This is a genomic window from Pseudarthrobacter sp. LMD1-1-1.1, assembly GCF_040676255.1.
Lineage (GTDB): Bacteria > Actinomycetota > Actinomycetes > Actinomycetales > Micrococcaceae > Arthrobacter.
The window spans coordinates 785,003-1,007,643 of record NZ_JBEGHP010000012.1; the positions used below are offsets into that span (position 1 = coordinate 785,003).

At 67.2% G+C, this 222,641-nt stretch carries 203 protein-coding genes, 7 tRNA genes, 1 other RNA gene, 3 pseudogenes and 2 riboswitches (2 of these 216 running past the window's edge); of the genes and pseudogenes, 107 read left to right on the forward strand and 107 right to left on the reverse strand.

Features of this window, described 5'->3' with window-relative positions; all coding sequences use genetic code 11:
- Positions 1–294: the 5' portion of a DMT family transporter gene (locus MRBLMD1_RS09245; RefSeq protein WP_364398990.1), read on the reverse strand. Its footprint begins 678 nt before the window's first position; 294 of the gene's 972 nt are visible here — the first part of the coding sequence; it begins with the start codon at positions 292–294; its stop codon lies off the left edge, out of view.
- A gap of 79 nt (positions 295–373) precedes the next feature.
- Between MRBLMD1_RS09245 and MRBLMD1_RS09250 the strand changes: the two genes are divergently transcribed.
- A complete protein-coding gene (locus MRBLMD1_RS09250) occupies positions 374–1,057 on the forward strand; it encodes a DsbA family protein (protein ID WP_364398992.1) in 684 nt (227 codons plus the stop codon).
- Between the two features lie 42 nt (positions 1,058–1,099).
- On the opposite strand, the gene MRBLMD1_RS09255 is transcribed toward MRBLMD1_RS09250, so the two are convergent.
- A complete protein-coding gene (locus MRBLMD1_RS09255; RefSeq protein ID WP_224024664.1) occupies positions 1,100–2,116 on the reverse strand; it encodes a PHP domain-containing protein in 1,017 nt (338 codons plus the stop codon).
- Between the two features lie 164 nt (positions 2,117–2,280).
- Between MRBLMD1_RS09255 and MRBLMD1_RS09260 the strand changes: the two genes are divergently transcribed.
- The 9 genes and pseudogenes from MRBLMD1_RS09260 to MRBLMD1_RS09300 all read left to right on the forward strand — a co-directional run bounded on the left by MRBLMD1_RS09260 (position 2,281) and on the right by MRBLMD1_RS09300 (position 7,187).
- Positions 2,281–2,353, forward strand: a tRNA-Glu gene (locus tag MRBLMD1_RS09260).
- A gap of 91 nt (positions 2,354–2,444) precedes the next feature.
- Positions 2,445–2,518: transfer RNA gene (locus MRBLMD1_RS09265), tRNA-Asp, on the forward strand.
- 48 nt (positions 2,519–2,566) lie between these two features.
- Positions 2,567–2,642, forward strand: a tRNA-Phe gene (locus MRBLMD1_RS09270).
- Between the two features lie 495 nt (positions 2,643–3,137).
- Positions 3,138–4,730 (forward strand): annotated as a pseudogene (locus MRBLMD1_RS09275) (glycoside hydrolase family 68 protein).
- A gap of 199 nt (positions 4,731–4,929) precedes the next feature.
- Complete coding sequence (locus MRBLMD1_RS09280; protein ID WP_224024667.1) at positions 4,930–5,379, forward strand: Asp23/Gls24 family envelope stress response protein; 450 nt, start codon at positions 4,930–4,932, stop codon at positions 5,377–5,379.
- Complete coding sequence (locus tag MRBLMD1_RS09285; protein WP_364398995.1) at positions 5,376–5,567, forward strand: hypothetical protein; 192 nt, start codon at positions 5,376–5,378, stop codon at positions 5,565–5,567. Before MRBLMD1_RS09280 ends, MRBLMD1_RS09285 begins: the two co-directional genes overlap by 4 nt.
- Entirely contained in the window at positions 5,564–5,944 is a 381-nt protein-coding gene (locus tag MRBLMD1_RS09290) for a hypothetical protein (protein WP_364398997.1), read from the forward strand. Before MRBLMD1_RS09285 ends, MRBLMD1_RS09290 begins: the two co-directional genes overlap by 4 nt.
- Positions 5,941–6,579 (forward strand): hypothetical protein, encoded by a 639-nt coding sequence (locus MRBLMD1_RS09295; protein WP_159633649.1) that lies wholly within the window; start codon positions 5,941–5,943, stop codon positions 6,577–6,579. Before MRBLMD1_RS09290 ends, MRBLMD1_RS09295 begins: the two co-directional genes overlap by 4 nt.
- Positions 6,576–7,187, forward strand: a complete 612-nt coding sequence (locus MRBLMD1_RS09300; protein WP_364398999.1) for a hypothetical protein — start codon at positions 6,576–6,578, stop codon at positions 7,185–7,187. The genes MRBLMD1_RS09295 and MRBLMD1_RS09300 overlap by 4 nt, the downstream gene beginning before the upstream one ends.
- A gap of 32 nt (positions 7,188–7,219) precedes the next feature.
- Here the strand turns inward: MRBLMD1_RS09300 and MRBLMD1_RS09305 are convergent, their stop codons facing one another.
- Positions 7,220–9,028, reverse strand: coding sequence for a glycoside hydrolase family 13 protein (locus MRBLMD1_RS09305; RefSeq protein WP_364399001.1), 1,809 nt, complete (start codon positions 9,026–9,028; stop codon positions 7,220–7,222).
- Positions 9,029–9,168: 140 nt separating this feature from the next.
- Between MRBLMD1_RS09305 and MRBLMD1_RS09310 the strand changes: the two genes are divergently transcribed.
- The 5 genes from MRBLMD1_RS09310 (at position 9,169) to MRBLMD1_RS09330 (ending at position 13,855) form a co-directional block, all read left to right on the forward strand.
- Entirely contained in the window at positions 9,169–10,458 is a 1,290-nt protein-coding gene (locus tag MRBLMD1_RS09310) for an ABC transporter substrate-binding protein (RefSeq protein ID WP_364399003.1), read from the forward strand.
- A gap of 7 nt (positions 10,459–10,465) precedes the next feature.
- A complete protein-coding gene (locus tag MRBLMD1_RS09315) occupies positions 10,466–11,503 on the forward strand; it encodes a carbohydrate ABC transporter permease (RefSeq protein ID WP_159633636.1) in 1,038 nt (345 codons plus the stop codon).
- The gene (locus MRBLMD1_RS09320; protein ID WP_159633633.1) at positions 11,500–12,399 is read left to right on the forward strand and encodes a carbohydrate ABC transporter permease; all 900 of its coding nucleotides are present in this window, start codon (positions 11,500–11,502) and stop codon (positions 12,397–12,399) included. Before MRBLMD1_RS09315 ends, MRBLMD1_RS09320 begins: the two co-directional genes overlap by 4 nt.
- Positions 12,396–12,644: a hypothetical protein gene (locus tag MRBLMD1_RS09325; RefSeq protein ID WP_159633630.1), complete on the forward strand. Its 249-nt coding sequence runs from the start codon at positions 12,396–12,398 to the stop codon at positions 12,642–12,644. Before MRBLMD1_RS09320 ends, MRBLMD1_RS09325 begins: the two co-directional genes overlap by 4 nt.
- 155 nt (positions 12,645–12,799) lie before the next feature.
- Entirely contained in the window at positions 12,800–13,855 is a 1,056-nt protein-coding gene (locus tag MRBLMD1_RS09330) for a LacI family DNA-binding transcriptional regulator (RefSeq protein ID WP_224024677.1), read from the forward strand.
- Positions 13,856–13,875: 20 nt separating this feature from the next.
- Here MRBLMD1_RS09330 and MRBLMD1_RS09335 read toward each other — a convergent pair whose 3' ends face one another.
- Positions 13,876–14,766, reverse strand: a complete 891-nt coding sequence (locus tag MRBLMD1_RS09335) for a hypothetical protein (protein ID WP_224024678.1) — start codon at positions 14,764–14,766, stop codon at positions 13,876–13,878.
- 34 nt (positions 14,767–14,800) lie between these two features.
- A complete protein-coding gene (locus MRBLMD1_RS09340) occupies positions 14,801–15,607 on the reverse strand; it encodes an exodeoxyribonuclease III (RefSeq protein ID WP_364399007.1) in 807 nt (268 codons plus the stop codon).
- 160 nt (positions 15,608–15,767) lie between these two features.
- On the opposite strand from MRBLMD1_RS09340, the gene MRBLMD1_RS09345 reads away from it, so the two are divergent.
- The 4 genes from MRBLMD1_RS09345 to MRBLMD1_RS09360 all read left to right on the forward strand — a co-directional run bounded on the left by MRBLMD1_RS09345 (position 15,768) and on the right by MRBLMD1_RS09360 (position 19,468).
- On the forward strand, positions 15,768–16,892 hold the full coding sequence (locus MRBLMD1_RS09345; RefSeq protein ID WP_364399009.1) for an enoyl-CoA hydratase/isomerase family protein: 1,125 nt from the start codon (positions 15,768–15,770) through the stop codon (positions 16,890–16,892).
- Positions 16,885–17,907, forward strand: a complete 1,023-nt coding sequence (mmsB, locus tag MRBLMD1_RS09350; protein WP_224024683.1) for a 3-hydroxyisobutyrate dehydrogenase — start codon at positions 16,885–16,887, stop codon at positions 17,905–17,907. The genes MRBLMD1_RS09345 and mmsB overlap by 8 nt, the downstream gene beginning before the upstream one ends.
- Entirely contained in the window at positions 17,904–18,680 is a 777-nt protein-coding gene (locus tag MRBLMD1_RS09355) for an enoyl-CoA hydratase (RefSeq protein WP_159633612.1), read from the forward strand. Before mmsB ends, MRBLMD1_RS09355 begins: the two co-directional genes overlap by 4 nt.
- A gap of 119 nt (positions 18,681–18,799) precedes the next feature.
- Positions 18,800–19,468: a DedA family protein gene (locus MRBLMD1_RS09360; protein ID WP_159633609.1), complete on the forward strand. Its 669-nt coding sequence runs from the start codon at positions 18,800–18,802 to the stop codon at positions 19,466–19,468.
- A 33-nt stretch (positions 19,469–19,501) separates the two neighbouring features.
- On the opposite strand, the gene MRBLMD1_RS09365 is transcribed toward MRBLMD1_RS09360, so the two are convergent.
- The 5 genes from MRBLMD1_RS09365 to MRBLMD1_RS09385 all read right to left on the reverse strand — a co-directional run bounded on the left by MRBLMD1_RS09365 (position 19,502) and on the right by MRBLMD1_RS09385 (position 22,983).
- Positions 19,502–20,287 carry a MerR family transcriptional regulator gene (locus tag MRBLMD1_RS09365; RefSeq protein ID WP_364399011.1) on the reverse strand — a complete coding sequence of 262 codons (786 nt, stop codon included), beginning with the start codon at positions 20,285–20,287 and terminating at the stop codon, positions 19,502–19,504.
- Positions 20,288–20,337: 50 nt separating this feature from the next.
- Complete coding sequence (locus MRBLMD1_RS09370) at positions 20,338–20,673, reverse strand: hypothetical protein (protein WP_364399013.1); 336 nt, start codon at positions 20,671–20,673, stop codon at positions 20,338–20,340.
- A 121-nt stretch (positions 20,674–20,794) separates the two neighbouring features.
- Complete coding sequence (locus MRBLMD1_RS09375) at positions 20,795–20,998, reverse strand: cold-shock protein (RefSeq protein WP_009357211.1); 204 nt, start codon at positions 20,996–20,998, stop codon at positions 20,795–20,797.
- 132 nt (positions 20,999–21,130) lie between these two features.
- Entirely contained in the window at positions 21,131–21,757 is a 627-nt protein-coding gene (locus tag MRBLMD1_RS09380) for a response regulator (RefSeq protein ID WP_224024691.1), read from the reverse strand.
- Complete coding sequence (locus tag MRBLMD1_RS09385; RefSeq protein ID WP_307487760.1) at positions 21,754–22,983, reverse strand: sensor histidine kinase; 1,230 nt, start codon at positions 22,981–22,983, stop codon at positions 21,754–21,756. Before MRBLMD1_RS09385 ends, MRBLMD1_RS09380 begins: the two co-directional genes overlap by 4 nt.
- A 197-nt stretch (positions 22,984–23,180) precedes the next feature.
- On the opposite strand from MRBLMD1_RS09385, the gene MRBLMD1_RS09390 reads away from it, so the two are divergent.
- Both MRBLMD1_RS09390 and MRBLMD1_RS09395 read left to right on the forward strand, forming a co-directional pair.
- On the forward strand, positions 23,181–23,753 hold the full coding sequence (locus MRBLMD1_RS09390; protein WP_201302468.1) for a GlcG/HbpS family heme-binding protein: 573 nt from the start codon (positions 23,181–23,183) through the stop codon (positions 23,751–23,753).
- Between the two features lie 10 nt (positions 23,754–23,763).
- The gene (locus MRBLMD1_RS09395) at positions 23,764–24,447 is read left to right on the forward strand and encodes an ankyrin repeat domain-containing protein (RefSeq protein ID WP_307487762.1); all 684 of its coding nucleotides are present in this window, start codon (positions 23,764–23,766) and stop codon (positions 24,445–24,447) included.
- A gap of 126 nt (positions 24,448–24,573) precedes the next feature.
- Here the strand turns inward: MRBLMD1_RS09395 and MRBLMD1_RS09400 are convergent, their stop codons facing one another.
- From MRBLMD1_RS09400 to MRBLMD1_RS09415, 4 genes are read right to left on the reverse strand one after another with little or no spacing between them, the layout of a single operon-like run.
- Positions 24,574–25,758 (reverse strand): acetyl-CoA acetyltransferase, encoded by a 1,185-nt coding sequence (locus MRBLMD1_RS09400; RefSeq protein ID WP_159633593.1) that lies wholly within the window; start codon positions 25,756–25,758, stop codon positions 24,574–24,576.
- Positions 25,755–26,426: a CoA transferase subunit B gene (locus tag MRBLMD1_RS09405; protein ID WP_159633590.1), complete on the reverse strand. Its 672-nt coding sequence runs from the start codon at positions 26,424–26,426 to the stop codon at positions 25,755–25,757. The genes MRBLMD1_RS09400 and MRBLMD1_RS09405 overlap by 4 nt, the downstream gene beginning before the upstream one ends.
- Positions 26,427–26,463: 37 nt before the next feature.
- Positions 26,464–27,903: a short-chain fatty acid transporter gene (locus MRBLMD1_RS09410; RefSeq protein WP_224024697.1), complete on the reverse strand. Its 1,440-nt coding sequence runs from the start codon at positions 27,901–27,903 to the stop codon at positions 26,464–26,466.
- A gap of 53 nt (positions 27,904–27,956) precedes the next feature.
- Positions 27,957–28,673, reverse strand: a complete 717-nt coding sequence (locus MRBLMD1_RS09415; RefSeq protein ID WP_224024699.1) for a CoA transferase subunit A — start codon at positions 28,671–28,673, stop codon at positions 27,957–27,959.
- A 161-nt stretch (positions 28,674–28,834) separates the two neighbouring features.
- Here MRBLMD1_RS09415 and MRBLMD1_RS09420 point away from each other — a divergent pair, with 161 nt between their 5' ends.
- Entirely contained in the window at positions 28,835–29,632 is a 798-nt protein-coding gene (locus MRBLMD1_RS09420) for an IclR family transcriptional regulator (RefSeq protein ID WP_159635852.1), read from the forward strand.
- An 89-nt stretch (positions 29,633–29,721) separates the two neighbouring features.
- On the opposite strand, the gene nadE is transcribed toward MRBLMD1_RS09420, so the two are convergent.
- Positions 29,722–30,576, reverse strand: a complete 855-nt coding sequence (gene nadE / locus MRBLMD1_RS09425) for an ammonia-dependent NAD(+) synthetase (RefSeq protein ID WP_364399018.1) — start codon at positions 30,574–30,576, stop codon at positions 29,722–29,724.
- 75 nt (positions 30,577–30,651) lie between these two features.
- Between nadE and MRBLMD1_RS09430 the strand changes: the two are divergent.
- The 5 genes and pseudogenes from MRBLMD1_RS09430 to MRBLMD1_RS09450 all read left to right on the forward strand — a co-directional run.
- Positions 30,652–31,911 (forward strand): annotated as a pseudogene (locus MRBLMD1_RS09430) (FAD-dependent oxidoreductase); the annotation flags it as partial.
- A 48-nt stretch (positions 31,912–31,959) separates the two neighbouring features.
- Positions 31,960–32,544, forward strand: coding sequence for an orotate phosphoribosyltransferase (gene pyrE / locus MRBLMD1_RS09435; protein WP_200830744.1), 585 nt, complete (start codon positions 31,960–31,962; stop codon positions 32,542–32,544).
- Between the two features lie 145 nt (positions 32,545–32,689).
- On the forward strand, positions 32,690–33,439 hold the full coding sequence (locus MRBLMD1_RS09440) for a GAF and ANTAR domain-containing protein (RefSeq protein ID WP_224024702.1): 750 nt from the start codon (positions 32,690–32,692) through the stop codon (positions 33,437–33,439).
- Between the two features lie 81 nt (positions 33,440–33,520).
- Complete coding sequence (locus MRBLMD1_RS09445; RefSeq protein WP_159633572.1) at positions 33,521–34,141, forward strand: hypothetical protein; 621 nt, start codon at positions 33,521–33,523, stop codon at positions 34,139–34,141.
- Positions 34,142–34,210: 69 nt separating this feature from the next.
- Positions 34,211–35,251 (forward strand): thioesterase domain-containing protein, encoded by a 1,041-nt coding sequence (locus tag MRBLMD1_RS09450; RefSeq protein ID WP_159633569.1) that lies wholly within the window; start codon positions 34,211–34,213, stop codon positions 35,249–35,251.
- On the opposite strand, the gene MRBLMD1_RS09455 is transcribed toward MRBLMD1_RS09450, so the two are convergent.
- Complete coding sequence (locus MRBLMD1_RS09455; RefSeq protein ID WP_364399021.1) at positions 35,248–36,084, reverse strand: HAD-IIA family hydrolase; 837 nt, start codon at positions 36,082–36,084, stop codon at positions 35,248–35,250. The two genes, MRBLMD1_RS09450 and MRBLMD1_RS09455, sit on opposite strands and share 4 nt — an antisense overlap.
- 71 nt (positions 36,085–36,155) lie before the next feature.
- Between MRBLMD1_RS09455 and MRBLMD1_RS09460 the strand changes: the two genes are divergently transcribed.
- The 3 genes from MRBLMD1_RS09460 (at position 36,156) to MRBLMD1_RS09470 (ending at position 38,380) form a co-directional block, all read left to right on the forward strand.
- Positions 36,156–36,812, forward strand: coding sequence for a TrmH family RNA methyltransferase (locus MRBLMD1_RS09460; RefSeq protein WP_224024707.1), 657 nt, complete (start codon positions 36,156–36,158; stop codon positions 36,810–36,812).
- A 122-nt stretch (positions 36,813–36,934) separates the two neighbouring features.
- The gene (gene fbaA / locus MRBLMD1_RS09465) at positions 36,935–37,954 is read left to right on the forward strand and encodes a class II fructose-bisphosphate aldolase (protein ID WP_141158310.1); all 1,020 of its coding nucleotides are present in this window, start codon (positions 36,935–36,937) and stop codon (positions 37,952–37,954) included.
- Positions 37,955–38,380: a DUF3151 domain-containing protein gene (locus MRBLMD1_RS09470; protein WP_364399024.1), complete on the forward strand. Its 426-nt coding sequence runs from the start codon at positions 37,955–37,957 to the stop codon at positions 38,378–38,380.
- 70 nt (positions 38,381–38,450) lie between these two features.
- Here MRBLMD1_RS09470 and MRBLMD1_RS09475 read toward each other — a convergent pair whose 3' ends face one another.
- Positions 38,451–39,080 carry a uracil-DNA glycosylase gene (locus MRBLMD1_RS09475; RefSeq protein WP_159633557.1) on the reverse strand — a complete coding sequence of 210 codons (630 nt, stop codon included), beginning with the start codon at positions 39,078–39,080 and terminating at the stop codon, positions 38,451–38,453.
- A 211-nt stretch (positions 39,081–39,291) separates the two neighbouring features.
- On the reverse strand, positions 39,292–40,500 hold the full coding sequence (locus MRBLMD1_RS09480) for a cobalamin-independent methionine synthase II family protein (protein ID WP_364399026.1): 1,209 nt from the start codon (positions 40,498–40,500) through the stop codon (positions 39,292–39,294).
- A gap of 13 nt (positions 40,501–40,513) precedes the next feature.
- Positions 40,514–40,618, reverse strand: a riboswitch (SAM riboswitch).
- An 18-nt stretch (positions 40,619–40,636) separates the two neighbouring features.
- Here MRBLMD1_RS09480 and MRBLMD1_RS09485 point away from each other — a divergent pair.
- The 5 genes from MRBLMD1_RS09485 to MRBLMD1_RS09505 all read left to right on the forward strand — a co-directional run bounded on the left by MRBLMD1_RS09485 (position 40,637) and on the right by MRBLMD1_RS09505 (position 45,599).
- Entirely contained in the window at positions 40,637–41,731 is a 1,095-nt protein-coding gene (locus MRBLMD1_RS09485) for a M14 family zinc carboxypeptidase (RefSeq protein WP_364399028.1), read from the forward strand.
- Positions 41,732–41,965: 234 nt separating this feature from the next.
- Positions 41,966–43,255, forward strand: a complete 1,290-nt coding sequence (locus MRBLMD1_RS09490) for an adenylosuccinate synthase (RefSeq protein ID WP_175319083.1) — start codon at positions 41,966–41,968, stop codon at positions 43,253–43,255.
- Positions 43,256–43,446: 191 nt separating this feature from the next.
- Positions 43,447–43,818, forward strand: a complete 372-nt coding sequence (locus MRBLMD1_RS09495; RefSeq protein ID WP_255174311.1) for a YegP family protein — start codon at positions 43,447–43,449, stop codon at positions 43,816–43,818.
- 294 nt (positions 43,819–44,112) lie between these two features.
- Positions 44,113–44,664 (forward strand): RNA polymerase sigma factor, encoded by a 552-nt coding sequence (locus MRBLMD1_RS09500; RefSeq protein ID WP_364399031.1) that lies wholly within the window; start codon positions 44,113–44,115, stop codon positions 44,662–44,664.
- On the forward strand, positions 44,661–45,599 hold the full coding sequence (locus tag MRBLMD1_RS09505; RefSeq protein ID WP_364399033.1) for a hypothetical protein: 939 nt from the start codon (positions 44,661–44,663) through the stop codon (positions 45,597–45,599). Before MRBLMD1_RS09500 ends, MRBLMD1_RS09505 begins: the two co-directional genes overlap by 4 nt.
- 61 nt (positions 45,600–45,660) lie before the next feature.
- Here the strand turns inward: MRBLMD1_RS09505 and MRBLMD1_RS09510 are convergent, their stop codons facing one another.
- From MRBLMD1_RS09510 to MRBLMD1_RS09540, 7 genes are all read right to left on the reverse strand, one after another.
- Positions 45,661–46,155 (reverse strand): CoA-binding protein, encoded by a 495-nt coding sequence (locus MRBLMD1_RS09510; protein ID WP_364399035.1) that lies wholly within the window; start codon positions 46,153–46,155, stop codon positions 45,661–45,663.
- Entirely contained in the window at positions 46,152–47,504 is a 1,353-nt protein-coding gene (locus MRBLMD1_RS09515; RefSeq protein ID WP_364399037.1) for an O-acetylhomoserine aminocarboxypropyltransferase/cysteine synthase family protein, read from the reverse strand. The genes MRBLMD1_RS09510 and MRBLMD1_RS09515 overlap by 4 nt, the downstream gene beginning before the upstream one ends.
- A complete protein-coding gene (gene sfnG / locus MRBLMD1_RS09520; protein WP_364399039.1) occupies positions 47,504–48,751 on the reverse strand; it encodes a dimethylsulfone monooxygenase SfnG in 1,248 nt (415 codons plus the stop codon). The genes MRBLMD1_RS09515 and sfnG overlap by 1 nt, the downstream gene beginning before the upstream one ends.
- Positions 48,748–50,700: an acetate--CoA ligase gene (gene acs / locus MRBLMD1_RS09525; RefSeq protein ID WP_414703685.1), complete on the reverse strand. Its 1,953-nt coding sequence runs from the start codon at positions 50,698–50,700 to the stop codon at positions 48,748–48,750. Before acs ends, sfnG begins: the two co-directional genes overlap by 4 nt.
- Entirely contained in the window at positions 50,691–51,593 is a 903-nt protein-coding gene (locus MRBLMD1_RS09530; RefSeq protein WP_255174317.1) for an ABC transporter permease, read from the reverse strand. Before MRBLMD1_RS09530 ends, acs begins: the two co-directional genes overlap by 10 nt.
- Positions 51,593–52,642, reverse strand: a complete 1,050-nt coding sequence (locus MRBLMD1_RS09535) for an aliphatic sulfonate ABC transporter substrate-binding protein (protein ID WP_364399042.1) — start codon at positions 52,640–52,642, stop codon at positions 51,593–51,595. The genes MRBLMD1_RS09530 and MRBLMD1_RS09535 overlap by 1 nt, the downstream gene beginning before the upstream one ends.
- A 136-nt stretch (positions 52,643–52,778) precedes the next feature.
- On the reverse strand, positions 52,779–53,594 hold the full coding sequence (locus MRBLMD1_RS09540; RefSeq protein ID WP_364399044.1) for an ABC transporter ATP-binding protein: 816 nt from the start codon (positions 53,592–53,594) through the stop codon (positions 52,779–52,781).
- Between the two features lie 317 nt (positions 53,595–53,911).
- Between MRBLMD1_RS09540 and MRBLMD1_RS09545 the strand changes: the two genes are divergently transcribed.
- On the forward strand, positions 53,912–54,337 hold the full coding sequence (locus MRBLMD1_RS09545; RefSeq protein ID WP_159633530.1) for a CoA-binding protein: 426 nt from the start codon (positions 53,912–53,914) through the stop codon (positions 54,335–54,337).
- A gap of 24 nt (positions 54,338–54,361) precedes the next feature.
- Here the strand turns inward: MRBLMD1_RS09545 and MRBLMD1_RS09550 are convergent, their stop codons facing one another.
- The gene (locus tag MRBLMD1_RS09550) at positions 54,362–55,396 is read right to left on the reverse strand and encodes an isopenicillin N synthase family dioxygenase (RefSeq protein WP_364399046.1); all 1,035 of its coding nucleotides are present in this window, start codon (positions 55,394–55,396) and stop codon (positions 54,362–54,364) included.
- A 45-nt stretch (positions 55,397–55,441) separates the two neighbouring features.
- Here MRBLMD1_RS09550 and MRBLMD1_RS09555 point away from each other — a divergent pair, with 45 nt between their 5' ends.
- From MRBLMD1_RS09555 to MRBLMD1_RS09575, 5 genes are all read left to right on the forward strand, one after another.
- The gene (locus MRBLMD1_RS09555; RefSeq protein WP_364399048.1) at positions 55,442–55,855 is read left to right on the forward strand and encodes an MmcQ/YjbR family DNA-binding protein; all 414 of its coding nucleotides are present in this window, start codon (positions 55,442–55,444) and stop codon (positions 55,853–55,855) included.
- On the forward strand, positions 55,848–56,396 hold the full coding sequence (locus MRBLMD1_RS09560; protein ID WP_364399050.1) for a DUF1990 family protein: 549 nt from the start codon (positions 55,848–55,850) through the stop codon (positions 56,394–56,396). The genes MRBLMD1_RS09555 and MRBLMD1_RS09560 overlap by 8 nt, the downstream gene beginning before the upstream one ends.
- Entirely contained in the window at positions 56,393–56,713 is a 321-nt protein-coding gene (locus MRBLMD1_RS09565; protein ID WP_364399052.1) for a putative quinol monooxygenase, read from the forward strand. Before MRBLMD1_RS09560 ends, MRBLMD1_RS09565 begins: the two co-directional genes overlap by 4 nt.
- 15 nt (positions 56,714–56,728) lie before the next feature.
- Complete coding sequence (locus tag MRBLMD1_RS09570) at positions 56,729–57,022, forward strand: DUF503 domain-containing protein (RefSeq protein WP_364399054.1); 294 nt, start codon at positions 56,729–56,731, stop codon at positions 57,020–57,022.
- 175 nt (positions 57,023–57,197) lie between these two features.
- Positions 57,198–58,139: a hypothetical protein gene (locus tag MRBLMD1_RS09575; RefSeq protein ID WP_364399056.1), complete on the forward strand. Its 942-nt coding sequence runs from the start codon at positions 57,198–57,200 to the stop codon at positions 58,137–58,139.
- An 80-nt stretch (positions 58,140–58,219) separates the two neighbouring features.
- Here MRBLMD1_RS09575 and purL read toward each other — a convergent pair whose 3' ends face one another.
- Genes purL through purS form a run of 3 tightly spaced genes read right to left on the reverse strand, consistent with a single transcriptional unit; the run spans position 58,220 to position 61,552 of the window.
- The gene (gene purL, locus MRBLMD1_RS09580) at positions 58,220–60,529 is read right to left on the reverse strand and encodes a phosphoribosylformylglycinamidine synthase subunit PurL (protein ID WP_364399058.1); all 2,310 of its coding nucleotides are present in this window, start codon (positions 60,527–60,529) and stop codon (positions 58,220–58,222) included.
- Positions 60,526–61,299, reverse strand: a complete 774-nt coding sequence (purQ, locus tag MRBLMD1_RS09585; RefSeq protein WP_043448902.1) for a phosphoribosylformylglycinamidine synthase subunit PurQ — start codon at positions 61,297–61,299, stop codon at positions 60,526–60,528. Before purQ ends, purL begins: the two co-directional genes overlap by 4 nt.
- A 1-nt stretch (position 61,300) precedes the next feature.
- Positions 61,301–61,552 carry a phosphoribosylformylglycinamidine synthase subunit PurS gene (gene purS, locus MRBLMD1_RS09590; protein ID WP_015935902.1) on the reverse strand — a complete coding sequence of 84 codons (252 nt, stop codon included), beginning with the start codon at positions 61,550–61,552 and terminating at the stop codon, positions 61,301–61,303.
- Positions 61,553–61,824: 272 nt separating this feature from the next.
- On the opposite strand from purS, the gene MRBLMD1_RS09595 reads away from it, so the two are divergent.
- Positions 61,825–62,010 (forward strand): hypothetical protein, encoded by a 186-nt coding sequence (locus tag MRBLMD1_RS09595; RefSeq protein ID WP_159633506.1) that lies wholly within the window; start codon positions 61,825–61,827, stop codon positions 62,008–62,010.
- A gap of 249 nt (positions 62,011–62,259) precedes the next feature.
- Positions 62,260–65,391 carry a S8 family serine peptidase gene (locus tag MRBLMD1_RS09600; RefSeq protein ID WP_364399061.1) on the forward strand — a complete coding sequence of 1,044 codons (3,132 nt, stop codon included), beginning with the start codon at positions 62,260–62,262 and terminating at the stop codon, positions 65,389–65,391.
- Between the two features lie 100 nt (positions 65,392–65,491).
- On the opposite strand, the gene MRBLMD1_RS09605 is transcribed toward MRBLMD1_RS09600, so the two are convergent.
- The 4 genes from MRBLMD1_RS09605 to MRBLMD1_RS09620 all read right to left on the reverse strand — a co-directional run bounded on the left by MRBLMD1_RS09605 (position 65,492) and on the right by MRBLMD1_RS09620 (position 67,855).
- Positions 65,492–65,824 carry a serine protease inhibitor gene (locus MRBLMD1_RS09605; RefSeq protein WP_364399063.1) on the reverse strand — a complete coding sequence of 111 codons (333 nt, stop codon included), beginning with the start codon at positions 65,822–65,824 and terminating at the stop codon, positions 65,492–65,494.
- The gene (locus MRBLMD1_RS09610) at positions 65,821–66,744 is read right to left on the reverse strand and encodes a 3-methyladenine DNA glycosylase (RefSeq protein WP_414703679.1); all 924 of its coding nucleotides are present in this window, start codon (positions 66,742–66,744) and stop codon (positions 65,821–65,823) included. Before MRBLMD1_RS09610 ends, MRBLMD1_RS09605 begins: the two co-directional genes overlap by 4 nt.
- Positions 66,731–67,306, reverse strand: a complete 576-nt coding sequence (locus MRBLMD1_RS09615; protein ID WP_364399065.1) for an SSI family serine proteinase inhibitor — start codon at positions 67,304–67,306, stop codon at positions 66,731–66,733. The genes MRBLMD1_RS09610 and MRBLMD1_RS09615 overlap by 14 nt, the downstream gene beginning before the upstream one ends.
- Positions 67,307–67,381: 75 nt before the next feature.
- The gene (locus tag MRBLMD1_RS09620) at positions 67,382–67,855 is read right to left on the reverse strand and encodes a MarR family winged helix-turn-helix transcriptional regulator (protein WP_364399067.1); all 474 of its coding nucleotides are present in this window, start codon (positions 67,853–67,855) and stop codon (positions 67,382–67,384) included.
- Positions 67,856–67,933: 78 nt separating this feature from the next.
- Here MRBLMD1_RS09620 and MRBLMD1_RS09625 point away from each other — a divergent pair, with 78 nt between their 5' ends.
- Both MRBLMD1_RS09625 and MRBLMD1_RS09630 read left to right on the forward strand, forming a co-directional pair.
- Positions 67,934–68,176, forward strand: a complete 243-nt coding sequence (locus tag MRBLMD1_RS09625) for a hypothetical protein (protein ID WP_159633491.1) — start codon at positions 67,934–67,936, stop codon at positions 68,174–68,176.
- Between the two features lie 117 nt (positions 68,177–68,293).
- Positions 68,294–68,509, forward strand: coding sequence for a hypothetical protein (locus MRBLMD1_RS09630; protein WP_159633488.1), 216 nt, complete (start codon positions 68,294–68,296; stop codon positions 68,507–68,509).
- A gap of 83 nt (positions 68,510–68,592) precedes the next feature.
- Here MRBLMD1_RS09630 and MRBLMD1_RS09635 read toward each other — a convergent pair whose 3' ends face one another.
- The 4 genes from MRBLMD1_RS09635 to ffs all read right to left on the reverse strand — a co-directional run bounded on the left by MRBLMD1_RS09635 (position 68,593) and on the right by ffs (position 74,700).
- The gene (locus tag MRBLMD1_RS09635) at positions 68,593–69,951 is read right to left on the reverse strand and encodes an aspartate kinase (RefSeq protein WP_175318961.1); all 1,359 of its coding nucleotides are present in this window, start codon (positions 69,949–69,951) and stop codon (positions 68,593–68,595) included.
- 208 nt (positions 69,952–70,159) lie between these two features.
- On the reverse strand, positions 70,160–70,759 hold the full coding sequence (gene recR / locus MRBLMD1_RS09640; protein WP_141158226.1) for a recombination mediator RecR: 600 nt from the start codon (positions 70,757–70,759) through the stop codon (positions 70,160–70,162).
- A gap of 73 nt (positions 70,760–70,832) precedes the next feature.
- Entirely contained in the window at positions 70,833–74,582 is a 3,750-nt protein-coding gene (locus tag MRBLMD1_RS09645; protein WP_414703680.1) for a DNA polymerase III subunit gamma and tau, read from the reverse strand.
- Positions 74,583–74,603: 21 nt separating this feature from the next.
- Positions 74,604–74,700: signal recognition particle sRNA small type (gene ffs / locus MRBLMD1_RS09650), an RNA gene on the reverse strand.
- Positions 74,701–75,105: 405 nt separating this feature from the next.
- On the opposite strand from ffs, the gene MRBLMD1_RS09655 reads away from it, so the two are divergent.
- A tRNA-Ser gene (locus tag MRBLMD1_RS09655) sits at positions 75,106–75,190 on the forward strand.
- Positions 75,191–75,268: 78 nt separating this feature from the next.
- On the opposite strand, the gene MRBLMD1_RS09660 is transcribed toward MRBLMD1_RS09655, so the two are convergent.
- Entirely contained in the window at positions 75,269–76,204 is a 936-nt protein-coding gene (locus MRBLMD1_RS09660; RefSeq protein ID WP_364399072.1) for an oxygenase MpaB family protein, read from the reverse strand.
- A 185-nt stretch (positions 76,205–76,389) separates the two neighbouring features.
- Here MRBLMD1_RS09660 and MRBLMD1_RS09665 point away from each other — a divergent pair, with 185 nt between their 5' ends.
- From MRBLMD1_RS09665 to MRBLMD1_RS09675, 3 genes are all read left to right on the forward strand, one after another.
- Positions 76,390–78,093 carry a M23 family metallopeptidase gene (locus MRBLMD1_RS09665; protein ID WP_364399074.1) on the forward strand — a complete coding sequence of 568 codons (1,704 nt, stop codon included), beginning with the start codon at positions 76,390–76,392 and terminating at the stop codon, positions 78,091–78,093.
- A gap of 52 nt (positions 78,094–78,145) precedes the next feature.
- A complete protein-coding gene (locus MRBLMD1_RS09670; RefSeq protein ID WP_224024752.1) occupies positions 78,146–78,658 on the forward strand; it encodes a glutathione peroxidase in 513 nt (170 codons plus the stop codon).
- Between the two features lie 159 nt (positions 78,659–78,817).
- Positions 78,818–79,747 (forward strand): phosphodiesterase, encoded by a 930-nt coding sequence (locus MRBLMD1_RS09675; protein WP_364399077.1) that lies wholly within the window; start codon positions 78,818–78,820, stop codon positions 79,745–79,747.
- Between the two features lie 85 nt (positions 79,748–79,832).
- On the opposite strand, the gene MRBLMD1_RS09680 is transcribed toward MRBLMD1_RS09675, so the two are convergent.
- Positions 79,833–81,470: a stealth family protein gene (locus MRBLMD1_RS09680; protein ID WP_364399079.1), complete on the reverse strand. Its 1,638-nt coding sequence runs from the start codon at positions 81,468–81,470 to the stop codon at positions 79,833–79,835.
- A 76-nt stretch (positions 81,471–81,546) separates the two neighbouring features.
- A complete protein-coding gene (locus tag MRBLMD1_RS09685; protein ID WP_224024757.1) occupies positions 81,547–82,476 on the reverse strand; it encodes a hypothetical protein in 930 nt (309 codons plus the stop codon).
- Between the two features lie 148 nt (positions 82,477–82,624).
- Here MRBLMD1_RS09685 and MRBLMD1_RS09690 point away from each other — a divergent pair, with 148 nt between their 5' ends.
- Positions 82,625–82,924 carry a type II toxin-antitoxin system VapB family antitoxin gene (locus MRBLMD1_RS09690; RefSeq protein ID WP_026264985.1) on the forward strand — a complete coding sequence of 100 codons (300 nt, stop codon included), beginning with the start codon at positions 82,625–82,627 and terminating at the stop codon, positions 82,922–82,924.
- On the forward strand, positions 82,917–83,591 hold the full coding sequence (locus tag MRBLMD1_RS09695; RefSeq protein WP_159633461.1) for a LytR C-terminal domain-containing protein: 675 nt from the start codon (positions 82,917–82,919) through the stop codon (positions 83,589–83,591). The genes MRBLMD1_RS09690 and MRBLMD1_RS09695 overlap by 8 nt, the downstream gene beginning before the upstream one ends.
- A gap of 9 nt (positions 83,592–83,600) precedes the next feature.
- Here MRBLMD1_RS09695 and MRBLMD1_RS09700 read toward each other — a convergent pair whose 3' ends face one another.
- The gene (locus MRBLMD1_RS09700) at positions 83,601–84,251 is read right to left on the reverse strand and encodes a TetR/AcrR family transcriptional regulator (RefSeq protein WP_364399082.1); all 651 of its coding nucleotides are present in this window, start codon (positions 84,249–84,251) and stop codon (positions 83,601–83,603) included.
- Positions 84,252–84,286: 35 nt separating this feature from the next.
- A complete protein-coding gene (locus MRBLMD1_RS09705) occupies positions 84,287–84,985 on the reverse strand; it encodes a DsbA family oxidoreductase (RefSeq protein WP_159633455.1) in 699 nt (232 codons plus the stop codon).
- A 214-nt stretch (positions 84,986–85,199) separates the two neighbouring features.
- On the opposite strand from MRBLMD1_RS09705, the gene MRBLMD1_RS09710 reads away from it, so the two are divergent.
- Entirely contained in the window at positions 85,200–86,261 is a 1,062-nt protein-coding gene (locus MRBLMD1_RS09710; RefSeq protein ID WP_159633452.1) for a glycosyltransferase family 4 protein, read from the forward strand.
- A 60-nt stretch (positions 86,262–86,321) separates the two neighbouring features.
- The gene (locus MRBLMD1_RS09715; RefSeq protein ID WP_159633449.1) at positions 86,322–88,502 is read left to right on the forward strand and encodes a glycogen debranching N-terminal domain-containing protein; all 2,181 of its coding nucleotides are present in this window, start codon (positions 86,322–86,324) and stop codon (positions 88,500–88,502) included.
- 5 nt (positions 88,503–88,507) lie between these two features.
- Here MRBLMD1_RS09715 and MRBLMD1_RS09720 read toward each other — a convergent pair whose 3' ends face one another.
- Positions 88,508–89,041, reverse strand: coding sequence for a GNAT family N-acetyltransferase (locus MRBLMD1_RS09720; RefSeq protein ID WP_364399085.1), 534 nt, complete (start codon positions 89,039–89,041; stop codon positions 88,508–88,510).
- A gap of 22 nt (positions 89,042–89,063) precedes the next feature.
- Entirely contained in the window at positions 89,064–90,023 is a 960-nt protein-coding gene (locus tag MRBLMD1_RS09725) for a D-2-hydroxyacid dehydrogenase family protein (RefSeq protein WP_364399087.1), read from the reverse strand.
- 142 nt (positions 90,024–90,165) lie between these two features.
- On the opposite strand from MRBLMD1_RS09725, the gene MRBLMD1_RS09730 reads away from it, so the two are divergent.
- Complete coding sequence (locus MRBLMD1_RS09730) at positions 90,166–91,359, forward strand: CynX/NimT family MFS transporter (RefSeq protein ID WP_364399089.1); 1,194 nt, start codon at positions 90,166–90,168, stop codon at positions 91,357–91,359.
- A gap of 225 nt (positions 91,360–91,584) precedes the next feature.
- Here MRBLMD1_RS09730 and aceB read toward each other — a convergent pair whose 3' ends face one another.
- Positions 91,585–93,237: a malate synthase A gene (gene aceB / locus MRBLMD1_RS09735; RefSeq protein WP_364399090.1), complete on the reverse strand. Its 1,653-nt coding sequence runs from the start codon at positions 93,235–93,237 to the stop codon at positions 91,585–91,587.
- A gap of 255 nt (positions 93,238–93,492) precedes the next feature.
- Positions 93,493–94,809: an isocitrate lyase gene (gene aceA, locus MRBLMD1_RS09740; RefSeq protein WP_141158209.1), complete on the reverse strand. Its 1,317-nt coding sequence runs from the start codon at positions 94,807–94,809 to the stop codon at positions 93,493–93,495.
- A gap of 149 nt (positions 94,810–94,958) precedes the next feature.
- Between aceA and MRBLMD1_RS09745 the strand changes: the two genes are divergently transcribed.
- The gene (locus MRBLMD1_RS09745; RefSeq protein WP_159635840.1) at positions 94,959–96,470 is read left to right on the forward strand and encodes a helix-turn-helix transcriptional regulator; all 1,512 of its coding nucleotides are present in this window, start codon (positions 94,959–94,961) and stop codon (positions 96,468–96,470) included.
- Positions 96,471–96,737: 267 nt separating this feature from the next.
- On the opposite strand, the gene MRBLMD1_RS09750 is transcribed toward MRBLMD1_RS09745, so the two are convergent.
- Genes MRBLMD1_RS09750 through MRBLMD1_RS09760 form a run of 3 tightly spaced genes read right to left on the reverse strand, consistent with a single transcriptional unit; the run spans position 96,738 to position 99,860 of the window.
- Positions 96,738–97,754, reverse strand: a complete 1,017-nt coding sequence (locus MRBLMD1_RS09750; protein ID WP_364399093.1) for a TAXI family TRAP transporter solute-binding subunit — start codon at positions 97,752–97,754, stop codon at positions 96,738–96,740.
- Positions 97,741–99,192, reverse strand: a complete 1,452-nt coding sequence (locus tag MRBLMD1_RS09755) for a sensor histidine kinase (protein WP_159633431.1) — start codon at positions 99,190–99,192, stop codon at positions 97,741–97,743. Before MRBLMD1_RS09755 ends, MRBLMD1_RS09750 begins: the two co-directional genes overlap by 14 nt.
- A complete protein-coding gene (locus MRBLMD1_RS09760; protein WP_364399095.1) occupies positions 99,189–99,860 on the reverse strand; it encodes a response regulator transcription factor in 672 nt (223 codons plus the stop codon). Before MRBLMD1_RS09760 ends, MRBLMD1_RS09755 begins: the two co-directional genes overlap by 4 nt.
- Positions 99,861–100,099: 239 nt before the next feature.
- Between MRBLMD1_RS09760 and MRBLMD1_RS09765 the strand changes: the two genes are divergently transcribed.
- Entirely contained in the window at positions 100,100–101,494 is a 1,395-nt protein-coding gene (locus tag MRBLMD1_RS09765) for an MFS transporter (RefSeq protein ID WP_224024772.1), read from the forward strand.
- A 116-nt stretch (positions 101,495–101,610) separates the two neighbouring features.
- Here MRBLMD1_RS09765 and MRBLMD1_RS09770 read toward each other — a convergent pair whose 3' ends face one another.
- Complete coding sequence (locus tag MRBLMD1_RS09770; protein ID WP_364399098.1) at positions 101,611–101,931, reverse strand: hypothetical protein; 321 nt, start codon at positions 101,929–101,931, stop codon at positions 101,611–101,613.
- 100 nt (positions 101,932–102,031) lie between these two features.
- Here MRBLMD1_RS09770 and MRBLMD1_RS09775 point away from each other — a divergent pair, with 100 nt between their 5' ends.
- A complete protein-coding gene (locus MRBLMD1_RS09775; RefSeq protein WP_159633419.1) occupies positions 102,032–102,655 on the forward strand; it encodes a TetR/AcrR family transcriptional regulator in 624 nt (207 codons plus the stop codon).
- A gap of 83 nt (positions 102,656–102,738) precedes the next feature.
- Positions 102,739–104,487 (forward strand): pyruvate dehydrogenase, encoded by a 1,749-nt coding sequence (locus MRBLMD1_RS09780; protein WP_364399100.1) that lies wholly within the window; start codon positions 102,739–102,741, stop codon positions 104,485–104,487.
- A 137-nt stretch (positions 104,488–104,624) separates the two neighbouring features.
- On the opposite strand, the gene MRBLMD1_RS09785 is transcribed toward MRBLMD1_RS09780, so the two are convergent.
- The 8 genes from MRBLMD1_RS09785 to MRBLMD1_RS09820 form a co-directional block, all read right to left on the reverse strand.
- The gene (locus MRBLMD1_RS09785; protein WP_364399102.1) at positions 104,625–105,482 is read right to left on the reverse strand and encodes a hydroxymethylpyrimidine/phosphomethylpyrimidine kinase; all 858 of its coding nucleotides are present in this window, start codon (positions 105,480–105,482) and stop codon (positions 104,625–104,627) included.
- Between the two features lie 139 nt (positions 105,483–105,621).
- Entirely contained in the window at positions 105,622–106,560 is a 939-nt protein-coding gene (locus MRBLMD1_RS09790; protein WP_364399104.1) for a hypothetical protein, read from the reverse strand.
- A 156-nt stretch (positions 106,561–106,716) separates the two neighbouring features.
- Positions 106,717–107,466 (reverse strand): dienelactone hydrolase family protein, encoded by a 750-nt coding sequence (locus MRBLMD1_RS09795; protein ID WP_364399106.1) that lies wholly within the window; start codon positions 107,464–107,466, stop codon positions 106,717–106,719.
- Between the two features lie 35 nt (positions 107,467–107,501).
- Positions 107,502–108,788 (reverse strand): tRNA guanosine(34) transglycosylase Tgt, encoded by a 1,287-nt coding sequence (gene tgt / locus MRBLMD1_RS09800; protein WP_224024782.1) that lies wholly within the window; start codon positions 108,786–108,788, stop codon positions 107,502–107,504.
- A 39-nt stretch (positions 108,789–108,827) separates the two neighbouring features.
- A complete protein-coding gene (locus MRBLMD1_RS09805) occupies positions 108,828–109,556 on the reverse strand; it encodes an SRPBCC family protein (RefSeq protein WP_364399108.1) in 729 nt (242 codons plus the stop codon).
- 116 nt (positions 109,557–109,672) lie between these two features.
- Complete coding sequence (locus MRBLMD1_RS09810; RefSeq protein WP_159633396.1) at positions 109,673–110,704, reverse strand: DUF6707 family protein; 1,032 nt, start codon at positions 110,702–110,704, stop codon at positions 109,673–109,675.
- A gap of 88 nt (positions 110,705–110,792) precedes the next feature.
- Positions 110,793–111,332, reverse strand: a complete 540-nt coding sequence (locus tag MRBLMD1_RS09815; protein ID WP_141158190.1) for an NUDIX hydrolase family protein — start codon at positions 111,330–111,332, stop codon at positions 110,793–110,795.
- 9 nt (positions 111,333–111,341) lie between these two features.
- On the reverse strand, positions 111,342–112,094 hold the full coding sequence (locus MRBLMD1_RS09820) for a VOC family protein (RefSeq protein ID WP_364399334.1): 753 nt from the start codon (positions 112,092–112,094) through the stop codon (positions 111,342–111,344).
- A 105-nt stretch (positions 112,095–112,199) separates the two neighbouring features.
- Here MRBLMD1_RS09820 and MRBLMD1_RS09825 point away from each other — a divergent pair, with 105 nt between their 5' ends.
- Together MRBLMD1_RS09825 and MRBLMD1_RS09830 are read left to right on the forward strand one after the other, a co-directional pair.
- Complete coding sequence (locus tag MRBLMD1_RS09825) at positions 112,200–112,802, forward strand: YdeI/OmpD-associated family protein (RefSeq protein WP_364399111.1); 603 nt, start codon at positions 112,200–112,202, stop codon at positions 112,800–112,802.
- Between the two features lie 132 nt (positions 112,803–112,934).
- On the forward strand, positions 112,935–114,602 hold the full coding sequence (locus tag MRBLMD1_RS09830) for a glycoside hydrolase family 32 protein (protein WP_364399113.1): 1,668 nt from the start codon (positions 112,935–112,937) through the stop codon (positions 114,600–114,602).
- Here MRBLMD1_RS09830 and MRBLMD1_RS09835 read toward each other — a convergent pair.
- Positions 114,599–115,864 carry a glycoside hydrolase family 76 protein gene (locus MRBLMD1_RS09835; RefSeq protein ID WP_364399115.1) on the reverse strand — a complete coding sequence of 422 codons (1,266 nt, stop codon included), beginning with the start codon at positions 115,862–115,864 and terminating at the stop codon, positions 114,599–114,601. The genes MRBLMD1_RS09830 and MRBLMD1_RS09835 overlap by 4 nt on opposite strands.
- 141 nt (positions 115,865–116,005) lie before the next feature.
- On the opposite strand from MRBLMD1_RS09835, the gene MRBLMD1_RS09840 reads away from it, so the two are divergent.
- Both MRBLMD1_RS09840 and MRBLMD1_RS09845 read left to right on the forward strand, forming a co-directional pair.
- Complete coding sequence (locus tag MRBLMD1_RS09840) at positions 116,006–116,800, forward strand: 3-hydroxyacyl-CoA dehydrogenase (protein WP_364399117.1); 795 nt, start codon at positions 116,006–116,008, stop codon at positions 116,798–116,800.
- Positions 116,797–118,002, forward strand: coding sequence for an acyl-CoA dehydrogenase family protein (locus MRBLMD1_RS09845; protein WP_364399119.1), 1,206 nt, complete (start codon positions 116,797–116,799; stop codon positions 118,000–118,002). Before MRBLMD1_RS09840 ends, MRBLMD1_RS09845 begins: the two co-directional genes overlap by 4 nt.
- Positions 118,003–118,014: 12 nt before the next feature.
- Here the strand turns inward: MRBLMD1_RS09845 and MRBLMD1_RS09850 are convergent, their stop codons facing one another.
- Positions 118,015–118,857 (reverse strand): DUF1684 domain-containing protein, encoded by an 843-nt coding sequence (locus tag MRBLMD1_RS09850; protein WP_364399121.1) that lies wholly within the window; start codon positions 118,855–118,857, stop codon positions 118,015–118,017.
- A 92-nt stretch (positions 118,858–118,949) separates the two neighbouring features.
- On the opposite strand from MRBLMD1_RS09850, the gene MRBLMD1_RS09855 reads away from it, so the two are divergent.
- The 3 genes from MRBLMD1_RS09855 to MRBLMD1_RS09865 all read left to right on the forward strand — a co-directional run bounded on the left by MRBLMD1_RS09855 (position 118,950) and on the right by MRBLMD1_RS09865 (position 122,808).
- Positions 118,950–119,489 (forward strand): hypothetical protein, encoded by a 540-nt coding sequence (locus tag MRBLMD1_RS09855; RefSeq protein ID WP_364399123.1) that lies wholly within the window; start codon positions 118,950–118,952, stop codon positions 119,487–119,489.
- A gap of 113 nt (positions 119,490–119,602) precedes the next feature.
- Positions 119,603–122,410, forward strand: coding sequence for a phosphoenolpyruvate carboxylase (ppc, locus tag MRBLMD1_RS09860; protein ID WP_224024799.1), 2,808 nt, complete (start codon positions 119,603–119,605; stop codon positions 122,408–122,410).
- A 92-nt stretch (positions 122,411–122,502) separates the two neighbouring features.
- Complete coding sequence (locus MRBLMD1_RS09865; protein WP_043449019.1) at positions 122,503–122,808, forward strand: hypothetical protein; 306 nt, start codon at positions 122,503–122,505, stop codon at positions 122,806–122,808.
- Here MRBLMD1_RS09865 and MRBLMD1_RS09870 read toward each other — a convergent pair.
- Complete coding sequence (locus MRBLMD1_RS09870) at positions 122,805–123,428, reverse strand: DedA family protein (protein ID WP_224024801.1); 624 nt, start codon at positions 123,426–123,428, stop codon at positions 122,805–122,807. The two genes, MRBLMD1_RS09865 and MRBLMD1_RS09870, sit on opposite strands and share 4 nt — an antisense overlap.
- A 34-nt stretch (positions 123,429–123,462) precedes the next feature.
- Here MRBLMD1_RS09870 and MRBLMD1_RS09875 point away from each other — a divergent pair, with 34 nt between their 5' ends.
- Positions 123,463–123,993: an O-acetyl-ADP-ribose deacetylase gene (locus MRBLMD1_RS09875; RefSeq protein ID WP_364399126.1), complete on the forward strand. Its 531-nt coding sequence runs from the start codon at positions 123,463–123,465 to the stop codon at positions 123,991–123,993.
- Here the strand turns inward: MRBLMD1_RS09875 and MRBLMD1_RS09880 are convergent.
- Positions 123,965–124,957 (reverse strand): RluA family pseudouridine synthase, encoded by a 993-nt coding sequence (locus tag MRBLMD1_RS09880; protein WP_364399336.1) that lies wholly within the window; start codon positions 124,955–124,957, stop codon positions 123,965–123,967. The two genes, MRBLMD1_RS09875 and MRBLMD1_RS09880, sit on opposite strands and share 29 nt — an antisense overlap.
- A gap of 117 nt (positions 124,958–125,074) precedes the next feature.
- Between MRBLMD1_RS09880 and MRBLMD1_RS09885 the strand changes: the two genes are divergently transcribed.
- Together MRBLMD1_RS09885 and MRBLMD1_RS09890 are read left to right on the forward strand one after the other, a co-directional pair.
- Complete coding sequence (locus tag MRBLMD1_RS09885; protein ID WP_275180958.1) at positions 125,075–125,710, forward strand: winged helix-turn-helix domain-containing protein; 636 nt, start codon at positions 125,075–125,077, stop codon at positions 125,708–125,710.
- Complete coding sequence (locus MRBLMD1_RS09890) at positions 125,707–126,399, forward strand: SRPBCC family protein (RefSeq protein WP_364399128.1); 693 nt, start codon at positions 125,707–125,709, stop codon at positions 126,397–126,399. The genes MRBLMD1_RS09885 and MRBLMD1_RS09890 overlap by 4 nt, the downstream gene beginning before the upstream one ends.
- Positions 126,400–126,441: 42 nt before the next feature.
- Here MRBLMD1_RS09890 and MRBLMD1_RS09895 read toward each other — a convergent pair whose 3' ends face one another.
- Positions 126,442–127,938, reverse strand: coding sequence for a PLP-dependent aminotransferase family protein (locus tag MRBLMD1_RS09895; RefSeq protein WP_364399130.1), 1,497 nt, complete (start codon positions 127,936–127,938; stop codon positions 126,442–126,444).
- A 60-nt stretch (positions 127,939–127,998) separates the two neighbouring features.
- Here MRBLMD1_RS09895 and MRBLMD1_RS09900 point away from each other — a divergent pair, with 60 nt between their 5' ends.
- Positions 127,999–128,619, forward strand: coding sequence for a YczE/YyaS/YitT family protein (locus tag MRBLMD1_RS09900; protein ID WP_364399132.1), 621 nt, complete (start codon positions 127,999–128,001; stop codon positions 128,617–128,619).
- A gap of 18 nt (positions 128,620–128,637) precedes the next feature.
- Here MRBLMD1_RS09900 and MRBLMD1_RS09905 read toward each other — a convergent pair whose 3' ends face one another.
- The 5 genes from MRBLMD1_RS09905 to MRBLMD1_RS09925 all read right to left on the reverse strand — a co-directional run bounded on the left by MRBLMD1_RS09905 (position 128,638) and on the right by MRBLMD1_RS09925 (position 137,431).
- Complete coding sequence (locus MRBLMD1_RS09905; protein ID WP_224024813.1) at positions 128,638–129,468, reverse strand: Fpg/Nei family DNA glycosylase; 831 nt, start codon at positions 129,466–129,468, stop codon at positions 128,638–128,640.
- The gene (locus MRBLMD1_RS09910) at positions 129,461–134,590 is read right to left on the reverse strand and encodes a DNA glycosylase AlkZ-like family protein (RefSeq protein WP_364399134.1); all 5,130 of its coding nucleotides are present in this window, start codon (positions 134,588–134,590) and stop codon (positions 129,461–129,463) included. The genes MRBLMD1_RS09905 and MRBLMD1_RS09910 overlap by 8 nt, the downstream gene beginning before the upstream one ends.
- 126 nt (positions 134,591–134,716) lie before the next feature.
- On the reverse strand, positions 134,717–136,267 hold the full coding sequence (locus MRBLMD1_RS09915; protein ID WP_364399136.1) for an FAD-dependent oxidoreductase: 1,551 nt from the start codon (positions 136,265–136,267) through the stop codon (positions 134,717–134,719).
- A 235-nt stretch (positions 136,268–136,502) separates the two neighbouring features.
- The gene (locus tag MRBLMD1_RS09920) at positions 136,503–137,159 is read right to left on the reverse strand and encodes a DUF4232 domain-containing protein (protein ID WP_364399138.1); all 657 of its coding nucleotides are present in this window, start codon (positions 137,157–137,159) and stop codon (positions 136,503–136,505) included.
- An 89-nt stretch (positions 137,160–137,248) separates the two neighbouring features.
- Positions 137,249–137,431, reverse strand: coding sequence for a hypothetical protein (locus tag MRBLMD1_RS09925; RefSeq protein WP_364399140.1), 183 nt, complete (start codon positions 137,429–137,431; stop codon positions 137,249–137,251).
- 85 nt (positions 137,432–137,516) lie between these two features.
- Between MRBLMD1_RS09925 and MRBLMD1_RS09930 the strand changes: the two genes are divergently transcribed.
- Positions 137,517–137,864, forward strand: a complete 348-nt coding sequence (locus MRBLMD1_RS09930; RefSeq protein ID WP_159633338.1) for a hypothetical protein — start codon at positions 137,517–137,519, stop codon at positions 137,862–137,864.
- A 78-nt stretch (positions 137,865–137,942) separates the two neighbouring features.
- Here MRBLMD1_RS09930 and MRBLMD1_RS09935 read toward each other — a convergent pair whose 3' ends face one another.
- The 9 genes from MRBLMD1_RS09935 to MRBLMD1_RS09975 form a co-directional block, all read right to left on the reverse strand.
- Positions 137,943–138,587 (reverse strand): NADPH-dependent F420 reductase, encoded by a 645-nt coding sequence (locus tag MRBLMD1_RS09935; RefSeq protein ID WP_275180950.1) that lies wholly within the window; start codon positions 138,585–138,587, stop codon positions 137,943–137,945.
- Positions 138,588–138,784: 197 nt separating this feature from the next.
- Entirely contained in the window at positions 138,785–140,500 is a 1,716-nt protein-coding gene (locus tag MRBLMD1_RS09940; protein WP_364399143.1) for a thiamine pyrophosphate-dependent enzyme, read from the reverse strand.
- A 37-nt stretch (positions 140,501–140,537) separates the two neighbouring features.
- The gene (locus tag MRBLMD1_RS09945; RefSeq protein WP_364399145.1) at positions 140,538–142,055 is read right to left on the reverse strand and encodes an amino acid permease; all 1,518 of its coding nucleotides are present in this window, start codon (positions 142,053–142,055) and stop codon (positions 140,538–140,540) included.
- A gap of 46 nt (positions 142,056–142,101) precedes the next feature.
- A complete protein-coding gene (locus MRBLMD1_RS09950) occupies positions 142,102–143,055 on the reverse strand; it encodes a glutaminase (RefSeq protein WP_159633078.1) in 954 nt (317 codons plus the stop codon).
- The gene (locus tag MRBLMD1_RS09955; RefSeq protein WP_364399147.1) at positions 143,052–144,647 is read right to left on the reverse strand and encodes a PucR family transcriptional regulator; all 1,596 of its coding nucleotides are present in this window, start codon (positions 144,645–144,647) and stop codon (positions 143,052–143,054) included. The genes MRBLMD1_RS09950 and MRBLMD1_RS09955 overlap by 4 nt, the downstream gene beginning before the upstream one ends.
- A 242-nt stretch (positions 144,648–144,889) precedes the next feature.
- Entirely contained in the window at positions 144,890–145,648 is a 759-nt protein-coding gene (locus MRBLMD1_RS09960) for a maleylpyruvate isomerase family mycothiol-dependent enzyme (protein WP_364399149.1), read from the reverse strand.
- Positions 145,648–146,472: a fumarylacetoacetate hydrolase family protein gene (locus MRBLMD1_RS09965; protein ID WP_364399151.1), complete on the reverse strand. Its 825-nt coding sequence runs from the start codon at positions 146,470–146,472 to the stop codon at positions 145,648–145,650. The genes MRBLMD1_RS09960 and MRBLMD1_RS09965 overlap by 1 nt, the downstream gene beginning before the upstream one ends.
- Positions 146,472–147,602: a cupin domain-containing protein gene (locus MRBLMD1_RS09970; RefSeq protein ID WP_364399153.1), complete on the reverse strand. Its 1,131-nt coding sequence runs from the start codon at positions 147,600–147,602 to the stop codon at positions 146,472–146,474. The genes MRBLMD1_RS09965 and MRBLMD1_RS09970 overlap by 1 nt, the downstream gene beginning before the upstream one ends.
- A gap of 108 nt (positions 147,603–147,710) precedes the next feature.
- Complete coding sequence (locus MRBLMD1_RS09975; protein ID WP_224024831.1) at positions 147,711–148,517, reverse strand: IclR family transcriptional regulator; 807 nt, start codon at positions 148,515–148,517, stop codon at positions 147,711–147,713.
- Between the two features lie 48 nt (positions 148,518–148,565).
- Here MRBLMD1_RS09975 and MRBLMD1_RS09980 point away from each other — a divergent pair, with 48 nt between their 5' ends.
- The 4 genes from MRBLMD1_RS09980 (at position 148,566) to MRBLMD1_RS09995 (ending at position 152,923) form a co-directional block, all read left to right on the forward strand.
- On the forward strand, positions 148,566–149,861 hold the full coding sequence (locus tag MRBLMD1_RS09980; protein WP_364399156.1) for an MFS transporter: 1,296 nt from the start codon (positions 148,566–148,568) through the stop codon (positions 149,859–149,861).
- Entirely contained in the window at positions 149,854–151,101 is a 1,248-nt protein-coding gene (locus tag MRBLMD1_RS09985) for an FAD-dependent oxidoreductase (RefSeq protein ID WP_364399158.1), read from the forward strand. Before MRBLMD1_RS09980 ends, MRBLMD1_RS09985 begins: the two co-directional genes overlap by 8 nt.
- A gap of 117 nt (positions 151,102–151,218) precedes the next feature.
- Positions 151,219–152,259, forward strand: coding sequence for an LLM class flavin-dependent oxidoreductase (locus MRBLMD1_RS09990; RefSeq protein ID WP_364399160.1), 1,041 nt, complete (start codon positions 151,219–151,221; stop codon positions 152,257–152,259).
- A gap of 37 nt (positions 152,260–152,296) precedes the next feature.
- On the forward strand, positions 152,297–152,923 hold the full coding sequence (locus tag MRBLMD1_RS09995) for an alpha/beta hydrolase (protein WP_159633051.1): 627 nt from the start codon (positions 152,297–152,299) through the stop codon (positions 152,921–152,923).
- A gap of 15 nt (positions 152,924–152,938) precedes the next feature.
- Here MRBLMD1_RS09995 and MRBLMD1_RS10000 read toward each other — a convergent pair whose 3' ends face one another.
- The 5 genes from MRBLMD1_RS10000 to MRBLMD1_RS10020 are packed head-to-tail and all read right to left on the reverse strand — an operon-like array spanning position 152,939 to position 157,929.
- Positions 152,939–153,553 carry a TetR/AcrR family transcriptional regulator gene (locus MRBLMD1_RS10000; RefSeq protein WP_159633046.1) on the reverse strand — a complete coding sequence of 205 codons (615 nt, stop codon included), beginning with the start codon at positions 153,551–153,553 and terminating at the stop codon, positions 152,939–152,941.
- Between the two features lie 50 nt (positions 153,554–153,603).
- On the reverse strand, positions 153,604–154,800 hold the full coding sequence (locus MRBLMD1_RS10005; protein ID WP_364399163.1) for an NAD(P)/FAD-dependent oxidoreductase: 1,197 nt from the start codon (positions 154,798–154,800) through the stop codon (positions 153,604–153,606).
- Positions 154,797–154,994: a ferredoxin gene (locus MRBLMD1_RS10010; RefSeq protein ID WP_364399165.1), complete on the reverse strand. Its 198-nt coding sequence runs from the start codon at positions 154,992–154,994 to the stop codon at positions 154,797–154,799. Before MRBLMD1_RS10010 ends, MRBLMD1_RS10005 begins: the two co-directional genes overlap by 4 nt.
- A complete protein-coding gene (locus MRBLMD1_RS10015; protein ID WP_364399167.1) occupies positions 154,991–156,160 on the reverse strand; it encodes a cytochrome P450 in 1,170 nt (389 codons plus the stop codon). Before MRBLMD1_RS10015 ends, MRBLMD1_RS10010 begins: the two co-directional genes overlap by 4 nt.
- A gap of 44 nt (positions 156,161–156,204) precedes the next feature.
- The gene (locus MRBLMD1_RS10020; RefSeq protein WP_364399169.1) at positions 156,205–157,929 is read right to left on the reverse strand and encodes an MFS transporter; all 1,725 of its coding nucleotides are present in this window, start codon (positions 157,927–157,929) and stop codon (positions 156,205–156,207) included.
- Between the two features lie 201 nt (positions 157,930–158,130).
- Between MRBLMD1_RS10020 and MRBLMD1_RS10025 the strand changes: the two genes are divergently transcribed.
- The 6 genes from MRBLMD1_RS10025 (at position 158,131) to MRBLMD1_RS10050 (ending at position 164,955) form a co-directional block, all read left to right on the forward strand.
- Positions 158,131–159,144 carry a phosphotriesterase gene (locus MRBLMD1_RS10025; RefSeq protein WP_364399171.1) on the forward strand — a complete coding sequence of 338 codons (1,014 nt, stop codon included), beginning with the start codon at positions 158,131–158,133 and terminating at the stop codon, positions 159,142–159,144.
- Positions 159,145–159,181: 37 nt separating this feature from the next.
- The gene (locus MRBLMD1_RS10030; protein WP_275180936.1) at positions 159,182–160,135 is read left to right on the forward strand and encodes a phosphotriesterase family protein; all 954 of its coding nucleotides are present in this window, start codon (positions 159,182–159,184) and stop codon (positions 160,133–160,135) included.
- A gap of 67 nt (positions 160,136–160,202) precedes the next feature.
- Positions 160,203–161,330 carry an FAD-dependent oxidoreductase gene (locus tag MRBLMD1_RS10035; protein ID WP_364399173.1) on the forward strand — a complete coding sequence of 376 codons (1,128 nt, stop codon included), beginning with the start codon at positions 160,203–160,205 and terminating at the stop codon, positions 161,328–161,330.
- 4 nt (positions 161,331–161,334) lie between these two features.
- Positions 161,335–162,282 (forward strand): alpha/beta hydrolase, encoded by a 948-nt coding sequence (locus tag MRBLMD1_RS10040; RefSeq protein ID WP_364399175.1) that lies wholly within the window; start codon positions 161,335–161,337, stop codon positions 162,280–162,282.
- On the forward strand, positions 162,279–163,247 hold the full coding sequence (locus MRBLMD1_RS10045) for an MBL fold metallo-hydrolase (protein WP_364399177.1): 969 nt from the start codon (positions 162,279–162,281) through the stop codon (positions 163,245–163,247). Before MRBLMD1_RS10040 ends, MRBLMD1_RS10045 begins: the two co-directional genes overlap by 4 nt.
- A complete protein-coding gene (locus MRBLMD1_RS10050; RefSeq protein WP_364399179.1) occupies positions 163,240–164,955 on the forward strand; it encodes a CocE/NonD family hydrolase in 1,716 nt (571 codons plus the stop codon). Before MRBLMD1_RS10045 ends, MRBLMD1_RS10050 begins: the two co-directional genes overlap by 8 nt.
- Here MRBLMD1_RS10050 and MRBLMD1_RS10055 read toward each other — a convergent pair whose 3' ends face one another.
- Positions 164,956–166,011 (reverse strand): LacI family DNA-binding transcriptional regulator, encoded by a 1,056-nt coding sequence (locus MRBLMD1_RS10055; protein WP_224024857.1) that lies wholly within the window; start codon positions 166,009–166,011, stop codon positions 164,956–164,958.
- Positions 166,012–166,233: 222 nt separating this feature from the next.
- On the opposite strand from MRBLMD1_RS10055, the gene MRBLMD1_RS10060 reads away from it, so the two are divergent.
- From MRBLMD1_RS10060 to MRBLMD1_RS10105, 10 genes are read left to right on the forward strand one after another with little or no spacing between them, the layout of a single operon-like run.
- Positions 166,234–167,595, forward strand: a complete 1,362-nt coding sequence (locus tag MRBLMD1_RS10060; RefSeq protein WP_201302462.1) for an ABC transporter substrate-binding protein — start codon at positions 166,234–166,236, stop codon at positions 167,593–167,595.
- 6 nt (positions 167,596–167,601) lie between these two features.
- Complete coding sequence (locus MRBLMD1_RS10065) at positions 167,602–168,612, forward strand: carbohydrate ABC transporter permease (protein WP_159633016.1); 1,011 nt, start codon at positions 167,602–167,604, stop codon at positions 168,610–168,612.
- Complete coding sequence (locus tag MRBLMD1_RS10070; protein ID WP_159633014.1) at positions 168,609–169,532, forward strand: carbohydrate ABC transporter permease; 924 nt, start codon at positions 168,609–168,611, stop codon at positions 169,530–169,532. Before MRBLMD1_RS10065 ends, MRBLMD1_RS10070 begins: the two co-directional genes overlap by 4 nt.
- 2 nt (positions 169,533–169,534) lie before the next feature.
- On the forward strand, positions 169,535–170,383 hold the full coding sequence (locus MRBLMD1_RS10075; protein ID WP_364399183.1) for a sugar phosphate isomerase/epimerase family protein: 849 nt from the start codon (positions 169,535–169,537) through the stop codon (positions 170,381–170,383).
- The gene (locus MRBLMD1_RS10080) at positions 170,380–171,540 is read left to right on the forward strand and encodes a Gfo/Idh/MocA family protein (protein WP_364399185.1); all 1,161 of its coding nucleotides are present in this window, start codon (positions 170,380–170,382) and stop codon (positions 171,538–171,540) included. Before MRBLMD1_RS10075 ends, MRBLMD1_RS10080 begins: the two co-directional genes overlap by 4 nt.
- 3 nt (positions 171,541–171,543) lie before the next feature.
- A complete protein-coding gene (locus tag MRBLMD1_RS10085) occupies positions 171,544–172,449 on the forward strand; it encodes a sugar phosphate isomerase/epimerase family protein (protein WP_364399187.1) in 906 nt (301 codons plus the stop codon).
- Between the two features lie 2 nt (positions 172,450–172,451).
- On the forward strand, positions 172,452–173,855 hold the full coding sequence (uxaC, locus tag MRBLMD1_RS10090; RefSeq protein WP_307487941.1) for a glucuronate isomerase: 1,404 nt from the start codon (positions 172,452–172,454) through the stop codon (positions 173,853–173,855).
- Positions 173,852–175,264: a mannitol dehydrogenase family protein gene (locus MRBLMD1_RS10095; protein WP_364399189.1), complete on the forward strand. Its 1,413-nt coding sequence runs from the start codon at positions 173,852–173,854 to the stop codon at positions 175,262–175,264. Before uxaC ends, MRBLMD1_RS10095 begins: the two co-directional genes overlap by 4 nt.
- Positions 175,265–175,300: 36 nt before the next feature.
- Positions 175,301–176,530 carry a D-mannonate dehydratase ManD gene (gene manD, locus MRBLMD1_RS10100; protein WP_364399191.1) on the forward strand — a complete coding sequence of 410 codons (1,230 nt, stop codon included), beginning with the start codon at positions 175,301–175,303 and terminating at the stop codon, positions 176,528–176,530.
- A gap of 29 nt (positions 176,531–176,559) precedes the next feature.
- Positions 176,560–178,839, forward strand: coding sequence for a gluconokinase, GntK/IdnK-type (locus MRBLMD1_RS10105; RefSeq protein ID WP_364399193.1), 2,280 nt, complete (start codon positions 176,560–176,562; stop codon positions 178,837–178,839).
- Positions 178,840–178,907: 68 nt separating this feature from the next.
- Here the strand turns inward: MRBLMD1_RS10105 and MRBLMD1_RS10110 are convergent, their stop codons facing one another.
- Complete coding sequence (locus tag MRBLMD1_RS10110) at positions 178,908–179,528, reverse strand: Rho termination factor N-terminal domain-containing protein (protein ID WP_364399195.1); 621 nt, start codon at positions 179,526–179,528, stop codon at positions 178,908–178,910.
- A gap of 424 nt (positions 179,529–179,952) precedes the next feature.
- Here MRBLMD1_RS10110 and MRBLMD1_RS10115 point away from each other — a divergent pair, with 424 nt between their 5' ends.
- The gene (locus tag MRBLMD1_RS10115; protein WP_364399197.1) at positions 179,953–180,516 is read left to right on the forward strand and encodes a hypothetical protein; all 564 of its coding nucleotides are present in this window, start codon (positions 179,953–179,955) and stop codon (positions 180,514–180,516) included.
- Between the two features lie 11 nt (positions 180,517–180,527).
- Here MRBLMD1_RS10115 and MRBLMD1_RS10120 read toward each other — a convergent pair whose 3' ends face one another.
- On the reverse strand, positions 180,528–180,914 hold the full coding sequence (locus tag MRBLMD1_RS10120) for a hypothetical protein (RefSeq protein ID WP_364399199.1): 387 nt from the start codon (positions 180,912–180,914) through the stop codon (positions 180,528–180,530).
- 233 nt (positions 180,915–181,147) lie between these two features.
- Here MRBLMD1_RS10120 and MRBLMD1_RS10125 point away from each other — a divergent pair.
- The 3 genes and pseudogenes from MRBLMD1_RS10125 to MRBLMD1_RS10135 all read left to right on the forward strand — a co-directional run.
- Positions 181,148–181,502: pseudogene (locus MRBLMD1_RS10125) on the forward strand (GNAT family N-acetyltransferase); the annotation flags it as partial.
- A gap of 21 nt (positions 181,503–181,523) precedes the next feature.
- Positions 181,524–181,640, forward strand: a complete 117-nt coding sequence (locus tag MRBLMD1_RS10130) for a GNAT family N-acetyltransferase (RefSeq protein WP_364399344.1) — start codon at positions 181,524–181,526, stop codon at positions 181,638–181,640.
- Positions 181,641–181,816: 176 nt separating this feature from the next.
- On the forward strand, positions 181,817–182,851 hold the full coding sequence (locus tag MRBLMD1_RS10135) for a zinc-dependent alcohol dehydrogenase family protein (protein WP_159632987.1): 1,035 nt from the start codon (positions 181,817–181,819) through the stop codon (positions 182,849–182,851).
- Positions 182,852–182,966: 115 nt separating this feature from the next.
- On the opposite strand, the gene MRBLMD1_RS10140 is transcribed toward MRBLMD1_RS10135, so the two are convergent.
- Positions 182,967–183,056, reverse strand: a tRNA-Ser gene (locus tag MRBLMD1_RS10140).
- A gap of 110 nt (positions 183,057–183,166) precedes the next feature.
- Between MRBLMD1_RS10140 and MRBLMD1_RS10145 the strand changes: the two genes are divergently transcribed.
- The 4 genes from MRBLMD1_RS10145 to MRBLMD1_RS10160 all read left to right on the forward strand — a co-directional run bounded on the left by MRBLMD1_RS10145 (position 183,167) and on the right by MRBLMD1_RS10160 (position 187,246).
- Positions 183,167–184,651, forward strand: a complete 1,485-nt coding sequence (locus MRBLMD1_RS10145; RefSeq protein ID WP_364399201.1) for an HNH endonuclease signature motif containing protein — start codon at positions 183,167–183,169, stop codon at positions 184,649–184,651.
- A 70-nt stretch (positions 184,652–184,721) separates the two neighbouring features.
- The gene (locus MRBLMD1_RS10150; protein WP_159632981.1) at positions 184,722–185,762 is read left to right on the forward strand and encodes a zinc-dependent alcohol dehydrogenase; all 1,041 of its coding nucleotides are present in this window, start codon (positions 184,722–184,724) and stop codon (positions 185,760–185,762) included.
- A gap of 3 nt (positions 185,763–185,765) precedes the next feature.
- The gene (locus tag MRBLMD1_RS10155; protein ID WP_159632978.1) at positions 185,766–186,161 is read left to right on the forward strand and encodes a 6-pyruvoyl trahydropterin synthase family protein; all 396 of its coding nucleotides are present in this window, start codon (positions 185,766–185,768) and stop codon (positions 186,159–186,161) included.
- Positions 186,128–187,246, forward strand: coding sequence for a glycosyltransferase family 4 protein (locus MRBLMD1_RS10160; RefSeq protein ID WP_364399204.1), 1,119 nt, complete (start codon positions 186,128–186,130; stop codon positions 187,244–187,246). The genes MRBLMD1_RS10155 and MRBLMD1_RS10160 overlap by 34 nt, the downstream gene beginning before the upstream one ends.
- Here the strand turns inward: MRBLMD1_RS10160 and MRBLMD1_RS10165 are convergent.
- Positions 187,203–187,751 carry a nucleoside deaminase gene (locus MRBLMD1_RS10165; RefSeq protein ID WP_307487965.1) on the reverse strand — a complete coding sequence of 183 codons (549 nt, stop codon included), beginning with the start codon at positions 187,749–187,751 and terminating at the stop codon, positions 187,203–187,205. The genes MRBLMD1_RS10160 and MRBLMD1_RS10165 overlap by 44 nt on opposite strands.
- A 55-nt stretch (positions 187,752–187,806) precedes the next feature.
- Between MRBLMD1_RS10165 and MRBLMD1_RS10170 the strand changes: the two genes are divergently transcribed.
- Genes MRBLMD1_RS10170 through MRBLMD1_RS10180 form a run of 3 tightly spaced genes read left to right on the forward strand, consistent with a single transcriptional unit; the run spans position 187,807 to position 189,773 of the window.
- A complete protein-coding gene (locus MRBLMD1_RS10170) occupies positions 187,807–188,631 on the forward strand; it encodes a phosphatase PAP2 family protein (RefSeq protein WP_364399206.1) in 825 nt (274 codons plus the stop codon).
- A gap of 12 nt (positions 188,632–188,643) precedes the next feature.
- Positions 188,644–189,279 carry a uracil phosphoribosyltransferase gene (upp, locus tag MRBLMD1_RS10175; protein WP_141158139.1) on the forward strand — a complete coding sequence of 212 codons (636 nt, stop codon included), beginning with the start codon at positions 188,644–188,646 and terminating at the stop codon, positions 189,277–189,279.
- Positions 189,280–189,323: 44 nt separating this feature from the next.
- On the forward strand, positions 189,324–189,773 hold the full coding sequence (locus MRBLMD1_RS10180; RefSeq protein ID WP_364399208.1) for a glyoxalase superfamily protein: 450 nt from the start codon (positions 189,324–189,326) through the stop codon (positions 189,771–189,773).
- A gap of 218 nt (positions 189,774–189,991) precedes the next feature.
- On the opposite strand, the gene MRBLMD1_RS10185 is transcribed toward MRBLMD1_RS10180, so the two are convergent.
- The 6 genes from MRBLMD1_RS10185 to MRBLMD1_RS10210 all read right to left on the reverse strand — a co-directional run bounded on the left by MRBLMD1_RS10185 (position 189,992) and on the right by MRBLMD1_RS10210 (position 198,998).
- The gene (locus MRBLMD1_RS10185; protein ID WP_364399210.1) at positions 189,992–190,711 is read right to left on the reverse strand and encodes a hypothetical protein; all 720 of its coding nucleotides are present in this window, start codon (positions 190,709–190,711) and stop codon (positions 189,992–189,994) included.
- Positions 190,712–190,716: 5 nt separating this feature from the next.
- Positions 190,717–190,878: riboswitch (cyclic di-AMP (ydaO/yuaA leader) on the reverse strand.
- Between the two features lie 234 nt (positions 190,879–191,112).
- Complete coding sequence (locus MRBLMD1_RS10190) at positions 191,113–193,215, reverse strand: ArnT family glycosyltransferase (RefSeq protein ID WP_364399212.1); 2,103 nt, start codon at positions 193,213–193,215, stop codon at positions 191,113–191,115.
- A 30-nt stretch (positions 193,216–193,245) separates the two neighbouring features.
- Positions 193,246–195,354: a glycosyltransferase family 39 protein gene (locus tag MRBLMD1_RS10195; RefSeq protein ID WP_364399214.1), complete on the reverse strand. Its 2,109-nt coding sequence runs from the start codon at positions 195,352–195,354 to the stop codon at positions 193,246–193,248.
- Entirely contained in the window at positions 195,351–196,694 is a 1,344-nt protein-coding gene (locus MRBLMD1_RS10200) for a glycosyltransferase (protein WP_364399215.1), read from the reverse strand. Before MRBLMD1_RS10200 ends, MRBLMD1_RS10195 begins: the two co-directional genes overlap by 4 nt.
- Positions 196,695–196,768: 74 nt before the next feature.
- Positions 196,769–198,244, reverse strand: coding sequence for a sensor histidine kinase (locus MRBLMD1_RS10205; RefSeq protein ID WP_364399217.1), 1,476 nt, complete (start codon positions 198,242–198,244; stop codon positions 196,769–196,771).
- A 13-nt stretch (positions 198,245–198,257) separates the two neighbouring features.
- Complete coding sequence (locus tag MRBLMD1_RS10210; RefSeq protein ID WP_159632959.1) at positions 198,258–198,998, reverse strand: response regulator transcription factor; 741 nt, start codon at positions 198,996–198,998, stop codon at positions 198,258–198,260.
- 225 nt (positions 198,999–199,223) lie between these two features.
- Here MRBLMD1_RS10210 and MRBLMD1_RS10215 point away from each other — a divergent pair, with 225 nt between their 5' ends.
- The 3 genes from MRBLMD1_RS10215 to MRBLMD1_RS10225 all read left to right on the forward strand — a co-directional run bounded on the left by MRBLMD1_RS10215 (position 199,224) and on the right by MRBLMD1_RS10225 (position 202,263).
- The gene (locus MRBLMD1_RS10215) at positions 199,224–200,144 is read left to right on the forward strand and encodes a hypothetical protein (protein WP_364399219.1); all 921 of its coding nucleotides are present in this window, start codon (positions 199,224–199,226) and stop codon (positions 200,142–200,144) included.
- A gap of 567 nt (positions 200,145–200,711) precedes the next feature.
- Complete coding sequence (locus tag MRBLMD1_RS10220; RefSeq protein ID WP_159632957.1) at positions 200,712–201,578, forward strand: winged helix-turn-helix domain-containing protein; 867 nt, start codon at positions 200,712–200,714, stop codon at positions 201,576–201,578.
- Positions 201,579–201,735: 157 nt separating this feature from the next.
- The gene (locus tag MRBLMD1_RS10225) at positions 201,736–202,263 is read left to right on the forward strand and encodes a SixA phosphatase family protein (RefSeq protein ID WP_159632955.1); all 528 of its coding nucleotides are present in this window, start codon (positions 201,736–201,738) and stop codon (positions 202,261–202,263) included.
- Here the strand turns inward: MRBLMD1_RS10225 and MRBLMD1_RS10230 are convergent.
- Positions 202,232–203,170 carry a LysR family transcriptional regulator gene (locus tag MRBLMD1_RS10230; RefSeq protein ID WP_159632953.1) on the reverse strand — a complete coding sequence of 313 codons (939 nt, stop codon included), beginning with the start codon at positions 203,168–203,170 and terminating at the stop codon, positions 202,232–202,234. The two genes, MRBLMD1_RS10225 and MRBLMD1_RS10230, sit on opposite strands and share 32 nt — an antisense overlap.
- Before the next feature lie 72 nt (positions 203,171–203,242).
- On the opposite strand from MRBLMD1_RS10230, the gene MRBLMD1_RS10235 reads away from it, so the two are divergent.
- Positions 203,243–204,247 carry an EamA family transporter gene (locus tag MRBLMD1_RS10235; protein WP_364399222.1) on the forward strand — a complete coding sequence of 335 codons (1,005 nt, stop codon included), beginning with the start codon at positions 203,243–203,245 and terminating at the stop codon, positions 204,245–204,247.
- Positions 204,248–204,851: 604 nt separating this feature from the next.
- Here the strand turns inward: MRBLMD1_RS10235 and MRBLMD1_RS10240 are convergent.
- The 5 genes from MRBLMD1_RS10240 to MRBLMD1_RS10260 form a co-directional block, all read right to left on the reverse strand.
- Positions 204,852–205,499 carry a TetR/AcrR family transcriptional regulator gene (locus tag MRBLMD1_RS10240; RefSeq protein ID WP_224024916.1) on the reverse strand — a complete coding sequence of 216 codons (648 nt, stop codon included), beginning with the start codon at positions 205,497–205,499 and terminating at the stop codon, positions 204,852–204,854.
- Entirely contained in the window at positions 205,496–207,532 is a 2,037-nt protein-coding gene (locus tag MRBLMD1_RS10245; RefSeq protein ID WP_364399224.1) for a YhgE/Pip domain-containing protein, read from the reverse strand. The genes MRBLMD1_RS10240 and MRBLMD1_RS10245 overlap by 4 nt, the downstream gene beginning before the upstream one ends.
- Entirely contained in the window at positions 207,529–208,266 is a 738-nt protein-coding gene (locus MRBLMD1_RS10250) for an ABC transporter ATP-binding protein (protein WP_364399226.1), read from the reverse strand. Before MRBLMD1_RS10250 ends, MRBLMD1_RS10245 begins: the two co-directional genes overlap by 4 nt.
- A gap of 67 nt (positions 208,267–208,333) precedes the next feature.
- Entirely contained in the window at positions 208,334–209,788 is a 1,455-nt protein-coding gene (locus MRBLMD1_RS10255) for a dihydrolipoyl dehydrogenase family protein (RefSeq protein WP_364399228.1), read from the reverse strand.
- Positions 209,789–209,864: 76 nt separating this feature from the next.
- Positions 209,865–209,941, reverse strand: a tRNA-Arg gene (locus MRBLMD1_RS10260).
- Positions 209,942–210,217: 276 nt separating this feature from the next.
- On the opposite strand from MRBLMD1_RS10260, the gene MRBLMD1_RS10265 reads away from it, so the two are divergent.
- Entirely contained in the window at positions 210,218–212,050 is a 1,833-nt protein-coding gene (locus MRBLMD1_RS10265) for a phosphoenolpyruvate carboxykinase (GTP) (RefSeq protein WP_364399230.1), read from the forward strand.
- Positions 212,051–212,136: 86 nt separating this feature from the next.
- Here the strand turns inward: MRBLMD1_RS10265 and MRBLMD1_RS10270 are convergent, their stop codons facing one another.
- From MRBLMD1_RS10270 to MRBLMD1_RS10285, 4 genes are all read right to left on the reverse strand, one after another.
- Positions 212,137–213,297, reverse strand: coding sequence for a globin domain-containing protein (locus tag MRBLMD1_RS10270; RefSeq protein ID WP_224024926.1), 1,161 nt, complete (start codon positions 213,295–213,297; stop codon positions 212,137–212,139).
- 140 nt (positions 213,298–213,437) lie between these two features.
- Positions 213,438–213,887 carry an RrF2 family transcriptional regulator gene (locus tag MRBLMD1_RS10275; RefSeq protein WP_364399232.1) on the reverse strand — a complete coding sequence of 150 codons (450 nt, stop codon included), beginning with the start codon at positions 213,885–213,887 and terminating at the stop codon, positions 213,438–213,440.
- A gap of 15 nt (positions 213,888–213,902) precedes the next feature.
- A complete protein-coding gene (locus tag MRBLMD1_RS10280; protein ID WP_364399234.1) occupies positions 213,903–214,400 on the reverse strand; it encodes a hypothetical protein in 498 nt (165 codons plus the stop codon).
- A 6-nt stretch (positions 214,401–214,406) separates the two neighbouring features.
- On the reverse strand, positions 214,407–215,825 hold the full coding sequence (locus MRBLMD1_RS10285) for a phosphomannomutase/phosphoglucomutase (protein WP_159632943.1): 1,419 nt from the start codon (positions 215,823–215,825) through the stop codon (positions 214,407–214,409).
- 151 nt (positions 215,826–215,976) lie between these two features.
- Between MRBLMD1_RS10285 and MRBLMD1_RS10290 the strand changes: the two genes are divergently transcribed.
- Positions 215,977–218,181 (forward strand): RecQ family ATP-dependent DNA helicase, encoded by a 2,205-nt coding sequence (locus MRBLMD1_RS10290; RefSeq protein ID WP_364399236.1) that lies wholly within the window; start codon positions 215,977–215,979, stop codon positions 218,179–218,181.
- Here MRBLMD1_RS10290 and MRBLMD1_RS10295 read toward each other — a convergent pair.
- The 4 genes from MRBLMD1_RS10295 to MRBLMD1_RS10310 form a co-directional block, all read right to left on the reverse strand.
- Positions 218,105–219,586 (reverse strand): MFS transporter, encoded by a 1,482-nt coding sequence (locus MRBLMD1_RS10295; protein WP_364399238.1) that lies wholly within the window; start codon positions 219,584–219,586, stop codon positions 218,105–218,107. The genes MRBLMD1_RS10290 and MRBLMD1_RS10295 overlap by 77 nt on opposite strands.
- A 237-nt stretch (positions 219,587–219,823) precedes the next feature.
- Positions 219,824–219,912, reverse strand: a tRNA-Ser gene (locus MRBLMD1_RS10300).
- Positions 219,913–220,019: 107 nt separating this feature from the next.
- Positions 220,020–220,544, reverse strand: a complete 525-nt coding sequence (locus MRBLMD1_RS10305) for a GNAT family N-acetyltransferase (protein WP_364399240.1) — start codon at positions 220,542–220,544, stop codon at positions 220,020–220,022.
- Positions 220,545–220,549: 5 nt separating this feature from the next.
- Positions 220,550–222,641, reverse strand: the 3' portion of a protein-coding gene (locus MRBLMD1_RS10310) for a prolyl oligopeptidase family serine peptidase (protein WP_364399242.1). It continues 152 nt past the right edge of the window; only the last 2,092 of its 2,244 coding nucleotides appear in the window; its start codon lies beyond the right edge, outside the window; it ends in the stop codon at positions 220,550–220,552.

Genomic DNA, 222,641 nt, shown 5'->3' on the forward strand with positions numbered 1-222,641 from the left:
GAACCACATCACGCCATAGGCCAGGATGGGCAGCCATTCGCGCCCCCTGGGCAGCACCCGGCTCCTGAGCAGCTGCGGCACCACCAGGAACGCGAGGACGACGGCGGCGACCGCCAGCCTGCCGAGCGTCAGGGATCCGGGGGAGAAGTGCGGCCCGATGGCGCGGATGCCGACGAACGCGGAGGCCCACAGCACCACGGTAACCACCATGGCCGCCACGCCAAGGGCGTTCACGGGCGTGGGTGCTGCAGCGGGGGAAGCCAGGGACTGGCGGGCGGGGCTGGTGGAAGGCATGAATCAAATGTACGGCTGCTGCAGGCACCGAACTGGCGGAAATCGGCCATGTGGGTGCCCGCGGGCTAGGATGCGGACCATGTCCTCTCCTTCGGCTCCCGGCCGTGACACCCCGCGCCTTGTCAGGAAGATCATCTGGATCGCCTTGGCTCTCATCGTCCTGGGCGGCGTTGCCTGGTACGCCATCTTTGCCGCAACGAAGCCCCAGCAGGCGGCGCCACCGTCCGCGGGTGCTGAGCAACTTGTCCGTGCCGACAGCCACCGCCTCACTGCGCCTGCCGAGGAGAAGGCCCGGCTGGTGGAGTTCCTGGACTTCGAGTGCCCGTCCTGCGGTGCAGTCCATCCTTTCGTGGAGGAGCTCAAGGCGGAGTTCGGGGACAGGATTACGTTTGTCAACAGGTACTTCCCGCTCTCTGCGCACCCCAATTCCGGCCAGGCTGCCCTGGCGGCGGAAGCGGCCGCGCAGCAGGGCCAGTACCAGCAGATGGCCGCCAAGCTTTTCGAAAACCAGTCCCAGTGGGCCGGTAGCCAGCAGTCCCAGGCGCCGCTGTTCCGCACCTACGCCGGGCAGCTGGGGCTGGACCTGGCGCAGTTCGATGCCGTCGTGGCCGACCAGAAGACCGAGGACCGCATCCTGGCCGACATCGCGGACGGCAATGCCCTCGGCGTCACCGGCACACCCACGTTCTTCCTCAACGGCGAGAAGCTCACGCTGTCCACCAAGGCGGACTTCCGCCAGAAGCTGGCAGACGCCGTCAAGTAGCGGCGGTCAGCCCCGCCGACGCTGCCCCGAAGCGAGGCCGCCCTACTTCGTGGCGGCCCAGGCAAGCAGCTTGTCCACCGGCCAGGTGGTGATGATCCGGTCTGCCGGAACGTTGTTGCGGGCTGCCCGTTCGGCACCGTACTGCAGGAAATCCAGCTGTCCCGGTGCGTGGGCATCGCTGTCAATCGAGAACAGGCACCCGGCGTCCAGTGCCAGCTGGATCAGGGCATCGGGCGGGTCCTGCCGCTCCGGGCGGGAATTGATCTCCACGGCAACGTTGTGTTCCGCGCACGCTGCGAAGACTTCCTTGGCGTCGAATTCCGACGGCGGCCGCGTCCCGCGCGAGCCCTCAACGAGCCGTCCCGTGCAATGGCCAAGGACGTTGGTCTGCGGAGACCGGATGCCCCCGAGCATGCGGGTGGTCATGGTTTTCCGGTCCGCACGGAGCTTCGAGTGGACGCTGGCCACCACGATGTCCAGGCGGTCCAGCAGCTCCGGGTCCTGGTCCAGGCTGCCGGATTCCAGGATGTCCACCTCGATGCCCGTCAGCAGCCGGGTGGCCCCGCCGTTGCTGTTGATGCCTGCCACCACGTCCAGCTGCTCCCGCAGGCGCCCGGCGGAGAGCCCATTGGCGATGGTGAGGTTGGGGGAGTGGTCAGTCAGGGCCAGGTATTCGCGGCCCAGCACCTCAGCGGCCGCCACCATCAGCTCAATGGGGGAGCCGCCGTCGGACCATTCGCTGTGGCTGTGCAGGTCGCCACGCAGCGCCGCCCGGAGCTCCGTTCCGCCCGATGCCAGCGGCTGGGCACCCTTCTCCCTGAGGTCCGCCAGGTAGTCAGGGACCTGTCCGTCCACGGCCTGCCGGATCACCGCGTAGGTCCGGTCGCCGATTCCCTTCATGGATTTGAGCCGGCCGCTCCGGGCGCGTTCGGCTACTTCCGCGGGGCCGAGGGGGCTGATGGCGGCGGCCGCCTTCCGGAAAGCCTGGACCTTGAACGTGGCCGCGCGTCCGCGCTCCAGCCAGAAAGCGATCTCATTGAGCGCGTCGACGGCATCCATCCGTCCATCTTGACCCGTCCCGGGGCCAAACGGCGGGGTTTTTCACCGATTTTGGAATATTCCCGGTTAGCCCCTATAGTTTTAGAGTCCAGTTCGGAGAAACGCAGAGGACAAAGACGGAAAGCCCCGCTTGACGCCTTTTATTTTGTTCCGAACGGGTTCTGGCCCCCATCGTCTAGCGGCCTAGGACACCGCCCTTTCACGGCGGCGGCACGGGTTCGAATCCCGTTGGGGGTACGCAAGGAACTGGTCAAAGAGGCTAAAAAAGTCTGGTAGGCTGGAAGCCTTGAAAAAAGCGGTAGAGATACTGCAAAAGCAAGAAACGCAAGGCCCTGTAGCGCAGTTGGTTAGCGCGCCGCCCTGTCACGGCGGAGGTCGCGGGTTCAAGTCCCGTCAGGGTCGCTCTGATTGTTGGAAGAAATTCCGGCTGTCATGGTGACTAGTCACCTAGGCTCTGTAGCTCAGTTGGTAGAGCGTTCGACTGAAAATCGAAAGGTCACCGGATCGACGCCGGTCGGAGCCACCACTGGGAAGCATCAGTTCTTCGGAACTGGTGCTTTTCTGCTTTAACACCGGTTCGGGCAACCTTGACCAGGCTTTGCGACTGCTCCTGACGCGGCCTTCTGCCACGTATGAGTGTCCGCCCTGTGGCTAACGCAACATCGCAGCCAGCGCCGAAGGTAATCTTTGGGCTCCCAACGAAACATTTGACCCCTGCCGACGGGGTGTGGCACGCGCGCGCAATGGCTTGCGTAAGCGCTTGCACTCTACTGGGCGGTAACCGGTTCCGGCTCCCGAAACAGGGTTTGAAGTGCTCCCTCCACCCCGTCTACGGTTGAGCGCGGCCGGAGGACAGCATGCTTTCCATCGGCCGGACAGGCCCTACCCAGGCCTGAACCCCCACAACACAACGGCGTCCCGGATGACGCCAGAGGTGTTGCCGGGTCCGCGGTTGGTTTCGGGGTTATGGGCACACGCCCGCCTTCCACGAAAAGTTACAACTCCGCGAGAAGAGCAAGACATGCACAAGCACCCCCAACACCGGCTGCTGCGGTGGCGCACCGGCGCCGCAGCGCTGGCGGCAACCCTGGCCGTCTCGGCCTTCCTGGCCGTCCCCGCGGCACAGGCCAACGAGCCTTCCGACCCGCCTGCCGTCCAGCAGATGCCGGCCCCCGCCCCAGGCTTCCCCCTGCCCACGCAGCACACGCAGCAGGCATTCGACCCGGCGTCGGACTTCACCTCCAAGTGGACCCGCGCAGACGCCCGGCAGATCATGGCACAGAGCGACTCCACCGTCGCCCCGGGCGCGAACTCCATGAGCCCGGACGTCACCATGCCGGAAATCCCGCAGGACTTCCCCGCCATGAACGACGACGTCTGGGTCTGGGACACCTGGTCCCTGACGGACGAAAACGCCAACCAGATCAGCTACAAGGGCTGGGACGTCATCTTCTCCCTGGTCGCTGACCGGCACGCCGGTTACGGCTTCGACCAGCGCCACTGAAACGCCCGGATCGGCTACTTCTTCCGGAAGACCAACGCGGACCCGGCCAAGGACAAGTGGAACTACGGCGGACACCTGTTCCTGGACAACACTTCCATCGGCAACACCGAATGGTCCGGTTCCACGCGCCTGATGCAGGGCAACCACGTGAACGTCTTCTACACGGCCACCACGTTCTACGATGTGGCCGAGCGGAACGCCGGCGGCGGCGGAATCGCCCCGGACGCTGTGATCGCCAAGGCGCTGGGAAACATCCACGCCGACCAGAACGGCGTCACGTTCGACGGATTCCAGCACACCAAGCTGCTGGAACCGGACGGAAAGATGTACCAGACCAAGGCGCAGAACGCCGGGTTCGCATTCCGGGACCCCTACACGTTCGTGGACCCGGCCCACCCCGGGAAGACGTACATGGTGTTCGAAGGCAACACCGCAGCAAAGCGCGGCGACTACCAGTGCAAGGCCGAGGACCTGGGGTACCGCCCCGGTGACCCCCATGCAGAGAGCGTCACCGACGTCCAGAACAGCGGCGCCTACTTCCAGACAGCGAACGTGGGGCTGGCAGTGGCGGACAACAAGGACCTGACCAAGTGGTCCTTCCTTCCGCCCATCCTTTCCGGCAACTGCGTGAACGACCAGACGGAGCGTCCGCAGATCTTCATCCAGAATGAAAACGGCAAGAACAAGTACTACCTGTTCACCATCAGCCACCAGTTCACCTACGCGGCAGGCATGCGCGGTCCCGACGGCGTGTACGGCTTCGTGGGTGACGGCATCCGCTCGGACTACCAGCCGATGAACAACAGCGGCCTGGCCCTGGGTTCGCCCACGGACCTGAACCTTCCGTCCGAGTCCCCGGAGGCACCCACCCCGAACCAGAACGGGCGGCAGTTCCAGGCATATTCGCACTACGTGCAGCCCGGCGGCCTGGTGCAGTCCTTCATCGACAACGTCAACGGCGTCCGCGGCGGCTCCCTGTCACCGACCGTGAAGATCAACTTCCGCAACGGTGTGTCCCAGGTGGACAGGAACTTTGGCCGGAACGGCCTGGGCCCGTTCGGCTACCTGCCCACCAATGTAAGGGTTGGCGGCGAAGGCCTCTACAAGTAGGTCCTCACGCACCAGCGGCTGGTCGCCGCACGTGATCCAGGCGGGGAGCCCCCAGGGGCTTCCCGCCTGGTTCCTTTTAACCGGCGCGGAATTACCCCGGCACGGAACGCCATATGCGATGCGGCCCGCCTGCGGGGTTTTCCAGCCCATGTGCCGCAGCCTGGTTATAGGGTGGAACCAACAGAAGGGGGAGTGCCTGATGGAATACCAGAACCCGCAACCCGTGGTGCCAAGCCGTCCTGCCGCCAGCCCGGCTCCCGGTCCGGGACGGACCGTAATTTCCGAGACCGCCGTGGCAAAAGTGGCGGGGATCGCCGCGCGCTCGGTCCCCGGCGTCTACTCCCTCGGTTCGGGTCCGTCCCGTGCCCTGGGCGCCATCCGTGATGCGGTCGGAAGTTCCGATCATGCCGCCGGCGTCCACGCGGAAGTGGGCGAAACGCAGGTAGCCGTGGATATCACCCTGGTGGCCAGCTACGGAACGCCCCTGCACGCCCTGGCCAATGATGTCCGGGCCGCCGTTTACCGGGCAGTTGAAGAACTCGTGGGGCTGCAGGTTATCGAGGTGAACGTCGAAATCACGGACGTCTACGTGCCGCCGCCCGTCAAGACCACCGCGCCGGTTGCTCCCGAACGGGAGGCGCTGCTGTGAACCTCACCGTGGCAGGCACGGCCGTGGGCGCGTTCGTGGCATTCATGTCCCTGCAGTTCGGCCTGTGGGGCTTTCTCGTTTCCCTTCTTTTCATGGCCATCGGGGCGCTCCTGGGCCGTGCGGCCGAAGGCAAGCTGGACCTGCGCGGCATATTCGATGCCATCACCGGCCGGCGCTCCTCCTCATGAGCTCGCCCGCGCCCGTTGTGCGTGGGCAGGCGCTCAGCGGCCATAACCGGATCAGCACCCAGGCGTTGACCAGCCTTGCCAAGGCGGCTGCGGCGCAGGCGCTGGGAGTCGACGCCCAGGACGTGCGCGCGGACTGGACGGACGACGACGGCCTGCTGGCCTTGTCCCTCGTCACTCCCATCAGCATCCCGCCCTTGCAGTCCGTGGTGCTGGACGCTGCCAGGGTCGAGACCGCCGGCGGATCCATCTGGGACCGCACGGTGAAGGCCAAGGAAAGCATCCTGGCGAGGGTCTCGGAACTTAGCGGCTCGCAGTTGAGCCGGGTGGATATCCGCGTCAGCGGGGCAAAGATCAGTACAGGAGGGCGGGTACGGTGAGCAGCAGCGTGGAAAGCCGCCGGGCCAACAGCGGATCCCGGAGAAGCAACGGCCCGGACATGCGCAGGGTGGTCTACCGCGAAACCCATTCCTCCAGGGCCGTGGTGTCGGTCGTGGCCGCCGTCCTGGTCCTGGTGCTGGCTGGCTACGGCGTCCTCGAGTCCGGCGTTCACGCCGTGGGGCAGCCCGCCTGGTTGATCGAGCCGCAGGTGGCTGCCCAGCGCATCGTCGACCTGCCCGCCGGAATCCCCCCGCTGCTGCTGGCGGCCATCGGCGGTGTGCTGGCCATGCTGGGCCTGGTCTTCCTGCTCAACGGAATCCTTCCCGGGAAACGTGCCCGCCATCTCCTGGCCGGCGCCCCGGGCGAGGGACTCCCGGCCGTGGTGGTGGATGACGAGGTCGTCGCTTCCTCGATCGCCCGGCGCGCGCGGCTGGCCGCCAACGTCACCCCCGACCAGGTCATGGTGGTCGTCTCCCAGCGCCAGGTGCTGGTGAACGTCCGGCCAACCTCCGGTGTGCCCGTGGACGCGGACCGCGTCCTTGGCGCGGTGCGGGATGAGCTGGACCAGATGCTGCTGGAGCCGGCCCCTGTTCCGCGCGTCAACGTGACCCCGACCGGGGTGATCGGAGCATGAACAGCACCCCGGCACTGCTCAACCGCATCCTCCTCACCGTGCTGGGCCTGATCCTGCTGGGCACCGGACTCCTCCTGGTGCTGCTGGCAACCGTGCCCCCGGTGGGCTCCTGGTGGCATTCCTGGTCCGGCGGAGCCTGGGAGAGTGTCAGCCGGCTGTTCGACTCCACCCGTTTCCCGGGCCGGCCGGAGAGCTGGCTGTGGATCGTCGTGGCGCTGGCGCTCCTGGCACTGATGGGGCTCATGGTCGCCTGGATCGCCCAGCAAGGCAAGGGCCGGTCAAACCTGCTGGCCGCCGAATACGATCCCGGAGAGATCCCCGGGGACGTCCGGATAGGCGGCGGGGTGGCCGAGCAGGCCCTCCGGCAGGCCCTTGAAGGACGGCCGGACCTGGCAGGCGCCACCGTCACCACCTACGACGTGAAAGGTTCCCCGGCGTTGAAGGTCCGGCTCCTGCCACGCCAAGGGGTGGCCCCGCACCTGCTCGCAGCCGAGGTCTCCGGGCTCCTGGACGCCCTGGAGGCCGTTGTGGGCAAGGAGATTCCTGTCCTCATCCACATCGGGGCCGGGGCGCGAACACGCTTCAGCCGGGCAGAGCGCGTCCGCTGAACTGCTGCACGGGCAGCCCAGGCACCCTGCTGCTACCGGCCGCCCAGAAGGTACACCGTGCTGTCCACGGGAATCTCCCGCATCCCGGCCCATTCATCGGCCGGTTCGGGACCGCTGGAGAGCGCCACGGTGTAGCCCTCCGGCACAGGGGCGGAGGCGAAGCCCATGTTGGACAGGACCACTACATCCCCGTTCCGGAACGCCAGCAGTCCACTGTCCGGCGCGTGTTCATCAGTCCATTCCACGCTGCCGCTGCCCAGTTGCTGTGCTGACCTGAAGGCCAGCGCTGCCCGGTAGAGCTCAAGGGTTGAGCCCTCCTCGCCATCCTGCTGGTCCGCGGCCAAGGGGCCAAAGCTTTCCGGCTGGGGAAGCCATGGCCCGGACGCGTTGGCGGAGAGTGCCCCGGAGAATCCGAACCCGGGCTGGTCCTGGACCCACGGCAGCGGGACACGGCAGCCGTCACGCCCGATTTCAGCCCCACCCGTCCGGAAGAATGTGGGGTCCTGCCTGGCGGAGTCAGGAAGCGCAGTGTGCTCGGGAAGTCCCAGTTCCTCACCCTGGTAGAGGTAGGCGGACCCAGGCAGCGCCAGCTCAACCAGCGTGGCGGCACGGGCGCGCGCAAGGCCCAGCGCCGCGTCCGGCTGTTCGTCGGCGGGGCCGATGCCCTTCGGGAACGTCGTGGGATCCTTGAGGCCAAACCGGGTGGTGTGCCGTACGGTGTCGTGGTTGCTGAGCACCCACGTACACGGGGCCCCCACTGATGCTGCCGCTGCCAGGGATGCGTCGATGGCGTCCGCCATGCGCTCGGCATCCCACCCTGCCAGCAGGAAATCGAAGTTGAAGGCCTGCTGCATTTCGTCTGGCCGGACATAGCGGGCCAGGCGCTCGGCCGGTTCCACCCAGGCCTCGGCCACCATCATGCGGTCCCCGCCATATTCGGCAAGGACGCGGTTCCAGTCCCGGTAGATGGCGTGGACCCCGTCCTGGTCGAAAAAGGGCGACGGCGGATACATGGGAGATACTGCCCTGTGGGGTTCCTCGGCATCGGTGTGGGCGTGCGGCGCATCACCGGGCAGGTGGCTTTCCCGGTGGGGTCCGGAGGTTCCCTCCACCATGGCTGCAACGCCCTCCCAGTCCGGAAGCCCTGCCTCCTTCACCAATCCGTGGGCGACGTCCACCCGGAAGCCGTCGGCGCCGCGGTCCAGCCAGAAGCGCAGCACTGAACGCATCTCCTCCTGGACTTCCGGGTTGTCCCAGTTCAGGTCCGGTTGCCGGGTGTCAAAGAGGTGCAGGTACCACTGGCCCGGTGACCCGTCGGCTTCATTCACGCGGCTCCAGGCCGGCCCGCCGAAGATGGATTTCCAGTTGTTGGGAGCCCGGTTGCCGTCGCCGGATCCCGGCACCTCGTCCTTGCCGTCCCTGAAGATATACCGGTCCCGTGCCGGGCTCCCGGGGGCGGACGCCAGCGCCTCCTGGAACCATGCATGTTCATCCGAGGTGTGGTTGGGAACGAGGTCCACAATGACCTTCAGGCCGAGGCGGTGAGCTTCCTGCAACATGGTGTCGAAGTCGGCCAGCGAGCCGAAGAGGGGGTCCACCTGGCGGTAGTCTGCCACGTCGTAACCGCCGTCTGCCTGCGGCGACTTGTAGAAGGGTGAGAGCCAGACGGCGTCCACCCCGAGGGCGCGAAGGTAGGGAAGCCTGCCGGTGACGCCGCCCAGGTCGCCCATGCCATCGCCGTTGCCATCGGCGAACGAGCGGGGGTAGATCTGGTAGACCACGGCGTCGGCCCACCAGGCAGAGGAGGCTGGACGCGGCGCGGGAACGGACGGATCGGGCATTTGGTTCCCCTCTGATAACTTTTTGATGTAAACGCTTGCATTGCAGACAGCAACCTTACTAGTGTGATGGTCACCACATCAACCTCACCTAGCAAGCGCACTGTCGACTTACTTGTCACTCAGCGAGGAGCTTCAAGCTAATGAAAACCCCGAGATTCCTGCTTCCGGCTGCCACTGCCGGCATTCTGGCCCTTACGTTGTCCGCCTGCGGTGGCGGGGGTGGAGGGGGCACCACGGGTGGTGGGGGCAGCGACGCTGACGCCAACCTCGACGGCCGCGGCCCCATCACGTATGTCCAGGGCAAGGACAACAGCAACGTTGTCCGCCCCCTGGTCGATAAGTGGAATGCGGCCCACCCGAACGAAAAGGTCACCTTCAAGGAACAGACCGACCAGGCGGACCAGCAGCACGACGACCTGGTCCAGCACTTCCAGGCCAAGCAGTCCGATTACGACGTCGTGGATGTGGACGTTGTCTGGACCGCGGAGTTCGCAGCGAAGGGCTGGCTGCAGCCGCTGAAGGACAAGATGGCGATCGACACCAGCGCCATGCTCAAGCCCACCGTGGACAGCGCCACGTACAAGGGCACCCTGTACGCGGCTCCCCAGACCTCCGACGGCGGCATCCTGTACTACCGCAAGGACCTGGTCCCCACCCCGCCCAAGACCTGGGACGAGATGATGAGCATGTGCTCCATCGCCAAGCAGAACAACATCGGCTGCTACGCAGGCCAGTTCAGCAAATATGAGGGCCTCACGGTAAATGCTTCCGAGGCCATCAACTCCGCGGGCGGATCCGTCCTTAACAAGGATGGAAAGCCGGACCTGAACACCGCCGAGGCCAAGGCCGGCCTGGGCAACCTGGCGAAGGCCTACGCTGACGGCAACATCCCCAAGGAAGCCATCACGTACAAGGAAGAGGACAGCCGGCAGGCCTTCCAGAGCGGCAAGCTCCTGTTCCTCCGCAACTGGCCGTACGCGTTCAACCTGATCACCACTGAAGGCTCATCCACTGTGAAGGACAGGACCGGCCTGGCAGCCCTGCCGGGCAAGAGCGGCCCGGGTGCCTCCTCGCTGGGTGGCCACAACCTCGCCACCAGCGTCTACTCCAAGAACAAGGCCACCGCGCTCGACTTCATGAAGTTCATGACCTCGGCCGAAACCGAGAAGTTCTACGCCACTCAGGGCTCGCTGGCCCCCGTGCTTGGTTCGCTGTATGAGGACCAGGAACTCGTTGCCAAGCTGCCCTACCTGCCGGTCCTGAAGACGTCCATCGAAAACGCCGTACCGCGTCCCGTTACGCCGTTCTACCCGGCTGTCACCAAGGCAATCCAAGAGAACGCCTACTCCGCAATCAAGGGAGAAAAGTCCGTGGAAACCGCACTCTCTGACATGCAGAAGTCCATCGAATCCGCCGGTGCGGGATCGTAGTTCTGCCATGGCAACCGAACTAGGCCCGACGCCGGTCAAGTCACCGGCGTCGGGCGGTACCCCCGTCCATCACGCGCCCAAGGGCGTGGGGGAGGACAACAGGATTGCAAGCCAGGGGCGCTGGGCCTCCTGGCTCCTCGCCCCCACCATCATCGCCCTGGCCGTGGTGATCGTTTACCCGATCATCAGCGCCATCGTCATGTCCTTCCAGAAGGATGCCGGCCTGGATCCGGCCACGGGCCTCTTCACCGCGGGCGGCCCAGCGGGAATTCAGAACTACGTCAACTGGCTGGCGCAGCAGTGTTCGGCGCCGGGCGGCGGAACCGTCGCCTGCCCGCCGGGCACCCTGGGCGGCCAGTTCTGGTCCGCCACGGCCACCACGTTCTTCTTCACGGTGGTAACGGTGGCACTGGAAACCGTCCTCGGTTTCTGGATGGCCATGATCATGGCCCGCACGTTCCGCGGACGCAGCCTGGTCCGCGCCGCCGTGCTGGTGCCCTGGGCCATCCCTACCGCTGTGACGGCCAAGCTCTGGTTCTTTATCTTCGCCTTCGAAGGCATCGCCAACAAGCTGTTCAACACCACTATCCTGTGGACGGGCAGCGAGTGGCCGGCCAAGTGGGCCGTGATCATCGCCGACGTATGGAAGACCACGCCGTTCATGGCGCTGCTGATCCTGGCAGGCTTGCAGATGATCCCGGCAGAAGTCTACGAGGCAGCCAAGGTGGACGGAACCACTGCCTGGCAGCGGTTCCGGCTGATCACGCTTCCGCTGGTCAAGCCAGCCCTCATGGTGGCGATCCTGTTCCGTACGCTGGATGCGCTGCGCATGTTCGACCTGCCGTACATCCTCACCGGCGGTGCCAATAACACCACCACCTTGTCCATCCTGGTGATCAACCAAATCAGGCAAGGCTTCAATGCGGCGGCTGCGCTGTCCACCATCACCTTCATCATCATCTTCCTCGTCGCCTTCATCTTTGTCCGCTTCCTCGGGGCAAACGTGGTTGAGCAGAGTGGCGCCACAGGAAAGGGGAAGAAATGACCACGGCAACAGCAGACGCCTCGGCACTCCGGGCCCGCCAGGACAAGGGCCGCAAGGCTGCGCAGAACCGGGAAAAGTGGGCGCAGGGGCGGACCTACCTGAGCGCCGCCATCATCCTGCTCTGGTGCCTGGCACCGGCCTACTGGATGGTGGTCACCGCGTTCCGCGAGGTGGGCTTCACGTACGACACCTCGATCCTTCCCACGCACGTCACGCTGGACAACTTCACGACAGCCTTTGACACGTCCTTCGGCAACAGGTTCGGCCAGGCTCTGCTGAACAGTGTGTTCATCGGCGGGGTGGTCACGGCCGTCTCGCTGCTGATCGGTGTGTTCGCGGCCTACGCCTTGGCCCGTTTGAACTTCAAGGGCAAGTTCCTGGTGCTCGGCTTCATCCTGGGAGCCTCCATGTTCCCCGGCGTTGCCCTGATCACCCCGCTCTTCCAGCTGTTCACCAACATCGGCTGGATGGGGACGTACCAGGCGCTGATCATCCCGAACATCTCCTTCGTGCTCCCGCTGACGGTCTACACCATGACCTCGTTCTTCCGGGAAATGCCGTGGGAGCTTGAGGAGTCGGCCCGCGTGGACGGCTGCACCCAGGGACAGGCCTTCCGCAAGGTCATCATGCCCCTGGCTGCACCGGCAATCTTCACCACGGCAATCCTGGCGTTCATTTCCTCGTGGAATGAGTTCCTGATTGCCAGCCAGCTGTCCAGCGACGCAACCCAGCCGGTGACGGTGGCCATCGCCAACTTCGCCGGTGCACAGCCCAACCAGATCCCGTACACGGCAATCATGGCCGCAGGCACCATTGTCACCATTCCGCTGGTGATCCTGGTGCTGGTCTTCCAGCGCAAGATTGTCGCCGGCCTCACGGCAGGTGCAGTCAAGTGACGGACAACGGTTCCCGCCCCCGCATCCCGGGGGCGGGAAACCGCAGCCGGTTGGTCCGCTCGGGTGAGGACTTCGACATCATCATTGGCTTCCTCGCATTCTGGGCGCTGGTCCTCCTGGTGGTCACCGTGTGGATGGAAGTTACTGCCCAGCCTGCCCTTGGATGGGCGCTGGGACTGCTGGCAACTTTGCTGGCCCTGTATGGCATGGTGCGGCTGCGCCGGAAACTCCCCGCCCGCAGGTAGGAATGGTCGGCGCCGGGCCGCCGCCGTGATGGTGGGTGCCTACGCAGCCAGCGGACCGGTTACCACTGCCTGCCCGCGGAGTGGAAAAATACAGGGCCGGGGTAAACGCAGGGCCGGCCGGCCCTACGCCGCAAAGGAGTTGAAGAGGGGACACGGTGGCACGGACAACGGAAAGGTCCCAGCGGGGCGGCCATAACGGCGTCAGCATCGAGGACGTGGCGGCTGCCGCCGGAGTCTCAACAGCCACAGTCTCCCGGGCCGTCCGCGGATTGCCGCGGGTTTCGCCGGCCACCCGGAAGAAGATCCTGGAAGTCGCAGGGGACCTGGGCTACGTCGCGTCTTCGTCGGCCTCCGGCCTGGCCACCGGACGGACCAAGACCATTGGCGTCCTGGCCCCATTCGTCAGCCGCTGGTTCTTCTCCAAAGCCATCGAGGGCGCCGACCGGGAACTGCACGCCCGCCACTATAATCTCTCGCTGTTCAACCTTGGCGGCCATGGCAGCAACCGCGAACGGCTTTTCAGCAAGACCATGGTGTACAAGCAGATCGATGCCCTGCTGGTCCTGTGCATGGCGCTCAGCCACGAAGAGATCGAGCACCTGCAGAAGATCGATATACCCCTGATTGTGGTGGGAGGGCACGTTGAGGAATGCCCGTATATCGGCATCGACGACTACGCCGCCGCCTCAACCGCGGTCCGGCACCTGATCGACCTCGGCCACCGGGACATCGCCCTGCTGCATGGCGACGACGAGACCGACCTGAACTTCGACGTTCCCCGGGTGCGCATCCTGGCCTTCAAGGACGTCATGGCGGCGGCCGGGCTGCCGACGCGGCCGGAATGGGATGAGTGGGGGGACTTCACCGTCCGCAGCGGCCAGGAAGCCTTGCGCCGGCTGTGGTCCCGGCCGGGGCAGAAGCCCACCGCCATCTTTTGCGCCTCGGACGAAATGGCCATGGGGGTTATTTTTGAGGCCAACCGCTTGGGCGTCAGCGTTCCCGGCGAACTGTCCGTGGTGGGCATCGACAACCACGACTTTGCCGACGCCATAGGCCTGACCACCGTGGGGCAACGCCCGGACGAGCAGGCCGAACTGGCCACCAAGATGCTGCTGGACGAACTGGATGGCGAGGCAGGGGCGGTGCGTTCCGCCGTCGCCCCCCACGAACTGATCATCCGGCGCACCACTGCGCCGCCCCAAAACCTGTAACAGCCAGGAACCGGGGACCGTTACGACGCGCGGGCCAGCTGCCGGATGGGGATCCAGCGTGAGGCCAGCCGCCGGTAGGCCGCGGCGGCGCCGGTCATGTCACCCTCGGCCAGGCATTCGATGCCCAGCCTGATGTCCATGGGGGACTCGTCCGGGTACACCTTGTCCGCCACGGCGCCGTAGTCCAGCTCCACCATGGAGTTCACGTGGAACAGTTCAAGCCATTCCGTCAGCTGCGCCAGGTCATCGAGCATGTCCAGGTCCGGGGCGGCGAGGGCCAGGTTGGCCACCGCGTAGCGGGCCCGCTCCAGGGCGTCGGTGATGGGCGTCCAGACGCGGACGGTGAGGATGCGCCCGGCGGCTTCCACCACATCCTTGCGGTCGGACTCCATGAACAACGAGAACCAGCTGAACGGGATGCCCCAGGTTGAGGCCCGGGTATGGACGCGGACGGAACCGTCACGGGCCTTCACCAGGTCGATCCGCTCCTGGTGCCGGTCCCGCTGCTCCTCCGGAATCAGCAGCTCGGCCAGTGGACCGTGGATTCCCTCCATCAGGGCGTTCGCGGCCAGCCCGGCGCGCAGGACAAGCTGGCTGGGGCAATACAGGAGGACCGGCTCAGTGCCGGCGTCAGCACCGTCGTCGGTCGTTCCGCCTTCCGGCTCCGGCGCCGTGGTGACTCGCACCAGGTCGGTGCGGCCCGTGGGGAACGGATCGCCGCCCGTGCGGGTGATACGTCCCAGCGACGCCAGCAGTTCCGCGTTTTCGACGGCGGCGCGGGACACGGCCTGAGCGCCCGCGGCCTTGATGGCCGGGCGTTGTTCCTCCGGGAAGGCTTCCAGGGGCTCGTAGACGCGCAGGGTGGAGGAAAATGGCAGGCCGGCCTGGCCCCGGTAGAGGTTTCCCGTCATCACGGTCTCCTTGGAAGGGTCCAGGGTGCAGTCATCAGTCCGCCAGTTCCACCAGCACGGGTGCGTGGTCAGAAGCGCCCTTGCCCTTGCGTTCCTCGCGGTCGATCGAGGCGCCGGTGACGCGGGCCGCCAGCGCGGGGGAGGCCAGGACGAAGTCGATCCGCATGCCCTCCTTCTTGGGGAACCGCAGCTGGGTGTAGTCCCAGTAGGTGTAGACGCCCGGGCCCGGGGTGTAGGGGCGCACCACATCGGTGAATCCCGCCGATTCGAACGCGTGGAACGCCGCACGCTCGGGCGGGCTGACGTGCGTGGACCGGTTGGCGATGAACAGGTCGATGTCCCAGACGTCGTCGTCGAATGGAGCGATGTTCCAGTCGCCCATCAGCGCCACCTGCGCCTGGGGGTCATCGGTCACCAGTCCCTGGGCATGGGTCTTCAGGCTTTCCAGCCACTTGAGCTTGTACGGCATGTGTTCGTCGTCCAGCGAGCGGCCGTTGGGGACGTAGAGGCTCCAGACGCGGATGCCGCCGCAGGTGGCAGCCATGGCCCGGGCTTCCTGGACGGGATCCTTGCCGGCCTTGCCGAACGAGGGCTGGTCCAGGAACGTCCGTTCCACGTCCTCAAGCCCCACCCGGGAAGCGATGGCCACGCCGTTCCACTGGTTCACCCCGAAGTGGGCTACCTCGTAGCCCATCCGTTCAAAGAGTTCCCACGGAAAGTTGTCGTCCTTGCACTTGGTCTCCTGGATGGCCAGGACATCGCAGTCGCTGCGCTGGAGCCAGGCTTCGACGCGGTCGGCGCGGGCACGGAGCGAGTTCACATTCCAGGTAGCTATCTTCACGGTTCCTAACTTACCTTGGCAGCCGCGCGGCAGGTAAAGCCCCCGAAAGGCCCCGCCCGCGGCGCGGGCACGGTTGGTCCCGGGCAGCAGGCGGCGGGTATATTCGCACCAGAATGACCTGGATCACACGTCCGGACACCATGCGAAGGAGCACCAGCCGATGACGGCAGCTACGGGCAACACCACGGACAGCACGGCAGGAAAGGGAACCGCGGAAGTGCTGTTTGACCGCCGCGGCCGGCTCGGCGTGATCACCCTCAACAGGCCACGGGCGGTCAACGCGCTCACCGCCGGAATGGTGGACCTGCTCCTGCGGCAGCTCACCGCATGGGCAGGGGACGACGGCGTGGCGGCCGTCCTGGTGCAGGGCGCCGGGGAGCGGGGCCTGTGCGCGGGCGGAGACATCGTGGCCATCTACCGGGACATGCTGCACGGCGGAAACCGGACCGCCGGCTTCTGGCAGACCGAGTACCGCGTGAACTCGCTCATCGCCCGCTATCCCAAGCCGTACGTTGCCCTCATGGACGGCCTGGTCCTTGGCGGCGGGGTGGGTGTCTCGGCGCACGGGAATGTCCGCGTGGTCACGGAGCGGACCAGGATGGGGATGCCGGAAACCACCATCGGGTTCGCCCCCGACGTCGGCGGCACCTTCCTGCTGTCCCGCGCGCCGGGCCAAACGGGAACCCATGCCGCCCTGACCGGTGCACACCTGGACGCAGGGGATGCCCTGTTCCTGGGCCTTGCCGACCATTACGTCCCCTCGCACGCGCTGCCCGGGCTGGTGGCGGCGCTTGAGGACGAAAGCCCGGAAGCCGCCGTCGCCCGCTGCGCCGAACAGCCTCCGGCCTCGGCACTGTCCGGGCATCGGGACTGGATCGATGCCTGCTACGCCAGCGACGATGCCGGGGAAATTGTGGCCCGGCTCCGCGCCTGGACCGGGCCCGGCCAGGAAGATGCCACGGACGCGGCGGACACCATCGAAGCCAAGTCACCCACCTCGGTCAAGGTCACCCTGGCGTCCCTGCGCCGGGCCGCAAACCTGACCCTTGATGAGGCCCTGGCCCAGGAATACCGGGTAGGAATCCGCCTCCTGGCCGGCCCTGATTTCCGCGAGGGTATCCGCGCCCAGGTGGTGGACAAGGACAGGAACCCGCAGTGGAAGCCGGCCACGCTGGCCGAGGTGCTGCCCGCGCAGATGGACAGGTTCTTCCAGCCGCTGGACGGCGGGGAACTGGACCTGCAGCCTGGGCCGGACCTGGAAGTGAAGGAGGCGGACCATGCCTGAAAAGGGCAGTGTGGCCTTTTTGGGCCTTGGACACATGGGCGGTCCCATGGCCGTGAACCTGGTCCGTGCCGGTTACCGCGTGACCGGGTTCGACGTGGTGCCGGCAGCCGTGGAGGCTGCCCGGGCACAGGGTGTTCCGGTGGCGACCAGCGCGGTCGATGCGACGGCGGGCGCCGACGTGGTGCTGACCATGTTCCCCAGCGGCCGGCACGTCCTGGACGCCTACCGGGGCGGCGCTGGAAATCCTGGACAACCGGAGGAACCCGGGCTGCTGGCTGCCGCGCGGCCCGGGACCATGTTCCTGGACTGCTCAACCATCAATGTGGAAGAGGCGCGGGAAGCAGCCCGCCTGGCCATCGAAGCGGGCCACCGTTCCGTCGATGCCCCCGTTTCCGGCGGCGTGGTGGGCGCGGAGGCAGGCACCTTGACCTTCATGGCCGGCGGTGAGGCGGAGGACTTCGAGGCAGTGCGGCCGCTCCTGGAGGTGATGGGCAAGCGGGCGGTGCACTGTGGTGCCCATGGAGCGGGCCAGGCCGCCAAAATCTGCAACAACATGATCCTGGGCGTCTCGATGATCGCAGTCAGCGAGGCTTTCGTGCTGGGGGAAAAGCTGGGCCTGACGCACCAGGCCCTGTTCGACGTCGCGTCCGCCGCGTCAGGGCAGTGCTGGGCGCTGACCACCAACTGTCCCGTGCCAGGGCCGGTCCCCACCAGCCCCGCCAACAGGGACTACCAGCCGGGATTCGCTTCGGCCCTCATGGCCAAGGACCTCAACCTGGCCGTCAACGCGCTCGACAGTACCGGGGTGGCAGGTCAGATGGGAGCGCTCGCGGCCCGGATCTACGATAGGTTTGCCGCGGAGGGCGGCGCGGGCCGCGACTTTTCCGCCATCATCACCGAAATCCGCGGCGCATCGGAGCGGCAGGCCGGCGACGGTCCCGCAGCGGAGCACGGCACGGAGTTGCCGGACCGGCGCAGGGCCACAACAGCACACGACGACGGGAGTCCCGAATGACGGAGTACGCCAACATCCTGGTGGAGCAGCAGGGCAGGGTAGGGCTGGTGACCCTCAACAGGCCCTCGGCACTGAACGCGCTGAACAAGGCCACCATGGAAGAGCTGGTGGCCGCCGTGACCGCCATGGATTCCGATCCCGGGGTCGGCGCCGTCGTGATTACCGGTTCGGGCAAGGCCTTCGCCGCGGGCGCCGACATCAAGGAGATGGCGGACCAGGGCTACATGGACATGTACGTGGCGGACTGGTTCCGGGGCTGGGAAGACTTCACCCGCCTGCGGATCCCCACCATCGCCGCGGTATCCGGCTTTGCCCTGGGCGGCGGCTGCGAACTGGCCATGATGTGCGACCTGATCATCGCGGGGGACAACGCCAAGTTCGGGCAGCCGGAAATCAACCTGGGCGTGCTCCCCGGCATGGGCGGCTCGCAGCGCCTCACGCGGGCCGTGGGCAAGGCCAAGGCCATGGACATGATCCTCACCGGCCGGTTCATCGACGCGGAGGAAGCAGAGCGGTGCGGGCTGGTCTCCCGGGTGGTTCCGGCGGCAGACGTGGTGTCCGAGGCACTCACGGCAGCCGGGGTGATCGCCGGGAAGTCAAAGCCTGCGGCGATGGCAGCGAAGGAAGCCGTGAATGCTGCCTTCGAAACGGGGCTGGCCCAGGGGGTGGTGTTTGAACGGCGGCTCTTCCACTCCCTGTTCGCCACGGAGGACCAGAAGGAAGGCATGGCGGCGTTCAGCGGGAAGCGGCAGCCGGAATTCAAGCACCGCTAGTCCGGGCCCATGCATGCCCTGCCGGGCGGGGCCGGCACGGCATGCGTCCGCCGGTCCCCGTAAGGTAGACAGTACGGGCCAGCACGCGGCCACGTCATGCAGCGGAACGGGGTAGGCGTATGTGGACGATGATCACCGGTGCAGCCAGCCCCACCGAGGGACTTACGGGCATCGTGGGCTTTGCGGCGAGGTCCATCGACACGCTGGGGGAGTGGGGTGTCGGGGCGTTTACCCTGGCGGAGACCGTGGTGCCGCCCATCCCCAGCGAGGTGATCCTGCCGCTTGCGGGCTATCTGGCCAAGCAGGGCTCCCTGAATCTCTTCCTCGTCTTTGCCACCAGTACCCTTGGTGCGTATCTGGGGGCGCTGCTGCTCTACCTGCTGGGGGCAAAGCTGGGGCTTGACCGGTCCATCCGAGGGTTGTCCAAGCTGCCGCTGGTGGACCGGGAAGACTTCGAGCACGCGGCGGGCTGGTTCCGGCGGCACGGCAGATCGTCCATTTTCTTCGGCCGCCTGCTGCCCGGGGTCCGCAGCCTGATCTCCCTGCCGGCGGGCGCGGCGGCCATGCCGCTGGGAACATTCACTCTTTTCACCCTTGCCGGCAGCGGGCTGTGGAACGGCGCCCTCATCGGGCTGGGCTACCTCCTGGGCACGCAGTACCAGCTCATAGAGGAGTACTCCAGGTTCCTGAACTACGCGGTCTATGGCGCATTGGCCGTTGCGGTGGTGCTGCTCGTCGTCCGGCGGACCAAGCGGGCCAGGGCCCAACGGGAGGATGCGCGCCGCTGAGGCCGCCTCCCGGTGCCCTGGAGGCCGGGTGTCCTAGAGGTACGTCTCCGCGAAGCTGTGCAGGGCCTCCCGGACGAAGCGTGCCCCCTCGACACCGCCGTAATTCGCGGCGAAACGGGGGTCCTCCACGTACATGTCCGCCAGTCCGGTGACGTATCCCCGGATATCCCCGCCGCTCTGGGCCGCAGGCGTTCCGGGGATGGACTTCAGCCACGCCACGTGCCGCCCTGCCAGCTCCCGGGCTTCCGGCCCGTCCGCAGGAACCCCGGCTCCCGCAGCCGCCGTCCAGTCCCGGGCAAGGCCCTCTGCCCGGGACTTCCATTCCCGCTTTTCCGCTGCCCCCATGCCGCGCCACCATGAGTCGGATGCGGCGTAGGCATCCTTGCCCCACCGTTCTTCAACTTCATCCTTGTATTCGGTGTGGTCGAAGCCCTGGAACATGTTCTCTGCCATCAGCTGGCCTCCTGCCTTTACTGTTTCGATTGTTCGCCGGACGGATTCGGCCTGCAGGGCCAGCCGCTGCTGCTCCCGCGCGAGCCAGTCGAGATGGCGGCTGAGCGCCGCTACGGGATCCGCCCGGCGCTCAAGGAGCTCCGCGATCGCCGGCAGGCCCAGGCCCAGTTCCCGCAGCAAAAGGATGCGCTGGAGCTGAAGGAGGGCGGCGCCGTCGTAATACCGGTAACCGTTGTGGCCCACCCGGCTGGGCGTCAGCAGGCCGATGCGGTCATAGTGCCGGAGCGTGCGGCTGGTGGTGCCGGCGAGCCTGGCTACGTCCTGGATGGACCAGTCCTTGCCACCGGCGTCGTAGAAATCCTGCATGCACCGAGCCTAGGCATTGACGCTGCGTCAAGGTCAAGGGCGGCGGACCGTCACCCGACCCGCCGGCCGTGGGGCCTCCGGCGCCTGGCCTGGGCCACTAAACGCGTGAAGGCGAAAACAAAGATGGCCTCGATGAGCAGCATGAGGCCCAGCAGCAGCCACTGCTGCCGGCTGATGAAGACGACGCACCCGGTCAGGGCCAGGATGGTCCCCAGGGCCAGCGCGTAGACGGCGAATCCGACAGCCACCCGGGCGCTGCGGACCCCCGTCCGGAACCCGAAGCCGTGCGGCTCCCCGCCGGGCTGTGCGGGGACGCGGTCCGGCGCTGCGGGGCCAAGGGAGTCAAACTCCTCCCAGGGATCCCTGTCCTGGTCCTGTCCGGTCATGAATCAATTATCCCAAATGCGGAAACCCAGAGACGCCGGGTACAAAAACAGCGGCCCCTCCAACCTGGGTTGGAGGAACCGCTGGATGGGGTCCCGGCGTATGCCGGAGGCCGCCGAAGACTTAGAGCGGGCGGATGTTCTCTGCCTGCGGGCCCTTGGGGCCCTGGGTCACATCGAATTCGACCTTCTGGTTCTCGTCCAGTGAGCGGTAGCCGCTGGTGGCGATTGCCGAGTAGTGGGCGAATACGTCAGCGGACCCGTCATCGGGGGCAATGAAGCCAAAACCCTTTTCGGCGTTGAACCATTTAACTGTGCCTGTTGCCATGGCTGCATTCCTTCATGTGACTCTGATTCTCTCCCCGGGGATCGTCCCGGAGTGTGCGGGAGTTAGTCCCCCACAGACCCCAACGTACGGGGCGCAGGCTCTGGGTGCAAGGGTATGCGCCATAAAGTGCCGTCAACGCATGCCCTCGCGCCGTATCGCGGTGGCGATGGCGGCCGCCCTGGTGTCCACCCCGAGTTTGGCGTAGATGTGCGCCAGATGGGTTTTGACCGTGGCCTCGGAGATAAAAAGCCGCCGGCCGAGTTCGCGGTTGCTGAGGCCCTCGGTGAGGAGGCCCAGCAGCTCGGCCTCCCGCGGCGTCAGGACTTCGTCGGGATTGCGGAGCTGCTGGAACAGCCGGGATGCCACCGGCGGGCTCATCACGCTTCTGCCCACGGCCGCCCCCCTGATGGCGGCAAAAATCTCCTCCGGAGCAGCATCCTTCAACAGGTAGCCCATGGCGCCGGCATCCACGGCACGGACGATGTCGGCGTCGGAATCGTACGTGGTGAACACGAGGATGGCCTGCCGGCCGTTGAGGTCCCTGATCCGCCTGATCGCTTCGAGCCCATCCATGCCCGGCCCCATGGCAAGGTCCATCACCACCACCGCGGGGGAGAACGCCTGGGCCAGGTGCACGGCATCCTCGCCGGACGCGGCTTCGGCCACCACCTCGATGTCCGGCTCCGTGCTGAGCAGTGCGCGCAGTCCGCTCCTGACTACCAGGTGGTCGTCCACCAGCAGGACGGTGATGTTGTTCATGCGCCCGCCTCCACCGGCAGCTGCGCCGCCACGATTGTTCCGTCGCCGGGGGCGCTCTGCACGGAGAATGTTCCGCCCAGCTGCTCCACCCGCTGCCGCATGGCCCGCAGCCCGTAGCCTCCCGTGTGCGACGGCGGAGCCGCCGCCCCCGGATCGAAGCCGGCGCCGTCGTCGTAAATATCCAAGGTCACGGCGTCCGGCAGGAAGCCCAGCGTTACTGTGGCCGCCGACGCCGCAGCGTGGAGCAGGATGTTCGACGCCGCGCTTTGCACGACGCGCAGCAGGGCGTGGCGAACATCAGGGGAGACCGGCCGCAGCTCACCGGTCACCAGCAGCGTGGTCCCGGGAACGTACTGGCGGGCGGTGGCCAGCAGTGCCTCCGGCAAGGGAACCGATTCCAAACCGGGCGAGGCCAGCTCATGGACCAGGCTCCGGGTCTCCGCCAGGTTCGCGCGGAGCAGGCTGGTGGCCTGGAGAAGGCCGTCACGGGCTGCTGCACTGGGCCATCCACGGCCGGCGGCCTCGAGCAGGAGCAAGCTGCTGGCGAGGCCCTGGGTGACAGTGTCATGGATTTCCCGCGACACCCGCTCCCGTTCGGCAATGGTGCCCGCCCGTCGCTCGCTGGCGGCCAGTTGGCCCTGGGCCAGGGAAATGTCCGCATGCAGGCGGCGCTGCTCCTCGGCGTCGTGCTGTATCCGGTCGTAAATCAATGTCAGCATGACGCCCACGGCCAAGGGCCCCAAAAGCATGGCCAGGTCGGTACCGTTGCCCAGCCGGAACAGGCCGGCTGCGGTGGCGAGTGTGATGGCGCCGGCCAGGACATAGGACGCGGCACCGCGCAGGGCGCTCCTGCAGAGGAAGAAAAGAGCGAAGGAACACCACGCGAAACTCGGTGCAGCCACAACCAGGACCGCCCAGACGGCCACCAGGGCCACCATCCAGGGGGTTCCGCGGCGGTCCTGTACCGAGAGCAGGGCCACGACGGCGTAGAGCAGGCAAGCGGCAACGGCGAGCCCCAGGACCAGGAGATTGTCGGCCGGGGTATGCCGCATGACGTAGCGGACCACCGAGGCCACCAGGAGGACGGCGAAGCCCAGGTGGACGGCTGCTTCGATGCTGCCCGGCCGGCCTGTGGCATTGGGAAGCAGCGGACGGCGGGATCCGGCGCCCTGACCGGCGGCGGCTTGGGCTGGCCCGGTGTGTTGGGTGGTGTTTCTGGCGGGCATGCTGGATCCGGATCTGGTGGCGGGAAGTGCTGCCTTCCATGCTAGGGCTCACGGGTTCTCCCGTGCCTCAGCCTTTTGGCTGATACGGCTGGCCTTTCGTCGGAGCCGGGACCAGACGAAGGCCCGATGCCAGGTCCGGTGTTTCCCGAAAGCATGGATAGCGGCAACACGATCCCTCCCTGACCTAAGGAAACACCTTGAAGAAGTCCACCAAAGCCCTCGCCGCCGCCGCAGCCGGAGCCCTCATGATCACTGCCGGAGCAACGGCTGCCGCCAACGCCGGTACCGCGGGCACTACGGAAGCACCCGTCGTCGTACCTGCCGTTGATGTCCAGCCGGCTCCGGAAACGGTGGTGCAGCAAAACCGCATTGCCGCCGGCGCCTCGGCCCAGGCCGTCACGGCGGCGCTCGCGAAGTGCCAGGCCGACAAGATGCCGTTCGTCACGGTGGCCCTCGTTGACCGCTTTGGTACTGTCCAGGCCTTGCTCCGGGGTGACAATGCCGCCGCCCACACCATCGAGGCGGCAAAGCAGAAGGCCTATACGGCAGCCGCGTTCGGTGCCCCCACCAGCGAGTTGGCCAGGCGCGTCAACGGCAACGGTCCCTCCATCGCGGATCTGCCGGGCACCCTGTTTCTCGCAGGCGGTGTTCCACTGAAGGTCAACGGTGTCTCCGTGGCCGGCATCGGCGTCGGCGGGGCCCCTGACGGCGCCCTGGATGAAGCCTGCGCGGCGGCAGGCGCGGAGGCCATCGCCGGCGCCGCGAAATAGGCTGGACGCGTTGAGGCCCGGCAGCACCGCAGCACTCATGACCGTGGCCGCGCTGGGGTTGCTCCTGGCCGCGTGCCAGGCCAGTCCCGGCCAGCCGCAGGGAGTGGATACCCCGCCGCCCGTTGCCTCGGTCAGCCCCGGTGCCGGGACGCCCGCGCCGCCCTCCTCTGCGTCCCCACCGGCGCTGACGCCCGCGGACCAGGCAAGGCTGGACCAGGACCTTATCGTGGCCGCCAAAGCCAACAACGCCGCGTTGGTGGCCGAACTCATCGGCCGGGGTGGCAACGTCAACGCCAAGGACCCTATCCAGGACTCTGCGTTCCTGTTCGCCGGAGCTGAAGGGCTCAACGACGTCCTGCAGCTGACGCTGGCCTCCGGGGCAGACGTCACCAGCACCAACCGCTACGGGGGGACGGCGTTGATCCCGGCCAGCGAGCACGGACACGTGGAAACAGTGACGATCCTCATCAACGCCGGAGTGCCTGTCAACCATGTCAACAACCTTGGCTGGACCGCCATGCAGGAGGCCATCCTGCTCAACGACGGCGGCCCGCGCCAGCAGGAGGTGGTGCGGCTGCTGCTGGCGGCCGGCGCAGACCCCGGAATCCGCGACCCGGAAGGCCGGACGGCGCTGCAGAACGCTGAGCGGCTCGGCTTTTCAGGGATAGCCGCCGTGATACGCGGCCAGGGTTAGCCGGTCGGGGTGCCGGACCGCCGGGCTTGCCCACCTTTGCCGGTTAACGACGGCGGCGCGCCGCACTCTTGGTGCGACGCGCCGCCGTCGGGCTTTGAATCCGGGGAGATTCAGCGGGCTGTCAGCTCAGACCGCTTCCAGCACGCTCACATAGTTCGCGATGCCCACGCCGCCCATGTTCTGCACAGCCGCCCGCCGTGGCGCCGGGAGCTGCATGTCGCCCGCAGTACCGGTGAGCTGCATGGCGGCGATGACGTGCTGGGAAACGCCGGTGGCACCCACCGGGTGGCCCTTGGCCTTCAGGCCGCCGGAGACGTTGATGGGAAGCTTGCCGTCCTTGAAGACCCAGCCTTCGTTTACTGCCCTGGCCCCCTGGCCGGGTTCGGCCAGGCCGATGGCCTCGTACATGAGCAGCTCGGCGATGGTGAAGCAGTCATGCACCTCGGCGAAGTCCAGGTCCGCCAGGCCGACGCCCGCCATCCCCAGCGCCAGCTGCCAGGACGCGCGGGTGGCGGCGAAGGCGGTGGGGTCCCTGCGGTCGGCGGGGAAAAAGTCGTTGGCCTGACCGAAGCCCGCGAGCCGGACCGGGGCGGTAGCGCCGCCGGTGGGGGAGACGGACAGCACGACGGCGGCCGCACCGTCGGAGACGGGCGAACAGTCGGTGCGGCGCAGCGGGTCCGCCACCATGGGGTTCCTGTCCGAGACGGTGCGGCAGAATTCCTCGCCAAGATCCTTCCGGAGCTGGGCATACGGGTTGTCGACGCCGTTGCGGTGGTTCTTGGCCGCGATGCTGCCCAGTACGTCGGAAACAGGTCCGTGCCGCTTTTCGTAGTGCTTCGCGACCTCGGCGAAAAGTCCGGTGAAGCCGGTGGTGGAGGGCTTGCCGGCCATGTCGTAGTCAGCGCCGAGCAGGGCGGCGCCCACCACGTCTGCACCGGCGTGGGTCATCTTCTCGGCGCCGATCACCAGGACGGTTTTCGCGGTGCCGGCCAGCAGCGACTTGGTGCCCTGCTGGAAGGCGGCCGACCCCGAGGCGCAGGCGTTTTCCACCCGGGTGGAGGGCACGTTGGCCAGGGCCGGGGAGACCTGCAGGGCCAGCGAGGACGGGAACGCCAGCGGCATCATGCCGGAGTTGAACTGGCCCACGTAGATCTCGTCGATCTGCCCGGGGTCGATTCCGGCATTGCCGATCGCTTCGGTGGCCACCTGGACGATCAGGGACTCGAGGGTCTCCTCCGTCAGCTTGCCGAATCGGCTGTGTCCCCAGCCGGTGAGCAGGACATCCTTGCCGAACTGTTCCTTCAGGCTCATGCCGCCACTTCCTCATTCTCGAGCCGGACCTCAAAGCCGGCTTCGGTCTTTTCCCGGATCTCGTCCACGGTGACCCCCGGAGCCAGCCGGGTCAGGGTGAGCTGCCGGCCGCCGTCGTCCGCCTTGTGCAGATCGAAGACGGCGAGGTCGCTGATGATCCGGTCCACGCAGCTGAGCCCGGTCAGCGGCAGCGTGCACTCGCGCACAATCTTTGCGCTGCCGTCCTTGGCGTTGTGCTCGGTGAGGACCACGACGCGCGGGGTCCCGGCCACCAGGTCCATGGCGCCGCCCATGCCTTTAACCATCTTTCCCGGGATGGTCCAGTTGGCCAGGTCGCCGTTGCCGGAGACCTGCATGGCGCCCAGGATGGCCACCTTGACGTGTCCGCCGCGGATCATGCCGAACGAGGTGGCGGAATCGAAGATGCTGCCGCCGGGCAGGACCGTGACGGTCTGCTTGCCGGCGTTGATCAGGTCCGCGTCCTCCTCGCCCTCGTAGGGGAAGGGGCCCATGCCCAGCAGGCCGTTCTCGCTCTGCAGGACCACCCGCACGCCGTCGGGCAGGTTGTTGGCCACCAGCGTGGGGATGCCGATCCCCAGGTTCACGTAGTCGCCGTCGTTCAGTTCCTCGGCCGCGATGGCAGCCATTTCATCCCTGGTCCATCCCATGGGGTTTCTCCTTGGTCTTGTAGCTGTTCCCGTTGACTTAGTTGGGTATTACCGGCGGCACGAACTCGAACGTCATGCCCAGCAGCCACGCGAGCAGCAGCACCACCGGCAGGTGGAACAGGAACTGCTGGAACGTGAAGCCCACCAGGTCCCGGGCCCGCAGGCCCAGCACCGCGAGCAGCGGGAGCATGAAGAACGGGTTGACGAGGTTGGGCAGGGCCTCGGCCATGTTGTAGATCTGCACGGTCCAGCCAAGGTTCATGTTCACGTCCGTGGCGGACTGCATGACGTAGGGCGCCTCCACCAGCCACTTTCCGCCGCCGGACGGGACGAACATGCCCAGGATGGCCGTATAGATGGCGATGATGACGGCGAATGCCCCGTTGCCGCCGATGCTGGTGAAGAAGTGTGCCAGGTGTTCGGACACCGACAGGCCACCGGCCCCCTGGGCCTTGGTGAGGATGGCGGCCATCGCTGCATACAGCGGAAACTGCACCAGGATTCCTGCCGTGGCGGGTACGGCCTTGGTGACCGACTGCAGGAATTTGCGTGGGGTGCCGTGCAGCACCAGCCCCAGCATCAGGAAGACCAGCAGGTATCCGTTGAGTGAACTGACCACGCTGAGGATGGGCAGGGTCAGCAGCTGGGACACCAGCCAGCCCAGGGTCAGCACGCCGGCCAGGATGGGCAGGACCCTGCTGTATTCCAGCCATTCGCCGGGCCGGGACTTTTCGGCCGGCGGTTCGGGCTGGTCATCAAGGTCGACGCCGAGATCGGCCGCCGTCTTCACGCCGGCTCCCGTCGGGGCCGAGAAGTGCGCGATGACTGTGGTCAGCAGCATCAGGATGGCCAGGGTCAGCAGGGACTGCCAGGTGAAGATGGTGGTCCCGAAATCCAGGACGCCGGTGATCTTCAGCAGCGCCGGCGGAATGGAGGCCTTGGTTGCCTGTAGCTGGGCGGCGGAGGAGGACATGCCCAGGGCCCAGACGGCACCCAGCCCCATGAAGGCCGCGGCGCCCAGTGCCCGGTAGTCCACGTGCAGGTCCTTGCGCCGGGCCACGGCCCGCGCCAGGAGGCCGCCGAAGATCAGGCTCAGGCCCCAGTTCACGAACGAGACGGACATGGACAGGACCGCCACGAAGCTGACGGCGGAGCGGGCGGAGCCGGGAACCTGGGCCAGCCGCTCAATCAGCCTGGCCACGGGCGGCGAGGTTGCCACGACGTAGCCGGTCAGTACCACCATGGCCATCTGCAGAGTGAAGGCCGTGAGGTCCCAGAACCCGTTGCCGAACGAATCGACCACAGCCTTGGGTGAGGCGCCGATGGCCAGGGCCGCGATGGCCACCAGCAGCACGCCCGCCAGGGCAAAGATATAGGCGTCCGGGAACCACTTCTGCGTCCACCCGGCCAGCGTTTCAGCCATCCGGGCCAAACCCTTCTGGCGGACGTCCTGGTGGGTGGTCTGCGTGCTGGTCATGAGGGTGTTTCTCTCCATTGAGTACTGTGTTTCAGGGGCTGGCGTGGGTCCGGTCAGGCCGGGACAAGGCCGGTGCGCGGCCGGACGGTTCGCTGCTCGATGTCCTTGACCCGGTCCGTGGCCTGCACCAGCCGCTGGACAAAGACGCCGGGGGTGGCGATGTGGTTCGGGTCCAGGTCGCCGGGCTCCACGATCACTTCCGCCTCGGCAACGGTCAGGATCCCGGCCGTGGCCACCACCGGGTTGAAGTTGCGGGCCGTGTAGCGGTAGACGAGGTTGCCATCGGTGTCCGCGGTGTGGGCGTGGACCAGTGCGACGTCGGCGCGGATGGCCCGCTCCTGGACGTATGTTTCGCCGTCGAAGACCTCGTGCGGCTTGCCTTCGGCCACCAGGGTGCCCACCCCGGTCTTGGTGTAGAAAGCCGGGATTCCGGCGCCGCCGGCGCGGAGGCGCTCAGCCAGGGTGCCCTGCGGGGTGAACTCCACTTCCAGCTTGCCGGCGAGGTACTGCTCGGCGAACAGCTTGTTTTCGCCCACGTAGGAGGCGATTACCTTGCGGACCTGGCCCGCCTCGATAAGGATGCCCAGCCCCTTGCCGTCCACACCCATGTTGTTGGAGACCACAGTGAGGTCCCGCACGCCGGAATCCCGGACGGCTTCGATGAGGTCGGCCGGGATGCCGCTCAAGCCGAACCCGCCGACGGCGAGGGTGATGCCGTCCTGCAGGGACCCTTCCAGGGCCGTGGCGGCAGAAGCCTGGAGTTTCTTCATGACGTCTCCTCGTTGAGCGCGGTAGTCCACTTAGTGGACGCTTGGGATCTGAGTTTGGAGACTACGGGCGCCCGGCAGAACGTGTCAAGAATCACTAGTTTGTGCCTTACAGTATGGACAGTAGGGTGAAAAGCATCCATATTGTGGACAAAGGGGAAGTGATGGCATCGACGCCGGTGCAGGGTGCCCAGGTGGTGGCGCGGATCGCGGAACTGCTGCGGCTGGTGGGCCGTGGCTCGGAGGGGATGCCCCTCGCGGCCCTGGTCCGGGAATCAGGCCTCACGCGCCCAACGGCCCACAGGCTCCTGACATCGCTCGCCGCGGAGGGCTTGCTGGACCATGATCCCGTAACGGGCAATTGGGTCCTGGGTCCGGAAATCCTCCTGATGGGATCGGTGGCCTCGGCACGGTTTCCCATGGAGGACATCGCCCGGCCCAGCCTGCGCCGGCTGGCCCAGGCCACGGGGGAGAGCGCCTTCTTCTCCATCCGCCGGGGCAATGAGACGGTGTGCCTCCTGCGTGAGGAGGGCAGCTTCCCTGTCCGGTCTTTTGTCCTGCATGAGGGCGTCCGCTTCCCGCTGGGCGTCGCGTCAGCCGGGACAGCCATCCTGGCCTTCCTGCCAACGAATGAGCAGGAAGAGTTGCTGGGCCGGTGGCCGGAGCATGCGGGGACCTTCGCGGTGAACCACACGGTTGACCTGGTCCGGAAGAACCTGGCCCGCACCAGGCTGGCCGGCTACTCAGTAAACCCGGGGCTGGTCCTGGAGGGAAGCTGGGGGATGGGCGCGGCGGTGTTCGACCGTTCAGGGCGGCCCGCCTGGGCGTTGTCACTGACCGGCATTGAACCGCGGTTCAAGGCCGAACGGCAGGAGGAGCTGGGTGGCCTGCTGATGGCGGAGGCCCACAGGATTACACAGCAGCTGGGCGGACGCGCCGACGGCGGGCGCCGGGCCCGCTGAGCCGCCACGGCTGTGCCGGGATACGACGACGGCGGGTCCACCTGTCCGGTGACCCCGCCGTCGTACCCCAAAAGGTGGGGAATTCCTGCCTACAGCCCGGCGCGGGGCTCCACGGGCCCTTCGCCCTTCCACCACGTGTCAAAGATGGTCACCGGCACGGTGCGCTTGTGGCGGGTCCGGAGATACTTCTGCTCGATGGATTCGGCCACCGCGTCCGGGACCTCGCGGCCTTCGAGGTAGTCGTCGATCTGGTCGTAGCTGATGCCCAGTTCGTCCTCGTCGGTGCGGCCCGGCCGGTCGTCGAGCAGGTCCGCCGTGGGCACCTTTTCCCACACGCGCGCCGGTGCACCCAGTTCCGCCAGGAGGGCCCGGTTCTGCCGCTTGTTGAGGCCGAACAGGGGAAGGATGTCAGCCCCGCCGTCGCCGTACTTGGTGAAGAAGCCCGTGACGGACTCCGCGCCGTGGTCGGTGCCGAGCACCAGGTAGTTGAACTCGCCGGCCAGCGCATACTGGGCGATCATCCGGGTGCGGGCCTTGGTGTTTCCCTTGTGGAAGTCGGAGATCTCCGAGCCCACGGTCTTCTCGAACTCGTCCTCGAAGCCATCCACCGCCGCCGAGATGTTGAACGTCCATTCGGTCTTGGCCTTGATGAAGTCCAGCGCCGCCTGGGCGTCTTCCTCATCGTGCTGCACGCCGTAGGGCAGGCGGATTGCAACGAAGTTGGCCTCTACGCCCTCGGCCTCAAGCTCATCAACCGCCAGCTGGGCCAGTCTTCCGGCGAGCGAGGAATCAAGTCCGCCGGAGATGCCCAGGACAAAGCCTTTGGTGTGGGTGGCCTTCAAGTATTCCTTGAGGAATGTGACGCGTTTGCGCACCTCCCCTGCGGGATCGATCCGGGGCTGAACGCCCATTTCTTCAATGATCTTGGCCTGGAGTTCGCGCATGGTGTCCAGCCTAGCCAGCGCTGTCAACAACCCTCAACTGTTCCGGGCAGGCCCTGGGCGGCGTAGCTTAGGTGCATGGAGCGGACGGGATGCGCCGTGGTGGGCGGGGGCCCGGCAGGAATGATGCTGGGGCTGCTGCTGGCACGGGCCGGAGTGCATGTGGCAGTCCTGGAAAAGCACCGTGATTTCCTGCGGGATTTCCGTGGCGACACCGTGCATGCGTCCACCATCCGGCTGATCGACGAACTGGGCCTGGGCGCCGGATTCCGGGCCCTCCCGCAGAGCAGGCTGAGCAACGTCGCTGTCCCGGTCCCCGGCAGCGGGCTGGTCACGCTGGCGGCTTTTGACTCCCTGAAGCCCCCGTACAACTACGTGGCCATGATGCCCCAGTGGGACTTCCTGGATTTCCTCGCCTCGGCCGCCGCCGCGGAACCGACGTTCACCCTGCTCATGGAAACGGAAGCCACCGGCCTGGAGTTCGACGGCGGACGCGTCACCGGAGTGCGCTTCCGGTCCACCGCCGGCGGCGCGGAGGGCGCGGAGCAGGTGCTGCACGCCGACGTCGTAGTGGCCGCGGACGGCAGGCATTCAGTGCTGCGACAGGCGGCCGGGATGCGGGCGAAGGAGTACCCGGTGCCCTTTGACACCTGGTGGTTCAAAATCCCGCGCCGCGCCGCCGAGCGCGGCGAAGTCGCCGGGGTGGTCCCCGCCCTGGGGGACCGCGATGCCCTGATCGCCCTCAACCGCACCGACTACTACCAGATGGGATACCTGGCCCCCAAGGGCTCGGATGCCAAAATCCGGGAAGACGGCGTGGAACACTTCCGCCAGCGGGTGGCAGCGCTGCGCCCCGACCTCGCCGACCGCGTTGATTCCATCCGCAGCCTGGCGGACCTGCACTGGCTGGACGTCAGGCTGAACCGGCTGCGGCGCTGGTACGTCGACGGTTTTCTCTGCATTGGGGACGCCGCGCACGCGATGTCCCCCGCGGGCGGGGTGGGCATCAACCTGGCCATCCAGGACGCGGTGGCAGCCGCGGAACGCCTGGCCCCTGATTTGCGCCAAGGGCGCGTGCGGACCAGGACCCTTGCTTCGATCCAGCGCCGCCGCCGCATGCCCACGGTGCTGGTCCAGACCGTGCAGCGGGTGATGCACCGGGTGGTGTTCGTTCCGCTCTTCGCGGGCACACTGTCCGGCGACATGCTGGCCCGGGTGGGTGACCGGAGGCCGTTCTCCATCCAGCGCCTGCTTTTCTTCATCCTCCGCCACAACCCCGTGGTCAAGCGTGTCCTGCCCCGGGTCATTGCGATCGGGCCGCGCCCCGAGCACGCGCCCGGCTTCGCCCGCCCGCTCACCGTCCCGCCACCCACTAAACTTGGGGCCATGACTTCGCCCACTGACACTGCGGTAGACACTGCAGCTGCCCGCGCCCGACTGCTCGAACTGATCAAGGAACTTGCCGTGGTCCGCGGCAAGGTGATCCTCTCCAGCGGAGCCGAGGCCGATTACTACATCGACCTGCGCCGCATCACCCTGCACCATGAGGCGTCCAAGCTGGTGGGCCAGGTAATGCTGGCACTGGCGGACGACGCCGGCATCGACTTCGAGTGCGCCGGCGGGCTCACCATGGGTGCCGACCCCGTCGGCACTGCAGTGATGCACGCTGCCGCTGACGCCGGCCGGACAGTTGACGCGTTCGTGGTCCGGAAGGCCCAGAAGTCCTACGGCATGGGCCGCCAGGTGGAAGGGCCGTCCGTTGAGGGCCGCAAGGTGCTGGTCCTGGAAGACACGTCCACCACAGGCGGCTCCGCGCTGACCGCAGTGGAAGGCGTCCGGAAAGCCGGCGGCAACGTCGTGGCAGTGGCCGTGATCGTGGACCGCGATACCGGCGCCAAGGAAAAGATCGAAGCCGAAACCGGCGTTCCCTACCTGTTCGCATTCGGCAAGGACGAGCTGGGCCTGGACTAGTCCCGTGACGGGGCCGGCCCCGGCGGCCCGCTCCGGGACACATGGGGGACCGGTGTTGGCCTGCCGCTGGTGGCTGATTTATTATTTGCGTTAACACCTTTCAGTTGCTTGGAGATCCTGTATTTTGCTCCCCCCACAACAGCCTTTGAGCGCGACGGACCAAGTCCAGAACCTCATCCTGGAAAGCGCCGATTTCGAGGACTTCCTCAACGAGTTGGCACGCTTCTCCGCGCACCAGATGGCAGGCGACGGCGACGACGCCCTGTGCGGCATCACGCTGCTCCGCGACCGCAAGGCAGCCACCATCGGCTGGAGCAGCGAAGCGGCGCGGGAAGTGGATGAAATCCAGTATTCCCTCGCCCAGGGACCATGCTTGTCCGCGGCACAGGAAGAGCGCGAAGTCTACGTCCCGGACCTTTTGCAGGAGGACCGGTGGGGGCCGGACTATGCGGCTGCCGTTGCCTCCCACGGGTTGCGTTCGGTGCTGTCTCTGCCGTTCAACCTGCAGGGGGAGGCCAAGGCCGCGCTGAACCTCTACTCCGACGCCCCGCGCAAGTTTGACGGCCGGGCGGCGGACAGGGCGCGGGACTTCACCCGGGAAATTTCCGAAGCACTCCGGCTGGCTGTCCGGTTCTCGCTGCACGCAGACAGTGCGACGAACCTGCGGGCCACGCTGGAGTCGCGGACCATCATCGATATCGCCATTGGCATCGTCATGGCGCAGAACCGGTGCAGCCAGGAAGCGGCCGTCGAAATCCTCACCGAGGCGTCCAGCAACAGCAACACCAAACTCCGGGACATCGCCAAGTCGCTGGTGGATTCGGTAGGCGGCACCGCCGGTGCGCGTACCCATTACCAGGAACCGGGCAAAGTCGGCCAGGGTCGGCGGGCCTGAAGGCAGGTTGTGCGGAGGCCCGGTGAGGGTTACGCTAGCGGAGGTTGAGCCGTCGGCCATAGAACCTCTTTTGGAGTACCTATGGACCGCGCGCTAGACGCACTCGTTAACCTTGATGTCCCCGCGGACATCGTCCGGATTGAAGTCCGGGGAGCCCTTCACCACGATTCCCGTGCTGAACTGGTCCACATCATCCGCCGCGTCCGGAGGATGGGCATCCGCTGCCGTATCTGCGTCGATCTCTCGCAGGCTGAACTTGTCGAATCATCCGCGCTGGCAGGTCTCCGCGGCGACCTCAACGCCATGGACACCACGTCCCTGCCGGGCGTCCCCTCCGCCGGGGTGTCCCTTCAGCTCACCCCCGCGGCGCACGACTGGGCACAATGGGACGCCTCCAGCCTCCGCCCGCTCCTGGTGGATGATGACATCAGGGAGCTTTTCCCCGGCGGTGAGTTCGCAGGTGAGTACCCCCAGTTGCCGGTGATGTGGATCGAAGGGCTGTATGGCCGTCCGCTGACGGAATACACGGAGCAGGAACTGCTGCACGCCAGCGACTCCGCTTTTGCCCTGCTGGATAACCCGGACGCCCCCGACGGCGCTGACCTGCTGGGCCGCTACAACGACATTGGCCTGGAGATCCTTCGCCGCCAGCAGGAACCGCAGGCGCCCTTCCCGGCCACGGAGGGGCAGGCCGCCAGCTGACGCTCAGCGTCACCGAACGTTAACATCCGCGGTTGCCGTGGTGACTTTCCCGGGGCTTACGGTAGGAGTGTGCCGTATGAGGGGGAAGTTAATCCACAGAGCCGGCGAGGGGTCTCCGATGCCCGGCTGCTGGCGGAAGCGGCTGCCCTCAAACGCTTTTCGCGGCGTACGTTCCTGGCCGGGGCCGGCGCCTCCGGGCTGCTGGCGGCGGACATGCTGATGACCCGGGAAGTGCAGTCGCAGCGCCGGACTACCAGGATCCTGACCATTGCGGACGACTTCGCCGATGCCTACTACCCGGACGCAAGCTGGTTCCTGTTCCCCGGGTACAAGACCAGCTGGGAAGAAGCGCAGTGGATCCTGAACACGCTCAGGGGCGCACTGAACAAGCGCGCCCGGCTCGCCGCCGTCGGATATTCCAACCTGGGGCTCAATATCACTGAGGTGGTCAACGCGATCACCGACTACATCACTGCCGAGAAGATCACCAAGCTCTTCTTTTACGGGCACAGCTTCGGCGGCATGCTCGCCACCCAGGTGGCGGCCCGGCTCCTGGCCCTGCAGGGCGTCCAGGTGCAGTTCATCCTCCTGGACTCCAGCCCCTACAGCGCCCACGACGTCCTGGACCAAAGCTGGTTCGACGGCGTGGTGTTCCTCTACGAGAGCGGCGTCAGGTTCCCCTCCACCCTGCGCGGCGGGTATGAACTGGGGGAGCGGATCATCCACAAGGACGAACGGAGCTGGCGCCAGATCCTGAACCAGACGCTGGAGCAGCTCTCACCCATTGCCCCGTCCAACGTCCTGGTCCAAACGGAGTCCGCCTACATCTACCACTTCGAGGGAAGCCAGTTCGCCGGCCACCTCGGAACAGCCAAGATGGCCTATATCGGCAACCCCAAAGACGGCACTGTTGACTATGAGACCGCGGCCGAAACCTGGGCGGTGGTGTTCAAGGACAACATGGTCTCCAGCAACCTGCAGACCACGGGTGCGGCGCCCGCCCACGCCAGCCCCGGCTGGAACCCGCAGATCTACCGGCCCCTGGTCACGGAACTGCTGGACGAGTACTTCCCGCTGCCCCGGGGCGGCTCCCGGGTCAGCATCTTCTAGATCTGGTTCTTCAGGTCCGCCACGGAATTCAGCACCTGGTTGGGCCGGAAGGGGTACGCGGCGATGTCGTCCTTGTGCGTGATGCCGCTGAGGACCAGGACGGTGTGCAGGCCTGCCTCCATGCCGGCGATGATGTCCGTGTCCATCCGGTCACCGATCATGGCGGTGGTCTCGGAGTGTGCATCGATCTGGTTCATGGCCGACCGGAACATCATGGGGTTCGGCTTGCCCACAATGTACGGTTCGCGGCCGGTGGCCTTGGTGATGAGGGCCGCGATGGCGCCGGTGGCCGGCATGGGGCCGTCCTTCGACGGGCCTGTGGCGTCCGGGTTCGTGGCAATGAATCGGGCGCCGGCCAGGATCAGGCGGATCGCCATGGTGATTGCCTCAAAAGAGTACGTGCGCGTCTCGCCGAGCACCACGAAGTCCGGGCTCTGGTCGGTGAGGATGAAGCCCGCCTCGTGGAGCGCCGTCGTCAGCCCTGCTTCGCCGATGGTGTAGGCGCGGTTGCCCGATTCCGAGCCACCGGCAGACACCTGGTCCTTCAGGAACTGGGCGGTGGCCAGGGCGGAGGTCCAAATGTTCTCCTCGGGGATCTCCAGCCCGGAAGCGCGCAGGCGTGCGGCGAGGTCGCGGGGCGTGAAGATGGAGTTGTTGGTCAGCACGAGGAAGCGCTTGGAGGTGTCCACCCAGCGCTGGATCAGCTCAGCCGCCCCGGGAATGGGCTGGTTTTCATGGACCAGGACGCCGTCCATGTCCGTCAGCCAGCACTCAATCTCCTGGCCGCTCCGGTATACCGCCGGGTTGCCTGCTACCTGGTCCTCGTCTGCCATGCCCTGCCTCCGCCTGTGATGATTGCCCGAAGAGTCCAGTCTAGTGTTGAAGGGTGAACCAAACGCCCGGCATGACAGACGAACCCGACCACCAGCCCGGGGAGGCCGGACCCGCAAAGGCGGAGGTCGGCGTCGGGCCCTGGGAAGGGGACCTGCCGGAAGGCGACCACTGGGACCCTGACCTGCTGGCGGACGGCGACCGGCGCAACGTCCTGGACAAATACCGCTACTGGAAGCACGAGGCGATCGTCGCGGAGCTGGACTCCCGGCGGCACAACTTCCACGTGGCCATTGAAAACTGGCAGCACGATCTCAACATCGGCACCGTGGTGCGCACCGCCAACGCCTTCCTCGCCAAGGAGGTGCACATCATCGGCCGACGGCGGTGGAACCGGCGCGGCGCCATGGTCACCGACCGCTACCAGCACGTCCGCCACCACCCCACCGTGGAGGACTTCGTCCAGTGGGCGCAGGGGGAGGGGCTGGCGATCATCGGGATCGACATCTTCCCGGACTCGGTGCCCCTGGAGACGTACGAACTGCCGCGCGACTGCGTGCTGGTGTTCGGGCAGGAGGGCCCGGGCCTGACCCCGGAAGTCCACCAGGCGGCCGCCGCCACCCTGTCCATCGAGCAGTTCGGCTCCACCCGGTCCATCAACGCCGCCTCCGCCGCGGCTATTGCCATGCACGCCTGGATCCGGCGGCACGTCTTCAACCAGCACGTGTGAGTATTACCGACCGGTGACCCGAAACACCCTGCCAGCCCGGGAATGGCTAGGATGGTGCCAAGCCGTAAGCGGTCTATTTGAGGGTCATCCACCCACAGACGAAACTCAGCAGAGGAGCCAGCATGCCCATTGCAACCCCAGAGATCTACGCCGAGATGATCGACCGCGCGAAGGCGGGCGGATTCGCCTTCCCCGCCGTCAACGTCACGTCCTCGCAGACGCTGAACGCGGCACTGCGTGGCTTCGCCGAGGCAGAGTCCGACGGCATCGTGCAGGTTTCCACCGGCGGTGCCGCCTACTGGTCAGGTGCCTCCACCAAGGACATGGTGGCCGGTTCCCTGGGCTTTGCTGCCTTCGCCCGCGAGGTGGCCAAGAACTACGGTGTCAACATCGCCCTGCACACGGACCACTGCCCCAAGGACAAGCTGGACGGCTTTGTCCTGCCGCTGCTGGAAGCGTCCGAGGCTGAAGTCAAGGCCGGCCGCAACCCGCTGTTCAACTCCCACATGTGGGACGGCTCCGCAGAGACCCTGCAGGAGAACCTGAAGATCGCCCGCGACCTGCTGGCCCGCACCGCGGCAGCCAAGATGATCCTCGAGGTGGAGATCGGCACCGTCGGCGGCGAGGAAGACGGCGTGGAGAACGCCATCAACGACAAGCTCTACACCACGGTCGAGGACGCCCTGGCCACCATCGACGCCCTCGGCGCTGGTGAAAACGGCCGCTACATCACCGCCCTGACCTTCGGCAACGTGCACGGCGTCTACAAGCCCGGCGGCGTCAAGCTGCGCCCGGAGATCCTCAAGGACATCCAGGCCCAGGTGGGTGCCAAGATCGGCAAGGACAACCCGTTCGACCTCGTGTTCCACGGCGGCTCCGGCTCCTCCGACCAGGAGATCGCCGACGCCGTTTCCTACGGCGTGATCAAGATGAACATCGACACCGACACCCAGTACGCCTACACGCGTCCGGTGGCTGACCACATGTTCAAGAACTACGACGGCGTCCTGAAGGTTGACGGCGAAGTGGGCAACAAGAAGACCTACGACCCCCGCGTCTGGGGCGCCTCCGCCGAAGCCGGCCTGGCAGCCCGCGTGGTGGAAGCCACCAAGCAGCTCGGTTCGGCCGGAAAGACCTTCTAGATGTCGGACGAGTTCCGCCGGAACCTGATGGGGCCGGAGCCCACGCTCCTGCCTGCCGAAACCGAGGTGTACGGGCAGCTGGATGCTGGCCACGAGGCACTGGACCTGGTGGCCAAGCACCCCACGTCCTCGCTGCTCTGGGCTGTGCTCGCCGAAGAAGCATGGGCGGAGGGCCGGATCATCGATTCCTACGCCTACTCCCGCGTCGGCTACCACCGCGGCCTGGACTCGCTGCGCCGCAACGGCTGGCGCGGCGTCGGGCCCATCCCGTGGGAGCACGAGCCCAACCGCGGATTCCTGCGGGCCCTCTACTCCCTGGGCAGGGCTTCCTCTGCCATCGGCGAGGCTGACGAGCCGGAGCGGATCGAAAAGTTCCTCAACGACTCGGACCCCACGGCGAAGGCAGCGATCGAGGGCAAGTTTTAGTCCTTTGCGCTTAAACAACGACGGCGGGTGTTTACCTTTCCAGGAAAGGTAACCACCCGCCGTCGGCCGCTTAAGGCTTGGCGATGCCGGTGCGTGCCATGGCGTCGGCGTAGGCCGCGCGCATGTCCTCGAGGTACTCCTCCTGGCGCGCGGGGGAACCGGCGAAGGCGCGGCCGCTCAGGGAGCGCACCTTGTAGGTCTTCAGGCCACGGCGCCACAGCAGCGGAACTTCGGTCTTCAGGAGTGCGTTGGCCAACCGGTTGGCTTCGGTTCCGTGCGCCACGATGACGGAGGCACGGGGCACCAGGGCCAGGAACTTCAGCAGCGGCTTCAGGCCTGCCTGGATCTGGTCGGGAGTGAACTTGCCGTTGGGCTCACCGGGAACGTGCCAGGGGTGGACGTTCCACGGCATCACGAACTCGGGGCGCAGGCCCAGCTTCCACTGCAGTCCCAGCATGCGGGTCGCGGCGTCCTGGTCCCCGGCCGTGATGAACCCGGACGGGTCCGCCTCGCCAATGTTGGAGAACAGGCTGATGATGCGGCATTCCTCCACGTCGTGCATGGGATCCACATAGGGGACCACGGTTCCGGGCTTGGTCTCCTGCAGGGAATCGCAGAGCTCGTTAACGGCAGCAACGCTGGGGTCGTAGCGGCGGCTCATGAGCTGTTCGTGGAATGTTTCGGGTGCCAGGGCTGTCATGAAGTGCTGGTTCTCCTGCGGGGATTGGCGTTGCTGCCGCCACGGAAACGGGCACGCGGGGGCGCGACACATCAGCGGCGGTTGATTGGGGTGGGCCGATTCCTGGTCGGCCTTACCCAGTTTAGCAAGCCCCGGGAAACGAAACGCCGGTCCCGTGCACCTGACTCTGCCAGGGCACGGAACCGGCGGGCTCCCGCTTCGCCTCTTGAAGCTACCAGAGGCGGCTGGTGGCCCGGCGGGCGCCCTCGCCGAGGGCCTCCAGCTTGGCGAAGGCGATCTGCGGGTGGACCCGGCCGCCCAGGCCGCAGTCGGTGGAGGCGATGACATTCTCACGGCCCACGACGTCGGCAAAGCGGACAATGCGGTCTGCCACCAGGTCCGGGTGTTCCACCACGTTGGTGGCGTGCGAGACGATGCCCGGGATGATCACCTTGCCCTCGGGGAGCTTGGTGTCCTCCCATACCCGCCATTCGTGTTCGTGGCGGACATTGGCTGCCTCGAAGGAGTAGGCGCCGGCGTTAACCTGCAGCACCGATCCGATGATGTCCGCGAAAGGGATGTCGGTGGTGTGCGGACCGTGCCAGGAACCCCAGCAGACGTGCAGCCGGATCTGTTCCTGGGGAAGGTCGCGGAGGGCCCAGTTGGTGGCCTCGACGCGCAGCTGGATGAACTTCAGGTAGTCCTCCAGGCTGGGCTCGGGATTGATCTGGTCCCAGCTCTCGGCCAGGGACGGATCATCGAGCTGCACGGTGAGGCCCGCATCGATGATCGCCTTGTATTCCTCCCGCATGGCATCGGCGCAGGCGTAGACAAGTTCCTCCTCCGACTTGTAGTACTCGTTGGCCACGCGGGCGCAGGAGCCGGGGGAGAGGGACGCTACGAAGCCGTCCGACAACCCGGCCGCTGCGAGGCCGGTCTTCAGGTTCCTGATGTCCGATGCCACCAGGTCCTGGCCCGTGTAGGTCAGGGGTCCGGCGATCTTGGGCTGGGTCACGCTCTTGCGGTGGGACAGGATGCCCGAGGAGGGGTCGTTGTAGGCCTCGTTGAACGCCTGCCGGTCGCGCCGGTCAGGGAATGAGGTCAGGACAATGTTGCCGGGCGAGGAGCGGTGCACCTGGGCATCGGCCCAGCGGTCCACGTTGGTTGGCTCCAGGCCGCCCAGCCGTGCAAAGGAGTAGTTCCACCAGGCACCGTAGTCCACGGAGCTGGACATCGTGTGCCCGTATTCGCCGTCGTTGGGGATATCGATGCCGAGGTCCTTCTGCCGCTGGACCACCTCCACCACGGAGGCCTCCAGAAGTTCCAGGAATTCAGGGGTGACGCCGTCGGTTTCCTTGGCGGCGTTGGCCGCGATGAGTTCCGGGGTGCGGGGCAAGGATCCCGCGTGGGTGACGCGGATGTAGTCGGTGTTCAGGGACATGCTGGAATCTTCCTTTCCATCGGTCCTGGCAGTAGCACCTTCGGCCGGCAGGAATCCTGCTGGACCGTGGTTGCTGCGGCGTCATCGAGCCAGGTCTCTCGGCCGCTCCGGATGGTTCACTCTCACATAAATCCAGATGCCTGCCCCGGGGCAAGTCTGCGCCGCTTTATGTCGCGGCGGGCTGCCCAGCGGCTTTCCTGCCGTTTCCGGAGCCCTGGCGCTGGCCGTCGTAGCAGGACCTGCCCCGCTGGCACACGCTGTGGGCGAAGGCCCCACCTACGACGGCAACGGCCAGATCACCACGTCCAAGCTCGCCACGTACGAACAGATGGTCTCGTTCCTGAAGGACCAGGATGCCCGCCAGTCGGCAATGGAGCTGGAGGTCATCGGGCAGACGGTCAAGGGGCGCGACATCCACTTGGTCAAGTACATTTCGGACCCCGCCAAGCCCACCATCCTGTACCTGACCCAGCAGCACGGCAACGAGCAGCTCACCACCGAGGGCGCCATGGAGTTCATCAAGCACCTGGGGACCGGCAAATCCGCGGACATCCTCAAAGGCGTGAACATCCTGGTGGTGCCCATGCTCAATGCGGACGGCGCCATGGGCGACGTGAACTTCTCCCTGGACAATTACCTCGCAAAGGGGGACCGGCACCTCACCCGCTACAACGCCGAGGGTGTGGACCTGAACCGCGACCATGTGGCCAAGGTCCAGCCGGAGACCCAGGCGCTGCACAACAACGTCATGCGCAAATACCGGATCGACTACATGATCGACCTGCACCACCAGGGCACCCGGGCCGAGCGTGACGGCAAGCTGGTGTCGGGCTCCATCCTGTACCCCACCACCCCCAACGCCGACCCCGCCGTCGTCGAAAAATCCAAGCAGCTCGGCGCGGTGGTCTTCAACAACGTCGACTCCACCGGCTGGGGACACCTGGGCAAGTACCAGGGCGGCAGTGCCGAAACCATCAGCCGCAACGGCATCTCCGTGGAGTACGGCATCGCCACCCTGCTCTTCGAGATGCGCGGCATGTCGGACCACTATTTGGACGGCTATGCACTCGGACAGCGCAGCAACGGCTACCTGATCAAGCAGACCGTCACCACGCTGACCTCCACGGCCGCGGCCATCGCGGACGGGTCCATTGCCGACGCCGACACCTCCTTCTGGAACACGCTAGCCGAACAGACGTCCCGGCCCGCCGGGGAGGCGGAGGACGAATAGGCGGCACCGGCCGCCGCGGCCTTTTGGCAGAAAGGACCGCGGCGGGCCACAACAGTGGACAAAGTGCCCCATCGGCTAAACTTGGGTGGTAAGAGCCCCGGAACTCTTGCTTCGCTGCGCCGTGCTGCGGCTGTGCGAAGGCCGGTATGTTCGGGGCATTCTCATGAACGGCGCTGCATGGGCCCGCCACCTGGTGGCCGGCCCGGGCAGTCCGAACGAATGGGGGAGGATCCCATGCCAGCAATTGTGATCGTAGGAGCCCAGTGGGGCGACGAAGGAAAAGGCAAGGCCACCGACCTGCTGGGCGGCCGTGTTGACTACGTCGTCAAGCCCAACGGCGGCAACAACGCCGGGCACACCGTCGTCGTAGGCGGTGAAAAGTACGAACTCAAGCTGCTGCCGGCAGGCATTCTCAGCCCCAACGCCGTTCCCATCATCGGCAACGGCTGCGTGGTGAACCTGGAGGCCCTCTTCCAGGAAATCGACGGACTCCAGGCGCGCGGCGCCGACACCTCAAAACTGCGGGTCTCCGCCAACGCCCACCTGGTGGCCCCGTACCACCAGGTGCTGGACAAGGTGACCGAGCGCTTCCTGGGCAGCCGTGCCATTGGCACCACCGGCCGCGGCATCGGCCCTGCCTACATGGACAAGGTGGCCCGGCTGGGCATCCGCGTCCAGGACGTCTTCGACGAATCGATCCTCCGCCAGAAGGTGGAAGGCTCGCTGCGCCAGAAGAACGAACTCCTGGTCAAGGTCTACAACCGCCGCAGCGTTGTGGTGGACGAGATCGTGGAGTACTTCCTGTCCTTCGCCGAGCGGCTCCGCCCGCTGGTCATCGACAGCACCCTGGTCCTGAACTCGGCGCTGGACGAGGGCAAGGTAGTCCTGATGGAGGGCGGCCAGGCAACGTTCCTGGACGTGGACCACGGCACCTACCCGTTCGTGACCTCCTCCAACCCCACCGCCGGTGGCGCCTCGGTGGGTTCCGGCATTGGCCCCACCCGGATTTCGCGTTCCATCGGCATCATCAAGGCCTACACCACCCGCGTTGGTGCCGGGCCGTTCCCCACTGAGCTTTTCGATGAGATGGGCATGTACCTGCAGAAGACCGGCGGTGAATTCGGCGTCAACACCGGCCGCCCGCGCCGCTGCGGCTGGTACGACGCCGTCCTGGCACGGCACGCTTCGCGCGTGAACGGTTTCACGGACTACTTCGTCACCAAGCTGGACGTCCTGACCGGCATCGAGCAGATCCCGGTGTGCGTGGCCTACGACGTCGACGGTGTCCGGCATGACGAGATGCCCATGACGCAGACCGAGTTCCACCACGCCAAGCCGATCTTCGAGTACTTCGACGGCTGGACCGAGGACATCACGGGAGCCCGGACGCTGGCCGACCTCCCCGAGAATGCCCGCAACTACGTGCTGGCGCTGGAGAAGCTCTCCGGAACCCGGTTCTCCGCGATCGGCGTTGGCCCGGACCGCGACCAGACCATCGTGGTGAACGACCTCATCAACGACTGACTTGTGGGCCCCGCCTGCAAGGGAGCGGGTGGGGATTACGACGGCGGCAGGCCACCTTTTGCAGGTGGCCTGCCGCTTGTTTTTGCTGGCGGAAAGCGAATTTACACAGGCTTAACGCGCGCGGTCTTGTGAGGCTTCCGGTGCCGCGGCCAGACTCGTCTGTACAACCTGGTGCCCAAGGAAGGATCGTCATGGCCGGAAAATTTGAAGCATTCATCGACGCTGATTCGTTTTTCCGGTTCCGTCTCCTGGCTCCGGACGGGGCCGTTATCGCCGTCTCCGGCCCCTTCGAGGACAAAGCCGCTGTGGCGGCAGGGATCGCCGCGGTGCGTGAATGTGCCGGGACCGGCCTGGTTACCGACCTGTGCCCCGCCGGAACCGTAGCCCGTCCCGCGCCTGCACCCGCTGCGGCTGCTGCCGCTGTTCCGGCCGGGCTGCCCGCCGCCGTTGTGCCCGTGTGCGGAGAGGAACGCGCGCCCTCCACGCGGCACGCCTTTGCACTGGCCAATACGCCGCGCCGGCATGCCACGGCCCCCCGGTGGACCAGGACAGCAACCCGCTGACGGACGGGGAAGAAAGTTTTCAAAAGTTTTTTTGAAAGCGCGTAACCCTTTGGGGGTCCCCGGCGATTACCCCTATGAAGTGCCGGTCTGGAACCTGTCCCCCATCACGTTCCAGGCCGGCTCTTTTGTCTTTCCGCAAGGGTGGCCGCACCGCCTGGCCCGGCACCGGCCCTGTTTCCGGCGCCGTGGCGGTTCCGGCGGGGTGGTTACCTGAGGGTAAAGTAAGGGCAGCGTTCCGGATGTACTGAACGCCCGCCTTGCCAACACCCTTCTTTGACGGAAAGCACTACGTCAGTGACCGATGCACAGACAGACGAGGCTCCGGACCAGCCGCTTTCCGGGACTGCCGCCTTCAGCCTTGTCTACAAGACCTACGCATCACAGGTGCTGGGCTACCTCACAGCCCGGGGAGTCGAGGATCCGGAGGCCGCCATGCAGGAAGTGTTCCTTTCCGTGCTGCCCCGCCTCCACACCGTGCACGGCGGCGAATCCGGCCTGCGGACTTTTATCTTCTCCGTTGCCCACGCCCGCATGGTGGATGACCACCGGCGGCAAAGCCGGACCCCGGTCAAGCTGCCCTTCGAGCCCGAGCTCGACCAGCGGGTAGACACCTCAGCGGAAAAGGAAGCCCTGCAGCGCATTTCGCCCCAGGAGGTCCTGACGCTGCTGGACGGTCTGCCGCAGGACCAGCGGGACGTCCTGTCGCTGCGCCTGGTGGGAGGCCTCACGGTGGAACAGACGGCCGAGACCATGGAAAAGAGCGCCGGTTCGGTGAAGCAGCTTCAGCGGCGCGCATTGTTGAAACTCCGGGAACTCGCCGCAGTGAAGGAGTACCTCGCGCCATGACACCCGCCTCGGAAAACCGCGCCGCCCTTGTTGATGACATGCTGCTGGACGCCGGCTGCCAGCTGGATGCGGACCTTCGCAACGCCCTGCTGTCGCTGGGCACCCTGGCTTCGCTGCCCGCACCGGCACCCAGCGGTGAGCTTGCCGCACTGCTCACGGCAGGGGAGCCGGGCGGGGAAGCAGCTGAACAGGCAGCTGAAGAGGCACCCGAACAGCCCGGTGGACAGGCCGATGGACAGGCCGATGCGCAGCCGGGGGACGAACTGGCGCGCCGCCGCCGGCGCCACCGTCCCACCGCGCTGGGCCTGGTGCTGGTGGCCGGGATGGGGCTGGGCGTGGGCGGGGTAGCCGCCAGCTCCAGCACTTCCGGAACAAGTCCCGTGGAGCACCTGCTGGAGGATTGGGCGCCCTGGAACGGTACAGCCGGGGAACCGTCCGCCGCCGGTTTCAGCTACCGGGGTCCCCAGATGGCTTCCGACGGGGACCTTGCCGCTGCCGGCTCACCTGCACCCGGTGGGTCCGCCGATGCCGCAAACCTTGCCTCCAGCCTCCTTCGGGATCCTGCCGGCTCCTCCCGCCACACAGGACGGGCGCACACCGGGTTGCCGCCGTGCGTCGGCCCGGTCAAACACGAGGCCGGCGCCGAAGCGTGCACGCCCGCGGCTCCCGGGACTTCTTTCCAGAGCAATGGACTTGGCAGGGGCAAGGAGAATCCCGGCGCCGCGACGGACGGGATGCCGGCAGGGCAAGGGGCTTCCGGGCCGGCGAAGGCCGGACTCCCGGCGGCCAGCACCGGGCCGTCAGCCGGGGATGCAGCCGCCGAGGCACTAAAGGCGCCGGGCTCCGCGGCCAACGCAATACTGGGACAGGGCCAAACAGGCTCCCAGGCGGCAGGACAGGGAGCCGGGCCCAAGCCCACGTCTCCGGCGAAATAGCCGAAACACAGCAACAGCGGGCCCGTCGGACGGACCCGCTGTCGCCTCATGCAGTCGCCGGTCAGGCCATTACCTGGCGCTTGGAGGAAATCACGCCGGTATCGAAGCCGGCCAGGTGGAGTCCGCCGTGGAAGCGCGCGTGCTCGATCTTCACGCAGCGGTCCATCACCACGTTGAGCCCCGCGGCTTCCGCGCCTGCCGCGACGCCTTCGTGCCAGGAACCCAGTTGCAGCCAGAGTGTTTTGGCGCCGGCGGCCACAGCCTCGTCCAGGACGCCCGGAAGGTCGTCGTGCTTGCGGAACACGTCAACGATGTCCGGGCTCTCCGGCAGGTCCGCCAGGGACGCATACGTGGGCTGGCCCAGGATCTCCTTGACCACCGGGTTCACGAAGTACACCTTGTAGCGGGTGGAGGACAGCAGGTACGTGGCCACGAAGTAGCTGGCCCGCGACGGCTTGTCAGAGGCTCCAACAATGGCAATGGATGTCGCCTGCCGGAGCAGGGCCAGCCGCTCAGGTGCCGACGGGCCGGACCAGGTGCGTTCGGCGGTGCTCATGCGTTTGCTCCGATCGTGCAGGCGCCTGCGGGTTCTTGGGCGACGGCGGCGTCCCGGGCCGCGGCGTTGGAGGCTTCGGTGAGTGCCTGGTCCAGATCCCACAGGATGTCCTCGATATCCTCGAGGCCCACCGAGATGCGGACCAGGTCCTCCGGCACGCCCGCGGATTCCAGCTGGGCTGCGCTGAGCTGCTGGTGGGTGGTGGAGCCGGGGTGGATCACGAGGGTCCGGGAGTCACCCACGTTGGCCAGGTGGGAGGCCAGCTGCAGGGACTCGATGAACTTCTGCCCTGCGGCGCGCCCACCTTTGACCCCGAAGGAGAACACCGAGCCCGGGCCAAGCGGCAGGTACTTCCGGGCCCGTTCGAAGTGCGGGTGGGAAGGCAGGCCGGAGTAGTTGACGTAGGCCACCCGCTCATCGTTTTCCAGCCATTCGGCCACGGCCTGCGCGTTCTTCAGGTGCTCGTCGAGCCGCTGTGCCAGGGTCTCAACGCCCTGGAGCAGCTGGAACGCCGATTGCGGCGAAAGGGCCGGACCGATGTCCCGCAGCTGCTCGCTGCGCAGCTTGGTGAGGAACCCGTACTCGCCGAAGTTGCCCCACCAGGAGACGTTGCCGTAGGACGCCACGGGCTCGGTCATGGTGGGGAACTTGCCGTTGCCCCAGTTGAACCGGCCACTCTCCACCACGACGCCGCCCAGGGTGGTGCCGTGCCCGCCCAGGAACTTGGTGGCGGAGTGGATCACGATGTCGGCACCGTGTTCGATGGGCCGCACCAGGTACGGCGTGCTCAAGGTGGCGTCGACCACCAGGGGGATGCCGGCGTCGTGTGCCACCTTGGCCAGCCCCGCCAGGTCCTGGACCTCCGACGACGGGTTGGCCACCACCTCCACGAAGATCGCCTTGGTGTTCTCCCGCACTGCCGCGGCATAGTCGGCGGGGTCGGTTCCGGCAACAAAGGTGGTGTCCACGCCGAACCGGCGCAGGGTGACATCGAGCTGGGTCACGGTGCCGCCGTAAAGCTGGGAGGCTGCCACGATGTGATCGCCCGCCTGGGTCAGGGCGGCGAAGGTGATGAACTCCGCTGCCATGCCCGACGCCGTAGCAACCGCTCCGATGCCGCCTTCGAGGGACGCGATGCGCTCCTCGAACGCCGCGACGGTGGGGTTGCCGATGCGGGAGTAGATGTTGCCGTACTTCTGGAGGGCGAACAGGTTGGCGGCGTCGTTGGTGTCCTTGAAGACGAAGGACGTGGTCTGGTAGATGGGTACGGCGCGGGCGCCGTGTTCGGCGTCGGGGGTGCCGCCGGCGTGCAGGGCGCGGGTGCGGAACCCGAAGGTGCGCTCAGCCATCAGACAGCCACGGCTTCGGCGGCAACCGGGGTGCCGGATGGGCCCACGCCCGCAGGGTTCCCTGGCCGAGCTTGCGAGGCTAGGGGGCGGGTGGGGACCAATTCGGTGCCGTTCCTGCGGGCCAGGTCCGCCTCAAGCTCCCGGACGATCGGCAGGATGTCGCGGCCGAACGCCGCCACCTCCTCCTGGAAGTGCAGGTAGCCGGTGAGGAACAGGTTCACACCGATCTTCTTGTACTCCACGATGCGCTCGGCGATCTGCTCCGGGGTGCCGATGAGCTGGGTCTTGAAGCCGTCGTTGTACTGGACCAGGTCCTCGAAGGTGGAGTCGGCCCACATGCCCTTGCCGTCCTTGGTGGAGGCACCGGCTTCCTGCACCGCATCGCGGAAGCCCTGGACGGCGGGTTTGTGCGCCTTTTCCACGATCTCGCGCAGGGTGTCCCGGGCTTCCTTTTCGGAGTCGCGGGCGATGACGAACCCGTTGAGGCCGAACCGGGGTGCGGCCAGCTGCCCTTCGGCGCCGCGGCCGGTTTCGCCGGCAGCGGCCACCACGCCGGCGATGTTGTCCTTGAAACCCTCAAGGTCCTTGCCGTTGGAGAAGTACCAGTCCGCCACGCGGCCGGCGGTGGCCTGGGCCGCCGTCGAGTTTCCGCCGAAGAAGATCTCGGGGTGGGCGCGGCCGGGGACGTCCACGGGGGCCGGGTTCAGGGTGAAGTCGGTGATGTTGTAGTACTTGCCGGACTGGCTGTAGTCCTTTTCGGTCCACAATCCGCGCAGGACGTTGATGAATTCCTCGGTGCGGACGTAGCGCTCGTCGTGCTCCAGCCACTCCAGGCCGAAGTTGGTGAACTCGCTCTTCAGCCAGCCGGAGACGATGTTGACGGCGGCACGGCCGTTGGAGATGTGGTCGGCGGTGATGATGTACTTCGCCAGCACGCCCGGGTGCCACATGCCCGGGTGGACCGCGGCGATGACCTTCAGGCGCTCCGTGGCGGCCAACAGGGCCAGGCTGAACGACGTCGCCTCGTGCTGCTTGTCCGCGCCGTAGGAGGCGGCGTAGCGCGTCTGCGTCAGGGCATATTCGAAGCCGGACTCCTCGGCGATGCGCGCCAGTTTTTTGTTGTAGTCGAAGTCCCAGCCGGTGCGCTGTTCGATGGTGGATACCACCAGGCCGCCGGAGACGTTGGGCACCCAGTAGGCGAACTTGAGCGGTTCGGAGAGTCGTGCGACGTTGCTGATCTCGGTCATGAATTTTCCTTCGGTAGGGCCCGCTGGCGCAGGACGTCCTGGATACCGGCGATGGCCGGTTCGTTCTGGAGGGAGGTTGTGTCGCCCAGCGCAGTTCCCTCGAACAGCTGGGTGAGCAGCCGGCGCATGATCTTGCCGCTGCGGGTCTTGGGGACATCGGGAACCACGACGACGTCGCGTGGCTTGGCGATGGGGCCGATCTCCTTGGCCACGTGGTTCCGGAGCTCGTCGATACAGTCTGCCGGGGCCCCGGCCTTCAGCACGACGAAGGCCACCACCGCGTGGCCGGTCTTCGGATCCGCCACCGGGCAGACGCCGGCCTCCACCACGTCCGGGTGCGACACCAGGGCGGACTCGATCTCGATGGTGGAGAGCAGGTGGCCGGAGACGTTCAGGGTGTCATCCACGCGGCCCAGAATCCAGATGTCGCCGTCGGCGTCGTACTTGGCGCCGTCGCCGGCGAGGAACCAGCCCTGGTCCGCGTACTTGCTCCAGTAGGAGTCGAAGTAGCGGCGCGGGTTGCCCCAGACGGTGCGCGCGATGGCGGGCCCGGGGGAGTCAACCACGATGTATCCCTGCACGCCCGGCGCAACGGTGTTGCCGCCGTCGTCCACGATCCTGGTGCTGACTCCCGGCAGGGGACGGGCGGCGCAGCCGGGCTTGAAGCTGCTGTCCGTCGGCGCGGGGGAGAGGATGGTGGCCCCGGTTTCGGACTGCCACCATGTGTCCACCACCGGTGCGGTGCAGGCGCCCACGTTGTTCCGTAGCCAGCGCCAGGCCTCGGGGTTGACCGCTTCCCCCACGGTCCCCAGCAGGCGGATGGAGGACAGGTCGTAGGTGTCCGGTACACCGTCCGGGAACCAGCCCATGAGGGACCGGACCAGGGTGGGTGCCGTGTAGTACTGGGTTACGCCGTAGCGTTCGATGACCTCAAAATGCCGGCCCGGGTGCGGGGTGTTGGGAGTGCCTTCGAAGATCACCTGCGTCACGCCGTTGGACAGCGGGCCGTAGATCTCGTAGGTGTGGGCCGTGACCCAGGCGAGGTCGGCCGTGCACCAGTGCACGTCGCGGTCGCGGAGGGCCGGATCCGGGTTGCTGAACAGGTGCTCGAAGCTCCACGAGGCCTGCGTCAGGTAGCCGCCGGAGGTGTGCACCAGCCCCTTGGGCTTCCCGGTGGTCCCGGACGTGTACATGATGAACAGCGGCGTTTCGGCGTCGAAAGCCTCCGGCTCGTGGACGTCCGGGGCGTTTCCGACGACGTCATGCCACCACACGTCGCGGCCTGCGGTCATGGGGACGGCGGCCAGGCCGTTGGCAGGGGTGGTGCGGTTGACCACCAGGACGTGCTCGATGGCATTGTCCCCGGCGACGGCGGCGTCCGCGTTGTCCTTCACGGGAACGGCCACGCCGCGGCGGAACTGGCCGTCGGTGGTGACCAGGAGCTTGGCGCCGGTGTCCTCCACCCGGAACTTCAGCGCTTCGGCCGAGAAACCGCCGAACACCAGGGAGTGGATGGCGCCGATCCGGGCCACGGCGAGCGTGATGATGACTGTCTCGGGGATGACCGGGAGGTAGATGACCACGCGGTCACCCTTGGTGATGCCCAGGGCCAGGAGCGCATTGGCGGCTTTGGCCACCTCGCGCTGGAGTTCGGCGTACGTGATGGACCTGCGGTCGCCCGGCTCACCTTCGAAGTGGAGGGCCACCTTGGCGCCGCGGCCGGCCGCCACGTGGCGGTCCACGCAGTTGGCGGCGACGTTGAGCGTGCCGCCCTCGAACCAGGTGATCTCCGGGCCGCGGGCAGCCTCCGGGTCTGCCGGAAGCCAGCGGTGCGCCGTGTGCCAAGGTGTGTCCCAGTCCAGACGCAGCGCCTGCTGCTCCCAAAAGGCAACATTGTCAGGGTGGACCCCCGCGTTCAGGTCCATCGTTTCAGCGGCGCTCAAGCCCATCGTTTCACCGCCCATTTTTCAGCCAGGCCCAGCAGGGCATCGGTAATTTTTCCAATGACGGCGAGCATCACGATGGCCAGGAGCAGCCGGTCAGTTCGGCCGTTGTTTTGCGAGTCGATCAATAGGAAGCCCAGGCCCATGGAGGAAGCGATCAGCTCAGCGGCCACCAGGAAAAGCCAGGCCTGGGCCAGGGCCAGGCGCAGCCCCGAGAACACTGCGGGGACCACCGCGGGAAGCTGCACGGTGGTCAGCAGCCGCACCCCCTTCAGGCCGAAAGCGCGGGCGGCTTCCACCAGGTTCCGGTCCACGTGGCGCAGTGCCAGGGACACGGTGGTGAACACCGGGAAGAACGCGCCGATGATGATGAGGGTGACCTTGGAGTCCTCGCCGATCTTCATCCACAGGATCAGCAGCGGCACCCAGGCGAGCGATGGCACCGCCCGCAGTGCGCCGATGGTGGGTGCCAGCAGGGCGTCGGCCAGTTTGGACAGGCCCACGGTGGCGCCCAGGACCAGGCCCAGGACGGCTCCCACCAGGAACCCGATGAGGACCCGCTGGGTGGAGATGGCGATGTGGGTGCCCAGCTCGCCGCGTTCCACGAGCTCGCCGGCAGCAGCCAGCACCATGGCGGGCGGAGGCAGCTGGACCACGGTGAACATACCGTTCGTGGAGGCCACCTGCCATGCTGCCAGCAGCGCAACGGGAATGATGAGGCCAAGGGGCAGACGCGCCCAGTTCCTGGAACGGACTCCGGCGGGAGACCATCCCGGTGCCGGAGCGGATGCCGTAGCGGCGCCCGTCTGGGCGGCGTCTGCCGCGGTTGCGGCGGCGGCTGCAGCACGCCCGTCCGCAACACTGCCGCTGGTGGTCTTCGGCTCTCCTGGGTAGCTCATCAGGAGGCCTTGATGGCTGACGGATCAGCCTTCTTCACCAGCGAGTCGTCGAGAAGGGAGCCCACGGCGTCGTCAATCTGCTTCTGCGTTTTGACGTCACCTGTTTCCACGAAGGTGGGGCCGATCTTCTCCAATACTTTGCGCTGCGCGTCACCGGGCGCGGGGTCCACGCCCAGGTTGCTTCGCTCCAAAACCACGGTCTTAGCCACGGCGAGGTCCAGTCCGGCTACGTCGGCCAGGATCTGGGCGGTCTGGTCCGGGTTCTGCGCCGCCCATGCGCGCGCCTTTTCATAGGCGTTCACCACGGCCTGGGCCAGCTCAGGTTTGTTCTTGAGGAACGATTCGGTGGCGTTCAGGAAGCCGTAGGTGTTGAAGTCCAGGTTGCGGTAGAACAGCTTGGCGCCCTTCTGCTCCGCCCCGGCCATGATGGGGTCCAGCCCGGACCAGGCCTGGACCGAGCCGTTTTCCAGGGCGGTGCGGCCGTCCGCGTGCTGCAGGTTCTGGACGGTCACGTCACCGGGCTTGAGGCCGGCCTGCTCGAGTGCCTGGAGCAGGAAGAAATAGGGGTCGGTGCCCTTGGTGGCGGCCACGGACTTGCCCTTGAGGTCGGCCACGGAGGAGATGTCCGAGCCGGCGGGTGCCACCAGGGCCGCCCACTCGGGCTGGGAGTAGATGTCGATGGTCTTGATTTCCGAGCCGTTGGCCCGGGCCAGCAGCGCTGCGGATCCGGCGGTGGAACCTACGTCGATGGCGCCGGAGCGGAGGGCTTCGTTGGCTTTGTTGGAGCCGGCGGACTGAACCCAGTTCACGGTGACGCCCTGGTCTTTGAGGCTGGCCTCGAGCCAGCCCTGCTTCTTGATGACCAGGCTCAGCGGGTTGTAGGTGGCGAAGTCGATGTTGAGCGTTCCGCCTTTGCTACTACCGGCCGCTGCCGCGCTGCCGGAGGAGCCTTCCCCGGCGACGCAGCCGGTGAGTGCCAGGACCGCGGAGGCAGCAAGGGCTGCTGCGCCAAGGATTGAACGGCGGGTGATGGGCAATGCGTGCGGCATGGGTTTCCTTTGGAAGCGGGTGATGGAACGGTGCGGAGAAGAAGCGGCCGGCCGGGTGCCGGGGAGTGGAGCGTGAAGTACGACGGCGGCAGGCACCAACCGGGGGCGGTGGCGGTCCCGGAGGTGTCAGGGGCGCTTAGTGCCCGTCGACGCCCAGCGTCTCAAGCAGCGAACTGCGCAGGAGCGCGAGTTCCGCGGAGGCACGCTCTCGCGGCCGGCTGCCGGGCACCTTGATGGTCCTGACGATGGTGGCGCCTGCGCCGGCGGCGTCGGGACCCAGGACGATGATGCGGTCGGCGAGCTGAAGGGCTTCGTCAACGTCATGGGTCACCAGCAGGACGGTGGTGGGCTCTTCCCGGTGGATGTCCAGGAGCAGGTCCTGCATCTTGATGCGGGTGAGGGCGTCCAGCGCGCCGAAGGGTTCGTCGAGCAGCAGGACCCCGGGGTTCCGGGCCAGGGCCCGGGCAAGCGACGTGCGCTGCGCCATGCCGCCGGACACCTCGCGGGGACGATGTTTGGCGAAGTCCTGGAGCCCCACGAGTTCCAGGAGCCGCGCCACCTTGGCTTTGCCTTCTTTCGCGCTGGTTCCGGCAGGCAGTCCGATGGCGACGTTGGCCTGCAGGGTATGCCAGGGAAGCAGCCGGGGCTCCTGGAAGGCGAAGGCGCACCGGGGATCGATGCCATGCACGGGGGTGTCCTCGATGACTACCGACCCCGCGCTTGGATAATCCAGGCCGGCGGTGGCGCGCAGGAGGGTGGACTTTCCGCAACCGGAGGGTCCCAGGATGGCCAGCACCTCTCCCGCTGCCACATCGAAGGTCACGTCCCGCAGGACGGTGTGGGCAGCGGAACCGGTACCGAATGTGCGGCGCAGGCCCCGGAAGGACACCGGAAGGGCTGCCGCGTGGGCGGTGCCCGCCCCGGCAGGCAGGGGCGACAAAACTGCGGTCATAGGATCACTCCATCGGTCCTGGCAGTAGCACCCTACGGAGCCAGCCGTCCGGAGTGGTCAGTTCCGGATACCCGCGGCTGCGGTCCTTGCTATCGCCGGGGCGTTGGGGCGCGTCCGGCGACCAGGGTTGCTGCGGCGTCATCGATCCAGGTCTCTCGGCCGCTCGGGATGGTCAAAGACCACTACACAGCAATGAATCGGCGAGAGCAAACTCTCGCGTCTGCCGCGTAATATTCGTTCACGCGTCCGTCAGCGAATGGAGATCGTTCTTTTATTCGACACTCCACGAGCCCGGGCATGGCGCGTAGGCTGATCCCATGGGCCACACGAACGATCCTGCAGTCATTGAACGCCTCATGCGAACCAAGGGCCGCTGGGCCATCGTCGGCCTCACCACCAATGAGTGGCGCGCAGCCTACGATGTTTCGCTCTTTATCCGCGACAAGCTTGGCATGGACATCATTCCCGTCAACCTGCCCGGCGATACTGTCCACGGCGAAACCGGGTACCGCACCCTGGCCGGCATCCCGGCCGAAAAGCAGCCCATCGACGTCGTGGATTGCTTTGTGAATTCGCAGAAGGTGGGCAGCGTGGTCGACCAGGCCATTGCCGTGGGGGCCAAAGCCGTCTGGCTGCAGCTGGGCGTCATCGATGAGGCGGCGGCGGAGCGCGCCAAGGCGGCCGGCCTCGACGTGGTGATGAACGCCTGCCCGGCGCAGCTCGCCTGGAAGTACAACCTGTAGAGCTTCAGCGGCTCCGGCAATTCATCAGCTGCGGCCCTGCAACAAGTGAGGATAGTGCCGCTCCGTGACGTCAGGGTGTGCGCGCATGCGGCCCTTGAGCATGTTCATGCCGAAGGAAGCCAGCAGCGGGTTCGCGGGATCGTCCGTGATGCCCCGGGCCGCCGCCTTCAGCCCGGGAGCCAGCGGAACCGGTTCGATGACCGCATCGAGCCGGGGCGACCAGAAGAACGGTACCGAGTAGCGGTCCACACCCGGCGGCGGGGCCTGGACGCGGTGGATAGTGGCTGCGAGGTATCCCTCCGTGGCTACTTCCAGCATCTCGCCGAGGTTCACCACCAGGGCTCCCGGAAGGGGCTCCACGGGCAACCACTGGCTGGTGCCGGGCGGCAGTACTTCCAGGCCGCCCACGCCGTCCTGGAGCAGGAGGGTCACGAACCCGTAGTCGGCGTGCGAACCGACACCCTGGTCACCGGCGGCTTCCACCACGCCGCCCACGTAATGCACCAGCTTGCCCATCCACGCCGGGGTGTCCCGGAACGGTTCATCGAAGTAGTCCTCCGGCAGCTGCAGCGACACCGCGATGGCCCGCAGCAGCTCCATCCCTACCTCCGACATGAGCTCGGCCCACTCCATGGCGGCAGGCCTGAGCCCGGGGAACGCCTCGTCCGGCCAGAGGTTGGGCCCCTGCAGCAGCCAATAGGGCTGGTCCTCCGGATAGTCCTTCACCGGCTCACGTTCCGGGGAGTAGTCGATCTGCTCCCTCGCGTCCGCCCGGCCCTGGGTCACTTCGGTGCCCATCCGGGTGTAGCCGCGGAAGTGCGGGGACAGCCGGTTGTCCAGCTTCATACGCTCCTCAAGCGGCAGGTTGAAGAAGCGCCCGAGGAGGTCCAGCAGCTCTTCTGCCTGGCCAGGGCGGCCCCCGTAGCCGGTGATTTGGAAGAAGCCCACATCGTGGGTGGCATGCCGCAGCTGCTCGATGAACTCCGGGCTGAAGGGCCCGTAGGGCTGCCGTGCGGTACTCAGATCCAGAACAGGTATGGCTCCCTGGTCGCGTGACATCCTCGCAGACTAGCACCGTGCAGGCCTGCTTTATAGGCTTCCTTCATGGACCCAAACGCGCTGCGGACGATCTGCCTTTCGTTTCCGGGAGCCTACGAGGATTTTCCGTTCGGACCGGAAACATCGGTCTTCAAGGTCCGGGCCCACATTGCCGGCGGCACCCGCCACGAGGCCAAGCTGTTTGCCCTGTCATCCATGGATGAGGACGACTTTTACGTGAACCTGAAGTGCGAACCGGCCCTTGCCGTGCAGCTGCGGGCGGTGCACCCGGCGATTACCGGCGCATGGCACATGAACAAGACCCATTGGAACGGTGTCCGCCTTGACGGTTCGTTGCCGGACGGGATGGTCAAGGACATGGTGGAGGACTCCTACGACCTGGTGGTGTCAGGATTGAGCCGGAAGCAGCAGGAACAACTGGGGTGGGCGCGCCTCGGGAAGGAAGGCAGCATTGACTGACAGGGCCGCGGCCAGGCTGGACTACCCGGGAGTGGGAGGCACGGAACAGGGCAGCGCTCCCGAAGGATACGGCCGTGTCCTTGAGGAGGCACGCCTGGGGACCGGACTGGACGTTTACCGTCGCGTGGCGGACGGCATCCTGGCCTGGGAGCTGCAGCGGCGGGCAGGTCTGCGCGTCCGCGCGGATTCGCCAAAGGCGGTCCCCGGCGCACGCGTGGTGAGCGGATTCGGCGTCGGGCCCTTCCGCCTGCCGGCCCCCTGCCAGGTGGTGTGGGTCCATGAGCCGACGCCGGACGGCGTGCCGCAATCGGCGGGTTTTGGCTACGGGACGCTGCCCGGACACCCTGCCCGAGGGGAGGAATCCTTTGAAGTGGAGATCAACAGCCAGGGTGAAGTATGGCTGCGGATCCGGGCGTTCAGCAGGCCTGCCAACTGGTTCTACGCGGCTGGCGGCGTGGTGACCCGTGCGGCGCAGCGCTACGTTACTTCCCGGTACATTGAAGGGGCACGCAGTCTCGCCGCGGAAGGAAAATCCCAGTGATCTTTATCGTCGTCAAGTTCAAGGTCAAGCCCGAGTGGTCCGAGCGCTGGCCGGCCCTCGTGGCGGACTTCACCGAAGCCACCCGGAAGGAACCCGGCAACCTCTGGTTCGACTGGTCCCGCAGCCTGGACGATCCCAACGAATACGTCCTCGTGGAAGCCTTCAAGGACGACGACGCCGGCGACCACGTGAACAGCGGCCACTTCAAGAAGGCCATGGCGGACATGCCGCAGGCCCTCGCCGAAACCCCCAGGATCGTCAGCCGGCAGCTCGACGGCGACGGCTGGGACCGGATGGGCGAGCTCACCATCGAGTAGGGAAGGTCCGGAGCCATGTGGATTGGCTGGATCGAGTTCGACATCCTCCTTGGCGACGTTCACAGCCTGAAGGAGAAACGGTCCGTCTTCAGGCCGCTCCTGGCCGAGCTCAAACGCCGCTTTGAGGTGTCGGTCGCCGAGGTAGGGGACCACAGCCAGTACCGGCGCACGCAGCTCGGCGTCGGCCTGGTGGCAGCGGACCGGCCACACCTTATGGAGGTGCTGGCCGCCGTCGAACGCTTTGTGGCCGGCCGGCCCGAGATCGAGCTGCTCAGCGCCCGACAGCGCGAGCTCCACAGCGAGGACTGACCCCGCCGCCACCCTCGCCTCGCAAGCTCGGCCAGGGAACCCTGGCGGCGTTGGCCCACCCATCGATTGCTGAGATCTTGTCGTTTTCACGCGCCAAAACGACATCTGCTCAGCAATGGATGGAGGGTGTGGATAACTTCTGCGGGTGTTGTCGGGATTCTGCTCTCATGGATCGATGAAGACCCCACACCCGCTGCCGGAGGAACTCCGGGGACGCCCCTTCACTCTTGTTGACGCTTCGGTTGCCGGAGTCTCCCCGCGCCGCTGGCGGCACGGGTCGCTGACATACCGTGGCCGGGGCATCAGGGTGGAAGGCACGACGACGGCGTTCCCCTTAAGCGTTCGGGTTCGGCCCTTCATCGAGGTCAACGAGCTGTGTGCAGCCTCGCACGTGACGGCTGCGGAGCTGCATTCGCTGCCGCAGCGGCGCCAGGACGAGGCCCGTGACGATTACCACCTCATCCGCCCCGAAGGTGCCGCCCACCTGGACAGGCCCCATGTCATCGTGCACCGCATGAAGCTGTTTGAGGATGAGGTCGCCACACTTGACGGAATTCCGGTGACAACGCCTGCCCGGACCTGGCTCGACATGGCCGAGTTGTTGTCCGTGGATGAAATCGTGGCCATGGGGGACGCCTGTGTCCGTGCTCCGCGCTTCGAATTCGAGGGCCGAAGCATGCCGCTGTGCAGCATATGGGACCTGCAGCGGACCATCGACAGGCACCGGGGAAAGCGGGGCCTCCGGAAGGCCAAGGAGGCCCTGGAACTCATCCGGGTCGGATCGGATTCGGCCCAGGAAACGATGCTCCGGCTCGCTATCGTCCGCGCAGGCCTGCCCGAACCCGAGCTGAACGTTCCGATCATCACCGAGGACGGCGTCAGGCACCATGAACCGGACCTGTCTTACCGCAAATACAGGATCGGAATCGAGTACGAGGGCGAGCACCACGGAGATGAAAGCCAGATCGCCAGGGACATAACGCGCTCTGAACGGTACGCCGCCCTGGGGTGGACGGAGGTTAGAATTTCCAAACGCCACATGGTCAACGATGCGAAACCGGCCGCAGCCAAAGTTCTTGTTGCCCTGGCGCAGGCCGGCTGGCGAAGGGGTTCTTAAAATCGAGTGCTCCGTACTTGTCGTTCTGACGGGTCAAAACGACAAGTACGGAGCAGTCGATGGGTGGTGCCGGTGAGGGGCTAGCCGAAGTACTTCGGCAGCGTCCCTTCATGGGCTTCACGGAGGGCGTCCAGGGACAGGCTCTCCACACCGTTGATGTCCAGCGTGCCGCTGGCCGCGTCCACCACGCCGATGCGGGTGTGCGCGAAGCCGCGGGCGGTGCACATGTCGGTGAAGCGGACTTCCTCGGACCGGGGGACGCCCACGATGGCGCGGCCCTGGGACTCGGAGAAGAGTGCCGTGAACAGGTCCACGCCGTCCCGGTCCATGATGTCCTGCAAGGCGATCCGGGCGCCCACGCCGTAGCGCAGCGAGGATTCAACCAGCGCAGCTGCGAGGCCGCCCTCGGAGAGGTCGTGCGCGGAGTCGATCATGCCGTCGCGCGAAGCATTGATCAGGATCTCGCCCAGGGCGCGTTCTGCCTCAAGGTCAACCTTCGGCGGCTGCCCGCCCAGATGGCCACGCATGTTGGCCCACTCTGAACCGTCCAGCTCGGCGCCTGTGGTGCCCAGCATGTAGATGGCCTGGCCATCTTCACGCCAGCCGGACGGCGTGCGGCGCGCAACGTCGTCGAGCTTGCCCAGGACCGCCACCACGGGGGAGGGGTGGATGGGCGTGGTGCCCGTCTGGTTGTAGAGCGAGACGTTGCCGCCGGTGACCGGGATGCCCAGCACCATGCAGGCGTCGGAGAGGCCGCGGATGGCCTCGGCGAGCTGCCACATGACGTCCGGGTCCTCGGGGGAGCCGAAGTTCAGGCAGTCGCTGACGGCCATGGGGATGGCGCCCGCGGTGGCGACGTTGCGGTAAGCCTCGGCCAGCGCCAGCTGGGCGCCGTGGTACGGATCGAGGTAGGTGTAGCGGCCGTTGGCGTCGGTGGCCAGGGCCACGCCCAGGCCGGTTTCCTCGTCAACGCGGACCACGCCGGCGTCGTCGGGGAATGCCATGGAGGTGTTGCCGCCCACGTACCGGTCGTACTGGTTGGTGATCCAGGACTTGGAGCACATGTTCGGCGAGGCCACGAGTTCAGTCACGGCCGCAGCCAGCTCGGCCGGAGCGGCCGGGCGGCCGGCATCCTGCACCGAGCCGGTGAAGGTGTCTGCCTGGACGGAATCCTGCCACTCGGGGCGGGCGAACGGGCGGTCGTAGACCGGGCCGTCGTGCGCCACGGTGCGGGGATCGACGTCGACAATCACGTCGCCTTCCCACGTGATGATCAGGCGGCCGGTGTCGGTCACCTCGCCCAGCCAGGAGTACTCCACGGCCCACTTGTCCATGACGGCTTCGAACGCTTCCACGTTCTCCGGGGTCACCACGGCCATCATGCGTTCCTGCGACTCGGACATCAGGATCTCGCCCGGGGTCAGCGTGGGATCGCGCAGCAACACGGAGGTCAGCTCAACCTGCATGCCGCCGTCACCGTTGGAGGCGAGCTCGGACGTGGCGCAGGAAATGCCCGCGGCGCCGAGATCCTGGATGCCTTCCACCAGGGAGCCCTTGAAGAGCTCCAGGCAGCACTCGATGAGGACCTTTTCCGCGAAGGGATCGCCCACCTGGACGGCGGGGCGCTTGGAGGGCTTGGTGTCGTCAAAGGACTCGGAGGCCAGCACGGAGGCGCCGCCGATGCCGTCGCCGCCGGTGCGGGCACCGAACAGCACCACCTTGTTGCCCTTGCCGGAGGCGTTGGCGAGGCGGATGTCCTCGTGGCGCATGACGCCCACGGCGAGCGCGTTGACCAGCGGGTTGCCCTGGTACACGGAGTCGAAGACCATTTCTCCGCCGATGTTGGGCAGACCCAGGGAGTTGCCGTAGCCGCCGATGCCGGCAACCGCGCCGTGCATGACGCGGGCGGTGTCCGGGTGGTCGATGGCGCCGAAGCGCAGCGGGTCCATAACGGCCACGGGGCGGGCGCCCATGGAAATGATGTCGCGGACAATGCCGCCGATGCCGGTCGCGGCACCCTGGTAGGGCTCAACGAACGACGGCGAGTTGTGCGATTCGATCTTGAAGGTCACGGCCCAGCCGTCCCCCAGGTTGGTCACGCCGGCGTTTTCGCCGATGCCCACCAGCATGTCCTTCTTCATTTCCTCGGTGACCTTCTGGCCGAACTGGCGCAGGTGGTTCTTGGAGGACTTGTAGGAGCAGTGCTCGCTCCACATGACGGAGTACATGGCCAGCTCGGCGCCGGTGGGGCGGCGGCCCAGGACCTTGACGATCTCGTCGAATTCGTTCTGCTTAAGGCCCAGCTCGGCCCAGGGCAGCTCGGTGTCCGGGGTCTTGGCAGCGTTCTCGACGGTGTCGATGTTGAACTTCTTGGTGGTTTCGGTGGTCACTTGTCGCCTCCCACAATCTTGTTCAGTACGGAGGTGAAGAAACCGAGTCCGTCGGTGTCGGACCCGCCGATGCCGTCCAGCGACTCGGGGCCGAAGCCCGGTTCCACGGCGTGCTCCGGGTGCGGCATGAGGCCCACCACGTTGCCTGCGGCGTTCGAGATGCCGGCGATGTCCCGGCGGGAACCGTTCGGGTTGAAGCCCACGTACCGGAAGACGACGCGGCCCTCGGCCTCAAGGGCGTCCAGGGTTTTTTCGTCGGCGATGTACTGGCCGTCCTGGTTCTTCAGCGGGATGGTGATCTCCTGGCCGGCCTCATAGTCCAGCGTCCACGCCGTGTTGCTGTTCTCGACGCGCAGCACCTGGTCGCGGCAGAGGAACTTCAGGTGGTCGTTCTTGATCATCGAACCGGGCAGCAGGTGCGACTCGGTGAGGATCTGGAAGCCGTTGCAGATGCCCAGGACGGGCAGCTTGGCATCGGAGTTCGCGGCGTCGATGATTTTGGACATCAGCGGGGCGAAGCGGGCGATGGCGCCGGCGCGCAGGTAGTCACCGTAGGAGAATCCACCGGGGATGATGACGGCGTCGACGTCACCGAGTTCGGCGTCGCCATGCCAGAGTTCGACGGCGGTGGCACCGGCCAGGCGGACGGCGCGGGCAGCGTCCCGGTCGTCAAGGGTGCCGGGGAAGGTAACGACGCCAATCCGGGCGCCGGCGAGGCGCGGCTCCGCCGCGACGGCGACAGCCTCGCCAATCAGGGGAAGTTCAGTCATCTCAGGCCTCGACGACCTCGACGTTGACGACGTCCTCGATCACGGGGTTGGACAGGAGGGTTTCGGCGGCGTCGCGGGCCTGGGCCAGGATTTCCTCCGTCACCTCGCCGTCGACCGTCAGTTCGAAACGCTTGCCCTGGCGGACAGAGCTGAAGCTGGTGAAGCCCAGCCGGGGGAGAGCGCCAACGATTGCCTTCCCCTGCGGGTCCAGAATCTCGGGCTTGGGCATGACGTCAACAACGATCCGGGGCATCCGGCAACTCCTGTGCGTGAGCTTGGGTAAGGGCGCAGCGGAGTGGTGCCGTCTCACGCCGTACCGGGGGTGCCGGGGACAAAGGGGGTCACCTGCGTTGGTTCACCATGAGGTCGGGCGCTCCGCGAGCTTGCTCTACCATTCTACCGGCCCGGGCGCATCCCTTTGAATCGCGCGGTTCCCTGCAGCGGAGCCGCGCGAAACGCCGGGGCCGCACGGCCATTCTTTGGCTGGTTCTGGAGTTGCCGGGAGGCCTTCACTAGGATTGCTGGATGGCTGAGAATTCGAAGTCCGTGCTGTTGCCGGTGGTTGCCGCTGCCGTGTTCGCCGGTCTGGGCCGGATGGTGTTCCAGAAGGTGAAAGCGGACCGGCTGGCCCGCGAGACCCGGGTGGCCGGGCCTGTGGATGAAAAGACCAGGCAATGGATCAGTGATGTGGTGCGCACTCCCCGGCAGTAGCACGGGCAGGCTTCCTCCGCTCCTTGCAGGGCGTCCTTCGGGGCGCCCTTTTTTAGTTCCGCACTCCTTCGGTGTTCCCCGTATGACAAGCGGAATTTTCTTAAATGTGCTCTATGTCATATCGCGCTATCAGTCTGTACTCTGTGAACAGTCTGGTCGCGGCAAATTACAAAACCTGTAATTCCCTCTGCAGTGCCAGTCATTGGGGCGCCCACCAAGTATGGGCCGCACATCGTGAAAGGGTTGCACGTGAAATCAACTGGAAAGAGCCCTTCGCGGGCTGGGGGACTCCGGAAGGCGGCCGCGCTGGCCGTCGGGCTGCCCCTGATCCTGAGCTCGCTGGCCGTGGCTCCCGCCTCGGCGGCGCCTGGCGTCCAAGGCCCGGGAAATGTTTCCTCCAGCGCAAAGGACAGTCAGTTCAAGGACGGCCGGTACATTGTGGTACTCGCCGGTCCGGCCGCCGCGGCCTACGAAGGGGGAGCTGCAGGACTTGGTGCGACCAAGCCCCAGCTGGGCAGGAAGCTCGACGCCGGCAGTCCCAACTACAAGGCGTACGACGCCCACCTGCGCACCCAGCAGCGGGACGTTGCAGCGGCCCAGGGCGTCACCCCCGCCAAACAGTACACCGCAGCCCTTAACGGGTTCACGGCGGAACTGACGGCAGCGCAGGCCGCAGCACTGTCAAAGGACAGCCGGGTCCTGGCCGTGGCACCGGACGTCGAGAACAAGCCCGACTACACCACCACCGACTTCCTCAAGCTCACCGGCCCCGACGGCGCCTGGGCCCAGCAGTTCGGCGGCGAAGCCAACGCCGGCAAGGGCGTTGTGGTGGGCGTCATCGACTCCGGCTACGCGCCGGACAACCCCTTCCTGCAGGGCGAACCGCTGAAGCCGCTGCAGGGCGACCCGCAGGTCGGCGTTCCCTACCGCACCGGTGACGGCAGGATTGCCATGCTCAAAGCGGACGGCACAACCTTCGAGGGCGAATGCCAAAAAGGCCAGGGGACCGGGGCGTCCTTTGACGGATCCCTCTGCAATTCCAAGGTCATCGGCGCCCGCTACTTCGCGGATTCCTTCCTTCAGTATGTGCCCCCGGCGGAGCGTGCCCCGGAAGAGCAGATCTCCCCGGTGGACGTGGGCAGCCACGGCACGCACACCGCCACCACGGCCGCCGGCAACGCCAACATCGAACAGGTGATCGACGGAGCCAGCTTCGGGAAGAGCTCCGGCATTGCCCCCGCCGCCAAGGTTTCGGTCTACAAAGTCTGCTGGGAGGACACCAACCCGGACACGGGCGGCTGCTACTCCTCGGCGTCGGTTGAGGCCGTGGACGCGGCCATCAAGGACGGCGTCGACGTCCTGAACTATTCCATTTCGGGCAACAACAACAGCACCACCGACCCTGTGGCGCTGGCATTCCTGAACGCTGCGGCCGCCGGGATCTTCGTCTCGGCCTCCGCCGGAAACTCCGGCCCGACCGCTTCCACGGTGAACCACGCGTCCCCGTGGCTGACCACGGTTGCTGCGTCCACCTTCCCCAGTGACCTGCTGGGAACGGTCAAGGTGTCCGACGGGTCGCTGTACCGCGGCGCGTCGATCATGAAGTCGGAAGTGGCGGACAAGCCCGTTGTCGTGGCTGCTGCTGCCGCGGCCCCCGGCGCGGCCAACCCCAACCTCTGCGGTCCGGGAACCCTTGACGCCGGCAAAGTGGCGGGCAAGGTAGTCGTCTGTGACCGCGGCGTGGTGGACCGGACCGCCAAGAGCCAGGAAGTCCTGGCCAAGGGCGGCGTGGGCATGATCCTGGTCAACCTCACCAGCAGCTCCGAGGACGCCGACAACCACGTCATTCCCACCGTCCACGTCAATGCCCCCAAGAGCCTGGAACTGAAATCCAAGCTGGAAGCCAACCCGGCGCTGACCGTCAGCCTGGTCAAGGGCGACCTGACCGGCCTGCCCCCGGCAGCCGCACCCCAGATCGCCGGCTTCTCATCCCGCGGACCCACCCTGGCCTCCGGCGGTGACCTGCTCAAGCCGGACATCTCTGCCCCCGGTGTCAACGTCCTGGCCGGCGTCTCCACCATCGGCAACCACGGCGCCCAGTTCGGATTCATGTCCGGTACCTCCATGGCAGCCCCGCACATCGCCGGTTTCGGCGCGCTGGTGCTGGGTAAGCAGCCCAAATGGACCCCCGCCAGGGTGAAGTCCGCCATGATGACCACGGCCTATCCGCTGGTCAACGCCGATGGCACCCCCAATACGGATCCGTTCCAGGGCGGCGCCGGCCACATCGACTCCACCCGGGTGCTTGATCCCGGGCTGGTCTACGACTCCGGCATCCAGGACTGGCTTGGTTTCCTGAATGGACAAGGTGTGCAGACCGGAGCGCCACAGGCAGGCACCATCGCCGCCCGCGACCTCAACCTGCCCTCGATCGCCCTGGGCAGCCTGGTTGGAGAGGTCCAGGTGAAGCGCAAGGTGACCGCCTTGGTGCCGGGCATGTACCGTCCCGAGGTGAACATGCCGGGTTTCAACGTCAACGTCGAACCCAAGGCCCTGAACTTCGCCAAGGCAGGCCAGACCCGTGACGTAACCCTGACCATCCGGAACGTCAGCGCACCAATGGGCAAATTCAGCACGGGAAGCCTCACCTGGAAGGGGCCCCGGACGGTGGCGTCACCAATCGCCATCCGCCCCGTTGACGCCCAGATCGCCCCGTCCTTCACCTTCAGCTCGGCCACGGGCACCGGCAGCGGCACCATGGAGCTTGTCTCCGGTTCGGACAATCCCATCGCCGTCGCCGTCGAAGGACTGGCGCCGCTGAGCCAGACCGCCATCACCAAGACCCCGGGCGCGTATGCCCCGACGAACGATGCGCACAATGCCCTGGTCCAGGTAAACGTGCCGGCCGGCACGTCGTTTGCCCGGCTCGGCATCCAGGCGCAGTCGAACGACGTCGACTGGGACATGGTGGTCTACGCCCCGAACGGAGCGGGCGGCCTCACGGCCACCCAGGTGGCAACAGCATCCGCCAGTGAGTTCCTGGACCTGGAATCACCCCGTCCCGGAACCTACTATGTGGTGGCCAACCTGTACGCCACACCTGACAACGGCCCCGCCACGGCCTCCGTCCAGGCGGTGACCTTCGCCGGGGACGCTGGCAATCTCACGGTGAACCCGAACCCCATCGTGGCGCCGAACGGAACCGCCACCTCGGCGACGCTGAACTGGACCGGCCTTGCTGACGGTTCCTACCTCTCACGGCTGAGCCTTGGCAGCAACGGCATCAAAACGTGGGTGAACGTGCAGGTGGGACCGGGCTCCGCGCCCGCCCCGGCCGGCGCTCCCCAGCTTGGCCTGGCACAGGCGGTACCCGCCACCTGACCGGGAAGACATGGGGGGAGGTCCCGGGTGGTCGTCTGGCCACCCGGGACCTTTTTCGTTCCGGCCGCTTTCGTTCCGGCCTCGTTGCTGCTGCAGGAAGCTACGTGGCCGTCCCGCCGAGCAGGGGGCCCATGGCTTTCCAGCGGGCGATTTCGCAGCCGTCGGTACGGGAGAAGGTCGCGTGGACGGCGCGCCCACGGTACATACCCGTGACCACGGCAACCTGCGGGCCCCCGTACTGCTGCGTGCACAGTTTGGGTGGCCCCGGCTTGGGGAAAAAGATGTCTTCGCCGAACCGCTCCACGGCGGCAAGGGCGGCCACGGGCTCTGGCAGGGTGGTCCCGGCAGCCGGGTGCCCGTCCTTTGATACCAGCCGGAACACGTGTTCGGGAGCGTCGGGGTGGTCCCGGATGCTGATGGTCAGGTCTATCACCGTGGCGCTCCTTCCGCGATGACCCCGAGTTCCGCTGCCAGCCGTTCGCGCAGTGCACCCGCTTCCGCTGCGAAAGAGCGCTGGTGCTCAACATAGGCGGCCTTGCCATGGGGCGTCTCAATGGGGATGGCGGGGTACCCCCAGTCGGCCAGGTCGTAGGGGGATGCCTGCATATCCATGGCCCTGATCCGCCATGACAGTTCGAAGCAGTCCATCACCAGCTCGCTGGGCAGCGCCGGCAGCAGTTTATAGGCCCATTTGTAGAGGTCCATGTTGGCATGGAGGCATCCCGGCTGCTCCATGTGCCGCTGCGATTCCCGGCTGGGCGAATGCTCGTTGAGCGGGATGGCATCCGGGGTGTAGAACCGGAACGCATCGAAGTGGGTGCAGCGGATCCTGTTGTCCTCCACCACCTTGTCCGTACCGGCCGCACCCAGCCGCAGCTGCAGGTACTCATGCCGGAGGTCGAACTTGTCCTGCCGGTAGACCATGGCCCACTCGTGGAGTCCGAAGCAGCCAAACTGCGCCGGCCTGGCGGCCGTGCCGCGGAGGATGATGCCGGCGAAGGCCACTGCATCCCTGCGGTCGGCCAAAAAGGCGTGCCGGTCGAAGGTGACCGCGGTGCTTCCCGCAGCCAGTCCCAGGGCGGCAAGCTCGCCGTCGTCGAGCGTCCGGTAATGCTTCCAGCCGAGCCGTCCGGCTGCCTGAGCGCCGGTGAGGACTGCGCCGGCACCGGGGTGCCAGCGCTTCAGCTGGCCGGGCTTCTGGGTGTAGTAGGTGAAGAGGAAGTCTTCCACCGGGTGTTTCTGTCCCGCGGAGCGCCGGGCCAGGTATGGATCGGCATAGCGGCTGACGCGCTGCAGGTGGGCCTCTTCCCTTGCCTGCGCAGTGTCCGCCGCCAGGAGCTTAAGAGGCTCCACCGGATGCGCCCAATACGTCCTTGGCAGCGTCCCACGCGCTGATCTCGCATCCGTTGGTCCGCGAAAACATTGACTCCACGGCGACGCCGTCCACCATGCCCGTGACGGCGGCTGTCTGGGGGCCGCCATACTGCTGGGTGCAGGGCTGTGCGGTTCCGGGCGCGGCCGGAGCGGCGATGGCCGCATTGGCTTTCAGTGCCGCGCAGGCGGCAGCGGCGTTGGGATGGCTGCTTTCCGCGGCCGGCTCACCTGAGGAGCAGACCAGGGTGTAGTTGACCTCGGGCGCGCCCGGGGATGGCACCAGGGTGATGGCGAGTTCAGCGTTCCCCTGCCCCGGGCCATTGCTTGGCCGTGACGTGGCGGGGGCAGGAGCCGGCACTGAAGTTTCGGTGTCGGGGGAGGGAGCTGCAGAGCCCGCGGGGGAGCTTACCGGAGCCGTGGAGGTTGAGGCGGAGGAAGGCGCTGTGCCCTTGGACGTGCCGCTGTCAGGGGTGCCGCTGCAACCGGAGATCAGCCCGGCGCCGACAGCCAGGAATGCCGCGAGCATCCGAAATTTCCGCATCAGGCCACCTCTCCTTCGTCCAGTAATTCTAGTCGCTTGGCGTACGGCGGCAGGTTTCCGTTTGGCCGCAATCACTCACTGGGAGGTGGCGGCGATCAGCCCCATCATGGACGCGTGCAGTTCGGTGACCTGTCCGCGGGTCAACCCCAGCCGCTCCATCATGGTCCCCGGCACCCGGAGCGCATGCTCCCGCAGTGCGGCGCCTTTGGGTGTCAGTTCGACGGCGAGCGCGCGCTCATTGCCGTCCGCACGGCGACGGGTGATGAGTTCCGCCGCTTCCAGCCGGCGCAGGAGCGGGGAGATGGTGGCCGGTTCCTGGGCCAGGGCTTCGCTGATGTTCCGGACAGTGCGGGGGCTGTCTTCCCACAGGCAGAGCATGACCAGGTACTGCGGATGGGTGAGGTTGAGCTTTTCGAGCACGGGCTTGTAGGCGCCCACCACGCTGCGGGCAGCCACGGTCAGCGCAAAGCAGAGCTGATGTTCGAGGAGCAGGTCTTCCTCGTGTGCTGCGTCAGTTTCTTTTGAGTCCGTTGCCGCTGTGGCAGTCATTGGTCCTCCGATTGTTAGTGCACTAATGATTAGTGTACATTGGTGGCAGGTTGGACAGTGAGTGGAAGGAACCTCTTCATGGGCAGGGACAGGTCCGCGGACAAGGGCAATGCCTCCCAGCGCTTCATGCGTGCCACCGGGAAGTTGCGGGCCGTTTTCGGTCCCGCCAGCCGCACCGCGCTGGCGCATGATATGACTGACGAGAACCGCCGCCTGCTGGCCCAGCGCCAGGCGGAGACCCAACAGTGGGAGACCATCACCAGGCCGGACGGCAGCACGTATGTTGTCCCGCGGAATCCTGAAGACCGCTCCCTGCGGTAGCGATTCCTTCGCTTTACGCCGGAGCCTTTTCCGCGTCCCGGGCATAAAATGGGGGCACTGGCTCCTGCCGGGGCCTGCTGCACTTTCGCCCGATGGTCGGGAAGGGGGTGGAAAACAGTGGCACATGTCCTCACCAGCTTCATGGGCCTGACCGACAGGCTGCGCTTCGTCTTTGGTCCTGCCACCCGACTGGACGCCGACGCGCCCGTGGTGCACAAACACGACGAATTCGAGCAGGCCTCGGAAGAGGACCTTTCGCATTTCGTGGTGGAGACCGACTCAACCGGCCACCACTACGCCGTACGCCGTGAAGATTTGGAACGCGAAACCTGATTCTTCCTGGATGCTTCCAGAAACAAAAAAGCCGGACTGCCTTCTCCTGTCGAGGAAAGGGCAGCCCGGCTTTTCGTTGGCGATCAGCGGCCGGTGCCGCCGTATACCGTCGCTTCGCTTTCGGTGTCGAGCCCGAACGCGTTGTGGATGACGCGCACGGCCTCGTCCAGCAGATCGGCGTGCGTGACCACCGAGATGCGGATTTCCGAGGTGGAGATCATGTTGATGTTGATGCCGGCGTCGGAGAGTGCCTTGAAGAACGTGGCGGAGACACCGGGGTGGGACCGCATGCCGGCGCCGATCAGGGACAGCTTGCCGATCTGCTCGTTGTATTCGATGGCCTCGAAGCCGATCTGGTCCTGCGCGGCGTGCAGGGCGGCCAAGGCATCAGCGCCTTCAACGATGGGCAGGGTGAAGGAGATGTCGGTCTTGCCCGTGCCGTGCGTGGACACGTTCTGGACGATCATGTCGATGTTCGAGTGCGCGTCGGCGATGACCTGGAAGATTGCGGCGGCCTTGCCGGGGATGTCGGGGACGCCGACCACGGTGACCTTCGCTTCGGAACGGTCATGCGCAACGCCGGAGATGATTGGCTGCTCCAAGGCAACTCCCTCTTGAGTGGTGATCTTGTCGTCGGCGCTGGGGATGACCCAGGTGCCTTCATGCTGGCTGAATGAGGAGCGGACGTGGAGCGGGACGCCGAACCGGCGGGCATATTCCACGCACCGCAGGTGGAGGATCTTGGCGCCGGAGGCCGCGAGTTCCAGCATCTCCTCGCTGGAGATCGTGTCGATCTTCTGGGCTGACGGGACAACGCGCGGATCGGCGGTGAAGATGCCATCCACGTCGGTGTAGATCTCGCAGACATCCGCTTCGAGGGCTGCCGCGAGTGCCACGGCCGTGGTGTCGGAACCCCCGCGGCCCAGGGTGGTGATTTCATTGGTGGCCCGGCTCATGCCCTGGAAGCCTGCCACGATGGCGATGTTGCCCTTGTCCAGGGCGGTGCGGATGCGGTGGGGGTCGACGTCGATGATCCGCGCCTTGCCGTGGATGCCGTCGGTGATCATGCCGGCCTGGGACCCGGTGAAGGACTGGGCGGAAGCGCCGAGCTTGTTGATGGCCATGGCCAGCAGCGCCATGGAAATGCGCTCGCCGGCAGACAGGAGCATGTCCATTTCGCGGGCGGGGGCGGAGTCGGTCACCTGGGCGGCGAGGTCCAGGAGCTCGTCCGTAGTGTCGCCCATTGCCGAGACGACCACCACGACCTCGTTGCCGGCCTGCTGGGCATCCACGACGCGCTTTGCAACGCGCTTGATGCCGTCAGCGTCCGCGACGGAGGAGCCGCCGAACTTCTGCACAATGAGCTGTTTGGTCACCGCGCCGGAGGCGGGTGCCGCCAGCGGCTGTGTTGCGTTGTGCACTTCGGTGGTGGGCGTACTCATGCGCGTACCTTCATCGGATCAATTGGAGTTCTGGAGGCCAGGCAGCCTGACGCTGGACGGCGCGGCTTTCCTCCACAGTTTATCGCCGCGCCCGGAGGGACGTTGAATTGTGACCACATTCCGGCCATAGGGCGCCGTGGTACCGCGGGCAGGGCTGCGGCACGTCCGGCCCGGCGGGGACTACGACGGCGGGAGGCCGCCGGGTGCCTCAGCCCAGGGCGTTCCGGCGTCCTTCGAAGGCGCGGCCCAACGTGACCTCATCGGCATACTCCAGGTCGCCGCCCACGGGAAGTCCGGAGGCAAGGCGGGTCACTGCGATGCCGATCGTCTTAAGCATCCGGGCCAGGTAGGTGGCCGTTGCCTCACCCTCCAGGTTGGGGTCGGTGGCGATGATGACTTCCTGGATCTCGCCGTCGTTAAGCCGGGTGAGCAGTTCGCGGATCCGCAGCTGCTCCGGTCCCACGCCCGCAATGGGATTGATGGCCCCGCCGAGCACGTGGTACCGGCCACGGAACGAACGGGTGCGCTCCACCGCCAGGACGTCCTTTGACTCCTCCACGACGCAGATCACGGCGGGGTCGCGGCGGGGATCGCGGCAGATATTGCACAGTTCCTGCTCCGTGACGTTGCCGCAGACGGTGCAGAACTTCACCCGTTCCTTGACGGTGGTGATGGCCTCAACCAGCCGTTTCATGTCCTGGGGGTCGGCTTCAAGGATGTGGAATGCCAGCCGCTGTGCGGACTTGGGCCCCACGCCCGGAAGGCGTCCAAGCTCATCGATCAGCTCCTGGACAGCACCTTCGTACACGTTTCCCTCTTTAGCTTGGTGTGAATAGCGGATGAATCAATCAATCGTCAAGGCCCGGCCGCAGGCCGGGCCTTCAGTAGCGTGGCGTGACCGGGCTTCCGTCCAGGGACCGCTCCTCGATCAGTTTCCCGCCCAGGATGCGTTCGACGGCGGCCCGGCCGAAAACGCCTGATTCCTCGATTGTTTCATCGTCGGCGCTTGGTATGTCCTGGACGTAGGCACTCGGCGCCGCGGCGGCCCTGGCCGGGGCCTTGGCCCGTCCTGCCTCAGCTTCGGGGCTGTTGGACAGCCGCTGGTACAGGCTTTGCCGCGTTTCCGTTCGTCCGGCCGCGGGTGCAGAAGTTCCTGCAGAAGCCGGCACGGCATTTCCCGGCTGCGGCCGGGAGGGTGCGGCCGGTGCCTGCGCAACGGACGCACGCGCGGCCGCCTGTGCAACCGCTGCCTGGGAAGCAGTTGGCTGTGGAACCGGTGCCTGGGCAACAGTGGCCTGGGCAGCCGAAGCATGGGTGACCGGGGCAGGTGCGGCGGCCGCCATGGCGAACTCGGGTACCGGGGAAGGATCCGGGGATTGGGCCTGGTACGGCCCCGCATCCGGCTCCGTCCGGCTGGAGCCGAAAACTGCCCCCGCGGCCCAGTCTGGCCCCGCTGCGGCAGCAGCCATGGCTGCCGGGGCCACGGGAATGGAGGGGGGCACTTGGGCGGTTGCGGGCTCGTAATGGGGGACGGTGGCGGACGCCCCAATGTTGTCCTTCGCGGATGCAGGTTCCGGCTTGGCGCCGACGTTGCTCTTGTCTCCCACTACCCATACGCCGGGTGCCTGTTCCACGGCCCGGGTCCAGGGATCGTGGGCGGTACCAGCAGGCTGGGAAGCCGGTTGGCCGGCAGGTTGGGAAGCGGTGCTCGAGCCCGGGCCACCAGTCCCCTGGGGGCGCGTGGCAGCTGCAGGGTGGGCGCCGCCTGCCGCCTGGTCGGCGCCAGTGGCAGGGGAGGGTGGTGCCGTCCGGTTGCCCGGACGTGCGGAGGGCTCCCAGTCCATGGGGGGTTCCTCATCCAGCGGGGGAGCGTCCTCATCCCGCGGCGGTCCCCAATCGTCATCGGAGTAGGAATAGTCGCCTCCGGCAGGCGGGTACGCGGGGTGGGCGGAATTCGTGCCGGAGGTGTCGGCAGCGGTCCCTGCTGCCCGGGCGCTGGCACCGGCAGTGGCAATGGGGCCAGACCCCGCAGGATCCATGCCGTGGTTGCCCCTCGCGTTGGCGTCGGCCGCCGGGCGTGCCCCCGGAGAGGGGGCACCCGGAGGGGTGGCAGTAGAAGGGGCGGCAGTTGAAGGGGCGGCTGCAGGTGCGGCCGACGGGCTTGCGGCGACAGCAGAACTTCCCGAACTGCCGTAAGGGGCGGTGCTTCCCGCGGCGGGGGAGCTGCCGGCAGCGGCTGGGCTTCCGGAACTACCGCCCAGCGGCGTTCCGGTGGCCGCCGCTGCTGCGGGTACCTGCACCGCTGGGGTTGCCTGCGCAGAGGCAGAGGCAGAGGCAGAGGCAGAGGCAGAGGCAGGGGCCAGGCCCCAGGCAACGTCAGCTGAGGTGGCCGGAACCACCGGGCTGGCGGGAACTTTTGGGTTTGGCTCAGAGCTCGCCTGGCTGGCGCCGCCGGCAACCGCCTGGATCTGGCAGTCAATGCCGACGGTCTTGTGGATGGCTTGGCGCAGGTTGTCCGAATGGTCCGCCCTGCCGAAGGCGCCGGCAAGGCCGGACGTGGTGAAGGACAGGGTCAGGACACTGCCGTCGAACGCCTGGACCTGCGCATTGGGTTCAACGAGGGCCCAGGTGCTGCGCTTAATTTTGGACAGCGCCTGCAGGACATCCGGCCAGGCCCTGCGAAGAACCTCGACGTCGCCCATGGCCGTGGGGTTGGCCGGGGACGACCCGCCGGGTGCTTGGTGGTGCGCTGCGGGAGCCTGATGAACAGGGGCCTGCTGGCCTTGCACCTGCTGGCCTGGCGTTTGGGCGCCGGGGGAGTTGCTGCCGGGCCCGTGGCTGGCTGGCACCTGGTCGCTTTGGGCCAGGGGCCGGTCCGGGACGCGAGTGGCCGCGGCCTGGCCGGGCGCCGGCCGGTCTTCCTGTCCCTGCGGTGCTGCTTGGGCTTGAGCTTGGGCCTGGCCTGCTGCGGTGTCTTGGGCCTGCGGCGCTGCATGGTCTTGCGGCCCTGAAGAGGCCCGCTGGGTGGGGTTGGTGGTCCCGCCGGGGGCAGAACCTTGGGGGCCCTGTGGCGTCCGGGGCCGGGACGGTTCTGCCTCGACGGGCCAGTCGCTGGTGCTGACCCGCGGGGGTGTCAGGGGACTGCGGGCGCCGTCAGCGGCGGGAGCAACCTGTCCGTCCCCGGAACCGGGCATGGCGGGAGCAGCCGGTCCGGCATGGGCCGACGCGGATTGGGCCTCCGCAGCCTTGGCTGCAGCAGTATTGGCAGAAGGCTCCGGGGCAACCGGCTGGTGCGCGCGCTGGGAATCCATCGGGGAACCGGCGGGAGTGGCAGCTGGGGCCATTGGCTGGACTGGCGTTGGCTGGACTGCCGCCGCCGGCACCTCCGCCGATGCCGGCGCTGCCGTGGCGGGAGCACCGACGTCGTTCCCGGCGTAGTTCAGCCGCCGCTCCACCCGGTCGATCCGGGCTGCCATGCCGCGCTCATTCTGTTCAGCGCTGGGCAGCAGGATCCGGGCGCACAACAGCTCCAGGTGCAGCCGGGGGGACGTGGCCCCGGTCATTTCGGTCAGGGCCGTGTTGGTAACATCAGCGGCCCGGGAAAGCTCCGCCGCGCCAAGGTTGTGGGCCTGGTTCTGCAGCCGGGCTATCTGGTCCGCCGGCATCCCGCGCAGGATGGCGTGGGCGCTCTCGGGCATGGCCTGCACGATGATCAGGTCGCGGAAGCGCTCCAGCAGGTCCTCTACGAACCGGCGGGGATCGTGGCCCGTCTGGATGACCCGGTCCACGGCGCGGAAAACGGTGGCGGCGTCGGAAGCAGCCACGGCTTCCACGACGTCGTCCAGCAGGGACGCGTGGGTGTAGCCGAGCAGGGCCACGGCGAGCTCATAGTCCAGTCCGTTGGGTCCGGCGCCTGCCATGAGCTGGTCCAAGACGGAGAGCGAATCGCGGACGGAGCCGCCGCCGGCGCGGATGACCAGTGACAGGACGCCAGGGGCGACGGGAACGTTTTCCTGGCGGCACAGAAGCTCCAGGTATGCCATCAGGGGCTCAGGCGGCACCAGCCGGAACGGGTAGTGGTGGGTCCTGGAACGGATGGTTCCAATGACCTTGTCCGGCTCTGTGGTGGCGAAGATGAACTTGATGTGTTCCGGCGGCTCTTCCACGATCTTCAGCAGGGCGTTGAACCCGGCGGAGGTGACCATGTGGGCTTCGTCGATGATGAAGATCTTGTAGCGGTCCCGCACGGGGGCGTAGGTGGCGCGCTCGCGGAGGTCCCTGGCGTCGTCAACACCGCCATGGCTCGCGGCGTCAATCTCGATGACATCGAGGGAACCCGAGCCGCCGCGGGCCAGCTCAACGCAACTGGGGCAGGTTCCGCAGGGAGTGTCCGTGGGGCCTTGGGCGCAGTTGAGGCAGCGGGCCAGGATACGGGCGGACGTGGTCTTGCCGCAGCCCCTGGGGCCCGAGAAAAGGTAGGCGTGGTTGACGCGGTTTTTCCGCAAAGCCGTCATCAACGGCTCGGTGACATGCTCCTGGCCAATAACGTCAGCGAACGAGTCGGGACGGTATCTGCGGTACAGGGCGGTAGTAACTGTCACAGAGAAAACCCTACCAATCCGGGCTGACATCATGCCGCCCTGTGGAGGAATAGTAAAGACCCCCCATGCACCCGCCAGAGCCCGTCTACCCTTGCTACCTTCCGGTCCTGGGGGAGTTCAACAGGATGACGCCACATGAGGGGCCGTCAGATACTTTACCCGAACATCCGGCCCGACTCGAATCGGACCCGGCGCCGCCGCCCGAGGCCCTGGCACGCCGCCCGGCGGGTCGGCGGCACCTGGCCGGTGGATGCCCGGGGACGGATGTCCATTGCTTATCCCCGCCCCAGCCGGGATCATGGCTATGTACACCGATTGGGGCAATCTCAAGGTTGTGAGCTGCGTGGCCTGGCTTAACGGGGTTGGACCCGGCAGCTCAACGGTGCAACGGGGAATGGGCGCATTGGGGGCGTCCATTTTCAGGTTAAGGCAACCGTCGCCGCGCCCCTTTGAGGCGGGCTGCAGCCGGCAGAAAATCGCCGCCGGATGGGCCAATTGGGCGATGCGGAAAACTTCAGGTAATCTAGTACCTGCTTTTGATTCAGAAGCAGTTGGAGAATTCGCCTAGCGGCCTATGGCGCACGCCTGGAACGCGTGTTGGGTTAACGCCCTCGGGGGTTCAAATCCCCCATTCTCCGCCGGTCAAGAACCCGGCCCCGGTAACCCGGGGCCGGGTTCTTGCTTTTTTGCCTCCGTTGCAGCCTTCCGATTCATGGTCAGGCCAGATCTGCCAAGGGTTCACCAAGCCGCCTCAGGCGCTGCCTCGCTGCTGTTTCGCTGGGACCCATCCGCCTCCGGGGACCGCCCAGGGCCAGGTGGACGACGCCGAGCACCACCTTTGTGGTTAGCCGCACGGGCAGGGGAAACGGGCCCAGCCGTGGAAGAGAGAGCCCCAGCATCTGGCGGTACCGGGGTTCCAGGCTGTAGACCGCAGCGGCAAACAGGATCCGGTAGCCAGGCTTCAGCAGCGGATGCAGCGGCGCATTGCGGATGAACTCCACCGTCTCTTTGACGCGGCCGTCCGCCCGCAGCCTCCCCTGCGCGTACCAGCGTTCCAGTTGGCTGCGCATCTGCGCCTCCGTCAGCGGCGGGTCTTCCACCCCCATCAGCCGCCCGGCCTGGGCCCACTCCCGCACGTAGGCGTCCGGGCCGCCGGGGATGGGCCCGCCCCAAATCCTGTGGGCTGCGAGGAAGCCGTCCGTGAAGGCCAGGTGGATCCAGTTGGCCAGCCCCGGATCGTTGGCACTGTAGGTGCGCACTTCGCCGTCGTTGTCCTCGTAGTTGCCCTGGACTGGCTCATGCAGGCGGCGTACCCGCCGTGTTGCTTCCTCCGCGGCGTCCGTGGATCCATAGGTGACCGTAAAGATCCAGCGGATTGTGTTGGCCAGCCGGCGCAGGGGGTCGTCACGGAAGTTGGAGTGCTCATGCACGCCCGCGAGCGCACCAGGATGGAGCGACTGCATGAGCAGCGTGCGGATTCCACCCACGATGGGCGTCATGGAGCCGTGCACCGCCCACACCGCCGAACCGGGCAGGTGGTAGCCAGCGTTGTCGCCCTCGGCCAGCTTGAGCGTCCAGTCCGGCGGGGCGTCGGCCCTGCCTGAGAAGGTCTTTTTGATTTCGTCCTGCCAGGTACGAAGGACATTGCGCATGAGACATTGTCGCCCATTTGCGCCACGCGCGGCCGGATCCGGCAGGGAAGCGCAGCTCCACCCCCTAACGACCCACAAAAAACCCGCATTGTCCGGCTATGGGGTTTCCACGCCTGCGGTCCTGTGGTCCCATGGGACATACCGTCGAGACACCGTGCGGCAGGCCACGTCGTGGAGTCAGTCAATTGGGCAAGAAATCCGTGCCCGGCAACCGCAAGCCGGACCAGCGTACCTTTCCCCCCGTTGCCCGGGCCGTCGCTGCTGCCGGCGTGCTGGCGGCGTCCGTCTGCGCCGTCAACCTTTCCGCAGGCTCCGCTGAGCCGCCACAGTTGGCGCGATCGGTGGCCGGCACCGGGACCACTCCGGGCAGTGCCGCCCCGTACCGAACGTCCGGAACGGCGAACCTCCGGGAAGGGCACGGCGAACCAGCCCCGACGGCAACGGACCAGCTTGGCGCCACTGCCCTTCCGCCGGCCATCTTCTCCAATCCGCAGGTGGCCCTGGCCTTCCCGCACACGTCCATCGGCGGCGTCGACCAGGGCGCCACGGCGGCCCTCACGCTGGGTCCGGCCGGTGCCGGCAGGCCATTGCCCGGCTTCCTCATGGCGCCCCTGCAACTTCTGGACCCGAGCTCGCCGTTCGGGTTCCGGGTCAGCCCGATCAGCGGGGCGGCGGGAGACTTCCACCTGGGCCAGGATTACGCAGCCCCCTGCGGAACCCCGGTCTACGCCGCTGATTCCGGTGTTGTGCGGGCAGCCGGCTGGCACCCCTGGGGCGGTGGCAACCGGATTGAGATTGACCACGGCGACGGGCTCATCACCACCTACAACCACCTGGAATCCATTGGTGTGCACACCGGCGACCAGGTGCGGGTGGGCCAGGTCATCGCGCGCGTTGGCACCACCGGATGGTCCACGGGCTGCCACCTGCATTTCGAGGCAATCCTGAATGGCCGCTACACCAACCCCCTGAGATGGAGCTTCCTCCAGCTCCGGGCGCTTGACCAGGCCCTTCCGGGTGAGATGGTTTCGTACGCGCCCGGCATGGGGTTGTCCGGCGGCAGGATCAGCTGGACCATCCCCCTCCAGGTTGATCCGGGTGACGGGCTCCCTGCAGCGGGGCTCCAGGTTTCACCCTTCCCGCCGCTTTTCGTACCCGGCCCGGCACCGTCGCCATCCCAGGCAACGGGCATCGTGCTGCCCGCTCCCAACGTGCAGTTGACGACGACGGCACCGCCGACTGCTGAACCGTCGGTAAGTGCCGCGCCGCCTTCGCCCGCGGCGGCACCCAGCGATCCGTCGACCGTCCCGGCAAGCCCGACGCCGTCTCCGTCACCGACGGAGCCATCGCCGTCGCCCACTTCACCCACCCTGACTTCACCAAGTCCCACGCCGTCGCCGACACCCACTTCGCCGACCCCGACTTCGCCAACTCCGACGTCACCAAGTCCCACGCCGTCGCCCACACCGTCGCCGTCGCCCACGGACCCTGCAAGCCCAACGCCGACGACTTCGCCGGTTCCCGCCCAGCCCACGCCCACTGAACCGGCTCCGGCGCCAACGCCGGTTGATACCGCGCCCGCCCCCGCCCCCGCCCCGGCTCCGGCGCCAACGCCGGTTGATACCGCGCCCGCCCCCGCCCCCGCCCCGGCTCCGGCGCCAACGCCGGTGGAACCTGCCCCCGCTCCCGCCCCAGAACCGGCGCCAACGCCGGTGGAGACCGCGCCCGCTCCCGCCCCGGCCCCAGCACCGGTTGAGCCGGCCCCGGCACCAACCACCACCGCCCCGGCACCTGCGCCGACCCTGCCGCCTGCGGAGCCTGCCCCCACGCCGACGCCAACCCCCACCCCTACCTCGACAGAACCAGTACCGACTGCACCCCCGGCCTAGGGAATTTCCACCCCGGACCCGTACGGCGCCCCGCCGGCACCGAATCCCTTCCATGAACATCTCTCCTCTGACACGCAGCCACCGACCCCTCTATCCGATCCCGCTGATCCTGAACGATGGCACCAGGACATATTTCGGCCAGTTCAAGGGAAAAGTGGTGTTGGTGGTCAACGTGGCCTCCAACTGCGGCTTCACGCGGCAGTACGCAGGCCTGGAGGCCCTCTACGGCAAGTTCCGCGACAGGGGGTTCGAGGTCCTGGGCGTTCCGTGCAACCAGTTCGCAGGGCAGGAGCCGGGGACGGACAGCGACATTGCTGACTTCTGCGAACGGAATTTCGGTGTCACGTTCACGTTGACGGCCAAGGCAGAGGTCCGCGGCAGGAACCAGCACCTGCTCTATTCGGAGCTCACCAAGTTCAAGACCGGGCTATTGCCGGGGCTGGTGAAGTGGAATTTCGAGAAGTTCCTGGTCAACCGGGAGGGGGACGTGGTGGCGAGGTTCGCCCCCACGGTCGAGCCCGACTCTGCAGAGATCATCGAGGCCATCGAGCATGCGCTCGAATAAAGGGCGGCCCGCCGAATTTGCCCTGCAAAAGCGCAGTTCTTGTAACTTTTTCCACATCAGCGGCGGAGATTTACCCCATGTTTGCCAAATGTCTGATTGGATAAATATTACTGAAGGGTACAAGGGAAGAACGGCTTCCCACCGACCATAGAGGTAGCAATGGAGCACATCGAGGCCGAACACCCCCGGCCACGCCACTTCCTACTCCACCTGAGCGATCCCCACCTGTTGGGAGGTCCAGACCCCCTCTACGGAACCGTCGACAGCGAAGCCAGGCTTATCCAGCTCTTCGATGAAGTCAAAGCGTCCGGGGCCAGGCCGGAGGCCGTGATCTTCACGGGCGACCTTGCCGACAAGGGCGATGCCGAGGCGTACGTGAAGCTTCGGGCCATCGTCGAGCCGGCCTGCAAGGAGATGGGCGCCCAGGTCATCTGGGCCATGGGAAACCATGACGACCGGGCCAACTTCCGCAGGGGACTCCTTGACCAGCCCGGCAGTGACGCGCCGGTTGACCACAGCTACTTCATCAACGGGCTGCGGGTCATCACTCTGGACACCACCGTCCCGGGATTCCACCACGGCGAACTGAGTCCGTCGCAGCTGGAGTGGCTGGCCCGCCACCTGGAAACCCCTGCCCCGGACGGCACCATCCTGGCCCTCCACCACCCGCCGGTCCCGTCAGTGCTGGACCTCTCGGTGCTGGTGGAACTGCGCGATCAGGCGTCCCTGGCCGCAGTAGTGCGTAATTCGGATGTCCGCACCATCCTGGCCGGACACCTGCACTACTCCACCACCGCGAGCTTCGCCGGCGTTCCCGTCTCGGTGGCGTCGGCTTCCTGCTACACCCAGGACCTTAATGTACCTGTGGGCGGAACCCGCGGGCAGGACGGCGGCCAGGCGTTCAACCTGGTGCACGTGTATGAACACACCATCGTGCACTCCGTGGTGCCGATGGGCAGTGCCCCCACCGTTGGCGAGTATGTGTCTCCCGAGGAGACGGCCCGGCGGCTGGAGGCCGCCGGGATTAGGATCCCGGAAACCACCAAGCAGCGCGGCAGCACCAAACTCGGGGTGCCTACCAGCCGGTAATACCGGCTCCACAGAGCACTGGGGCAGGCTCCCTGACGGAGCCTGCCCCAGTGCTTTGGAAGTGAAGGGTCAATGGGCGGCCAGCCTACTTCTCCCAGGGTGCCTTGATGGGGAAGTACCTTTCCAGGAAGTCCGTCACCACTTCGGCGCGCTCGTCCGCGCTGACCTCAGGGAAGCTGCCGTCGTTCAGGCAGAAGAAATCCATGTTCCGCTTGGCCAGCAGCTTGGGCAGGTACTTCAGGCCCGAGCGCATGGTGGTGTCCACGTAGCGCACCTTCGCCGCAGTCTGCGTCACGGCACGGCCGGTCAGCAGGGCGTAGTAGTGGTAGAAGGAATTGGTCACGGAGATGTTGTCCGCTGCACGGAACCGGCTGGCCGCCGTCTTGCGGAACTCCTCCGGGAACTCCTCCTCCATCTGGCCCACCACGCTCCGCCGCAGGGGCGCGGCAGTGTGCTCCAGGTGGCGGGTGGTGATCCGGCCGAACCGGTTCCACAGGAGCTTGCGGTTCACCCGGGCGGCGTTTTCGAACCCGCTGCGCTCGGCATCGTTCTCGCCCAGCCCAATCCTGGTTTCCGCCTCGATGAACTTGGTGATGCCGCCGGGCGTGAAGAACATGTCCGGGCCCACCGGCCGGCCAAAGAACATGTCGTCGTTGGAGTAGAGGAAGTGCTCGGACAGCCCCTCGATGTGCTGCAGCTGGCACTCCACCGCCTGTGAATTGTGGGTGGGCAGCACCGAGGGATCGGAGAAGAACTCCTCGCTCCGTACGATGGTGACGGAAGGGTGCTCCGCCAGCCAGGAAGGAGCGGGGGAGTCCGTGGCGATGAAGATCCGGCGGATCCAGGGCGCAAACATGTACACGGACCGCAGTGCGTACTTGAGTTCGTTGATTTGCCGGAACCGGGCCTCATGGTCGTCGCCTTCGCCCAGGACATGTCCCTTTTGCTGGGCGCGGCGGGCCGCGATGTATTCGGGGGAGCTGCCGTCCACCCAGGAGAACACGATGTCGATGTCGAAGCTGATGTCGCTGGCGTGGTCCGCAAACATGTTCTCGATGGTGGGCCACGTGTGACCGTAGCGCTCCACGGTGCCCCGGACCGCATCCTGGCGCAGCAGCGTCCTGCGGGTCAGGGAGTTCTCGATCGGAAGTATGAGCTGTTCTCCCTCGAAGGACCACAGCTCAATCTGGACGCCGGCAGAGGCGCCGAACTCGAAACCGCCCACCGGCTCCACCCGCGGCCGGTACAGCCGGAAGATGCGTCCCTGCCGGTTGGGGGACAGCTCGCCGTCCGCCACCAGGACGGACGTCTTCTTCTTCGCGTCCACGGTCATGGAGTAGAAGGGCTCGTCCCGGCACGCCTCCACCAGGGCAGCCCGGAGTTTCTTCCGATCCTTCCAGTCCAGGGCCAGCACGGGGCGGTCATTGTTGCCGCGGACCAGGAGGTACGACAGGCCGGCGTTCGCCAGGACGTTCCGCAGGAACAGCAGGTCTTCCACCATGGCCTGGTAGGGGGTCCTGGTGTCATTGATCAGGGCATAGCGGCCCTTGTGCCGGACGACGTCGGCCCGGTGGCCCAGCCGCCGTTCTGCCGCCGCCGATGTGATCTCGGCGTGAAATTGTTCTTCCACTGACGCCTGGGCGCCGTAGTAGACCTCGTCCTGGACCGGTGCTTCTGTAATGGTTGTCTCCGTGCTGGTGGAAGTGGGCATTCTTACCTGCATGATAGTCCTGCCTTGGTAACGGAAGGTTTCGCGGCGCTTTTGCGGCCGCGCGGGGCATCCCCCGCCCGGCAGGGACTCAGGCGTCCAGCGCCTCCCGCCAGGCCCGCAGGAAGGCGCCGCCGGCGTCGTCGTGGATCACCGTGGACTCCAGCCCCAGGTCCGCTGCCGTCAGCACGGGGTAGGGCTTGCTGGGCACACCGTCCGCCGGCCGCACGTCCACGTGCTTCACGGGATGGTCGTTGTGGTGCAGCCAGTCCGCCATGGCGTAATCGGTGCGGGAATCGCCCACGGTCCGCCACGCCTGCGGGGTGATGCCCTGCGCCGCGAGGAGCTCCACCGCACGGCTGGCGCCCAGGTCCTTCCCCAGCCGCACGGACTCAATGTCCGTGGAAATAATGGTGGGATCCACGCGGTAGTCCACCTCGTCGTCGGAATTCGGCACGTGGTGGTCAAGCCGGACAACGCCCAGCCCGTGGCGTGCCATGAGTTCCATCGCCTCGGCGTCGAACAGCTTCTGCTCCGCCAGGTAGTCAGCGCTGGGCACGTCGATGTGCTGCTCCACTGACACCATGGCGCGCTTGGTTTCGTCAAAAAACATGTGGGCGGCATAGTCCTCCGCCACCAGCCGGCGGATGTCATCCCCGTACGCTGCGGGGACGGCGAGTTCCCGGTCCACGTGGATGGGGCCGGGGCCGGCCGACGTATAGCTGAACCAGACCGCCCCCTTTTCGCAGATGGCGTGGATGACGGTTCCCGCCGGAATGCCGGCCGCGATCATCGGTTCCATGACCTGCTCGCGGATAAAGGCGTCGGAACGGCCGGTGTTGAAGATGACAGGAATCCCGGCTGCTGCGAGGGCCACCAGGTCCAGGATGATGGCGGGCTTGACGTCCCGTGTCACCGGGCTGGCCACCGGCCCGTCCACGTCCAGCAGGAGCGCCAGCGGCGGTGCGGACGGCAGGCGGATTCCGGGTGCGGACACGGCAGGGGACTCGGATACTGTCATACGTCCATTCTGTCAGCAGGACCGCCGCCGTCCCGTGCGGGCGCCCGCGGAGCAGGCCGTGTGGCGGTATGGTCACTGTTTGGCTACAACCTGGCGCGGGCCAGCCCTGCTACTTTCGCTGGGGCACCGCGGTGCCTACTGTGGCATGGTGATATTCAAAGCTGTGGGCGAGGGCCGCCCTTACCCCGACCATGGTTACAGCACTCCCAAGCAGTGGGCATCGCTGCCGCCGCGGCCGGTGCGGCTCGACGAACTGGTGACCACCAAGCGCACCCTGGACCTGGAAGCGTTGCTGGCGGAAGACTCCACATTTTTCGGTGACCTGTTCCCGCACGTGGTGCAGTACCAAGGGACCCTCTACCTGGAGGACGGACTCCACCGCGCAGTGCGGACCGCCCTGCACCAGCGCACCGCGATCCACGCCCGGGTCCTGGTGCTCGATGGCTAGCAAGCGGCCAAAGGATCCCGGCATCCTGCATGGCCACCACGTCGTTTCCGGACCTGAGCTGCGCGCCGCCATGGAAGCGGCAAGGGACGCCGACGAAACCGTCCGGGTCCGCCGCCGCGTGCTGCACGGCGTGGTGCTGGTTCTGCTCATCGGAGTGATCGCCGCAGGCATCATCGTTGCCCTGGCCATCATCAACGGCCGGCTGAAGCTGCCGTCGGCCGAGCCGGCCCCGACCCCCGTGTCATCCTGCCCGGCCCCAACGTTCGACTACACGCCCACCGACAAGATCAACCTCAACGTCTACAACTCCACCAGCCGGCCCGGCCTTGCCCGCTCCGTGGCGGATGAACTGCTGGCACGCAAGTTCGTGGTGGGCAACGTGTCGAACATCAACGCCGGCTACCGGGGCGTGGCTGCCGTGGTGTCAGGCGCCGCCGGCCAGGCGGCGGCGTTCACGGTGCAGCGCCATGTGCCCGGATCGGATTACTTCCAGGACGGCAGGACAGACGCCAGCGTGGACGTCATCCTGGCCCAGGATTACAAAGCGCTGGTCCCGCCGGAACTGGTGGACCAGACACCGGGAAAGCTCAGCTGCCCGAGGGAGAACCGGCGCACTGCGGACACGGACAAGCTGCCCGTCATGCCCGCCGCCGCTCCGACGCCCTGACCGCCGGACTCAGCCGGCCACTGCCGGAAGCTGGCCGACGCGCACGGGCCGGCCGCCGTCGTCGAACCTTGCACCGGCGCCCAACTGGATGAAGCGCACGGTCCGCGCCACGCGCGCCTCCAGTTCGGCCGGCTCGTCGCTGCCCCTCGCGGCACTTGAGGACAAGGTGCCCAGGATCAGCTGGGACTGCTGGCCCACGTCCGCCACCGGCAGGTAGCCCTGCTCCATGCCGTCACGCAGGATGCCCTGCAGCAGGACGCTGAGCTCGCCCACATGGTCGGAGAGCTTGGCAAAGGACGACGGCGACAGCACCGCCCCCATGGCAGGCCCCGGCGGGAGGTGGCGGCGGCTGAGGTCAACCACCTGGGCACGGACGTACAGTGCCAGCCGCTCCACCGGGTTCTCCAAACAGTTCAGCGATTCGCGCAGGTCGGAGAGGAACTTCTCGGTCTCGTCCAGAGCGTAGGAGATCAGCAGTTCTTCGATGTCCGCGTAGTAGTTGTACACGGCGGTGCGGCCCACACCTGCGTGCCGGGCCACATCCGTCATGGTCAGCCCCGGGAGGCCATGGGTGAAAAGGAGCTCGCCGAAAGCGGTGAGGATGCGGCGCTGGGTGTCCGCGCGTTGTTCGGCGTTGCTGGCCGCTGAAATCCTGGGCATGCAGACACTTTACCGCGATGTGTCAGTAAAAGATGCTAAACCGCGCAGCCGTCCGGGCCGCAGGCCTCAGCTTCGGAGGAATTGACCAGGACCAGCGGGTTGGCGTCCTGCCACGCCTGGTTAAGGGCAGCGGTGAACGTCTCCGTGGGCTGGGCGCCGGACAATCCGAACTTCCGGTCGATCACGAAGAACGGGACGCCGCTGATCCCGAGGCCCTGGGCCTCCTGGAAGTCGAACCGGACCTCGTCCGAGTACTTGTCGGTGGTGAAGAGTTCCTCCACCTCGCTGGCCGGCAGGCCCAGGTCCGCGCCCAAGGACGTGAGGTATTCCCGGCTGCCAATGTCCTTGCCGTGCTCAAAGTGGTCGCTGAGCAGGCGCTCCTTGGCCGCATCCTGCCTGGCGTGGGCCGCCGCGAGGTGGATCAGGCGGTGGGCGGTGAAACTGTTGGCCACCACAACCTTGTCGAACCGGTAGTCCAGGCCTTCACCCTTGGCCTGCTGCGCCACGTGCTCGAACATCTGCGAGACCTGCGGCGCCGGCATGCCCTTGCGGCTGCTCAGGTACTCCAGTTCGGTGCCGTCGTAGTGCTCCGGCAGTGTTGGGTCCAGCTGGTAGCTGCGCCACACCACGTCGACGGCTTCACGGTGGGGAAACGCTGCCAGGGCAGCCTCGAACCGGCGCTTGCCGATGAAACACCACGGGCATGCAACATCCGACCAGATCTCAATCTTCATGCCCTGCATAACCGGGCCGCCCTGGCGGCCATTCCGGCGCGTGCCGTGAGATGGGGCACATTCAGCCCTTGTGGCCGGGGCGATCCTGGGCAATAGTTCTGAGGTAGGTGAAGCAGACGCCATGGAAATGTCGAACACCGCGGGACAAGCATGTCCTGCGGATTTATGTGCCTGGCGGCTGGGGAGCTCGGGCCTCGTTTTCTGGAGGCCGGATATGCGTATCGGACTTATTGCAGGACCGTGGATTCCGATTCCACCGGTCACCTACGGCGGCATTGAAAGAGTCGTGGACACCCTGGCGCGCGGGTTCGCCGCGGCCGGACATGAAGTGCTGCTGGCAGCCCCTTCGGAAAGTACCTGCCCCGTGCCGCAGGTACCCGGGATGCGGCCGGCATCCCGCGATGAACTGGGCCTCACGATGTCTGAGCTCAGCCATGTCATCCGCGCCTACAAGGGCCTCCAGGACGTGGATATCATCCATGACCACACCCTGGCAGGCCCCCTCTACGCGCATAGGCCTCCAAAGGTGCCGGTGGTGACCACCATCCACGGGCCGCTCCACCAGGACGCAGAGGACCTGTACCGGGCCATGGGCCAGGACGTCGCCATCGTGGCGATATCGCGCGACCAGGCGTCCCATGCCCCGGAAGTCCCCGTCACGCAGGTGATCCATCACGGGATGGATGTTTCCGCTGTCCCTGTCGGAAGCGGACGCGGTGGTTACTTGTGCTTCGTGGGCCGGGCGTGCGAGGACAAGGGCCTGCTGGAGGCAATCACTATTGCGCGGCAGGCGGGCGTGCACCTGAAGATCGCCGTGAAAATGCGGGAGCCCGAGGAGATCCGCTATTTCCGCGAGGTCATCGAGCCGATACTTGGCCCCAACGAGGATTTTGTGGGGGAGGTGGATGACGCCACCAAGTACCGGCTGATGGGTGAGGCGCTGGCATTCCTGAACCCCATCCAGTGGTCCGAACCTTTCGGCCTGGTCATGATAGAGGCACTGGCCACCGGCACCCCCGTCATCGGCACGCGCATCGGCTCCGCCCCTGAGATCGTGGAACATGGCCGGACGGGTTTCCTCGGGAAGACCGAGGAACTGCGGGGCTTCGTTGAGGCGGCCGCCGGGCTCAGCAGGGAACGCTGCCGGGCATCAGTAGAGGAGCGGTTCAGCGCCCAGCGGATGGTGGCGCAGCACCTCAGGCTCTTTGATGACCTGCTGGCCGGGAGATTGCCGGGAGGGGTTCCGGTTGCCCCGCCGGTGCACCAGAATCGTTAAGGGGGGACCGGCGGGCGTTGGGCTCCCCGGCAGCATCCAGCCTGAGAAGGGAGTCCTTCCATGACCGCCTGGAACGAAGACAATGAGGCCTCCGGCTCCGATGTTGGTGCCGTCACCGTACTGGAAGGCTCTTCGTTTTGCATCTCGGCCGGAACCGGCGACATCAGCGCCGACGGCAGCACGAATGGTGCGTTCTACCAGGACACCCGGATCGTCTCGGGCTGGGTTCTGCGGATCAACGGTTCGCGGCGCGAACCGCTGTCCGCCCAGAAGGCCCAGCCTTTCGAAGCAACCTTCGTTGGCCGCGCAACATGGCCGGGAGGCCGGTTCGACAGTCCGCTGGTGGTCCGGCAGGTCCGGCACATCGGACCGGGCCTGCAGGACGACATCATCCTGGAGAATTACGCAGCGGAACCCGTTGAATGCGCCATAGAGCTGCTTGTGGACGCGGACCAGGCCGACCTCTTCGAAGTGAAGGGCGGCCGGACTACTGGCCCCGATGACACCACCCGCACAGTGGTGGATGGAAAGCTCATCATCGAAGCATCACGGCACGGCCAGCAGCGGGGCTCCGCCATCGGGGCCAAGGATGCGGAGGTGGGCACGGATGGGCTCCGGTTCCGCGTCACCGTCCCCGCCCGCGGCAAGTGGAGCACCAGCGTGATTGTGGTGCCCCTGGTCAACGGGGAGGCCCCGGAAAAGCCCTTCATGGAGGGCCAGCTGCCGCACCACCGTGAGGGCGTGCGGCGCCACCTGGCCTGGGAAGAGAACGTGCCGCGGATCAGCATCGAGGACAGCAGCTTCCAGAACGTGCTCAACCGCAGCCAGAGCGACCTCGGTGCCTTGCGAATCTTCGATGCCCACCATCCCAACCGCGCGGCGGTCGCGGCCGGGGCGCCCTGGTTCATGGCGCTGTTTGGGCGGGACTCGCTGCTGACGTCCTACATGAGCATGATGGTCAACCCCAATCTCGCCTTGGGCACGCTGCAGACCCTGGCCGGGATCCAGGGGAAGAAAGTGGATGTGGATTCCGAAGAGGAACCCGGACGCATCCCGCACGAGGTCCGGCTGGGCGTGACCGCTGGCCTGTCGCTTGGCGGCACCGCGTATTACGGCACGGCGGATGCCACTCCGCTTTTCGTGGCAACCTTGGGCGAGCTGAGCCGCTGGGGACTGTCCCGGGATGCGATCCAGCCGCTGCTGTCCCACGCCGACCGGGCCCTGGAATGGATCGAAAAATACGGCGACCGCGACGGCGACGGCTTCGTGGAGTACCTCCGGCCCAACGAGCATGGACTGGTGAACCAGGGCTGGAAGGACTCCTGGGATGGCATCAACTTCGCGGACGGGACCATCGCGGAAGCCCCCATCGCACTCTGCGAGGTCCAGGCCTACGTATATGCGGCCTACCTGGGCAGGTCGCTGCTGGCCCACTGGACGGGGGATCCTGACCTCGAAAAGCACTGGGCCGACAAGGCGGCAGCCTTCAAGGAGGAGTTCAACAGGAAGTTCTGGCTGCCGGACAAGGGGTACTTTGCGGTGGCGCTGGACAAGGACAAACGGCATGTCGATGCGCTGACGTCTAATATCGGCCACTGCCTGTGGACGGGCATCGTGGACGAGGACAAAGCCGTGTCCGTCATGGAAAACCTGATGTCCCCGCAGATGTTCACCGGCTGGGGCATCCGTACGCTGGCCTCCGACATGGGCGCCTACAACCCCGTCAGCTACCACAACGGCTCGGTCTGGCCCCACGATACCGCGCTGGTGGCCACCGGGCTGATGCGCTACGGGTTCGTGGACGAGGCCAGACGGGTGGCACTGGGCATCCTCGACGCAGCCCGGCACTTTGATGGCCGGCTGCCGGAACTGTTCTGCGGGTTCGACCGCGGCGAGTTCCCGGGCCCTGTTCCGTATCCCACTGCATGCTCCCCGCAGGCGTGGGCGGCGGCGGCGCCCGTGCAGCTCGCCCGGATCCTGCTCCGGTTCGATCCCGTCTTCACCCGGGGGGTGGTGCACCTGGCCCCGATCCTGCCTGAAGTCGTGGGGACATTCCGCGCAGAGAACGTTTTGTTGGATACCAGCCGGGTCACCATCACCGCCACGGGAACCCAGGGCGGCATCGACGGACTCCCGCCGGGGCTGAAGCTCCTGACGGAGCCCCGCCCACCGCTGGCCTATCCGCCGAACGGAGCCCCGGCCAACTCGCGCGTCCCGGGCCTACAGCAGTCCAGCAGCTGAACAGTTCAGGGTAGGGCGCGCTCCAGGACGAAGTCGTGCTCCACGGTGCTGCCCAGCCGGAATGATTTGGTGCCCACCTTGTGGAAACCGGACTTTTCGTAGAAACGGATGGCCCGGGCGTTCTGGCTGTTCACACCCAGCCAGGCCCCGGCGCTGCCGGATGCTGCTGCCGCCTGGAGGCTCGCGTGCATGAGTTCTGCTGCCGCGCCCAGCCCGTGATAGTCCGGGTGGACATAGCATTTGCTGATTTCCACGGACGGCAGCAGCGTCAGCACGGAATCCACGTCCGGGTCCGCTGCGGGCCTGTCCACCAGGAGGCTGTAGCCGCAGAGCTGCCCGTCGGCGTCGATGACCAGGATGGTGATGTCCGGGTCGGCGAGGTAGCCCTTGAAGTGCTCCTCGCTGAGCGTGTTGGCCAGGTGGGCGGCAATGTCGGCAGGTGACGACGACGGCGGGCAGGCCAGCGGGAAGGTGACGGCCGCCAGCCCGGCGAGGGGGCCGGCGTCGTCCGATGCTGCGGTGCGGATGGTGTGCGTCATTCGGTTGCTCCGGTAGGGAAGGTCAGGCCGTGAGGGTTCGGATGGGGGAGCCGGCAAGCCAGGCGGTGATGTTCTCCAGGGCACCGCCGTAGAACTGCCGGTAGCTTTCCTGCGTGACGTAGCCCAGGTGGGGGGAGAGCAGGGTGTTCGGCGCTGCCAGGAGCGGGTGGCCGGCCTGCAGGGGCTCCTGGTCGAAGACGTCCAGGGCGGCGCCGCGGATCCACCCTTCGTTCAATGACCTGACCAGGGCCTCCTGGTCAACGAGCGGCCCCCGGGCGGTGTTGACCAGGATGCCCTCGGGCCCCAGCAGCCGCAGCTCGGCCTCGCCCACAGTGTTCTCGGACCGCGGGGAGAGCCTCAGATGGAGGGTGGCGACGTCGGCGACCGTGAAGAGCTCCTCCTTGGACACCAGCCGCGCGCCGGCCTCCTTGGCTGCCTCCGCGGTTAGGTTCTGGCTCCACGCCACGACGTCCATCCCGAAAGCCTGCCCGTAGGCGGCCACCCGCCGGCCGATCTTGCCCAGCCCCACGATGCCCAGCGTCTTGCCGGCCAGCTCAAAGCCCACCGTTGACTGCCAGGTACCGGCCCGGAGCGAGCTTTCCTCGGCGGGAAGGTGCCGGGCGATGGCCAGCAGGAGGGCCCAGGTCAGTTCGGGCGCGGCCGTGGGTGAGCCGGGCGTACCGCACACCGTCACCCCGTGCTCGGCCGCCGCCGCCACATCGATGGCGGCGTTCGCCATTCCGGTGGTGACCAGCAGCTCAAGCGACGGCAGCTTCTCGAACACCTCACGGGGGAACGCCGTCCGTTCCCGCATGGCGATCACCATGGTGGTGTCCGCCAAGGCCGAAACCAGCGCGTCGCGGGATGTGAAAGGTTCACGGTAGGACGTCACCGTGACCCCTTCGGCCTCCAAAGCCGTGAAGTCAGCGAAGCCGTGGGCCACGTCCTGGTAGTCATCGAGGATGGCAAGGCGGTGGGTCATCGGTGTCCTTCGCAGTGTCCTACGTCCTGGGTCACGTTCATCGTATGGCAGGGCCGTCCGGGAGGGTGCCTGAAACTCCAGCAACGCGGAGCATGATAGCAATGGGAGTGATGAATCCACGCCCATTCCCGATTTTGACCCTGTGAGCAGCCGCGTCCTGTCCCGCGTCCCGAAAAGCTGGGTCCTGCTGGCCTGCATCGGCCTGCTGGCGCTGAACCTCCGTGGCCCCTTTGTTGCCGTCGCGCCCCTGGTGGACCTCATGCAGGCGGAACTGCACTTTTCGCCGGTCATGCTGGGGCTGCTGACCAGCATCCCCGTGCTCTGCTTCTCGCTCGCGGCTCCGCTGGCGTCCCTGGCTGCGCGGAGGTTTGGTGCCGAGTTCGCCGTGACGCTGACCATTCTGGGGGTCCTGGCCGGCGTGCTGCTCCGGTCTGCGGGAGGACCGGTCCTGGTGGTGGCCGGCACGGTGGTCATCGGGGTGGCCATCACCATAGGCAACATCGCGGTGCCACTGATCATCCGCCGCGATTTCGCTCCCCGACGGCAGGGGACTGCGATGGGGATCTACACCGCAGCCCTGAACATCGGGTCCTTCCTGACCTCGGTCATCATGGCCCCGCTCGCCGCAGTGACGGGGTGGCGGCTGGCCCTGGCCGCTGTCGCCGTCCTGGCCGTCGCCGCGGTGGTGGTGTGGGTGCTGGCAGTGGGGCCCCGGACGGCTTTCCTGGCCGAGGCCGAAGACGGCGGGGATACGCCCCGTGCCCCGGCAACCCGTTCCGGCTGGATTACTGCCGGACTCACGGCCGGCTTCGGCGGCCAGGCGTTCTCCTATTACGGCGTCACGGCGTGGCTGCCGAGCTACCTGCACGACGAACTGGGAATGAACGCAGCCCAGGCCGGCGCCGCGTCCTCGATCTTCCAGATCCTGGCCATCGTGGGCGGACTCGGTGTGCCTTTCGCGGCCAAATATCTGAGTACGACGGCGGTGGCGGTCACCCTGGGTACGTTGTGGCTTGCCGTTCCGGTGGGGCTGCTTTTCCTGCCGCAGCTGTGGTGGCTGTGGTCCACCTCCGGCGGGATTGCCCAGGGCGGCGGCATCACCCTGATCTTCATCGCCGTCATCAAGCTGGCCCGCGACCAGGCCTCCGCGGGGCGGATGTCCGCCACGGTCCAAGGCCTGGGCTACTGCCTCGCCGCCGTCGCCCCGCCGCTGGTGGGATTCGTCCACGACAGCTCCGCATCATGGACGCCGGCCCTGCTGGTCATCCTGGTGTCGGTGCTGACCTTCTTCGTCAGCACCACCCTGTCCGTGCGGCAGGTGCCGAAGGGCCGCTGAGGCGCGGCCCGCCGTCGTACGTTCCCCTGTACGCCCGCTCACTTAGCGCAGTAAACACAACGACGCCCGATCACTTATAGCAACGAATACGACAACGCCCGATCACTTTCCTGGGGAAAGTGATCGGGCGTTGTGGGTGGTGCTCCGTTGCCGGACCGGCGCCCCGGATTTCGGGGGGCCTGTTGCGAAGGGCGAGCCGGCCCGGCAGACGGAAGTACTGGTGGGTCAGGCCGCGGTGAGCTCCTCGACGGTGGCCTTTTCACGGGCCTCGGTCAGGTAGCGGGCGTAGGCCGGCAGGGTGAGGAAGGACGGGAACTCACGGCTGAGGGTGACTTCCTCGAAGATGTCGCGGGCGTCCTCGAACCGGTCGCCGTCGAAGCGTTCCAGCTGGGCGAATTCCTCGTCCAGCAGTTCTTCCACCCACTCGTGGCTGATGATCTCGCCGTGGTCCGTGATGGCCCGGGCGTAGATCCACTGCCAGAGCTGGGACCGGGAGATCTCGGCTGTGGCGGCGTCCTCCATGAGGTTGTGGATGGCCACTGCGCCGTTGCCGCGGAGCCAGGATTCGATGTAGCGGATGCCTACCTCGATGTTGTTCCGGATGCCCTGTTCGGTGATGGTGCCGGTGGTGGCGGCAACGTCGATCAGGGCGCGGTCGTCCGGGGTGACGTCCTCGCGGAGCCGGTCCAGCTGATTGGGCTTGCTGCCGAGGACGCCGTCGAACACTTCGCGGCACACGGGCACCAGGTCGGGGTGGGCCACCCAGGAGCCGTCGAAGCCGTCGTTGGCCTCGCGGGTCTTGTCCGCGCGGACCTTCTCCAAAGCGTTGGCGTTGGCTTCGGGGTCCTTGCGGTTGGGGACGGCTGCTGCCATGCCGCCGATGGCCATGGCGCCGCGCTTGTGGCAGGCGCGGACCAGCTGTTCGGTGTAGGCGCGCATGAAGGGCTGGGTCATGGTGACCTGGCCGCGGTCCGGCAGGACGAAGCGGGGGCCGCGGGTGCGGAAGTTCTTGATCAGGGAGAAGATGTAGTCCCAGCGGCCGGCGTTCAGGCCCGCGGCGTGGTCGCGCAGTTCGTAGAGGATCTCCTCCATTTCGAACGCTGCGGTGATGGTCTCGATCAGCACTGTGGCGCGGATGGTGCCCTGCGGGATCCCGAGCAGGTCCTGGGCCAGGATGAAGATGTCGTTCCACAGCCGGGCTTCGAGGTGGTTCTCGATCTTGGGCAGGTAGAAGTACGGTCCCTTGCCCTGGGCCAGCAGGCGGCGGGCGTTGTGGAAGAAGAACAGTCCGAAGTCCACGATGCCGCCGGCGATGGGCTGGCCGTCGATGAGCATGTGCTTTTCCGGCAGGTGCCAGCCGCGGGGCCGGACCACGATGGTGGGCAGCTCGCCGGCCGGGCGGAGTTTGTATTCCTTGCCTTCTTCGGACGTGAAGTCGATCCGGCGCTCCAGGGCGTCGGTGAGGTTCAGCTGGCCCTTGATGACGTTCCGCCACGTGGGGGTGGAGGAGTCCTCCATGTCAGCCAGCCACACCTTGGCACCCGAATTCAGGGCGTTGATGGTCATCTTCTTGTCCACCGGGCCCGTGATTTCGACCCGGCGGTCCTCCAGCCCGGGTGCCGGGGGAGCGACCCGCCAGGACGCATCATTGCGGATGTGCTCGGTTTCCCGCAGGAACCGCGGGTCCGCCCCGGCGGCGATGTCAGCCCGCCGTGTGCGCCGGGCCTGGAGCAGCTCCTGCCGCCGCTCGGCAGTTGCCCGGTGCAGCTTCGCGATGAACGTCAGTGCGTCCGGGGTGAGTACTTCGTCCTGCCGGCAAATAGGCTGTGCGGTCAGGGTGATGCCATTGATCGTGAAGCTGTCGGTGAAGCTGTTCATTTCAGTCTCCTTAAAGACGAAAGGGAAGGTCGACGGCGGGACTTGCCTGGGTGGGGCCGGGAGGGGAAATCCTCCGCGTGCTATCCCCATCCCGGGCGTAAGACCTCGCAAAGCTCGGTCGACGCCGGGGACAGGGCCCCTTTACGCACGCTTCCGGATTCCCCCTCCCGGCCCGCGACGGTCACGCTTGGGCGAGTGCCGCCGTCGTGCCTCTTCGGTGAGCGAAGCGAACGGCTCACCTTGGGCGGCTGGGGATTAGTGGAACTGGCCCTCTTCGGTCGATCCGACCAATGCGAGGGTCGACGCGTTCGGGTTGAGCGCCGTGGAGATGGTGTCGAAGTAGCCGGTGCCGACTTCGCGCTGGTGCTTGGTTGCGGTGTAGCCGCGGGACTCGGAGGCGAATTCCTTTTCCTGCAGTTCGACGTAGGCGCTCATGCCTTCACGGGCGTAGCCGTGGGCGAGGTCGAACATCGAGTAGTTCAGGGCGTGGAAGCCGGCCAGGGTGATGAACTGGAAGGTGAAGCCCATGGCGCCGAGTTCACGCTGGAACTTGGCGATGGTGGCGTCGTCCAGGTGCTTGCGCCAGTTGAACGACGGCGAGCAGTTGTAGGAGAGCATCTGGTCCGGGAACTCGGCCTTGACGGACTCGGCGAACTTGCGGGCAAGCTCCAGGTCCGGGGTGCCGGTTTCCATCCAGATGAGGTCGGAGTAGGGGGCGTAGGCCTTGGCTCGGGCGATGCAGGGTTCGATGCCGTTGCGGACCTTGTAGAAGCCCTCGGCGGTGCGCTCGCCGGTGATGAATTCCTGGTCGCGCTCGTCGACGTCGGAGGTGATCAGGGTGGCGGCCTCGGCGTCGGTGCGGGCGATGACGACTGTGGGGGTGCCGGCGACGTCGGCTGCCAGGCGGGCGGCGTTCAGCGTGCGGACGTGCTGCTGGGTGGGGATCAGCACCTTGCCGCCGAGGTGGCCGCACTTCTTCTCCGAGGCGAGCTGGTCCTCCCAGTGAACACCTGCTGCACCGGCCTGGATCATGGATTTCATGAGTTCGTAGGCGTTCAGCGGGCCGCCGAAGCCGGCCTCGGCGTCGGCGACGATCGGGACCAGCCAGTCCTCAACGGTCTGGATGCCTTCGGAAAATTCGATCTGGTCTGCCCGGAGCAGGGCGTTGTTGATGCGGCGGACCACGGTGGGGACGGAGTTGGCCGGGTAGAGGGACTGGTCCGGGTAGGTGTGGCCGGAGTTGTTGGCGTCGGCAGCTACCTGCCAGCCGGAGAGGTAGATGGCGCGCAGGCCCGCCTTGACCTGCTGGACGGCCTGGTTGCCGGTGAGGGCGCCCAGGGCGTTGGTGTAGCCGCCGGTCTTGTGCTCCTCGGTGAGCTGCTTCCACAGCTTTTCGGAGCCGCGGCGGGCCAGGGTCTGCTCTTCGGTGACGCGGCCGCGGAGGCGGACGACGTCGGAGGCTGAGTAGTCACGGGTCACACCTTCCCAGCGGGGGTTGGCGGCCCACTCGAGCTCCAGGGCGGCGGCCTGCTCTTCGGGCGTCTGCTGGGTGGGCTCAAATGCTGCAGTCATCGTTGATCTCCTTGATTGAGCTCCGGATGGAGTAGGTGGGAACCGCGTCGTTGAGGTTCCCACCGGCTTATCCGGTGCGGTGTTTCTTTCCGTGACAACTACTTTTCAGCACTTTCAACCCCCTTTCTAGACAAAAAGTCTGGAAAGAAATGCACTTCTTCACGTATTCTTCAGAAATGTCACCTTCAAGCTGGAACAGGGACGTTTCCCAGCCGCCGTCAGCCGCCGCAGCGGAACTGGACGTCATCGCGCTGGGCCGCCGCGTCCGCCATCTCCGCAAACAAGCCGGGCTCACGCTCGATGACCTGAGCGCCGCCGTCGGCACCGCCCCCAGCCAGCTCAGCCTGATTGAAAACGGCAAACGCGAGCCCAAACTGACGCTGCTGCAGCACCTCGCCGGCGCCCTGAACGTCAGCATCGACCAGCTGCTCGGGGCCGAGCCGCCCAGCCGCCGCGCCGCCCTCGAAATCGAGCTGGAACGCTACCAGCGCGGGCCGCTGTACGAATCGCTGAACCTGCCCAAAATCCGCATCAGCTCGCGGCTTCCACTGGATGTGCTGGAAGCCCAGGTGGGGCTGCTGCACGAGCTGGAACGGAAGATGAACGAGCAGGTGGCCACCCCGGAGGAAGCCCGGCGCGCCAACGGCGAACTGCGGGCCATGATGCGGGAACGCGGGAACTACTTCCCGGAGTACGAGGCCGAGGCGCAGAAGGTCCTCAAGGAGGTGGGTTACACCACCGGCCCGCTGAGCCAGCACGTCATCGCGGACATCGCCGAGCACCTCGGATTCACCCTGCACCACGTGGGGGATCTGCCGCATTCCACCCGTTCCGTGACGGATTTGAAGAACCGCAAAATTTACCTGACGCAGAGCCAGCGGCAGGACCACGACCCCCGCTCGGTGCTGCTGCAGGCCCTGGGCCACTACGTCCTGGGCCATGAAACGCCCAAGAACTACGGTGACTTCCTGGCGCAGCGGGTGGCCACCAACTATTTCGCCGCCGCCCTGCTCCTGCCCGAGCAGGCAACCGTCGAATTTCTGCAAAAAGCCAAAGCGGCCAAGGAAATCGCTGTGGAGGACATCCGCGACGCGTTCGCCGTCTCCTACGAGACCGCGGCGCACCGCTTTACCAACCTGGCCACCAAGCACCTGGGCATCACCACGCATTTCCAGAAGACGCACCAGAGCGGCATCATCTACAAGGCGTACGAGAACGACGGCGTGAACTTCCCGCAGGACCACACCGGAGCCATTGAGGGCCAGCCGTCGTGCAAGGCCTGGACCTCCCGTGCCGTGTTCGATGTGCCGGACAAGTTCAGTGCCTACAGCCAGTACACCGATACGCCGTCGGGCACGTACTGGTGCACCGCCCGCACCGAGCGGTCCGCCAGCGGCGAATTCTCGCTCAGCATTGGCGTGCCGTACCAGCACGTGAAGTGGTTCCGCGGGCGGGAAACCAGCGCACGGGCCAGGTCCAACTGCCCGGATCCCAACTGCTGCAAGCGGCCGCCTGCCGAACTGACCAACCAGTGGGCCGGGAACGCCTGGCCGTCCGCGCGTGCGCACTCGCACCTGCTGGCCGCGATGCCGCCCGGAGCTTTCCCCGGCGTGGATGAGACCGAGGTGTACAGCTTCCTGCAGGCCCACTCCGGCTCATAGGAACGCCCCATCACATCCCGCCGGTTTCCTCCCGACGCCCCATCACCTCCCGCCGGTTTCCTCCCGACGCCCCATCACCTCCCGCCGGTTTCCTCCCGACGCCCCATCACCTCCCGCCGGTTTCCTCCCGACGCCCCATCACTTTCCTGACGAAAGTGATCGGGCGTTTGGGAATAAGCCGCCAAAGGTGATGGGGCGTTTGGGTGTACGCCGCCAAAAGTGATGGCGCGTTGCTGGATTAAGTGCCGAAAGTGATGGGGCGTTGGGTCAGCCGTGCAGGGTCCGGTAGGCCTCAGCGGCGGCGGGGTGCAGCGGAATCCCGGCGGTGTTGATGAGGCTCTCCGCGCTGAGGAACTGCACGCCCAAGGTGGACTGGGGGATGAGTTCGCCGGCGTTGTGCACCAGCAGCTGGACGGTGCGCTCCACGGTGGCGGCGTCCAGGTCCCTGCGGCAGAGCAGCAGATTGGGAGCACCCACCGTCCACACCGCCGGTATGCCGGGATAGCTGCCTTCCGGTATCAGGACCCGGTCGTACATTCCGCCGTACCTCCGCCGCAGTTCCGGCAGCAGCGCGGACAAATCCAGCAGTCCGAGCGCCACGTCCTGCTGCGCGCTGGCGATGGCCGCAGTGGGCACGCCGCCGGACCAGAACAGGGCATCCACGGTCCCCGCCTTCAGCGCCGCGATGCCGTCATTCAGGCCAAGATGTTCGACGGCGGCAGTTCCGGCGGAGGGCGGCGCGGCATCCGCGGAGGTGCCCAGGCCCGCTGCTTCCAGCAGCCGGGGAGTGGTAAGAGAGGTGCCCGACCCCGGCTGGCCCACGGCGACCCGCCGCCCCGCCAGCCCGGAAATGTCCCGGATCCCGCTGTCCTTCCGCACCACGCAGTGGACGTAGTTTTCGTAAACCTTCCCGATGGCGGCGATCTCCGCTCCGTCTCCGCCCGCCTGGCTGGCGGCATCGGCCAGGGCCACAGCAAAGTCCGCCCGGCCTGCCCGCAGTTCCGCGATGTTGTCCAGGCTTCCGCCGGTGGCCACGGCCCGGGCATGGCCCGCTACGCCGTGGCGTTCAAGCGCCGCGGCCAGCAGCGTCGAGAACTCGAGGTAGAAGCCGCCGGGTTCGCCGCCGGCCACCACCAGGTTCTCCGGCCGGTCGCCTCCGGTGCACGCACTGAGGGCATGCGGCAGGCAGGCTGCGAGTCCGACGGCGAAGGCCCACCTGAGCGCGGACCGTCGCGTCGGCAGGGAGACATGGCGGCCCGGGGCAAGCGCTTCACGCATTGGCATCACCACTCCTGCTGCCCGGAAGCAGCTGATCAGACGCCGGAGCGGGAAACTCGATCCGGGCCGCGAGCCCATGCGGGGCCGCTTCGGCCAGCACCAGGCGGCCACCGTTGGCCGCGGCAAGCTGGCCCACGATCGTCATGCCCAGCCCGGTCCCGGGAACCGACGAATGCTGCGGGGACCGCCAGAATCTGGTGGCAGCCGCGGCGCGCTCCGGGGCAGGAAGCCCTGGACCGTCGTCGGAAATCTCCACCACCACCGCGCCGCCCTCCATCCGGACCGTGGCCGTCACGGTGGCACCGGGGGCGTACTTGAGGGCGTTGTTGAGGAGCTCGGCCGCCATCTGGGCCAGCTCCGCCGGGTGGCAGGAAACCAGTGCCGGGGGCTGCGGCGCCGGAGCAAGGACCAGCCTGCAGCCTGCCTGTTCTGCCAGCGGTGCCGCCCGCTCAATCTCCCCCTGGAGGACCGGGAAAGGGTCCACGGGATCCGGTGCAGGGAAGCCTTCCAGGCGGCCGGCAGCCCGGAGGTACCCCTCGGAGGCCCGGTGCTCCGCGGCGGCGAGTTTGAGGACGCCGTCCAGGATCTCCTCCACCCGGTCCAGCTCCGCCATGGCGCGCTCGGCGGCGTCGTGTTCACGGGCCGTCTTCAGTTCCAGCTGCAGCAGGTCCAGCCGAAGCCGGAGGGCCCCCACGGGGTTGCGCAGCTGGTGTGACGTGTCCGCGATCAGCTGCCGCTGCGCTGCCATGCTGGCGCTCACGGTCCGGGCCATCACGGTGAAGGACCGGCTCAGTTCCCGCAGCTCCGGCGGCCCGTCCTCCGGAAGGCGTCCCGCCCGGCCGGTATTTTCCAGTTCGTGCACCGCCGAGTTGAGCCGCTGGACGGGCCGGAGGACCCATACGGTGACCCGGGCCGCACCCAGCAGGAGCACGGCGGCAAGGGCAAGCGCCGCCACCCCCACCGCGAGCCACCGTTCCCGGAGCTTCTGCTGCGCGGTGCCGGCGTCCACGTCCAGCACCACGGCGCCCAGGACCTGGCTGGCGCTGCCGAAGGGCCGGAAGATCACCCGGGAGCCGGAACCGAAAGGTTCCAGTGGTTCCAGGGCGGTGTTGCTGACGTTCAGCCGGGCCAGGGACAGCGCGTCCTGCACGTCGGACCGGCCGGTATCAAGGTCCCCGGAATGAAGGGTGGCCTGCTGCACACGCACCACGATCCCTTCCCCGTACAGCCCGGAGTACGTGTCCATCTCCCGCTGCAGCCGCGCCGTGTCCCCGTCGGCGGAGGCATCGAACGCCACCTGCGCCAGACGGTTCAGGGACGCCGCCCGGTTGATCTGCAGCTCCTGGGTCAGCTCGCGGGACGCGGACGTGAGGATGGTGCCCGAGATCAGGAAGACCACCACCAGGCAGAGCACGCTGAGGACGCCCAGCACCCGCAGCCTCATCCGGAAGCCGCCTCCACCCGGTACCCCACCCCACGGACGTTGATGATGAAGCCGGGTTTTTGCAGTTTTGCCCGCAGCCCGGTGAGGTGGACGTCCAGGGACCGGGAGGAAGCCAGGAAGGCGTCGCCCCACAGCGCGTCAAGGATTTGTTCCCGGGTCACCACCGAGCCGGCGTGGCGTGCCAGCAGCGCGAGGAGCTCGAACTCCGTGGCGGTCAGGGCGAGCGGCGAACCTGCTTTGGAAGCGGTGCGGCGGTTCAGGTCGATCGCCACGTCATCCAGCACGATGACGTGCTCCTGCGGGGTGCCGCCGCCACGGCCCGCCCGCCGCGTCACCGCTTCGATCCTGGCGAGCAGTTCCACCAGCTTGACCGGCTTGACCAGGTAGTCGTCCGCGCCGGAACGCAGCCCGAGCACCACGCTGCGTTCGTCGTCCCGTGCGGTCAGGATCAGGATGGGGACATCGGTGACCTGGCGCAGTTTGCGCAGCACCTCCAGCCCGTCCATGTCCGGCAGGCCGAGGTCCAGGAGGATCACCTGGAAGTTCCGGTGGGACAGCAGCGCATCAGCGCCCCGCGCCAGCCGCTGCGGGTGGTGTCCGGCGCTTTCGACGGCGGCGGTGAGGGCGCCGGCCATGCTGTCGTCGTCCTCGACGATCAGCACGTCCATGGCCATCTTCCTTGCTGCGTTTCCTGTAGTGTCCGGTTCATCCCCGCCACGTGAGATTACCGCGTGGCGCCAGGATATGCCCGACGGAGGCCGGCCCGGCCGAGACGGGACACGCAGGCAAAACCTAAGGAAGTGTTAGGAAATGCCCCGCCACGTTGGCTGTGCGGTGGATCACCCATACCGTGGATGAGGCCCTCCGGCGTTGGAGGACGCACGTCACCACAAGGAGGAACTCACCGATGAGCACCCAACAAACCGCGCCCCTGACGGAGGCCGCCCAGACCCGGCGGGCCGTGGGCAACATCCTGAAGGGTTCCGCCGGCAACCTTGTGGAATGGTACGACCTCTACGTCTATACCGTCTTTGCCGCCTACTTCCAGGCCCACTTCTTCAACTCCAAGGATGAGCTGCAGGCGGGCCTCGAAGCGATGGCCGTCTTCTCGACGTCGTTCCTCATGCGGCCCATCGGTGCCTGGTTCTTTGGCCGGTACGCGGACCGCAAGGGCCGCAAGGCTGCCCTGACCCTCAGCGTCACGCTGATGTCGGCGGGTTCCTTCGCCATCGCCGTGCTGCCCACCCAGGACGTCATCGGACTGTGGGCCATGATCCTGCTGGTGCTCGTCCGCGTGATTCAGGGCTTCTCCGTGGGCGGCGAGTACGGAACCAGCGCCACCTACATGTCCGAGGCAGCCACCAGCAAGCGCCGCGGCTTCTTCTCCAGCTTCCAGTACGTCACCCTGATCGGCGGCCAGATGCTGGCCCTGCTGGTCCTGGTGATCCTGCAGAACGTCATGCCCAAGGGCGACCTGGGGGAGTGGGGCTGGCGCATCCCGTTCGCCATCGGCGGCGTGGCCGCCCTGGTGGTGCTGTGGCTCCGCCGCTCCATGGAGGAGACGGTTTCCGCCGAGCAGCTCGAGGCCGCCAAGACTCCCGCGGTTGCCGGACAGGCCCAGCCGGGCACCATGAAGCTGCTGTTCACGAGCTACTGGAAGCCGCTGCTGGTCTGCATCGGCATCACCCTTGGCGGGACCGTGGCGTTCTACACCTACACCAACTTCATCCTGAAGTTCATGAACGATACCTCGGGCATCGCCAAGACCGACACCTCCGTGATCAACTTCTGGGCGCTGTTCATCTTCATGCTGCTCCAGCCCGTCTACGGCATCATCTCGGACAAGGTGGGCCGCAAGCCGCTGCTGCTCTGGTTCGGCATCACCGGCGTGCTCTTCACCTGGCCGCTGCTCTCCACCCTGGCCGGCACCAAGGACCCGTTCACCGCGTTCCTGCTCATGATGGGTGGCCTGGTGATTGTCGGCGGCTACACCTCGATCAACGCCCTGGTAAAGGCTGAACTGTTCCCCGCCTCCATCCGCGCGCTCGGCGTTGGCCTGGGCTACGCAATCGCCAACTCGCTCTTCGGCGGGACCGTGCCGCTGATCGGCGCGGCCTTCCAGAAGGCGGAGCGGGAGGACCTGTTCTTTACCTACGTGACCATCGCCATCGCCATCTCGCTGGTGGTCTACATCTTCGCCCTGAAGAACAAGAAGGCCACGCACCTGGACGACGAACAGGGCCACGCCTGGGAGCAGGCGCCGCAGGGTGGCGGCAAGGACAAGGACGCGCTCGGCGTCTAGCATTCAGGCGTCCCAACGGACGCATCGCCCAAGGAGGCGTACGACGGCGGCTGCCAGGCCGCCGTCGTACGCCTCCTTTTGCATGTGCAAAGGGAGGTATGGGACGCGGAGCCCCTTTAGCGGCGCGTCATCCGTCGGCGCATCAGGAACCCATGCGCGGCGAACAGGCGGGGCAGCACCACATACACCGCGGTAGGAACCACCACCATGGCCCGGAAGACGGGGTGCCAGGTTTCCATGAGAGGTGCGGCCGCCATCATGCCGATGGCAACCAGCGGAAAAATTGCCAGCCAGGTGATGGCCGCGCGGACATGGATGGACGGCGGAGCCGCCGGAACCCCCGGCACCGGTGGGACTGCGGGCAGCACGGGCTGGGGAGCGGAAAGGGTTGCCGGCTGGGCAACGGAGGGGGCTGCGGGCTGTGGAACCGTGTCCATGGAAAAACTCCAACTGATTAGTTGCTTAATGCTTGCAAAGACACTAAACGCGGACGGGTGCAATTGCAACTACCTGGTTGGAATTGCGTAGACTTATGTCATGGCATGGAACACAGCGCGGACCAGGGAACTGCTGCTGGCCGCTGCCACGGAGGAGTTCAGCGCCAAGGGGCTCGCGGGGGCGCGGGTGGATCGCATTGCAGCCGCCGCGGGCGTGAACAAGGAGCGCATCTACCAGTACTTCGGCAAGAAGGATGAGCTGTTCGACGCCGTCCTGGCCGCCGAAATGGTCCGGGTAATGACCGAGGTGCCCATCACCGGCAGCGGACCGGAGGCGTTCGGCGAATACGCCGGCCGCCTCTTCGACCGGCACACCACCGACGGCGTCCTGCCCAGGCTCCTGTTCTGGGAAGGCCTGGAGCGGGGCGGGGAAACTGTCAGCCGCGCCACCCGGTCCGACCACTGCGCCATCAAGGTGGGACAGGTCCTGGACGTCCTGCCCGGAATCGACAGGACCGACGCCGCGGACCTGCTGATCACCGTCATCACCCTGTGCGACGGCTGGCCGGTCCTGCCCCAGATCGACACGCTCCTGGCGGGCAGCAGTGCTGACCGGACCACCCGTCGTCGGGCGTTCATCGTGCGGACCGCAACCCTGCTCGCTGAAGCCCTCGCCGCCGAGGTGCGGGCCGCCCCCGGAGCTGCCCTGGACCAGGCCGGCTAGAAGGCCTGCCGGGGAACCGGCCGGGTGGGCGGACTATATTGGGCCATGTCAGCACACCACCACCATCGCGGGAGTCTGCACCCATGGCCAAGGAACTTGCCACCCAGCTCATCGAACAACTCCAGGCTGCCGGCGTGCAGCGGATCTACGGGATTGTGGGCGACAGCCTCAACCCGATCGTGGATGCCGTCCGCCAGACCGGCGGCTCCGCGAAGGGCGGCATTGACTGGATCCACGTCCGCCATGAGGAAGCCGCCGCCTTTGCGGCCGCAGCCGAAGCGCAGCTCACCGGAAAGCTTGCCGTGTGCGCCGGATCCTGCGGCCCCGGAAACCTGCATCTGATCAACGGCCTGTACGACGCCAACCGCTCCGGCGCTCCGGTGCTGGCCATCGCCTCCCACATTCCCAGCAAGCAGATCGGCAGCAGCTTCTTCCAGGAGACCCACCCGGACCGCCTATTCAACGAATGCTCGGTGTACTCGGAGCTGGTCAGCACCGCAGAGCAGGCTCCCCGGGTAATGCACAGTGCCATCCAGCACGCGCTGGGGCTTGGGGGAGTGGCCGTCGTGACCCTGCCGGGTGACATCGCCGGGCTGGAGGCCGCCGGCCCCACCCCGCTGCCTGCCACCTTCCGGCCTGCCAGCCTGGTCCCGGACCCGGCCAGCGTCCAGGCACTCGCGGACGCCATCAACGACGCCGGCAAGGTGGCCATCTTCGCCGGCGCCGGCGTGGAAGGGGCACACAGCGAGCTGATGGCGCTCGCCGACCTGGCCAAGGCGCCGGTGGGGCACTCGCTGCGCGGCAAGGACTTCGTCCAGTTCGACAACCCGTTCGATATCGGCATGACCGGGCTGCTGGGATACGGGGCCGCGGCCGAAGGCATCGAGGACGCCGACCTGCTGATCCTCCTGGGCACCGACTTCCCATACGACCAGTTCCTGCCGGACACCCGCACCGCGCAGGTGGACCGGGTGGCCCACCGGCTGGGCCGTCGGACCGACGTCGACATTGCCGTCCACGGCGACGTGCTGCCCACCCTGCGCGCACTGCTCCCGCTGGTGAAGGCGAAGAAGAGCCGCAGGTTCCTGGACCAGATGCTGAAGAAGCACGACCGGCTGATGAACAAGGCCGTGGGCGCCTACACCCGGAAGGTGGAGAAGAAGCAGCCCATCCACCCGGAGTACGCGGCGTCCCTGCTGGACCAGGTGGCCGCCGAGGACGCCATCTTCACCGCGGACACGGGCATGTGCAACGTCTGGACCGCGCGGTACATCAACCCGCTGGGCACCCGCCGGCTCATCGGGTCCTTCCTGCACGGCTCCATGGCCAACGCCCTGCCGCACGCCATCGGCGCCCAGTTGGCGTACCCCGGCCGGCAGGTCATCTCCGTCTCCGGCGACGGCGGGCTGTCCATGCTGCTGGGTGAGCTCATCACCGCCGCCGCCTACAAGCTGCCGGTGAACGTAGTGGTGTTCAACAACTCAACCCTCGGCATGGTCAAGCTCGAGATGCTGGTGGACGGACTGCCCGATTTCGGTGTGGACGTCCCCGATGCCAACTACGCGGCCGTGGCACAGGCGCTGGGCTTCCATGCGGTGAGGGTCACGGATCCGGCGCAGATCGAATCGGCGTACCGGGAAGCGTTCGCCCACCCCGGCCCGTCGCTGGTGGAACTCATCACCGACCCCAAGGCGCTGTCCATCCCGCCGAAGATCTCCGGTTCCCAGGTGATCGGGTTCGCCACGGCCATGTCCAAGGTGGTGCTGAACCGCGGGGCGGGTGAGGCCGTGAGTATGGCGCGCAGCAACCTGCGCAACATCCCGCGGCGCTGACCGGGGTCCAAACCCGCCATCACATCCTGCCCATAAATCGGGAACGCGTCTGCACTTTATGCAAACGCGTTCCGGAATTAAGGGCGAAAAGTGATGGGGCGTTTGGGTTTTAGGGCCAAAAGTGATGGGGCGTTTGGTCAGCGGGCGCCGCCCTGCCACAGGGCATCGAACGGGGCGCCGGAGGCAACGCGGTTGCGGATGCCGGCGGTCACGAAGTCCTTGGCGGTACGGGCGGCCTCCAGCGGGCTGGCGCCCTTGGCCAGTTCCGCCGTTACGGCGGCGGCGAGCGAGCAGCCGGCGCCGGAGACGGCCACCTCGCCCACCTTCGGGGCGCTGAGGACTTCGAGGGTCTGGCCGTCGTAGAAAACGTCGACGGCGTCCGGGCCTTCCAGCCGGACCCCGCCCTTGGCCAGGACTGCTGCGCCGCTGAGTTCGTGGATGCGCACGGCAGCGGCCTTCAGGGATTCGACGTCCGTGATCTCCAGGCCGGACAGTGATTCCGCCTCGAAATGGTTGGGCGTGACGAAGGTGGCCAGCGGCAGGATCTGGGCTTTCAGGGCCTGGTCCGTGTCCAGCGCGTGCCCCGGTTCCTGGCCCTTGCAGATCAGCACCGGGTCCAGGACAACGTTGGCAAAGCTGTTCTCCTGCAGGGCACCGGCCACCGTGTTGATGGTCGCCGGGCTGCCCAGCATGCCGATCTTCACCGTGTCCAAAGCCGAAGGGGCGCCCGACGCCGGACCGTAGGCCGCCGTCGTCGCCTCCAGTTGATCGGCAATCACCTGCTGGTCCACCGGCACGAAGCGGTGGTTCCAGCTGTCCTTGGGGTCGAAGGACACGATGCAGGTCAGGTTGGCGATGCCGAAGACGCCCAGTTCCTGGAAGGTCTTCAGGTCGGCCTGCGCGCCGGCGCCACCGGTGGCTTCGGACCCGGCGATGGTGAGGACGACGGCGGGACGTGCGGCGGGCAGCGTTGCGTCAGGGGTAGCGGAAGTCATGCACCCATCCTGCCACCCGCCGTCGGACGCCCGCCAAACCGGTGCCCCGAGTCCCGGGATCGCCGGAAAGGTGCCGGATCGACGGAAAGAACCGGCGATCCGGCACCTTTCCGGCGATTTGGGCGCTCCACCGGCGTGGCTAGGGTCGGAGCGCGGCAAGCACGCGGGCTTTGAACTCGTGTTCGCGGAAGAGGTCGGCCCACTTCACGCGCACAAACGTCCAGCCGTTCTCGGTGAGGGCATTCTCCCGCTGTCGTTCCTGGAACAGCACCTCATCCGTCGGTTTGTAGTCGAAGTACTTCGTCTTCCCGTCGAATTCGAGGGCAACCTTCTTTTCCTTCCAGGCGAAATCCAGCCGGTACCGGCCGGCACGCGTATCCACCGAGACTTGGGGCTCCGGCAGGGGAAGTTTCAGCCGCATAAGGAGTTCGCGCGTGAGTGTCTCTCCGGCGGACTCCGAGCGCGGATCTGCGTGGGCGAGCGCCAGCCGGAGGGTCCGGATCCCGCGCCGTCCCTGCAGGCCGTCAGCCATGCTTTCCATCAGGGCCCTGTCCGCGCCGAGCCGGAGGGCGTGGTCCATCAGCACCAGCGACTGCCGATAGCCCAGCATCATGGCACAATCCACTGCCGTCCGCTCCAGCGAGGTCACCTTGAGGCCTCCGAGGGTCACCACCTCCAACGCAGTCCAGGGCCGGGTATGGCCGCGGACATCCTTGCCGAGCCGCTCACTGGAAGGGTTTCCCGGCATCAAAAGGTGGACCAGGTCATCCACGTCCCAGAGATACAACCCGTGCAGCCGGGCCGCGGAGGTGTGGCTGTACACGTAGCCACCGGCCGAAGTGGTCAGCGTGCCGAGTGCATGGGCGTGAATCAGCTGCATGCTGCGGACGGGACGTGACTGTTTTTCCCACGGCTCGGCGCGGATGTAGCAACCGTGGCGGAGGCGGACCAGCTTCCCGTGGAGGACCAAGGCCTTGATGGCCCGGGAATTGAGGCCGTTCCCTTGCAGTTGCCCGGTCCGCCACAGGTTGCCGGTGTTTGGCAGAGCCGGGAGAGGGGTTGGTTGCTGCGGTGTCATCCCGACAGGATCCCGCCGCTGCGGCACTCACTGAAAGCGCCGTCGTCGTCATGTGGACAACGTCCTGCGTCCCCAACTCGCCGGAACCCGTCCGGTTCGCCGCGACGTTCCGGCGGGCCGGCAGCTTTCCGGCGGGTTCGACGGCGGCCGGCCGGGTCAGCCCTTCAGCGCCCCGTCCAGCAGGGCGCGCAGCTCACGGAAGTGCCGCTCCGTGGCTTCCGGGTGGAACGCCGAGGTGTCCGCCATGCTGTAGCCGTGAGGTGCCCCTTCGTAGATCTCGTTGGATGCCTCGAGCCCGGCGTCCTTGAGCGCTTCGCCCAGGCGCGCGACGGCGTCGGGGGCCATGCTCCGGTCGTGGTCCGCGTGGCCAAAGACGAAGCGCGCCCGGGCCGTGCCAAGCCCCAGGTGCGGGCTGTCCGGATCCTCCGTTGCCAGGCCGCCACCGTGGAAGCCGCCACACGCTGCCACCAGGTCCGGGTGCGAGGTGGCGGTGCGGACAGCGAGCCGGGCACCCATGCAGTAGCCGGTGGTGCCAATAGGACCCGGCGCCACGCCGTCGAGCGCCGCCAGCGCGGAAACCCAGGCATCGATGTCCGGCAAGGCCTTGTCCGGGGTCAGCCGGCCCACCCGGGGGAAGGCAGCCTTGCCGGCAGCTTCCCGGCCCTCCTGGGTGGACATGTCACCGGCCGGGGCCAACTCGGCGACTGTTCCTTCCCGGTAGAACACGTTTGGCGCCAGCACCACGTAGCCCCATTCGGCAATGCGCTGCGCCATCTCCTGGATGCGCGGGCGCAGGCCGAACGCGTCCATGTAGAAGATGACCCCCGGGAACGGGCCGGTGCCGGTGGACGGGCGGGCGACAATGGCTTCGGCAGGGCCTGCTGCGGCCTGGATCTCGATGAGCATTTGGTCAGGATAGCGGAGCCACCCGGGAGCCACGCTCAGGAGTAGTACCGGCCCAGGGTTTCGGCCTTGAAATCGAAGAAGGTGCCGGACTCGATGGCCAGCCGGGCGTCGTCCACCATCTTCACCACGAACCGCTCGTTGTGGATGGAGATGAGGGTGGCGGACACCATTTCCTTGGCCTTGAACAGGTGGTGGATGTAGGCCCGCGAGTAGTTGGCGCAGGCGTAGCAGTCGCAGCCTTCCTGCAGCGGCCCAAAATCACGCTTGTACTTGGCGCCGGAAAGATTGAACCGGCCGTACGGGGTATAGAACGCGGAGTTGCGGGCCACCCGGGTGGGGGAGACGCAGTCGAAGGTGTCCGCCCCGTTCTCGATGGCCGTGAAGATGTCATCCGGTTCGGAAATACCCAGCAGGTGCCGCGGCTTGTCCTCCGGCAGTTCCTCGTTGCACCAGCGCACGATGGTGCCAAGGTTTTCCTTCTCCAGCGCACCGCCGATGCCGAACCCGTCGAACGGCATCGCGCCGAGGTCGCGGCAGGCTTTCCGTCGCAGGTCTTCATACTGGGCGCCCTGGATTACGCCGAACAGCGCCTGGTAGGGCTTGGCCGCCCGTTCCTCCGTCAGGCGGAAGTGTTCCTCGATGCACCGCTCCGCCCACAGCCGGGTGCGTTCCAGTGATTCCTCCTGGTACCGCCGGGAGTTCTGCAGGGTGGTCAGCTCGTCGAACGCGAACATGATGTCCGCGCCGATCTGGTGCTGGACCTGCATGGAGATCTCGGGCGAGAAGCGGTGGCGATCGCCGTTCAGGTGGGACTTGAACCAGACGCCGTCGTCGTCAATATGGGCCAGGCGTTCCTTGCCGGGGGCCACGGCATCATCCGGTCCGGAGGCGTCCACGGACTTCATGTCGATGACTTTCTTGAACCCGGAGCCGAGGCTCATCACCTGGAATCCGCCGGAGTCGGTGAAGGTGGGGCCGGGCCAGTTCATGAAGGCACCCAGGCCGCCGGCCGCATCCAGGATGTCCGGGCCCGGCTGCAGGTACAGGTGGTAGGCGTTGGCCAGCAGCGCCTGGGCGCCCAGGTCCGCCATGGATTCCGGCAGCACGGCCTTGACGGTGGCCTTGGTGCCGACGGCGATGAAGGCCGGCGTCTGGATCTCACCGTGCGGGGTGGTGATGGTGCCGGTGCGGCCCAGGAATTCCCCGTCGTTTTCCGCTACCTGAGCCGCCGTCGGCGGGCAGGACTCCGCCAGGCGGGTGCCGACCGTGAAGGAGAACTGGGATCGGGTTTCAGGCAGGGCGAAGGCGGGGTTGGCTGGCACCGTACCAGTGTGCCAGCAAACCGCCCGGCCCCCGTAAACTCAGCTGGCCGGTTCCGAGGCGGGGTAGTTCTCGGACCGCCAGGAATCCCAGGATTGCCGGATGGCGTCGAAGGCGCCGGCGCCGAGGTCGTACGTGGAAGCGATGACCAGCGAGCCGTCACCCTCCGCGCGGACATCCTTGATGGCCGGATGGTCCGCCACCACCAGCAGCCCCTCGCCGTGTTCGGCGTAGCTGTGCACCGTGAGGCCCACCTGGTGGCTGGTCCGGTACCAGACCTTGCCGCTGATGTCCTCGCCGGTGCCGAGTGTCAATTGGTAGGGCTCGCCCGGCGCTGGGAGGTCGGAGAGCCCCAGCTTCTCAATGGCGGAGGCTTTGCCCTCGGTCAGGTGCAGGAACAGGGTGTGCCGCTTGCCGTGCGGGTGGCGTTCCAGGGCGAAGCGGAGTTGCTGCAGGAAGGTCAGCCAGCCCTGCGTGATGTCCTCGTCCCAGGCAGCCCACTCGGAGTCATGGTCCATGGCGGCGCGGGTGACACTGACCCGGGTTCCACCGGCCTCCGGGTGGAGCTCAAACGTGTCCCCGCCGTGCACGGTGAGGCTGGTGTGGTCCGGTGCTTCCTGCACGTCACTGGAGAAGTAGATCTCCTTGATCTCGGACTCCAGGTCCTCGGCCTGCCAGCCATGCCACTGGGCCACCTTGGACGGTTCACGCAGCATGGTCCAGACCTGCGGCGCATCGGCGTTGATCACTACGCTGAGATTGTTGGTCATAGCCCCGAATGTACGCCCCGGACATAGCCTCGGGTAGGGGCTATTTCCCATTGCGGGAAGGCGCCGGGAAGATGCCCGGAAGGCGCGCGGGAGGCGCCTGCCGGACGCCCCGCGGGTCAGGAGCGGACGGCCTCCAGCTCGTTGCTGATGCGCCGTTCCAGTTCGGACGTCCCGATGGTTTCCGAGCCGCCGTGCGCCCGCAGGAACAGCAGGGATTCCAGCCGCAGCAGCCGCCATTCGCGCTCGGCGTCATGGTTGGAGTTGTCGATGGAGCGGAAGATTTCCTTGTCGTACAGGTTGGGCTCGTTGAGCGAGCGCTGCCGCACCTTGGCTGCCATGCGTGCCTTGAACGGGTCCGTTTCCTGGTTTTCGGGGGTGCGGATCAGTTTCTCGTACACTTCGGCGCGTTCGTCCTGGCCGTCCTGCCGGCAAATGTAGCTGGCCAGCGCCAGCGAGGCCTCCACCGAGGTCCACCGGCCCGGGTTTCCGTCGTAGGGCAGCACGGTGATCAGGTCCGCTACGGACAGTGCGCCGTCCGCGTCCTTGAGCGTAATGAACAGTTCGTGCGCCAGGTCGCTGAGGTCCTTCAGGCAGCTTCCGGATTTGAAGTTGACGCCCTTGGAGAGCCTGTCGGCCAGGAGCAGGACGCCCTCCGCATCCGGATGCGCCTCCGCGGCGGCCTCCACTACTGATTCGGGGGTGCCGGCCGGCGCCGGGATGAGTGCCAGTTCCTCCTCGCTGGGCCCGGTCGCTGCGGGCGGCGCCGGCGGGAGGGGAGGGACGACGACGGCGGGCGCCACATTGAGGGGACCGGTCCCGGCGCCGGGCTGCTCCTGCGCGCCGTTCCGGGGCGTCAGGGTTTCCGCCGGCGGTGCGGCCTCCGGAAGGTCCGCCGGCAGCGGAAGCTGGGTGACGTCGTCGTGCGCTCCGTCCACCACCGTGACCATGGTGCCGATGGCAACCCGCAGGGTTCCGCCGCCGGAGAGGCTGGCCAGTACCAGTGCGGGGGAGCCAAAGTCGTCGTGCTCGAGCTCCACCTGGTCGATTTCGGCAGTGCGCCGGCCGTCGGGGAGGAGGATGTGGCTGCCGGTGGTCAGAGATCCAGCCTGCTGTTCACGGTGGTGCCTGGCGGCTGGTGATTCGGTCATGGGAGTCCTTAAGTTCTCTTGCGGTCCGCCCTACAGTCTACAAAGGCGGGCACTCAAAACCGGGGACCCCCACGTCCCGGCGGGGTGGTCAGAAGCCCACGCCTGCAAACGCCAGGGCCTGCCGGATCAGGCCGCCGCGGCCGCCGGAAAACTCCATCTGGACGCCCGGGCTGAGGACTTCCTCCGGGGTCATCCAGGTCAGTTCCAGGGCATCCTGGCGCGGCTCGCACTCACCCGTCACCGGGATCACGTAAGCCAGGGACACGGCGTGTTGCCGCTCGTCCGTGAAGCCGGTCTGGGACGGTGCCGGGAAGTATTCGGCCACCGTGAACGGGACGGGGCTCAACGGCAGCTGCGGGAACGCCAGGGGGCCGAGGTCCTTTTCCATGTGCCGCAGGAGGGCGGCGCGGATGGTTTCGCGGTAGATGACGCGCCCGGACACCAGGGAACGCACCATGGTCCCGTCTGCGTCCGCCTGTAGCAGCGTGCCCACTTCGTTGACGTAGCCCAGCGGGTCCAGCCGGACCGGTACTGCCTCGACGTACACCATGGGCAGCCGCCCCCGTGCCTCAAAGAGGTCTTCTTCAGAGAGCCAGCCGGGATTCGGGTCAGGTGTGCGCACGTTCATGCTTAAGTTCTACCCCATGGGGCGCCGCTGGGAGATCCACACCGTGGCGGGCGCGTTGGGGCTGCCGGCATCCGGGTTGGCTACGTGGAGGGTGCTTCCGAACGCCTCCTCTGTCAGGCTGGCGGTGAGGCCCGCGGCGGTGAGGCGCTCCTGCAACGGTTCCAGCCCGCCGTCGTACTCGAAACCCAAGCCTGACCTGGACTGTCCGGTGGCCGGCCGTACCAGCAGGATGCCGCCGTTTTTGGCAGTGAAGTCTGCCGTCTCGTCATTGTCCGGCACGGGCCGGGGGCGGGCGCCGATGTGCAGCAGCGTGCGGACGGCACCCTCGGGGTCCGCGGTGTACCAGACCGCGGCGACGGCCAGTGCGGGATCGGCGTCGGCGCACTGGGCAAAGTGGGCGGCCTTGTCCGCGAGGAAGCTGAACCCGTCCGGCGCGCTGATCCGGCAGGCGTCACCGTGGTCAGCGGTGACGAGTTCGGCCGGTCCGGCGCCTTCCGCCGCCCCTTCCTGTGGGGACTCCTCCTGGGCTGAGAGGTTGGTGCGGCGGGCGAATTCGGCCACGTCTCCCACTTCCACCGCCAGCACCGTCCGGCCGTCCTGACCGGAACCCGCCTCCGCGGAGTGGAGCGCCACGCGTCCTGACGCCGAATCAAAGACCTGCCACCCGCCGTCGTCCTCTGTCTGCACCATCCCCAGGGCAGTGAGGAGGTGCTTCCAGGACTCGGTGCGCGAGGTGAAATGGACGGGGCGGACTCGGAGCATGGCGTTGTCCTCAGGTGGCGGATGGATCTGTAGGGCCATGATGCCACGCGAAACCGCTCTGCACACGGGGCTTGTGGCACGCGATTCCACGGGCAGAATTAGCCCATGGCCAATGAGCTTGAGGAACTGCTGCTGCCCGATGCCGCTGCCTGGCGTGCCTGGCTGGAAGAGAACCACGGCACCAGCCCGGGGGTGTGGCTGGTGCTGCACAAGAAGGGCGGGACGGTGACGGGCCTTGACTACGCGGCGGCCCTGGACGAGGCCCTGTGTTTTGGCTGGATCGACGGGCAGGGCCGGCGCCGGGACAGCGAAAGCGTGTTCCAGCGGATGACGCCGCGGCGCCCCCGCAGCGTCTGGTCCGCGCGGAACGTGGGGCACGTCGCGCGGCTGGAGGAGACGGGCAGGATGACCGACGCCGGCAGGGCGGCGGTGGAGGCCGCCAAGGCCGACGGCCGCTGGGACGCGGCCTACGGCGGTCAGGCCGACGTCGAAGTTCCCGCAGACCTGGCAGCAGCCATCGCCGCCAACCCCGCCGCGCAGGCAATGTTCGATGTCCTGACGAAAACAAACCTGTTCTCCCTGGTGTACCGGACGAATTCGGCCAAACAGGCAGCCACCCGCGAGCGCAGGATCGCGGGCTTTGTGGACATGCTGGCGCGCGGCGAGACCCCGTATCCGCAGAAGAAGCGCCCCGCCGGGCAGGGCTAGTGCCGGCTGTGTGACGCCAGGGATTCTGCTCCCGCGGGGCTGGCCGGTAAAATTGACGGTTCACTTGCGCTGGTGCCGTTCCCCGAACCCGGGGGACGGCACTTGTGTGTTCAGCGAGGGATTGACACCGCCATGCCCCCCAAAATTCCGGAAACCGTTCCCGCCGCCGTTCGGCGCCGCCCCGTCCTGTGGGCCCTGGCGGCCGTGACGGTGCTGGTGCTGGCAGCATTGCTGGTGCTGGGCGGCAATATCCAGAGGGACGGCGGGCAAGCCGGAACCCCGCAGGCCGGTACCGGGCAGAGCGAAACGGGGCAGCCCGCTGCTCCGCCGGAAGCTGCCCCCGCGGACGATGCCGGCTACCGGCCCGCGTACCACCTCACCCCTGACCAGCACTGGATGAACGATCCGCAGCGGCCTTTTTTCCTTGATGGCCTGTGGCATTACTACTACCTCTACAACGCCGACTACCCGGAAGGGAACGGCACCGAGTGGTTCCACGCCACCAGCACGGACCTGGTGCACTGGAAGAACGAAGGGGTGGCCATTCCCAAGTTCCGCAACGGCCTGGGCGACATCGAAACCGGGTCCGCGGTGGTGGACACCGAGGGGACAGCCGGATTCGGCAAGGGGGCGGTGATCGCCGTCCTTACCCAGCAGCACGACGGTGTCCAGCGCCAGTCCCTGTTCTACTCCACGGACATGGGCTACAGCTTCCAGGCCTACGGGCAGAACCCGGTGATGGAGAATCCCGGCGCGGAGCATTGGCGGGACCCCAGGATCATCCGGGACGAGGCCACCAACCAGTGGCTGATGCTCCTCGCGGAGGGCCACAAGATCGGCTTTTACACCTCCCGGGACCTCAAGCAGTGGACCTACGTGTCAGGCTTCGAACAGGAGGGGCTGGGCATCCTCGAGTGCCCGGACTTCTTCCAGATGGACGTCGACGGCGACCCCGCCAAGCGGACGTGGGTCCTGGCTGCGAGCGCCAACGGTTCCGGGGAGGGCCGCACCACCGGCCTGGCCTACTGGACCGGCGGGTTCGACGGCAAGGCCTTCAAAGCTGACGGCGGCCACCAGTGGCTCGACGGCGGCCCGGACTTCTACGCGGCCGTCACCTGGGATGACCCGCGGCTGGACGATGCGCAGCGGAAGGCGTCCCGCCACGCCATCGGCTGGATGAACAACTGGACCTACGCCCGGCAGCTCCCCACCGGTGACTGGTACGGGTCCGCCTCCGTGGTGCGGGACATCCGGCTGGCGTCCGACGGCGGCCGGCCGGCCTTGGTGTCGTCGCCCACCGCCGCGCTCCAGTCGCTGGAAGGGGATCCGGTCAAGGTGCCCGGCGGCAGCATCGGTGGCGGGACGGCACTGCCGGTTCCTGACAGTGGCGCCTTCAAGGCCGACGTCGAGCTGGCCAAGCCCGCGGACGGGACCGGTGAGGCGCGGCTGCTGCTGCAAAGCGGAGGCACCACCTACGCCGCGGTGGGCTACGATTTCGCGGCCGGCCGGGCCTTCGTGGACCGCGGCGGCGATGCGGCGGCCGGCGGGAGCGGCCTGGCGGACCGGGCGGACGCCCGCGGCGAATACCGGCAGGCGCGGTCGGTGGATGCGCAGCCCGCCGGCGACTCCGTCCGCCTCACGGTCTACGTGGACCGGTCCTCCGTGGAGGTCTTCGTGGACGGACACGCCCTGACCTCGCTGGTGTTTCCGCCGGCGGGACCCAGGGAAGTGCGGCTTGCGGCCGACGGTGCCGTGTCCCTCCGGCACGGCACCGTCACGCCGCTGGCCGGCATCCGCTAGGCGGTGACCGCCGCCGCTGCCTCCAACGTCATCCACGCCTGGAGCTGGGTGGAAAGTTCGACGGCGGCGCCTGGCGGATACGCAGCGGCCGCCGGTTGGGCGGCGTGCAGCGAAAAGATGCTCTTGCCTTCCCGCCCGGCCCCGGCTTCACCCGGCCCCACGGGGCGCCGGCCGGACCAGAACGCGTCAGCGGTGTCCGTCACCAGCCGCGCAGCCGTGGCGCGGGTGGCGTCCGGAAGCCGGCGGTCTGCTGCGGCGAGCGCCAGGTAACGGCAGAGGATCCCGGTGAAGAGGCCGCCGTCGCCCGTTCCCTCACAGCGCAGCACGGAGCCGGGGCCGGAACTGTCCGCCGGGACGGTCAGCAGCCGCTGCACCGCGTCCACCAGGACCGCGGCCCGCGCCAGGTTCGCCTCGCCCCCGAGCTCGAGGAGCGCACCCAGTACCGGGCCCTGGTTGTAGGTGTACACCGCACGTTCCAGCACCACCTCTCCGGCGGGATTCAGGCGTGCACCGTCAAGGTAGAGGGCCTGGTCCGCGTCAAAGAGCGTGGCGTCCAGCCAGTCCAGCAGCGCCTGGGCCTTGGCGTGCTGGCCGGTGCGGGCATAGAACAGGGCCACCGGCGCCGTGGCGGGGGTGTTCTTGAAGTCCCGTTTCTTGCTCCAGAACGTCCCGCCGCCCAGGTCGTCGGTGCACGCGGCGTCGAACTGCAGCGCCAGCGACGCGCGGACCACGGCGTTACGGCGGCGGCCCGGACGCCGGGTCTCCTCAGCCAGGCTGTCCAGCCGAAGGGTGGCCAGGGCAAGCCACGCCATGTCGTCGTAATAGCTGTTCACGAAGGTCAGGGCGTTGCGGAGCCTGATCCCGGTGACCAGGCGTGAGGCCAGGTGCCCTGCGCTGGGCCGGCCGGGGCCGTTGAACCGGGCCGCGGGGGTCGCTCCGCCGCCAAGTTCCCGCCGCCCGGTGTCCACCAGGCAGTCAACGTAATGCGCCTGCCACCAGTAATGCCAGGGGAGGGCCAAGGACGCGGCCGGCCGCATCCGGCGGAGCGCGGCACGCCACCGCGGCCCCGGCTGGGTGCCGGGCTCCTGCTCCGGCGTTGAGGGGGTGGGCTGACCGGCCGCATGCCGGCCCTGCCACAGCACGGCCCCCAGGTGGGTTCCGGGCAGGAACAGCAGTTTCCGGCCGAACAGGGCGGTCACGGAACGGGCCGCGTGGTTCGCCCGGTCCTGCCAGGTGGTGGGGGAGGTGCTGCTGGACGTCATGCCGTCCACCCTAACCGGGCCGCCCGAGCCGGGAGGGCAGGGAACCGGGGGTGCGTGCGGCGGCGCCGGATTTCAGTTAACATGCATTAACTGTTGCCCAAGGCCGTGCCGCGGCGTGGGGACACGCATCAAGGAGGATGTATGGACATCAAAGGCAGCGTCGCACTGGTGACAGGCGGGGCGTCAGGGCTGGGAGCCGCCACCGCGCAGAGATTGTTCGACGCCGGCGCATCCGTCGTGCTCGTTGACCTGCCGTCCTCAGGCGGCCAGGCAGTGGCCGACGAACTCAACGGCCGCGCCGCGGCCGGCCAGTCCGCCGTCTTTGCCCCCGGAGACGTGACCAGCGAAACGGACGTCCGGGCCGCCGTCGGGACCGCCGCAGGGCTGGGACCGCTGCGGATCGTGGTGAACTGCGCGGGGATCGCCACCCCGGGCAAGGTCCTGGGACGGGACGGCGTGCTGCCGCTGGAAACGTTCAGCAAGGTCATCCAGGTCAACCTGATCGGGACTTTCAACGTCCTGCGCCTGGCGGCCGAGGCCATGGTGGCCACCGAGCCCGCCGCCACCCCGCTGGGCGGCCCGGAACGCGGCGTCATCATCAACACCGCCTCAGTGGCTGCCTTCGACGGGCAGATTGGCCAGCCTGCATATTCCGCTTCCAAGGGCGCCGTGGCCGCCATGACGCTGCCGATTGCCCGCGAACTGGCGCGCTCGCTGGTCCGCGTGGTCACTATCGCCCCGGGCATTTTCGAGACTCCCATGATGGCCGGCCTGCCCCAGGAAGCGCAGGACTCGCTGGGGGCGCAGGTTCCGCACCCGTCCCGGCTGGGCAAGCCCGCGGAATACGCCAACCTGGTGGCGCACATCGTGGACAACGCCATGTTGAACGGTGAAACCATCCGCCTGGACGGCGCCATCCGGATGGGACCGAAATGAGCGCGCCGGACGTATCGCAGCTGCCGGCGGCGGACTTCTTCGCCGTCGAAGCAACACTGGACCCGGCCGAACGGACCAAGCTCGCCGAACTGCGGGACTTCCTGGCCGCCGAGGTGGCACCCTACGCCGGGGACTGGTGGAACAAGGCCGAGTTTCCCGCGCACATCCTGCCCAAGCTGGCGGCCCTGGAACTGAGCACGCCCGTCCACCGCGGCTACAGCCATCTCTTCGCCGGGCTTGTCATTGCGGAGATAACCCGGGTGGACACCTCCCTGGCCACGTTTTTCCTGGTCCACCACGACCTCTTCGTCGAGTCCCTGCACACCTTCGGCACCGACGACCAGAAACAGCGGCTGCTGGCCGACGCCTCGGAACTGCGCACCACCGGCGCGTTCGCCCTCACCGAACCGCTGCACGGCTCGGACGTGGCGGGCGGCCTGGAGACCCGCGCCCGGCGGATCTCCTCCACCACGGGAGAAGCGGACGACGCCGGCGACACCTGGGTGCTGAACGGGGCCAAGCGCTGGATCGGCAACGGGACGTTCTGCGACTACATGCTGGTGTGGGCGCGGGACGAGGCGGACGGCTCGGTGCGGGGCTTCATCGTGGACGCCACCCTGCCGGGGGTCAGCCGGAGCAGGATCGAGAACAAGATCGCCCTGCGCACCGTCCAGAACGCCGACATCGAGTTCCGCGACGTCAGGATTGCCGAGGCGGACCGGTTCGGCGGGATCAGCAGCTTCGAGGACACCAAGGAACTGCTCCGCAGCTCACGGATCATGGTGGCCTGGCAGGCGGTGGGCCAGCAGCTGGCGGCCTTCGACGTCGCCCGGCAGTACGCCGTGGAACGGCAGCAGTTCGGCCGCCCGCTGGCCCATTTCCAGCTGATCCAGCAGCAGTTGGTGACCATGCTGGGCAACACCGTGGCCAGCATGTCCATCATGGCCGGGATCGCCAGGCTGCAGGAGGAGGGCGCCGCCGGCATGCCGCAGGTGGCGCTCGCCAAGTCCTACCTCAGCGCCCGCATGCGTGAGACGGTGGCGCTGGGCCGGTCCATCCTGGGCGGCAACGGGATTGTCACCGATTACCGGATGGCCAAGATCTTCGCCGACGCCGAGGCCATTTACACCTATGAGGGCTCGTTCGAGGTGAACACCCTGATCGTGGGCCGGGCCATCACCGGGATTTCGGCCATTTCCTGAGCTTCCCGGGCGCTACGCGGGGTAGGGCTCCTTCTCGCCGGCCTCCACCCGGATGTCGAGGCTGTTGTTCTTCACCGGCATGGGGCAGGTGCCGTAGGGGGTGAAGGCGCTGGGGTAGTTGATGGCCCGGTTGAAGTCCAGCACCACGGAGCCGTCCGGCCGGGGCCTGGGGAGGGAGAGTTTCCGCCACTCGTCCGTGGTGTCGCCGTTGGTTTCGTCGTGGAACGTGACGGTCAGGGCGCCGAGTTTCTCCTCCTCCGCCTGCAGCCGGAACTCGTGGCTGCTGCCCGGGAGGCGGAACACCACCTCGCCAACGCTGCGGTGCACGCCGTCAACCAGCGGGTTCGCGGTCCCGATCGGCACATCCACCGGTGCCGGGTACGGTTCAAACCGGCCCGTCACCTCCCAATCAGGGTTGTACGGAAAGGTGGGCACGCCGTCGAACTCCTTAAAGACCGGCGATGCCGCGTCCCGGGTCCGGATCGCATACCGGCCGCCGCGGATGGCCAGCTCCACCACCACCTGGTCACCGTCCGGGCCGCCGAACTGCACCCACATCAGCGACTCCTCGTCCGCCAGGACGGCGGACACCGTGCCGTCCACCTTTTCCCCTGTCTCCACCAGCGTGAGCCCGTCCGACGGAACCGCGGTGAGGAACGCCGTCGAGCCCGTGGCGTCACTCGACCACAGGCCGGGGGCCAGTTCGACGGCGGCCGGTGCCTCTTCCAGCCACTGGAAGGACGTGAGGGTCAGCCAGCCGTGCGGCGTTGCCAGGGCCTTGTTGCGGTTGGCGCGGAAGCGCTGCCAGCGCTCCTCCCTGGCGGCTGGAGCGGTGGCTGCTGGCGTGGTGGTCATGGTTCCTTCCGGTTTCGTCTGCCCACGCTACAACCGCCGGCCAGGCATGTTCATTCCACCGCTGATTCCTTTATCCGGGGTTGAATGGAGACGTGGACATCCTTGCGGGAGTGAATCGGGAGTGGCTTACCGCGCTCACCTGGCTGGCGGCCGCCCTTGCCGCCGCGGGCGTCCTGGCGTGGCGCCGGCGGCGGCCGGACCTCGCAGCGGCCGCCGCGGTCGCCGTCTTCATGGCAGCCAACGTGGGCGCCGGCATCTACGTCCTGAACCACCTCGCGGACGGGCGCTGGGGCGGGGACGCGCAGGCGAAACTCGCCCCGCCCGAACTCTCCGGGACCCCCGTGGTGGGCCAGTTCCTGCAGCCGCTCGACGGAGCCATGGCAGGCATGGCCGGCGGCGTCAACGATTTCATCGACTTCCGGGCCGCGTTGCCGGTGGCACTGGACTTCTTCGCGGCCGCCGGCTGGGCGTTGGCCCTCCTGGTGCCGCTGCTGCTCACGGCTGCCGTGGTCCAGGCCGGGAGGGCCCGGCGCCGCACGGCGGAGGCGGCCGCCTGGCAGGACGAGGTGCAGAACCTACGGGCTGAGCTCGACGCCGTCAAACGGCATGTGGGGTACCGCGACATCTTGTGAGACGGATTCCACTGACCCACGGGTCCGGGGGTAGCATCTTTAGCTAGTAACGTGGCTCACAGTATCCAGCGCAGTGTACGAGCCAAGTCCAAATCCCTCGAAAGATTGTTTCAATGGCTCACACTGCAACACCTCCCGAAACCGATCTTGCCTCCGAACTGCGCGCGGACGTCCGGCGTGTCTCCACCCTGCTGGGTGAATCGCTGGTCCGCCAGCACGGACCGGAACTCCTGGACCTCGTGGAGCAGGTCCGGCTCCTGACCAAGGAATCCAAAGAAGCAGCGCGCGGCGGTGCCCACGCCACCGGGCCCTGGAGCGCGCACGACGTCGTTGCCCAGGTCCGCGAACTGCTCGGCTCCCTGCCCATTGAGCAGGCAACCGACCTGGTGCGCGCCTTCGCCTTCTACTTCCACCTGGCCAACGCCGCGGAACAGGTGCACCGGGTCCGGGGCCTGCGGACCCGGGCCGAAAAGGACGGCTGGCTGGCCAAGACCGTGGCGGACATCGCCGCGCAGGCCGGCCCGGACGTGCTGCAGGAAGTGGTCAACGGCCTGGACGTGCGTCCCATCTTCACCGCCCACCCCACCGAGGCGTCCCGCCGCTCCGTCCTGGACAAGATCCGCAAGCTCTCCGACGTCCTGTCCCAGTCGACGGCCGAAGGGTCCACGGCACGCCGCCGGCAGGACCGGCAGCTGGCAGAGATCATCGACCAGATGTGGCAGACCGACGAGCTGCGCCAGGTCCGGCCCACTCCCGTGGATGAGGCCCGGAACGCCATCTACTACCTGGGCGGCATCCTCACGGACGCGATGCCGGAAATGCTGTCCGAGCTCTCCGAACTGCTGGGCGAGCACGGCGTCACCCTTGCGTCCAAGGACGCCCCTATCCGGTTTGGCTCCTGGATCGGCGGTGACCGTGACGGCAACCCGAACGTCACCGCGGCCGTGACCCGCGAAATCCTGCAGATCCAGAACCAAAGCGCCATCCGGATCAGCATCGGTATGATCGACGAGCTGATTTCCATCCTGTCCAACTCCACGGCCCTGGCAGGCGCGGACCAGCCGCTCCTGGAGTCCATCGACGAGGACCTGAAGAAGCTGCCCGGCCTGGACAAGCGGGTCCTGGAGCTGAACGCCCAGGAGCCGTACCGGCTGAAGCTCACCTGCATTAAGGCCAAGCTCATCAACACGGGCAAGCGGGTGGCCGCCAACTCCAACCATGAGCATGGCCGCGACTACAGCGGAACCGAGGAGCTCCTGGCGGACCTGAACCTGCTGGAGCTCTCGCTCCGCAACCACTCCGCGGCCCTGGCGGCGGACGGCTCCCTGGCCCGCGTCCGCCGTGCCATCGCCTCCTTCGGCCTGCACCTGGCCACCCTGGACATCCGCGAACACGCAGACCACCACCACGACGCCGTCGGCCAGCTGATGGACCGTATCGGCGGCCCCGGCCTGCGCTACGCCGAGCTGAGCCGTGAGGAACGCTTCGAGGTGCTCGGCTCCGAGCTGGCGTCCCGCCGTCCGCTGTCCGGCCACCCGATTAAGCTCGACGGCGCCGCCGACGGCACCTACGACGTCTTCCGCGAGATCCGCCGCGCCCTGCGCATGTACGGCCCGGACGTCATCGAGACCTACATCATCTCCATGACCCGCGGCGCGGATGACGTCCTGGCCGCGGCCGTCCTGGCCCGCGAAGCCGGCCTGGTGAACCTCTTTGGCGACAAGCCCTACGCCAAGCTCGGCTTTGCGCCGCTGCTGGAGACCGTGGAGGAACTGCGGGCCTCCGCCGAGATCGTCGACCAGCTGCTCTCCGACCCGTCCTACCGTGAGCTGGTGCGCCTGCGCGGCGACATCCAGGAAGTGATGCTGGGCTACTCGGACTCCAACAAGGAATCCGGCGTGATGACCAGCCAGTGGGAAATCCACAAGACGCAGCGCAAGCTGCGCGACGTCGCCGCCAAGCACGGCGTCCGCGTCCGCCTGTTCCACGGCCGTGGCGGTTCCGTGGGCCGTGGCGGCGGACCCACCTACGACGCCATCCTGGCCCAGCCCAATGGTGTCCTGGAAGGCGAAATCAAGTTCACCGAGCAGGGTGAAGTCATCTCGGACAAGTACTCCCTGCCGGAGCTGGCCCGCGAAAACCTGGAGCTGTCGCTGGCCGCCGTGCTGCAGGGGTCTGCCCTGCACCGGAACCCGCGGACCTCCGAGGACCAGCGAGAGCGGTACGGCCACGTCATGGAAGCCATCTCCGACGCCGCCTTTGACCGGTACCGGAAGCTGATCGACCACCCGGACCTGCCCGCCTACTTCATGGCCTCCACCCCGGTGGAGCAGCTGGGCTCCCTCAATATCGGTTCCCGCCCGTCCAAGCGTCCGGACTCCGGCGCCGGCCTGGGCGGCCTGCGCGCCATCCCCTGGGTATTCGGCTGGACCCAGTCCCGGCAGATCGTGCCCGGCTGGTTCGGTGTGGGCTCCGGGCTCAAGGCCGCCCGGGAGGCCGGGCACTCGGCCCAGCTGGTGGAGATGATCGACCACTGGAACTTCTTCAAGTCCGTGCTGTCCAACGTCGAGATGACGCTCGCCAAAACGGACATGGATATCGCCGGCTACTACGTGTCCACCCTGGTCCCGGAGGAACTTCACCATCTGTTCCGCACCATCCGGGAAGAGTACGAACTCACGGTCGCCGAGGTGCGCAAGCTCACCGGCGAGAACATCCTCCTGGATGCCCAACCCACCCTGAAACGCTCCCTGGAAATCCGCGACCAGTACCTGGACCCCATCAGCTACCTCCAGGTGGAACTCCTGCGCCGCATCCGCACTGAGGGCGGGATCAGCGGGGCCGAGATCGATGAACGCCTCCAGCGGGCCATGCTGATCACCGTCAATGGCGTGGCGGCCGGCCTCCGCAACACCGGCTGATTCTCCAGTTGCTCCATCACGTGTGGTCCCTCACAGGCGCTGTTGGGGGCCACACGTGATGGCGCATCCGTGGGTTGGATAGGGTTGGAGGCATGCCTTCCTTCCAGACCCGCCTTAAGATCACCGGGCTCCGGCCGGGGAATCCGCCCGAGTCCGTTATGGACGCGGCCGTGGAGGCGCTGGGCACCCGCCACCACGTGGAGGCGCACCAGCTGCAGATCGCCGGCGGCGTGCCGCAGCTGAACCTGCGCTTCCTCGTGGAGGCGAGCGAGTACAGCGGTGAGAACCGCCAGGCGGTGGAATCGGCAGCCATGATGCGCGACGCCGTCGAACGCGTTGCGCTGACGGGCCCGCTCAGCGTGTTGCGGCGCAGCCGCGGCAAGTGGCTGCCCGTCTAGCCTGCGTCCGGGAGGGGCTCCTCCTCCACCGGGGACCGGTCGCCGCGGCGGCGGGTGACGAGGATGCCCACGACGGCGCCGATCACCAGGCCGACGGCCACGCCAATCAGGGAGCTCGCCCAGAACGGCAGCCTGGTGGTTGACCCGGTGAAGTAGCCCAGGCCCACCAGCCAGCATGCCCACAGCACGGCACCCAGGGCCGCGCACAGGCTGAAGCCGCGGACGGACACGTTGGCCACGCCGGATGCCGCCGAGGTGGCGAGCCGTCCGCCGGGAATGAACCTTGCGCCGATGATGGTGCCGTAGGTGGAGGAACGGCCGGCCTTGGCCAGCGCCGCGTGGATGCCGCTGTGGACCCGCCGGCCCCACTTCCACCGGTCCAGCACATGGCTCAGCCGCCGCCGGAAGAGATGGAAGACCACCATGTCGCCCAGCCAGGACGCCACGGCGGCGAGCACCAGCACCAGGAATACGTTGGCCCGGCCGTCCGCGGACAGGGCGCCCCCGGTGATCACCAGCATCTCGGAGGGGATGGGCGGAAAAATGGCATCGCCGATCACGACGGGGATGACCCAGAAGTAGAGGGCCGTCCCCCAGCTGTCAACGCTGCCGAAGTCCATTGCCACAAGGTACCGCACTTGGGAAACTGGCGGCATGCGGATCTCGGTTCTGCGGGGCGACATTACGCAACGGCGCGTGGATGTGGTGGTGAATGCTGCGAACTCCTCGTTGCTGGGCGGCGGGGGAGTGGACGGGGCGCTGCACCGGGCGGCCGGGCCGGAACTGCTCGCTGCATGCAGGGAGCTGCGTGCCACCGGACTTCCGCACGGCCTCCAGACCGGAGCCGCCGTGGCAACACCTGCCTTCCGGCTGCCGGCCCGATGGGTGATCCACACAGTGGGGCCCAACCGGCACGCAGGACAGACCAACCGCGTCCTCCTGGTGTCCTGCTTCAGCGAAAGCCTGCGGCTGGCCGAGACCCTGGGGGCGCAGGACGTGGCCTTTCCCGCGGTGAGCGGCGGAGCCTACGGGTGGAGTGCCGCGCACGTGGCGCAGGCAGCGCTTGAGGCGCTGACGGGGTTCCGGACCGCCCATCCGGCCAGCGGGCTGGAGCTGGTGGAGTTCGTGCTGCACACCGCGGAGATGGAGGCGGTGTTCAGGGACGTGCTCGGACCGCTTCGCTGAGCTCCAGGCTGCTGCGGTATTCCACGGGCTTTCCCGAGATCGGGTCAACGAACCGGATGCCCCGTGCCAGCAGCTGGAGCGGCCTGGCGTAGTCGTCCGGGGCCTTGTCCAGCAGCTCCGGGTAGAAGGCGTCGTTCACGATCCCCAGCCCCAGCGAGGCCATGTGGACCCGCAGCTGGTGGGTCTTGCCGGTGTGGGGCTCCAGCCGGTACCTGGCCAGGCGCTGAGCTGTACCGATGGCGCCTGTACCGGTGACGCCGGTGCCGTCGGCACTTGCCGGTGCGCCGACGTCGAACGTTTCCAGCCGCTCAATCCTGGTCTCCGCGTTCGGTTCGCCGTCCACGACCTCCGCCAGCAGGTAGCTGCGGGACTTGGTCATCCGGTTGCGGACCACCACGGGAAAGTCGACGGCGGGGCGCCCCGGCGTGGGCTCGGCGGCGGACACACACTCGTACTCCTTCTGCACCTGACGCTTCTCGAAGAGCACCTGGTACTTGCCCCGGGTCTGCGGGTTGGTGGAGAAGAGCAGCACGCCGGCCGTCATGCGGTCCAGCCGGTGCATGGGGATCAGGTCCGGCAGGTCCAGCTGGTTCCGCAGGCGCACCAGGGCGGATTCCTGGATGTATGTGCCGCCCGGCGTGGTGGGCAGGAAGTGCGGCTTGTCCACCACCAGCAGGTGGTGGTCCTGGTGCAGGATGCTCAGTTCCACCGGCAGCCGCGTTTCCGGCGGCAGGGTGCGGTAGTACCAGATGAAGGTGTGCTCCTGCAGCGGCGTGGCCCGGTCCAGGGGGATGCCGCCCTCGCCAACGATCTCGCCGGCGTCGAACCTGTCCTCGATGCCCTGCGGGTCGATGTGGCCCCAGCGGTGCATCATGTAGTCCATCGCGGTCTCCCACGGGCCCTCTTCCGGAAGGCGCAGGCGCGTGGCATTGACGCCGTCGCGGACGGGGAGGGGGGATTGCATCACCGGTCCATTCTACCGGCGCTGGTTTAGCCGGTCTGGCCCGCTGCCGGCCGCCCACGCCCTCCGACCATAAAAAAGTTCTTGACAAGAAAAGTTGTCGGTGGGCACACTGGAGGCATGCAGGACATTGCAGTCATCGAGGACCCGGCAGCCGCCGAAGCATCCCTGGATCCCATCCGTACCCGGATCCTGCGGGAGCTGGTCCAGCCGGCCTCGGCCACGCAGCTGGCAGTGCGGATCGGCCTGCCACGGCAGAAAGTGAACTACCACCTCAAGGCGCTGGAGCGGCACGGACTGGTGGAACTCGTGGAGGAGCGCCGCAAGGGCAACGTCACCGAACGGGTCCTGCAGGCCACCGCCGCTTCCTACCTCATCTCGCCGTCAGCGCTCGCCGCCGTGTCCCCGGACCCAGTCCGGTTCGCGGACCGCTTTTCGGCGTTCTGGCTGCTGGCGCTCGCCGGCCGGATGGTGCAGGAGGTGGGAAAGCTCATCGCCGGCGCCGCCGCGGCCCGGCAGAAGCTGGCCACGTTTGCGATCGACGGCGAGATCACCTTCCGCACGGCGGCTGACAGGGCCGCGTTCGCGGAGGAACTCGGCGTCGAGGTCACGCGGCTGGTGGACAAGTACCACGACGCCGGCGCATCATCCCGCGGGCGGCGGCACCGGCTCGTGGTGGCGCTGCACCCGGCCCTGAAAGAGACCAATGCCGTCACGGCAACCAACGAAACAGCAGGCAAGGAGCAGGACAAATGAGCAACAAACGGGACTTCGAGATCGTCCAGGACACCGAACTGCCCGGCACCCCCGAGCGGGTGTGGGAAGCCGTCACCCACGGAACGCCGGCCTGGATGTTCCCCACGGACCAATGGCCGGCAGTCAAAACCGTTGAGGAATACCCCCACCACCTGGTGTCGCGGATGGAGGGGCCGGACGGCTGGTTCAACCAGCTGGAGCACGTGCTGGAGCCCCTGGACGGCGGCCGCGCCCGGCTCCACTACGTCCACAGCGGCATCTTCGCGGACAACTGGGACCAGCAGTACGACGGCGCCAGCCGCCATACCGAGTTCTACCTGCACACGCTGGGCCAGTACCTGCAGTACTTCGACGGCCGCCCCGTGGTGTTCACCGACATCCAGGCCCCGGCGGCATCCCAAACACCGGACGGCTTCACCCGCCTCCGTGACGCGCTGGGCGCCGGTTCCGCGGAGCGGGGCGCCACGGTCGATGTGGAGCTCGACGGCGTGGGGCGGCTTACGGGCGAGGTGGACTTCGCGAACGAGCACTTCCTGGGCATCCGCACCCAGGATGCGCTGTACCGGTTCTTCGGCCGCAACGCATGGGGTGCCCCCGTGGGCATGACGGTGCACGATTTCAGCGGCGCCGGCGGCACGGAGGCCACCGCCAAGGCCTGGGGCGGCTTCCTGGAGCGCGTGTACGGGTAGCTCCCGCTTCCCGGCTGTTCCGGCGGTTCCGTCAGCGGCTGGTCAGGCGATGGCGACGGCGGGAGCCTGGGTCAGTGAGCGCCGCAGCTGGGGTGCGGCGTCCAGCCGGTCCTGGGCCGCCCGCAGCGCCAGGACTGCCGTTTCGAGCTTGTCCGGCGGGAGGGTGAACGGCAGCCGCAGGTTGCGTTCAAATGCGCCGCCGATTCCGAACCGGGGCCCGGCCGCCAGCCTGATGCCGTATTCCGGGGCCAGGACGGTCAGGGCCGTGCTGATGGGGCCGGGCAGCCGGCACCACACGGAGAGGCCGCCGGCGGGCGGCGCCACCTGCCACGTGGGAAGGTGCTCCGCGAGGAGGCCGAGCAGTGTGGACCTGTTGCGGAGCAGCATCTGTAACAGGGCGGGCAGGGGCTCCTCCAGAGCCCGCACCAGGTGTGCTGCCGCGAGCTGTTCCATGACGGGCCCGCCCAGGTCCAGGGTGGTCCGGGCCGCGGCAAATCGCTGGATCATGGACTCCGAGGCGCGGATCCAGCCGGTGCGCAGCCCGCCCCAGTGGGACTTGCTCAGTGATCCGATGGACACCACGGTGCTGCCGAAACCCGCCAGGGGAGTGGTGGCAACGCCGTCGAGGTTGAGGTCACGGAGGGTTTCGTCGGCCACCAGTACGGTTCCGGCCGCGGCGGCCGCGCGGGCCAGCCGGCGGCGCTGGGCATCGGGCATGATCATGCCGGTGGGGTTGTGGAAGTCCGGGACCAGGTAGGCGAGTTTTGGCTGCTGCTGGACCATGGCGGCTTCCATCGCGGGCAGGTCCCAGCCGGAATCGGCGAAGGCCACCGGCACGGGGCGGCACCGGGCGGAACGGATGGCATCCAGCGCGTGCGGGTAGCTGGGGTGCTCCACCAGGATCCGGTCCTGCCGGTCCGCCAGGGTGCGGATGATGATGGTCAGGGCGTGCTGGGCGCCGGAGGTCACCATGATCTGGCCCGGTTGTGTCGGCACGCCGGCCGCTGAGTAACGGTCCGCCACCGCCTGCCGCAGCGGCAGCAGTCCCAGGGCGTCATAGCCGAACCCGGGAAGCAATGCCGGTAGCTCCGTCAGCGCCGCGGCGAAGGCCCGGTGCACCACCTCCCCGCTGGCGGGCAGCGCCGAATAGGCCAGGTCCACCAAACCTCCGGGCGCGGTGAGCCCGGGTGCGGTGAGTCCGGGTGCTGCCAGCGGGCCGGTGGAAGGCGGCTGCGGACCGAAAAGTGCCGGGCCGAACGGGGTCAGTTCGGGGATGCGGGTCTTGCCGCGGCTGCCCTGGCCGCTGCTCAGGAAGCCTTGCTCCCGGAGGCTGGCGTAAGCCGCAGTGACGGTGGTCCGGCTGACCGCCAGGGTGGAGCACAGTGAACGCTCGCTGGGCAGGGCGGTATCCAGCGGGATGCGGCCATCCAGGATCAGCAGCCGCACGACATCAGCCAGTTCGCGGTACGCGGGCCCGGTGCCCGTGTTCCACGGGCCAAGGAGACGGGACAGGGCGAGGGCGGTAAGGGCGGCAGCCATGTAGCCAGTATTTCAGACTGGATATGTAATTCAATGCCAGTTGGCTGCGAGCATGGTTCCATGATGACCCGCAGACTTGTCCAGCTCTTCACCGGCCTCGCCATGTACGGCATCTCCCTGGCCATGTTCATCCGCGCCGGCCTGGGCCTGGACCCGTGGGACGTGTTCCACCAGGGCCTGGCCAACCGGAGCGGACTGAGCATCGGCGTGGTGGTGATCGCCGCGAGCTTCCTGGTGCTGCTGCTGTGGATCCCCCTGCGCCAGATGCCCGGCTTCGGAACCCTGTGCAACGCCATTCTGGTGGGCGTCTTCGCGGACATCGGGCTGGCCGTGATCCCGCCGGTAACCCCCCTGGCCGCCCAGATTGGCCTCCTCGCAGGGGCCGTACTGGTTAACGCCGTGGCCTCGGCCCTCTACATCGGCGCCGGCTTTGGGCCAGGCGCCCGCGACGGCCTGATGACCGGGCTGGCCCGGCGCACCGGATGGACCGTCAGGTTCTCCCGCACGTTGATCGAGGTCACCGTGCTGGCCGCCGGCTGGCTGCTGGGCGGCTCGGTGGGTGTGGGTACCGTGGTCTACGCCCTGGCGATCGGTCCGCTGGTCCATATCCTGCTGCCGCGCTTCATGGTGGCGGCCAGTCAGTCCAGCACCGTCAAGGAACCCAGCGCGTCGACCTGTTGACCTCACCCCTGCAGCACGTCAGGCGGGCGGGGGCTGGCACTTCGGGCAGAAATAGATGTCCCGCTCCTCTTCGCCGTTCGGCTTCCCCAGGAGTCCACGCTGGATGGGCGTGCCGCATTTCAGGCACGGCCGCCGTTCTCCGCCGTACACCCAGTAGCCGGGCCTGCCGGCCATCCTGCCCACCGGCAGCCCGCGGGTGTTGAGGATGGTGACGCGGCGCCCCGGACCCAGGTTGACCTCCAGGAGTTGCTTGGCGTCTGTGATCATGGTCCGCACGTCCGCGACGTCCGATACGGGAGTGGCCGGATGCACACCCGACAGGAAGCACGCTTCGCAGCGGTAGATGTTTCCGATCCCTGCGAGGTTCCGCTGGTCCAGCAGCGCGACGCCGATGGGAACCTCGGGGCGTGACCTGATGCGGCGTTCGGCTTCGTCCGGGTCCCAGTCCGGGCCCAGCAGGTCCGGGCCAAGGAAGCCAACGATCGAATCCTCGTTGGCGGTGGCCACCACTTCTACGATTCCGAGGGAGAAGCCGACGGCGTCAGCGACGGCCGTGCGCAGAACGCACCGGGCGGTGTAACCCGGCTTGCGCCACCTCCCGCCGGGCGGGTAGACCTGCCAGGCGCCTTCCATCTTCAGGTGCGAGTGGATGGTCAGCCTCTTGTCCTCCGGGCTGACCACCCGCATCAGCAGGTGCTTGCCCCTGGGGATCACCTCATCGACGGTCCAGCCGGACAGGTTCAGGGTGGCGAACCGGGGCACGCGGAAGTCCGAGGCAGTCAGGGTCTGGCCCGCCAGGGCTTCATGCAGTTGGCGGGCGGCCCGCCAGACGGAATCCCCCTCAGGCACGGATCCGCAGTCCCTTCGGCGTGGAGTAGGCGCCGGCGGAGCTGAGGGCGACGGCGACCGGGGTGTCCAGGATTCCGTGCCCGTTCACCTTCTCCATGATCAGCTTGTCCACTGCTCCCCGCGTCACCACACCCACCAGCGCCGCACCTGCCGCCGCCAGGACGGCGTCGTCTTCGCTGAAGGCCAGCAGGGTCTTGCCGCCGCGCTCCACGTAGAGGACCAGCGCACCGTCCACCAGGACAACCAGGGCCCCTGCCTTCCGGCCGGGCCGGTGGCCGGTACCGGCGTCCGTCTGCAGGGCCGGCCAGGGGAGGGCCGCACCGTACGGGTTGGCGGGATCGGTGGCGGCGAGGGCCAGGGCCACGGGTTCGGCCTTGGCCAGCTGGGTGTCCTCCGAGTAGGAACGGAGCCGGTCAACGGTGGCCGGCACCGCGAACTGGGCGGCGCCGAGGTGCTCGATGAAGTAGCCGCGGCGGCAGCGGCCGGCTTCCTCCAGCCGTGCCAGCACCTTGTACATGAGTCCGAAGCCGCCGAGGATCTGCTCAGCCATGACGGAGCCCCTGGTGACCACGCCGTAGCGGTCCAGCAGCAGTTCCGCGGTGGCACGGGCGTGGATGGTGGCATCGAGTTCAGGCTCGGGCAGGGCAGACCAGCGGCCCGCCGCGGTGGGCGGAGTGGAGGCCCCCTGCGATCCGTACCGGCCCCCGGCCAGCCCGGGGGACCCCATCAGGCCGGTGCCATGGGAACGGCCCAGGCGGCTGAGCCGCGGTGCCCTGGCCCGGGGTGCGCGGGCCACCTGGCGGTGGGCTGTGTGGCCGCCGGCAATGAGTGCCCGGACAGGGGCGAACGTGTCCCCGGTGATCCTGCCGGCCCAGGCAAGGTCCCAGAGCGCAGCCACCACTTCCTGGTCGCTGAGGACGGCGTCCATGCCTCCGGCCACCTCGGTCAGCTGGCGGAAGAAGTACCCGCCGCCGTTGTTCCGCAGGTGGTCCAGGAGCCGTTGGCCGGCGTCCCCCGGTTCAAACTCGGGTGATGGGTTGAGCGTCAGCTCCACCGAGTCCGCCAGGTGAAGGCTGATCCAGCCGTCATTCCCCGGAAGTGCGCCGGCCCCGGACCACAGGACCTCGCCGGCAGCCATCAGTTCATCCAGCATGGCCGGCTGGTAGTTGGACACCCGCGTGGCCAGCACCAGGGGTTCCCAGGCCGAGGCAGGAACGGGCACGCCCGAGAGCTGGTCGATGGCGGTGATGATGCCGTCCAGTCCCCGCAGCGAGGGCTGGCCGCGGCCACCGCCCGGGGTCCTGACATGCTGCCATGCCGGCAGGAAGCGTCCGTAGGCGGCGGCATCCACCGGCTCCACTTCCGCGCGCAGGGCGGCCAGCGAACGACGGCGGAGCTTGCGCAGCACCTCGGCGTCGCACCATTCGCTGGCAATGGTGTGCGTGGTGCCGGCAGGGGAGCCGGCCGCAGGGGTGGGCAGTTCCTCCGTTGCCTGGGTACCGGCCTCAAGGCCGGATTCCTGCGCGGACTCCCGGGCCGATTCCTGCGCGGCGCCGTTCTTTGGCCCGTCCTGTGGTGGGGAGTCCGGGTGTGCGGCGCCTGGTGTGGTGACGTGCGGCCGGAATTCGCCCTCCACCACGCGGCCGTCGGCCGCAAGGCGTTTCAGCGCGGTGCCCACTACTGCCACGCCCAGGCCCAGGCGGGCCGCTGCCTCCGCCGCGGTGAAGGGGCCGTGGGTGCGGGCGTACCGGGAGACGAGGTCGCCCAGGGGATCGGCAACCGGCTCAATGAAGGCCAGCGGGACGCCCATGGGCAGCGGCACGCCGATGGCGTCGCGGAGGCGGGCTGCGTCTTCCACCGCCGCGAAACGTTCAACGCCACCGATGTTGACCTTGATGGCGCGGTTGGCACGCTGGAGGGCGGCCAGGTGGGCTGCCGCTTCCGCCACGGTGGCGGAGGGGGTTTCGGCGCGTGGAGCCTCCACGGGCTCAACCACCGGTTCGGCGGACTCATTGACCGCGGGTTCGGCGGCCTCAACCACCGGGCTTTCGGCAGGTTCCAGCCGCAAAGCGGCCTCCTCCGGATCCAGCGGGCCCAGCAGCCGCAGCAGGTCCGCCATGCCTTCCATGCCGCGGGCACGGCGGTCCGGGGCAAGGCGCTGCAGCTCGCGTTCGGTGGCGTCGATGACCTTGGCGTCCAGGAGTTCGCGCAGCTCCACCCGGCCCAGCAGCTCGTTGAGGAGCGTGGAGTCCAGCGCCAGGGCGGCGGCACGCCGCTCCGCGAGCGGGGAATCGCCCTCGTACAGGAACTGTGCCACGTAGCCAAAGAGGAGGGACTTGGCGAATGGCGAGGGCTGCTGCGTGGTGGTCTGCACGATCCGCAGTTCGCGCCGCTCCACGGACGCGGCGATGTCCTTCAATGCCGGCAGGTCGTAGACGTCCTGGAGGCATTCGCGCACGGTCTCCAGCACGATGGGGAAGGTGGGGTATTTCCTGGCCACGTCCAGCAGTTGCGCGGACCGCTGGCGCTGCTGCCACAGGGGCTGGCGTTTGCCGGGGGTCTGGCGGGGCAGCAGGAGCGCACGTGCGGCGCACTCGCGGAAGCGGGAGGCGAACAGGGCGCTGCCGCCTACCTCGGCCGTGACAATCTGTTCCAGTTCCTCGGGATCGAAGAGGAACAGCTCCGCGCCCGGCGGCTCGTCCTCCATCATGGGAACCCGCAGCACGATGCCGTCGTCGGCCGCCATGGCCGAGCCGTCCAGGCCGTAGCGCTGGTGGAGCCGCTGCCCCACGGCCAGGGCCCACGGCGCGTGCACCGGCATGCCGAACGGACTGTGCAGGATGACGCGCCAGTCGCCCAGTTCGTCGTGGAAGCGTTCCACCACCAGCGTGGTGTCGCTGGGAACCACCTCGGTGGCCTGTTTCTGCTCGGTGAGGTACTGGATGAGGTTGTTGGCGGCGAAGTCGTCCAGGCCGCTGGCCTTGCAGCGTTCGGTGGCAGGGCCGGCGTCGGACGCGGACAGTTCGCGGACAAACGCGCCCAGCGCGCGGCCCAGGTCCACCGGCCGGCCCAGGGAATCACCCTTCCAGAACGGCAGCTTGCCGGGCTGCCCGAACGCGGGGGAGACCAGGACGCGGTCGTGCGTGATGTCCTCGATCTTCCAGCTGGTGGCACCCAGGGCAAAGACGTCGCCCACCCGTGACTCGTAGACCATTTCCTCGTCCAGCTCGCCCACGCGGCGGCCGCCCTTGGGTGCGCGCGCCGGTTTGCCGTCCTCGGAGGGGGAAGCCGAGCCCTCCTGTTCAGTGCCGATGATGTAGACGCCGAACAGGCCGCGGTCCGGGATGGTGCCGCCGGACGTCACGGCCAGGCGCTGGGCTCCCGGCCGGCCCTCGATGGTACCGGCGTTGCGGTCCCAGATGATCCTTGGCCGGAGCTCGGCGAATTCGTCGGACGGGTACCGCCCCGCGAGCAGGTCAAGGGTGGCCTCGAAGGCCGACCGGGGGAGGGACGCGAAGGGCGCCGAGCGCCGGACGGTGCTGAACCACTCCTCCACGTCGATGCTGCCCAGCGCCGTGGCAGCCACGGTCTGCTGCGCCAGGATGTCCAGTGGGTTGGCAGGGATGCTGAGCCGCTCGATCTTGCCGTCCAGCATGCGCTCCACCGTGATGGCCGTGTGGACCAGGTCAGCGCGGTGCTTGGGGAAGAGGACGCCCTGGGAGATTTCGCCCACCTGGTGACCGGCGCGGCCCACCCGCTGCAGGCCGCTGGCCACCGAGGGTGGCGACTCCACCTGGACCACCAGGTCCACGGCGCCCATGTCGATGCCCAACTCCAGGGACGACGTTGCCACCACGCACCGCAGCCGTCCGGACTTGAGGTCGTCCTCGATGAGCGCGCGCTGGTCCTTCGACACGGAACCGTGGTGGGCGCGGGCCAGTACGGGGTCCGCGCCGGCGGAGCTTCCGGCCTGGGCCATCATGTGGGCCGGTGTGGCGGTTGACGCGGGAATGCCCGACGCCGGTCCATCCGCAGTGCCGGGCGCGGCCGCCTGCCCTTCCGGGCCGGGTCCGTCCCAGCCGCCGCCCACGGCAACCAGCTGGCGCTCTGCGTAGATCTCGTTGAGCCGGGCGGTGAGGCGTTCGGCGAGGCGCCGGGAGTTGGCGAAGACGATGGTGGACTGGTTGGCCAGGACCAGGTCCACGATCTTTTCCTCCACATGCGGCCAGATGGACGCCTGCGGCTGGAGCCCGGACGCGGGACCGGAATCGAAGGCACCGGCGGCGCCCTGCAGGTCCGACATGTCCTCCACCGGGACGGAGACCGTCAGGTCCCAGTTCTTCCGGGCCGGCGGCGCGACGATCTCCACGGGAGCCGAACCCGCAAGGAACTGCGCCACGAGTTCCCGGGGCTCCACCGTGGCGGAAAGCCCGATGCGCTGTGCAGGCTTGGGCAGGAGCGCGTCCAGCCGTTCCAGTGATACGGCAAGGTGTGCTCCACGCTTGGTGCCGGCCACGGCGTGGACCTCGTCGATGATGATGGTGTCCACCTCGGCCAGGGTCTCCCGGGCCTTTGACGTGAGCATGAGGAACAGCGATTCGGGGGTGGTGATGAGGATGTCCGGCGGGTTGCTCAGCAGCCCGCGGCGCTCCGCTGCGGGAGTATCCCCGGACCGGACCCCCACGGTGATCAGCGGGGCGGGAAGCCCAAGCCGCTTTGCGGTCTGCGTGATACCGATCAGCGGGGACCGGAGGTTCCGTTCCACGTCCACACCCAACGCCTTCAGCGGCGAAATATAGAGGACTCGGGTCTTACGCTTGGGCGCCCGGGCGCGCTTGCCTTTCGCGGGCACCTCCGCAGCGGCAGGCTCAGGGGCGTGGGACGCTGAGACCAGCAGCCGGTCCAGCGCCCAGAGGAAGGCCGCGAGGGTTTTTCCAGAGCCGGTGGGAGCCACCACCAGCGCATGCGAGCCGGAGGAGATGGCGTTCCAGGCCCCGGCCTGCGCCGGCGTGGGCTCCGAAAACGCGCCGAGGAACCAGTCCCGGGTGGGCCGGCTGAACTGGCCCATGGGCGCAGCCGTACCGGAGGCGCTACCGCCGGCAGGACGCTGTTCCTGGTTCATGCCTCCATCATGCCCCAAGGCACCGACACCCAACTCCGCGTTTGGCCCCGGCTCCGCCCCCAGCAGAAACCGGCCTGATCCAACCCAGGATGCCGCTTACTGATGTCCCGCGTAACGCAGCCCTGCTCACGCCGTCCCAGCCTGCGGCAGGTCCTTGGTGGCAGGGCCCTCAAGAAGCGTGCCCTCGTTCGTGAAGCGCGAGCCGTGGAGGGGGCAGTCCCACGTCTGTTCATTGTCGTTCCAGTGCAGGATGCCGCCCAAGTGGGTGCAGACCCCGGACAACCTGCAGGTGCTTCCACCAACGGTGGACACTGCCACCGGCCGATTGCCGTCGCGGTAGACCTTGCCCTGGCCTTCGGCCGGGGCAGTGGCCGGCTCCCCGGGAGCGGGCCAGGAAGCCCGGTCCTTGCCCCGCTTCAAGCCATCGAGCCTGCGGCCCTCGGCGGCCACCTTCCCCCAGTCAGAGGCCAGCCTGGCTGCCACACCGGCGTTCAGCGCGACGGCGGAGAACGCGCCGGCCGGTGACGTGACGCGGTGGTGGATGGTGTCAGCCCACGGCACCTGGCCGCCAAGGATGTCAGCCGATATGCCCAGCGCTGCGGCGACGGCGTTGGTCATTCCCCACTTGTTGTAGCCGGTGCCGAAGTAGATCTGGCCCTTGCCCCGGGGGAGCTTGCCGAAAAACGGCATGAGGTTGGTGGGCATGTAGTCCTGCGCGGACCACGTGTGGGTGGTGGCAGCGCCGGGGTAATGCTTTCCCGCCCAGTCCAGCAGCCCGGCGAGGTGCGCCTTCTCGGAGTCCGTCCTGCCCACGTGATGGCCGTGCCCGCCCACGAGCAGCAGGTTCTTCCCGCCCACCTCGTAGTCGCGGAGCGAATGGGTGGGCTGTTCGACGGAAATGTACATGCCCGGCGGCGGCGCCTGGTCCTCCTGCAGTTCCAGCGCTGCCGCGTACGAACGGTCTGGCTTCAGCTTGGCGAAATAGAGGCCGCGGTCCAGGACCGGGATACCGGTGGCGAGCACTACCTTGTCCGCCCTGACACTGCCCCGGTCGGTCCGGACGGCGGAGGGCGCGTCCCCGGTGACGTCGCGAAGCCGCACGCCGCTGACGATGCGCCCGCCCCGGCTCCGGATGTCCGCCACCAGCGCGTCGAGGACACCCATCGGGTTGATCTGGGCCTGGTCACGCAGGCGGACGGCGCCGTGGACGGGAAACGGCAGGCCGGCGTCGCGCACGTAGTCCACGTCCAGTCCCGCGGTGCCGGCGGCGCTGATCTCTTCCCGCAGCTTCTCGGTGCCCTGGGCGGACGCGGCGTAGGTGTAGGCGGTGCGGCGCTGGAAGGGCACGTTTTGTTCCGTCAGGTAGCGCAGCAGCCACGCCTGCCCCTCCCGGTTTCCGTCCACGTACGCCTGCACCTGTTTCTGCGAATACTGGCGGGCGAGCTGGGACAGGAACGTGCCCTGCAGCAGGCTTACCTTGGCGGTGGTGTTGCCGGTGGTCACGGCGCCTGGGGAGCGGGCCTCCAGTACCAGCACGCTTTGCCCGGACCTGGCCAGCAGCAGGGCGGTGACCAGCCCGGTGAGCCCTGCACCCGCCACCACGGTGTCGTACCTGGAATCCGGTTCGAACGGATCAGAGGCAAAGGGAGCCCTGCGCTCCAGCCAAATCGACGTCATGCCAGTCCAACCTGCCTTCGGTCCACAACCCTCACAAGCTTCGTGATGGGTCCGTTATGCACCCCTGCTATCCGCGGCGTATTTGCTAAGTGTACTTATGATATTGGGGCTTAAGCACGACTTCGTCCCCCTGCTCCTGGGCACTGCTGACGCCGGCCCAACCGGACGCAAAGGCGGCCCGGCTTGATAGCCGGGCCGCCTTTGTGTCACGGGGCCTTCCTGCGGGGCAAAGCGGTCAGGCGGGCTGGAATGCCCCGATGCTGAGCAGGGTGATTTCGGCGTTGCTGCAGGCCGTGGTGGGCTTCGGGATGAACAGTGAGTCGGTGTCCTCCGGCGGGTAGATCCGGTAACCGGCGGCGTCCACGACCATGCAGCCCTGGTAGTTGCGGGCCTGCGTGTAGCGGAGGACGGCGGTGCCGGTCTGGCCGGGAGCCAGGAGGACGTCCACGACGCCGGCCGAATCGTCCCGCGTGGCCGGTGCGCCGATGGGGGCTCCGGCGGCGTCCGCCACCAGGGAGACGCCGGCGTATCCCCGGAGGATGCAGGGGTCGGCACCCTTGTTGGTGAGGTTGAGCTTCATGTAGACACTGCCTGCCGCGCCGCCGCCGGATGCATCGGTGGCGGCGGTGAGCCCTGCCGCCTTGCACAGGCCGGGTTCCCCTGCCGCCGTGGTGCCGGGGGCGGGGGAGGCCGGGGTGGAGCTGGCGGGCGCCGACGATGCCGGAGGCGGCGTGGACGCCGTTCCCGTGGGGGACTGGCTGGCCTGCCCGGTGGCGGGCGACGTGGTCGTCTGGGACTGCGGCTGGCTTGGACCACATGCGGTGAGCAGCAGTGCTGACGCTGCTATCGCCGTCGTCATGGCAAACCCCTGGGAAATTTTCTGAGACCTCATGGCACCACCTTCGCGGTAGCCGTTGCCCACGTCAACGATGCGGCATGCACTGGCAGCAATTTGATGCCCGGATCGTGATGATCCGGGCATCAAATGCGTCGTAACTGGTTGCCGGTTGCCGCGTCACCGGCCGCCGCGGCAGTGGGGGTGATCGAGGGTGCGGGAGCCTTCAGGTCGTGCGGGTCCTGGCCGTCGGCGGCGACCTGGGATATCAGTCCGCTTGGCCGCTTTCGCAGGTCGGCGGCGTCGGGAAGTGCAGGGTTGCGCGGCACTGTCCGGAAGCTCTCCGGGCCTGTGACGGCGTTGAGGGCGGCGTTAGACTGCCAGCGTACGTGTTGGCGATCGAAGGAGAAGTTCATGGACTACACCGGAAGCCAGTCGGAGAAGGTCGTTCACGCCGGTGAACTGGGCCGCAGCCATATTGGGCAGACAATCAGCTTCCAGCCGAACGAGTTCACCGTCGTCTTCGGGAAGCTCGCAGGCATCGCACGGACGGAAGCCATGGTCTACCTGTCCCTGGCGGGAGTGGGAAACGGCACCCACCTGAAGGACGAATACGATCTGCCCGTAACCCATGAGGTTTACGTGCCGGTGGACGTCATTTCCAACGCGGAATCCACCATCAAGGACCTGTTCGGAAAGGTCCAGGAGAACCTCCGCGGGGCCGGCCACAAGGGCGGCGAGGACCGGACGGACCGGCTGTAGCCTGGGGAAAGCGACAAAGGGAAGGCCGGCACATTCGTGCCGGCCTTCCCTTTGTCTTCCAGCTGCATACCTTCCCGGCTACGCCGCGGGAACGAACCTCAGGGCAGAGTTCCACTGGAACTGCGGCAGCTGCTCATTGGCTGAGAGCAGGATGTTCAGGAAACCGGTCTGTTCCAGCTGCCGTGCGCGGCGGAGCGGTCCCACCATGATGGGGGTCAGGCCGGCGGCAGAAGCGAAGGCGGCCACGGCGGCGACAGCGTCGTCATCGTCGCCGGCAACCAGGACGTCCAGCGGCTGGCCGGCCACCTTGCCCGCACCCAATGCGGCGGCGAAGGTGGTGTTGAACGCCTTGACCACTTTGGCTCCGGTGGTCTTCTGCAGTTCTTCCGCGGCGGAGCTGCCGGCGGGAACGGAGAGGCCTTCAAAGGTGGAGAAGTCCACCGGGTTGGTGATGTCCACATACACCTTGCCGTCGAGGCTGTCGCCGTAGCGGGCCACGATGTCCTTGGCGGCGTCGAAGTATACCGCCGGAATGACGATGGAACCGGTGATGGCGTCGCCCAGCACGCCCGTGCTCACCTGGCCTGTGAATTCCGCGGCCAGGGCGTCGGCCTTGGCCTTGTCCCCGTGGGCCAGGATCTGGACACTGTTGCCTCCGGCGACGGCGCGGGCTGCAAGTCCGCGGGCCATGTTGCCGGTGCCAATGATGGTGATGTCAGTCATGATGTTCTTCTTTCCAAAGAGGCGGGATAGGAAATTCACTGCAGTCCTTCGTTGAAATGCCCTTACTTGAAGCTTCAACTACAGCAGTTGCCGTTCTATTCCGCCGACCGGCAATTAAACCCAAACGGACGACGGCGGGAGGTCCCGCCGTCGTCCGCGTCACCGGATGGAGCCTGCCGCATCAGCGGCACGTTGCCTCAGTACGCCTTGACGCGCTGCTCCACGATGAGGTGGATAAGGGCAAACATCCCGTCATCGTCGATGGCCGCCAACGCTGCATCCAGGGCGGCCGGCACGTCCCGGTCCTCCGTGACGGTGATGCCGAAGCCGCCGAAAGCCCTGGCCATCAGCGCAAAATCCGGGTTCTTCAACTGCGTTCCGGACACGCGCTGCGGGTAGTGCCGTTCCTGGTGCGTGCGGATGGTGCCGTACTCCTGGTTGTCCATGACCACCACCAGGGGCGTTGCACCGTACTGGGCGGCGGTGGCGAGTTCCTGCCCGTTCATGAGGAACTCGCCGTCCCCCGCGATGGTCACCACCCGCCGCGCGGGCTCAGCCAGGGAAGCGGCGATCGCGGACGGTACTGAGTACCCCATGGAGCCGTTGCGGGCGCTGATCATGGACGCGTACCGGCGGGTGGGGAAATACCGGTGGGCCCAGTTGGTGTGTTCCCCGGCCCCGAACGTCACCATCGCGTCCCCGGGAAGACGGGGCACCAGGTTGGCCATCAGGGTGTCCATCCTCGCCTGGCCCGGAGCCGGCACCGCGGAAGGGAGCGCCGCGAAGCTTTCCTGCTCTCCCCGCATCCTCGCCGTCCAGTCCTTCCACTCCTCCTTGACCGGCAGGTCAATGCCCGCCAGGTCGCGGACGAACGCGTCCGGTTTGGCCAGGATCTGCCGTGACACGGGTCCGGACCGCCCCCGCAGCGACGGGTCCGCCGTCACCAGGAAGTTCTTCTTGCTCCAGTCCTGGCGGCACACGAATCCGTCAGTGATCACATCTCCCGGCACCGTGCCCACGAACACCAGGAGGTCGGTCTCCTCCAGGAGGTCATACGTGGGGCGCGGCCGGCCGTACCCGATGGGCCCCACGTAGGACGGCGAATCAAAGGACACCGTCCCCTGCGTGCGCCATTCCGCGGCGGCCGGGATGTGGTGCCGCTCCAGCCAGGCGGTGAGCTGCCCGGCTGCCTCCTGCGTCCAGTCGTTGCCGCCGGTGACGAAGAGCGGCTTGCTGGACTCGGCCAGGGCCGCCTTCAGCGCCGCGGAGTCCGTACCGCTCAGGCCCCCAGCGGCTACGGGTATGGCGGGGTGGAGAACCGGGCTGACCTGCTGCCGGATCACGTCCTCCGGCAAGCCGACAACCACGGGCCCGGGCCGTCCGCTCATCGCCGCAAACATGGCCTCGGCCACGATTTCGGAGGCCCGCTCCGGATGGTCCAGGACCATGACGCGCTTGGCGCCGGTATCGAACCAGGACTTGATGTCGAATTCCTGGAACGCTTCACGGTCCCGGTGGGCAAACGGGATCAGGCCCACGAAGAGCAGCATGGGGGTGGAGTCCTGCCAGGCGGTGTGCAGGCCCACATGCGCGTTCGCGGCCCCCGGCCCCCGGGTGACCATCGCGACGCCCGGGCGCTGCTGCATCTTGCCGTCCGCCTCCGCCATGTACGCAGCGCCGCCCTCATGCCGGCAGACGATGGTTTCGATGCTGGACTGGTGCAGGCCGTCCAGCACGTCGAGGAAGCTCTCGCCGGGAACCACGTAGGTGCGTTCCACGCCGTGGGCCACCAGCGAATCGACGATGACGTGCCCGGCGGATTTGAGGGCGGGCGCCACACGGTCCTGGTGGTGGACGACGGCGGCGGGCTGGGGACGGGAGGTGGTCAGGGTGGGCTGCGGCTCTGGTGTCATGGTCTTTCTTCAGCTCGGAGGGTTGCAGGCGTTGTGGTCAGGAAATGGGCGTCCGGTTGGCGATCACGGGTGCTTTGCCGGTGAAGCCTTCGCGGGTTTCGGCGATTTGGCGGATGCGGTGGCGGCAGGCGTACCAGCCGAGGACCATGAGGATGGAGGCGATGGCGGTGACGAGCATGGTCAGGGGTGAGTCGATGAAGACCATGATGAGGACGCCGACGAGGAAGAGCAGGGAGAGGTAGCCGGTGTAGGGGGCGCCGAACATGCGGAAGGAGGGGCGTTCGACCCAGCCTTTGTCGGCCCAGCGTTTGAGCTGGATTTGGCAGAGGACGATGGTGGCCCAGGTCATGATGATGCCGACGGAGGCGATGTTCAGGACGATTTCGAAGGCTTCGGCCGGGACGAGGTAGTTCAGCGGGACCCCGAGGAGGGAGACGACGGCGGTGATGGCGATGCCGCCGTAGGGGACCCCTGCTTTGTTCATGCGGGAGGCGAATTTGGGGGCGGAGCCGTTGACGGACATGGAGCGCAGGATCCGGCCGGTGGAGTAGAGCCCGGCGTTCAGGGAGGACAGGGCGGCGGTGAGGACCACGAGGTTCATGATGACGTCCACGCCCTGGACGCCGATGGAGCCGAAGAACGTCACGAAGGGGCTGACGCCTTTTTGGTAGGAGGTGAAGGGCAGCAGCAGGGCCAGGAGGATCACGGAGCCGACGTAGAACACGGCGATGCGGAAGACCACGGAGTTGATGGCCTTGGGCATGATTTTTTCGGGGTTTTCGGTTTCGCCTGCGGCGGTGCCGACGAGTTCGATGGAGGCGTAGGCGAACAGGACGCCCTGCATGAGGATGATCATGGGCAGCAGGCCGTTGGGGAAGATCCCGCCGTTATCGGACAGGAGGCTGATGCCGACCTGCTGGCCGTCCACGGGGGTACCGAAGATGACGAAGTAGGTGCCGATGATGAGGAACGCGACGAGGGCGGCGACCTTGATCAGGGCGAACCAGAATTCCATTTCGCCGAAGACTTTCACGGAGACCAGGTTCAGGGCCAGGACCACGACGAGGGCGGTCAGCGCCCACGCCCACTGCGGGACATCGGCCATCCAGGGGACGTAGTTGCCGAAGAAGTGCATGTAGAGGGCGGCGGCGGTGATGTCCACGATGGTGGTGGTGGCCCAGTTGATCCAGTAAAACCAGCCGGAGACGAACGCGGCTTTCTCGCCGAAGAATTCACGGGCGTAGGAAACGAACGAGCCCGAGGAAGGCCGGTGCAGGACCAGTTCGCCCAGGGCGCGCAGGATCAGGAACGCGAAGAACCCGCACACCGCGTACGCGATGACCAGGGACGGGCCCGCGGCGTTGAGCCGGCCGCCGGCGCCCAGGAACAGGCCGGTACCGATCGCACCGCCAATCGCGATCATCTGGATCTGCCGCGGCTTCAGGTTCTTGTGGTAACCCTTGTCCTCCGCGTGCAGGGAAGTCTCGGACGCATGCGCGTGACCACCGTCAATAACGTGGTCGAACTCAACCTCTTCATTGGGGTTGTTGGGCATGGGTATTCCTTTCGATCCGGAAAAGATCTTGCTGGATGGGGGAAACTTAGAAGACTGACCAGCCGGTGCGGTCGGAGAGGTCGGCCAGGGCGGCGGTGCCGGCAAGGGAATTGCCCTTGGCGTCCAGCCGGGGACTCCAGACGCAGATGGCGCACTGCCCCGGGACGATCACCAGGATCCCGCCGCCTACTCCGCTCTTGCCGGGCAGGCCCACCCGGTATGCGAATTCGCCGGCGGCGTCATACATGCCGCAGGTCAGCATGATGGAGCCGATCCGCTTGGCCTCGCTGGGGGACAGCACCCTGCCGGTTGATCCCTGGCCGTCGTTGGCAAGGAACAGGCCGGCACGGGCCAGCTGGACGCAGGTCATCATGATGGAGCACTGGCGGACGTAGTTCTCCACCACGACGGCGGCGGGCTGGGTGAGGTTGGCAAAATCCTTGAGGAAGTGCGCCAGGGCCAGGTTGCGGCTGCTGCCGGCCAGCTCACCGTCAGCAGCGGCTTCATCGATGAACGGTGCGTGGGAGCCTGGCTCCGCCTCATGGCTCCCCGCTTGTTCGGTGAGGAACCGCAGGAGCTGCGTGGCGGCGTCGGGCGTCTCTTCCAGCAGGTGGTCGGTGACCACCAGGGCGCCGGCGTTGATGAACGGATTGCGCGGGATGCCCTTTTCGGCTTCCAACTGGACCAGTGAGTTGAAGGACGTTCCGGAGGGTTCGCGCAGCACCCGGGACCACAGGGCAGCGGACCTGCCGCCCTGCAGGGCCATGGCCAGGGTGAACACCTTGGAGATGCTTTGGATGGAAAAGGGAACGCCGGCGTCCCCGGAGCTGAAGACCTCGCCGGAGGTGGTGGCGACGGCGATGCCGAAGCGGTCGAACGGGACCGTGGCCAGGAAAGGGATGTTTCCGGGAACGCTGCCCGCGTTCTGCCTGGGCCGGTGGCGCCGGACGATGTCCTCAAGGAGGAGGCCCAGGGGCGGTGCGCTGAGTGTGGTGCTCATTTCCTGCCTGGATTGTCGGTGGAGGCGGCCCACTCCTGGAGATGGAGCAGGGCCACCAGTGAGTCGCGGGGGTTGCCGAAGTCCAGGCCGGTGACCCTGGCTGCTTTGGCAACGCGGTAATAGACGGTGTTTTTGTGCAGGTTCATGTGTTTGGCGCATTCGGAGACGTCGAAGCAGGCGTCGAAGTAGGCCTGCAGGGTTGCTGCGAGTTCGGCATCCTCCTGGAGCAGCGCCGCCATGCTGCGGTGCCGGAAGGGTGAGCCGTGGAAGTTCCGTACGGCCTCGCGGTAGAGGATTTCCGCCTCGAAATCGTCAACGGTGGCCACCGTGCCCGGCGTGGCGTTCCGCACGCAGGCCAGCAGTGCTTCAGTGATGCCGGTGACCCCGTGGATGGACAGCAGGTCCGGCGCCAACGGTCCGACGGCGGCGAAGGGAATGATGCCCAGGTGCTTGCGGGCATCCTTGACCACCGCTTCGGCAAGTGCCCTCAGCCCCGCCTCCGCCGTGCTGGACTGCAGGTCCGGCAGGATAATGGCCGTGTCACCGTTGAACTGGCCCACGACGGCGGATGCCTTGTACGCGGCGGCGTGAATGGAGGCCAGGTTGGCCAGTTCGCCGTGCTTGAGCGCGGCGTCGTCGGCCCGGGAGTCGGCGTCGGACATGCCGATCAGGAGCAGTGCCGCGGGACGCTCCGAGGGGATCTTTCCGCTGTGGGCGCTGGCGGCGGCCTCGGCGGGACCTGACAGGATCCGTGCCACCCGGTCCTCCCGCATGTGGACGGACTGCTGGTTGCGGTAGCGGATCAGTTCGGCGGAAACCCTGGCTGCGGATCCGGTGAGGACGTACTCCACGTCGGGCCCGAAGCCTTCTCCGGTCTCCTGGAGCCAGATGTAGCCCATGATCCGCTCCCCGGCGAAGAGCGCGATGGCCACCCGTTCACGCAGCCCGTCCTGGGGCCTCGCGGGGACGCGGACCGGCTGCCGGGTGCGGTGGAGTTCGCGGTAGGCACCCAGGTCCTTGAGCAGCAACTCGTACTTCCGCGGGCCACGGCGGGACAGGATGGACGCTTTGCGGAGCTCGTCGATGTCGTTGGTGACCGTGGAGTACGCCAGGACCTTGTTGGCCGCGTCCTCGATCAGCACGTGGCTGGAGGTGAGCCTGGCCGTGGTCTGGGCGATGGCGAACAGGTCTTCCTCAAGCAGGGTGAGGACTTCGCTCTCGTAGCTGCGCGGCTGGATCCGGTCCTTTGCGATGGACAGCAGGCGGTCCCAGTCGGCGGCGGGATCAACCAGGAGGAGGCCCGAGCCCGCTGCCTGCAGGAGTTCTTCCGCTTCGGCGAGGTCTTCGCGGTTGCCCTTGACGGCTACCACCGGGGGCGGGTCCTTCAGGAGCCGCCGGAGCGTCGGCAGGGCCGAACGGCCGCGGACACCGATGAGCAGGACAAACGCGCCGGCAGCCTGGACGGACTCGTCGTCGGCGTCGACAATAAGGAACCGTTCAATGGCCGGCGCCGAGGGGGCTGGACGGAGGATGAGGCTGGCGAAGCCGAGGGGGAGATCCGAGAGGATGTCATCCACCGTAACCGCGGCCATGGGTTTTCCTTTTGCGTCGATCCCGCCGGACGGCCTGTCCGGTCACCTCATGCTATCCAGCGGCGGCCGTCCTGATTATGGGCTCAGTCCCAAACGCGGGGACGGTTTTTTGGTTTGCAGCCCGAGGCGAAGGCCGGCTGCGCGGGACGAGCCCGGGCAGCAACGGCAAAGGCGGGCCAGCGTATGCTGGCCCGCCTTGGGTGCGGTGTGGCAGATGGCTTGCCCGTGCGCTCGATCTGCAGCTAGATCCAGGCCGGGGCCGGGGGCGCGGGGGTGACCGATCCGCCGTCGTGCTGTGCCGTGGTGCCGTCCGTACCGCGGCCGGTGGCCCACTGTGCAATGGCGGCCAGGGAGCCTGACACCACGGTGGGGGAGGCGGCTGCCGTGTCACCGAAGACCAGCGCAGAGGGTTGGCCGGTGACCTTGACCACGAGGTCCTTGTCCGTGCCGCGGGTGTGCCAGGCGCCGGTGATGTCCGTGAGGAGCCGTTCCATGACGGGCGCGGGGATGTCCTGGAAGGTGGCCCCGTTGTCCAGGTCAACGGCGTGCACCCACACTTCCCTGGTGCGCATCCAGACGGTTTCTTCGGCGGGGACGGTTCTGCCCTGGACGGTCTTGACCTTGTGGTGCCAGTTGTCGGCGGGCAGGTCGCGCCACTCGACGTTCAGGTGCACGGCGGAGTGGTCGAACAGGTTCCGCAGCGCGATGGGACTGAGCGTGGCGCCGAAGTCGATCTCGTGGTTGCGGACCTCCACCGAGGGGTACATGGGGGTCTCCACGCCGGTGGCTGCCCATTCGACCAGCCGTGCCACGGCCCGCGCGTTGTAGCCCACGTGGGCCACAACGTGCCGGCGGGTCCAGCCCGGCAGCAGCGAGTCCCCGTCCAGTTCCGCGTCCGTGAGCTCGTTGAGCTTGCGGGCGAAGAACGCGGTGCCGCGCCGGGCCTGCAGGAGCCCGTCGAGCAGGACGGGATCGGTGGTCTGGTCGTGCCGGGCAACCATCAGGCTTCCTTGACCACGCGGTTGGTCAGCTGGCCCAGGCCCTCGATGGTGGTGACCAGGACCTGGCCCTCCTGCAGGTAGCGCTTGGGGTCCTGGGCGTGGCCCACTCCGCCGGGGGTGCCGGTGGCGATCACGTCGCCCGGGTTCAGGGTGATGATGGTGGAGATGTAGGAGACCAGGAACTCAGGGGTGAACACCAGGTCCGAGGTGGGGGTGGACTGCTGGACTTCGCCGTCCACGGCGGAGGTCATCAGCGGGCCGGCGGTGAACTCGTCCTTGGTGACCAGGGCAGGCCCGAACGGGGTGGACTTCTCCCAGGTCTTGCCCTGCAGCCACTGGATGGTCCGGAACTGGTAGTCGCGCATGGAGACGTCGTTGAGCACGGAGTACCCGGCGATGTGCTCAGCGGCTTCGGATTCGGGGATGCGGCGGCCGGCCTTGCCGATGACGACTGCGAGTTCGGCTTCCCAGTCCACGGTGTCCGATTCCTGCGGCAGGGCCAGGTCGTCGTTGGGGCCGATCAGGGATTCGGCGTATTTGGCGAACAGGGTGGGGTGCTCGGGAACCTCCCGGCCCATTTCCTTGATGTGGTTGCGGTAGTTGTGGCCCACGCAGATGATCTTGCCGGGGGAGGGCACGACGGCGGCGAGGTCGGCGCCGTCCACTGGGTGCGTTGCGCCGTTGGCCGCCTTGGCGGTGGTTTCCCAGCTGGGGTCCTTCAGCAGGGCCCCGACGTCGGAGAAGCCCGGGATCTCGGTGAGGGTGTCGCCGTCCTGGCGGACCGCCTTGGTGCCGTCAGCGGTGCGGAGGGTGAGGAGTTTCATTACTTGGTGCGTCCTTCGATGTAGGTGCGGTTGAAGTTCAGGCGCTCAAAGATGGGTGCGTCGCTAAACCGGAACAAATCAAACTCGGATTCGGCCTGCAGGGACCAGGCGGCCCAGGACGGGACCACGAACAGGTCGCCCTTGGCCAGGACCCTGGTTTCGCCGTTGAGCGTCACGGTGCCGGTGCCGTCGAAGACCTGCCAGACGCTGGAGCCCACCTCGCGGACGGTCTCGGTCCAGGCGCCGGCCCGCAGACGGTGGAACTCCGCGCGGATGGTGGGCATGACATCCCCGCCGGTGGTGGGGTTGCTGTACCGGATGGCTGCGTGGCCCTGGGACACGGTGGCGGGGTGGCCCTCGTCCTCCAGGAGCAGCTGCTCGCGCAGGGCGGCGTCGGTGTACTTCCACCGGTAGGCGGCGATGGGGGAGTTGGTGGTGTTCTCCAGTCCGGAGAGCGGGCGCAGGCCGGGGTGGGCCCAGAGCCGCTCGGAGCGGGAGATGTCCGGCGTGGCCTCGTCCGTGACGCGTTCGGTGCCGAATTCGAAGAACCCGGCGTCGGCGTAGTGGACGAACGGGATGTCCAGGCCGTCGATCCAGGCCATGGGCTCATCGGTGTCGTTGTGGTGGCCATGGAAGTTCCAGCCCGGGGTGAGCAGGAAGTCGCCGCGGGACATGCGTACGGGATCGCCGTTCACCACGGTCCACACGCCTTCGCCTTCGACGACGAAGCGGAAGGCGTTCTGGGAGTGGCGGTGCTCGGGGGCGGTTTCGCGGCCGCCCAGGTACTGGATGGCGGCCCAGAGGGTCGGGGTGGCGTACGGGGTCCCGGCCAGGCCGGGGTTGGCCAGGGCGATGGCCCGCCGTTCCCCGCCGCGGCCCACGGGTACCAGGTCGCCGGCGCGGGCGGCGAGCGGGTACAGGTCATCCCACCGCCATACGTGCGGTACCGCCTTGGGGGACGGGACCATGGGCATCAGGTCCGCGATCTCCGTCCACAGGGGAATCAGGTTTTCCTTGTTGAAGTCCTTGTACAGCTGCTCGAGCTGGGCAGCCTCCTCGGGGGTGGGCTCGGGAACATGGTGTTCCTGTGCCACGGATTCGTGCGTTTGGTTTTCAGCGCTGATCGACACTGGCCTTCTCCTTGCGTGCGGACTGACTGCGACGTGGATTCGACCCTAAGGAATGAGCGCTGTGATCCCCAGCATATTCTGTAGAGCAGAAAGAGCTGCCAGTCGTGGTCAGCCGCCCGCGCCGCCGTCGGCCGGATTGGCCGCGATGTCCATCTCCAGTTGGCGCCGGGTTTCCATCATCACGCCCACCAGCCCTGCGTCGAACAGTGGCCGGAACCTGGCCACCGGAGTGGCGACGCTCAAGGCGCCCACCACCATGCCCTTGCCGTTGTGCAGCGCCATCCCGAAGGCGCTGATGCCCTCCTCGGTGCCCTCGAAGTTGGCAGCGAATCCGTTGGCCCGCACCGACTCAAGTTCGCGCAGGAATGCCGGGTACTCGGCGTCGGGAATGTAGTCGCCGGCCAGCTCCGCGTTGGGGCTGCGGAACAGCTGTTCCAGCGCGGCCGGTTCCAGCTCCGCCAGGATGGCCTTACCGCCCGACGCCTTGTGCGCCGGCAGCAACGTGCCCTGCCGGTCACCCACACGCAGGATATTCGAGCTTTCCACCGTGTCCAGGAAGCGGACCTTGGTGCCCACCCGGATCATCAGGTTGACGGTCTCGTTGGTGCGGGCGCACAGGACTTCCATGTGGGGCCGGGAGATGTCGCGCAGCTGCCGGGTCCAGCTGAACCCGGCAGGGCCGGCGCCCATCGCCGGGCCCGGCACGTACCGGCGCGTTTCGTCCTGCACCGCGAAGCCGCGGTAGACCAGCATGGCAAGCAACCGGTGGGCGGTGGACGGGGCAACGCCCAGCTCCGCCGCGGCGTCCTTGAGCCGCAGGCTGCCCACGTCCCGCAGGAGCTGCAGCAGCTGCAGGGCGTTGTCCACCGCCTCAATGGAGTAGGTGGGCTTCCGCCGGGCCGGAAGATTCTGCATAACAGAATCTTATGTGCGGAGCGGTATGGCTGCCAGCACAGTGGTGGGATGAATCACACAACTTCCGCTGCAGCGCCGCAGCGCACGGCCGCCCCCGCCCCGGGCGCCGGCCGTACCGGGTTTCCCCGGCGTTCCGTGCTTGCCGTCCTGGTGTGCTGGCTGCTGGTCGTTTTCGACGGCTATGACCTGATCGTCTATGGGACGGTCCAGGGCTCGCTCATCAGCGATACCGGCTGGGGCCTGACCAAGGCCACCGCCGGCACCATCGGGTCGATGGCCTTCATCGGCATGATGATCGGAGCGGTCTTCGCAGGCCGCATGTCCGATACCTGGGGCCGCCGGCGCACCATCATCGGCTGCGCCGTCGTGTTCTCCCTCTTCACCATCCTCTGCGCCTTTGCCCCCAACGCGCCCGTCTTCGGCGGCCTGCGTCTCCTGGCAGGCATTGGCCTGGGCGGCCTGGTGCCGTCGGCCAATGCCCTGGTGGCAGAACTCGTTCCCGAAAAGTGGCGGTCCACCATCGCCACCCTGATGATGTCCGGCGTCCCCATCGGCGGTTCCATCGCCGCCCTCGTCGGCATTCCGCTGATCCCGGCCTTCGGCTGGCCGGTCATGTTCCTGGTCGCCGTCGTCGCCCTGGTGGTGGTCATCCCGCTGGGCATCCGCTACCTGCCGGAGACGCTGGCACCCGGCTCCAAGGGCGCAGCCCAGGGCAGCACCGCCAAGGACGCCGTCGGGTTCGGATCCCTGCTCCGTGCGCCCTACCTCGGCACCAGCCTGTTGTTCGCCATCGGCACCCTGGTGACCCTCTTCGCCTGGTACGGGTTGGGCACCTGGCTGCCCAACCTCATGCAGCTGGCAGGCTACAACCTCGGGTCCGCCCTGACGTTCGCCCTGGCCCTCAACCTGGGCGCGGTGGCGGGCTCGGTGCTCACCGCCTGGGCCGGCACCCGGTTCGGCCCCATTCCCACCGCCATCGCGGCAGCGGCCGTGGCCGCCATCGGATTGCTGGTCCTGGTGACCGGGCCGCCGGTCGCCGTCGTCTACCTCATGCTGGTGCTCGCCGGCGTGGGCACGCACGGCACCCAGTGCCTGATCATCGCAGCCGTGGCAAGCCACTACCCGGCACACCTGCGCGGCACCGCCCTTGGCTGGGCGCTCGGGGTGGGCCGGATCGGGGCTGTAGCCGCCCCGCAGGCCGGCGGGCTCCTGCTCGCGGCGGGGCTGGGCGTCAACTCGAACTTCCTGGCATTTGCCGGAGCAGCCGCAGCAGCAGCAGTCCTGCTCGCAGCCGTCGGTACCAAAATCAAGAAATCAACAGCAGTAGGAGTTTCCAATGTCTAACGTCAAAGCGTCCACCGACGTCCTGGTAGTAGGCGGCGGCATGGCCGGACTTGCCGGAGCGCTGGCGCTTCGCGAAAACGGCGCCGACGTCACCCTGGTAGAAGTGGCACCCGCCTTCGGCGAAGTCGGCGCCGGCCTGCAGATGGCCCCCAACGCTTCCCGCGTCCTCAAGCGCTGGGGCCTGCTGGAGAAGGCGCTGGAAATCGGCGTCCAGCCCAAGCACCTGGTGTTCCGCGACGCCATCACCGGCGAGGAACTCACCCGCCAGAGCCTGGGCGGCGAGTTCGAGGAACGTTACGGCGCCCCCTACGTGGTGATCCACCGCAGCGACCTGCACCGGATCCTGCTCGAAGCGTGCCAGGAAGCCGGCGTCACTTTGGTGAACGACGTCCTGGTGCAGAAGGTGGAGACCGACGGCGACCGCGCCCGCGCCTACACCGCCAAGGGTGAGGTGTTCGAGGCTGACGCCATCCTGGCAGCGGACGGGCTGAAGTCCACCCTCCGCGCCACCGTTGCCAACGACGGCCCCGTCAACTCCGCCTACGTGGCGTACCGCGGCACCGTGCCCATCACCGAGGAAACCCCCGCCGCGGACCTGGAGGACGTCATCGTCTACCTCGGCCCGAACTGCCACCTGGTCCAGTACCCGCTCCGCAAGGGCCAGCTGCTCAACACCGTGGCAGTGTTCAAGTCCCCGTCGTTCGAGCGCGGCGAAGAGCAGTACGGCGGCGTGGACGAACTCCAGGCGGCCTACAAGGACTGCGTCCCCGCCGTGCAGGAAGCCCTGAAGAACCTGGCCACCGGCATCCGCTGGCCCATGTACGACCGCAACCCGATCGAGAACTGGGTCTCCGGCCGCATGGCACTGATCGGCGATGCCGCCCACCCGATGCTGCAGTACCTGGCCCAGGGCGCCTGCCAGGCACTCGAGGATGCTGCTGTGCTGCAGGACGCCGCGCAGCACAAGGTCTTCACGCCCGAAGGCATCGACGCCGGTGCATGGGAGGATGCCTTCCGCGAGTTCAACGAAACACGGGCGGCGCGCACCGCCCGTGTCCAGCGCACCGCCCGGATCTGGGGCGAGTCCTGGCATGTGGACGGCGTGGCACGCGTCCTGCGGAACATACTGTTCAAGAGCCGTGGCGACAACAACTTCCAGTACAACGACTGGTTGTACGGCCGCAACGTGCCCGGTGCCCCGGCCGAGGTTCCTGCCGGCACCAAGCTGGTGGAAGCCTAAGCACCGCGAGCCAAGGCGGGCGTACGACGGCGGGTGGCTCCCGGCGTCGTGCGCCCGCCTTTTTGGTTGCAAGGGAAGGCGCTGGAATAGATCAACAAAGTTGAATGTTCAACCAATATGGACTTTGGCATTTTTACTTTTGGCGAACTGTCCCGCAACGGACAAACCGGGCTGGCCCAGTCGCCGCAGCAGCGGCTGGAAGAGATCATTGGGCTGGCCAAGCTGGCCGACCAGGCGGGCATCAGCTTCCTGGGCCTGGGCGAGCACCACCGCAGCGACTTCGCCTTGTCCGCCCCCGAAATGGTGCTGGCCGCGGTTGCCCGCGAGACCACCAACCTGAGGCTGGGCACCGCCGTTACCGTCCTCTCCACCCAGGACCCGGTGCGGCTCTTCGAACAGTTCGCCACCCTGGACCTCATATCCGGCGGCCGCGCCGAGATCATCGCCGGGCGCGGCGCGTTCATCGAGTCCTACCCACTGTTCGGCTACGACACCGCCGATTACGACGCCCTCTTCGACGAAAAGCTGCGCATGCTGCTGGAGCTTCGGGACAACGCCACCCTGACGTGGCAGGGCACATTGACCCAGACAATCCCCGGCATGGACATTGCCCCGCGGCCGCTGCAGGAACAGCTTCCCGTCTGGGTGGGAGTGGGTGGCACGCCGGCCAGCTTTGCCCGCGCCGGTCGCCTGGGCCTGCCCTTGTTTGTCGCGCTGCTGTCCGGACCCGAAAGGTTCCGCCGCCTGGTGGAGCTGTACCGGCACACCGCTGCCGAGGCCGGGCATGACGCCGCCGCCCTGCCGGTGGGTGCCGGCGGCCACTTCTACGTGGCGCCCACCTCCCAGCAGGCACGCGATACCTTCTATCCCTATTACCGGGCATATTTCGAACAGAACATGCCCCGGCCCGTGGACCATTTCCCGCGTTCAACCTTCGATGACTGGTCCGAACCCGGCGGCGGCCTGCTGGTGGGGAGCCCGCAGCAGGTGGTGGAGAAGATCCTGGCTATCCACGAGGCCTTGGGCACCAGCCGGTACATGGCCCAGATCGGACTGGGCGGGCTGCCGTTCGCCGAAACGGCGCGTTCCATCGAGCTGCTCGCCACCGAGATCATGCCCGCAGTCAACCGGGAAATCGGGGCCCCGGCCCCCGCCTGACCCAAGCCATTTCCACCACCAACACCGAGGACACGATATGCACGCACCGTTCGCCGAACCCACCGTCGCCTGGCAGAGCCCCGACGATCCCAACCGCCCGCTCGTGGTGCTGCTGCACGGGCGCGGATCGGATGAATCGGGAATCATCGGACTGGCCAACCACCTTCCCGCCGGCCCCTCCTACGCAGCTGTCCGGGCGCCGATCCCGGCAGGGGGCGGGTTCGCCTGGTTCGCGAACCGGGGGACAGGCCGGCCCGTCGCCGAGTCGCTGGCCCAAACTATGGAATGGTTCCGGACCTGGCTGGAGCCGATCGCGCCGGAAGGACGGCCGGTGATCCTGGTTGGCTTCAGTGGCGGTGCGGCGTTCGCCGGCGGGCTGCTGCTGGCTGATCCGCAGCGTTTCGCGGGCACCGCCGTCCTTTACGGGACGCTGCCGTTCGAGGCTGGCGTCCCGACGTCGCCCGACCGGCTTGCCGGCGCCCCGGTGTTCCTGGCCCACGGTGAAGCTGACACCGTCATCCCGGCTGACCTGCTGGGCCGCACGTGGGACTACCTCCTGGGCGCTTCCGGGGCGGACACGCACGCCCGCAAGGACCCGGGCGGACACGCCCTCACCGCGGAAACCGCCGCCGAACTTGGTGCGTGGATCACCGAACGGGCCTAGCTTCCCCTGCCCTGGTCAGCCTTCGTCGCAGAGCAGGTGGTACCAGCTGTCAGCCAGTACTTCCAGTGCGTGCTCGCGGTTTGGTTCCATCTTGCGGCGGGTCCACAGCGTGGCCACGTAGTCGAGTTGAGTGAAGGCCAGGGTGCCGCGGATGTGGCGGGTTTCCGCGGCAAAGCGCCCGGCGAGCTGCATGCCGCGGACCATGTCCGTGATGACTTCCTCATGCCAGCGTTCCACCATGGTGCGCACCTCGGGGTCCACTGCCGCGGCCTCGTCCAGGACATCCAGGTAGGGGCGGAAGACCGGCCACAGCGCTGCCCGGGATTCCAGCCAGGACAGGATGCCGGCCAGCTTGCCGTCCCGCACCACCTGCACCAGGTCCGGAGCGGTTGATCCGCTGTCGGGTCCGTCGGCGCGCTCCAGGACCGCGTTAACCCGGGCCATGAAATCCCGCATCAAGTCTGCGCGGGTGGGGTAGTACGCGTAAAAGGTCACACGGGTGGTTCCGGCTGACGCGGCGATTTCATCAATGGTGGTCGCGGCGTAGCCCTTTTTGGTGAAAAGCTCCAGCGCCCGTTCCACGATGGTGTCCCGGGTGAGCTGCTTCTGGGCTTCGCGCAGCGATGGCATAGCGTCAATCCTAACGTGGAGTCCGGGCGCTGGAACCGGAGGTGGTGGCCTCAGGCCGTCACGGGTTCGGCGGCCCAGGCCACCTGTGATCCCGTGTTGGCCAGCCGCCGCAGCTTGGGAATGGGGATGCGGTAGTTGATGGCCGCGGCGGTTCCGGAACCATCCGCATGCTCCCAGCGCAGCAGCGCCGAAGCGGCCCCGGCGCCCTGTTCCCGGAAGTCCGGCGCTCCTTCCACGGGCGTGAAGCCCACCGACTTGAGCGACAGTCCAAAGGCTTCCGTCCAGAAATAGGGCTGGAATTCCAGCGGCGGTGCTTCATCCCCCAGGAGGAGGCCGACGGCGGCGGCCTTGGCCTGGTCGATCGCACTGGTCCACAGCGGTACCCGGCTCAGTCCCCGCTGGGTGGGAAAGAATGCCACGTCGCCGGCTGCGACAATGTCCGGGCGCACACGGCCGCGGGAATCGACCCGCAGGACGCCGTCCGTGAGCAGGCCGGAGCCTTCCAGCCATTCGACGTTCGGCTCGTCGCCGACCGCGCTGACCAGCAGGTCCGCTTCCAGGACCGTTCCGTCGGCCAACGCCACCTGCGGGGTGGTCCCTGACCGGATGAGCCGGGCCTTGGAGCCATTGACGATCCGCAGCCCGCTCGTGCGCGCCGCCGCGGTGAAAATGCCGGACAGGTGACTGCCCAGCTGCCGCACCAGCGGTTCGCCATCGGTGACCAGGGTGACGTCGCAGCCGCTGTGCAGGCAGCCGGACGCTACCTCCATGCCGAGCGGACCACCGCCCACCACCATCACCGACGGCCTGCCGGCCACCAGTTCCTTCAGCCGGACGGCGTCCTCCAGGGTGCGCAGGGTCAGCTCGCCGTCGTCGCCTGCCTCGGTGCTGTGCTGATCCGCAGTCCCTGCCAGCCGCCTGGCCCGGGAACCCGAAGCGATCACCAGCCCGTCGTATGGCAGGCTCCCGCCGCCGTCGAGCGTCACCCGGCGCGCCCCGGCGTCGAGCCCTGTGGCGCTTACCCCCAGCAACTCGTCCGCGCCGTGCGTCGGTGCGGGGAGCTCGTGCGCCGCCAACCCGTCACCGCCGTGGAGCAGCGCCTTGGACAGGGCGGGCCGGCTGTAGGGGGAGTGGCGCTCGGCGCCCACCACGGTCAGCTCGCCGTCGAAGCCCGCTGCCCGCAGCGAGTCGCACGCGGTGAGGCCTGCGATGCCGTTGCCGACGACGACGATCCGCCGTGCCGTCACACCGTCACCAGTCTCAGGGCTGCTACGGGGCAAACACGGACTGCAGCCTTGGCCGCCGCGACGTCCTGCTCCCCGTCCACTTCCGGCACGTCGATAACCAGTTCGCCGTCGTCGTCCAGGTGCATCAGCGCCGGGGCTGCTTCCTCGCAAAGTCCGTGGCCCTCACAGCGTGGCCGGTCCAGTTCGATCCTCATGCTGCTTCCACCTCCAGTACCTGGAGCTGTTCGAAGCTCCTGGTGATATTGCTCGGAACCCGGTACCCGTCGCCCAGGGACAGTGATTTCACCCGCCGGGCCAGGGCTTCAACGATGGCGTGCCCTTCCAGGCGTGCCAGTCCCTGGCCGGCGCAGCCGTGTGGACCGTAGCCGAAGGACAGGTGGTCCACTGGGTTCCGCGTGACGTCGAAGGTGTCCGGGTTGTCGTAGTGCCGGTGGTCCCTGTTGCCGGCACCCAGGAGGATGCCGAGCTGGGCACCTGCCGGAACGGTCACGCCGTCGAGCTCCACCTCGCGGGTGGTGGTACGGCCCCAGATGTGCAGGGGAGTCCAGTAGCGAAGCACCTCGGCGAAGGCCGCGGGAACCAGTTCGGGGTTGTTGCGGACCAGCTCGAGCTGCTCCGGGTGGCGGCCAAACAGGGCCACGATGTTGCCGATGGAGGCGATGGTGGTGTCGACGCCGGCACCCAGGTATTGGTGGATGATATGGCCTGCGGAGCCCTCGGGGATGTCCCCGCGGGCTTCGGCGTCGAAGATGCCCCGGCCGATGGAGCCGGGCGCCAGGTCCTCCGCAGTGACCGACGAGCACCAGCCATAGAGTTCGCCGGCGATGGGGAAGCTCTCCTGGGTGCGGTGGTTCAGCGGGCCGATCACCTGCATGGCCGCCTGGCCCCAGCGCAGCATGTTGTCCTTGACGTGGCCGCCGAACCCGATCAGGTCCGCCACGATGTCCAGCGGGAAAGCGCGGGCCAGGGAATCGATGGCCTCGAAGGAGCCGGTGGACACCAGTTCGGCCACCAGCTTGTCCGCCTTCTCGTCGATAGTCACTTTCAGGCCGCGGAGGGCGCGGGGAGTGAGGTTCGCCGACAGGGTGGCCCTCAGTTGGGTGTGCATGGGTGGGTCTGAGGCGAGCGAGGTGCCCTGCAGAGCCTCGTTCACCATCGGGTTGAAACCGAGCGTGGTGGAGGAGAAGGACTCCGGGTCCGCCAGGACGTCGCGGATGACGTCGTAGCGGGTGACGGCGTAGAGGTTGTTCTTCGGCAGGTGGACCACGCCGCCCAGTTCACGCAGCGCGGCGTAGGTGGGGTAGGGGTCCACCGTGATGTCGTCATCCCAGATGTCGATATCGGATTCGATGGGGTTCACAGCTGTCTCCTTGCGGATAGTGGGGGTTTCCGGGCCTGGACCGTTCATGCCTGGACGGCCTCGGCGTTGGCTTCTGTGGTTTCGGCGATGGCATCGGCCGTCGGGGCCGATGAGCGGGAGCTGATGAAAAGGGTCAGGACGGCGGACAGGACGGCGGCGATGCCCGCCGCGAGGTAGACCGCCTGGAAGCCCTGGCCCAGGGACGTTCCTGCTACCCCCTGGATCTGGGGCTGGACCGAGGCCAGGGCCTTCGCCATGCCGTCCACAGCCTGGGCGGGGGCACCGCCCGCAGCGGCCTGGCCGGAGAACTGGGCAACGACGCCGTCCCAGCCGGACAGGTAACCCAGCGGCGGTACGTGCGAGAGTCCGGCCACGGCCTCGGCGGGAAGGCCCGCTCCGCCCAGGATTCCGGCCAGGGGGCCTGCGAAGGCGGTGGCACCGACGCCGAACGCGATGGCAGATCCGATCACCGGGCCCAGGGCAAAGCCCAGATCGCGCAGCAGGTTGGTGGTGGCGGACGCCATGCCGATGTGCTGCGGCGGTACGGTGTTGATGGCCACTGCGGTGATGGAGCCTACCGTGAGCGCGAAACCGATGCCCAGCAGGAGCAGGGGCGGGATGAACGCGGTCCACGGTGTCCCGCCGAACGCCTCCGGGACACCCAGCGGGATGGTCGACAGCCAGAAGGCGGAGACTGCCATGAAACCGAAGCCGGCCGTCAGCACCCACCGTGGTGCCACATGGTGGATCAGCCAGCCCACCACCGAAATGAAGGCGAACGCCGGGCCCTGGATGAAGACGAACAGCACGCCCACCTTCCAGGCCTCAGCCAGGGCAAGGCCGCCCACGGCGACGCTGGTGCTGTAGCAGACGGCCAGGAAGGCGAACATGCCGGTGACGGCCACGATTCCGGTGATGGAGTAGGCGCTGTTCCGGAACAGGGACAGGTGGACCAGGGGCTGGTGCGTCCGTGTCTCGATCACCACGAAGGCAACCAGGAGGGCAGCACCCACAACGTAGCTGGCGATGACCTCGGCGCTGCCAAATCCGGCGTCGACCGCCTGCACGGTGGCAAAGAGCACCGCAATCAGGCCCAGCGCCAGGGTGGCCTGGCCGGGCACGTCGAGCTTCCGCCCTTCAGCAGCAGCGGAGTCCTTCGCCCGGGTGGCCATGACCAGCACCACGACGGCGATCACGGCCGCGATGTAGTAGGCCACCCGCCAGCCGCTGAAGGCATTGGGTGAGCCTGCCGCGGGCCCCGGGACGGTGAACGCCTGTGACGTCAGGCCCGCCAGCATGGGCGAGATGACCGCGCCCAGCGACAGGAAACCGGCCCAGGTGGCGATGACCTTGGCCCTCGCCCGGTGGTCCGGGGTGATGGCCGCAATCATGGAGAGCGAGATGGGAAAGAGGATGCCGGCACCGATGCCGCCCACGGCCTGGGCCGCGATCATCATTTCCGTGTTGACTGCCAGTGCCGCCAGGACGGATCCCGCGATGCTCACGGCCGCGCCGGCGTACAGCAGCTTCCGGCGGCCGAACAGGTCACCCAACAGGCCCCAACTGAGCTCGAACACAACGATGCCCATCATGAACATGCCGGCGATCCAGGTCAGCCCGGCGCCGGAGGTCCGGAATTCGACGGCGAAGGTTCCGTTGAGTGCGCCGGGGAGGGCATTGGTGATTTGCGCGAGGGTCACGGCGCTGTAGGCCGCGATAAAGGTGGCACGTACCGAGCCGCGGCTCGAAATGGTGGGGGTCAGGCTCATCGATGAAACTCCCTTGTTCCATTGCGAAGTTGAGTGTTGTTCCCAACAGTCTGTAGTGATCTATTACACAGTGTCAAGGAAAATTCGCAAAAAAAGTTTCCTTGACACTATGTAAAGAAATGTGTGATGCTGGCTACACCGCAACGGAGCGAGGGCTCGGCGGGACCCCTACTCAAGCACCCGGATTCAAGGGAGAACTTCGTGAGCATCCATCCGGCCGCCAATTCTTATGGCGCCCCCGTCCCCACCCAGGAACAGGGCACCGTCAACACGGTCCTGGGACCGGTTCCCGCTTCTGAACTGGGCGTGGTCGCCATTCATGAAGCGCTGCTGTCAGTCCTTCCGGGAGCCCAGTATGCCCCCGATATTTCAATGGACCGGGCGGACATCTTTGCGGCGCTCGCCGAAAAGCTCAGCGACTTCCGCCAGCACGGGGGCCAGGCGATCGTCGACAGCACCGGCATGTTCCACGGCAGGGACCTCAAGCTGTACGAGGCACTGTCCCGCTCCACCGGCGTGCACATCATCGCCTCCACCGGCCTTGGGCCCGAGGAGGAGCTCGGTGGCTACTTCCTGACGCCGCAGACCAACCCGCCCACCCCATGGCCGGCCGAAAAGTTCAGCGATCTCTTTGGCAAGGAAGTCACCGACGGGATGGTGGTCCCGAGGGTTGAACGCCGCGCGGCTGCCGGAATGATCGCCACAACTGCTGACCGGGCCGGCATGACCCCCACCGAGGAAAGCCTCTTCCGCGGATCCGCGCGGGCTGCCCGGGAAACCGGCGTGCCCGTGTCCATCCGCTTCGGCGCCGATGCCCTCCATGACCTGGACATCGTCCTGGACGAGCAGCTTCCCGCGGACCGCGTGCTGGTTGGCGGCCTGGACCGCCTCGACGCCGCCGGCGCCGCAGGCAAGGTGGCCGAGCGCGGCGCCTTCGTGGGCATCGATCACGTCGGCCTCAACGACCACCCCGGCTACCTCACGGACCACGGCCGGGCCGAACTGGTCCTGGAACTCGTCGGTGCCGGCCACGCGGACAAGATCATCCTTTCCGGCAATTCCATCGGAGTGGCCAAGGGCCTGCCCGAATACAACCTTCCCTACAGCCATGTCCTGGCTACGTTCGTTCCATTCCTTAAAGCCCGCGGCCTGGCCGACGACGATGCCCGACGCATCCTCGTGGACAACCCCCGCACCCTGCTGGCAGTCCGCTGACCACGCTTCCATCACCCTCCAAACCCGAGGTAGAACAATGACCAAGGTCAATACAGTGCTGGGAACCATTCCGGCCGAAGAACTTGAAATCGTGGCCGTCCACGAACACATCGGCTACGGCATGCCCGGATCCGAGCTGGACACCAAATGGTGGAAGACGCCGGAACAGGCCTACGAGGAAACCGTGCCCAAACTCCGAAAGTTCCGTGAATACGGCGGCGGCACCATGGTGGACGCCACCGGCATCTGCAACGGCCGCGACATCGACTACTACAAGTCCCTGTCCCGGAAGACCGGCGTCAACATCGTGGCCTGCACGGGCTTCGTGGGCGGCGACACCGCGCTGCCCCACTTTTCCCGCGCCACGGTTGACTACCTGGCCAAGGTCTTCATCCACGAAATCACCGTCGGTATCGGCGATACCGGCGCCAAGGCCGGCGTCATTAAGGTGGGTGTCAGCCGCGGCGGACGCATGACGGACCTGGATAAGCGGATTTACCGGGCTGCGGCCCGTGCCGCCGTCGTCACCGGAGCCCCGATCCTGACCCACCTGGCCATCGACCCGGAACCGGCCGTGGCCATCTTCAAGGAAGAAGGCCTGCCGCTGGACCGGGTGCTGTTCGGCCACGCCGACGACGGCCTGAACGCGCCCATCACGCCGCACGACTGGATCTACGAACAGGGCGGCCGGATCGGTTTCGACACCTTCGGGTACGACCTCGAACTTCCCGACCCGCCCTTCTGGGGCCGCAAACGTGCCGAGCGCATGGAGCACTTCGTCAAGCTGGTCAACAAGGGCTATGCGGACAAGCTCCTCGTCTCGGCCGACGCAAACTGCAGCCCCCTGGGCTGGCCCGGTGTGAAGGGTCACACCATCAACTACATCTTCGAAGACATGATCCCGGACATGCGCGCCGCCGGCATCGACGACGCCACCCTCAAGCTCCTGCTCCAGGACAACCCGGCCGACTTCCTGTCCCTCCACGCCTGACCCGCACAGGCCACCACTTCCTCCCACTTCCCCAGGCCCTGCCTGGCCCACGAAAGAGACTTATCCAATGAAGGCTGAAGACCTCAAGAACCTCAAGATCGCCATCATCGGCGCAGGCTTCGGCGGCGCTGCCGCGGCCAAGGCACTGAGCCTGCTTGGCGCAGATGTCAAGGTTTATGAGCAGGCTCCCCAGATGGGCGAGGTCGGCGCAGGCATCGGCCTGCGCCCGGCCACCATGGCCCGGTTCCGCCAGTGGGGCATCTTCGACGCGATCGCCAAGGTAAGTACGGCAAGCGACTACTTCGAAATCCTGTCAGCCACGGGTGATCCGATCATGAAGGATACCTGGCCGGAATTCGGCGAAGAGAAGCACACGTACCTCATCCACCGCCGCGACTTCATCGATGCCCTTCTCGGTGTCCTCCCCGAGGGCATGGTGCAGTTGGGCCACAGGCTGGAGAGCATAGAGGACAAGGGCGGCAGCTCCGTCCTGACCTTTGCCAACGGCGAGACCGCCGAGGCTGACCTGGTGGTCGGCGCCGACGGCATCAAGTCTTCGGTGCGCGAGCAGCTTTTCGGCGACAGGGGCCCGGTGTTCTCCGGCGAGCATGCCTACCGCGTGGTGATCTCGGCCGACGACGCCCACGGCATGGTGACTGACGACAACCTGCGCATGTACATCGGCAAGGGCACCAAGGTCTACCTGCTGCCGCTGCGCCACCGCAACCAGATGTCGTTCGACATCACCGCCCTCAACCCGGACGGCACCTGGGCGCCCAGCATCACCAAGGAAGACCTTCTGAAGACGGTGGAAGGCTTCGATGAGCGCATCGTCGGCATTGCCCGCGGCCTGGACATGGACAGTGTGAATATCCGCGCCGTCTACGACATCGACCCCGTGGACACCTGGCACACCGACTCGGTGGTGCTGATGGGCGACGCCGCCCATTCGATGCTCCACCACCAGGGCCAGGGCGCTAACTCAGCCATTGAAGACGCCGGAGCGCTGGCCGACGCACTGGCCCAGGCCGGCTCGGTCAAGGAGGCATTGGCCATGTTCCAGGCAACCCGCAAGCCCGTCACCGACGAGCTGCAGCGCATCTCCCGCCAGGGCTGGAGCGAAGAAGAGGTCAACGACGTCTTCCCGGGCCAGAAGCCAAAGTCCCAGCAGCCCGCCGCCGTGGCGCAGGCCTGAGCCGATGTCGCTGCATCCCGAAATTGCCAGGATCCTCGGCACCCTCCCGCCGCTGCCGCCGGGTCCGTTGAACCCTGAGGCCATGCGTGCCGGCGAAGCAGCGCAGGTTCCGCCGCTGGAGGACCGGCTCCCGCTGCACGCCGTCGAAGACGCCACTGCCGTGACTACGGCCGGCGACGTGCCCATTCGGATCTACACACCAGTCGACGCCGACGCCTACGGCCTGCTGGTCTACTTCCACGGAGGTGCCTTCTTCCTGGGCAGCCTGGACACCCACGACCACGTGGCGCGGGCCCTGGCCAAGGAAACCGGCCACAAGGTCATCTCTGTTGGCTACCGGCTTGCCCCCGAGTCCGCCTTTCCGACGGGCCTCGAGGACTGCTACAGCGTTGTCCGCTGGGCCGCCGGACACGGCGACACCCTGGACTGGGACGGAAAGAACCTCGCCATTGCTGGCGACAGCTCGGGCGGAACCTTCGTGGCCGCCGTCGCTGCCAAGGCCCACGACGCCGGGTTCGACCGGATCACCCACCAGGTCATGTTCTACCCGTCCCTTGACCTGGACTTTGACGAAGACCGGTACCCCTCGATGCGGGAGAACGCCGTGGGGTACGGACTCGAAACTGCGGGTTTGAAGCCTTTCAACTCCTTCTACCTCGAGAACGGCGCGGATCCGGCCGATCCCCTGGTCTCGCCCATCAAACGCGGGGACCTCACCGGGCTTCCGGCGGCGCTCATCATCACCGCCGAGCACGACCCCCTGCGGGACGAAGGCGAACTGTACGGCCGACGGCTTGAAGAGGCCGGCGTGCCCGTCACCGTCAGCCGGTATGCCGGGGCCGGACATGGCTTCGTCCAGCACTTCTCCTGGCTCCCGGAATACCACCGGGCCTTCGAAGAGACGGCGGGGTTCCTGAACGGCTCACCAGTAAAAACGGAGGCCGGGCAATGACCACACCTGTCGCTGTCCATCCGCTGGTCTCACCGTGGGGCCGCTTCGGCCTGTACAGCTTCTTCATTGATGCTCCGGAGCCGGCCATCGTGGATACCGGAATCGCGTCGTCCCCCGCGGAAGGAATGGCGCCGGCGCTGGAGGCTATCGGCCGCCGGATCGAGGACGTCCGCTGGATCCTGCTTACCCACGGGCACATCGACCACATCGGCGGCGCGCACGCGCTGTGGGAGCTCACCGGCCAGCGCGCCAAGGTGGTCATCCACGAAGCCGATGCTCCGATGCTCCGCGCACGCCGGGCGCACGTGGACGAGTATCTATCCGGCCGGGGACAGTATCTGCAGGACCCCGACGGCGAAGCGAAGCAGATTGGCGCCGCCAACGCCGTCATCTCGGGGGAGATGGAACCGTCCATGCTGGTGCGCGGCGGTGAAACCCTCTCCCTGGGCGGTGACGTCACGGTCTCGGTGCATTCAACTCCCGGCCACACCCCAGGGTCGGTGGCCTACGTCATCGACGGGCAGAATGACGTCTTCGTCGGCGACGCCGTGCAGGTCCAGGGTGCGGCCAACGGATTCCCCGGCTACGTGGATCCGTCCGGCTACCGTGCCAGCCTGGAGTACCTTCGGGACGAGGTCCGCCCGCGGCACCTGTACCTGGGGCACCCGTACCGCCGTTCGGACGGTACGCCCTACGGTGTGGAACTGGACGAGAGCCAAGCACGCGAGGCCCTCACGGAGAGCCTTGCCATCGAGGCGCACGTCGGCCAGGCCGCCTGCGGCTGCCTGGCCGACGGCCTCCAGAAGTCCCAGTCCCCGTACTCGCCCTTCGCCCCGGTTGCCCGGGAGCTTGGTTACGACGGCGATCCCACTCTTGAGCCGTCCCCGTTCTTCACCACGATGAACGGCTACCGCACCCAGTCCACCACCACGTCTTTCCAGAGGAGAGTCCGCAACCATGGCTGAATACCAGACGATCGACGCCGGCGGGCAGAAAATTGCCGTCCGCAAGGACCTGCGCGTCCCCATGCGGGACGGGGTTGAACTTGCCGCCGACGCTTACCAGGGCACCGACGACAAGCCACGGCCCGCGCTGGTGGCCTTGAGCCCGTACGGCAAGGAGCTCCAGGCCTTGGCCCTGACCACCCCGCCGCAGCGCCGGCCCAGCCCGATGTGGGACGGCTGCATCGAGGCCGGTGACATCGCCCGGATCGTCAAGGAGGACTACGTCCACGTGATCGGCGACCTGCGCGGTTCCGGACATTCCGGCGGCGAGCACATCGGCAACTACAACGCCGGGGGAGTGTCCCTGGGCCAGGACGCGTACGACTTCATCGAGTGGGTGGCGGAGCAGCCCTGGTGTGACGGCAACGTGGGCATGGTGGGCATATCCTACTTCGGGTCCATGCAGGTCCTCGCCGCCGCCGAACGGCCGCCGCATTTGAAGGCCATCTTCGTCTCCGGCGGACACTATGACTTCTACGAGACCACCTACCATGGCGGCGTCATGTGGTTCATGCCCCGCGCTGCGCGTGAGGGCAGGGGAGGGGACTCCGGCTGGGCCTTCACGGACCGGGTGAAATCCCGGATGGTGGAGAAGTACTCCGCGGAGGAACTCAAGGAGCTCGTGGCCAAGCGGCTGCAGGACCCGGACGTGGCCGCCTGGCCCAACCTGGTCCATGTCCTGAACTACCCCACGAACCACGAGGCGTGGTTCGACATCGTCATGAACGGGCTCGACGGCGAGTGGTACGAAGAGCGCAATCCCATCACCCTGGCCCCGAACATCGACATTCCGGTGTGGCTGCAGCTGGACCAGGGCCGCGGCTGGACGCTGGATGGCACCATCGAGCTGTTCAACGCGCTCCAGGGTCCGAAGAAGCTGGACATTGGCCCGTACCCGCCCATGCAGTCCCGGCCCTTCATCGAAGAGCACGACAAGATGTTCCGCTGGTACGACTACTGGATCAAGGGCATCGACAACGGGGTGATGGACGAACCCGCCGTGTCCGTCTTCGTGGAAGGTTCCCGGGACGTGGTTACCGCCGGAGCGTGGCCGCCCAGGGACATTGACTACCGGGCCCTCTACCTGCGCCCGCGGCACAAGCTCTCCACCGAACCCGAGTTGATGGGCACCGAACATGCGGCTCCCGACGGTTTCTACCAGGCGCCGCTGACGGTCACCGACCAGGTGCAGATCATCAGCTGGAGCACCGAAACGTTTGAAGAACCCGCCGAGATGATTGGTACCGGGGCGGCGCACATCTTCGCCGAGATCGACCAGCCGGACACCAACTTCATCCTGCGCCTGTGGGATGCAGCGCCGAACGGGAAGCGGCAGCTCATCACCACCGGCTACCTGAAGGCGTCGCACCGCGAACTCGATGACCGCACCACGGAGGGCAACCCCTACCATCCACATACCCGCGCGGTTCCGGTGGAGCCGGGGAGGATCGAGGAATACGTGGTCCGCCTCTACCCGTTCGCCAACACCTTCAACCCCGGGCACCGGCTGGTAGTGGAGCTGTCCAACGGTGAGCCGCTCGCGGACGAACACAACTCGCTGCTGCCGCCGGACGCCTTCCACCTCCCGGTGGGCAGGCCGGTCACGCACAAGATCTACCGCGACGCGCACCACCAGTCCCGCCTGGTCCTGCCGTTCACGGTGGGCTGATCAGGCCGGGGCTGGGCCTGTTGATTCCCTGACGGTCAGGTGCGTTGGCATGACGGCGAGCTGCCTGCTGGCACTTCCGGACAGCGGGTTGAGCTGCGCCAGCAGCATGGACACGGCCACCCTGCCGGCCTGCTCGATAGGGCTGGAGATCGTGGTCAATGGAGGGTTGCAGAAGTCCGCGCCGAAGATGTCGTCCGAGCCAATGATGCTCATGTCGGCAGGAACCCGGATGCCGCGGGCCTGGAGGCGCTGGAGCATGCCGATGGCCAGCAGGTCGTTGAAGACGATGCATGCCGTTGCCCCCGTCCTGACGGCCGCATCCGCCGCCGCCGCGCCGGACGTGGTCTTCGGGGCGTAGGGGCCGATCCGGTGGACCTCCATACCCCGTTTGGTCGCGTCCTCCTCGAAGACTTTCCACCGCATCTGGTTGGACCAGGAGGTGGGCGGTCCGGCCACATAGCAGACTTTGTGATGGCCCAGCGAGGCCAGGTGCTCAAGGGCCTGGATGATGGCAGAGGGAGTATCGATCATCACCGTAGGGGCACTGGTGGAGGCGCGGTTGAAGGTTACCAGGGGCTGCGACTGCGATACCTCCGCAAGCTGGGCGTCCGTCAGGCGTGACGCGGCCAGGATAAAGCCGTCCGCGGACCTGCGCATCTTGTGCAGGGCATCGAGTTCCATCTCACTGGACTCCTCTGTGTCCACCAGGAGCTGGGTGACGCCGGCCGCCTTGAGCTGGTGCTGTGTGCCGCGGATGATGTCGAAATAGAACGGGTTGGTGATGTCGGGGACCAGGACAGCCACCGCGTTGGTCCGTCCGGAACTGAGGCCGCGGGCCTGGGAGCTGGGCACGTAATTGAGCTCCGCGGCAGCTTCCTCTATCCGGATCCGGGTCCGCGGGTTGACCCGGTCGGGCCGCGCGAGGGCCCGCGACACGGTGGAGGTGGCCACTCCGGCGAGCTCTGCCACGTCCCGGATGGTGGGTGGGCGGTCCCGCCGGGTGCCCGCGTCAAGGCCTGCCGGGACTGACGACGCCGTGGTTGCTGGGTCTGCCATCGCTGGGCCTTCCTCGCGGACCGGGATAAAACCGGCCATGTGGGGTTTCCAAGGCTACTCGTTCCCGGAATCCTGTTGAACTCAATCTGAGCATTTATGGCAACTTTTGGCAACCGCTTGCCATGCGCGTTGCCATCTTCCTAGACTGACTCTCGAGTCGCCTGCAGTGATCTCCGCCACAGGACGGATGTGGCCATGCGGGTGTCCTAGAGGAGAAAAACAATGAGGTTTAAATCGACTACTGGGCTCGCGGCAATTGTCACGGCTGCAGCACTCGCCCTGACCGGTTGTGGATCCGGAGGCTCCGGCAGCAGCGGAGGATCAACCAACGCAAACGGGAAAGTGGATGGTACGGGCAAGACCCTGAACGTCCTGGTCGGCGTCCTGAGCCAGTACCCCGAACAGCAGAAGCAGTGGCAGAGCGATATCGCCGCCAAGTTCAAGGCCGAGACCGGGGCGGACGTGAAATTCGAAACCTTCGCCTCGGCCAACGACGAGCTCACCCGCATCCAGACCTCGGTGGTATCAGGCCAGGGACCTGACATTTATGGCCTTGGCACAACGTTCACCCCCACGGCCTACGCCACCAAGGCGTTCGTGACCCTTTCCGATGACGACTGGAAAGCAGTGGGTGGCAAGGACCGCTTCAACCAGGCCGCACTCGGGATTTCCGGGCCGGACAAGGACCATCAGGCCGGCATCCCCTTTGTGAGCCGTCCGTTCGTGATGGCCTACAACAAAGACCTGCTGGCCGCAGCCGGCATCGACAAGCCCGCCACCACGTGGGACGAGCTCGCAGCCCAGGCCAAGAAGATGACCAAGGGGGACACCTACGGCATCGCCACTGGCTACAAGGACAACTACGATCCCTGGAAGTTCATCTGGGCCATGTCCGTCCAGGCCGGCAACCCGCTGGTTGACGGCAACAAGCTGAAGATGGACGACCCCACCGTCAAGAAGGCCTACGAGACCTACTTCGGTTGGCTCACCCAGGACAAGGTTGTCGACCCTGCATCGGTCGGCTGGAGCAACAGCAACGCCGTGGCTGCCTTTGCCAGCGGCAAGGCCGGCTACCTGATGATGACAACCTCCAGCTCCATCCCCACGCTCGACAAGTCGGCGGTTGCCGGGAAGTACGAGTACACGCTGATGCCCACCGTTGCGCCCGGTGAAACGCAGTCCAAGTCCGACGGCGACGCGGCCAGCATCCTCTCGGGCGACAACCTGGTGGTGGCTGACTACTCGAAGCAGAAGGATTTGGCCTTCGCCTACATCAAGCTGATCACCTCCAAGGACGAGCAGCTGAACTACCAGAAGACCTTCGGCGACCTGCCTGCCAACGCCGAGGCCCTGGCCAGCCTGACAGACCCCAAGCTCAAGCCGCTGGCCGACGCCGCCGCCAAGTCCAAGGCCACGCCGTTCACCGGTGCCTGGGGCGACATCCAGCTGGGACTCCTCAACGTCACTGTCCAGTCCGTCCCCGATCTTGCCGCAGGCAAGGTGGACGAATCAGCCCTGGACCAAAGGATCAAGGACGCCCAGAACAAGGGCCAGGCTTCCCTGGACCGGGCCTCCAAAGGATAGGTTCTGATGTCAACCGACGCCTCCCATGAAGTCCGGCTTGCGGCGGATACCGCCGCAGGCCGGGCGCCCCGGAACACCGACGACGCCGGGCAGCAGCCCGGGCACAAGGGCGGTCCGCGCCGCAAGGGCCTGAGTGAACGGAACCGCCCGCTCTGGATGCTGATCCCGGGCGGAGCCCTGATGATCATCATCATCGTGGTCCCGCTGCTGCTGGGCATCTACATGTCCGTGCTCAACCTGGACCAGTACACCCTGCGGAAATGGATCAGCGCACCGCTCATCGGAGCCGAGAACTTCGTTGAAGCGGTCACGGATTCGCCGCTGATCCACGCCGTCTGGCTCAGCGTCAGCTACTCGCTGCTGGCCATGGTGGTGACACTGCCCCTGGGTATCGCCGCCGCAGTGGCAACGCAGAACGCGTTCAAGGGGCGGGCGGTGATCCGTTCCATCTTCCTTATCCCGTATGTCCTCCCGTCCTTCGTGGTGGCAACGGTATGGCGGACCATGCTCCAGCCCGGCGGAATCGTTGATGAAGCCCTTGCCACCGTGGGGATCCACGTGGGGCTGTGGCTCAACGGGCCGCAGACCTTCTGGACGCTGGTCCTGGTCCAGATCTGGGCGTCCTGGCCGTTCATCTACCTGCTGGCGCTGTCCGGCCTGCAGTCCGTTGACCATGAGGTGCATGAGGCCTCGGCCCTGGACGGTGCACTGTGGTGGAACAAGTTGCGGTACGTGGTTTTCCCCTACCTCAAGGGCCCGCTGTCGCTGGCCTTCCTGATCGGGATGCTGCACCACATCAACAACTTCACCCTCCCGTTCGTGCTCTTCGGCGTCCCGGCCCCCGCCGACGTCGAAGTCCTCCCCATCCTGACGTACGTCACGAGCTTCCAGAGCTTCCGGTTTGGCCTGAGCGCCGCGATGGCCTTCATCTCCCTGGTGCTCATCGCCATCCCGCTGTTCGTCTACCTGCGTGCCGTCAAGCTTGACGACGCCGAAACACCAGGAGGCAAGAAATGAGCGCCACCACAGCCACACGGCAGAGGCCGGCCACCGACCACGTCGACCGTCCCGGCTCACACCGGCAGCACGAGGTCCTGCGCCTTCTTCCCACCCCTTTGCTGATCTTCGTCCTGGTCTTCCTGGGTGCCCTGGTCCTGATTCCGGTGCTGTACATCTTCCTGGCCTCCGTGAACTCTGACATCGGGGTGGCCAACGGCGAGTTCTGGCCGTCCTCGGTCACGTTTGAGAACTACTCCAAAATCTGGACCAGCGTGGGCCTGGCCACCGGCCTCGCCAACAGCGTCCTGGTGGCCGGCGCAACCGCCGTGGTGTCCGCTGCCTTGTCCGTATCCACCGCCTTCGTCCTGGTCCGCTACACCTTCCGGGGCCGGCTGACCATCCTGCGGGGCCTGCTGGCCCTCCAGTCGGTGCCCGGAACCCTCATGGTGCTGCCGGTCTTCGTCCTGTTTTCCTCGGCTTCCACCTACCTCGGGATCCAGGTGATTGGTACCCAGTGGGGACTGTTCGTCACCTACCTGACGTTCGCCATGCCGTTCTCCACCTGGGTGATGGTCACCTACCTCCGCGGGCTTCCCAAGGAACTGGAAGAGGCAGCCCGGATCGATGGCGCCTCCAACCTGGGGGTCCTCTTCCGGATCATCCTCCCGCTGAGCTGGCCCGGCATCGTCGTCTCCGGCATCTTCGCCTTCCTGCTCGGCTGGAATGACGTCCTTTTCGCCTCGGTGATGACGCGCCCCGAAAGCCAGACCGCCGCCGTCGCACTCCAGATCTTTGGTGCCTCCCAGGAAGGCGGCGCCATTCCCTACTACGGCCAGATGATGGCGGCGGCCCTGGTGTGCGCCGCACCGGTGGTCATTCTCTACCTGATTTTCCAGCGTTACCTAGTAGGCGGGCTGACCGCCGGAGGAGTTAAATAACCATGGTTTCGACCAACCAGGTCACCTGGCAGCTGTCAGGCTTTGGCGACGAGATCGACGACGACCCCGCGGTCCAGATCGCAGTGCTGCAGGCGCTGGGCGCCAACCACATCGAAGTCCGCAGCGCGTGGGGCACCAACATCGTGGACCTCAGCGATGAGCAGCTGCAGGCACTAGCCGCACTGCTCGCCGAAAAGGACATGAAGGTTTCAGCCATCGCTTCCCCCATCGGAAAGGTGGATGTCAGCCTGCCCGTGGAGCACGAGGTGGAGCGGCTCCGCCGGGCTGTCAACGCTGCCAAGGTCCTGGACGCCAGGTACATCCGCATCTTTTCCTTCTACTACGGCGGGTCCGTGCCGGTGGACAGCATCCGCGACGCCGTCATGGAACGCATGCGGGCACTCGCCGACGTTGCCGAGGAAGGCGGTGTGATCCTCCTGCACGAGAACGAAAAAGACATTTTCGGGGATGTTCCGGACCGGGTCCTGGACATCATCGAGACCGTGGACTCGCCGGCCCTGAAGGTCGCCTGGGACGCCGCGAACTTTGTCCAGGTGGGCGTCAAACCCTTCGATGAGGGCTACGCCAAGCTGCGCCCGCACCTTGAGTACCTGCAGGTCAAGGACGCCCTCTTCGCCAACGGCCATGTTGTTCCGGCCGGGGAAGGGGACGGCGACGTGCTCCGCACCGTCGAAGCACTCAAGGCCGACGGCTACGAAGGCTTCGCCTCCCTGGAACCCCACCTGGCAGGTGCGCACGGCCTGGGCGGCTTCTCCGGGCCCACCGCCTTCGGCATCGCAGCACGCGCCTTCGCAAAAGTCACCGCAGAAGCAGGAGTCCAGACCGCATGAGCACCTTGAACGTAGCCATCACCGGATGCGGCGTCATTGGACGCACCCACGCCGTAGCCCTCCAGTCCTTCCCGGAAGCCCGGATTGTTGCCCTCGTCGACGCCATTCCGGCGGCATCCGAAGCGCTCGCCGACTTTATCGAGCAGCAGGGCGGGCAGCGGCCGCAGCAGTTCACCACCCTGGCGGACGCCTTCGCGGCGGAGGACATCGACCTGGTTGCCCTGGCAACGCCCAGCGGCCTGCACATCCAGCAGGGCCTGGAAGTCCTGGCCGCCGGCAAGCACGTGGTCATTGAAAAACCACTGGACGTGGACCTCACACGGGCCCAGGAAATCGAAGCCGCGGCGAAGGAAGCCGCGGGCAACGGGGTCGTGGCCTCCGTTATCAGCCAGCACCGGTTCGACCAGTCCAGTGTTGCCGTTGCGGATGCCGTGGCAAAGGGCCGCTTCGGCCGGCTGACCTCTGCCATCGCATCCGTCGCGTGGTGGCGCAGCCAAGGCTATTACGACTCCGGTGACTGGCGGGGCACCTGGTCCATGGACGGCGGCGGTGCCCTCATGAACCAGGGCGTCCACACCGTGGACCTGCTGCTGTGGTTCATGGGACGCCCCGTGGAGATCCACGCCCACACCGCCAGGCTGGCCCACGAACGGATCGAGGTGGAGGACACTGCGGTAGCGACCATCACCTTCGAAAACGGGGGCCTGGCCGTGCTGCACGCCACCACTGCCGCCTACCCCGGCCTGACCGTCCGCGTGCAGCTGATGGGATCCGAAGGATCAGCCGTAGTGGATAACGACCGCCTGCAGTACTTCCACAGCAAGGACGCCGGCGGCGAATCCGCGGACATGGGCCTCCAGGGCGGGGGCAACCAGGCCGAGGAGGAACTGGCCAAGTACCCGGAGGAGGACTACAAGGCCGCGGATCCCACCACCTACCCCGCCGGACACGTCCGGCAGTACCGGGACATCCTGGCCGCCATTGCCGGCGGAAGGCAGCCCGGCGTCACGGTCAGCGACGCCGTCAACGCGCTCGCAGCGGTGCGGGCCGTGTACGTATCGGCCACCCTGGGCCAGCCCGTCCTCTTCGACGATGTGCTGGCGGGCAAGTACAACGACCTCGAAGTCCGCACCGGCACCGCGGCAGAAAGCGCCTGAGCCATGAAGTTTTCAGTATTTACCGCATCAACCCCGGAATGGGAGCCCGAAGAGGCTGTCCAGCACCTCGCGGACCAGGGCTGGGACGGCGTCGAATGGCGCATCACCGACCAGGCCGATGCGGCGGAACCAGGCTTCTGGGCCGGCAACAGGGCCACGGTCCCGCTCACGGGAATGGAGGACCACCTGGACCGGATCGCGGCCATCACCGGCAGCGCGGGACTGCAGTTCTCCGGAATCGGCGGGTACGCACGGTGCGACAACCACGCCGACGTGGACCGGATGCTGGCCGCCACAGCCAGGCTGGGCGCCGGCCAGGTCCGGGTAACAACGCTTCCATTGGGAACTGCGGCCTGGGGAAACGAACCGGCCAGTGGTACGCCCTACCCGGAGCTCTTCGCCGGAGCCCGCCGTGATTTTGAATGGATCGCCGAACGGGCTGAACACCATGGCGTGAAGGCACTCGTTGAGCTGCACCACCGGACCATCACCGCTTCCGCGTCGTCAGCGCTGCGGCTGCTGGACGGACTGGATCCGCGGCACGTGGGTGTCATCCACGACCTCGGCAACCTGCTCATCGAAGGGCAGGAGGACTACCTGCCGGCGTTCGAGCTCCTGGGCGACTACCTGGCCCATGTCCACGTGAAGAGCGCGGTCTGGGTCAACAGCGGCGAAACCGATGAGTCCGGCGCGGCCGTCTTCCGGAACGAGTGGGCTCCACTCCGCTCGGGCCAGGGCAGCGTGCTGCAGTACTTCAAGGCACTCGCGGCCTTTGGCTATGACGGGTGGGTGACCGTGGAGGACTTCTCCACCGACCTTCCGTTGGCCGAGCGGACGGCTGACAACCTGGACTACCTTCGTTCCACCGCAGCCCTGGCGGGGCTCTCCGTCCCGGCAGGAAGGCGTTGAGCATGGGCCAGCCCATAGCGGACCACCCGGACCGGCTGCTGCCTGCCGATCCCGGCGTCCGGGACATCGCACGGTCCCTCTTCAAGAAGGTGGAAGGACTGCCGATCATTTCCCCGCACGGACACGTGGACGCGGCAATCATCGAACAGAACACGCCCTTCCCTGACCCGGCGGCGCTGCTGGTCACGCCGGACCACTACGTCACCCGCCTGATCCACGCGGGCGGGGTGCCCATGGACCAGCTGGGCCTGGGCAGCCAGCCTGCCGATTCACGGCAAGTCTGGCGCCACTTCTGCGAGGCGTGGCCGGACTTCGAGGGGACCGCGTCCGGGTATTGGATCCGGCAGGAATTTGCCCACGTGTTCGGGCTGCCGGAGGAACCGTCCGCGGACAATGCGGACCGGCTGTACGACGCGCTGCAGGCCAAACTGTCGGAGCCGGGCTTCCGGCCGCGGGAACTGTTCAAGGAATTCAACATCGAGGTGCTCGCCACCACCGATGACCCACTGGACTCGCTGGACAGCCACGCGGCCCTGCACGCCGACCCCTCATTTGCCGCAAGGGTGCTGCCCACCTTCCGGCCGGACCAGTACCTGAACATGGCGCATCCGGTGTGGCGGGACAACGTGGACCGCCTCATCGACGCCGCAGCGGAGGGCGCTTCCGGCTACGCCGGCTACATCAAGGCCCTCGAAGCGCGCCGGCGCCACTTCGTTGAGCGCGGCGCGGTGTCCGCCGACCACGGCGTCTTCACGCCCGCCACGCTGAAATTGGACGACGGCGAGGCGGAGCGGCTTTTCGAGCGGGGCCGGGCCGGCCAGGCCAGTCCTGCGGACCGGGACGCCTTCGAAGCGCACATGATCTACCAGATGGCCCGGATGTCGGTGGAGGACGGCCTGGTGATGACCATCCACCCGGGCTCGTTCCGCAACCATCACGCGCCCACGTTCGAGGCCTTTGGCGCGGACACCGGCCATGACATTCCGGTGGCGGTCAATTACACGGAGGCGGTGCGCCCGCTGCTGCAGGACTTCGGCACGGCCAAGGACTTCCACCTGGTGCTGTTCACCCTTGATGAGACGGTCTTCTCCCGGGAGCTGGCCCCGTTGGCGGGCTTCTACCCATCGGTATACCTGGGCGCGCCGTGGTGGTTCCTCGATGCCCCGGATGCGATGCTGCGCTTCCGGTCGGCGGTGACGGAGACGGCCGGCTTCTCGCGGTCCTCGGGCTTCATTGATGACACCCGTGCGTTCTGCTCCATCCCGGCCCGGCATGACACCGCCCGGCGGATCGAGGCGTCCTTCCTGGCCAGGCTGGTTGCTGAGCACCGGGTCAGCGAGGAACGGGCACATGAACTGATCGTGGACATCGTGGACGCGTCTCCCCGGCGGGTGTTCAAGCTGTGAATGCCGCGCCGCCTGCACTCAACCGCAGCCTGAAGCCGCTGCCCAGACCCCCGGTGCGCATCGTGCACCTTGGGCTGGGGGCGTTCCACCGCTCCCACCAGGCCTGGTACACCCAGCACGCCCCGGACGCGGCGGAGTGGGGGATCGCGGCGTTCACGGGCCGCCGCCCCGACGCCGCGGCAGCGTTGTCCCGCCAGGACTGCCTTTACACGATGGTGGAGCGGTCGGCCGGCGGCGACAGCTTCGAAGTCATCGGCAGCATCGTGGAGGCGGTGGACGGGGCCAACATTGCACGGCTCTGCGAACTGGTCGCGGCCAACGAAACGGCAATCGTCACGCTGACGATCACCGAGGCTGCCTACGGGCTGGCCGCGGATGGAACGTTCGACGCCGGCGCTCCAGGTGCGGCGGAAGACCTCCGGGCGCTGTCGGCAGCAGCGTCCGGGGAGGCAGGAGTGCCCGGCACGCCGCTTGGGCGCCTGGTGCTGGCCCTCGCCAGGCGCCGGGACAGCGGCGCCGGCCCACTCGCCGTCGTCAGCTGCGACAACCTGTCCGCCAACGGTGACGTTGCCCGCCGCGCAGTCCTGGGACTGGCATCCGGGTGGGGTTCCGGGTTGGCTGGGTGGATCGAAGCGAACGTCAGCTTTGTCAGCACTTCCGTGGACAGGATTACGCCGCGGACCACCGAAGCGGACATCGCAGAGGTGGCAGAGCAATGCGGTTACAGCGACAATTCGCCGGTGGTGGCTGAACCATTCCGGAACTGGGTGCTCAGCGGGGACTTCCCGGCCGGGCGTCCGCGCTGGGAGGAGGCCGGCGCCGTCGTGGTCAGTGACATCGAACCCTACGAGAACCGGAAGCTGTGGCTCCTCAACGGCTCGCACTCCATCCTGGCCTACGCGGGACAGCTCCGCGGGCACGCCACCGTGGCCGACGCCCTGGCGGATCCCCTCTGCCGGAAGGCCGTGGAAGACTTCTGGGACGAGGCAGCGCGCCACCTGCAGGGGGAAGGGCTGGACATCCCGACATACCGCCATGCCCTGTTGGAGCGCTTCGGAAACGCACGCATCGCCCACCGGCTCGCCCAGATCGCGGCCGATGCCACCACCAAGCTGCGCATGCGCGCGGTGCCCGTGATGACGGCGGAACGGGCCGATGGCCGCAGTGGCGCAGGCAGCGCGTTGATGCTTGCCGCCTGGATTGACTACGTCACCGCGGGAAGCGACTTCCAGGATCCGCTCGCCGCCGAAATCCAGGCAGCTGTGGCGCTTGAGGGAACCGAACGGGTGCAGGGGTTGCTTCGCCTGGTCAGCGCTGCCCTCGCGGACGACCCCGACGTCGTCGCCCTTGTTGCCCGGCTGTGCGGATCCTTCGCAACGACCCCGGCCGAGACCCCTGCACGTACCTGAATCCAGCTTTTACTTCCGGAAGGAACAGTTAGTCCCATGAAAATCGTTGCCGCCGATGTGTTTGTTACCAGTCCGTCCCGGAATTTTGTGACCCTTCGGATCACGACTGAGGATGGTGTGACCGGTATTGGTGATGCCACGCTGAACGGCCGGGAGTTGGCTGTTGCCGCGTATTTAAAGGAGCACGTGGCGCAGTTGCTGATCGGGAAGGACCCGCACCGGATCGAGGATACGTGGCAGTTCCTGTACCGGTCCTCGTACTGGCGGCGGGGCCCGGTGACGATGGCGGCGATCGCCGCGGTGGATATGGCGTTGTGGGATATCAAGGGCAAGCTCGCCGGGATGCCGGTCTACCAGCTCCTCGGTGGGGCGTCCCGGACCGGGCTCCGGGCGTACGGGCACGCGTCGGGGTCCGATATCGAGTCGCTGTTCGACTCGGTCCGGGAGCATTTGGAGCTGGGGTACAAGTCGATCCGGATCCAGACCGCCGTGCCGGGCATCAAGGCTGTGTATGGTGTTGCGGCGCAGGCGCAGGCCTCGGGGGAGCGGTATGACTATGAGCCGGCCGGGCGGGGTGCGTTCCCGGTGGAGGAGGACTGGGACACCCGCGCTTACCTGCGGCACCTGCCCACCGTGTTCGAAGCGGTGCGGAACGAGTTTGGTCCGGAGATCCCGCTGCTGCATGACGGGCATCACCGGATGACGCCGATCCAGGCGGCGAAGCTGGGCAAGGCGCTGGAGCCGTATGACTTGTTCTGGCTGGAGGACTGCACGCCGGCGGAGAACCAGGAAGGCCTGCGCCTGGTGCGGCAGCACACCACCACGCCGTTGGCGATCGGGGAGATCTTCAATACCGTGTGGGATTACCAGACGCTGATCAAGGAACAGTTGATCGACTACGTCCGGGCCGCGTCCACGCACTTCGGCGGGATCAGCCCGTTGAAGAAGATGATGGATTTCGCTGCGCAGTACCAGATCAAGTCCGGCTTCCACGGGCCGACGGATATTTCCCCGGTGGGGTTCGCGGCGCAGCTGCACGTGGGGTTGGCGATCCATAACTACGGGATCCAGGAGTACATGCAGCACTCGGATAAGACCAACGAGGTCTTCGAGCAGTCCATGACGTTCGTGGACGGGTACCTGCACCCGGGCGACAAGCCCGGCATCGGCGTCGAATTCAACGAGGAAGCCGCCGCAGCCTACCCGTACCAGCAGGCCTACCTGCCCTACAACCGCCTGGTCGACGGCACGGTGCACGACTGGTGAGCGCGGCCACGACTGGTGAGGCACCAAGAATGACAAAGCACCGCATCATCGTCATGGGTGTTTCCGGCTGCGGCAAGACCACCATCGGTGACCTCGTGGCCCGCGAACTGGGTGTCCCATTTCTCGACGGCGATTCCCTCCACCCCGTGGAGAACGTGGCCAAGATGGCAGCCGGCACCCCGCTGACGGACGAGGACCGCTGGCCTTGGCTCGCAACCGTAGGCGCGGAGTTGGCCAAGGCAGGCGACGGAGGACTGGTCCTGGCCTGCTCCGCGTTGCGCCGCAGCTACCGCGATGCCATCCGGGAGCAGGCTCCGGACACCGTGTTCCTGCACCTGAACGGCAGCAAGGAGGTCCTCGCGCAGCGCGTTGAAGGCAGGTCGGGCCACTTCATGCCCACCACGCTGCTGGACTCCCAGCTCGCCACCCTGGAACCGCTGCAGGAGGACGAGGGCGGCGTGGTGGTGGACATCGCCCTGCCCGTCCCGGACGTGGTGGCCCAGGCACTCAAGGGGATTGCCGCCGTCGTACGTCCTGCAAACGGTGCCCATGGCACCGCGCCGCGCCGGTTCGACGTCGACCTGGCAGCTGCCCCGTTCAATCTCGACGGCGACGCCATCGCCTGGGTGGAAGGCACCCTGGGTGCCATGACGCTCGAGGAAAAAATCGGGCAGCTGTTCATCAACCACAACAACGACTACTCACCTGGGTACCTCGACGGCGTGCTGGAAAACTACCATGTGGGCGGCATGCGGTACCGCCCGGGTCCCTCAGCCGCCGTGCAGGAACACATCCGCTACGCACAGTCCAAAACCCGGATTCCCCTGCTGATTGCATCCAACCCGGAGATGGGCGGAGCCGGCAGCTGCGACGACGGTACGTTCGTGTCCACGCACCTGCAGGCAGGTTCGCACCCGGACAAGGCCATCGCCCGGCAGATGGGGCGGGTGGCCGGAGTGGAAACCGCGGCACTGGGGTGTAACTGGGCGTTCGCGCCGATCGTGGACATCCACTACAACTGGCGGAACACCGTCATCTCCACGCGCTCCTTCGGGAACACTCCGGAAATCGTGGTGGAGCGTGCCAAGGAATACTTCGACGGCATCAGTGAATCGCCCACGGCCTGCGCCATGAAGCACTTTCCGGGCGACGGGATTGACGAGCGCGACCAGCACGTGGTGACGTCCTACAACACCCTCCCTTATGAGGAGTGGAACCGGACGTACGGCCACGTGTACCGGGAGATGATCGCGCACGGCGTGCAGTCCATCATGGTGGGCCACATCGGGGCGCCGGAGGTTTCCCGGCACTTCCGGCCAGGCCTCTCCGACGCTGAGATCCTTCCCGCCACGTTGTCCCCGGAACTGCTGCAGGACCTGCTGCGCGGCGAACTCGGCTTCAACGGATTGGTGCTCACCGATGCGTCACAGATGGTGGGCCTCACGCAGGCGCGGAAGCGCAGGGACCTGGTGCCGGCCACCATCGCTGCCGGCTGTGACATGTTCCTGTTCTTCCGCAACCCGGCCGAGGACTTCCAGTACATGCTGGACGGTTACAAGTCCGGGATCATCACCGAGCAGCGGCTCCACGATGCGCTGCGGCGGATCCTTGGGCTGAAAGCGTCGTTGGGGCTGCACCTGAAAGCCGCTGACCAACTGGTCCCGCCGGCCGAGGCGCTTGCGGTCATTGGATCCGCTGAGCACCGTTCGGTGGCCGCCGAGATCGCGGACAAGACGGTGACCCTCATCAAGGACACCGCCGGCAACCTGCCCATAACCCCGCAGACGTATCCCCGGATCCGTTTGTACGGCATTTCCGGCGGCGCCGACTTCACCCGTGCCGATCCGCTGGCCTACCTGGAGGTGGTCAAGGAGGAACTCGAAGCTGCCGGTTTCGACGTGCACCTGTTCCGCACCGCCGAGCAGCGCGAGGCAGCGGGGGAGACCGGGGTGAACTTCATGTCCATCATTTCCGAGGAAGCCACGGGGGACTACGCGGAGAAGTACGACGCTGCGTTTGTCTTCGCCAACGTCAAGGGCTTTGCGCAGGAGGCAGCCATCCGGATCAAGTGGTCTTCCCCGATGGCAGCGGAAATCCCGTGGTACGTCACGGAAGTGCCCACGGTGTTCGTCTCGCTGAACCAGCCGAACCACCTGATCGACGTGCCCATGGTCAAGACGGCGATCCACGCCCATGCGGGCACCCGGGAAGCCATCCGGGCAGCCGTGGACAAGATCCAGGGCAAATCGGAGTTCCAGGGCACGTTCAACGACAACGTGTTCTGCGGGTCCTTCGACACCCGGCGTTAGGAACCAACCGAAGGAGGCGCCACCGCAGCAGCGGTGGCGCCTCCTTTATACGTCAGGCCCGGGTCCCCCTAGGCGTCTTCACGCTCCGGGTTCTCCAGCCGGAAGAAGTTGGACTGTCTCCCATCGGACCTCTGTTCCTGGTAGATGAAGTTGAGCCCGCGGTCGTCAAACGTCTTGAACCACTCCTCCCAGCTGACTTCGCGAAGGTTCGCGTCCTTCTCCCTGAAGTCGATGCGCAGGACGCCCAGGTGGTCCCCGTGTTCCGTGCCGTCAACAGTCGCCGGAACGCCGCCGCGTTCTTCCGCCCACTGCCTGATGACCTCATGGTGTGTGGTCGCGAGGCTGCGTCCTTCGCGCTCTGGCTCCTCCTCGGTGGACGTAATTTCCTGCGAGTACTTCAACGACTTGGACGAGTCGTCGCCATGGCGGACCCTGCCGCCGTCGGGGCCGGCTCCCAGGTCTTCCGCGTCGTCCGCCCCGGAGCGGCTGTTGCGGCCCCGGCCGTTATCCGCGTCCTCCTGCCGGGCCTGGGCCACCTCTTTCACCAGTTCTTCCTTGCGCATGCCCGAAGCGCCGGCGATGTGCTCCTGCTTGGCATCCTGGCGGAGTTCGTCCACCTTCTTGTTGCGCAGTTCGGTTTCACTCACATCAGGCGTGTTGGGGGTCTGGTTCCCCGGCTTGTCGCTCATGGCATGTCCTCCTTTTGCGGAACGGTTGTGCAGCATTGGGAAATGATAAGGCTACTTACTTTCTAGCGTGTGCCGGACGGGACCGTCAAGCATTGGGCGCATATCAGCCGTGGAGTGTGGGCGCCGGTACGGGGAGGGCTTTGGACTCTGGGTCCCCGGGGAACCCTGTCCATATGCTCCTTGCATCCGATCGCGGAGGAGAGACGCCATGACCAGCCTGATGCCGGGTTTCCTGGCTACCGTAAAGCCATCACAGCGGGGGAACGGGGCAAGTAGTGGTTTGCGCTTTGCTGGTTCGCGCTCCGCTGGTTTCCGTCCTTGGTTGCCGGCGGTTTTCGGCTTTGCTGCCGCGGCCGGTTTCATTACGCATGGTCTCCTGCCCCGCACCTTGGGCGCGTGGGGAGCGACGGAGCCGGAAAGATCGATGCCCTTTCCCGGCGACGGACTGATTCCCGCTCCGGCTGAAGTGCAGACCATGGCGGTCACCATCCCCGCCCCGCCGGAGGAAGTCTGGCCATGGCTTCTGCAGATGGGGGTGGACCGTGCGGGCCTGTATTCCTACACCTGGCTGGAGAACGGGCTGCTCCATTTGGGCGTCACGAATGCAGACCGCATCCACCCCGAGTGGCAGGACCTGCAGGTGGGAGACATCATTGCCTTCACGCCGGAAGGTTATCCGGGCGGACGCAGCGGGCCGCGTGTGGTGGACATGGAGAGCTGCCGCCATCTGGTCCTGGACTTGAGCCCTGGTGCGCCGCCTGGGACGGTCACCGGGACCTGGCAATTCGTCCTCCATGATGCCGGTGACGCGGGGACCAGGCTGCTGCTCCGCACCCGGTCCGGCCCCGGACGGCCATGGGGTCTTCGACTGATGGATTTCGTCCTTCGGCCGGGCTACCTCGTCATGGATCGTGCCATGCTGCTGGGCATCAAAAAACGCGCCGGAAGGGACGCGCAAAGGAAGCCGCCGCCGTCGGCACAGCTGTGACAGCCGCGCCCTCAGCGGTCAGTGCGGAGCGCCCCGCCTGGCGTGCCGGCCCGGTTGCCCTGCTCCGAAAGCCAGTGCAGGGCATCGGGGCCGTTGGTGAAGTATGCCGTGGGAGTCAGGGACCGCTGGGAAAACGCCGCCACAACCTTGCCCATCGGGCCATCGCCAATGAGGGCGACGGCGGAGAACCCGCGGTAGGCGTTCATCCCGGCCCTGGCCTCGGGCGTCAATGCCGCAACCCCCGCGAGGTCAACAAGAAGAGGCAGGACCCGGCCGCCGCTGAGGCCTTCCAGGACCCGCGCCGCCCGTACGGCAATGTCATAGGTGATGAGGACTTCGGGGCTCCACTGCAACCGCAGCACGCCCTTGTCGAAAGAAGCAGTAAAGAATTCGTTCATTCCCGTCCTGGATTCTCATTGAGGACTTGTATTCCAGAGCTTGGACTAATTCAGGCCCATTCTGCCTGAAGGTGACGACAATTGGTGCAGCGGCAGCGGGGACTCATTGCTGGCCGGGGGCAAAGTGCTGGCCCGGGACATATGGTGGGCCCCTGCGGCGCGCTTTTCCGGCTGTGTAGCCTGAACCAGTGGACTTCTCCTGTGAACTCGCTGACGGCATCGTTCTCCGTCCCGTGCAGGCTGCCGACGCGGGACCGCTGGCTGGGGCGCTCCAGGCCAACCGTTCCCACCTTGCCCCGTGGGAACCGGTCAGGGCAGAGGAGTTCTATACCGTTGAAGGCCAGCGCGAGCTGATCAGGAGAAGGCGGGATGACCTTGACGCAAGCACAGCGCTTTCCATAGTGCTGGCTGGTGGAGACGGCATCCTGGGACTCCTGACGCTCAGCTCGATCGTCCGGGGCGCCTTCCAGAACGCCCACCTGGGCTACTGGATCGCCCAGTCTGTCCAGGGCCCGGGGGCTCATGACGGCAGCAGTGGCCGCGGCAACCGACATCGCGAAGGATAGGCTCGGCCTCCACCGCCTCGAAGCAGCCACCCTGGTGCACAATATGGCATCGCAGAGGGTGCTCGAAAAGAACGGCTTTGAGGCCTACGGCACCGCGCGCGCCTACCTTCGGATCGCCGGCCAGTGGCAGGATCACCGCATCTACCAGCGGCTTCTCTGACCGCCGCGCCGTTTGGGGCGCGCGGTTTGGGACAGGCCCGACGACGGCCCCCTGCGTCACGCCGCGGCCCGGGCGTGATCTTGGGGAGGTTTTCAGCGCATCGGCGCCGCGTGGGAAGATGTCGGCCGGAGCCGCTCAAGGATGCGGGCGGCACAGCGTCGATATGTGGAGGTCATGTGCGCGCGATTGTCTTGGACCAGATAGCAGGGCCGCTGGCCGTCCGGGAGGTTGGAGAGCCCGAGGTGCCGGTGGGCGGCGTCGTCATCAGCGTCGTTGCGACGGGGCTCTGCCGCAGCGACTGGCATGCCTGGGCAGGACATGACGATATAGCGCTGCCGCATGTCCCGGGCCACGAATTCGCCGGTGTCGTTGCCAGTGTTGGCCCGGGAGTGACGAAGTGGACGGCCGGCGACCGGGTTACCGCACCTTTCGTCGAGGGCTGTGGCGCGTGCGAGTGGTGCCTCAGCGGCAACGCACAGGTTTGCCCGGAGCAGCAACAGCCTGGCTTCACGCACTGGGGTTCGTTTGCCGGGCAGGTGGTGATCCACGCGGCGGACACCAATCTCGTGGCAATTCCCGAGGGCGTCAGCTTCGAGGCAGCCGCTAGCCTGGGATGCCGGTTCGCCACTGCCTACCGTGCGCTGACTGGCCGGGCCAGCCTGAAAGCCGATGAATGGGTTACCGTCATCGGGGCAGGCGGCGTGGGGCTCAGCACCGTCATGATCGCCAAGGCCCTCGGCGGCAAAGTGATTGCTGTTGACCGGAACCCGGCCGCCCTTGAGGTGGCTGCACGGCTCGGCGCGGACCACGTCCTGGTTGCAGACGGTTCAGACATTCCGGCGCAGGTGCACGCGCTCACGGGAGGTAGCCATGTCTCGGTCGACGCCGTCGGCAGTGAGCAGACGTGCGCCGACGCGCTCCTGAGCCTGCGCCGCCGGGGCCGCCACGTCCAGATCGGGCTCCTGCCGCCGGTGGAAGGACACCCCCGTGTTCCCATGGCGCGCGTGATCGCGTGGGAACTGGACGTCTTCGGAAGCCACGGGATGGCCGCTGCGGACTACCCCGGAATGCTCGCCTTGATTGAGTCGGGAGCGCTCGAACCGCAGAAGTTGATCGAACGCGTGATTGGTCTGGAGGAGGCTGCCGAAATGCTTCCCCGGCTTGATACCGCCAACGTTGCGGGCATGACGATGATCGATCCGACCCGCTGAGGCTCTCTCCGCCGACCAAGCGGTAGTCCACATCATGGCGTTTCTGGGGGACCTTTTCCCCGGGATGAAGAAAGGCCCTGCTTCCCTTGTATAAGGGAAGCAGGGCCTTTCTATCTGGCGGTGACGGTGGGATTTGAACCCACGTTGGCTTTTACACCAAACAACATTTCGAGTGTTGCACCTTCGGCCGCTCGGACACGTCACCAACCTCAATAGGGTACCGGAGCAAGGCCTGCATCCCCAAAACGTGCGTACCACCAGCCAGTGCTGCGGCGGCCGGTCTTGATTGTCGTACCCCTTTGTCATGATGGGTTTATGGGGAAGGCGGCGGTGGCGAGGGCGTTCGGGGAGATCCGTGCTGCCCTTGCTGTGCTGAGTGCTGAGGTGGATGGGGCCGGTGCGGTGCCTTTTTCTGCGGCTGACCCGTTGGCTGGTTTGGCGGATGGTTGCCTGGAGATTCTGGCCGGGTCCCGTGAGGTGGAGGCCGGGATCGCTGCGGTGAAGGCCAGGGCTGCCGTTGGGTATGTGGAGAGCGCCGCTGCTGTTGCGGGGCCGGATGTTCCGGTGCGGGCGCAGGAGATGGCGGTCGCGGCGGAGATCGGGTGTGTGCTGGCCCTGGGGCCGCGGGCGGCGTCGTCGTTCCTGGTCACCTCGCACGCTGTCACGGCGACGTTGCCGCGAACGTTGGAGGCGTTGCGGGCCGGGGTGATCTCCTGGAGCCACGCGGTGGTGATGGCGGACGAGACAGCGTGTCTGGATGGTGCGGGGGCTGCGGCGTTGGAAGCGCATTTCCTGGACCCGGACCCCCCGGACCCGGCGCGGGGGTGCCCGGTGGGGCAGTTGCCGGCGCACCGGTTCAAGGCCAAGGCCCGTACCTGGCGGGAACGCCACCAGGCCGGGTCCATCGAAAAACGCCACGCCAAAGGGGTCGCGGACCGGCGGGTGGAGTTCCGCCCGGACCAGGACGGGATGGCCTGGCTCTCCGCGTACCTTCCCGCGGACCAGGCCCTGGCCGGGTGGAACCGGCACACCGCGGCCGCCCGGGGCATGCAGGGACCGGACGAGCCCCGCAGCATGCCCCAACTCCGGGCCGACACCTTCGCCGAGGCGATCCTCACCAGCGGCACCAGCACCGGCAACGGCGCCGGAACCGACCAGCCGTCGTCGGGTATCCGGGCGCAGGTGCTGGTCACGGTCCCGGCGTTCTCCCTGCTGGGCCAGACCGACGAACCGGCGATGCTGGACGGGTACGGTCCCATCCCGCCGTCAATGGCCAGGGCACTCGTCGCTGGCGGTGCTGGCTCGTTCTACCGGGTGCTGGTGGACCCTCGGGACGGGGCACCACTGGAAATCGGCCGGACAAGCTACCGGGTCACCAAAGCCATGCGGGCCTGGCTGCGGCTGCGGGACGGCAAATGCCCGTTCCCGGGCTGCAGCAACAACTCCCTGGACAACGACGCCGACCACATCCTCGCCTGGGCCAACGGCGGCCCCACCGGAATCAGCAACCTGGGACAGCCCTGCCCGAAACACCACAAACTCCGCCACACCACCGCCTGGAAACCCACCCCCGCCACAAAGAACGAACCACCCGGCTGGACCTCACCCACCGGCCGCCACTACCAAAGCGAACACGAGGACTGGGAACCACCACGCTGGCCCTCGCGATTCCTGCAAGGTGAAAGGTACCTGCCAGGTGGGCACATCATGCCGGGCGAAGAGGTGGTGCCTGGAGAACCGAGCCTTGCCAAAGAGCGCAGCCTCCTCGAAGAAGCGCTCCTCCAGCACCTTGTCTCGTGAAGCAATGAACCCTGCCACGCGCCGTCGGACTTTCCCCGTCCCTGCGCGTCCGGTTAGATTCATCAGCAAGATGACAAATTCACAGACTCCCATCCACGCAACTGCATACTGGACCACTGCCAAGGAGCACGGCGAACTCAGAACCGAGGACGTGCCGGCCCCGGGGCCCGGCGAAGCGCTGGTCCGTGCCCTCTACTCCGGTATCAGCAAGGGCACGGAAATGGTGGTCCACGCCGGGGCAGTGCCGCCACGGGTCGCGGAGGAAATGCGGGCCCCGCACCAGGAAGGCCAGTTCCCCGGCCCGGTGAAATTTGGCTACCTGTCTGTCGGCATCGTGGAGGAAGGGCCCGAGGGGTGGAAAGGCCAGCGCGTCTTTTGCCTGAACCCGCACCAGGACCTCTACGTGGTTCCGGTGGAGTCCTTGACCAGGATTCCCGACGACGTCCCCTCCCGGCGTGCGGTCCTCACCGGGACGGTGGAAACAGCAGTCAACGCCCTGTGGGAAGCCGGGCCGCGGCTCGGGGACAGGGTTGCCGTCGTCGGTGCAGGCCTGGTGGGCGGCATGGTGGCCACGCTCCTGCGCACTTTCCCGCTGCAACGCCTTCAGCTGGTGGACCTCGATCCCGGCAGGAAGCAGCTCGCGGACACACTGGGCGTGGACTTCGCACACCCCGACGACGCCCTGGCCGATTGCGACATCGTGTTCCACTGCTCGGCCTCGCAGGAAGGCCTGGAACGCAGCCTGCAGCTGGTCGGCGACGAAGGCGACGTCATCGAAATGTCCTGGTACGCCAACCGGGAAGTCACTGTCCCGCTGGGGGAGGACTTCCACGCAAGGCGGTTGTCCATCAGGGCCAGCCAGGTGGGCATGGTGGCGCGTGCCCGGCGCCACCGCCGCACCAATGCGGACCGCCTGGATCTGGCAGTGTCCCTGCTGAAGGATCCCGTCTTCGACGCATTCCTGACCGGCTCTTCCAAGTTCGAGGACCTGCCGGGCGTCGTCCAAAGCCTGGCGGACGGCACCTTGGAAGCGCTGTGCCACGTCGTCGAGTATCCTGCCACCAACCAAGCACCCACTCCAGCCGCCCACCACTCCGAAGACTTGAGGTAACCCATGTTCAGCCTGACAGTCCGCCGCCACTTCATGATTGCCCACAGTCTTCCGCGTGAAGCGTTCGGCCCGGCCCAGGGGCTCCACGGGGCAACCTTCGTCGCCGAGGTGACCTTCCGTCGCCGTGCCCTGAACGATGACGCGATCGTCCTGGACATCGGCGCCGCCGGAACCATCATCGAGGACGTGCTGGCCGGCCTGAAGTACCGCAACCTCGACGAGCACCCGGATTTCGAAGGCAAGCTCACCACCACGGAAGCGCTCGCCGAGTACATCGCCCAGGAAGTCGCCGCCAGGATCGAGGACAGCGACGACGGCCGCGAACTCGCAGGCCTCGACGTCACGCTGCGCGAGAATCCGGACGCGTGGGCCGCCTATTCCCTGGACCTCACCGCCTGACCGTGCACCACATCCGGCTGCTGGTCCCCGGCAACATCCGCCACAGCTCAGGCGGCAACGTCTACAACGCCCGCGTGGTGTCAGGGTTGCGGGAACTTGGCGCCGCGGTGGACGTCATCAGTGTTGAAGGGGACTGGCCGCAGGCCGGCGCCACCGAACGACGCCGGCTGGGCACCTTCCTCGAAGCAAGCGAACCTGGGCGAGGTCCCGGCCGGGCAGTGGCAATCGTCGACGGGCTGGTGGCCGTTGGTGCCCCGGCAGAGCTGGAAGCCGCGGCCCGAGCGGGACAGGAAACATGGGTGCTGGTGCATATGCCGGTGCCGGAAAGTTCAGGCGAATCAGCCCTGGCAGACGAGGCCAGGGCGCTCACCGCAGCAGCCGGTGTGATCTGCACCAGCACCTGGGCCGCATCTGTCCTGACCGAAAGAGGGCTTCCGCAGGCACACGTCGCCCTGCCCGGAGTCGACCCCGCAGCCCAGGCCGGCGGTTCCACGCCTCCGCACCTGGCAGTCGTCGCCGCTTTGCTGCCCAACAAGGACCAGATGCTGGCGGTGGAAGCACTCGCCCTGGTCCGGGACCTCCCTTGGACCGCGTCCCTGGTGGGCTCGGACCGGACAGACTCCGACTATGCGCGGGAAGTCCGGGCTGCCATAACGGAGAATTCGCTGCAGGAACGGGTGCGGTTCACCGGTGAGCTCGCCGGCGAAGCACTGGAAGCTGAATGGGCGCGGACGGATCTCAGCCTCCTGGTGTCCCGGCAGGAGGCGTTCGGCATGGCCGTCACCGAGTCCCTGGCCCGCGGCATCCCGGTCCTGGTCCGTGAAGGGACAGGGGCGGTGGAGGCGCTGGGGCTGGCAGGATTAACAGCGGCCGACGGCGGACCCCGGCTTCCCGGGGCAGCGCTGCCACTTCCGGAAGGTGGTCAGGAGAGCCCGCGCCTGTTGGCCGGCGTCCTGCGCCACTGGCTGCAGGACCCGGACATCAGGGAAAGCTGGCGCGCAGCAGCGCTGGAGGCGCGGACACGCCTTCCGGACTGGGGTACTACGGCAAGGGGAGTGCTGGCCCTGCTGGCGGAACGGGACTAGAGGCTGCTCCGCGGTGACCGGCGAAAAACCCGCGCAGCAACACGGCGCACTCATCCTCGCGGACTCCCGGGTACACCTCAACCCAGTGGTTGAGCCGGCGTTCGCGGAGGATATCGAACACCGAGCCTGCGGCGCCGGCCTTCTCGTCCCAGGCCCCGAACACCACCCTCGGGATCCGGGCCAGGACAATCGCTCCGGCACACATGGCGCAGGGTTCCAGCGTGACCACCAGCGTGCAGTCGGACAACCGCCAGCCGTCGGCGCGGCCGCCGTCGAGGCGTGCCCGTTCCTGCAGGCGTGCCGCCGCTTCACGGATGGCTACCACCTCGGCATGGGCCGTAGGGTCGCCCAGTTCCTCCCGCTGGTTCCGGCCGGAACCCAGCACCCCGCCGTCCGGCCCTATCACCACAGCGCCGATGGGAACATCCTCCGTGGCGAGTGCCCTGCGGGCTTCCGCCAAGGCAAGGCCCATCCAGGCATCATGTTTCTTTTCGGGCAACGGCATGGCTCAATGATAGTTTCGGGGATACTCAGGTTACTTACGGATGCCGGGAGGCACCATGGACACTCTTCGGGATCGGCTAGGTCTCTGGTTCAAACCTTACGCGGCGCTCGTCCTCACCATCCTTGTGGGCGGCGTCATCATCGTGTCCCTGGCACTGCTGGGTGCCGAGGTGTACGACAACGTGGTGGATTCTGCCGGCCTGGCCAACCTGGACAAGCCTGCCCTGGCCCTGGCCGAGAGCCTGCGCAGCCCCGGTCTTGATGCGTTCGTTACTGGCTTCACCAACATCGGCGGCGGCATCGGCATGCCCATCCTTGCCAGCATCCTCACCGCCTGGCTGACGTTCCTCAGCCGGAACTGGCGCCCGCTCGTCCTGATCGGCGGTGCGGCGGGGGTCTCCATCATGGCCACCACCTTTGGCAAGAAACTGGTGGGCCGTACCCGCCCGGACCATGCGGACGCGGTGCCCCCCTACGAGGATTCACCCTCCTTCCCCAGCGGCCACACCCTGAATACCACCGTGGTGATCAGCCTGGTGGTCTACCTCGTCTGCCTCCAGTTCAACACCATGCTGGTGCGCGTCACCGCCATCACGGCCGGCGCGCTTTTCATCATCGCCATGGGGCTCAGCCGCGTCCTCCTAGGCCACCACTGGCTGACGGACGTCATGGCAGGGTGGCTGCTGGGCCTCACCTGGGTGGGCGTCGTGATACTGGCCCACAGGCTGTTCCACCTGGTCCGCAGGCGGGAGCACGCCGGTGCGGCTCCGTCGTTCGACCGTCCGATCGTCCGTGACGTGGTGGCAGAGGAAGTGCACCACCACGGCGGGGACGGCAAGGAGCATGCCCACGGCAGCCACAACAAGGACACCGCCGGATGATAGTTTTGGGGGATGCGTACTCTCGTTGTTGACCACCCCCTGGTCGCCCACAAGCTCACCGTCCTGCGGGACAAGAACACGCCGTCGCCGGTCTTCCGCCAGCTGACGGAAGAGCTGGTGACCCTGCTGGCCTACGAAGCCACGCGGGAGGTCCGCACGGAGCCCGTCACCATCGAAACCCCCGTCAGCACCACCATTGGCACGGCGTTCACCAAGCCCACCCCGCTGGTAGTCCCCATCCTGCGCGCAGGCCTGGGCATGCTGGAGGGCATGACCAAGCTGGTCCCCACCGCCGAGGTTGGCTTCCTGGGCATGGCCCGGGACGAGGAGACGCTGGACATCATCACCTACGCGGAGCGCCTGCCGGAGGACCTGACCGGCCGCCAGGTATTCGTCCTGGACCCCATGCTGGCCACCGGCGGCACTCTGCGCGAGGCCATCAAGTTCCTCTTCAAGCGGGGCGCGTCCGACGTCACCTGCATCTGCCTGCTGGCTGCCCCGGAGGGCCTGGCCAAGCTGGAGGAGGAACTGGGCGACGCAAACGTGCACATCGTCCTGGCCTCCATCGACGAGAAGCTCAATGAGAAGTCCTACATCGTTCCCGGCCTGGGTGATGCAGGCGACCGCCTGTACGGCATCGCAGGGTAGCCTTCCCCCTTTTCCGGCAGGATCACCGCCGCTAGCCTGTGCGGATGGACTGGAAACTCGAACTTGTCTTTGTCCCCGTGTCCGACGTCGACCGCGCCAAGGATTTCTACGTCAACAGGGTGGGCTTCAACGCCGACTATGACGAGCGGCCTTCGGACGACATCCGCTTTGTGCAGCTGACGCCGCCCGGATCCGCCTGCTCCATCTGTTTGGGGGAGGGGCTGGTGGACGCACCTCCGGGCACGGGGTCAAACCTGCAGCTGGTGGTGGACGACATCCAGGCCGCACGCGACCACCTGAAGAACAACGGAGTGGACGTCAGTGATATCGAAGTGCTGCCGTGGGGCCACTTCGTGTACTTCGCCGATCCGGACGGCAACAAGTGGTCCGTCCAGTACATCCCGTGGCGGAACGCCGGGCCGGACGCAACCGAAAGCACCGCAATCACAGGCTCCGCAACCCCAACCACCGCGACCCTAACGTCCGCACCATAGGCCACTGCAGCTCAACCCGGGGTTAAGACAGCCTGGGGTTAAAACACCACTGCCCGCATCCGTTTGGATGCGGGCAGTGGTGATGCTGCAATTCCCTGCTGTGCCCCTGCCCAAGGCGTACGACGGCGGGGAGCCGGGACGCGCCGTCGGCCGCGGTCAATGCAGGGCAGGCTCCGCGGAGGGTGGTCCTTCGACGCGCAGCCGCAGGGGAGCGGTGCCTAGTACCAGTTGTGCGCCAAATGGAAGTTCAGTGCGCCGCAGGGGGACTGGTAGCTCTTCTTGATGTAATCCAAGCCCCAGTTGATCTGGGTGCGGTAGTTGGTGAGGTAGTCCGCGCCGGAGCTGGCCATCTTCTCCGCGGGCAGGGACTGGACGATGCCGTACGCGCCACTGCTGGGATTGGTGGCCGTGGTGGTCCAGTCCGATTCCTTGGTCCACAGGGTCTGCAGGCACTGCATCTGGTCCGGTCCCCAGCCGAAAGTTGCCAGCTGGCCGGCGGCGTAAGCCTGGGCGCCGGCGGGGTCGTTGACCGCGACGGCGGGTGCCGGCTCAGGAGCCGGGGCGGGCTCGGGTGCAGGTGCCGGTGCAGGCGCTGGCGCGGCCGGCGCGGGGGCGGCGGGTGCCGGGGCCGCGGGAGCGGGCTCCGCCGCCTGCGGCGCCACTGCGATTGCGGCGGGAGCGGGGCTCTCCACCGGGTTGGAGCGGATCTCGCTCTTCTCGATGCTCATCTGGGCATCGGACGCTGCCTGGGTTGCCTGGGTCGATGACACCGGGGCCATGCTGCTGGTGGCCTGGCCGGCTGCGCCGACCCCAACCAGAACCGCGCAGGATACTGCGAGGATTCCGGCCCTGCGGCCGAGGGTTTTTTTCTTTGCCTGCTGCGTGGCCTTATGTTTAGCCTTGGCATGCAGGCGTGCTTCTGCCGTGTTTTTGGACATGATTGATCGCCTCTCACACCTGCGGAGTTAGCTGTCGGGTTCGGATGAGGGCATCCGGCCGTACGGAAAAATCACGTACTGGCTTAACCCCAAGGGCATTCATTGCCCGGGACGGTGGGTCCCCCGCCTCTGCCGTTGCTCAATCGGAAATCCGGGGAAGCGGCAGAGCTTGGCGTCAACCCGGGATATGCGGCCCGAACGGGGACCGCACCCAATCGACGGTACAGGAAGATTAAGTGAAAGTCACATTTAGGTAACGGAAGTCACGGCTGGCAGCGCGTCGGGTTGTGTGACTGCGGAGGGAGTATCTCCGTAATGGACTGCCCGGGCCCCGGGCACCCTTCACCCCGGGCACTCGCGTGCCAGAGCATCATTCGGCCGGGTCCCCGGGGCGTCCTCCGCTAGTGGCCGGTCAGTTCGTAGACCGTAGTGCCGCCAACGATCTGCGACGTGAAATTGGCTGCCACCCACTCCGCGATCCGGGTGGCAGCGTCCGAACCGGTGGTGGAGCGCATGGCTCCGCCACCGATAAAGTAATGGATCTCTCCCCGGGCTACCAGGTCCTGGAACTGCGCCAACGTGGGGGAGGGGTCGGTGCCGTTGAAGCCGCCCACCGCCATGACCGGCAGTTCCGTTGCCAGTTGGTAACCCGCGGCGTTGTTGGAGCCCACCACGGCCGCGGCCCAGGTGTAGCTTGAGGCGCTGCTCTTGAGCGCGGCGACCAGGTCAGCCGACGGCGTGGGCGCACCCAGGAGGCCACCCACGCCACCCCCGCGGCCACCCGCGAAGCCCGTGCCGCCCTGGGCGTTCGGCTGCCGGAAGCCCTGCCCCGTATTGCCTTGTGCCGTACTGCCCGGGTTTGTGTTGCTTTGCCCCGCAATACTTGAACCGCCGGTGCTGTTCGGGCCGGACCCGTTCCGGCTGTTCCGGACGCCGGCGGGAGCACCGCCCGGCCCAGCGCCGAAGCCGGCCGTGGGGCCGGCACTGACGATTGCCCCGCTGTGCGCTGTGGACGCCGTGGAGATGGAGTAGGCCAGCGGTCCGGCGAGCGACGCCGTGATGGCCAGGGCCGCCGTCGCCCGCTGCACCGAACGCATGCCCAGGAACTTGCTGAAGCCCGCTCCTGCTGCCCCGGCCAGCCCGCCTGCAAGGACCACCCAGCGCAGCCAGGGGCCGTAGGCCGAGGTGGTGCCGAGCAGGGAGAACGCCGTCAGGGCTGCCGCGGCCACTGCGGCCGCGAGCACGATTGCGGCGGCCGCCTGCTGCCTGTGCTGCCACAGCAGGACTGCGCCCAGGCCGGTCAGCCCGGCGATGCCCGGCGCCAGCGCCACGGCGTAGTAGGGGTGGATGATGCCCGCCATGAAGCTGAACACCAGGCCGGTCACCAGCACCCAGGAGCCCCAGACCAGCACGGACGCGCGCACCGGATCCGTCCGCGGTGCCCGCCGGCCGACCCACAGCAGGCCGGCCGCAAGGATCAGGGCGGAGGGCAGCAGCCAGGCGATCTGGCCACCGAACTCGTTGTTGAACATCCGGAACAGGCCGGGAACGCCCCAGCCGTTGCCGCCGCCCACGCTGCCCGTTTCGTCGCCCGTCAGCCTGCCCAGTCCGTTGTAGCCGAGGGTCAGCTCCAGGATGGAGTTGTCCTGCGAACCGCCGATGTAGGGCCGCATGCCGGCCGGCGTCAGCTGCACGGCCACGAGCCACCAGCCCGCGGAAACCACCATCGCCGCCCCGGCCGCGGCCAGCCGCAGCAGGCGCCGGCCCAGCCTGCCCGGCCCCGCAACCGCGTAGGCCACGGCAAAACCGGGAACCACCAGCAGGACCTGCAGTTGCTTGGCCAGGAATCCAAAGCCCAGGAACACCCCGGCCAGCAGGAGCCAGCGCAACCGGTCCTCCTGGACCGCGCGGAGGACCGCGTACGCGGCCGCCGTCATGAGCAGCACCAGCAGGGCATCCGGGTTGTTGAACCGGAACATCAGCGTGGCAACCGGGGTGAGGGCCAACACCGCGGCTCCCAGCAAGCCCGCCCGGTGGGCAGCGGTGGCATCTCCGGTGGCGTGCACCGCGGTCCGGCGCACGGACAGGTAGAGCAGCCAGGCGGCCGCTACGCCCATCAGCGCCTGAGGAACCAGGATGCTCCACGGGTTCAGCCCAAACAGCCGGACCGACAACCCCATGACCCACAGGGACGCCGGCGGCTTGTCCACCGTGATGGAGTTGGCAGCGTCCGAGGAACCGAAGAACCAGGCCGTCCAGTCCTGCGAACCCGCCTGGGCCGCGGCGGAGTAGAAGGCGTTGGCCCAGCCGGACGCCCCGAGATTCCACAAGTACAGCGCCGCCGTGCCCGCCAGCACCGCTGCCAGTTCGAGGTTCCGCCGTCGGCCGAGGGGATCCCGGCGCCGGCTGCCGGGCCTGGTCCCCCGGGCCGTGGTGGCCCCGCCCCCTCCCGACGCGTGATGCAGGCGGGGGCGCGTGGACCCGGTTGTTGGGCCTGAAGTCATGGAGCTGGGGTAGCGGCTGGCCATGGCGGGCTACTTGGCCAGGTCGTAGACGGTGGAATTGCCCACGGTCTGGGCCTGGAAGTTGGCCTGCACCCAGGCCGCCACCTCCGAGTTGCCGCCCCGGCCGCCCATCCCGCCACCCATGCCGCCGCCCTGGATGTAATATCCGATCTCGCCCTTGGACACCATGTCCTGGAACTGGGCGAGCGTGGGGTACGGATCCCCGCCGTTCCAGCCGCCGAGTGCGATGACGTTGGTGTTCGTGGCAAGTTCCAGGCTTGCTGCCTGGCTGGCGCCGGAGACGATCGCGGACCACTTCGTGGTGGTGGAGGAGAGCAGCGCGGTCACTGCGGCATCGGCCGTTCCCTCACCGGGGCCGCCGGCCCCGCCGGGACCACCGGCGCCGTCGGCTGCGCCGCCCATTCCGTTTGCGGGGTCAAACCTGTCGGTTCCGGTGGCGGCGTCCGTACCGCCGGTGCGGTCGCCGCGGAAACCAGCTGCCCGGTTCCCAAAGCCGCCTGCCGCCGAACCTGCAGGCCCCGACGTCGGAATGGAACCCGAATGCGCGGACGCTGCGGTGGCCACGGTCCAGGCACCCGCCCCGAGTCCTCCGGCCAGGAGGGATACGACGACGACGGCGGCAGCGCCCGCGCGCCGGAACCGTCCGGCGGTGCCGAGGCCGTCAACGCGGAGCAGCAGGCCGGCGGCGGCAAGGACGCCAAGGACGATGACGACGATGCGCAGCCAGGGGAGCCAGTACGCGTCGCGGCCCAGGAGGACAGCCGACCAGATGGAGGTGCCCAGGACCGTTGCGGCCAGGACAATTCTGGCCGGCCAGGACGCCCGGCCGCGCCAGAGTTCCACGGCACCGGTTCCCACCAGTGCCGCGATCGCCGGTGCCAGCGCCACAGAGTAGTAGGGGTGGACAATGCCGCTCATGAAGCTGAACACACCCGCGGTGACCAGGAGCCAGCCGCCCCACAGGATCAGCGACGCGCGGCCCATCGAGGTGCGGACTTCCCGCCGGGTGAACCAGAGGCCGGCAACCAGCAGGACGAGGGCGGCGGGCAGCAGCCAGGACACTTCGCCGCCAAAGCTCGTCCCGAACATCCGCAGCAGGCCAGCAGCGCCGCCGAATCCACTGTTGCCGCCGCCGAAACCGCCGCCGGGCCCGCCGGCCGCTCCGCCGCCGGGCCCGCCGGCCGCTCCGCCGCCGGGCATGCCTTCACCCGAGCCGGTGATGCGGGCCAGGCCGTTGTAGCCGAAGGTCAGCTCCAGGAAGCTGTTGGTGGTGGACCCGGCCATGTACGGGCGGGCTGAAGCCGGGGTCAGCTGGAAGAGGGCGATGTAGCTGCCGGCCACCACGATGATGCCTCCCAGTGCGCCCATGAGGTGTGCCAACCGGCGGCCGATCGGGGTAGGGGCGGCCCACAGGTAGGCCAGTCCCAGCGCCGGAACGACCAGGAAGCCCTGCAGCATCTTGGTGAGGAAAGCCAGTCCGATCACGGCTCCGGCCGCAACAAGCCACTTCCAGCCAGCCCGTTCGATGGCCCGGATGGTGAAGTACGCCGCCAGCACCAGGCACAGGGTGAGCATGGCGTCGGGGTTGTTGAACTTGAACATGAGCGCAGCCACTGGCGTCAGCGCCAGCGCTCCGCCGGCCAGCAGCCCTGCGGCCGGTCCTGAGACCCTCTTGACCGCCAGGTAGAGGACGCCGACGGCGGCCACGCCCATGAGTGCCTGGGGCACCAGCATGCTGAGGGACGAGAACCCGAAGATGCGGGCCGCCAGGGCTGGAATCCACAGTGCCGCCGGGGGCTTGTCCACCGTGATGGCGTTTCCGGCGTCGAGCGATCCGAAGAGGAACGCGGTCCAGTCCTTGGTGCCCGCCTGGATGGCGGCGGCGTAGAACGAGTTCCCGTAGCCGGTGGCTGCAAGGTTCCACAGGTACAGGACCGCCGTGGCCACCAGGAGCGCGGCGGCCGAGGGGCGCACCCAGCGCGGTTGGCTGCCGAACGCGTAGCGCGTCCAGCGCGGGGTGGGTTGTGGAGCTCCTGTGGCAGAGGCCGGGCCACCGGCGTTTGCGGGCAGCGGTGTGGCAGTTGAGCCGGCGCCTGCCGGTGAGATGGTGGAGGTCATGGTGCACCCGTTTCTGTGGAGGTGGTGGCGTGGGTTGTCTTGTTGGTGCCGGCTCCCCGGAAGACCCAGAGCCGGAACAGCAGGAACCGCACTGCCGTGGCCGCCAGGTTCGCCGCGACCACGGTGAGGACTTCCATCCACCGGTCGGGCGTCGTGGTCCGGTGGACCAGGGCGAGCGCCCCGGAGGTGAGCACCAGGCCGATGCCGAACACAATCAGCCCCTCAAAATGGTGCCGGACCGGGTTTCCGCCCTGGATCCCGAACGTGAAGCGCCGGTTGGCCCCGGTATTGGCCACGGCCGTGACCAGCAGGGCCAGGAAGTTGGCCAGCTGCGGATCCATGAAGCCCCGGCAGAACAGGAAGATCAGCAGGTAGGCCAGCGTTGAGGCGGCGCCGATGGCGGCGAACCGGACCAGTTGGCCGAAGAGGCTGCTGCCGCGGGTCTGTTCGCCAGCCCGCGACGACGCCGGGAGCGGACCCCTGGCAAGGGCGGCGCGCAGTTCCGGAACCGGGATGCGGCCGTAGACCAGGTCCCGGGTGAGCCGGGCCATTCCACGGACGTCGGCCAGCGCCGTGCGGACCACGTCCACGCTGGAGTCGGGATCGTCGACCCAGTCCACGGGAACTTCGTGGACGCGCAGGCCGCAGCGCTCAGCCAGGACCAGGAGCTCGGTGTCGAAGAACCAGGAATTGTCCACGGTGTAGGGGAGGATCTGCTGCCCGACGTCGGCCCGGATGGCCTTGAACCCGCACTGGGCGTCACTGAACCGGGCTGCCATCAGGGAGTGGAGCATCAGGTTGTAGCTGCGCGAGATGAACTCCCGCTTGGGTCCGCGGACAACCCGGGAGTTGCGGGTCAGCCGGGTGCCGATTGCGAGGTCGGAGTGGCCGGAAATCAGGGGGGCCAGCAACGGGGGCAGGGCTGCCAGGTCGGTGGAAAGGTCCACATCCATGTAGGCCAGGACCGGCGACGGGGACGCGAGCCATACCTTGCGCAGCGCGTTCCCGCGGCCCTTCTCATCAAGGTGGACCACGGCGACCTCCGGGAACTCGCGGGCCAGCCGTTCGGCGATCTTCAAGGTCCCGTCCGTGCTGGCGTTGTCCGCCACGGTGATCCGGAAGCTGTGCGGAAAGGTGTCGCGCAGGTGTCCGTGGAGCCTGCGGAGGCATTCCTCAAGGTCGCGCTCCTCGTTGAAGACGGGGATGGTGACATCAAGGACGGGGACTGCGGTGCGCGTGTTCACGGGGGCACGCCGTACGGCACGTCCCGGGGAGGGAAGGCCCGGCGGCGCCACCGCGGCGTCCTGCAGGGTTCCTGAAGTGTGGTCGGTGAGCGTCATGCATCAAGAGTGGCGCCGCCTGATTTGAAGGCTTTAGGCACAACCTGTGACGCGGCTGTGTAAGTCAGGGCGCTTCAGGGCTGCGCGGGCCCGGCCGCCGGAAGGCGGACCGCGAACTCGGTCCTGCCCGGCCGTGACACCAGTTCCACGGTGCCGCCGTGGGCCATGACAATGGATTCGACAATGGACAGGCCCAGGCCGGAGGAACCCTCGGAGCCGGAGCGGGCGGCGTCGGCCCGCGTGAAGCGCGAGAAGATGCTGCCCTGGAATTCGGCTGGGATGCCGGGCCCGTCGTCGGTGACCGTGACCACCACACTGCCGTCGGCCGAGCGCATCACGCCGGTGGTCACGGTGGTGCCGGCCGGGGTGTGCTTGCGGGCGTTGGAGAGCAGGTTGGCCAGCACCTGGTGGAGCTGGGTGGGGTCCCCGCGGACCGTGACGGGTTCGTCGGGCAATTGCAGCTGCCACGCGTGGTCCGGGGCCATGACCTTTTCGTCGCTGACGGTTTCCACCACCAGCTGGGTCAGGTCCACGTCGGTGGCCTCGGTTGCCTTGCCCTCATCCAGCCGTGCCAGCAGCAGCAGGTCCTCCACCAGCGCGGTCATGCGCTCCGACTGGCTTTGAACCCGCCCCAGCGACTTCTGGCCGTCCTCGGTCAGGGGTTCGGTCATGCGCATCAGCTCGGTGTACCCGCGGATGGCGGTCAGCGGTGTTCGAAGTTCATGGGAGGCGTCGGCAACAAACTGGCGCACCTTCGTCTCACTCCGCTGGCGTGCTTCCAGCGCACTGGAGACGTTGTCCAGCATCAGGTTCAGGGCGTGGCCCACGCTGCCCACCTCGGTGGTGGGATGCGCCGCAGAGGGCGGCACGCGGACAGCGAGCGCAACCTCACCGGCGTCCAGGGGGAGCTTGGACACTTTGGTGGCGACGTCGGACAACTGTTCCAGCGGCCGCATGGTCCGGCGGATCAGGGCAGTGCCGGCCAGCCCGATCAGGACCAGGCCGCCCAGCGAAACCAGCACCATGGTCAGGACCAGCGAGGCCTCGGTGCTTTGTTTCGTTGCCAGCGGCAGGCCGGTGATCACAACATCGCCGTATGGGGTTTCGGTTGCCATCAGCCGGTAGTCGCCGTTGGACAGCTCACGGTCCACCGGCATGCCGTCGTGGGGGAGTGCCTGCAGGGTGGCCGCGTCCCCGGCTGTCAGGGCTGTGCGGGTGGCGTCCGAGGAGAGGAAGCCCGCTTCCCGGCTGACCTGTCCGCCCACCACCCTTGCATTGAGCGTTCCCACGCTTTGTCCGCGTGCGTCGAGGGGGTCGGGACGGCCGGAGGGGTTGCCTTCCGGCGGCCGGCCGCGGGATGCCAGCCTCAGCTGGGCGTCCAGCTGGTTGGTGAGGACCACATCCATGGAGGCATAGCTGACCACGCCGATCGCACTGGAGATTGCCACCAGGAGGGCCATGGAGAGCAGGATCAGCCGGGTGCGGAGGTGCCAGGTTGAGGGGTTGAACCAGGAGCGGCCGGCAGGCCGGGGGACACCGGAAAGAGACACGCTTTTCCTCCGGCTAGTCGGCGGGCTTGATGACGTAGCCCGCGCCGCGCACGGTGTGGATCATCGGCGGATGGTTCGCTTCGATCTTCTTGCGCAGGTAGGAGATGTACAGTTCCACGATGTTTGCCTGGCCACCGAAATCGTAATCCCACACGTGGTCAAGGATCTGGGCTTTGCTCACGACGCGTTTTGGGTTTTCCATCAGGTAGCGGAGGAGTTCGAACTGGGTGGCCGTCAGCTGGATGTCGTCCCCGGCACGGGTGACTTCCCGGGTGTCCACGTTGAGTACCAGGTCGCCCACCACCAGCTCGGCGGTGTCCATGGCAGCCACCCCGGAACGCTGGACCAGGCGGTGCAGGCGGAGCAGGACTTCCTCCATGCTGAAGGGCTTGGTGACATAGTCGTCCCCGCCGGCGGCCAGCCCCACGATGCGGTCCTGGACGTCGTCCTTGGCCGTCAGGAAAAGCGCGGGCACCTCCGGCGCGAAGGCGCGGATCCTGCCCAGCAGCTCCACGCCGTCGAACCCTGGCAGCATGACATCGAGCACCAGGACGTCCGGGTGGAAGTCCTTGGCGAGCTTCACGGCAGTGGGCCCGTCGCCGGCCACGGCCACCGACCAGCCTGCCATGCGCAGGCCCATACTCATCAGTTCCGACAGGCTGGGCTCGTCATCCACCACCAGGGCGCGGATCGGGGAACCGTCCGGATGGGTGAGCTGGGGAAGGTTGTTGGTCATGGGGTGCGGGGATGCCATGGGACAACTCTCCGATCTGTCGGTTTGCCGATGCTTTGACGTTGCTGTGTTCCGGCTGTGAGCTCCAGCCTAGCCACCTGTGACCCGGCGAGGTGGCGGTCTGGCATGTGCCCTGGCAGGTCACAGGCAGGCTTGGTCCGCCGCACAGCCCCTGCACAGCAAAGCGGCACAGCCTGTAGGGACAACAGCACCACCACCGACACCGACGACTTCTTGGAGAAAGCCATGGAACAGCAAGGCAACGCCTACCCCGGGGCAGCAGGCCACAACGGCCAGGCGGACCCGTCAGCAGAAGGCCGAAAGCAGCCGGGCCAACCGGCCCCGGTGTGGGAAGGCGCGGCAGATGGTGCCGCCCGCGACGGTGCCGCCCAGCGCTGGAACGCCCCCGTTCCCGGTTCGCCTTCTGCTGCGTGGGGTACGACGACGGCGCAGGGCCAGGTGCCCGACTCCGGTATGGGATGGGGCGCACCCAGGCAGTACGCACCCACTGATTCGACCCGGGCAGGGAAAGGGAACTGGACCGCGAAGAAGGGCCTCCTGGTGGGTGGCATCGCGGTGGTGGTGGCAGCGGCAGCCGGTGCCGGCGCCTATGCTGCCGGAAACGGGAGCGGAACGGCTTCAGCGAACAATGGCCAGGGCGGCACGGGTGCCATGGGCCAGTTCGGCCCGGGGAGCCAGGGCGGCATGACCGGTCCGGACGGCCAAAGCAGCATGGGTGGCGGCATGGCAGGTGGCATGGACGGCGGCATGGGAATGGACGGCGGGCCTGGTGGCCTGGGGATGGGCTCGGCAGGGCTCAACGCAGCCGTCCACTCCGAATACGTTGTCCTCCAGGGCTCCAGCTACGTCACCATGGCGGGGCAGGCAGGCACCGTCACCGAGATCTCCGGCACGTCCATGACCGTAAAGAGTGAGGACGGGTTGTCCCGGACCTACGCCGTGGGATCAGACGTCCAGGTGACCCAGGGGATGCGGCAGCGGGGCGGAGGTTCCACCGGCACCACGCTCAGCCTCTCCAATGTGACCGCAGGGGCCAGCGTCCGGGTGACCGCCCTGAAGAATTCGGACACCTACACTGCCGAGACCATCCAGCTGGCTGCAGCCACCACCGCCACCACCCCCAGCCAGGGCACCAGCAGTAACTGACGGTGGCCTGAAACGATGTTTGGACTGTCCTGCCTCCGGCTCAGCGGCGTTCGCGGGCAAAAAAATCTGCTGGGGGCAGGACATCGGTTGGACACGCCGCAGAGGTCCGGGGCTGATTCCACGTCAAACGGTTGAATTTCGGACACATTCGGTAATCTGCGATATCAGCGAAGATTCTTCTGAAGAGCATCAAATTTCGGCCGTTTGCCGATTCGAGTGTCCCAAATCATCCCCGCTGCCGAAATAGTGACATGCAGCACAATTTCCGGATCTGTCTCACAATGCGGACGATTCGGTCCATTGTTACTTGCAAGTTGGCATTGTTACGCGGCACACTTCCAATGTGAACAAGAACTCAACAGCACCTGCAGCCGCAGAATATTGGCCCAGCACATCCGCTGCTGCCGACATGCGCTGTTGTCGAATGCACGCCTGACCTTCCCACCCACCGAAGTTCTTAGGCATTCGCCCCCAAGCCCAGCGTCGGGCGTCCCTCCCCGGTCCGCGTGACGGGGAAACCAGCATTCGAGCCGCGGAGCCGGCCATTTCACATTGAGGTAAGCATTCATGTCAGTTGCATCCGGATACGTCCACATCTCTGTCCGTAACGCCGCCAAGGCCGGCCAGGCCACCGGCCTCCGTCCCGGCTTCGGCCCGCGTCCCTCGCTTGCTCCCTCCGCATCCGGTAGCAGCTTCCCGGCCCAGGGCTTCGCCCCGCAGGGTTACAACCCGAATTCCTACGGCCAGCTTCGCGCCGTGCATCCCGCCGAGTCTGCTCCCGTTACTGCCCCTACCCCTGTGGTGCCAGGTGCAAACCAGGTCCGCCCGGTAGCCAACGACAACGTTGCCCGCGGGTTCGTCCTCTACATGGGCATCGATGAGGAGACCGCGGCGGCAGCAGGCACCTCCATCGCCAAGCTTGCGCAGGAAATCCGCGCCTACGCCCAGTCGCTCGTCTCCGGTGCCGAAAGCTACGCAGCCGTGGCGGTCGCGCCGGCCGGCACCCCCGGTTCCGCGCTCGACGTCGTCCGCTCCACCTTTGGCGACCCCACGGTCAACTCCCGCCAGCGCACCGAAACCCCGCGCCCTGCCCAGCCGCAGGAACCGCGTCCCTCCGGTGTGCTCATCGACCTCGCCCGCCGCGAAGTCCACCTCGACGGCGAATCCCTGAACCTGACGTTCAAGGAGTTTGAGCTCCTGAACTACCTCGTTGAAAACGGCACCCGCACCGTGGGCCGTGACGAGCTCCTCGAGGGGCTATGGCGCAACGCCGAAGAAGTGCCCAACGAGCGCACCATCGACGTCCACATCCGCCGCCTCCGCTCCAAGCTCGGCCGCCTCGCCAACACCGTCCGCACCGTCCGCGGCCAGGGCTACCGGTTCTACGAGCACCCGGAGGTTGTTGTCTGGGCCGCTCCGGAGTACTCGATCTAGGAACTTCCTCGCCTTCGCTCGTGTCACTGTGGGCATGCTTTTGATGTCCCGTTTGTAGCTGCGCCCTGAATTCGCGGGCTTTGTCTCATTGCACGCCCATGAAAGCGTGCTCTGCGTGACGCTGCTTCTGGTGGTTCCCGCCAGCTAGGCTTGGGCCATGAGTTCGCACCACGTTCGACGCCTCGTGATCATGCGCCATGCCAAGGCTGACTGGCCCGGCGGCGTGGCTGACCACGAGCGGCCGCTTGAGGAACGCGGACACCGGGAGGCGCCGCTGGCCGGGCGCTGGCTGCTCAACCACAACATCGTCCCGGACTTCATTCTGTGCTCCAGTGCCCTGCGCACCCGGCAAACCTGCACCTGGGTGTGCTCCGAACTCGGCGACAAGGCCCCCACGCCCAAACTCGAAGACGGCCTGTACGCGGCATCGGCGCTGCGGATGCTGACAGTGGTCAACCATGTGCCGGACACCGTGACCACGCTGATGCTGATCGCGCATCTGCCGGGCGTACAGGACCTGGCCATGCACCTCGCCTCGCGGGATTCCGACCACGACGCCTACATGGACGCCGCCACCCGTTTCCCCACCAATGCCCTCACCGTCCTGGAGACGGAGAAACCGTGGGCGGAACTCGACGGCCAGGACGCCCGGATTACCCGGTTCGCGGTGCCCCGGGCCCACTAGCTGCAGCTCCACTGCCGGCAATCCCGCGCAGCAGCGCGGCCACGTGCCTGATGCCCGGGCTGGCCGTCATGGTCCTGCGATGGACCAGCCCCACCTGCCGGGCCTGGATGGGGTTAACTACAGGAACGGCCACCACGTCCGGAGGCAGTGCCGGCCGTCCCAGGCGGGGCACCAGCGCAACGGCCACCCCCTGCTCCACCAACGCAATGTGGGTCGCAAAATCGGGGTCGTAGATCCTGATGTCCGGGACCCGCCCAAGATCGGCGAAAATCCGCAGGAGCGCTTCATTGCAGATGGCGCCGTCGGGCGTACTGATCCAGCGTTCGTCCACCAGTTGTGCCGGCTCCACCTCCGCCTGGCGTGCAAGCGGATGACTGCTGTGCACCAGGACGTCCGCCACGTCCTCGCAGAGCCATTCAAGCGTCAAGTGCTCCGGGATCACCAGCGGCACCGAGTTCCAGTTGTGCACCAGGCCAAGGTCTGCCTCGCCGTTGGCAACCCTCGCCACCGCCTCGCGCGGGTCCTCGGCCAGGACGGACAGGTCAAGCGCGGCCCCCGACTGACCGATCCGCGCCAGCAGCGGGCCCACCAGCCCCCTGACGGCAGTGGAAAAGGAAACCACGCGGAGGCTGCCGGTGGGTTTGGCCGGATCCGCCAGGAGCGTGGACTCAAGCTCCTCGAGCTCGGCCAGGATGCGCCGGCCGTACGCCGCCAGGGCCAGCCCGCGCTCGGTCAGCAGGACGCCGCGGCCGCGGCGCTCCAGGACTGCGAAGCCGCCCTCCTTCTCCAGCTTCTTCACCTGCTGGGAAACGGCCGACGGGCTGAACCCCATCGCCTCCGCGGCGGCAATGACTGTGCCATGCTGCTCAATGGCCGCGAGGGCACGCAGCGACCCGATATCAATCATGAAGCAAAGGTACATGATTCAGTGCTGAATTAGGCGCTGGTGCTTCATCCGCTGCTCTGCCACAGTAGGAGCGTGAACCTCCGTGATTCCCTCCTTGCCGTCGTCGTGGCCCTGCTGTGGGGCCTGAACTTCGTGGCCATCGACATTGGGCTCCACGCGGGCGGCCAAAATTTTCCCCCGCTGCTGTTCGTGGCCATGCGCTTTGTCCTGGTGGTTGTCCCGTGGATCTTCTTTGTGCGGAAACCCGCGGTGTCCTGGAAGGCCATCATCGGCGTGGGGCTGTTCATGAGTGCGGGCCAGTTCGGCCTCCTTTACCTGGCCATGGCGCTGGGCTTGCCGGCGGGCCTCGCATCGCTGGTGCTGCAGGCACAGGTGCTGCTGACGGTCATGCTCGCGGCGGTGTTCCTCGGTGAGCGGCCCAGCCGGCGCCAGTTGGCGGGGGTGGCGCTCGGCGTGGCCGGACTCGCCCTCGTGGCGGTGGGACGCAGCGCCGTGGCGCCGCTGCTCCCGCTGGTCATTGTCCTGGCCGCGGCCCTGTCCTGGGCCGCCGGGAACGTCATTGCCCGGAAGGCCAGGGCAGCCTCGGGCCTGGGGCTGGTGGTGTGGTCCGGCGCCGTGGTTCCGCTTCCGCTGGCAGCGCTGTCAGTGCTGGTCGATGGCCCGGGAACCGTGTGGCAGTCACTGTCCTCTCTTCAGGCACCCACCATGCTCAGTGCCCTGTACACCGCTGTTTTCGCCTCACTGGTGGGCTACGGAATCTGGAACCGGCTCCTGGCCACCCACCCGTCGTCGGCCGTGGTTCCGTTCACCTTGCTGGTCCCGGTAGTGGGCATGAGCGCTGCGTGGCTGGTCCTCGCGGAGGTGCCGTCACCGACGGAGCTGGCGGGCGGAATGCTCCTGTTGGGCGGCGTGGCGACGGCGGTGCTCACCCGGGCCGGAGGCCGGCGTCAGCGGCGGGGGAGCGGGCCGTTGCCGGATCTGGGTGCCGGCCTGGGCGAAGGTGGCGCGGACGACGACGGCCGCCGGGCTGCGGAGGACGTTCCCCGGGCGGGGGTTCGGGGAGCCGACGTCCGCTGAGCGGCAGATCCTTGGACGCCGGCTCCCTGGCCGCTTGTCCTGGGTGCGCCTGTCTTGGGTGCGCCTGTCCGGGGCGTGGCGGATCTGGGTGCGGCAGCGCGGGGGCCGCGCGCCGCCGTCGGGCCGGTCCGCTGTGAGGTCCCGCGCTGTGATGGGCCGCGCTTGGCCGCCTGCCGAGGCGCCGGCCTGCGCGCCGCAGCCGTCCGTCGCTGCCCCGGCCACAGGGCACCCAGGAAGAGGACCCCGAACGTGGCCACCAGGGCGCCCGCAGCGCCGATGAAGTAGTTGTCGGGATCGTCGGTGGGCAGCGGGGTTCCCAGGAAGGAGGACTGGCCGTCGAACGCCAGCTCCCACGTGCTGAGGAATGCCAACGAAAAGCCAAGGGCGAGGGCGGTCCCGGCGCCGGCTGCAAACAGCGCAAAGCGGCGCCGCCTCACCAGGACCTCGGCCACAGCGGCCAGGTAGGCCAGCCCCAGGACTCCCAGGAACGCGAGGAACACCGGCTCTGCGAGGGTCATGGCCGTGAGCACCAGCAGCCCTGCAGCAACGACGCCGCAGATCACCGCGAACTTTCCGCTCTTCCCCGTATGGCGCATGTGCTCCATCATCCCTGAGGAGCTGGCCCCTTCAGGACGTAGCCGCGCATGATGGCCATGATTGCTGCAACGCTTTGGTCACGGGTGCGCTCGGGGTTGTACGTCTGCCGGTCCAGGCCCACCACGAAGCACGCACCGAAGATGGCTGTTTCCAGGCTTCCCCTGGACACGGAATCGTCCACCGGGTAAGCCTCGGCCACTTTTTCCACGGCCTGGCCGATGACTTCCAGTAGCTCCCCGCGCAGGACGGAAAACGTGCCCTGCCATTCGCTGGGAATCCGCCAGTTTTCGCTGACCCACAGGCGCGCGAAGGACGGGTACTCCGCCATGAAGTCCATGGCCTGGCCGATCATCGCCTCCATGGCGAGCAGCGGGTCGCGGCCCGTTGCTCCGCCGTTGGCGGCCTCGAGCAGCCGCGCCTTGAGGATGTCCACGCCGTGCCGTAGGAGCTGCGCGATCAGCTCCGACTTGCTGCCGAAGTTGTAATAGACGGTGCCCTTGGAGACTCCGGCAGCTGCCGCGATCTCATCCACGGTGACGCTGGCGGCCCCGCGCTCGCCGATCAGCTCCATGGAGGCGTCGAAGAGCTTCTGGCGGGTGGCGTTGGTCCGGGCGGGCCGCAGCCCCTTGCCCGCGGACGTGGGTTCGGTGGTCATACCGCGATCTCCGGCTTCAGGGTCTTGAGTGTCCAGTACTTGTTCTTGCGCACCGCGAGCGTGGACATGGCCGCGCCCAGCACCGTGTAGCCCAGCAGGCCCACGAAGGTGGGGGCAATCATGGACAGGTCCCCGCCGTAGACCAGGTGCCGCATTCCGGTCACCACGTATCCCATGGGCAGGATCTGGTGCACCACATGCAGCGGCTCGGGGGTGGTCTGCCACGGGAACGTGCCCCCGGATGACACCAGCTGCAGGACCAGCAGGATGAGCACCACCAGCTTGCCGGGGGAGCCCAGCAGTGCCACGATGCCCTGGATGAGCGCGCTGAACGCCATGGCGGCGGCCAGCATCAGCAGCCACATCAGGACCGGGTGGGCGGGATTGAGCCCCAGCGCGAGGTCCGCCACCAGGGTCAACAGGGACGCCTGCACCACCGAGACCAGGAAGAAGGGCAGCCAGCCGCCCAGGGCGATCTTCCACGACGGTGCGTTGGAGGCCAGCGCCCGCTGCGTGATGGGGCGCATGGCCTGCACCAGCATGAAGATCCCGATCCACATGGCGAGGGTGAGGAAGAACGGTGCCAGTCCTGCGCCGTACGATCCGGCCTTGGCCTGCGAGACGTTGCTGACCGCCACGGGATCCGCCATCACCTGGGACAGGTTGCTCTTCTGCGCGTCGTCGGGGTTGGGGACCTGTCCGGCACCCTTGCCGATCTCATCGGAGAGGGTGCGCGAACCTGTGGCGGCCTGTCCCGCCCCGTCCGAGAGCTGGGCGGCCCCCGCATCAATCTTCCGCGCTCCGTCGGCAAGGCCGGCGGCGCCGTCGACGGCGGACTGCTCACCGGCTGCGAGCGCGGCGGCACCCGTGTGCAGCTGGTCAGCCCCTGCCGAGGCCTGTGCGATGGCACCCTTGAGTGCCGGCATCCCGGCTGCGAGCTGGGCTGCGCCGACACTCACGGCCTCGGATCCGGTGGCCAGCTGCTGGACCTGGGCAGCATCCGCCTGGATTTTGCCCTTCGCAGCAGCCATCGGGCTGGCCGCGGCGGTGGCATCGAAATCGGCCAGGACTTTGTCCGCCTGCGCCTGGGTGAGGACGCCTGACGCGACGAGCCTGCTGTTGGACTCCACCACGCGGTTGCGGAGGCCCTGGTCCACCGCCTCCAGCTGGGCCGCCACGTCCTGCACCTTGGTGTTCAGCTGTGCGTTCCCGGCGGCAACCTGGGCGGCGCCGGAAGCGAGGGTCTGGGTGTCGGTGGGCAGGGTGGCTGTCTTGTCCTTGAGGACTGCCAGGCCGCTGCTGAGCTGCCCCGCGCCGTCGGTTAGCTGGTTGGCCCCGTCCCGCAGCTTGAGCTGGCCGGCGTACAACTGGTCCGCGCCGCTGCTCAGGGCTGAGGTCCCTTCGTGGAGGGTGACAGTTCCGTCCCGGAGCGTGGCGACGCCGTCGGCCAGCTGGGAAGCGCCGTCCGCCGCCTGGACCATCTTGGAGTGGATGGTGCCGAACCCGGTGAGCAGCTGGTTGGCGGTTTCCTCGCCCACTTCCTTGGCCACCGTGGTGTGCACGGCAGTGGTCAGCTTGTCCACGATGGTGCTCAGGAGGTAGTTGTTGGCATCGTTTGTGGTCACGTTCAACATGGCCTGGCTGGCCGAGTCAAAGCTGCCGGGGGAGACCAGGTTGGCGGAGAAGTCCTTCGGGATCTTCAGCGCAAAAGCGTACTGGCCGCTGCTGACGCCGGCATCGGCTTCCGTCGAGCTTTCCACCGGCACCCAGTGGAACACGTTGCCCTCCACCAGGCTGTCCGCCACCTTCGCCCCTGCCTCAAGGCGCGTACCGTCGGCGTTGGTGGCGCCGGAGTCCTCCACCACCAGGGCAGCATCCAGGTTGTTGAGGTGGCCATAGGGATCCCAGTTGGCGTACAGGTAAACGGCGCCGTAGAGCAACGGGACCATGGTCAGCGCCAGGATGGTCAGCTTGGGCAGGAGCCCACCGGTCATGCGCTTCAGTTCGGAGCGGGCCAGCCGCAGGACAGTCACTTGGCAACCTCAGTTTCGAGTTTGGTTTCCTGGTTTTCCGCCTCACGGACGGTTTCCGCGGTCTCTGCTTCCCCAGTCTGTACGGCGTGCTTGCCGGCGGGGGCAGGCTCGGGTGCGGCATTGCCGATCCCGGCCACCGGGCCGTTCCACGAGGCGGGGACGGCACTGACTGCCGCCACGACGGCGAGCGGCCGGCCGGCGTCGTACGCCAACTCCCGGAGGCGCGGCAGCCAGGTGAGCTCATCCGCACTGTGGCGGTCCGGCGAATCGACCACCAGCAGGTCCGTGCGGGGGTTGGCCAGCGCCAGCGCGGTCAGCAGTTCAAGCCGCCGCCCGGGTTCCAGCTGCTCGGTCCACAGGCCCGCGATGTCCTCGAAGCGGTTGACCTTGAGCCAGGGGCCGCTGAGCAACGCTCCCCGGTAGCGGCGGGGTATCAGGGCGAGGTCTTCGGTCACCAGGTCGCGGACGCTGAGGTGCTCCTCGGGTTCGTTGACACCCGGGGAATCCACCAGGGCTGCGGCCAGGCGGAGCTGCTTGGTGCGGGAACCGCCGTCCCAGCTGAGCTGCCCGGCGGCTGCCCTCATCCTGCCGCTGAGCAGCAGGGACAACGCCGTGCGCTGGTCCTGCCTGTCGCCGGTCACGAGCAGCAGTTCACCGCGCGCCACCCCCAGGGAGGTGGGGGGAAGCAGCGGGTCCCGGCGTCCTTTGGCCTGGAGCTGGTGTGCTGAGAGCAAGGAATGCCTTTCGCAGAAGAAGTCTGCATCAAGGCTAACCGAACTGACTGGTCAGTTCAAATAGAACTCAGAGACCGTACTTCTCCAGGAGGCGGAGCCACACCTCACTGATGGTGGGGTAGGAGGGGACGGCATGCCACAGGCGGTCCAGCGGCACCTCACCCACTATGGCGATGGTGGCGGCGTGCAGCAGTTCCGCCACATCCGGGCCGGCGAACGTTGCACCGAGGAGCACCTTCCGGTCTTCGTCGACCACCAGCTGGGCCCAGCCGTCGTAGTTCTCCGAGTGGAGGGACGAGCCGGCAACCTGGATGGGCAGCTCCACGGACGAGGCGTTGTACCCGTCCTTCCTCGCCGCCTTCAGGGTCCGTCCCACGCCGGCCAGTTCGGGGTCCGTAAAGACCACGCTGGGCACGGCATGCTGGTTGGCCGTCTGCGCGTAGCGCGTCCAGTCTTCCGGTGTCCCCTTCAGCCCGCCCCTGGCCCGGGCGGCAATGGCGTCACCCGTGGCGCGGGCCTCGTATTTGCCCTGGTGGGTGAAGAGGTTCTTGCCGGCGGCGTCGCCCACGGCGTAGAGCCAGGGATCGTCGCCGGGTATTTCGCGGACCAGGCCCGAGGCGTCCGTTGACAAGGACAGATGGCCTGATTCGTCGGGCTCGAAACCCACGCTTTCCAGGCCCAGGCCCTCCAGTGCCGGGTGGCGGCCGGTGGAGACCAGGACCTTGTCCGAGGTGACGGTGGTTCCGTCGCCAAGGCTTACGGTGAGGGTTCCGTCGTCGTTTCCACTGATCCGCTCCGTCGCGGTGTGCAGCCGGAGTTCGACGCCGTCCGCCCTCAGTCCCGCGGCGACCAGGGCCGCGGCCTCTTCCGGAAGAGTGCCCAGCAGTGCGCTGCGTGCCACCAGGGTAACGCTTGAACCAAGCCGGGCGAAGGCCTGGGCCAGCTCTGCTCCGGCCACACCGCCGCCCAAAACCGTCAGCCGGTCCGGGACCTCGCTGGCCGACGTTGCTTCGCGCGTTCCCCAGACCTGCACGTCCTGCAGTCCCTCAATGGGCGGCGTGTTGGGGGCGGAGCCCGTGGCAAGCACCACGGCATGCCGGGCCCGCAGGAGGTGCTGCGTGCCGTCCAGGCCGGCCACCGCGACGGCCTTCGGCCCGGTCAGCCATGCATGGCCGCGCACCAGTTCGATGCCGGTGTCCTTGACCCACGAAACCTGGCTGTCATCCTGCCAGTTGGAGGTGAAGTAGTTGCGGCGCTCCAGGACGGCGGCGGCGTCCAGGGTGCGCGTGACCGCCTCCTTGGCCCCCGGGGTGGTCTGTGCCCCGTGGAGCGCGGTGCCGGGCCGGAGGAGTGCCTTCGATGGCATGCACGCCCAGTAGGAGCATTCGCCGCCCACCAGTTCCGCTTCCACGAGGACGGCCGTCAGGCCGCCCTGGACCACGCGGTCGGCCACGTTTTCCCCTACGGCGCCTGCGCCGATAACAACAACATCAAATTCGCGCCCAGCGGCCTCGGGATTCATGACCAAAGCCTAGCCGGGGACGGCCGGCCTGACAGCACAAAAAAGGTCCGCACCGGCGAACCGGTGCGGACCTTGTTGGTGCGCCCAAAGGGATTCGAACCCCTGACCTTCTGTTCCGTAGACAGACGCTCTATCCAGCTGAGCTATGGGCGCATTCCGTGTCCCGGGAGAAGAACCGCTCTCCCCGAACCTCGAATTACTTTACGCGAGGCGGGGCCCGATGCCAAATCGAAGCGGCTGTAATCTGTGCAACTAGACCGGTATAGGTGACCTTCGTCACTTAATCGGCGTTTTCGCGGCAATAATTCCTTGATTTCCCGCGGAATTCACTTTCGGTGACCGGATATGTCAGTCAAGCTCCCCAAAAACTCCACTGGTCCGGACCATAGCATTTAGGACACACCGATGAACCCGAGGAAGGGAACTGCAATGGGCGATCTGGCGCAGAAGCCGCTGCTTGAGAAAGCACCCACCACACATGCCGGCCTGCTGGCATGGGTCGAAGAGGTTGCTGAGCTTACGCAGCCGGACCGCATCTACTGGGTTGACGGCTCCGAAGAGGAAAACACCCGCCTCACGGACGAGCTCGTTGCTGCCGGTACCCTGACCAGGCTCAACCAGGACCTGTTCCCGAATTCCTTCGCCGCGTTCTCCGACCCCGCCGATGTGGCCCGGGTTGAGGAGCAGACCTTTATCTGCTCCGAGAACAAGCGCGACGCCGGCTTCACCAATAACTGGATGGACCCGCGGGAGATGAAAGACAAGCTGCGCGGCCTGTTCGCCGGTTCCATGCGGGGCCGCACCATGTACGTCATCCCGTTCGTCATGGGACACCTCGACGCCGAGGACCCCAAGTTCGGCGTCGAAATCACGGACAGCGCCTATGTTGTTGCGTCCATGCGCATCATGGCCAACGTCGGCACCGCAGTGCTGGACAAGATCACCGCGACCAACGCCTTCTTCGTTCCGGCCCTGCACTCGCTGGGTGCACCCTTGGCGCCCGGCCAGGAAGACGTGGCATGGCCCTGCAACCCGGACAAGTGGATTGTCCACTTCCCCGAGGAGCGCTCCATCTGGTCCTTCGGCTCCGGCTACGGCGGAAACGCCCTGCTCGGAAAGAAGTGCTACGCCCTGCGCATCGCCTCGGTCATGGCACGCGACGAAGGCTGGCTGGCCGAGCATATGCTCATCCTCAAGCTGACCTCTCCCGAGCGGAAGACCTACTACGTCTCCGCCGCCTTCCCCTCCGCCTGCGGCAAGACCAACCTCGCCCTGCTGGATCCCACCATCGAAGGCTGGGAAGTGGAGACGCTGGGCGATGACATCACCTGGATGCGGATCGGCAAGGAAGGCGAACTCCGCGCCACCAACCCGGAAGCAGGCCTCTTCGGTGTTGCCCCCGGCACTGGCTGGGGCACCAACCCCAACGCCATGCGCGCCATCGCCAAGGGCCACAGCATCTTCACCAACGTCGCCCTGACCGACGACGGCGGCGTGTGGTGGGAAGGAATGACGGACGAGGTTCCGGCGCACCTGACCGACTGGCAGGGCAACTCCTGGACCCCGGATTCGGACAAGCCCGCCGCGCACCCGAACTCCCGCTTCTGCACGCCGATCGCACAGATCGACATGCTTGCCGAGGAGTACTACAGCCCCGAGGGCGTGGAGCTTTCGGCCATCCTCTTCGGCGGACGCCGCAAGACCACTGTTCCGCTGGTCACCCAGGCCCGCAGCTGGACCAACGGCATCTTCATGGGCTCCACCCTGTCCTCCGAGACCACGGCCGCGGCCGCCGGCCAGGTTGGCGTGCTCCGCCGCGATCCCATGGCCATGCTGCCGTTCATCGGCTACGACGCCGGCGACTACCTGAAGCACTGGATCAGCGTCTCCGGCAAGGCCAACCCGGAACGCCTGCCCCACATCTTCCTGGTGAACTGGTTCCGCCGCACGGCCGACGGCGGCTTCGCCTGGCCCGGCTTCGGCGACAATGCCCGCGTCCTCAAGTGGGCCATCGAGCGCATCGAGGGCAAGGCCGACGCCGTCGAGACCCCGATCGGATACGTCCCCGCCGGGCACGCGCTGGACCTCACCGGCCTGGACCTCACCCACGCCCACGTGGAGGACGCCGTCCGCGTCGACCGCGAGGAGTGGGACACTGAGCTCGCCTCCATCGAGGAGTGGTACGCCAAGTTTGGCGACTCGCTGCCCGAGGCCCTGCGCTCCGAGCTCGATTCCCTGAAGGCCCGGATGGCCCAGCACTAGCAGCCGCCCCACCTTCCATGCGGCGACGGCCCCGCACCTTTTCGAAAAGGTGCGGGGCCGTCGTCGTTCACGAAGGCGCCGGAAAATCAGCTGGCGAGCCAGATGTCCGGGCCGAAGACCTCGTAGTGGATCTTGGTGGCCGGGATGCCGGCGTTGATGGCCTCGTTGCGGATGTTCTTCATGAACGGCAGCGGGCCGCAGAGGTACAGGGAGGCGTCGGCCGGCAGGTCGACTTCACGCAGGGACATGAATCCCTGCTTGGCGCCGTCCACCGGCTTCTCCAGCCAGAGCTGCAGTTCGGCGCCGTCCAGGCGTTCGACGTCGTCCGTCATCTGGCTGCGCAGGGCCCAGCTGTCCAGGGTGCTCTCGGCGTGAAGCACCAGGACCTGGCGGTCGGAGCCGGACTCGGCGAGGGAACGGAGGATGGAGGCGGTGGGGGTGCAGCCGATGCCGGCGGAGGCCAGGACGACGGGTCCGTCGCCTTCCTTGAGCGTGATCTCGCCGTAGGGGTTGGAGATCTCGACGACGTCGCCCACCTGGACGGTGTTGTGCAGCACGGGGGATACCTCGCCGCCGTCGTCCAGCTTGGTGGTGAAGGTGCGGCTGGTGCCGGCGTCGCCGGAAAGGGAGTACTGGCGCACCTGGCGCAGGCCGTCCGCAACGGCCACCTTGACGCTGATGTACTGGCCGGGAAGGGCCGGGGTGACGGGGGTGTCGTCCGCGGGCTCCAGGGTGAAGGTCATGGAACCGGTCCCTGCGGGGGTCTTGGCCGCCACGCGCCACGGCATCCACATTTTGTCGTTGGCCTGGGCTGCGTACAGGCCCTTCTCGAGCTTGATCAGGGCATCGGCCATCAGCCAGTACACCTCGGTCCAGGCTTCGGCGATCTCGGGCGTGATGACCTCGGCCAGGTCCTCGGCGATGGCGCCGAACAGGTGCTCGTAGACCACCTGGTACTGCGGTTCGGTGATGCCCAGGGAGGCGTGGCGGTGGGCGATGCGGGAAAGGACCGTCTCCGGCAGGGTGCCCGGGTTGTTCACCAGGTGGGTGGCGAAAGCGGCGATACTCCCGGCCAGGGCCTGCTGCTGGTTGCCGGAGCGCTGGTTGGAGCGGCTGAACAGGCCATCCATCAGTTCGGGGTGCGCCGCGAACAGGCGGGCGTAGAAGTTGGGGGTGATGGAACCGATCCGGGAGCCGACCAGCGGCAGGGTGGCCTCAATGACGGGGCGGGACTTGTCCGAGAGCATCTGTACTCCTGAGGTTATGGCCGGGGCCTTCGTCCGGCCGGATGAAAACTCATATTTGAAATGCGAGTATTTCTGCCTCAGTTCTACACCTTGTAGAAGTTTGAAATCAAGCCGGGAGCGGGCACCCGGATACGGGGCACTCAGAGGCTGGGGCGGAGGCCGATCATCTGGAAGACCGGCGCCATCTGCCGGGCCTGGGGAAGGTCCCCGATCACCACCGAATCAAGCTCGGCGTAAAAAGCTTCCCGGGCACGGGCCAGTGCGCCGCGAAGCCTGCATTCATTGATCAGGGGGCAGTTCCCGCCCGGGGACACGCAGTCCGCGGGATCGGTGCGGGTATCAAGCTGCCGCAGGATCTGCCCCACGGTGGCGATGCGGCCGGCATGGCTGAGCCGTGATCCGCCGGACCGGCCCCGGACCACTTCGATCAGGCCCATGCTCCGCAGTTTGGCCATGGCCTTGCTGACGTGGTTGTAGGGCGTCCCCACCGAGTCGGCGATGCTCTGGGTGGTGAGCAGCGTGCCGTCGGGAACGGCTGCGAGCACCATGAGGGCGCGCAGGCTGACGTCAGCGAAGGCATTGATCTTCATGGCAGCGAATCCGGTCTAGTCCACCCAGATGACGGGCTCGCTGGCGTCTGCACCGAGCTCGCCGAAATCCCAGGACTGGGTGGTGGCGTTGGCCGAATAGGGGAGCACCGCGGCGAAGAGCGAACCATCCCGGTGTTCAGCCGCCACGTGGATGGCGTCCGAATCCTCCTCCACCAGCAGGATGTCGCACACCACGGCAGCGGCGCGGAAGTCGTCCCGGTTCTGGCGGAGGAGCGCCTGCAGGTCGTGGATCATGGCGTCGGCGTCAAAGTCCGCGTCGCTGCCCTCTCCGGCATCCGCGGGAGAGACGGCAACCAGCCGCACTTCGCCGTCGTTCTGGACGGTCAACGCGAAGGGCAGGAAGCCGCCGTTGCGCTGGAGCTGCTCCTGGGCCGCGCTGACGCCCGTGCCCAGGAGGTTCTCCAGGTCCGTTGCCGTGGCTTCGGAGACGGAATCACGCCAGCTGTCCTGCCCGCTGTTTCCGTCCGCTGCCTGCCCGGTATGGTCAGTCATCCGGTGCTAGGCCCGCACCAGGGAAAGGACGCGGTCGCGCACGCGTTCCATGGTGGCCCGGTCCGTGGCCTCGGCATTGAGCCGCAGGAACGGTTCGGTGTTGGACGGGCGCAGGTTGAACCAGTAGCTGCCGTCGTTGGCCGTGAACGTGCTGCCGTCCAGGTTGTCGATGGTGAGGTCCTCGTCCGCGAACGCCTGGCGCACGCGCTCCACCGCTGCCGGCTTGTCCTCCACCTCGGAGTTGATCTCGCCGGAGCTGACGTAAGGCTCGTATTCGCGGGCCAGTTCGGACAGCGGGCCGTCCTGCTCGCCCAGCGCCGCCAGGACGTGCATGGCGGCCAGCATGCCGGTGTCAGCGTTCCAGAAGTCGCGGAAGTAGAAGTGCGCGGAGTGCTCGCCGCCGAACACGGCACCTTCCTTGGCCATGACTGCCTTGATGAAGGAGTGGCCCACCCGCGTGCGGACCGCGCGTCCGCCGTCGTGCTCCACCAGTTCCGCAACGGCGCGGGAGGTGAGCAGGTTGTGGATGATGCTGGGCGTTTCCTCGCCCTGGGCCTTGGCGCGGGCGATTTCGCGGCGTGCCACCATGCCGGTGATGGCCGACGGCGAGACGGGCTCGCCCTTCTCGTCAATGACGAAGCAGCGGTCGGCGTCGCCGTCGAAGGCAAGGCCGATGTCCGCTCCGTGCTCGATCACTGCGGCCTGCAGGTCGCGGAGGTTTTCCGGCTCCAGCGGGTTGGCCGGGTGGTTGGGGAAGGAGCCGTCCAGTTCGAAGTACAGCGGAACGATGTCGAAGGGCAGCTTGGGCAGCAACGTGTCGCCCAGCACCGCCGGGGTGGTCAGGCCGGCCATGCCGTTGCCGGCGTCCACCACCACTTTCAGGGGGCGGGAGGCGGAGAGGTCAACGAGCTTGCGGAGGTACTCGGAATAGTCCTTGAGCACGTCGCGGACGCTGATCAGGCCGCGGGCGCCGGCGGCGGGGATGGAACCGGAGTTGAGGTACTGCTCCGCGAGGGCCTGGATTTCTTTGAGGCCGGTTTCGGAGGAGATGGGAACGGCGCCTGCCTTGGCCATCTTGATGCCGTTGTATTCGGCGGGGTTGTGGCTGGCGGTGAAGGTGGCCCCGGCACGGTTGAGGAAGCCGCAGGCGAAGTACAGCTCGTCGGTGGAGATCAGGTCCAGGAGCTCCACGTTGGCCCCCCGGGTTGCCGCTCCGTTGGCGAACGCCTTGGAGAACTCGGGGGAGGAGGGGCGCATGTCGCCGCCCACCACGATGGTCTGGCCTTCGAGCTGCAGGACATCCACGAACGCGGCCCCCACGGCTTCGACGATTTCGGCGGTGATCGACTCGCCCACAATCCCACGGACGTCGTAGGCCTTGAAGGATGCCGAGAGATCAAATGTCGTTGTCTGTTCGCTAGTCACGGGCTTTATCTTACGTGTGCGGCGCATGTGGCCAACGGGTTTGGGGAGAATCTGCGTCACAGCGGTGGCGTTGCTGCGCGTGCACGGCAGGTTTCCACATACCGGCGCGATCGCTGTGCGCGGTGTCGGAGGGTGCTGGGATACTGAATCAATGGCCAATAACCAGTACGCTTCCACAGTTTCCGCTACCGCAGTTGAAGAGTCGGCAGGCCCGGACGGTCCGGGGACCGCCACGCACGCCGAGGCATTGGAGGTCCTTCGGGGCCTGGTAGGGAACCCGGGCGCCATTTTCCACGACGGCCAGTTTGAAGCCATCGAGGCATTGGTCGACGGCGGGCGGCGGGCCCTGGTGGTCCAGCGCACCGGCTGGGGGAAGTCTGCCGTGTACTTCGTGGCCTCGCTGCTGCTGCGCCGCCGGGGAGCCGGGCCCACGCTCATCGTCTCGCCCCTGCTGGCCCTGATGCGGGACCAGGTGGCCGCCGCCGCCCGGGCAGGGGTCCGGGCCGTGGCCATCAACTCAGCCAACCAGCTGGAGTGGGACACGGTCCGTGAGCAGCTGGCCGCGGACGAGGTGGACGTCCTGCTGGTGTCCCCGGAGCGGCTCACAAATCCGGCGTTCCGGGAAACCCAGCTGCCGGAGCTGCTCCGCCGGACCGGCCTGCTGGTCATCGACGAGGCGCACTGCATTTCGGACTGGGGCCACGACTTCCGACCCGACTACCGCAGGATCGCCGACCTCATTAACCGCCTCCCGGACACGGTGCCGGTCCTGGCCACCACCGCCACGGCCAACTCACGGGTGGTGCACGATATCGAAGAGCAGCTCGGCGCCGGTGTCCTGACCATCCGGGGCTCCCTGGGCCGCGACTCGCTGCGGCTGGGAGTCCTGTCGCTGCCCAATTCCAAGGAGCGGCTGGGGTGGCTGCTGACCCACCTGGCAGACCTTCCCGGCAGCGGCATTATCTATACCCTGACCGTCTCCGCGGCGGAGGACACCGCCCGGCTGCTTTCCGAAGCGGGGCACAATGTGCTCGCCTACACCGGGCGGACCGATCCGGCGGACCGGGAGCGGGCAGAGCAGCTCCTGAAGGACAACCAGGTCAAGGCGCTGGTGGCCACGTCCGCGCTTGGCATGGGGTTCGACAAGCCCGATCTTGGTTTCGTCGTCCACCTCGGCGCCCCGTCGTCGCCGGTGGCCTATTACCAGCAGGTGGGCCGCGCCGGCCGTGGGGCCGCGAACGCCGACGTCCTGCTGCTGCCCGGATCCGAGGACCGCGAGATCTGGCAGTACTTCGCCACGGCGTCCATGCCGTCCGAGGAGAAGGCGGCCGCCGTGCTGACGGCGTTGGCCGAGGCAGGAACGGCACTGTCAACGGTGGCGCTTGAAGCCCGGGTGGACCTTCGCCGCACGCCGCTTGAGCTGCTGCTGAAGGTCCTGTCCGTGGACGGGGCGGTGGAGCGGGTCGGCGGCGGCTGGCGCTCCACGGGCCAGCCCTGGGTTTACGACGCCGAGCGCTACAGCCGCATTGCGGAGGCCCGGGTGGACGAGCAGGACTCCATGGTCATCTACCAGGACACGGCCGGTTGCCGGATGGAGTACATCACGTCGGTCCTGGACGACGAGACAGCCCGTCCCTGCGGCCGGTGCGACAACTGCGCCGGCCAGTGGTTCCCTGCGGACGTGGCCGCCGACGCCACGGCGGCGGCCAACCAGACCCTCAGCAGGGCGGGCGGCGTCCTGGAGCCGCGTCTTCAGTGGCCAAGCGGCATGGACCGTCTTGGGGTGCCGGTGAAGGGGAAACTCAAACCGGCTGAGGGCCTCTCGGAGGGGCGCGTCCTGGCCCGCCTGACGGACCTCGGCTGGGGCGGCGCCCTGCGGGAACTGTTTGCCGCCGGCGCGGAGGACCGGCCGGTGGACCCGGGCATGCTCCAGGCCTGCGTCCAGGTATTGCGGGAGTGGGGGACCGGTGATGGCCGGAACCCGGGGTGGAGCGGGGTGGGCAGGCCAGCCGCGATCGTGGCTGTGCCGTCCCGTGGCAAGCCCCAGCTCGTGGGCTCGCTGGCCCGGGGAATCTCGGAAATCGGGCGCATCCCCTACCTTGGTGAGCTGCAGCTGGCCCACGGCGGACCCACCGGCGGCCGAGGCGGCAACAGCGCATACCGGCTGGCGGGAGTATGGGACCGGCTGGTGGTGGGTCCCGAGCTCGAGGCCGCCCTGCAGTCCGTCCAAGGCCAGCCGGTGATGCTCATCGACGACCTCACCGACAGCCGGTGGACCCTCACCGTCGCGGGGCGCGCCCTTCGGCAGGCCGGGGCGGGAGCGGTTCTGCCCCTGGTGCTGGCCCAGGCCGGCTGACTGCTGCCCCTGCGTGCCGGGGGAGCAGGATGCTGTCCACGGTGCTTGCCAGCATCAGGACGGCCATCGCCAGGAAAGCGCCGCGGAATGGGCCGGCCGGATCCTGGGCCGCGGAGGACAGGCCTTCGAAGGTCCGGATCAGCAGGGCAGCGATGGCGATGCCGGAGCCTGTGCCGAGCTGCACCAGCGTGGCGGACACGGTGTTGGCGGAGGTCAGCTGCGCCGGGGGAATGTCCGCGTACTGGACCGAGGCGTAGGCCGAAAAGCCGATGGAGCGGAAGGCGCCGCTGCACACCAGCAGTGCGGCCATCAAAGCCACCGGGGTTTCCGGTGTCAGGAAGGCACAGAGGGCGAACGTCACGGCTGATGCCAGCGAGGCGAACACCAGCATCGCCTTGAAACCGAACTTCCGGATCAACGGCGTGGTGGCCGGTTTGATCCCGATGTTCCCGACGAACACTGCTGCCACCAGGGCGCCGGCGTGCAGCGGCGACCAGCCGAACCCCGCCTGGAACATCAGCGGCAGCAGGAACGGGACGGAGCTGATGGTGACCCGGTACACGAATCCGCCCGTGGCCATGGCCCGGAACGTCCTGGTGCGGAAGACCTGCAGGTTGAACAGCGGATGGGGAGCCCGTCGCATCCACAGGACCGCCCCGGCCAGTGCCGCAATCCCGGCCGCAGCGCTGATTCCTGCCCAGGGCAGTCCCGGGTGGCTGCTGGCGAGCTCCAGGCCGGTCACCAGGGCACCGACGCCAACCGTTGTCAGGAGCATTCCCGGCCAGTCCAGCCGCCGGCCGGGATCTCCGGCCACCGCCGGAACCAGCCGCAGGGACGCCACGAAGGCGGCCACCCCCAGCGGAAGGTTGACCAGGAAGATCCAGTGCCACGACAGGTACGTGGTGAGCGCCCCGCCCACCAGCGGGGCGAGTACGGGTGCCAGGAGCCCGGGCCACACCAGGAACGCGGTGGCACGCAGCAGCTCGGACTTCGGGGTGCCGCGCAGCACCACCAGGGTTCCCACCGGCACCATCATGGCGCCGCCGGCACCCTGGGCAATGCGGCTCAGGGTCAAGGTGGCCAGGTCCTGGCTGAACGCACAGGCCAGGGACGACAGGGTGAACACCGCGATGGCAGTGCAGAAGATCCGCCTGGCACCAAACCGTTCCGCCAGCCAGCCGCTGAGGGGAATGCCGATGGCCACCGTCAGCAGGTAGGCGGTCATGGTGATGTTGACGTCGGCGGCGGGGATGGCAAAATCCGCCGAAATAGTGGGAATGGCGGTGGTGAGGACCGTGCCGTCCAGGAATTCCATGAAGAACGCTGCCGCCACCAGGAGGGCCAGGCGCGGATTCCATGCTGTCTGGACGACGTCCGGGTGGTGTGGGTTGCTGCGTGCCGCCATGGGCCAATCCTGCCACCGCGGATCCGGCGGCGCCCGCCGCGTCCGACTGCCGGACAGCGTTTTCCGACGGTTGCCGAGCCATGGCCCGGAGAGTCATAAGGTTGTTCGCGTTTCCGAAGCTTGAACGCCCGGATCTGCGAAGCAGCCCGGGACTGACGGGGCCCAGGCTGCAGAGGCCGTCGTGCAGCTACTCCTGGAAACGCAAAAGGCCCCGGTCCAAGGGACCGGGGCCAAACGCGGAGACGGGGGGATTTGAACCCCCGGTCGAGTTTAACCCCGACCCTTCATTAGCAGTGAAGTCCATTCGGCCGCTCTGGCACGTCTCCAGTTGCTATTACTAGCCCACCAAGGATACGCAGATCCGGCCATGCAGTGCAAAACGGTGCCCGCCACCGGCGCCGCCCCCGGTAAACGGGGTTCGGCTGCTCCGCGCTCAGCCCTGCGCCGGGCGGACCATCCGGATCTCCGGGAGGTCCTCCCACTCAGGCAGGACGTCCGCTGCGCCGTCCGGTGCAAAGCCGAAGCGGCGGTAGAAACCGATGGCCCGGCTGTTGGCGGCTGCCACCCAGAGGCTCGCCGCCCTGGAGCCGATGGCCGCGTCCAGCAAAAGGGCGCCCAAGCCAAGACCCTGGTGCGAGGCCAGCAGGTACAGCCCCCACAGTTCCAGGTCTCCGGAGGCAGGCGGCGGATGCCCTTCCGGGGAGCCGGGGGCAGGCAGCCGGCGGGAACCGGCGAACCCCACCACCGTCCCGCCGTCGCATGCCACCCACGCTTCGGCGGGTTCGGCCCGGTCCAGAAGGTGCTGCCAGAGCCGCAGCCGGTCGGCCGGGTCCACGGCGGCGAGGAAGGCATCGGACAGCATGCCCCGGTACGTCTCCTGCCAGCAGCGGACGTGCACCTGGGCCAACCGCTCCACGTCCGCGGCAACGGCCCGCCGTACCGCCAGCCCGGGTGCCATGGCGGTCAGCCTGCCAGGGCTTTCCACAGGAAGTGCTGGCTGCGCGCCTGCAGGGCAGCGGCCTGCCGGTTGTCGGAGGCGCCGGCGTGGCCACCCTCCAGGGCCTCGTGGAACCACACGTTCGGGATGCCCATGGCAAGCATCCGGGCGGCCATCTTCCGTGCCTGCACGGGGCCTACCCGGTCGTCCGAGGTCGCGGTCCAGATGAACGTCTCCGGGTACTCCACCGCGTCCTTGAGCAGGTGGTAGGGGGAGAAGGTCCTGATGTACTCCCACTGCTCGGGAACGTCCGGGTCCCCGTACTCGGCAATCCACGAATGCCCGGCGGAGAGCTTGGTGTAGCGGCGCATGTCCAGCAGGGGCACACCGCAGGAGACGGCCCGGAACAGTTCCGGATAACGGGTGAGCATGTTCCCCACCAGGAGTCCGCCGTTGGATCCGCCCACGCAGCCCAGCCGCCGCGGCGAGGTGACCCCGCGGGAGATGAGGTCCCGTGCCACGGCTGCGAAGTCCTCGTAGGCGCGGTGCCGGTTTTCCTTCAGCGCGGCACGGTGCCAGGCCGGCCCGTATTCGCCGCCGCCGCGGATGTTCGCCACCACATACACCCCGCCGCGCGAGTGGGGGGCCTTCCCGTCGCTGCCGTCCGAGAGCGTGGTCCGCCGCTCCAGCCATGCCCTGCCCACGGTGCCGCTGTAGGCGGGCGTCCGGGACACCTCGAATCCGCCGTAGCCGGACAGCTGGGTGGGGTTCTGCCCGTCCAAAGCCAGGTCCCGCGGAGCAACCTGGAAATATGGGACCCGGGTGCCGTCGTCGGACACGGCAAAGTGCTGCTCCACCTGGTAGTCAGCGTCGGCAAAGAACGACGGCGAGGTCTTGACCACCGCGTGCCGGCTCACCACGCCGGACGTCCCGGCGCTTCCGCGTTCCAGGGTGCCGCGCATCAGGGTGGTGGGGTTGGTGAAACCCGTGGCGATGAGCCAGAAGTCATCGCCCGCGCCGCCGTGCGCCGGCCCCTCGTCCTCGTCATCCACGGCGTAGGCGTTCACATCGTGCAGCGGCGGGCAGGCGTCCAGGAGCGTGGCCGCCCAGCCGCCGTCCGCGCCGTCGGATGGCCGGGCCGGGTCCAGGACCCGGATCTCGGAGGAGACGTCCTTGAGCAGGTTGAGCAGGAGGAAGTTCCGGGTCCAGCTCCAGGACTGCAGGGACGTGTGCGCGTCGGGGGTGAACAGGACCGTGAGATTGCGGCTGCCGGCGAGGTAGTCCTCGAAGTTGGCGGCGAGCAACGTCCCGGAAGGATACGTGGTGCCGTCCACAATCCAGTCCTGCTGCGGACGGAAGAGCAGCCATTCCCGGTGGGCGCTGACGTTGACGTCGGTGGGAACGTCGATCTGTACCCAGGATCCGTCCCGCAGCACAAAGTTGGAGCGGTTGAAGAAGTCGATGTAGTCCACGGCGAAAGTCCGCTCAAAGCCGGGCGTGGAGTCATGGGCCGCCACGGCCATCATGTGGTCTTCCGATACCTCGAAGAGGCGCGGAGCCGCTGCCAGGGACTCTCCGCGCTTGAGCGTCACCGCCGTCCGCGCGTAGGAGGACGCTGTCTTGGGCAGCCCGTCCGCGGTGGAAGCAACCAGCAGCGTATCGGCATCCAGCCAGGACACGTTGCCCTTCGCTGTCGGGAGGTCAAACCCGCCGCGGGCGGGGTCCACGAAGCCGCGCGCCTCGACGTCGAACTCGCGGTAGCGGTTGGCGTCGCCGCCGTCGGGGGAGAGGGCAAGCAGCGCCAGGCGGAAGGGCTCCCCGGCTGCGGGGCGCAGGAACGTGGCGCCGTGGAACACCCACTCCTCGCCTTCGGCGCGGGACAGTTCGTCCACGTCCAGCAGCACGTCCCATTCCGGGGAGTCGGTGCAGTAGCTTTCCCAGGTGGTCCGCCGCCACAGGCCCTTGGGGTTCTGCCCGTCCTTCCAGAAGTTGTAGTACCAGTCGCCGCGCTTGCCCACCATGGCGATCCGGTCCGTGGAGTCCAGTACTTCCAGGATGCCGGTTTCCAGTTCCGCGTAGCCGCCGTCCTCCAGCAGGTCCTCGGTGCGGGAGTTTTGC

Coding starts and splice junctions, on each gene's coding strand:
- MRBLMD1_RS09250 (WP_364398992.1), top strand. CDS start 374: ATGTCCTCTCCTTCGGCTCCCGGCCGTGACACCCCGCGCCTTGTCAGG.
- MRBLMD1_RS09255 (WP_224024664.1), bottom strand. CDS start 2,116: ATGGATGCCGTCGACGCGCTCAATGAGATCGCTTTCTGGCTGGAGCGC.
- MRBLMD1_RS09280 (WP_224024667.1), top strand. CDS start 4,930: ATGGAATACCAGAACCCGCAACCCGTGGTGCCAAGCCGTCCTGCCGCC.
- MRBLMD1_RS09290 (WP_364398997.1), top strand. CDS start 5,564: ATGAGCTCGCCCGCGCCCGTTGTGCGTGGGCAGGCGCTCAGCGGCCAT.
- MRBLMD1_RS09300 (WP_364398999.1), top strand. CDS start 6,576: ATGAACAGCACCCCGGCACTGCTCAACCGCATCCTCCTCACCGTGCTG.
- MRBLMD1_RS09305 (WP_364399001.1), bottom strand. CDS start 9,028: ATGCCCGATCCGTCCGTTCCCGCGCCGCGTCCAGCCTCCTCTGCCTGG.
- MRBLMD1_RS09310 (WP_364399003.1), top strand. CDS start 9,169: ATGAAAACCCCGAGATTCCTGCTTCCGGCTGCCACTGCCGGCATTCTG.
- MRBLMD1_RS09315 (WP_159633636.1), top strand. CDS start 10,466: ATGGCAACCGAACTAGGCCCGACGCCGGTCAAGTCACCGGCGTCGGGC.
- MRBLMD1_RS09320 (WP_159633633.1), top strand. CDS start 11,500: ATGACCACGGCAACAGCAGACGCCTCGGCACTCCGGGCCCGCCAGGAC.
- MRBLMD1_RS09335 (WP_224024678.1), bottom strand. CDS start 14,766: ATGACGGGAAACCTCTACCGGGGCCAGGCCGGCCTGCCATTTTCCTCC.
- MRBLMD1_RS09345 (WP_364399009.1), top strand. CDS start 15,768: ATGACGGCAGCTACGGGCAACACCACGGACAGCACGGCAGGAAAGGGA.
- mmsB (WP_224024683.1), top strand. CDS start 16,885: ATGCCTGAAAAGGGCAGTGTGGCCTTTTTGGGCCTTGGACACATGGGC.
- MRBLMD1_RS09355 (WP_159633612.1), top strand. CDS start 17,904: ATGACGGAGTACGCCAACATCCTGGTGGAGCAGCAGGGCAGGGTAGGG.
- MRBLMD1_RS09360 (WP_159633609.1), top strand. CDS start 18,800: ATGTGGACGATGATCACCGGTGCAGCCAGCCCCACCGAGGGACTTACG.
- MRBLMD1_RS09365 (WP_364399011.1), bottom strand. CDS start 20,287: ATGCAGGATTTCTACGACGCCGGTGGCAAGGACTGGTCCATCCAGGAC.
- MRBLMD1_RS09370 (WP_364399013.1), bottom strand. CDS start 20,673: ATGACCGGACAGGACCAGGACAGGGATCCCTGGGAGGAGTTTGACTCC.
- MRBLMD1_RS09375 (WP_009357211.1), bottom strand. CDS start 20,998: ATGGCAACAGGCACAGTTAAATGGTTCAACGCCGAAAAGGGTTTTGGC.
- MRBLMD1_RS09380 (WP_224024691.1), bottom strand. CDS start 21,757: ATGAACAACATCACCGTCCTGCTGGTGGACGACCACCTGGTAGTCAGG.
- MRBLMD1_RS09385 (WP_307487760.1), bottom strand. CDS start 22,983: ATGCCCGCCAGAAACACCACCCAACACACCGGGCCAGCCCAAGCCGCC.
- MRBLMD1_RS09400 (WP_159633593.1), bottom strand. CDS start 25,758: ATGAGCCTGAAGGAACAGTTCGGCAAGGATGTCCTGCTCACCGGCTGG.
- MRBLMD1_RS09405 (WP_159633590.1), bottom strand. CDS start 26,426: ATGGGATGGACCAGGGATGAAATGGCTGCCATCGCGGCCGAGGAACTG.
- MRBLMD1_RS09410 (WP_224024697.1), bottom strand. CDS start 27,903: ATGACCAGCACGCAGACCACCCACCAGGACGTCCGCCAGAAGGGTTTG.
- MRBLMD1_RS09415 (WP_224024699.1), bottom strand. CDS start 28,673: ATGAAGAAACTCCAGGCTTCTGCCGCCACGGCCCTGGAAGGGTCCCTG.
- MRBLMD1_RS09420 (WP_159635852.1), top strand. CDS start 28,835: ATGGCATCGACGCCGGTGCAGGGTGCCCAGGTGGTGGCGCGGATCGCG.
- nadE (WP_364399018.1), bottom strand. CDS start 30,576: ATGCGCGAACTCCAGGCCAAGATCATTGAAGAAATGGGCGTTCAGCCC.
- pyrE (WP_200830744.1), top strand. CDS start 31,960: ATGACTTCGCCCACTGACACTGCGGTAGACACTGCAGCTGCCCGCGCC.
- MRBLMD1_RS09445 (WP_159633572.1), top strand. CDS start 33,521: ATGGACCGCGCGCTAGACGCACTCGTTAACCTTGATGTCCCCGCGGAC.
- MRBLMD1_RS09455 (WP_364399021.1), bottom strand. CDS start 36,084: ATGGCAGACGAGGACCAGGTAGCAGGCAACCCGGCGGTATACCGGAGC.
- MRBLMD1_RS09460 (WP_224024707.1), top strand. CDS start 36,156: ATGACAGACGAACCCGACCACCAGCCCGGGGAGGCCGGACCCGCAAAG.
- fbaA (WP_141158310.1), top strand. CDS start 36,935: ATGCCCATTGCAACCCCAGAGATCTACGCCGAGATGATCGACCGCGCG.
- MRBLMD1_RS09470 (WP_364399024.1), top strand. CDS start 37,955: ATGTCGGACGAGTTCCGCCGGAACCTGATGGGGCCGGAGCCCACGCTC.
- MRBLMD1_RS09475 (WP_159633557.1), bottom strand. CDS start 39,080: ATGACAGCCCTGGCACCCGAAACATTCCACGAACAGCTCATGAGCCGC.
- MRBLMD1_RS09480 (WP_364399026.1), bottom strand. CDS start 40,500: ATGTCCCTGAACACCGACTACATCCGCGTCACCCACGCGGGATCCTTG.
- MRBLMD1_RS09485 (WP_364399028.1), top strand. CDS start 40,637: ATGCCTGCCCCGGGGCAAGTCTGCGCCGCTTTATGTCGCGGCGGGCTG.
- MRBLMD1_RS09490 (WP_175319083.1), top strand. CDS start 41,966: ATGCCAGCAATTGTGATCGTAGGAGCCCAGTGGGGCGACGAAGGAAAA.
- MRBLMD1_RS09495 (WP_255174311.1), top strand. CDS start 43,447: ATGGCCGGAAAATTTGAAGCATTCATCGACGCTGATTCGTTTTTCCGG.
- MRBLMD1_RS09505 (WP_364399033.1), top strand. CDS start 44,661: ATGACACCCGCCTCGGAAAACCGCGCCGCCCTTGTTGATGACATGCTG.
- MRBLMD1_RS09510 (WP_364399035.1), bottom strand. CDS start 46,155: ATGAGCACCGCCGAACGCACCTGGTCCGGCCCGTCGGCACCTGAGCGG.
- MRBLMD1_RS09515 (WP_364399037.1), bottom strand. CDS start 47,504: ATGGCTGAGCGCACCTTCGGGTTCCGCACCCGCGCCCTGCACGCCGGC.
- sfnG (WP_364399039.1), bottom strand. CDS start 48,751: ATGACCGAGATCAGCAACGTCGCACGACTCTCCGAACCGCTCAAGTTC.
- acs (WP_414703685.1), bottom strand. CDS start 50,700: ATGGGCTTGAGCGCCGCTGAAACGATGGACCTGAACGCGGGGGTCCAC.
- MRBLMD1_RS09530 (WP_255174317.1), bottom strand. CDS start 51,593: ATGAGCTACCCAGGAGAGCCGAAGACCACCAGCGGCAGTGTTGCGGAC.
- MRBLMD1_RS09535 (WP_364399042.1), bottom strand. CDS start 52,642: ATGCCGCACGCATTGCCCATCACCCGCCGTTCAATCCTTGGCGCAGCA.
- MRBLMD1_RS09540 (WP_364399044.1), bottom strand. CDS start 53,594: ATGACCGCAGTTTTGTCGCCCCTGCCTGCCGGGGCGGGCACCGCCCAC.
- MRBLMD1_RS09545 (WP_159633530.1), top strand. CDS start 53,912: ATGGGCCACACGAACGATCCTGCAGTCATTGAACGCCTCATGCGAACC.
- MRBLMD1_RS09550 (WP_364399046.1), bottom strand. CDS start 55,396: ATGTCACGCGACCAGGGAGCCATACCTGTTCTGGATCTGAGTACCGCA.
- MRBLMD1_RS09555 (WP_364399048.1), top strand. CDS start 55,442: ATGGACCCAAACGCGCTGCGGACGATCTGCCTTTCGTTTCCGGGAGCC.
- MRBLMD1_RS09570 (WP_364399054.1), top strand. CDS start 56,729: ATGTGGATTGGCTGGATCGAGTTCGACATCCTCCTTGGCGACGTTCAC.
- MRBLMD1_RS09575 (WP_364399056.1), top strand. CDS start 57,198: ATGAAGACCCCACACCCGCTGCCGGAGGAACTCCGGGGACGCCCCTTC.
- purQ (WP_043448902.1), bottom strand. CDS start 61,299: ATGACTGAACTTCCCCTGATTGGCGAGGCTGTCGCCGTCGCGGCGGAG.
- purS (WP_015935902.1), bottom strand. CDS start 61,552: ATGCCCCGGATCGTTGTTGACGTCATGCCCAAGCCCGAGATTCTGGAC.
- MRBLMD1_RS09595 (WP_159633506.1), top strand. CDS start 61,825: ATGGCTGAGAATTCGAAGTCCGTGCTGTTGCCGGTGGTTGCCGCTGCC.
- MRBLMD1_RS09615 (WP_364399065.1), bottom strand. CDS start 67,306: ATGCGGAAATTTCGGATGCTCGCGGCATTCCTGGCTGTCGGCGCCGGG.
- MRBLMD1_RS09620 (WP_364399067.1), bottom strand. CDS start 67,855: ATGACTGCCACAGCGGCAACGGACTCAAAAGAAACTGACGCAGCACAC.
- MRBLMD1_RS09625 (WP_159633491.1), top strand. CDS start 67,934: ATGGGCAGGGACAGGTCCGCGGACAAGGGCAATGCCTCCCAGCGCTTC.
- MRBLMD1_RS09635 (WP_175318961.1), bottom strand. CDS start 69,951: ATGAGTACGCCCACCACCGAAGTGCACAACGCAACACAGCCGCTGGCG.
- MRBLMD1_RS09645 (WP_414703680.1), bottom strand. CDS start 74,582: ATGTCAGCCCGGATTGGTAGGGTTTTCTCTGTGACAGTTACTACCGCC.
- MRBLMD1_RS09660 (WP_364399072.1), bottom strand. CDS start 76,204: ATGCGCAATGTCCTTCGTACCTGGCAGGACGAAATCAAAAAGACCTTC.
- MRBLMD1_RS09670 (WP_224024752.1), top strand. CDS start 78,146: ATGAACATCTCTCCTCTGACACGCAGCCACCGACCCCTCTATCCGATC.
- MRBLMD1_RS09675 (WP_364399077.1), top strand. CDS start 78,818: ATGGAGCACATCGAGGCCGAACACCCCCGGCCACGCCACTTCCTACTC.
- MRBLMD1_RS09680 (WP_364399079.1), bottom strand. CDS start 81,470: ATGCAGGTAAGAATGCCCACTTCCACCAGCACGGAGACAACCATTACA.
- MRBLMD1_RS09685 (WP_224024757.1), bottom strand. CDS start 82,476: ATGACAGTATCCGAGTCCCCTGCCGTGTCCGCACCCGGAATCCGCCTG.
- MRBLMD1_RS09695 (WP_159633461.1), top strand. CDS start 82,917: ATGGCTAGCAAGCGGCCAAAGGATCCCGGCATCCTGCATGGCCACCAC.
- MRBLMD1_RS09700 (WP_364399082.1), bottom strand. CDS start 84,251: ATGCCCAGGATTTCAGCGGCCAGCAACGCCGAACAACGCGCGGACACC.
- MRBLMD1_RS09705 (WP_159633455.1), bottom strand. CDS start 84,985: ATGAAGATTGAGATCTGGTCGGATGTTGCATGCCCGTGGTGTTTCATC.
- MRBLMD1_RS09710 (WP_159633452.1), top strand. CDS start 85,200: ATGCGTATCGGACTTATTGCAGGACCGTGGATTCCGATTCCACCGGTC.
- MRBLMD1_RS09715 (WP_159633449.1), top strand. CDS start 86,322: ATGACCGCCTGGAACGAAGACAATGAGGCCTCCGGCTCCGATGTTGGT.
- MRBLMD1_RS09720 (WP_364399085.1), bottom strand. CDS start 89,041: ATGACGCACACCATCCGCACCGCAGCATCGGACGACGCCGGCCCCCTC.
- MRBLMD1_RS09725 (WP_364399087.1), bottom strand. CDS start 90,023: ATGACCCACCGCCTTGCCATCCTCGATGACTACCAGGACGTGGCCCAC.
- aceB (WP_364399090.1), bottom strand. CDS start 93,237: ATGAACAGCTTCACCGACAGCTTCACGATCAATGGCATCACCCTGACC.
- aceA (WP_141158209.1), bottom strand. CDS start 94,809: ATGACTGCAGCATTTGAGCCCACCCAGCAGACGCCCGAAGAGCAGGCC.
- MRBLMD1_RS09745 (WP_159635840.1), top strand. CDS start 94,959: ATGCACTTCTTCACGTATTCTTCAGAAATGTCACCTTCAAGCTGGAAC.
- MRBLMD1_RS09750 (WP_364399093.1), bottom strand. CDS start 97,754: ATGCCAATGCGTGAAGCGCTTGCCCCGGGCCGCCATGTCTCCCTGCCG.
- MRBLMD1_RS09755 (WP_159633431.1), bottom strand. CDS start 99,192: ATGAGGCTGCGGGTGCTGGGCGTCCTCAGCGTGCTCTGCCTGGTGGTG.
- MRBLMD1_RS09760 (WP_364399095.1), bottom strand. CDS start 99,860: ATGGACGTGCTGATCGTCGAGGACGACGACAGCATGGCCGGCGCCCTC.
- MRBLMD1_RS09765 (WP_224024772.1), top strand. CDS start 100,100: ATGAGCACCCAACAAACCGCGCCCCTGACGGAGGCCGCCCAGACCCGG.
- MRBLMD1_RS09770 (WP_364399098.1), bottom strand. CDS start 101,931: ATGGACACGGTTCCACAGCCCGCAGCCCCCTCCGTTGCCCAGCCGGCA.
- MRBLMD1_RS09775 (WP_159633419.1), top strand. CDS start 102,032: ATGGCATGGAACACAGCGCGGACCAGGGAACTGCTGCTGGCCGCTGCC.
- MRBLMD1_RS09780 (WP_364399100.1), top strand. CDS start 102,739: ATGGCCAAGGAACTTGCCACCCAGCTCATCGAACAACTCCAGGCTGCC.
- MRBLMD1_RS09785 (WP_364399102.1), bottom strand. CDS start 105,482: ATGACTTCCGCTACCCCTGACGCAACGCTGCCCGCCGCACGTCCCGCC.
- MRBLMD1_RS09790 (WP_364399104.1), bottom strand. CDS start 106,560: ATGACACCGCAGCAACCAACCCCTCTCCCGGCTCTGCCAAACACCGGC.
- MRBLMD1_RS09795 (WP_364399106.1), bottom strand. CDS start 107,466: ATGCTCATCGAGATCCAGGCCGCAGCAGGCCCTGCCGAAGCCATTGTC.
- MRBLMD1_RS09805 (WP_364399108.1), bottom strand. CDS start 109,556: ATGACCAACAATCTCAGCGTAGTGATCAACGCCGATGCGCCGCAGGTC.
- MRBLMD1_RS09810 (WP_159633396.1), bottom strand. CDS start 110,704: ATGACCGAATCACCAGCCGCCAGGCACCACCGTGAACAGCAGGCTGGA.
- MRBLMD1_RS09815 (WP_141158190.1), bottom strand. CDS start 111,332: ATGAACGTGCGCACACCTGACCCGAATCCCGGCTGGCTCTCTGAAGAA.
- MRBLMD1_RS09820 (WP_364399334.1), bottom strand. CDS start 112,094: ATGCTCCGAGTCCGCCCCGTCCATTTCACCTCGCGCACCGAGTCCTGG.
- MRBLMD1_RS09825 (WP_364399111.1), top strand. CDS start 112,200: ATGGCCAATGAGCTTGAGGAACTGCTGCTGCCCGATGCCGCTGCCTGG.
- MRBLMD1_RS09830 (WP_364399113.1), top strand. CDS start 112,935: ATGCCCCCCAAAATTCCGGAAACCGTTCCCGCCGCCGTTCGGCGCCGC.
- MRBLMD1_RS09835 (WP_364399115.1), bottom strand. CDS start 115,864: ATGACGTCCAGCAGCACCTCCCCCACCACCTGGCAGGACCGGGCGAAC.
- MRBLMD1_RS09840 (WP_364399117.1), top strand. CDS start 116,006: ATGGACATCAAAGGCAGCGTCGCACTGGTGACAGGCGGGGCGTCAGGG.
- MRBLMD1_RS09845 (WP_364399119.1), top strand. CDS start 116,797: ATGAGCGCGCCGGACGTATCGCAGCTGCCGGCGGCGGACTTCTTCGCC.
- MRBLMD1_RS09850 (WP_364399121.1), bottom strand. CDS start 118,857: ATGACCACCACGCCAGCAGCCACCGCTCCAGCCGCCAGGGAGGAGCGC.
- ppc (WP_224024799.1), top strand. CDS start 119,603: ATGGCTCACACTGCAACACCTCCCGAAACCGATCTTGCCTCCGAACTG.
- MRBLMD1_RS09865 (WP_043449019.1), top strand. CDS start 122,503: ATGCCTTCCTTCCAGACCCGCCTTAAGATCACCGGGCTCCGGCCGGGG.
- MRBLMD1_RS09870 (WP_224024801.1), bottom strand. CDS start 123,428: ATGGACTTCGGCAGCGTTGACAGCTGGGGGACGGCCCTCTACTTCTGG.
- MRBLMD1_RS09875 (WP_364399126.1), top strand. CDS start 123,463: ATGCGGATCTCGGTTCTGCGGGGCGACATTACGCAACGGCGCGTGGAT.
- MRBLMD1_RS09880 (WP_364399336.1), bottom strand. CDS start 124,957: ATGCAATCCCCCCTCCCCGTCCGCGACGGCGTCAATGCCACGCGCCTG.
- MRBLMD1_RS09885 (WP_275180958.1), top strand. CDS start 125,075: ATGCAGGACATTGCAGTCATCGAGGACCCGGCAGCCGCCGAAGCATCC.
- MRBLMD1_RS09890 (WP_364399128.1), top strand. CDS start 125,707: ATGAGCAACAAACGGGACTTCGAGATCGTCCAGGACACCGAACTGCCC.
- MRBLMD1_RS09895 (WP_364399130.1), bottom strand. CDS start 127,938: ATGGCTGCCGCCCTTACCGCCCTCGCCCTGTCCCGTCTCCTTGGCCCG.
- MRBLMD1_RS09900 (WP_364399132.1), top strand. CDS start 127,999: ATGATGACCCGCAGACTTGTCCAGCTCTTCACCGGCCTCGCCATGTAC.
- MRBLMD1_RS09910 (WP_364399134.1), bottom strand. CDS start 134,590: ATGAACCAGGAACAGCGTCCTGCCGGCGGTAGCGCCTCCGGTACGGCT.
- MRBLMD1_RS09915 (WP_364399136.1), bottom strand. CDS start 136,267: ATGACGTCGATTTGGCTGGAGCGCAGGGCTCCCTTTGCCTCTGATCCG.
- MRBLMD1_RS09920 (WP_364399138.1), bottom strand. CDS start 137,159: ATGAGGTCTCAGAAAATTTCCCAGGGGTTTGCCATGACGACGGCGATA.
- MRBLMD1_RS09930 (WP_159633338.1), top strand. CDS start 137,517: ATGGACTACACCGGAAGCCAGTCGGAGAAGGTCGTTCACGCCGGTGAA.
- MRBLMD1_RS09935 (WP_275180950.1), bottom strand. CDS start 138,587: ATGACTGACATCACCATCATTGGCACCGGCAACATGGCCCGCGGACTT.
- MRBLMD1_RS09940 (WP_364399143.1), bottom strand. CDS start 140,500: ATGACACCAGAGCCGCAGCCCACCCTGACCACCTCCCGTCCCCAGCCC.
- MRBLMD1_RS09945 (WP_364399145.1), bottom strand. CDS start 142,055: ATGCCCAACAACCCCAATGAAGAGGTTGAGTTCGACCACGTTATTGAC.
- MRBLMD1_RS09950 (WP_159633078.1), bottom strand. CDS start 143,055: ATGAGCACCACACTCAGCGCACCGCCCCTGGGCCTCCTCCTTGAGGAC.
- MRBLMD1_RS09955 (WP_364399147.1), bottom strand. CDS start 144,647: ATGGCCGCGGTTACGGTGGATGACATCCTCTCGGATCTCCCCCTCGGC.
- MRBLMD1_RS09960 (WP_364399149.1), bottom strand. CDS start 145,648: ATGGTTGCCCGGCACGACCAGACCACCGATCCCGTCCTGCTCGACGGG.
- MRBLMD1_RS09965 (WP_364399151.1), bottom strand. CDS start 146,472: ATGAAACTCCTCACCCTCCGCACCGCTGACGGCACCAAGGCGGTCCGC.
- MRBLMD1_RS09975 (WP_224024831.1), bottom strand. CDS start 148,517: ATGCAGAATCTTCCGGCCCGGCGGAAGCCCACCTACTCCATTGAGGCG.
- MRBLMD1_RS09980 (WP_364399156.1), top strand. CDS start 148,566: ATGAATCACACAACTTCCGCTGCAGCGCCGCAGCGCACGGCCGCCCCC.
- MRBLMD1_RS09985 (WP_364399158.1), top strand. CDS start 149,854: ATGTCTAACGTCAAAGCGTCCACCGACGTCCTGGTAGTAGGCGGCGGC.
- MRBLMD1_RS09990 (WP_364399160.1), top strand. CDS start 151,219: ATGGACTTTGGCATTTTTACTTTTGGCGAACTGTCCCGCAACGGACAA.
- MRBLMD1_RS09995 (WP_159633051.1), top strand. CDS start 152,297: ATGCACGCACCGTTCGCCGAACCCACCGTCGCCTGGCAGAGCCCCGAC.
- MRBLMD1_RS10000 (WP_159633046.1), bottom strand. CDS start 153,553: ATGCCATCGCTGCGCGAAGCCCAGAAGCAGCTCACCCGGGACACCATC.
- MRBLMD1_RS10010 (WP_364399165.1), bottom strand. CDS start 154,994: ATGAGGATCGAACTGGACCGGCCACGCTGTGAGGGCCACGGACTTTGC.
- MRBLMD1_RS10020 (WP_364399169.1), bottom strand. CDS start 157,929: ATGAGCCTGACCCCCACCATTTCGAGCCGCGGCTCGGTACGTGCCACC.
- MRBLMD1_RS10030 (WP_275180936.1), top strand. CDS start 159,182: ATGACCAAGGTCAATACAGTGCTGGGAACCATTCCGGCCGAAGAACTT.
- MRBLMD1_RS10035 (WP_364399173.1), top strand. CDS start 160,203: ATGAAGGCTGAAGACCTCAAGAACCTCAAGATCGCCATCATCGGCGCA.
- MRBLMD1_RS10040 (WP_364399175.1), top strand. CDS start 161,335: ATGTCGCTGCATCCCGAAATTGCCAGGATCCTCGGCACCCTCCCGCCG.
- MRBLMD1_RS10045 (WP_364399177.1), top strand. CDS start 162,279: ATGACCACACCTGTCGCTGTCCATCCGCTGGTCTCACCGTGGGGCCGC.
- MRBLMD1_RS10050 (WP_364399179.1), top strand. CDS start 163,240: ATGGCTGAATACCAGACGATCGACGCCGGCGGGCAGAAAATTGCCGTC.
- MRBLMD1_RS10055 (WP_224024857.1), bottom strand. CDS start 166,011: ATGGCAGACCCAGCAACCACGGCGTCGTCAGTCCCGGCAGGCCTTGAC.
- MRBLMD1_RS10060 (WP_201302462.1), top strand. CDS start 166,234: ATGAGGTTTAAATCGACTACTGGGCTCGCGGCAATTGTCACGGCTGCA.
- MRBLMD1_RS10065 (WP_159633016.1), top strand. CDS start 167,602: ATGTCAACCGACGCCTCCCATGAAGTCCGGCTTGCGGCGGATACCGCC.
- MRBLMD1_RS10070 (WP_159633014.1), top strand. CDS start 168,609: ATGAGCGCCACCACAGCCACACGGCAGAGGCCGGCCACCGACCACGTC.
- MRBLMD1_RS10075 (WP_364399183.1), top strand. CDS start 169,535: ATGGTTTCGACCAACCAGGTCACCTGGCAGCTGTCAGGCTTTGGCGAC.
- MRBLMD1_RS10080 (WP_364399185.1), top strand. CDS start 170,380: ATGAGCACCTTGAACGTAGCCATCACCGGATGCGGCGTCATTGGACGC.
- MRBLMD1_RS10085 (WP_364399187.1), top strand. CDS start 171,544: ATGAAGTTTTCAGTATTTACCGCATCAACCCCGGAATGGGAGCCCGAA.
- uxaC (WP_307487941.1), top strand. CDS start 172,452: ATGGGCCAGCCCATAGCGGACCACCCGGACCGGCTGCTGCCTGCCGAT.
- manD (WP_364399191.1), top strand. CDS start 175,301: ATGAAAATCGTTGCCGCCGATGTGTTTGTTACCAGTCCGTCCCGGAAT.
- MRBLMD1_RS10105 (WP_364399193.1), top strand. CDS start 176,560: ATGACAAAGCACCGCATCATCGTCATGGGTGTTTCCGGCTGCGGCAAG.
- MRBLMD1_RS10110 (WP_364399195.1), bottom strand. CDS start 179,528: ATGAGCGACAAGCCGGGGAACCAGACCCCCAACACGCCTGATGTGAGT.
- MRBLMD1_RS10115 (WP_364399197.1), top strand. CDS start 179,953: ATGCCCTTTCCCGGCGACGGACTGATTCCCGCTCCGGCTGAAGTGCAG.
- MRBLMD1_RS10120 (WP_364399199.1), bottom strand. CDS start 180,914: ATGAACGAATTCTTTACTGCTTCTTTCGACAAGGGCGTGCTGCGGTTG.
- MRBLMD1_RS10130 (WP_364399344.1), top strand. CDS start 181,524: ATGGCATCGCAGAGGGTGCTCGAAAAGAACGGCTTTGAGGCCTACGGC.
- MRBLMD1_RS10145 (WP_364399201.1), top strand. CDS start 183,167: ATGGGGAAGGCGGCGGTGGCGAGGGCGTTCGGGGAGATCCGTGCTGCC.
- MRBLMD1_RS10150 (WP_159632981.1), top strand. CDS start 184,722: ATGACAAATTCACAGACTCCCATCCACGCAACTGCATACTGGACCACT.
- MRBLMD1_RS10155 (WP_159632978.1), top strand. CDS start 185,766: ATGTTCAGCCTGACAGTCCGCCGCCACTTCATGATTGCCCACAGTCTT.
- MRBLMD1_RS10165 (WP_307487965.1), bottom strand. CDS start 187,751: ATGCCGTTGCCCGAAAAGAAACATGATGCCTGGATGGGCCTTGCCTTG.
- MRBLMD1_RS10170 (WP_364399206.1), top strand. CDS start 187,807: ATGGACACTCTTCGGGATCGGCTAGGTCTCTGGTTCAAACCTTACGCG.
- upp (WP_141158139.1), top strand. CDS start 188,644: ATGCGTACTCTCGTTGTTGACCACCCCCTGGTCGCCCACAAGCTCACC.
- MRBLMD1_RS10180 (WP_364399208.1), top strand. CDS start 189,324: ATGGACTGGAAACTCGAACTTGTCTTTGTCCCCGTGTCCGACGTCGAC.
- MRBLMD1_RS10185 (WP_364399210.1), bottom strand. CDS start 190,711: ATGTCCAAAAACACGGCAGAAGCACGCCTGCATGCCAAGGCTAAACAT.
- MRBLMD1_RS10190 (WP_364399212.1), bottom strand. CDS start 193,215: ATGACTTCAGGCCCAACAACCGGGTCCACGCGCCCCCGCCTGCATCAC.
- MRBLMD1_RS10195 (WP_364399214.1), bottom strand. CDS start 195,354: ATGACCTCCACCATCTCACCGGCAGGCGCCGGCTCAACTGCCACACCG.
- MRBLMD1_RS10200 (WP_364399215.1), bottom strand. CDS start 196,694: ATGACGCTCACCGACCACACTTCAGGAACCCTGCAGGACGCCGCGGTG.
- MRBLMD1_RS10210 (WP_159632959.1), bottom strand. CDS start 198,998: ATGGCATCCCCGCACCCCATGACCAACAACCTTCCCCAGCTCACCCAT.
- MRBLMD1_RS10215 (WP_364399219.1), top strand. CDS start 199,224: ATGGAACAGCAAGGCAACGCCTACCCCGGGGCAGCAGGCCACAACGGC.
- MRBLMD1_RS10220 (WP_159632957.1), top strand. CDS start 200,712: ATGTCAGTTGCATCCGGATACGTCCACATCTCTGTCCGTAACGCCGCC.
- MRBLMD1_RS10225 (WP_159632955.1), top strand. CDS start 201,736: ATGAGTTCGCACCACGTTCGACGCCTCGTGATCATGCGCCATGCCAAG.
- MRBLMD1_RS10230 (WP_159632953.1), bottom strand. CDS start 203,170: ATGATTGATATCGGGTCGCTGCGTGCCCTCGCGGCCATTGAGCAGCAT.
- MRBLMD1_RS10240 (WP_224024916.1), bottom strand. CDS start 205,499: ATGACCACCGAACCCACGTCCGCGGGCAAGGGGCTGCGGCCCGCCCGG.
- MRBLMD1_RS10255 (WP_364399228.1), bottom strand. CDS start 209,788: ATGAATCCCGAGGCCGCTGGGCGCGAATTTGATGTTGTTGTTATCGGC.
- MRBLMD1_RS10265 (WP_364399230.1), top strand. CDS start 210,218: ATGGGCGATCTGGCGCAGAAGCCGCTGCTTGAGAAAGCACCCACCACA.
- MRBLMD1_RS10270 (WP_224024926.1), bottom strand. CDS start 213,297: ATGCTCTCGGACAAGTCCCGCCCCGTCATTGAGGCCACCCTGCCGCTG.
- MRBLMD1_RS10275 (WP_364399232.1), bottom strand. CDS start 213,887: ATGAAGATCAATGCCTTCGCTGACGTCAGCCTGCGCGCCCTCATGGTG.
- MRBLMD1_RS10280 (WP_364399234.1), bottom strand. CDS start 214,400: ATGACTGACCATACCGGGCAGGCAGCGGACGGAAACAGCGGGCAGGAC.
- MRBLMD1_RS10290 (WP_364399236.1), top strand. CDS start 215,977: ATGGCCAATAACCAGTACGCTTCCACAGTTTCCGCTACCGCAGTTGAA.
- MRBLMD1_RS10295 (WP_364399238.1), bottom strand. CDS start 219,586: ATGGCGGCACGCAGCAACCCACACCACCCGGACGTCGTCCAGACAGCA.
- MRBLMD1_RS10305 (WP_364399240.1), bottom strand. CDS start 220,544: ATGGCACCCGGGCTGGCGGTACGGCGGGCCGTTGCCGCGGACGTGGAG.